The 230,686-nt window shown below is 56.1% G+C and carries 209 protein-coding genes and 1 riboswitch (2 of these 210 running past the window's edge); of the genes, 89 read left to right on the top strand and 120 right to left on the bottom strand.

Annotated features, from left to right (window positions below; all coding sequences use genetic code 11):
- The 4 genes in view from SADFL11_RS22855 to SADFL11_RS22840 are tightly spaced (at most 4 nt apart) and all read left to right on the top strand, a layout consistent with a single transcriptional unit that may run on beyond the window.
- Window positions 1–313: the 3' portion of a DUF1636 family protein gene (locus SADFL11_RS22855; protein ID WP_081450622.1), read on the top strand. It extends 83 nt beyond the left edge of the window; the window shows 313 of its 396 coding nt (coding positions 84–396); the start codon falls outside the window, past its left edge; it ends in the stop codon at window positions 311–313.
- Window positions 310–1,104 carry an ABC transporter ATP-binding protein gene (locus tag SADFL11_RS22850; RefSeq protein ID WP_008194756.1) on the top strand — a complete coding sequence of 265 codons (795 nt, stop codon included), beginning with the start codon at window positions 310–312 and terminating at the stop codon, window positions 1,102–1,104. The genes SADFL11_RS22855 and SADFL11_RS22850 overlap by 4 nt, the downstream gene beginning before the upstream one ends.
- A gap of 3 nt (window positions 1,105–1,107) precedes the next feature.
- Entirely contained in the window at window positions 1,108–2,043 is a 936-nt protein-coding gene (locus SADFL11_RS22845) for an ABC transporter substrate-binding protein (RefSeq protein ID WP_008189314.1), read from the top strand.
- A 4-nt stretch (window positions 2,044–2,047) separates the two neighbouring features.
- Window positions 2,048–3,103: a FecCD family ABC transporter permease gene (locus SADFL11_RS22840; protein ID WP_008196537.1), complete on the top strand. Its 1,056-nt coding sequence runs from the start codon at window positions 2,048–2,050 to the stop codon at window positions 3,101–3,103.
- A 62-nt stretch (window positions 3,104–3,165) separates the two neighbouring features.
- Here the strand turns inward: SADFL11_RS22840 and SADFL11_RS22835 are convergent, their stop codons facing one another.
- The 6 genes from SADFL11_RS22835 to SADFL11_RS22810 are packed head-to-tail and all read right to left on the bottom strand — an operon-like array spanning window position 3,166 to window position 11,371.
- The gene (locus SADFL11_RS22835) at window positions 3,166–4,437 is read right to left on the bottom strand and encodes an aspartate aminotransferase family protein (RefSeq protein ID WP_008191555.1); all 1,272 of its coding nucleotides are present in this window, start codon (window positions 4,435–4,437) and stop codon (window positions 3,166–3,168) included.
- Between the two features lie 23 nt (window positions 4,438–4,460).
- Complete coding sequence (locus SADFL11_RS22830) at window positions 4,461–5,585, bottom strand: mandelate racemase/muconate lactonizing enzyme family protein (RefSeq protein WP_008192806.1); 1,125 nt, start codon at window positions 5,583–5,585, stop codon at window positions 4,461–4,463.
- On the bottom strand, window positions 5,582–6,697 hold the full coding sequence (locus tag SADFL11_RS22825) for a mandelate racemase/muconate lactonizing enzyme family protein (RefSeq protein WP_008196422.1): 1,116 nt from the start codon (window positions 6,695–6,697) through the stop codon (window positions 5,582–5,584). The genes SADFL11_RS22830 and SADFL11_RS22825 overlap by 4 nt, the downstream gene beginning before the upstream one ends.
- Window positions 6,694–7,806: a mandelate racemase/muconate lactonizing enzyme family protein gene (locus SADFL11_RS22820; protein ID WP_008192179.1), complete on the bottom strand. Its 1,113-nt coding sequence runs from the start codon at window positions 7,804–7,806 to the stop codon at window positions 6,694–6,696. Before SADFL11_RS22820 ends, SADFL11_RS22825 begins: the two co-directional genes overlap by 4 nt.
- Window positions 7,803–8,897: an alcohol dehydrogenase family protein gene (locus tag SADFL11_RS22815; protein WP_040450940.1), complete on the bottom strand. Its 1,095-nt coding sequence runs from the start codon at window positions 8,895–8,897 to the stop codon at window positions 7,803–7,805. The genes SADFL11_RS22820 and SADFL11_RS22815 overlap by 4 nt, the downstream gene beginning before the upstream one ends.
- Window positions 8,894–11,371, bottom strand: coding sequence for an FAD-dependent oxidoreductase (locus SADFL11_RS22810; protein ID WP_008193542.1), 2,478 nt, complete (start codon window positions 11,369–11,371; stop codon window positions 8,894–8,896). Before SADFL11_RS22810 ends, SADFL11_RS22815 begins: the two co-directional genes overlap by 4 nt.
- Before the next feature lie 76 nt (window positions 11,372–11,447).
- Between SADFL11_RS22810 and SADFL11_RS22805 the strand changes: the two genes are divergently transcribed.
- From SADFL11_RS22805 to SADFL11_RS22790, 4 genes are read left to right on the top strand one after another with little or no spacing between them, the layout of a single operon-like run.
- Window positions 11,448–12,356 carry a MurR/RpiR family transcriptional regulator gene (locus SADFL11_RS22805; protein WP_008194337.1) on the top strand — a complete coding sequence of 303 codons (909 nt, stop codon included), beginning with the start codon at window positions 11,448–11,450 and terminating at the stop codon, window positions 12,354–12,356.
- Window positions 12,353–13,435, top strand: coding sequence for an aromatic ring-hydroxylating oxygenase subunit alpha (locus tag SADFL11_RS22800; protein WP_040452440.1), 1,083 nt, complete (start codon window positions 12,353–12,355; stop codon window positions 13,433–13,435). Before SADFL11_RS22805 ends, SADFL11_RS22800 begins: the two co-directional genes overlap by 4 nt.
- On the top strand, window positions 13,432–14,886 hold the full coding sequence (locus tag SADFL11_RS22795; protein WP_008191479.1) for an aldehyde dehydrogenase family protein: 1,455 nt from the start codon (window positions 13,432–13,434) through the stop codon (window positions 14,884–14,886). The genes SADFL11_RS22800 and SADFL11_RS22795 overlap by 4 nt, the downstream gene beginning before the upstream one ends.
- A complete protein-coding gene (locus SADFL11_RS22790) occupies window positions 14,886–15,263 on the top strand; it encodes a carboxymuconolactone decarboxylase family protein (protein WP_008191511.1) in 378 nt (125 codons plus the stop codon). The genes SADFL11_RS22795 and SADFL11_RS22790 overlap by 1 nt, the downstream gene beginning before the upstream one ends.
- A gap of 97 nt (window positions 15,264–15,360) precedes the next feature.
- Here SADFL11_RS22790 and SADFL11_RS22785 read toward each other — a convergent pair whose 3' ends face one another.
- The 7 genes from SADFL11_RS22785 to SADFL11_RS22755 form a co-directional block, all read right to left on the bottom strand.
- The gene (locus tag SADFL11_RS22785) at window positions 15,361–15,768 is read right to left on the bottom strand and encodes a RidA family protein (protein ID WP_040450942.1); all 408 of its coding nucleotides are present in this window, start codon (window positions 15,766–15,768) and stop codon (window positions 15,361–15,363) included.
- A gap of 21 nt (window positions 15,769–15,789) precedes the next feature.
- Window positions 15,790–16,680, bottom strand: coding sequence for a sugar kinase (locus SADFL11_RS22780; RefSeq protein WP_008190388.1), 891 nt, complete (start codon window positions 16,678–16,680; stop codon window positions 15,790–15,792).
- A 3-nt stretch (window positions 16,681–16,683) separates the two neighbouring features.
- Window positions 16,684–17,739, bottom strand: a complete 1,056-nt coding sequence (locus SADFL11_RS22775; RefSeq protein ID WP_008190533.1) for a D-TA family PLP-dependent enzyme — start codon at window positions 17,737–17,739, stop codon at window positions 16,684–16,686.
- Window positions 17,736–19,202: a M81 family metallopeptidase gene (locus SADFL11_RS22770; protein WP_008189857.1), complete on the bottom strand. Its 1,467-nt coding sequence runs from the start codon at window positions 19,200–19,202 to the stop codon at window positions 17,736–17,738. Before SADFL11_RS22770 ends, SADFL11_RS22775 begins: the two co-directional genes overlap by 4 nt.
- 90 nt (window positions 19,203–19,292) lie before the next feature.
- Window positions 19,293–20,333, bottom strand: coding sequence for a TRAP transporter substrate-binding protein (locus SADFL11_RS22765; RefSeq protein WP_040450943.1), 1,041 nt, complete (start codon window positions 20,331–20,333; stop codon window positions 19,293–19,295).
- A 29-nt stretch (window positions 20,334–20,362) separates the two neighbouring features.
- Window positions 20,363–21,646: a TRAP transporter large permease gene (locus SADFL11_RS22760; protein ID WP_008195098.1), complete on the bottom strand. Its 1,284-nt coding sequence runs from the start codon at window positions 21,644–21,646 to the stop codon at window positions 20,363–20,365.
- On the bottom strand, window positions 21,643–22,170 hold the full coding sequence (locus SADFL11_RS22755) for a TRAP transporter small permease (protein WP_008196406.1): 528 nt from the start codon (window positions 22,168–22,170) through the stop codon (window positions 21,643–21,645). Before SADFL11_RS22755 ends, SADFL11_RS22760 begins: the two co-directional genes overlap by 4 nt.
- Window positions 22,171–22,328: 158 nt before the next feature.
- Here SADFL11_RS22755 and SADFL11_RS22750 point away from each other — a divergent pair, with 158 nt between their 5' ends.
- Window positions 22,329–23,291 carry a MurR/RpiR family transcriptional regulator gene (locus SADFL11_RS22750; RefSeq protein WP_008191477.1) on the top strand — a complete coding sequence of 321 codons (963 nt, stop codon included), beginning with the start codon at window positions 22,329–22,331 and terminating at the stop codon, window positions 23,289–23,291.
- Window positions 23,292–23,452: 161 nt separating this feature from the next.
- Here SADFL11_RS22750 and SADFL11_RS22745 read toward each other — a convergent pair whose 3' ends face one another.
- From SADFL11_RS22745 to SADFL11_RS22730, 4 genes are all read right to left on the bottom strand, one after another.
- Window positions 23,453–24,226 (bottom strand): SDR family oxidoreductase, encoded by a 774-nt coding sequence (locus SADFL11_RS22745; RefSeq protein WP_008192039.1) that lies wholly within the window; start codon window positions 24,224–24,226, stop codon window positions 23,453–23,455.
- Window positions 24,226–25,149, bottom strand: a complete 924-nt coding sequence (locus SADFL11_RS22740; RefSeq protein WP_008188560.1) for a dihydrodipicolinate synthase family protein — start codon at window positions 25,147–25,149, stop codon at window positions 24,226–24,228. The genes SADFL11_RS22745 and SADFL11_RS22740 overlap by 1 nt, the downstream gene beginning before the upstream one ends.
- 17 nt (window positions 25,150–25,166) lie before the next feature.
- Window positions 25,167–25,826 carry an aspartate/glutamate racemase family protein gene (locus SADFL11_RS22735; RefSeq protein WP_008190902.1) on the bottom strand — a complete coding sequence of 220 codons (660 nt, stop codon included), beginning with the start codon at window positions 25,824–25,826 and terminating at the stop codon, window positions 25,167–25,169.
- A 263-nt stretch (window positions 25,827–26,089) separates the two neighbouring features.
- Window positions 26,090–26,716 carry a GntR family transcriptional regulator gene (locus tag SADFL11_RS22730; protein ID WP_167579028.1) on the bottom strand — a complete coding sequence of 209 codons (627 nt, stop codon included), beginning with the start codon at window positions 26,714–26,716 and terminating at the stop codon, window positions 26,090–26,092.
- 122 nt (window positions 26,717–26,838) lie between these two features.
- Here SADFL11_RS22730 and hydA point away from each other — a divergent pair, with 122 nt between their 5' ends.
- Entirely contained in the window at window positions 26,839–28,221 is a 1,383-nt protein-coding gene (hydA, locus tag SADFL11_RS22725; RefSeq protein ID WP_040450945.1) for a dihydropyrimidinase, read from the top strand.
- Window positions 28,222–28,466: 245 nt separating this feature from the next.
- Window positions 28,467–30,986, top strand: coding sequence for a heavy metal translocating P-type ATPase (locus SADFL11_RS22720; RefSeq protein WP_008189812.1), 2,520 nt, complete (start codon window positions 28,467–28,469; stop codon window positions 30,984–30,986).
- Window positions 30,987–31,075: 89 nt separating this feature from the next.
- On the opposite strand, the gene SADFL11_RS22715 is transcribed toward SADFL11_RS22720, so the two are convergent.
- Entirely contained in the window at window positions 31,076–32,497 is a 1,422-nt protein-coding gene (locus SADFL11_RS22715) for an amidase (protein WP_040450946.1), read from the bottom strand.
- Window positions 32,498–32,776: 279 nt separating this feature from the next.
- On the opposite strand from SADFL11_RS22715, the gene SADFL11_RS22710 reads away from it, so the two are divergent.
- The 3 genes from SADFL11_RS22710 (at window position 32,777) to dld (ending at window position 36,683) form a co-directional block, all read left to right on the top strand.
- The gene (locus SADFL11_RS22710) at window positions 32,777–33,439 is read left to right on the top strand and encodes a lipoyl protein ligase domain-containing protein (RefSeq protein ID WP_209002686.1); all 663 of its coding nucleotides are present in this window, start codon (window positions 32,777–32,779) and stop codon (window positions 33,437–33,439) included.
- Window positions 33,440–33,776: 337 nt separating this feature from the next.
- Window positions 33,777–34,934, top strand: a complete 1,158-nt coding sequence (locus SADFL11_RS22705) for an alpha-hydroxy acid oxidase (protein ID WP_040452445.1) — start codon at window positions 33,777–33,779, stop codon at window positions 34,932–34,934.
- 42 nt (window positions 34,935–34,976) lie between these two features.
- Window positions 34,977–36,683 carry a D-lactate dehydrogenase gene (gene dld, locus SADFL11_RS22700; protein ID WP_008193115.1) on the top strand — a complete coding sequence of 569 codons (1,707 nt, stop codon included), beginning with the start codon at window positions 34,977–34,979 and terminating at the stop codon, window positions 36,681–36,683.
- A gap of 141 nt (window positions 36,684–36,824) precedes the next feature.
- Here the strand turns inward: dld and SADFL11_RS22695 are convergent, their stop codons facing one another.
- From SADFL11_RS22695 to SADFL11_RS22635, 13 genes are all read right to left on the bottom strand, one after another.
- Window positions 36,825–40,955 (bottom strand): autotransporter outer membrane beta-barrel domain-containing protein, encoded by a 4,131-nt coding sequence (locus SADFL11_RS22695; protein ID WP_008193546.1) that lies wholly within the window; start codon window positions 40,953–40,955, stop codon window positions 36,825–36,827.
- Between the two features lie 448 nt (window positions 40,956–41,403).
- Window positions 41,404–41,709: a (2Fe-2S)-binding protein gene (locus tag SADFL11_RS22690; RefSeq protein ID WP_040450947.1), complete on the bottom strand. Its 306-nt coding sequence runs from the start codon at window positions 41,707–41,709 to the stop codon at window positions 41,404–41,406.
- A 310-nt stretch (window positions 41,710–42,019) separates the two neighbouring features.
- Window positions 42,020–42,490, bottom strand: a complete 471-nt coding sequence (locus tag SADFL11_RS22685) for a hypothetical protein (protein ID WP_050775996.1) — start codon at window positions 42,488–42,490, stop codon at window positions 42,020–42,022.
- A gap of 4 nt (window positions 42,491–42,494) precedes the next feature.
- Window positions 42,495–43,733, bottom strand: a complete 1,239-nt coding sequence (locus SADFL11_RS22680; RefSeq protein ID WP_040450948.1) for an agmatinase family protein — start codon at window positions 43,731–43,733, stop codon at window positions 42,495–42,497.
- Window positions 43,734–43,741: 8 nt separating this feature from the next.
- The gene (locus tag SADFL11_RS22675) at window positions 43,742–44,563 is read right to left on the bottom strand and encodes an ABC transporter ATP-binding protein (protein WP_008193925.1); all 822 of its coding nucleotides are present in this window, start codon (window positions 44,561–44,563) and stop codon (window positions 43,742–43,744) included.
- Window positions 44,560–45,381, bottom strand: a complete 822-nt coding sequence (locus tag SADFL11_RS22670) for an ABC transporter permease (RefSeq protein WP_040450949.1) — start codon at window positions 45,379–45,381, stop codon at window positions 44,560–44,562. The genes SADFL11_RS22675 and SADFL11_RS22670 overlap by 4 nt, the downstream gene beginning before the upstream one ends.
- A 283-nt stretch (window positions 45,382–45,664) precedes the next feature.
- The gene (locus SADFL11_RS22665; RefSeq protein WP_008189896.1) at window positions 45,665–46,723 is read right to left on the bottom strand and encodes a putative urea ABC transporter substrate-binding protein; all 1,059 of its coding nucleotides are present in this window, start codon (window positions 46,721–46,723) and stop codon (window positions 45,665–45,667) included.
- 109 nt (window positions 46,724–46,832) lie between these two features.
- Window positions 46,833–46,950: riboswitch (guanidine-I (ykkC/yxkD leader) on the bottom strand.
- A 184-nt stretch (window positions 46,951–47,134) separates the two neighbouring features.
- On the bottom strand, window positions 47,135–47,728 hold the full coding sequence (locus SADFL11_RS22660; protein ID WP_008195380.1) for an NAD(P)H-dependent oxidoreductase: 594 nt from the start codon (window positions 47,726–47,728) through the stop codon (window positions 47,135–47,137).
- A gap of 58 nt (window positions 47,729–47,786) precedes the next feature.
- Window positions 47,787–49,193, bottom strand: coding sequence for an FAD-binding oxidoreductase (locus tag SADFL11_RS22655; protein WP_008189362.1), 1,407 nt, complete (start codon window positions 49,191–49,193; stop codon window positions 47,787–47,789).
- 2 nt (window positions 49,194–49,195) lie between these two features.
- Window positions 49,196–50,515 (bottom strand): cytosine deaminase, encoded by a 1,320-nt coding sequence (locus tag SADFL11_RS22650; protein WP_040450950.1) that lies wholly within the window; start codon window positions 50,513–50,515, stop codon window positions 49,196–49,198.
- Window positions 50,516–51,394 carry an ABC transporter permease gene (locus tag SADFL11_RS22645; protein ID WP_050776142.1) on the bottom strand — a complete coding sequence of 293 codons (879 nt, stop codon included), beginning with the start codon at window positions 51,392–51,394 and terminating at the stop codon, window positions 50,516–50,518. It lies immediately after the preceding gene.
- A 43-nt stretch (window positions 51,395–51,437) separates the two neighbouring features.
- Window positions 51,438–52,244, bottom strand: a complete 807-nt coding sequence (locus tag SADFL11_RS22640; RefSeq protein WP_209002907.1) for an ABC transporter ATP-binding protein — start codon at window positions 52,242–52,244, stop codon at window positions 51,438–51,440.
- Between the two features lie 66 nt (window positions 52,245–52,310).
- Entirely contained in the window at window positions 52,311–53,321 is a 1,011-nt protein-coding gene (locus SADFL11_RS22635) for an ABC transporter substrate-binding protein (protein WP_040452457.1), read from the bottom strand.
- Between the two features lie 321 nt (window positions 53,322–53,642).
- Here SADFL11_RS22635 and SADFL11_RS22630 point away from each other — a divergent pair, with 321 nt between their 5' ends.
- Both SADFL11_RS22630 and SADFL11_RS22625 read left to right on the top strand, forming a co-directional pair.
- Window positions 53,643–54,032, top strand: coding sequence for a RidA family protein (locus SADFL11_RS22630; protein WP_008197362.1), 390 nt, complete (start codon window positions 53,643–53,645; stop codon window positions 54,030–54,032).
- 38 nt (window positions 54,033–54,070) lie between these two features.
- Window positions 54,071–54,862, top strand: coding sequence for a creatininase family protein (locus tag SADFL11_RS22625; protein WP_008191012.1), 792 nt, complete (start codon window positions 54,071–54,073; stop codon window positions 54,860–54,862).
- Between the two features lie 18 nt (window positions 54,863–54,880).
- On the opposite strand, the gene SADFL11_RS22620 is transcribed toward SADFL11_RS22625, so the two are convergent.
- Window positions 54,881–55,426 (bottom strand): TetR/AcrR family transcriptional regulator, encoded by a 546-nt coding sequence (locus SADFL11_RS22620; RefSeq protein WP_167579027.1) that lies wholly within the window; start codon window positions 55,424–55,426, stop codon window positions 54,881–54,883.
- A 201-nt stretch (window positions 55,427–55,627) separates the two neighbouring features.
- On the opposite strand from SADFL11_RS22620, the gene SADFL11_RS22615 reads away from it, so the two are divergent.
- The 10 genes from SADFL11_RS22615 to SADFL11_RS22570 all read left to right on the top strand — a co-directional run bounded on the left by SADFL11_RS22615 (window position 55,628) and on the right by SADFL11_RS22570 (window position 68,741).
- On the top strand, window positions 55,628–56,488 hold the full coding sequence (locus SADFL11_RS22615; protein ID WP_008188896.1) for an ABC transporter six-transmembrane domain-containing protein: 861 nt from the start codon (window positions 55,628–55,630) through the stop codon (window positions 56,486–56,488).
- 117 nt (window positions 56,489–56,605) lie between these two features.
- The gene (locus SADFL11_RS22610; RefSeq protein WP_134853115.1) at window positions 56,606–57,739 is read left to right on the top strand and encodes an efflux RND transporter periplasmic adaptor subunit; all 1,134 of its coding nucleotides are present in this window, start codon (window positions 56,606–56,608) and stop codon (window positions 57,737–57,739) included.
- Window positions 57,736–60,897, top strand: a complete 3,162-nt coding sequence (locus SADFL11_RS22605; protein ID WP_008189011.1) for an efflux RND transporter permease subunit — start codon at window positions 57,736–57,738, stop codon at window positions 60,895–60,897. Before SADFL11_RS22610 ends, SADFL11_RS22605 begins: the two co-directional genes overlap by 4 nt.
- Before the next feature lie 346 nt (window positions 60,898–61,243).
- Window positions 61,244–62,827 (top strand): ABC transporter substrate-binding protein, encoded by a 1,584-nt coding sequence (locus SADFL11_RS22600; protein WP_008190209.1) that lies wholly within the window; start codon window positions 61,244–61,246, stop codon window positions 62,825–62,827.
- Window positions 62,828–63,047: 220 nt separating this feature from the next.
- Window positions 63,048–64,019, top strand: coding sequence for an ABC transporter permease (locus tag SADFL11_RS22595; protein ID WP_040450951.1), 972 nt, complete (start codon window positions 63,048–63,050; stop codon window positions 64,017–64,019).
- A 14-nt stretch (window positions 64,020–64,033) separates the two neighbouring features.
- On the top strand, window positions 64,034–65,008 hold the full coding sequence (locus tag SADFL11_RS22590) for an ABC transporter permease (RefSeq protein ID WP_008194172.1): 975 nt from the start codon (window positions 64,034–64,036) through the stop codon (window positions 65,006–65,008).
- 4 nt (window positions 65,009–65,012) lie between these two features.
- Window positions 65,013–66,023: an ABC transporter ATP-binding protein gene (locus SADFL11_RS22585; protein WP_040450952.1), complete on the top strand. Its 1,011-nt coding sequence runs from the start codon at window positions 65,013–65,015 to the stop codon at window positions 66,021–66,023.
- Entirely contained in the window at window positions 66,020–67,015 is a 996-nt protein-coding gene (locus SADFL11_RS22580; protein WP_008194600.1) for an ABC transporter ATP-binding protein, read from the top strand. The genes SADFL11_RS22585 and SADFL11_RS22580 overlap by 4 nt, the downstream gene beginning before the upstream one ends.
- 170 nt (window positions 67,016–67,185) lie before the next feature.
- Window positions 67,186–67,737: a TetR family transcriptional regulator gene (locus tag SADFL11_RS22575; RefSeq protein WP_008194136.1), complete on the top strand. Its 552-nt coding sequence runs from the start codon at window positions 67,186–67,188 to the stop codon at window positions 67,735–67,737.
- 98 nt (window positions 67,738–67,835) lie between these two features.
- Window positions 67,836–68,741 carry a crotonase/enoyl-CoA hydratase family protein gene (locus SADFL11_RS22570; RefSeq protein WP_040452467.1) on the top strand — a complete coding sequence of 302 codons (906 nt, stop codon included), beginning with the start codon at window positions 67,836–67,838 and terminating at the stop codon, window positions 68,739–68,741.
- Window positions 68,742–68,753: 12 nt separating this feature from the next.
- Here SADFL11_RS22570 and SADFL11_RS22565 read toward each other — a convergent pair whose 3' ends face one another.
- The 5 genes from SADFL11_RS22565 to SADFL11_RS22545 all read right to left on the bottom strand — a co-directional run bounded on the left by SADFL11_RS22565 (window position 68,754) and on the right by SADFL11_RS22545 (window position 73,461).
- Window positions 68,754–69,851, bottom strand: a complete 1,098-nt coding sequence (locus SADFL11_RS22565; protein WP_008196501.1) for a TonB family protein — start codon at window positions 69,849–69,851, stop codon at window positions 68,754–68,756.
- Complete coding sequence (locus SADFL11_RS22560) at window positions 69,848–70,240, bottom strand: ExbD/TolR family protein (RefSeq protein WP_040450953.1); 393 nt, start codon at window positions 70,238–70,240, stop codon at window positions 69,848–69,850. Before SADFL11_RS22560 ends, SADFL11_RS22565 begins: the two co-directional genes overlap by 4 nt.
- Complete coding sequence (locus tag SADFL11_RS22555; RefSeq protein WP_008191182.1) at window positions 70,237–70,623, bottom strand: ExbD/TolR family protein; 387 nt, start codon at window positions 70,621–70,623, stop codon at window positions 70,237–70,239. The genes SADFL11_RS22560 and SADFL11_RS22555 overlap by 4 nt, the downstream gene beginning before the upstream one ends.
- Window positions 70,613–71,302 (bottom strand): MotA/TolQ/ExbB proton channel family protein, encoded by a 690-nt coding sequence (locus tag SADFL11_RS22550; protein ID WP_081450495.1) that lies wholly within the window; start codon window positions 71,300–71,302, stop codon window positions 70,613–70,615. Before SADFL11_RS22550 ends, SADFL11_RS22555 begins: the two co-directional genes overlap by 11 nt.
- A gap of 86 nt (window positions 71,303–71,388) precedes the next feature.
- Window positions 71,389–73,461, bottom strand: a complete 2,073-nt coding sequence (locus tag SADFL11_RS22545) for a TonB-dependent receptor domain-containing protein (RefSeq protein ID WP_040450954.1) — start codon at window positions 73,459–73,461, stop codon at window positions 71,389–71,391.
- A 261-nt stretch (window positions 73,462–73,722) separates the two neighbouring features.
- Here SADFL11_RS22545 and SADFL11_RS22540 point away from each other — a divergent pair, with 261 nt between their 5' ends.
- From SADFL11_RS22540 to SADFL11_RS22525, 4 genes are read left to right on the top strand one after another with little or no spacing between them, the layout of a single operon-like run.
- Window positions 73,723–74,811: a hemin-degrading factor gene (locus tag SADFL11_RS22540; RefSeq protein WP_040452471.1), complete on the top strand. Its 1,089-nt coding sequence runs from the start codon at window positions 73,723–73,725 to the stop codon at window positions 74,809–74,811.
- Complete coding sequence (locus SADFL11_RS22535) at window positions 74,808–75,692, top strand: heme/hemin ABC transporter substrate-binding protein (RefSeq protein WP_008196680.1); 885 nt, start codon at window positions 74,808–74,810, stop codon at window positions 75,690–75,692. The genes SADFL11_RS22540 and SADFL11_RS22535 overlap by 4 nt, the downstream gene beginning before the upstream one ends.
- A gap of 5 nt (window positions 75,693–75,697) precedes the next feature.
- Window positions 75,698–76,831: a FecCD family ABC transporter permease gene (locus tag SADFL11_RS22530; protein ID WP_008192955.1), complete on the top strand. Its 1,134-nt coding sequence runs from the start codon at window positions 75,698–75,700 to the stop codon at window positions 76,829–76,831.
- Window positions 76,828–77,727 (top strand): heme ABC transporter ATP-binding protein, encoded by a 900-nt coding sequence (locus SADFL11_RS22525; RefSeq protein ID WP_008191317.1) that lies wholly within the window; start codon window positions 76,828–76,830, stop codon window positions 77,725–77,727. The genes SADFL11_RS22530 and SADFL11_RS22525 overlap by 4 nt, the downstream gene beginning before the upstream one ends.
- Here the strand turns inward: SADFL11_RS22525 and SADFL11_RS22520 are convergent.
- Genes SADFL11_RS22520 through SADFL11_RS22510 form a run of 3 tightly spaced genes read right to left on the bottom strand, consistent with a single transcriptional unit; the run spans window position 77,687 to window position 82,407 of the window.
- A complete protein-coding gene (locus tag SADFL11_RS22520; protein ID WP_040450955.1) occupies window positions 77,687–78,853 on the bottom strand; it encodes an osmoprotectant NAGGN system M42 family peptidase in 1,167 nt (388 codons plus the stop codon). The two genes, SADFL11_RS22525 and SADFL11_RS22520, sit on opposite strands and share 41 nt — an antisense overlap.
- A complete protein-coding gene (ngg, locus tag SADFL11_RS22515) occupies window positions 78,850–80,628 on the bottom strand; it encodes an N-acetylglutaminylglutamine synthetase (protein ID WP_008191940.1) in 1,779 nt (592 codons plus the stop codon). Before ngg ends, SADFL11_RS22520 begins: the two co-directional genes overlap by 4 nt.
- A 3-nt stretch (window positions 80,629–80,631) precedes the next feature.
- On the bottom strand, window positions 80,632–82,407 hold the full coding sequence (locus SADFL11_RS22510; protein WP_008195886.1) for an N-acetylglutaminylglutamine amidotransferase: 1,776 nt from the start codon (window positions 82,405–82,407) through the stop codon (window positions 80,632–80,634).
- Between the two features lie 86 nt (window positions 82,408–82,493).
- Here SADFL11_RS22510 and SADFL11_RS22505 point away from each other — a divergent pair, with 86 nt between their 5' ends.
- The gene (locus SADFL11_RS22505; RefSeq protein ID WP_008192414.1) at window positions 82,494–82,982 is read left to right on the top strand and encodes a MarR family winged helix-turn-helix transcriptional regulator; all 489 of its coding nucleotides are present in this window, start codon (window positions 82,494–82,496) and stop codon (window positions 82,980–82,982) included.
- Between the two features lie 18 nt (window positions 82,983–83,000).
- On the opposite strand, the gene SADFL11_RS22500 is transcribed toward SADFL11_RS22505, so the two are convergent.
- From SADFL11_RS22500 to SADFL11_RS22480, 5 genes are read right to left on the bottom strand one after another with little or no spacing between them, the layout of a single operon-like run.
- The gene (locus SADFL11_RS22500) at window positions 83,001–83,717 is read right to left on the bottom strand and encodes a copper homeostasis protein CutC (RefSeq protein ID WP_040450956.1); all 717 of its coding nucleotides are present in this window, start codon (window positions 83,715–83,717) and stop codon (window positions 83,001–83,003) included.
- 9 nt (window positions 83,718–83,726) lie between these two features.
- Entirely contained in the window at window positions 83,727–84,866 is a 1,140-nt protein-coding gene (gene nagA, locus SADFL11_RS22495) for an N-acetylglucosamine-6-phosphate deacetylase (protein WP_008196117.1), read from the bottom strand.
- Window positions 84,863–85,870 (bottom strand): SIS domain-containing protein, encoded by a 1,008-nt coding sequence (locus SADFL11_RS22490; RefSeq protein ID WP_008189091.1) that lies wholly within the window; start codon window positions 85,868–85,870, stop codon window positions 84,863–84,865. The genes nagA and SADFL11_RS22490 overlap by 4 nt, the downstream gene beginning before the upstream one ends.
- A gap of 31 nt (window positions 85,871–85,901) precedes the next feature.
- Window positions 85,902–86,657 (bottom strand): GntR family transcriptional regulator, encoded by a 756-nt coding sequence (locus SADFL11_RS22485; protein WP_008194165.1) that lies wholly within the window; start codon window positions 86,655–86,657, stop codon window positions 85,902–85,904.
- Window positions 86,651–87,529, bottom strand: a complete 879-nt coding sequence (locus SADFL11_RS22480) for a glucosamine kinase nucleotide-binding domain-containing protein (protein ID WP_008189808.1) — start codon at window positions 87,527–87,529, stop codon at window positions 86,651–86,653. The genes SADFL11_RS22485 and SADFL11_RS22480 overlap by 7 nt, the downstream gene beginning before the upstream one ends.
- A 157-nt stretch (window positions 87,530–87,686) precedes the next feature.
- Here SADFL11_RS22480 and SADFL11_RS22475 point away from each other — a divergent pair, with 157 nt between their 5' ends.
- From SADFL11_RS22475 to SADFL11_RS22450, 6 genes are all read left to right on the top strand, one after another.
- Window positions 87,687–88,625 carry an N-acetylmuramic acid 6-phosphate etherase gene (locus SADFL11_RS22475; protein ID WP_008190083.1) on the top strand — a complete coding sequence of 313 codons (939 nt, stop codon included), beginning with the start codon at window positions 87,687–87,689 and terminating at the stop codon, window positions 88,623–88,625.
- The gene (locus SADFL11_RS22470; protein ID WP_008192173.1) at window positions 88,622–89,875 is read left to right on the top strand and encodes an ABC transporter substrate-binding protein; all 1,254 of its coding nucleotides are present in this window, start codon (window positions 88,622–88,624) and stop codon (window positions 89,873–89,875) included. The genes SADFL11_RS22475 and SADFL11_RS22470 overlap by 4 nt, the downstream gene beginning before the upstream one ends.
- A 65-nt stretch (window positions 89,876–89,940) precedes the next feature.
- Window positions 89,941–90,855: a carbohydrate ABC transporter permease gene (locus tag SADFL11_RS22465; protein ID WP_134853112.1), complete on the top strand. Its 915-nt coding sequence runs from the start codon at window positions 89,941–89,943 to the stop codon at window positions 90,853–90,855.
- A 10-nt stretch (window positions 90,856–90,865) separates the two neighbouring features.
- Entirely contained in the window at window positions 90,866–91,705 is an 840-nt protein-coding gene (locus SADFL11_RS22460) for a carbohydrate ABC transporter permease (RefSeq protein WP_040450957.1), read from the top strand.
- The gene (locus SADFL11_RS22455) at window positions 91,702–92,730 is read left to right on the top strand and encodes a Gfo/Idh/MocA family protein (RefSeq protein WP_008196326.1); all 1,029 of its coding nucleotides are present in this window, start codon (window positions 91,702–91,704) and stop codon (window positions 92,728–92,730) included. Before SADFL11_RS22460 ends, SADFL11_RS22455 begins: the two co-directional genes overlap by 4 nt.
- Window positions 92,727–93,722 (top strand): ABC transporter ATP-binding protein, encoded by a 996-nt coding sequence (locus SADFL11_RS22450; RefSeq protein ID WP_008196657.1) that lies wholly within the window; start codon window positions 92,727–92,729, stop codon window positions 93,720–93,722. Before SADFL11_RS22455 ends, SADFL11_RS22450 begins: the two co-directional genes overlap by 4 nt.
- A 15-nt stretch (window positions 93,723–93,737) precedes the next feature.
- On the opposite strand, the gene SADFL11_RS22445 is transcribed toward SADFL11_RS22450, so the two are convergent.
- The 9 genes from SADFL11_RS22445 to SADFL11_RS22405 all read right to left on the bottom strand — a co-directional run bounded on the left by SADFL11_RS22445 (window position 93,738) and on the right by SADFL11_RS22405 (window position 108,043).
- Complete coding sequence (locus tag SADFL11_RS22445; protein WP_081450497.1) at window positions 93,738–94,955, bottom strand: EAL domain-containing response regulator; 1,218 nt, start codon at window positions 94,953–94,955, stop codon at window positions 93,738–93,740.
- Window positions 94,942–97,419, bottom strand: a complete 2,478-nt coding sequence (locus tag SADFL11_RS22440) for a PAS-domain containing protein (protein ID WP_167579025.1) — start codon at window positions 97,417–97,419, stop codon at window positions 94,942–94,944. The genes SADFL11_RS22445 and SADFL11_RS22440 overlap by 14 nt, the downstream gene beginning before the upstream one ends.
- Before the next feature lie 27 nt (window positions 97,420–97,446).
- A complete protein-coding gene (locus tag SADFL11_RS22435) occupies window positions 97,447–98,178 on the bottom strand; it encodes a hypothetical protein (protein ID WP_134853111.1) in 732 nt (243 codons plus the stop codon).
- Window positions 98,179–98,205: 27 nt separating this feature from the next.
- Window positions 98,206–100,158, bottom strand: a complete 1,953-nt coding sequence (locus SADFL11_RS22430) for an adenylate/guanylate cyclase domain-containing protein (protein WP_008195400.1) — start codon at window positions 100,156–100,158, stop codon at window positions 98,206–98,208.
- Between the two features lie 45 nt (window positions 100,159–100,203).
- Window positions 100,204–102,384 carry a caspase family protein gene (locus SADFL11_RS22425; protein ID WP_008195525.1) on the bottom strand — a complete coding sequence of 727 codons (2,181 nt, stop codon included), beginning with the start codon at window positions 102,382–102,384 and terminating at the stop codon, window positions 100,204–100,206.
- Between the two features lie 157 nt (window positions 102,385–102,541).
- The gene (locus SADFL11_RS22420) at window positions 102,542–104,044 is read right to left on the bottom strand and encodes a glucosamine inositolphosphorylceramide transferase family protein (protein ID WP_008188556.1); all 1,503 of its coding nucleotides are present in this window, start codon (window positions 104,042–104,044) and stop codon (window positions 102,542–102,544) included.
- Window positions 104,041–105,177 (bottom strand): glycosyltransferase family 4 protein, encoded by a 1,137-nt coding sequence (locus SADFL11_RS22415; RefSeq protein ID WP_008193397.1) that lies wholly within the window; start codon window positions 105,175–105,177, stop codon window positions 104,041–104,043. Before SADFL11_RS22415 ends, SADFL11_RS22420 begins: the two co-directional genes overlap by 4 nt.
- Before the next feature lie 2 nt (window positions 105,178–105,179).
- Window positions 105,180–106,526 (bottom strand): oligosaccharide flippase family protein, encoded by a 1,347-nt coding sequence (locus SADFL11_RS22410; RefSeq protein WP_008194472.1) that lies wholly within the window; start codon window positions 106,524–106,526, stop codon window positions 105,180–105,182.
- Between the two features lie 2 nt (window positions 106,527–106,528).
- The gene (locus SADFL11_RS22405) at window positions 106,529–108,043 is read right to left on the bottom strand and encodes a hypothetical protein (RefSeq protein ID WP_008191466.1); all 1,515 of its coding nucleotides are present in this window, start codon (window positions 108,041–108,043) and stop codon (window positions 106,529–106,531) included.
- Window positions 108,044–108,226: 183 nt separating this feature from the next.
- Here SADFL11_RS22405 and SADFL11_RS22400 point away from each other — a divergent pair, with 183 nt between their 5' ends.
- From SADFL11_RS22400 to SADFL11_RS22385, 4 genes are all read left to right on the top strand, one after another.
- A complete protein-coding gene (locus SADFL11_RS22400) occupies window positions 108,227–110,374 on the top strand; it encodes a GumC family protein (protein ID WP_050775998.1) in 2,148 nt (715 codons plus the stop codon).
- A 335-nt stretch (window positions 110,375–110,709) separates the two neighbouring features.
- Window positions 110,710–111,306: a WecB/TagA/CpsF family glycosyltransferase gene (locus SADFL11_RS22395; protein WP_228198232.1), complete on the top strand. Its 597-nt coding sequence runs from the start codon at window positions 110,710–110,712 to the stop codon at window positions 111,304–111,306.
- A gap of 4 nt (window positions 111,307–111,310) precedes the next feature.
- Window positions 111,311–112,492, top strand: coding sequence for a glycoside hydrolase family 5 protein (locus SADFL11_RS22390; protein WP_081450498.1), 1,182 nt, complete (start codon window positions 111,311–111,313; stop codon window positions 112,490–112,492).
- 11 nt (window positions 112,493–112,503) lie between these two features.
- Window positions 112,504–113,619, top strand: a complete 1,116-nt coding sequence (locus tag SADFL11_RS22385; RefSeq protein WP_008190059.1) for a GNAT family N-acetyltransferase — start codon at window positions 112,504–112,506, stop codon at window positions 113,617–113,619.
- Window positions 113,620–113,640: 21 nt separating this feature from the next.
- On the opposite strand, the gene SADFL11_RS22380 is transcribed toward SADFL11_RS22385, so the two are convergent.
- The 3 genes from SADFL11_RS22380 to SADFL11_RS22370 all read right to left on the bottom strand — a co-directional run bounded on the left by SADFL11_RS22380 (window position 113,641) and on the right by SADFL11_RS22370 (window position 116,780).
- A complete protein-coding gene (locus SADFL11_RS22380) occupies window positions 113,641–114,906 on the bottom strand; it encodes an ABC transporter permease (protein ID WP_008193077.1) in 1,266 nt (421 codons plus the stop codon).
- Window positions 114,903–115,679 carry an ATP-binding cassette domain-containing protein gene (locus SADFL11_RS22375; RefSeq protein WP_008194517.1) on the bottom strand — a complete coding sequence of 259 codons (777 nt, stop codon included), beginning with the start codon at window positions 115,677–115,679 and terminating at the stop codon, window positions 114,903–114,905. Before SADFL11_RS22375 ends, SADFL11_RS22380 begins: the two co-directional genes overlap by 4 nt.
- 102 nt (window positions 115,680–115,781) lie before the next feature.
- On the bottom strand, window positions 115,782–116,780 hold the full coding sequence (locus SADFL11_RS22370) for a taurine ABC transporter substrate-binding protein (RefSeq protein WP_008194481.1): 999 nt from the start codon (window positions 116,778–116,780) through the stop codon (window positions 115,782–115,784).
- Window positions 116,781–117,130: 350 nt separating this feature from the next.
- Between SADFL11_RS22370 and SADFL11_RS22365 the strand changes: the two genes are divergently transcribed.
- A complete protein-coding gene (locus SADFL11_RS22365) occupies window positions 117,131–118,513 on the top strand; it encodes an aminotransferase family protein (RefSeq protein ID WP_040452493.1) in 1,383 nt (460 codons plus the stop codon).
- A 101-nt stretch (window positions 118,514–118,614) separates the two neighbouring features.
- Here SADFL11_RS22365 and SADFL11_RS22360 read toward each other — a convergent pair whose 3' ends face one another.
- From SADFL11_RS22360 to SADFL11_RS22305, 12 genes are all read right to left on the bottom strand, one after another.
- A complete protein-coding gene (locus SADFL11_RS22360) occupies window positions 118,615–121,056 on the bottom strand; it encodes a GcvT family protein (RefSeq protein WP_008195150.1) in 2,442 nt (813 codons plus the stop codon).
- 53 nt (window positions 121,057–121,109) lie between these two features.
- Window positions 121,110–123,557 (bottom strand): GcvT family protein, encoded by a 2,448-nt coding sequence (locus tag SADFL11_RS22355; RefSeq protein WP_040450960.1) that lies wholly within the window; start codon window positions 123,555–123,557, stop codon window positions 121,110–121,112.
- Between the two features lie 69 nt (window positions 123,558–123,626).
- The gene (locus tag SADFL11_RS22350; RefSeq protein WP_134853110.1) at window positions 123,627–124,175 is read right to left on the bottom strand and encodes a helix-turn-helix domain-containing protein; all 549 of its coding nucleotides are present in this window, start codon (window positions 124,173–124,175) and stop codon (window positions 123,627–123,629) included.
- Window positions 124,176–124,301: 126 nt separating this feature from the next.
- A complete protein-coding gene (locus SADFL11_RS22345) occupies window positions 124,302–125,450 on the bottom strand; it encodes an acetate/propionate family kinase (protein WP_008194300.1) in 1,149 nt (382 codons plus the stop codon).
- A 23-nt stretch (window positions 125,451–125,473) separates the two neighbouring features.
- Window positions 125,474–127,243, bottom strand: a complete 1,770-nt coding sequence (gene xsc, locus SADFL11_RS22340) for a sulfoacetaldehyde acetyltransferase (RefSeq protein ID WP_040450961.1) — start codon at window positions 127,241–127,243, stop codon at window positions 125,474–125,476.
- A 138-nt stretch (window positions 127,244–127,381) separates the two neighbouring features.
- Window positions 127,382–128,839 (bottom strand): MocR-like pyridoxine biosynthesis transcription factor PdxR, encoded by a 1,458-nt coding sequence (pdxR, locus tag SADFL11_RS22335; protein ID WP_040452494.1) that lies wholly within the window; start codon window positions 128,837–128,839, stop codon window positions 127,382–127,384.
- 162 nt (window positions 128,840–129,001) lie between these two features.
- Complete coding sequence (gene nqrF, locus SADFL11_RS22330) at window positions 129,002–130,222, bottom strand: NADH:ubiquinone reductase (Na(+)-transporting) subunit F (protein WP_008196472.1); 1,221 nt, start codon at window positions 130,220–130,222, stop codon at window positions 129,002–129,004.
- 12 nt (window positions 130,223–130,234) lie between these two features.
- On the bottom strand, window positions 130,235–130,843 hold the full coding sequence (gene nqrE, locus SADFL11_RS22325) for an NADH:ubiquinone reductase (Na(+)-transporting) subunit E (protein ID WP_008195880.1): 609 nt from the start codon (window positions 130,841–130,843) through the stop codon (window positions 130,235–130,237).
- The gene (locus SADFL11_RS22320) at window positions 130,843–131,496 is read right to left on the bottom strand and encodes an NADH:ubiquinone reductase (Na(+)-transporting) subunit D (RefSeq protein WP_040450962.1); all 654 of its coding nucleotides are present in this window, start codon (window positions 131,494–131,496) and stop codon (window positions 130,843–130,845) included. Before SADFL11_RS22320 ends, nqrE begins: the two co-directional genes overlap by 1 nt.
- Window positions 131,496–132,302, bottom strand: a complete 807-nt coding sequence (locus SADFL11_RS22315; protein WP_008189860.1) for a Na(+)-translocating NADH-quinone reductase subunit C — start codon at window positions 132,300–132,302, stop codon at window positions 131,496–131,498. The genes SADFL11_RS22320 and SADFL11_RS22315 overlap by 1 nt, the downstream gene beginning before the upstream one ends.
- Window positions 132,295–133,494 (bottom strand): NADH:ubiquinone reductase (Na(+)-transporting) subunit B, encoded by a 1,200-nt coding sequence (locus SADFL11_RS22310; protein ID WP_008190575.1) that lies wholly within the window; start codon window positions 133,492–133,494, stop codon window positions 132,295–132,297. Before SADFL11_RS22310 ends, SADFL11_RS22315 begins: the two co-directional genes overlap by 8 nt.
- A 3-nt stretch (window positions 133,495–133,497) precedes the next feature.
- Window positions 133,498–134,841: a Na(+)-translocating NADH-quinone reductase subunit A gene (locus SADFL11_RS22305; protein WP_008195694.1), complete on the bottom strand. Its 1,344-nt coding sequence runs from the start codon at window positions 134,839–134,841 to the stop codon at window positions 133,498–133,500.
- Window positions 134,842–134,953: 112 nt separating this feature from the next.
- Here SADFL11_RS22305 and SADFL11_RS22300 point away from each other — a divergent pair, with 112 nt between their 5' ends.
- Window positions 134,954–136,045, top strand: a complete 1,092-nt coding sequence (locus SADFL11_RS22300; RefSeq protein WP_228198231.1) for an FAD:protein FMN transferase — start codon at window positions 134,954–134,956, stop codon at window positions 136,043–136,045.
- A gap of 24 nt (window positions 136,046–136,069) precedes the next feature.
- Window positions 136,070–136,300 (top strand): (Na+)-NQR maturation NqrM, encoded by a 231-nt coding sequence (nqrM, locus tag SADFL11_RS22295; RefSeq protein WP_008195323.1) that lies wholly within the window; start codon window positions 136,070–136,072, stop codon window positions 136,298–136,300.
- A 27-nt stretch (window positions 136,301–136,327) separates the two neighbouring features.
- On the opposite strand, the gene SADFL11_RS25355 is transcribed toward nqrM, so the two are convergent.
- Window positions 136,328–136,504, bottom strand: coding sequence for a hypothetical protein (locus tag SADFL11_RS25355; RefSeq protein ID WP_008194660.1), 177 nt, complete (start codon window positions 136,502–136,504; stop codon window positions 136,328–136,330).
- An 84-nt stretch (window positions 136,505–136,588) separates the two neighbouring features.
- Between SADFL11_RS25355 and SADFL11_RS22290 the strand changes: the two genes are divergently transcribed.
- Window positions 136,589–137,110, top strand: a complete 522-nt coding sequence (locus SADFL11_RS22290) for a CBS domain-containing protein (RefSeq protein ID WP_040450963.1) — start codon at window positions 136,589–136,591, stop codon at window positions 137,108–137,110.
- A 96-nt stretch (window positions 137,111–137,206) separates the two neighbouring features.
- Here the strand turns inward: SADFL11_RS22290 and SADFL11_RS22285 are convergent, their stop codons facing one another.
- The gene (locus tag SADFL11_RS22285; RefSeq protein ID WP_008189344.1) at window positions 137,207–137,857 is read right to left on the bottom strand and encodes a peroxiredoxin; all 651 of its coding nucleotides are present in this window, start codon (window positions 137,855–137,857) and stop codon (window positions 137,207–137,209) included.
- Window positions 137,858–137,972: 115 nt separating this feature from the next.
- Window positions 137,973–138,632, bottom strand: a complete 660-nt coding sequence (locus SADFL11_RS22280) for a GntR family transcriptional regulator (RefSeq protein WP_008195105.1) — start codon at window positions 138,630–138,632, stop codon at window positions 137,973–137,975.
- 153 nt (window positions 138,633–138,785) lie between these two features.
- Here SADFL11_RS22280 and SADFL11_RS22275 point away from each other — a divergent pair, with 153 nt between their 5' ends.
- The 10 genes from SADFL11_RS22275 (at window position 138,786) to SADFL11_RS22230 (ending at window position 148,669) form a co-directional block, all read left to right on the top strand.
- A complete protein-coding gene (locus tag SADFL11_RS22275; RefSeq protein ID WP_040452496.1) occupies window positions 138,786–139,586 on the top strand; it encodes a transporter substrate-binding domain-containing protein in 801 nt (266 codons plus the stop codon).
- Between the two features lie 152 nt (window positions 139,587–139,738).
- Window positions 139,739–140,401, top strand: a complete 663-nt coding sequence (locus SADFL11_RS22270) for an amino acid ABC transporter permease (RefSeq protein ID WP_008194224.1) — start codon at window positions 139,739–139,741, stop codon at window positions 140,399–140,401.
- A 10-nt stretch (window positions 140,402–140,411) separates the two neighbouring features.
- Window positions 140,412–141,074 (top strand): amino acid ABC transporter permease, encoded by a 663-nt coding sequence (locus SADFL11_RS22265; protein ID WP_008192606.1) that lies wholly within the window; start codon window positions 140,412–140,414, stop codon window positions 141,072–141,074.
- On the top strand, window positions 141,071–141,793 hold the full coding sequence (locus tag SADFL11_RS22260) for an amino acid ABC transporter ATP-binding protein (protein ID WP_008190407.1): 723 nt from the start codon (window positions 141,071–141,073) through the stop codon (window positions 141,791–141,793). The genes SADFL11_RS22265 and SADFL11_RS22260 overlap by 4 nt, the downstream gene beginning before the upstream one ends.
- Before the next feature lie 84 nt (window positions 141,794–141,877).
- Window positions 141,878–142,837 (top strand): dihydrodipicolinate synthase family protein, encoded by a 960-nt coding sequence (locus tag SADFL11_RS22255; protein ID WP_040450964.1) that lies wholly within the window; start codon window positions 141,878–141,880, stop codon window positions 142,835–142,837.
- Window positions 142,828–143,811, top strand: coding sequence for a 4-hydroxyproline epimerase (locus SADFL11_RS22250; protein WP_008193519.1), 984 nt, complete (start codon window positions 142,828–142,830; stop codon window positions 143,809–143,811). The genes SADFL11_RS22255 and SADFL11_RS22250 overlap by 10 nt, the downstream gene beginning before the upstream one ends.
- Window positions 143,775–145,205 carry an aldehyde dehydrogenase family protein gene (locus SADFL11_RS22245; protein ID WP_040450965.1) on the top strand — a complete coding sequence of 477 codons (1,431 nt, stop codon included), beginning with the start codon at window positions 143,775–143,777 and terminating at the stop codon, window positions 145,203–145,205. The genes SADFL11_RS22250 and SADFL11_RS22245 overlap by 37 nt, the downstream gene beginning before the upstream one ends.
- A gap of 19 nt (window positions 145,206–145,224) precedes the next feature.
- Window positions 145,225–146,508, top strand: a complete 1,284-nt coding sequence (locus SADFL11_RS22240; RefSeq protein ID WP_050775999.1) for an NAD(P)/FAD-dependent oxidoreductase — start codon at window positions 145,225–145,227, stop codon at window positions 146,506–146,508.
- A gap of 22 nt (window positions 146,509–146,530) precedes the next feature.
- Window positions 146,531–147,634: a cis-3-hydroxy-L-proline dehydratase gene (locus tag SADFL11_RS22235; RefSeq protein ID WP_008192381.1), complete on the top strand. Its 1,104-nt coding sequence runs from the start codon at window positions 146,531–146,533 to the stop codon at window positions 147,632–147,634.
- Window positions 147,635–147,643: 9 nt separating this feature from the next.
- Window positions 147,644–148,669 carry a trans-3-hydroxy-L-proline dehydratase gene (locus SADFL11_RS22230; protein WP_008188656.1) on the top strand — a complete coding sequence of 342 codons (1,026 nt, stop codon included), beginning with the start codon at window positions 147,644–147,646 and terminating at the stop codon, window positions 148,667–148,669.
- Window positions 148,670–148,775: 106 nt separating this feature from the next.
- On the opposite strand, the gene guaD is transcribed toward SADFL11_RS22230, so the two are convergent.
- The 5 genes from guaD to xdhA all read right to left on the bottom strand — a co-directional run bounded on the left by guaD (window position 148,776) and on the right by xdhA (window position 156,523).
- The gene (guaD, locus tag SADFL11_RS22225; RefSeq protein ID WP_040450966.1) at window positions 148,776–150,125 is read right to left on the bottom strand and encodes a guanine deaminase; all 1,350 of its coding nucleotides are present in this window, start codon (window positions 150,123–150,125) and stop codon (window positions 148,776–148,778) included.
- 70 nt (window positions 150,126–150,195) lie between these two features.
- Window positions 150,196–151,779 (bottom strand): permease family protein, encoded by a 1,584-nt coding sequence (locus tag SADFL11_RS22220; protein ID WP_008193871.1) that lies wholly within the window; start codon window positions 151,777–151,779, stop codon window positions 150,196–150,198.
- Window positions 151,780–151,844: 65 nt separating this feature from the next.
- Window positions 151,845–152,699 (bottom strand): xanthine dehydrogenase accessory protein XdhC, encoded by an 855-nt coding sequence (gene xdhC / locus SADFL11_RS22215; protein ID WP_008192761.1) that lies wholly within the window; start codon window positions 152,697–152,699, stop codon window positions 151,845–151,847.
- A 4-nt stretch (window positions 152,700–152,703) separates the two neighbouring features.
- A complete protein-coding gene (gene xdhB, locus SADFL11_RS22210) occupies window positions 152,704–155,046 on the bottom strand; it encodes a xanthine dehydrogenase molybdopterin binding subunit (protein ID WP_008193511.1) in 2,343 nt (780 codons plus the stop codon).
- Between the two features lie 10 nt (window positions 155,047–155,056).
- A complete protein-coding gene (gene xdhA, locus SADFL11_RS22205; RefSeq protein ID WP_008194052.1) occupies window positions 155,057–156,523 on the bottom strand; it encodes a xanthine dehydrogenase small subunit in 1,467 nt (488 codons plus the stop codon).
- A gap of 201 nt (window positions 156,524–156,724) precedes the next feature.
- On the opposite strand from xdhA, the gene SADFL11_RS22200 reads away from it, so the two are divergent.
- Entirely contained in the window at window positions 156,725–157,642 is a 918-nt protein-coding gene (locus tag SADFL11_RS22200; protein WP_008194947.1) for a LysR family transcriptional regulator, read from the top strand.
- 59 nt (window positions 157,643–157,701) lie between these two features.
- Here the strand turns inward: SADFL11_RS22200 and uraH are convergent, their stop codons facing one another.
- Entirely contained in the window at window positions 157,702–158,055 is a 354-nt protein-coding gene (uraH, locus tag SADFL11_RS22195; protein WP_040450967.1) for a hydroxyisourate hydrolase, read from the bottom strand.
- A gap of 266 nt (window positions 158,056–158,321) precedes the next feature.
- Complete coding sequence (locus SADFL11_RS22190; protein WP_040450968.1) at window positions 158,322–158,558, bottom strand: hypothetical protein; 237 nt, start codon at window positions 158,556–158,558, stop codon at window positions 158,322–158,324.
- Here SADFL11_RS22190 and SADFL11_RS22185 point away from each other — a divergent pair.
- Entirely contained in the window at window positions 158,557–159,984 is a 1,428-nt protein-coding gene (locus tag SADFL11_RS22185; RefSeq protein ID WP_008195879.1) for a uracil-xanthine permease family protein, read from the top strand. The genes SADFL11_RS22190 and SADFL11_RS22185 overlap by 2 nt on opposite strands.
- A gap of 467 nt (window positions 159,985–160,451) precedes the next feature.
- Here the strand turns inward: SADFL11_RS22185 and bhcD are convergent, their stop codons facing one another.
- The 4 genes from bhcD to bhcA all read right to left on the bottom strand — a co-directional run bounded on the left by bhcD (window position 160,452) and on the right by bhcA (window position 164,825).
- Window positions 160,452–161,417 carry an iminosuccinate reductase BhcD gene (gene bhcD / locus SADFL11_RS22180; protein ID WP_008196854.1) on the bottom strand — a complete coding sequence of 322 codons (966 nt, stop codon included), beginning with the start codon at window positions 161,415–161,417 and terminating at the stop codon, window positions 160,452–160,454.
- Between the two features lie 63 nt (window positions 161,418–161,480).
- Entirely contained in the window at window positions 161,481–162,644 is a 1,164-nt protein-coding gene (gene bhcC, locus SADFL11_RS22175; protein ID WP_008192433.1) for a 3-hydroxy-D-aspartate aldolase BhcC, read from the bottom strand.
- Window positions 162,645–162,666: 22 nt separating this feature from the next.
- Window positions 162,667–163,638 carry a beta-hydroxyaspartate dehydratase BhcB gene (gene bhcB, locus SADFL11_RS22170; RefSeq protein ID WP_008195124.1) on the bottom strand — a complete coding sequence of 324 codons (972 nt, stop codon included), beginning with the start codon at window positions 163,636–163,638 and terminating at the stop codon, window positions 162,667–162,669.
- Window positions 163,635–164,825 (bottom strand): L-aspartate--glyoxylate aminotransferase BhcA, encoded by a 1,191-nt coding sequence (bhcA, locus tag SADFL11_RS22165; RefSeq protein WP_040450969.1) that lies wholly within the window; start codon window positions 164,823–164,825, stop codon window positions 163,635–163,637. Before bhcA ends, bhcB begins: the two co-directional genes overlap by 4 nt.
- 170 nt (window positions 164,826–164,995) lie before the next feature.
- Between bhcA and bhcR the strand changes: the two genes are divergently transcribed.
- Window positions 164,996–165,850 (top strand): HTH-type transcriptional regulator BhcR, encoded by an 855-nt coding sequence (gene bhcR, locus SADFL11_RS22160; protein ID WP_008197308.1) that lies wholly within the window; start codon window positions 164,996–164,998, stop codon window positions 165,848–165,850.
- Here the strand turns inward: bhcR and SADFL11_RS22155 are convergent.
- The 7 genes from SADFL11_RS22155 to SADFL11_RS22125 all read right to left on the bottom strand — a co-directional run bounded on the left by SADFL11_RS22155 (window position 165,828) and on the right by SADFL11_RS22125 (window position 173,670).
- Window positions 165,828–166,730, bottom strand: a complete 903-nt coding sequence (locus SADFL11_RS22155; protein WP_040450970.1) for a heparin lyase I family protein — start codon at window positions 166,728–166,730, stop codon at window positions 165,828–165,830. The two genes, bhcR and SADFL11_RS22155, sit on opposite strands and share 23 nt — an antisense overlap.
- 134 nt (window positions 166,731–166,864) lie before the next feature.
- Complete coding sequence (locus SADFL11_RS22150; protein ID WP_040450971.1) at window positions 166,865–167,590, bottom strand: uridine monophosphate kinase; 726 nt, start codon at window positions 167,588–167,590, stop codon at window positions 166,865–166,867.
- A gap of 86 nt (window positions 167,591–167,676) precedes the next feature.
- Window positions 167,677–168,969, bottom strand: coding sequence for an amidohydrolase family protein (locus SADFL11_RS22145; protein WP_008196977.1), 1,293 nt, complete (start codon window positions 168,967–168,969; stop codon window positions 167,677–167,679).
- A gap of 13 nt (window positions 168,970–168,982) precedes the next feature.
- Complete coding sequence (locus SADFL11_RS22140; protein ID WP_008190643.1) at window positions 168,983–169,927, bottom strand: ABC transporter permease; 945 nt, start codon at window positions 169,925–169,927, stop codon at window positions 168,983–168,985.
- Complete coding sequence (locus SADFL11_RS22135) at window positions 169,924–171,006, bottom strand: ABC transporter permease (RefSeq protein WP_008196597.1); 1,083 nt, start codon at window positions 171,004–171,006, stop codon at window positions 169,924–169,926. The genes SADFL11_RS22140 and SADFL11_RS22135 overlap by 4 nt, the downstream gene beginning before the upstream one ends.
- The gene (locus SADFL11_RS22130; protein ID WP_008191877.1) at window positions 171,003–172,550 is read right to left on the bottom strand and encodes an ABC transporter ATP-binding protein; all 1,548 of its coding nucleotides are present in this window, start codon (window positions 172,548–172,550) and stop codon (window positions 171,003–171,005) included. The genes SADFL11_RS22135 and SADFL11_RS22130 overlap by 4 nt, the downstream gene beginning before the upstream one ends.
- A 112-nt stretch (window positions 172,551–172,662) precedes the next feature.
- Window positions 172,663–173,670: a BMP family protein gene (locus tag SADFL11_RS22125; RefSeq protein WP_008194111.1), complete on the bottom strand. Its 1,008-nt coding sequence runs from the start codon at window positions 173,668–173,670 to the stop codon at window positions 172,663–172,665.
- Window positions 173,671–174,108: 438 nt separating this feature from the next.
- Between SADFL11_RS22125 and SADFL11_RS22120 the strand changes: the two genes are divergently transcribed.
- From SADFL11_RS22120 to SADFL11_RS22100, 5 genes are all read left to right on the top strand, one after another.
- Window positions 174,109–175,029, top strand: coding sequence for a sugar ABC transporter substrate-binding protein (locus SADFL11_RS22120; RefSeq protein ID WP_008188788.1), 921 nt, complete (start codon window positions 174,109–174,111; stop codon window positions 175,027–175,029).
- An 81-nt stretch (window positions 175,030–175,110) separates the two neighbouring features.
- A complete protein-coding gene (locus tag SADFL11_RS22115) occupies window positions 175,111–176,679 on the top strand; it encodes a sugar ABC transporter ATP-binding protein (protein ID WP_040452502.1) in 1,569 nt (522 codons plus the stop codon).
- Window positions 176,676–177,674: an ABC transporter permease gene (locus SADFL11_RS22110; protein ID WP_008190248.1), complete on the top strand. Its 999-nt coding sequence runs from the start codon at window positions 176,676–176,678 to the stop codon at window positions 177,672–177,674. Before SADFL11_RS22115 ends, SADFL11_RS22110 begins: the two co-directional genes overlap by 4 nt.
- A 92-nt stretch (window positions 177,675–177,766) precedes the next feature.
- A complete protein-coding gene (gene rbsK / locus SADFL11_RS22105) occupies window positions 177,767–178,693 on the top strand; it encodes a ribokinase (RefSeq protein ID WP_008193214.1) in 927 nt (308 codons plus the stop codon).
- Window positions 178,694–178,772: 79 nt separating this feature from the next.
- Window positions 178,773–179,771 (top strand): LacI family DNA-binding transcriptional regulator, encoded by a 999-nt coding sequence (locus tag SADFL11_RS22100; protein ID WP_008194204.1) that lies wholly within the window; start codon window positions 178,773–178,775, stop codon window positions 179,769–179,771.
- Here SADFL11_RS22100 and SADFL11_RS22095 read toward each other — a convergent pair.
- From SADFL11_RS22095 to SADFL11_RS22075, 5 genes are all read right to left on the bottom strand, one after another.
- The gene (locus SADFL11_RS22095; protein ID WP_008197055.1) at window positions 179,768–180,469 is read right to left on the bottom strand and encodes an ABC transporter ATP-binding protein; all 702 of its coding nucleotides are present in this window, start codon (window positions 180,467–180,469) and stop codon (window positions 179,768–179,770) included. The two genes, SADFL11_RS22100 and SADFL11_RS22095, sit on opposite strands and share 4 nt — an antisense overlap.
- Complete coding sequence (locus SADFL11_RS22090) at window positions 180,456–181,238, bottom strand: ABC transporter ATP-binding protein (RefSeq protein ID WP_040450972.1); 783 nt, start codon at window positions 181,236–181,238, stop codon at window positions 180,456–180,458. The genes SADFL11_RS22095 and SADFL11_RS22090 overlap by 14 nt, the downstream gene beginning before the upstream one ends.
- Window positions 181,238–182,194, bottom strand: a complete 957-nt coding sequence (locus tag SADFL11_RS22085; RefSeq protein ID WP_008196447.1) for a branched-chain amino acid ABC transporter permease — start codon at window positions 182,192–182,194, stop codon at window positions 181,238–181,240. Before SADFL11_RS22085 ends, SADFL11_RS22090 begins: the two co-directional genes overlap by 1 nt.
- A gap of 3 nt (window positions 182,195–182,197) precedes the next feature.
- On the bottom strand, window positions 182,198–183,070 hold the full coding sequence (locus SADFL11_RS22080; RefSeq protein ID WP_008195657.1) for a branched-chain amino acid ABC transporter permease: 873 nt from the start codon (window positions 183,068–183,070) through the stop codon (window positions 182,198–182,200).
- Window positions 183,071–183,142: 72 nt separating this feature from the next.
- Complete coding sequence (locus SADFL11_RS22075; protein ID WP_008190228.1) at window positions 183,143–184,282, bottom strand: ABC transporter substrate-binding protein; 1,140 nt, start codon at window positions 184,280–184,282, stop codon at window positions 183,143–183,145.
- Between the two features lie 429 nt (window positions 184,283–184,711).
- Here SADFL11_RS22075 and paaG point away from each other — a divergent pair, with 429 nt between their 5' ends.
- From paaG to SADFL11_RS22055, 4 genes are all read left to right on the top strand, one after another.
- Window positions 184,712–185,506, top strand: coding sequence for a 2-(1,2-epoxy-1,2-dihydrophenyl)acetyl-CoA isomerase PaaG (gene paaG / locus SADFL11_RS22070; protein WP_008192648.1), 795 nt, complete (start codon window positions 184,712–184,714; stop codon window positions 185,504–185,506).
- A 1-nt stretch (window position 185,507) separates the two neighbouring features.
- On the top strand, window positions 185,508–185,954 hold the full coding sequence (paaI, locus tag SADFL11_RS22065) for a hydroxyphenylacetyl-CoA thioesterase PaaI (RefSeq protein WP_008194868.1): 447 nt from the start codon (window positions 185,508–185,510) through the stop codon (window positions 185,952–185,954).
- Window positions 185,955–185,990: 36 nt separating this feature from the next.
- Window positions 185,991–187,301, top strand: coding sequence for a phenylacetate--CoA ligase PaaK (gene paaK, locus SADFL11_RS22060; protein ID WP_008190925.1), 1,311 nt, complete (start codon window positions 185,991–185,993; stop codon window positions 187,299–187,301).
- Between the two features lie 131 nt (window positions 187,302–187,432).
- Window positions 187,433–188,032, top strand: a complete 600-nt coding sequence (locus SADFL11_RS22055; protein WP_008196957.1) for a TetR/AcrR family transcriptional regulator — start codon at window positions 187,433–187,435, stop codon at window positions 188,030–188,032.
- A gap of 50 nt (window positions 188,033–188,082) precedes the next feature.
- Here SADFL11_RS22055 and paaZ read toward each other — a convergent pair whose 3' ends face one another.
- From paaZ to pcaF, 8 genes are all read right to left on the bottom strand, one after another.
- Window positions 188,083–190,137 carry a phenylacetic acid degradation bifunctional protein PaaZ gene (paaZ, locus tag SADFL11_RS22050; protein ID WP_008189627.1) on the bottom strand — a complete coding sequence of 685 codons (2,055 nt, stop codon included), beginning with the start codon at window positions 190,135–190,137 and terminating at the stop codon, window positions 188,083–188,085.
- 28 nt (window positions 190,138–190,165) lie between these two features.
- Window positions 190,166–190,945 carry a Phenylacetic acid catabolic protein gene (locus SADFL11_RS22045; protein WP_008189819.1) on the bottom strand — a complete coding sequence of 260 codons (780 nt, stop codon included), beginning with the start codon at window positions 190,943–190,945 and terminating at the stop codon, window positions 190,166–190,168.
- Window positions 190,935–192,011, bottom strand: a complete 1,077-nt coding sequence (paaE, locus tag SADFL11_RS22040; RefSeq protein WP_008191606.1) for a 1,2-phenylacetyl-CoA epoxidase subunit PaaE — start codon at window positions 192,009–192,011, stop codon at window positions 190,935–190,937. Before paaE ends, SADFL11_RS22045 begins: the two co-directional genes overlap by 11 nt.
- Before the next feature lie 23 nt (window positions 192,012–192,034).
- Entirely contained in the window at window positions 192,035–192,556 is a 522-nt protein-coding gene (paaD, locus tag SADFL11_RS22035) for a 1,2-phenylacetyl-CoA epoxidase subunit PaaD (RefSeq protein ID WP_008197396.1), read from the bottom strand.
- Window positions 192,557–192,567: 11 nt separating this feature from the next.
- Window positions 192,568–193,386: a 1,2-phenylacetyl-CoA epoxidase subunit PaaC gene (gene paaC / locus SADFL11_RS22030; RefSeq protein ID WP_008191385.1), complete on the bottom strand. Its 819-nt coding sequence runs from the start codon at window positions 193,384–193,386 to the stop codon at window positions 192,568–192,570.
- Window positions 193,386–193,673, bottom strand: coding sequence for a 1,2-phenylacetyl-CoA epoxidase subunit PaaB (gene paaB, locus SADFL11_RS22025; protein WP_040450973.1), 288 nt, complete (start codon window positions 193,671–193,673; stop codon window positions 193,386–193,388). Before paaB ends, paaC begins: the two co-directional genes overlap by 1 nt.
- A 29-nt stretch (window positions 193,674–193,702) precedes the next feature.
- Window positions 193,703–194,701 carry a 1,2-phenylacetyl-CoA epoxidase subunit PaaA gene (paaA, locus tag SADFL11_RS22020; RefSeq protein WP_008193948.1) on the bottom strand — a complete coding sequence of 333 codons (999 nt, stop codon included), beginning with the start codon at window positions 194,699–194,701 and terminating at the stop codon, window positions 193,703–193,705.
- A 115-nt stretch (window positions 194,702–194,816) separates the two neighbouring features.
- A complete protein-coding gene (gene pcaF, locus SADFL11_RS22015) occupies window positions 194,817–196,022 on the bottom strand; it encodes a 3-oxoadipyl-CoA thiolase (RefSeq protein WP_040450974.1) in 1,206 nt (401 codons plus the stop codon).
- A 328-nt stretch (window positions 196,023–196,350) separates the two neighbouring features.
- Here pcaF and SADFL11_RS22010 point away from each other — a divergent pair, with 328 nt between their 5' ends.
- Window positions 196,351–197,031, top strand: coding sequence for a GntR family transcriptional regulator (locus tag SADFL11_RS22010; RefSeq protein WP_008191240.1), 681 nt, complete (start codon window positions 196,351–196,353; stop codon window positions 197,029–197,031).
- Window positions 197,032–197,116: 85 nt separating this feature from the next.
- On the opposite strand, the gene SADFL11_RS22005 is transcribed toward SADFL11_RS22010, so the two are convergent.
- The 7 genes from SADFL11_RS22005 to SADFL11_RS21975 are packed head-to-tail and all read right to left on the bottom strand — an operon-like array spanning window position 197,117 to window position 203,027.
- A complete protein-coding gene (locus SADFL11_RS22005; RefSeq protein WP_008188707.1) occupies window positions 197,117–197,986 on the bottom strand; it encodes a dioxygenase family protein in 870 nt (289 codons plus the stop codon).
- Between the two features lie 10 nt (window positions 197,987–197,996).
- A complete protein-coding gene (locus SADFL11_RS22000) occupies window positions 197,997–199,304 on the bottom strand; it encodes a TRAP transporter large permease (RefSeq protein ID WP_008191306.1) in 1,308 nt (435 codons plus the stop codon).
- Window positions 199,301–199,861 (bottom strand): TRAP transporter small permease, encoded by a 561-nt coding sequence (locus SADFL11_RS21995; RefSeq protein ID WP_008194914.1) that lies wholly within the window; start codon window positions 199,859–199,861, stop codon window positions 199,301–199,303. Before SADFL11_RS21995 ends, SADFL11_RS22000 begins: the two co-directional genes overlap by 4 nt.
- A gap of 28 nt (window positions 199,862–199,889) precedes the next feature.
- Entirely contained in the window at window positions 199,890–200,975 is a 1,086-nt protein-coding gene (locus SADFL11_RS21990; RefSeq protein ID WP_040450975.1) for a C4-dicarboxylate TRAP transporter substrate-binding protein, read from the bottom strand.
- A gap of 28 nt (window positions 200,976–201,003) precedes the next feature.
- Window positions 201,004–201,462, bottom strand: coding sequence for an OsmC family protein (locus SADFL11_RS21985; RefSeq protein WP_008192794.1), 459 nt, complete (start codon window positions 201,460–201,462; stop codon window positions 201,004–201,006).
- A 6-nt stretch (window positions 201,463–201,468) separates the two neighbouring features.
- On the bottom strand, window positions 201,469–202,149 hold the full coding sequence (locus SADFL11_RS21980; RefSeq protein WP_008195906.1) for a malonic semialdehyde reductase: 681 nt from the start codon (window positions 202,147–202,149) through the stop codon (window positions 201,469–201,471).
- Window positions 202,146–203,027, bottom strand: coding sequence for a fumarylacetoacetate hydrolase family protein (locus SADFL11_RS21975; RefSeq protein WP_040452504.1), 882 nt, complete (start codon window positions 203,025–203,027; stop codon window positions 202,146–202,148). Before SADFL11_RS21975 ends, SADFL11_RS21980 begins: the two co-directional genes overlap by 4 nt.
- Window positions 203,028–203,130: 103 nt before the next feature.
- Between SADFL11_RS21975 and SADFL11_RS21970 the strand changes: the two genes are divergently transcribed.
- The gene (locus tag SADFL11_RS21970; RefSeq protein ID WP_008191670.1) at window positions 203,131–203,517 is read left to right on the top strand and encodes a YciI family protein; all 387 of its coding nucleotides are present in this window, start codon (window positions 203,131–203,133) and stop codon (window positions 203,515–203,517) included.
- Window positions 203,518–203,618: 101 nt separating this feature from the next.
- A complete protein-coding gene (locus SADFL11_RS21965) occupies window positions 203,619–204,677 on the top strand; it encodes an MBL fold metallo-hydrolase (RefSeq protein WP_008189598.1) in 1,059 nt (352 codons plus the stop codon).
- 103 nt (window positions 204,678–204,780) lie between these two features.
- Here SADFL11_RS21965 and SADFL11_RS21960 read toward each other — a convergent pair whose 3' ends face one another.
- The 4 genes from SADFL11_RS21960 to SADFL11_RS21945 form a co-directional block, all read right to left on the bottom strand.
- Entirely contained in the window at window positions 204,781–205,647 is an 867-nt protein-coding gene (locus SADFL11_RS21960) for a metal ABC transporter permease (protein ID WP_008194156.1), read from the bottom strand.
- Window positions 205,647–206,549 carry a metal ABC transporter permease gene (locus tag SADFL11_RS21955; protein ID WP_209002684.1) on the bottom strand — a complete coding sequence of 301 codons (903 nt, stop codon included), beginning with the start codon at window positions 206,547–206,549 and terminating at the stop codon, window positions 205,647–205,649. Before SADFL11_RS21955 ends, SADFL11_RS21960 begins: the two co-directional genes overlap by 1 nt.
- Window positions 206,546–207,445, bottom strand: coding sequence for a manganese/iron ABC transporter ATP-binding protein (locus SADFL11_RS21950; RefSeq protein WP_322962259.1), 900 nt, complete (start codon window positions 207,443–207,445; stop codon window positions 206,546–206,548). Before SADFL11_RS21950 ends, SADFL11_RS21955 begins: the two co-directional genes overlap by 4 nt.
- Before the next feature lie 82 nt (window positions 207,446–207,527).
- Window positions 207,528–208,385 carry a metal ABC transporter substrate-binding protein gene (locus SADFL11_RS21945; protein ID WP_050776144.1) on the bottom strand — a complete coding sequence of 286 codons (858 nt, stop codon included), beginning with the start codon at window positions 208,383–208,385 and terminating at the stop codon, window positions 207,528–207,530.
- 229 nt (window positions 208,386–208,614) lie between these two features.
- On the opposite strand from SADFL11_RS21945, the gene SADFL11_RS21940 reads away from it, so the two are divergent.
- The 10 genes from SADFL11_RS21940 to SADFL11_RS21900 all read left to right on the top strand — a co-directional run bounded on the left by SADFL11_RS21940 (window position 208,615) and on the right by SADFL11_RS21900 (window position 218,179).
- Window positions 208,615–209,883 carry an MHYT domain-containing protein gene (locus SADFL11_RS21940; RefSeq protein WP_040450977.1) on the top strand — a complete coding sequence of 423 codons (1,269 nt, stop codon included), beginning with the start codon at window positions 208,615–208,617 and terminating at the stop codon, window positions 209,881–209,883.
- A gap of 424 nt (window positions 209,884–210,307) precedes the next feature.
- Window positions 210,308–211,174: an FAD binding domain-containing protein gene (locus SADFL11_RS21935; protein WP_040452507.1), complete on the top strand. Its 867-nt coding sequence runs from the start codon at window positions 210,308–210,310 to the stop codon at window positions 211,172–211,174.
- 24 nt (window positions 211,175–211,198) lie between these two features.
- Window positions 211,199–211,708 (top strand): (2Fe-2S)-binding protein, encoded by a 510-nt coding sequence (locus SADFL11_RS21930; protein WP_008195134.1) that lies wholly within the window; start codon window positions 211,199–211,201, stop codon window positions 211,706–211,708.
- Window positions 211,705–214,125, top strand: coding sequence for an aerobic carbon-monoxide dehydrogenase large subunit (locus tag SADFL11_RS21925; RefSeq protein ID WP_008188701.1), 2,421 nt, complete (start codon window positions 211,705–211,707; stop codon window positions 214,123–214,125). The genes SADFL11_RS21930 and SADFL11_RS21925 overlap by 4 nt, the downstream gene beginning before the upstream one ends.
- 60 nt (window positions 214,126–214,185) lie before the next feature.
- Entirely contained in the window at window positions 214,186–214,338 is a 153-nt protein-coding gene (locus SADFL11_RS25350; RefSeq protein ID WP_008196306.1) for a hypothetical protein, read from the top strand.
- Window positions 214,339–214,358: 20 nt separating this feature from the next.
- A complete protein-coding gene (locus SADFL11_RS21920) occupies window positions 214,359–215,243 on the top strand; it encodes an AAA family ATPase (protein ID WP_008194059.1) in 885 nt (294 codons plus the stop codon).
- Between the two features lie 3 nt (window positions 215,244–215,246).
- Window positions 215,247–216,446, top strand: a complete 1,200-nt coding sequence (locus SADFL11_RS21915) for a vWA domain-containing protein (RefSeq protein ID WP_008193025.1) — start codon at window positions 215,247–215,249, stop codon at window positions 216,444–216,446.
- Between the two features lie 19 nt (window positions 216,447–216,465).
- On the top strand, window positions 216,466–217,338 hold the full coding sequence (locus SADFL11_RS21910; RefSeq protein WP_008196143.1) for an XdhC family protein: 873 nt from the start codon (window positions 216,466–216,468) through the stop codon (window positions 217,336–217,338).
- A gap of 29 nt (window positions 217,339–217,367) precedes the next feature.
- Window positions 217,368–217,937, top strand: a complete 570-nt coding sequence (locus SADFL11_RS21905; protein WP_008193610.1) for an SRPBCC family protein — start codon at window positions 217,368–217,370, stop codon at window positions 217,935–217,937.
- Window positions 217,938–217,993: 56 nt separating this feature from the next.
- On the top strand, window positions 217,994–218,179 hold the full coding sequence (locus SADFL11_RS21900; protein WP_134853108.1) for a hypothetical protein: 186 nt from the start codon (window positions 217,994–217,996) through the stop codon (window positions 218,177–218,179).
- A gap of 140 nt (window positions 218,180–218,319) precedes the next feature.
- Here SADFL11_RS21900 and SADFL11_RS21895 read toward each other — a convergent pair whose 3' ends face one another.
- Window positions 218,320–219,744 carry an aldehyde dehydrogenase family protein gene (locus tag SADFL11_RS21895; protein WP_008189826.1) on the bottom strand — a complete coding sequence of 475 codons (1,425 nt, stop codon included), beginning with the start codon at window positions 219,742–219,744 and terminating at the stop codon, window positions 218,320–218,322.
- Between the two features lie 21 nt (window positions 219,745–219,765).
- Window positions 219,766–220,740, bottom strand: coding sequence for an NAD(P)-dependent oxidoreductase (locus SADFL11_RS21890; protein ID WP_008197263.1), 975 nt, complete (start codon window positions 220,738–220,740; stop codon window positions 219,766–219,768).
- 118 nt (window positions 220,741–220,858) lie between these two features.
- Here SADFL11_RS21890 and SADFL11_RS21885 point away from each other — a divergent pair, with 118 nt between their 5' ends.
- A complete protein-coding gene (locus SADFL11_RS21885) occupies window positions 220,859–221,734 on the top strand; it encodes a LysR substrate-binding domain-containing protein (protein WP_008192722.1) in 876 nt (291 codons plus the stop codon).
- 6 nt (window positions 221,735–221,740) lie between these two features.
- Here SADFL11_RS21885 and SADFL11_RS21880 read toward each other — a convergent pair whose 3' ends face one another.
- Window positions 221,741–222,829, bottom strand: a complete 1,089-nt coding sequence (locus tag SADFL11_RS21880; RefSeq protein ID WP_008194603.1) for a YeeE/YedE family protein — start codon at window positions 222,827–222,829, stop codon at window positions 221,741–221,743.
- A gap of 123 nt (window positions 222,830–222,952) precedes the next feature.
- On the opposite strand from SADFL11_RS21880, the gene SADFL11_RS21875 reads away from it, so the two are divergent.
- Window positions 222,953–223,891 (top strand): MBL fold metallo-hydrolase, encoded by a 939-nt coding sequence (locus tag SADFL11_RS21875; protein ID WP_008196092.1) that lies wholly within the window; start codon window positions 222,953–222,955, stop codon window positions 223,889–223,891.
- A gap of 92 nt (window positions 223,892–223,983) precedes the next feature.
- On the opposite strand, the gene SADFL11_RS21870 is transcribed toward SADFL11_RS21875, so the two are convergent.
- The 3 genes from SADFL11_RS21870 to SADFL11_RS21860 form a co-directional block, all read right to left on the bottom strand.
- On the bottom strand, window positions 223,984–225,090 hold the full coding sequence (locus SADFL11_RS21870) for a YeeE/YedE family protein (protein WP_040450978.1): 1,107 nt from the start codon (window positions 225,088–225,090) through the stop codon (window positions 223,984–223,986).
- Between the two features lie 137 nt (window positions 225,091–225,227).
- Window positions 225,228–225,587 carry an ArsR/SmtB family transcription factor gene (locus SADFL11_RS21865; RefSeq protein ID WP_008191789.1) on the bottom strand — a complete coding sequence of 120 codons (360 nt, stop codon included), beginning with the start codon at window positions 225,585–225,587 and terminating at the stop codon, window positions 225,228–225,230.
- A gap of 95 nt (window positions 225,588–225,682) precedes the next feature.
- Window positions 225,683–226,072, bottom strand: a complete 390-nt coding sequence (locus tag SADFL11_RS21860) for a thioredoxin domain-containing protein (RefSeq protein WP_395176419.1) — start codon at window positions 226,070–226,072, stop codon at window positions 225,683–225,685.
- 94 nt (window positions 226,073–226,166) lie between these two features.
- Here SADFL11_RS21860 and SADFL11_RS21855 point away from each other — a divergent pair, with 94 nt between their 5' ends.
- The 7 genes from SADFL11_RS21855 to soxB form a co-directional block, all read left to right on the top strand.
- The gene (locus tag SADFL11_RS21855; RefSeq protein WP_008188979.1) at window positions 226,167–226,901 is read left to right on the top strand and encodes a cytochrome c biogenesis CcdA family protein; all 735 of its coding nucleotides are present in this window, start codon (window positions 226,167–226,169) and stop codon (window positions 226,899–226,901) included.
- Window positions 226,902–226,923: 22 nt separating this feature from the next.
- Entirely contained in the window at window positions 226,924–227,520 is a 597-nt protein-coding gene (locus tag SADFL11_RS21850; protein ID WP_008191030.1) for a thioredoxin family protein, read from the top strand.
- 154 nt (window positions 227,521–227,674) lie between these two features.
- Complete coding sequence (soxX, locus tag SADFL11_RS21845; RefSeq protein WP_008191490.1) at window positions 227,675–228,154, top strand: sulfur oxidation c-type cytochrome SoxX; 480 nt, start codon at window positions 227,675–227,677, stop codon at window positions 228,152–228,154.
- A 23-nt stretch (window positions 228,155–228,177) separates the two neighbouring features.
- Entirely contained in the window at window positions 228,178–228,627 is a 450-nt protein-coding gene (soxY, locus tag SADFL11_RS21840; RefSeq protein ID WP_008191229.1) for a thiosulfate oxidation carrier protein SoxY, read from the top strand.
- 122 nt (window positions 228,628–228,749) lie between these two features.
- Window positions 228,750–229,079: a thiosulfate oxidation carrier complex protein SoxZ gene (gene soxZ / locus SADFL11_RS21835; protein ID WP_040452515.1), complete on the top strand. Its 330-nt coding sequence runs from the start codon at window positions 228,750–228,752 to the stop codon at window positions 229,077–229,079.
- A 41-nt stretch (window positions 229,080–229,120) separates the two neighbouring features.
- Complete coding sequence (gene soxA, locus SADFL11_RS21830; RefSeq protein ID WP_008196729.1) at window positions 229,121–229,984, top strand: sulfur oxidation c-type cytochrome SoxA; 864 nt, start codon at window positions 229,121–229,123, stop codon at window positions 229,982–229,984.
- A gap of 198 nt (window positions 229,985–230,182) precedes the next feature.
- Window positions 230,183–230,686 carry the start of a thiosulfohydrolase SoxB gene (gene soxB, locus SADFL11_RS21825; RefSeq protein ID WP_008194011.1) on the top strand. Its footprint extends 1,194 nt past the window's final position, so 504 of the gene's 1,698 nt are visible here — the first part of the coding sequence; its start codon is at window positions 230,183–230,185; the stop codon falls past the right edge of the window.

Raw genomic sequence — 230,686 nt, 5'->3', positions numbered from 1 at the left:
ACGAAATGCCCTTTCTGCTGCCAAGGAGACGATCCCAGAAACCTTCGACGTTTCAGGTGTCGCCTGCATGGCAGGGTGCGATCAGCCGTGTACGGTCGCCTATCACAGCACAAGCAAGGCCTCCTACCTTTTCGGAGACATTGATCCAAAGACCGATGTCGACGATCTCATCGCATTTGCAAAACAATACGCCTATCTCGGCGACGGATGGTGTTCGTCTGTCGACCGTCCAGGCAAGTTGCGGAAGTCTACTCTGGCGCGCATACCGGCTGCCGACTCGGCACTCGAAGAGCAGAAAGCGCGCGCTTCGTGACCGCGGCGACCCTCACCGCCAAAGACCTGTCTTGGTCGCCAAAGCGCCATGGAGACATCCTGCTGCGATCGACCAGTTTCCATCTTGAAGCGGGCCGAGTGCTTGGAATTGTTGGACCGAACGGTGCCGGCAAAACGACCCTGCTCAGACTGCTTTACCGGTTTTACCGACCGGTTACAGGTCAGGTTCTGGTAGACGGTGAGGACATCTGGAACCTTTCCGCGCGAGAGACTGCACAGCGGATTGCCGCCGTCTTGCAGGAACAACCGAGTGACTTCGCTCTTACAGTCGGAGAGATCGTGGCACTTGGGCGAACGCCGCACCGGCGCGGGTTTGCCGGGACGACAGGTTCCCATGATCGGGACATCATCGAGACGGCCTTGGACCGGCTGGACTTGCACGGACTGGCAGGCCGCCAGCTTGGAACCCTCTCAGGCGGAGAGCGTCAGCGTGTGATGGTGGCCCGCGCCTTGGCGCAAGAACCGCGGCTGTTGATCCTGGATGAACCAACAAATCACCTCGACATCCGTCATCAGCTGGAAGTTCTGGACCTTATCCGCAGTTTGCCCCTGACGATTGTCACCTCATTGCACGACCTGAACCTTGCTTCTGGGTTATGCGACGACGTTGTGCTTCTCCAATCGGGCCATCAACTTGGGTTTGGATCCCCTTCGCATGTTTTGACGGAAACGGCTGTTTCCGGGGCTTTCCAGGTTGATGCCCGGCGCGAGCGTCTCACCCCCAGCAACAATGATCATCTGACATTCCACATTCAAAAACAGAGAATTTAACCCATGAAGAAAACACTGTTGACCGGCCTGGCACTCACTCTTTCCGTGGGCATCGCAGCGGCAGAAACAACCGTGCAAAGCTGCGACCGTGTGGTGACCTTCGATGCGCCGCCGCAACGCGCCATATCCAACGACGTGAATTTGACAGAGATGATGCTGGTCCTCGGTCTTGAGGACCGAATGGTGGGCTATACCGGGATCTCGGGCTGGAAAACGCTTGATGAAGAAATGCGGGCAGGTGTTCAGAAACTTCCAGAGCTGTCGTCCAAATATCCGTCCAAGGAAGTGATTATCGGCGCGGATGCCGACTTCTTCTTTGCCGGTTGGAACTACGGAATGAAAGTCGGTGGTGAGGTCACGCCAGAGACGCTCGAACCCTTTGGCGTGAAGGTTTATGAGCTCACCGAATCGTGCACCCACATCATGGACAAGGACAAAGCCAGCATCGAAGACATGTATGCTGACCTTTTGAATTTAGGGCGTATCTTTGCCGTTGAAGAGCGTGCAGAAAACCTCGTGGAAGGATACCGGTCCGATCTTGCCGCCTTCAAGCAGGACCTCAAAACAGCCGAACCGCTGCGCGTGTTTGTTTATGACAGCGGCGAAGACACCCCGTTTACCGCCGGGCGCTACGCCATGCCGACCGCGCTCATCGAAGCTGCAGGCGGCAAGAACATCATGGATGATTTTGAAAAAAGCTGGGCAACCGTCACATGGGAAGAAGTGGTTGAACGCAATCCGGAAGTAGTGGTGATCGTCAACTACGGCGAAGTCACTGCAGACCAGAAACGTGCGTTCATCATGTCCAATCCGGCCTTCGCGGATCTCGATGCCGTCAAGAACGACCGCTTTGTGACGTTGGAGTATGTTGAGGCAACACCAGGACCGCGCAACATCAGGGCTATCAAAACGCTCGCTGAAGCCTTCTGGAGCGAATGAACCCGTGAGCGAGACGAGGACTGTTCAAGCAAAATCGCTGTTATCTGAAAACAGGCTGATAACCGGTTTTGGCGGGCTGGTACTGCTCCTTGTCTCGCTCTCCTTCGCGGTTTCGGTGGGCGCTGTTCAGATCGAGCTTGGAACCGTTTGGGGCGTATTCCTCAACAAATTGTCCCCCGGCATGATCGAACAGACTTGGTCGCAAGGGCGCGAAGCGATTGTCTGGGAAATCCGCTTTCCAAGAGCCCTCCTTGCGATGATGGTGGGTGCGGGTCTTGCCATTGTCGGAGCAAGTCTCCAGGCCGTGACCCGCAATCCATTGGCGGACCCTCATCTCTTGGGCATCTCTTCCGGCGGCGCATTTGGCGCAATTCTGGCCCTGCTTCATACCGGATTGTTTATTGGCTTGTTGACGGTCCCGCTCTTTGCATTTCTGGGGGCTCTCGCAGCAACCGCCATTGTGCTGGGTGTTTCGCGTTTTGCCGATGCGACAAGCGCGGACCGTTTGGTGCTCGCAGGCGTGGCCGTGTCCTTCATTGTCATGGCAGCGGCGAACGGTTTGATTTTCTTAGGCGATCCCCGCGCAACCCATACAGTTGTCTTCTGGATGCTGGGAGGTCTGGGGCTTGCGCAGTGGAGCCAACTTATCTACCCGTTTGTCATCCTGCTTGTATGTGGCGCCTGGTTGATGTCACAGGCTGCGGCGCTGAATGCCATGACGGTCGGCGACGAAACCGCCTCCACCCTCGGCATTCCTGTCGCCCGCTTCCGTCTCATCGTGTTTGTTGTCGGGGCCTTGATTACCGGCGTGATGGTCGCTTTCTCCGGCATCATCGGCTTTGTTGGCCTGATGGTCCCGCATGTTGTCAGACTGCTCGTTGGCGGCGACTATCGCCGTGTTTTGCTGGGTTCAGCTCTGATTGGCGCTATCTTTCTTCTCTGGGCTGACATCGCAGCCAGGACCATCATGGCACCGGAAGACATGCCTATCGGCGTCGTAACCGGCCTGGTCGGGGGTGTCTTTTTTGTTTGGCTCTTAAGCGGAAAAAGAGCGGCTTAAGAGGAGCCGCCCTTTCTTACTTTTGATCTTGGCCGCGCGATCATAAAACGCGGCAAAGATTGTTAAAGTTGCCTTGCTGCCGTAGCGATCGCTTCGTCAGTTTGCTGCAAATCCTCTACTGATAAAGCCAGGTGTGCATAGAGCTTGCTGTCGGGTTTCAAGATACCGCTTTGGCGCAGAGATGCGTTGAACGCCTTGGCCTGCGCCGCATTGTTCTTCAGCGTGTCACGATAATCGCGCACCGGGTCTTCGGTGAAGACGACATCGAACAGCATGGGTTCGCCGACGATCTGGTGGGGCACGCCTACAGCTGACAGATGCGTGGCGTAGCTTTGCATCAACCGCTCACCGTTTTTCTTAATCTCCTCGTAGGCGCTTGGTTGCCGCAAGATTTCCAAAGTCTTCAAGCCCGCCACACTTGCAACGGGGTTGCCGCTCAGTGTTCCGACCTGAAACGTGAAACTCTTGTCGCCGACAACGGCCTTGTCGAAATGCGCCATGATCTCGGAGCAACCGGCAATAGCTGCGAGCGGAAAGCCGCCGCCAATGATTTTGCCGAGCGTGCATAGATCCGGCACGACACCGTAGTATTCCTGGGCGCCGCCATAAGCGAACCGGAAGCCGGTGACCACTTCATCAAAGACCAAGACAATTCCGTGCTTGGTTGCCAGATCCCGCAAGGTCTGCAGAAACCCCGGTGCAGGCGGTATCAACCGCTGCAAAGGCTCCACAATGATACAGGCGATTTCACCGGCATATTCCTCAACCAGAGACGTGACGAAATCTGTGTCGTTGAACGGCGCAATCAGCATGTTGTCGCGCACGCTTTCCGGGATCCCGGCGGAATCTGGAACGGCTTGCGGGAAATTGACGAGCGTCTTGGGCGCAAGGCTCATCAAGGCTTCGCCGGACATGCCGTGGTAGCCGCCCTCGAATTTGAGGATTTTGTCTTTCCCCGTAAAGGCGCGGGCAAGCCGGATGGCGTACATGTCCGCTTCGCCGCCCGTCGACACGTAACGGACCTGCTCGGCGCAGGCCATGGCCTCGACAAGGACTTCGGCAAGCTCAATGCCGGCGGCATTGTTGGTGAAGAACGTCATGCCCTTGCCGAGCTGTTCTTGCACCGCGTCCAGGACTTCCGGATGGCCATGGCCCAGGATCATTGGGCCGGATCCGATCAGATAGTCGATATACTCTTTGCCATCTTCGTCCCAGATCCGCGAGCCCTTGCCCTCGCGCAAGATCAGAGACGGATCGAAATTGCCGAACCCGGCCGCAGGCAGGACTTCGGCTGCACGGTTTTTCCAATCGGATTGCGAGATATTCGTTTTCATGGGCGTGCCTCTCAGGCTGGCCTTCAAGCGGCTAGGTCGAGAATAGGATCTCCCAGAACATCAGGGTCGGGCGATACGCCCAAGCCCGGACCACTGGGAGGAGAAATGAAACCACCGGTCCGCGACGGCGCAACAGGATCGATCCTTGGCGCAACATAGCCGGACAAATCGCAGACATTCATGATGCCCTGACGCGGCGTCGCGGCAGCGACATGAAGCGCTGCAGCTGTTGCGATGTCTGAGCCCCAGGTATCTTCAACACACATGCGCGCGCCGGCATAAAGGCAGAGGTCCCGCGCTTTTCTAAGTTCGGTAATGCCGCCAAACTTGGACAGTTTCAGAGCCACCGCATCCATGCAGCCAAGCTCATAGGCCTTGAGAAGGCTGGCGATATCATGAGCGTTTTCATCGAGCTTCATCGGCAAGCCGGTCGCTGCCCTGACGGCCGCGCACTCTTCCAGCGTCTGACAGGGTTGTTCAAGCATGATGTCGAGGTCGGCAACGGCACGCCCCACGCGCGTTGCGTCCATGCGGGTCGCACCGCAATTCCAGTCTCCGTAGACGATTGGGCCGGGACCCACTGCTTCGCGAACTAGCCGCAGACGGGCAACGTCGGCCTGCCAATCATCGTCCGCGCCGAGCTTGACCTGGATCTGGGTCATGCCGGCCGCAATCGCCTCTTTGGCGATCCGGACCATGTCGTTTGGCGCGATACATGTGATGGAGTGATAGAGCGGGAGCTGATCTGTCTGCAGTCCGCCAAGAAGAGTATAGATCGGCAGCCCGCAGGCCTTTCCGGTCAAATCCCACAGTGCAATGTCGATGGCAGATTTTGCATAGACATGACCGATCAGGTGTTTGTTGCAGGCCCCCATCGCAGCCTCCGCGCCAATCGGGCTCCGGCCAATCAGAACGGGGGCGAGTTCTTCAAGGGCCGGAGCAACACCATTGGCATAGGCGGGCAAATATTGGGGGATCGGGCAGACTTCGCCCCAACCGGAGACACCTTGTTTGGTCTCGATCCGTACAACCATGCTGTCCACGGTGGCACAGGCCTTGCCGGATGCCATGTAGTAGGTCTCATGGCTTGTCAGTGGAACCCGCCACAGGGACAGACCCGAGATTTCAAGATCGGGCACGTTTCTCATGCGGCGTCTCCATATACCACGATTGGGTCGCCAAGAATTTCAGGATCAGGTTCGACACCGATGCCGGGGCTCTGGTCGAAATGAACCGAGCCTCCGACATTGCGCGCGCCTTGGCCGGGAACTGGATCAACAGCAAGATGCGCGTGGCACAGCCAGCTTGCCAGTCTGTTGGCCTCTGGTGTTGCAGCTGCCAGATGCAGGGCGGCTGTGTCTGCGAACGCACTTCCGCCCGTGTCTTCAATGTGCATCTGCCAACCGACTGAAATGCCGAAATCCCGGATCTGTTTCGCCTTTGTCAGCCCACCGACCCGGTTCGGCTTGACCTTGACGCCCTGACAGATGCCCGCCTTCCAGGCATCGAGATGATCTGCAAAAGAATGCAGACATTCATCCAGCATGATCGGCTGGGGCACTTTGGCGGCCACAAGCGCACACTCAGCCAGAGTTTCACACGGCTGCTCGATCCAGTCGCGGGCGGCAACCGAGTTCAGCACCTGCAGAGCGACACCTGGTGTCCAGGCCCGGTTCACATCGAAGGTCACCTGTTCGTCCGGCGCCAAGGCTGCTGAAATTGCCTCAATGCGGTCGATGTCGGCCTTAAAGTTGCTCCCGCCGACCTTGGCAGAGTGGGTCTTGTAGCCCCTTGCACTGGCGGCCTGGATGTCCGCGATCATTTCGTCCGGCGTACCGGTTGAAATTGATGAATTGATCGCGACCTCTGCTGGATTTTCCGTACCAAAAAGCCGCCAAAGAGGGTAGCCGCTTGATTTGCCAAAGATATCCCAGCAGGCAATGTCCAAAGGTGCTTTTGCGTACGGGTGTCCGGGCAATTGCAGATCCATCACCCGATTGATGGACTCCAGAGCCCGTGGATCCTTGCCAATCAAGGCCGGTGCCATGAGCTCGAGAGCTGCACGCAAACCTGAACCATGAGCAGGCAGGTAGGTATGGCCCCACGGGCACCCTTCCCCCCACCCGGCGAGGCCTTCGTCGGTTTCAATGCGCACAAAGGTGCTATCGAGCCTCTCGAATTTCAGCCTCCCACCGGAAAGCCAATAGGGCTTGGAGAGCGGCAGATCGAACTGCCAAACCGAGATCTTTGTGATCTTCATGCAGCCTCTCCATAGGTGGCGACCGGATCTCCAAGGGCTGCAAAATCCGGGGCAACGCCGAGCCCCGGCATGTCGGACGCGAAGAGCTTTCCACCCTCCGTCTTTGGGGCCGGTGTTCCTGTCGAACGGGTGTTGTAGTTGCAAAGGTCCGTGGTGTTTTGCAGATAGTCCGCTGGTGTGGACGCTGCGAAATGGGCAAGCGTTGCGGTTGCGATTTCGCCGCCCCATGTGTCTTCAGCAACGACCGGGATCCGGTTGTCGAGGAAAAAATCCCGAACCCGCCGACCCTTCGACAAGCCGCCAAGGTTCGAGATTTTCAGGCACACCAGATCCGCGCCCTGATCAGCAACAATCCGTTGTGCGGCTCGCATGCCGGTCACGCATTCATCGAGCTTCATCGGCAGATCGATCCGCCGTCGCACCTGAAGGCACTCCTCATAAGTCCGGCAGGGCTGTTCGAAAATGAAGTCGAGATCCCGTGTTGCCCGGGCCACCCGGAGGGCGTTGTCTACCCGCCAGCCCTGGTTGGCATCGGCCATAGCTTTTTCGCCGGGCTTCAGAAGCGGAACGGTTGCACGGATACGGTCTATATCGGTGGACCAGTCCGCACCGACCTTGATCTGGAATTGCCGGTATCCTGCCGCCCGGTGCCTATCCAGCTCAGTGATCGTTTCTTCGGTCTCTCTGTGCGGTGCGACGCGGTACATGGGTGCGCCGTCCGTGAGCTTTCCGCCAAGAAGAAGCCATACCGGCACTTCCAGAGATTTTCCGAGTATGTCCCAGCAGGCGGCATCAAAAGGGGCTTTAGCGTAGCTGTGGCCCTGAATGGTATGATCGAGGATTTGCTCGATCCGAGCCACCTGTCTCGGATCTTCTCCGAGCAGAACCGGCGCGACCAACCGCGCGAGCGCTTCAACACCTTCAGAATGGGCGACCATGTAGTTCTCGCCGCAGGGCGTGAACTCGCCGCAGCCTTGCACACCCGCATCCGTATCAATCACAACAACCGAGGCCTTTGCTACCGTAATGGCGTTGCCCGCTCCCCAGCCGTATGCGCCGTCGACATAGGGAAGATCTGTCTTGAAGACACGGATGCGGGTGATCTTCATGGGGTCACCACAATGTTGCCCGTGTGCTTCTTCTCGATGAACGCTGTTTGTGCCGCGTGAAAGTCCTTCAACGGATAGGTTGCGGCCAAAGCCGGCCTGATTTCATCGCGTTCAATGTACCCGACAACATCTGAGAAAATATGCGGAGCAATAACAGTCGAGCCGGTAAATGTCAGGTCGCGCAGGTAGAAGGTTCTCAGATCGAGTTCCACGATCGGGCCCGCAATGGCACCGGAGCACGTGTACCGGCCGCCACGTTTCAAGGCATTGATCAAGGTACCCCAATAGGGCCCGCCAACAATATCAGCCACAACGGAAACCGTGTCTTTGCCGGTTGCTAATTTCAAGGCGGCTTTAAGATCCGCCGGCGCGCGTTCAAGAACGTGATCCGCGCCGAGTGCCTTAACGTCTACATGTTTGGCGGGCGACGCCAGAGCAATAACAGTCGCGCCCCGGCGTTTGGCGAGTTGGACCAAGGCCGATCCGACACCACCCGAGGCGCCAGTCACCAGAACCGTATCCTTTGCACCGACATTGGCGCGGCTGAGCATCCCTTCTGCGGTTGTGTAGGAACAGGAAAATGTTGCAAGTTCTGCATCAGATAGTGCGCTGACGATGGGTCCGACATTCCGCGCGTCGACAACCGTATATTCGGCAAAGCCCCCGTTGCACTCGGAGCCGAAATAGCCGGTCTTGTCCATGTTGTCCGGATCGGACCAATCGCGCAGCCAGCAGTCGACCATGACGCGCCTGTTCAGGAGGTCTTCAGAAACTCCATCTCCCAACGCGACGATCGTACCGACCGTATCGGCGCCCTGAATCCGCGGGAAGCTAATGGGGCGTCCGCCCCAGGTCGGGTCTTCCTCTGCGACTTCTCGATAGGCTCCGCCGGTGGTCGCCTCGGAGACCGTTTTAGAATACCAGCCGGAACGGGTGTTCACGTCGGTGTTGTTGAGGCCGCAAGCTCCGACTTTGATGAGGACTTGCCCGGCTCCCGGTTCGGGTGTCGGCCAGTGTTCGTGCCAGACGATCTTGTCCAGACCACCATGTCCCTCAAGAACCATCGCTTTCATTGTGGCGGGAATGCTCATTCCGCAGCCACCCCGACCGGTGCATCTGTGCGCGGTAAAATACTGTCCGGATCATACGCCGGGACATCGAGGACCCGCGCGGCGCGTGCACCGTTCATGACAACGACTTCCAGTTCGGTTCCAGCTTTCGCAGCCTCCGGCTTGACGTAAGCAAAGGCCAGGATCTTGCCGACTGAATGACCATAGGCAATCGAGCTTGTTGCCCCGACGACCTTCCCGTCCATTAGGACAGCTTCTCCGCCATGGCCATCAGCAACGCCATCCGGCTCCACTTCAAGATAAACACAGACCCAAGGGAGTGCGCTTTCCGCGCTCTTTGCGGTTTCCTCCCGGCCGAGGAAGTCACCCTTGTCGAGTTTGACGAAGCGCATCACATTCGCTTCCGGCAAGGTGACTTCGTTTGTCAGTTCGCCGGCGCCCTTGAAGCCTTTTTCGAGCCGCAGGGCATTCATTGCAAAGGACCCGTAGTCCATGAGACCCAGACTTTCCCCGGTTGCCCAAAGTGCGTCATACACCGCCAGCATGTCTTCCCATGGAACATGGAATTCCCAACCAAGCTCACCTGCATAGGACATGCGGAAGGCCCACAGCTTGCGGCCTGCCACCTCGATTTCCTGAGCCGTTAGCCACCGGAAAGACGCATTGTCCAGCGCAGCCGAGGTATTGGGCGCCAGAACATCGCGGGCCCGCGGTCCGTTCAGGGCCATCGCCCCCCAGTCGGTCGAAAGATTTCGGACCGTTACGGTTTCACCGCCGAGGTGTTGGGCCAAATGATCGAGGAGACGCTGCTCGAAGAACGCCGCACAGACAAGATAGAACCGGTCCGGGCCAAGCCGCACCACGGTCAACTCAAGCTCAATCCGGCCGCGCCGGTTGAGCATATGGGTCAAGGTAATGCCGCCAACCTTTTTGGGAAGCTTGTTGGCAACGAGACGATCGAGATAGGTTTCTGCTTCCGGACCGGACACCTCGATCTTGGTGAAAGCCGAAATATCCATGATGCCGGCAGTGTTCCGCACAGCCTTCATCTCCTTTGCAACCACACCATGCCACTCAGGCCGGTTGAAGGAATAGTAGTCACGCTGCTCCAAACCGTCTTTTGCGAACCACCGCGGACGTTCATGGCCATAGACTTCCTCAAAGACCGCGCCTTTTTCTTTCAAACGCTCATAAAGCGGGCTGGGTTTGATCGGCCGGCCTTCCAGGCGGTTGAAATGCGGGAACGGAATTTCGTGACGCAGGCAATAGTCTTCCTTGGCCTTGATTACCTGCCAGTCCTTATCGGCATAGTCGCCGAACCGGCGTGGATCAAACTCGCGCATGGAAATGTCGGCGGCGCCATGCACCATCCATCTGGCCAGCTCGCGGGTAAGCCCCGGGCCCCAACCGATGCCAATCTGGGTGCCGCAACAGCACCAGTAGTTCTTGACACCGGGAGCGGGGCCAATCAGGGGGTTGCCGTCCGGCGGGTGTGAAATCGCACCGTGAACTTCCCGTTTTATGCCGAGCTCTGCAAAAATCGGCATCCGGTCCATGGCGTTTTCCAGCCAGGGCATGATCCGGTCATAGTCGGCGTCAAACAGCTCGTTTTCTGCTTCCCAGGGACAATGGTCTTCCCAAACCGTGTTCGGGTTTTCCTTCTCGTAAATTCCGATCAGCCCTGATTTCTGCTCCATGCGGATGTAGCCGGAGACCAGCTTGTCGTCGCGAATGACCGGGAGTTCTTTATCTAACTCCAGGAACTCCGGAACCGTGTCGGTGACGATGTAGTGGTGGGTCATGGAGGTCATCGGCAATTGCAGGCCGCTCCATTCACCCATCTGGCGCGCATAGGTGCCCCCAGCATTCACCACATGTTCGCAGGTGATATCGCCAAGTTCGGTGAAGACTTTCCACTCCCCCGTCGGCAGCTGCTTGATGTCCTTCGCCCGGCAGCGGCGAATGATCTTCACACCCAGCTTCCGCGCGCCGATGGCCAGCGCCTGGGTGACACCGGACGGATCCGCGTGCCCGTCATCCGGCGTGTGAAGCGCGCCGAGAACGCCGTCGAGATTGTAGTAGGGATGCAACTCCCGGATCCGGTCCGGCCCCACAAGTTCCATCGGAAATTGAAGCGCACGGCCAACGCTCATGGTGTGGCGCAGCCAATCCATTTCGTCTTCCGTATAGGCGAGACGGAAAGACCCGCAGCCATGCCAGGTTACGGATTGGCCTGTCTCTTCTTCCAGCTGCCCGGAATAAAGATCAATGTTGTAGCCGACGCATTTTCCAAGGCCGAAGCTGGAAGTGGAATGCGTGATCTGGCCCGCCGCGTGCCAGGTCGAGCCGGATGTCAATTCCGCCTTTTCCAAAAGCACAACATCGGACCAACCTTCATGCGCCAGATGGTAGGCAAGGCCGCATCCCATAATGCCGCCGCCAACAATGACAACACGTGCCGAAGACGGCAGTTTCGTAGCTCCAAGTTCCGACACGTCGCATCTCCATGGACCGTGATTTTTCGATGGACAGCGTAATTGTACAAATGTACTCTCGTCAATCATGAATGATATGAATGTACCAAAATCTGATTTGAAGGCACCACAGACTGTGCTGGACGACCTGGCTGCCGAGCTTGAGGTGTTGACCCCAGAGCTTCGCAAGGCGGCAAGCTATGTGCTTGAAAATCCGAATGATGTCGGCGTGAGCTCAATCCGCGAGATCGCAGATGCTGCCGGGGTAAAACCCAACACATTTGTGCGCATGGCACGGTCTGTGGGTTTTGAAGGCTATGAGGACTTCCGGCAGCCGTTCCGCGAAGCGATCCGCAGCAGAGGTACAGATTTTCCGGACAGGGCCCGTTGGCTGCAGTCTCTATCCAAAGGCGGCCAATTGGGTGAGCTCTTTGCCGAAATGGCGGCCTGTGCAATCTCGAACATCGAGAACACTTTTGCGGCAACCGATGCGAATGCCATGAAAGCGGCCGCCGATGCGATCGTGAATGCGCGGCACACCTATGTGCTTGGCGTTGGCGTCAACAACTCCAACGCCCGCAACTTCACCTACCTTGCAGACATGGCCGTTGACACGATCTGGACGATTCCGCGTATGGGGTCTGTAGCAACGGACGACTTGGCCCGGGCAGACAAACGCGATGTGTTGCTCGCCATGACCTGCAAACCGTATCGGACCGACGTGATTGAAGCCGTTGAGGTCGCCCGCGAACAGGGACTGACAATCGTCGCAATATCCGACAGCCCGGCCTCCCCCATTGTGGTCGGCAGCGATCACGCCTTCATCATCGATGCCGAAACTCCGCAGTTTTTCCCCTCGTCCGTATCAACGATCGCGCTTTTGGAAACGCTGCTTGCCTTTGTCATTGCCGACGCACCACCCGATGTCGTTGCAAACATTGAGAAGTTCCACACCCGCCGCCATGCCATGGGGCTCTATCAGGAAGAATGGAAGGACCGCTCATGAACGTTCACAGCCAGCTGATCCATTCGCTCGAAGCGCGGTATTATACCGACCCTTCTCACTTTGAGCGGGAGAAGGACGGCCTGCTGGCACGAACGTGGCAATTTGCAGGACACACGTCTTTGCTGCAGAAACCGGGCGATTATTTTACGATCGACATAGCCGGTGAGAGCATTGTCTGCCTCAAGGATCGTGAGGGTGTGCTGCGCGCCTATTTCAACGTTTGTCAGCACCGGGCCCATCAGTTGGTTCAAGGCGAAGGCAACACCAAGCTGTTGGTGTGCCCCTATCACAGCTGGACTTATGAACTCACTGGCGGCCTTCGTTCCGGACCCAATGTCAAATCCGTCCCGGGGTTCGACCGCAACCAGATTTGCCTGAGCACAGTTCAAATTGAGGATTTCTGCGGCTTTCTGTTTGTGAACCTGGATCCCAATGCCAAGCCCATGGACGCGTGGTTTCCCAATGTCCGGGAAGAGTTGAGATCCTTTGTTCCGCATATCGACCGGCTACAGCCGCTCGAGTGGGTGGAGATAGAAGAAAACTGCAACTGGAAAGTCTCGGTCGAGAACTATTCCGAGTGTTATCACTGCCCCATCAATCACCCGACGTTCGCAACCGGCGTCATCAAGCCGGAAACCTATGACATCCAGCCTCAAGGGTATTGCCTGCGCCATACAACAGAGTGTCAAAATCTGGAGCGCATGACCTATGAGATCGACCTCGATTCCAACGAGCATGCAGGAGACTATTCCTCCTGGTTCTTGTGGCCGTTGTTCTCCTTCCAGGTCTACCCGGGCAATATCCTGAACACCTATCATTGGCGCGCAGTCGATGTGGATCACGTCGTTGTCTGGCGCGGTTGGTACACCATCGACGGTGTCGACAGTGAAGTGGTGCGCCGTCTGGCCGTGCAGGATCGCTCCACCACGGTTGAGGAAGACATCTACCTGGTAGAATCGGTACAGCGCGGGCTCAAAAGCCGCGGATACAAACCCGGACCTCTGGTGCTTGACCCAGCCTGCGGTGTTCATTCCGAACATTCGGTGCAGGCACTGCAAGGCTGGATGCGCGAAGCATGACGAGGGAGATACCAGCTTACTGGCAAAACTTTATCGACGGCGCGTTTGTCGATGGTGGTGCCGGGCGTCTCGACGTTCTAGACCCGGGAACCGGAGAGAAACTTGCCGAACAAGCGCTGGCGGATACCGCTGACATCGACCGCGCTGTCGAGGCTGCCAAAAGGGTCAGCGACAGCAGGGCTTGGATGGATCTTCGCCCTGTGGAGCGGGGCCGAATCGTCCGCAAAATGGGTGATTACCTTCTGGATCGCATCGATGAAATCGCCCCGATCCTGACCCGGGAAGCCGGAAAACCGCTCTGGGAAGCGAAGCTCGAAATCGAGGGCGCAGCCCGGTATTTCGAATACTACGGCAACCAAGCCGAAACCATGGAAGGCCGGTCGATCCCGTTGGGCGGCGGGTATTTCGATTTTACCGTCCATGAGCCCTTCGCCGTTTCCGCCCAGATCATTCCGTGGAACTATCCGATGGAGATGACGGCACGGTCTGTTTCCGCGGCCCTCGCTGTTGGATCCGCTGTAGTGGTCAAGACACCGGAACTCGATCCGCTCACGAATAAATACTTCGCGGATGCGGCCCTCGCCTGCGGTCTGCCGGCAGGCGTTTTGAACATTCTCTGCGGTCTTGGCCAGGAGGCCGGGGCGGCCTTGTCCGCCCATGCTGACGTCAATCAGATTGTCTTTACCGGATCCGTGGCAACAGGCTCGGCCATTGCGACAGCTGCGGCCCGGAACGTGGTGCCCTGTGTACTTGAACTTGGCGGCAAATCAGCTGCGATCGTTTACGATGACGCCGATCTCGACGCATTTCTTTCGGATGTCCGATGGGGCATTTATTTCAACGCCGGTCAGGTCTGTTCGGCGATGTCCCGCGTGATCGCCCATGAGGTCATCCATGACAAACTGGTGGATGGGATTGTCGGCATGGCGGAGGGCCTCAAAGTCGGTCCGGGTCTCGAATTTCGGGACTTTGGCAACAACATGGGCCCGATGATCTCTGAAGCGCAGTGCCAGCGGGCTACAGGCATGGTCTCCGAAGCAGAGCGCGAAGGGGCCCGGATTGCGACCGGTGGCCGCCGCATGAACCGCCCGGGATATTTTCTTGAGCCGACAGTTCTGACCGATGTTTCGCCTGACATGACAATTGCGAGCGATGAAGTTTTCGGGCCGGTGCTGTCGGTTTTGAAGGCACGGGACGAGCGTGAAGCGCTCGAGATCGCTAACGGTACGCCCTATGGCCTGGTGGCCGGGGTCTTCACCGCTAATATCGACCGCGCCATGCGCGCCTCCCGGCAACTCCGGGCAGGTCAGGTGTTTGTCAATGAATGGTACGCGGGCGGGGTCGAAACGCCGTTCGGCGGCTTCGGAAAATCCGGCTATGGCCGGGAAAAGGGCCGCGAGGCCCTGCTGAACTACGTTCAGACCAAAAACATTGCAATCAGGATAGGCTGATGGACCAGGATCTATTTGAAAAAGGACTTGCTCAACGCAAGGCAACCCTTGGCGCGGAGTATGTGGAGAAGAACCTTGCGGCCGCCGATGATTTTACACGGCCGTTTCAGGAGACAATGACGGCCTGGTGCTGGGGCTTTGGCTGGGGCGATGATGTCATCGACGCCAAGACCCGCTCCATGATGAACCTCGCCATGATCGGGGCGCTCGGCAAGATGACCGAGTGGGAAACTCACTGCCGCGGCGCTGTCACCAATGGCGTTTCAAAGGAGGAAATCCGCGCCATCATCCATGTCATCGGCATCTATTGCGGCGTACCGCAGGCACTCGAATGCTTCCGGGTGGCCAAGAAGGTGTTGGCGGAAGCGGATCTCTGAAAATGCGGCATTACCATTTATAAGACCTGCGATTTCTCTCGCGATCATTGAACCGCATAAGAGACCGGGACCCGATTGTCCCGGTCTCCGCCGCAAATCATTGCGTCTCTGTGAGTGGCTTGTACGCGACCGCATCGATCTCGACTTTTGCGTCGACCATCAGCTGGGAACGAACCGTTGAGCGGGCCGGACCACCATTCGGAAAATAGCTGGCGTACACCTTGTTGAAGGTCCAGAAATCGCGTGTGTCGTCTAACCAGACACCAACCTTCACGACATCGTCGAGCGTGCAGCCCGCAAGCGCTAGCGCTGCGATAACATTTTCCATGGTGCGTTTGGTCTGGCTTTCCACGCCGCCCGGTTCGATCTCGCCATTTCCCTTCATGGCGACCTGACCAGAGATGAAGACAAAGTCTCCAGCGCGCACGGCTGTTGCGAAGGGGAGAGGCTGTCCACCGGCACCCGTTTTACCGCCGCCGAAACGTTCAATCGTGGCTTGGCTCATGTTCAAGCATCCTTTTTGGTTTTAGGAGGAAAGCGTCATATGGGGCGCCGTAACCGCGCCATAAGCTGTGGTTGAATGCGCGGCAGCGCGATTGGCAATGGCCGCAGCTTCAACAGCATCTTCAGAGCGCAACCACGCAGCCATGAAGACCCCGTTGAAACAGTCTCCCGCACCCGTCGCATCCACCGTCTTCACAGTTTCACCCGGGATCGTCTTAACACCGTCCCCGCGAGAGACGGCAACACCATCGGCACCGAGCGTCAGGGCAACGATCCGAGCGCCAAGACTGTGATAAAACCGGACGATCTCTTCTGGACTGGTGTGCCCGGTCAGGGCGCGAGCATCATCAAGCCCAGGCATGGCGATATCACAGTGTTTCATGATCTCATGCGTCACCGCACGGGCTTCGTCCAGCGACCAGAGCGCTATCCGCAAATTCGGATCAAAGACCACCGTCCGGCCGTTTGCGACGGCGACTTCAATCGCGTGGCGTGTGGCGTCCCGCAAATCACCCGACACAGCCAGGCTGATACCCGAGGCATAAACCAGCGATGCCTCCGCGATGGCGGATTGAGGGATGTCGTCTCGGGTCAGCCGGGACGCAGCCGAGTCCTTGCGGCGGTAGAGAAATTTGTGCCCGGTCGCGTCATGCTGGACAAAATAGATCCCGGTATCCTCGCCCAGTTTTGATGTGACGTACTTCGTCGACACACCTTCGTGCCGCCAGGTTTCCTGAAGTTTTTCACCAAAGGTGTCTGCGCCGATATTGGCGATCAATCCGACATAAGCCTGCTGGCGCGCTGCCGCGATACAAACATTGGAGACATCGCCGCCGCACCCGGGCAAGAAAGAGCCGTCCGGCTGCTCATTGAGTTCATAAAGCGGTTCCCCGATACACAGTATGTCGACCATGGATCAGATCACCTTGCCACGGGCAGATACGGGTGACGGCCCAAAATCGCGTTCGCCGCGAATAAGCTGCACCTCATCAACCATATTGCTGACCACGCAGACGTGATTGGGTACGATCCGGATCCGGTCACCGACGTCAAGACCAATGGTTTCGGCGCGCAACACTCCGTGCTCTTCTGACAAGGCGTCGACGGTTATGTCCGGGCGCCCAAGAACGTGGCCATGGCCGTTCAATCCGAGGAGATCGGAAGTCAGAACCTTGGTACCGGCATCAATGACGGCCCGGTCTGCAGCTGGCACAGAGACAACCGTTGCAAGCACCGTCAAAGCGCAGTCACCCCAGTCGCAAACGCCCCGCTCAACCAGAGAGCGGTCGTTGTAGACGTATGTGCCGATCCGATATTCGGTCGCAACCGGTACGGCGTCTGCCTGCCACATCCCCGGTGATCCACCGTTCGAGATCACCGCGACCTGCAGGGCATCTGCCTCGATCATGTCCCGGGCTTTGGTTAGCCAGTCATGAACCTCTGCTTCCCTACCAGCTGGCGGATAGGTCATCAGCCCTCCGAAGGTCAGGCCGGGGCTCTGGTTTATGACTTGCGCCAGGTCTTGCGCCGCTTCCGGACTGGTGACGCCGCACCGCTCTGCGCCGGTGTCGCATTCAACCAGCACGGTGAGCGGGCTGTCGGTGTCTGAAAAAGCGTCAGACAATCCCTTCACGGTTGAGGTGTTATCCGCGACGACACTCAAGCGGACCTTCCTGGCCAGCGCCTTGAGGCGCTCCAGCTTCTCAGCCCCTAGAATATTGAACGTGATCAGCACATCATTGATGCCGCCGTCAGCGATCATCGCTTCAGCTTCGCTGATCTTTTGGCACGTTATGCCAATCGCTCCGGCGTTAAGCTGACGCTTTGCCAGAAACGGCAGCTTGTGAGTCTTGATATGCGGGCGAAGGGCAAGACCATGTTTCGTGCAATAGGCCTGATAAGCCTCAATATTTGCCTCGGCGATGTCGAGATCAACGAGAACTGCCGGCGTTTGGATATCTTCAAAACTCATGCAAGGGCCATTTCGAAGGGGTTGGAGACGATCGGCCACAACGGGCGCGTTAAACGGGTATACGGCGTCGTTTTGGGGTCATTGGGGTAAGGACCATCAACAGAGGCATAAAGCACCTCCGCCGCAATCTTAGAAAATGCACCGTAGAAGTGGTTGGTCGACTTCACCACCAGAACTTTTTTGGCCGTGATGTCGATGCCGAGGTTGGTGAAAAGGTCCGGCGAAAAAGCCTGACTGCGATTGGAGTTCAGCACCACATCGATGCCGCTAAACCGGATGACAGAACAGTCACCAAGGGGAACAATCGATGTGCCGAAGCTTTGCACGGCATCCCGCTGGTTTTTGAGCACCGTCACGATCGCGTCGATAGGGTCACCAGCTGTCGAGGAGGTTTTGCCGCCGAAACGCAGGTTGAGAGTCCCTCCCTCCCCCGCTGCATGGCAAAGGCGCACGGCCATCGGATCCCAGATCGTTCCAAAGGCAGCTGATTGCAGGTTTTGGGCGATGGCTTCCCGCAGCATCAAGGTAGAATCTCCGGCAACGCCTCCGCCTGGATTGTCCCAGACATCAGCCACCACCACGGGGCCGCAATCGGCTTTGGCAGCCAGAGAGAGTGCGTCGGCTGCGGTCAGGAATTGGGGTTTAGTCTGGCCACGGAAGGAGAACAGCTCCTCACCCAAACGTTTGGCAATCTCATTGCCTTTTTTCGGATCATTGTCGGTAACGACAACGATCTTTGCGCCGAGATCCGGCGAGTCACCGGCCATGAAGCCGTGAATAGCCGAAACAGACAAGACTGCGCCGTCTTCCTCCAGCGCCTTCATGCGGTCAACAAACCCGCGCATTGGAGCCTGACTGGTCGGCAAGATATCGATCATGCGCACATCATAGGCGGATACGACCGGTTTGATTTCGCCGTTCAGGGCCCGCAAAACAAGCGCGACACAGGCGTCGCCCGTTTCGGCAAAATCCGTATGCGGGAATTCCTTGAACACCGTGATGATATCCGCATTGTCGACACGCTTCTGACTGAGGTGACTGTGCGGATCAAAGGTAACGCCAATGATCGTCTCTGGTCCGACAATGTCCCGAACCGCTTCCAGAAGAACGCCTTCGCAATCGGTGCAGCCATCTGCGATCATCGCGCCATGCAGGCCCAGAACAACGGCATCCAGCGGCAAGGCTTCACGGACCTGCTCCAGGATCTCGTCACGCAAGTAGACCCAGGTCCCGGCGTTCAAAAGCCCCCCGGGCTCGGCCCAGGTGGCAGTCCCCTCGATAAGGTCAAAATCAAGGTCCTGAGATGCCCGTCGAAGCGCGGGAAAAACACCGCTACACAGAGTTGGCGTTTCCGGATGAGCACCGGGAGCTGCATAAAAACTCTGTTTGAAGTCAGAAAAATCCGTCCTCAGAGGCGAAAACGTATTTGTCTCTGTGGCGAGCGATGCACAGAAGATCCGCATGGATTGGGTCCTGTCCGGGTTATTGTTATATGCCGGAGACCATTTGGCGGCCTCCGGCAAGGTCTTCAGACGGCCATCCGGCCGTGCCGGTCAGTTCAGATAGGAGGCGTCGTTGGCCTTGTTGACCGCATCGCGAAACTTCACCAGCAGCTCATTTGCCTTCGGGTCGAGGTTCTCTGCGACATGCGTTTCGAATGCCGGTTGTGTGGCTGCAGCCATCTCTGCACGTTGCTCATCGCTAAGCGCGGTGACCTTGATGTCATCGGCGAGCCCTGCAAGACCGCGGTCGGAAGCTTCAATGATGCGGGAAAGGCCCCGGCTGGCTGCAACACAGTTCTCAGCGGCAGTATGCACGGTGGCTTTTTCGCTGTCGGACAGGCCCTCGTAGAAGGCACGGTTCATCAAGAACGTGTACGGCGAGAACAGGTGATTGGTTAGCGTCAGATATTCCTGGACCTCTGCGAAGTTCGCGAAAGAGATGATCGGAACCGGGTTCATCTGACCATCAATCACGCCGGTTTGCAGGCCGGAATAAACCTCACCCCAAGACAGCGGATAAGCTTCTGCGCCAAGGGCTTTCACGATGGTCTGGTGCGACGGAAGTGTCATCGTGCGAATGCGGATGCCGTCAAAATCGGCCAGGTTGGCAATTTCGCGCTGCGAGTTCGTAACGGCAAAAAACCCGCCAGTGTCGGGGAAACCGAGCACTACAACATCTCCAAGTTCAGCCTCAATGTCTGCAGCAAGCGCTTTACCGAAATCTCCGTCGAAGACTTCATAGGTGGCGGCATTGCCGTTGAAGGCAAACGGCAGATTCAGGACGTCAATGCGCGGATAATAGCTGGCAAGCGCGCCGGTAGAGGTCAGCGTCGCCTGAAGCAGGCCATCGCGCACCTGCTGAACATGTTCTGCGGCCGAGCCGAGCTGATTTGAACCGAAGACTTCAACAGAAACGCTGCCATTGGTGCCGGAGGTGACGAGGTTGTTGAAGACGGCAGTGCAGGCATGGGCAGGGTTCTCAAATGGATCGGTCTTGTTGTCGTGACCGAAGCGAATGACGCCGCCATCCGCATAGGCGGTGCTGGCGATCAAGGTGGCGGCAAGCGCCGCAGTTAGTGCAGTCCGTTTCATGTCATTACCCTCTCTGGTGTTTGTTTTGGTTAGTTGGCAAAGCCAAGGAGCCTGGGCAGGAACAGGGCGGCGTCCTCCCAGAAAGCGAAGATGAAGAGAATGGCGACCTCGGCGATGAGGAACGGCATGAGCTTTACCGAAATGCGTTCCAGGCGCTCCCCGGTCACTGACGAAAGCACAAAGAGGCAGGCGCCAACCGGCGGGGTCATCAGCGAGATATTGAGTGCCAGAACAAAGATTATGCCGGCATGGATCGGTTCGAGGCCAACCTGTTCTGTCAGGGGCACCAGCACTGGTGCAAGAATGATCAGGATCGCGGTGATATCCATCACCATGCCGACGATCAGAAGCAGGCAAATGATGATTGCGATGACGGCATAGCGATTCTCGGAAAGGCTCAGGACCGTCTCCGCCATGAGCTGCGGAATACGTTCAAAGCTCATCCACCAACCGAGCACGCTGGCAAAGGCAATGATGACGAAGATGACCCCGGTGATCCGTGCGGTGCGGACCAGCATGGAATAGAAACTCTTGAAGGTCAGCGTACGGTAGACGACGGCGCCAATGAAGAGCGCATAGGCAACGGCAATGGAAGCTGCCTCTGTCGGCGTAACGATACCGCCGAGAATTCCGCCCAGGATAATGACCGGCATGGCGAGTGCCGTCAGGGAGGAGACGAATGTTTTCCAGACTTCCTTGAAGCTGGCCCCGCGCAAGGCTTGCGGCAGGTTTTCCCGCTTGCCCCCGACTACGATCACGCCCATGCATACGGCACAGATGACGAGGCCGGGCAGGATACCGGCCGCGAAGAGCCCCGCGATCGAAACCCCCATGAGCGAACCATAGACCACCATCAGACCGGATGGCGGGATGGTTGGGCCAATGATCGAACCGGCGGCCGTGACCGCGCAAGCGTAATCGCGCTTGTAGCCTTCCTTGACCATGGCCGGCACGAGCGTCCGCCCAAATGCTGCCGCATCAGCGGTCGCAGATCCTGTCAGGCCAGCAAAGAAAACGGATGCCAGCATGTTGGTGTGGGCGAGCCCACCGCGGAACCGGCCGACGAGAACCTGCGCAAGTTTGACCAGGCGTGTGGTGATTCCCGTCCCGTTCATGATCTCGCCCGCCAGAATGAAAAACGGCATGGCAAGGAACGGAAAGATGTTAAGGCCGTTGAAGATTTTGCTCGGCCCGATGGCAAGGAACGAACCGCCGCCCATATCGATCAGACCGATAACACCGGCAAGTCCGATGGCAAATCCGATCGGCATGCCAAAAAGGATCAGGACCACAAATGCGATGGCGACGATCATTGGGCGTCCTCCAAAACAGGTTCGGAGAAGACGGGTTTGTCGAGATGGCCACCGAGATCCCGCAAAAGCACAAGAACAAGCTGAACCGAACACAGTGCGGCGGAAACGGGGATCGCCGCATAAAAGGGAGCCAGACTCATCCCGAAGATCATGGCGTGCCGGGGCGCACCGCTTTGGGCAAAGGCAATCCCGTACCAGGCCACATAGAGGAAGAGTGCCAGTGACAGCACATCGACCGCGATCAGCACTATTCGCCTGACGGAGACCGGAAAGATCATGACAAAGGCGGTGAGCCCAATATGATCGCGCCGGGCGATGCCGGAGGAGACTGCGAGCATCGCTGCCCAGATCATCAGATAGCGGGCCAGCGTTTCCGGCCAGGGCAATTGCCAACGGAAGTAATAGCGGTCGATGACGCCGAGCCAGACGTCGAGCACGAGTGCAAGCATCAAGCCCGCAACAACGAATTCAACGACCTTGTTCACCCGCTCACTTGTTATGGCTGCCCAATCCTGCACCAACATCACCCTCCCAGAATGTAGTATGTAACTCAGTTACGGTTATGACATCAAAAGATCTAAGGATCAACGCTAAAATGAAATTTAGTTACAATTTTGGTTTCACTTTGCGAGATCCTTCGGAATTTCTTGATTGTTCGGGTAGAGATATGTAACTTAGTTTCATGATCGATGATCCTGAAGTTGCAATTGAAACTGAAACATCTGATGCGGCAGACACCCGCATGCGACCTCCTCAAAAAGGCGGACCGGGTGTTTTTGACGTTCTGTCCGCACTAAACAATCTGGATGGAAACTTTGCTGCCCAGGAGCAAAGGGTCGCGACCTACGTCAAAAATCATCTTGATGCGATCAGCAATATGACAATCGGTGATTTGGCCGATCACTGTAAGGTCAGCAAGCCGACAGTGATCCGGTTCTGCCGCAGTTTGGGGTGCTCAGGTTTCCGGGACTTCAAGCTGCGCCTTGTGCAGAACCTTGCTGTCAGCGCGCAGTATATGAGCGCAAATGCGATTCCCGATGTTCCAGACACCAACACTGCCATCGACCAGGTGATCGGCGCACTCTATGCCTCAGTCGACACTCTTCGGAGGCAAGTCGATGCGAATATGCTGGATGCAGCCAAGGACGTGATCCTGAACACAAGGCAAATCCTCTTTGCCGGCATAGGCGGTGGCTCTTCCATGATCACTCAAGAAGCGGCAAACCGGTTTTTCCGGCTTGGGATCCCGTCCTTCCATGTCAGTGACAGTTATCTGCTCCAAATGCGCGCGGCGACGCTCGGCCCCGGAGACACTCTGTTTCTGGTGTCAGCCAGTGGTGAGGCCGATGCCATCGTTGGGGCAGCAGAAATTGCCAACGGGTACGGCGCGACTACTATTTGCATCACAAAACCAAACACCCGATTGGCTGCCGCCGCCAAAATCCAGATCCTCATCGACGTGCCTGAGGATCGGGCGATCTTCAAGCCAACAGCCTCGCGCTATGTGCATCTGGTGGTGATTGACGCACTGGCGACCGCTGTCGCGCAGGAGGCTGCGGACACCACCAAGGAGAATCTGCGCCGGATCCGCGCCTCCCTCACCGCCTATCATGGCCGCACAGGCCCGCAGCCGCTCGGTGACTAAGGCAAGGACTGGTGTTTCGCTTCCGGAAATCTGCAAGGTTTCTTCAGCAAGCGGCAACTGCAGCAGAAGCTTTTTTCCCCGCAGCTGATATTGTGACCGGTGCCAAAATGCGTTCTCAACCAGCTGCGGGCAAATATGCTATCAACCAATAAACAAACGCTCTAAATCCCGCGAATGCTTCCGCCGTCAATCCGGATTTTGCTGCCTGTTACATAGGACGCACGCTCTGAACAGAGGAAGGTAACCACATCGGCAAATTCTTCTGGCTGCCCGTAGCGCCCAGCCGGAATTGAGGCGGCCGATTGTGTTGCAACGTCCTCGACGCTCTTGCCAAGGCGTTCGGCAGCTGCGGCATCCAGTTCATCCACGCGGGCCGTGTGAATACGCCCTGGCATTGCAATATTAACTGTGATGCCCTTGGACGCGACTTCTGTGGAGAGGGTCTTGGACCAGCCCACAAGCGCCGATCTGAGGCCATTGGACAGGGCAAGGTTCGGGATTGGCTGCTCAACACCGGACGAGGAAATCGTAACGATCCGGCCCCAACCTGCCTCTTCCATTCCCGGCAGACACCGGTTGGCAATATGGATCAGGTTGGCGACCATGGTTTCAAAATGGGCCATCCAGTCGGTCCGGGACGGACCGGTGCTACTGCCCGGAGGCGGGCCACCCGCATTATTCACCAGAATATCAATGTTCCCAGACTCCAGCAGGCTGTCCAGAACCGCATCGACTTCAGCGGCATTCGACACGTCCAGCTTTTGAGCTGTGACAGAGCCATCTGTGGTCTTTGCCCACTCTGTGATCGCATCCGCATTCCGGGCCGCGGCGACTACATCGGCTCCTTCAGCCGCAAGGCTCTTGGCAATAGCAGCCCCCAAACCACGGCTTGCACCAAGAACAAGCGCCCGTTTTCCTTTGATCCCAAGATCCATCAGTTCAGTTCCTTCAGTCTTTCTTCTTGACGCGCCAAGAGCGTATCGACTTCGGCCTGCGCCGCTTTGGTAAGCCCGGCACCTGGACGCCGCAAAGCAGCGCTGCCAATCACACCGCGCTTGGCAAGCACGTATTTCCGCACAGCCAACCCGAGACCCGGCTGTTGCTCATAGCGGGCCAACGGCAAATAAGCGTTGAAAATGTCCCGAGCCCGCGCAGCGTCCCCAGCCTTTGAATGGCGTACGACGTCCCGCATCATTTCCGGATAACAAAAGCCGGTCATCGCACCGTCTGCTCCACGGTCCATTTCCTCCGGCAGGAACAAACCGCCATTGCCGCACAGGATCGAGATCCGCCGCGCCAGCGTGCCTTCCGCCCGCAGTGCAGAGATCTTTTCAAGGCCAGGCCAGTCCTCATGTTTGAGGCACACACAGGTCGGGACGTCTTCAACAATCCTGGCAATGGCACTCACCGAAATATGCACCCCCGTTGCCAACGGGAAATCCTGCAAGACAAACGGCACACCGCCAATAAACTCAGCTGCCTGGGTGTAGTATGTGACGATCTGGGCATCCGTCTTGAGATTGCCGGGCGGGGCAATCATCACACCTCCTGCACCAGCATCCATCGACGCTTTGCTGAGTTCCGCCATCTGAGCGAACCCCGGTGCCGAAACGCCCACGACCAAAGGGATACGCCCGTTCAAACGGGCAAGGATCCGTTGAACAACCTCAAGAGACTCTGCTGTTGTCAGCTTGGGCGCTTCTCCCATCATGCCCAGCGCCGTCAAACCGGTCGCACCGGCTTCCAGATAGAAATCCACCATCCGGTCGACACTCTCCATATCGAGAGCCCCATCGTCGTTGAACGGCGTCACAGCGATCACGTAGACGCCCTGCGCCTCCTCCGTCAGTCGGGTCATGCCCGATCCTCCCCTTCTTATGCGCAGGTTCTCAGCGCCAGTTGACCGATCGCGGCAGCTGTCGCCGCCTGGCACGGATCGACAACCGGCAAACCTGTCTTTTCTTCAAGCAGTGTTCGATATTGCGCCATCCCCGCACATCCCGTGATGAGCACATCGGCGCCAAATTGATCTCTCAGCGTTCCGCCAACCTCTGCCAATCGGGCGATGGTTCTGTCCGCATCCGCGAGATCCAGAACACCTAGCCCGAGCGGCAGATCTGCGGCCAGCCGGTCCCGTATGCCAAGAACGCCGAGATACCGGATATGCCGCTGAATGGAGGTGCGCCCCAGAGACAAGATCCCAAAGCGCTGACCAAGCATCATGGCCTGAAGATAGGCGCTTTCCGCAATGCCCAGCACCGGGACGGAGTGTGCCTCCCGTAGCGCAGCCAGACCGGGGTCTGAAAAGCAGGCCACCACAAAAGCAGATGCATCTCCTTGCAAGCTGCCGGCAAGCTCCAAGAGTGGGCCGACGACACCATCGACATGCGCCTGGGTTTCAATTCCCGGTGGGCCCTCCTTTAGGGTGAGGCAGGAAATTGGGACCGGAGACACCTCACGCATCGGAGCAATGGCATCATCAATCCCGTCTGTAACATGTTCTGAACTGTTGGGATTGATCACATAGATGGTCATTAAGGCATCTCCAGCCAACGGCGCGTCATTACATCACTTTTGCGGCCCTAAATCACGCTCCTGGAACGCCTACTCTTCCGGCCCATCATGGATACACAAGAACCTAATTTGAACCCGCGGTGACGCTGGTTCATCAAGGGCAATGGCCATAAGACCTCTCTCAAGCATTTTTTGGTATACCAGCGGAACGCCGGGTGTCAATGCATCGAAAACCCGCACCAGGGTCTTGCGCGGGTGAATAAATGCATCTGACCAGTGTTTAATCAGGAAAGCCGATGGATATGAGCCAGGATCGCTTCGCGGGCATTTTCAATATGTTGGCGCATGGCAGCTTCTGCCGCATCCGGGTCGCGCGCCAAAATCGCATCTATGATTTCGATATGCTCAAGGGCCCCAGGCTGAAAGCGCGACGGGATTTCGCCTTGATCGAAAATGCGGGTCTTAAGTTTCAATCCCTGGATCAGTTCCGCCAGCAGTTTGGATCCGGCGGTTTTGGCGATATGCATATGCAAATCAAAATCGAAATCAGCGTGCGCGACAGCGTTAGGGCGTTCATTTGTAACGAATTCCTCAATCGTCGCCTTGAAGTTCAACCAATCTTCCGGGGCTGAGTTGACGCTGGCCGCCTGTCGCGCAGCCTCACATTCCAGCAAACGCCGGACGTGCAATATTTCAACGATCTCAGACACCGATATCCGGGAAACAGTCGGTGTCCCCCGCGTGTTTCGAGTTACAAGGCCTTCAGTGATCAACCGGGTAATCGCTTCCCTGAGCGGCGTCCGCGAAACACCAAGACGCTCCGCAAAGGTACGCTCTTGCAAGGGCGTTCCAGCTGCGAGGTCACCACAAAGGATCATCTTGCGAAGCCGTTCCAGTGTATGTTCTGTCAAATTCGGCTCTGCTGCCTGCTGTAACGGCATGGGTCTCTTACACATAAATGACGCCTGTTTCAGGTCGCGATTGCATCTTTGGTATACCAAGCGTAGTTTGATTTTGCAAAGAGGAGCAATGTATGACCGCACCCGTTTACGACACAGTGATCCGCAATGGTGTTCTTGGCGATTCACACGGACACGCTGACGGCGATATTGCGATTGTGAACGGGCGCATTGCAGCAACCGGCCACGATCTACCCAAGGGCAACACGGAAATCGATGCTCAGGGACGGCTGGTCCTGCCCGGAGGTGTGGACACCCACTGCCATATCGAACAACTGTCAGGCGCCGGCGTTATGAACGCCGACACCTTTGAAACAGCAACGCGGTCGGCCCTGCATGGCGGGACAACGACGACGGTTTCCTTCGCCGCGCAACACCCCGGCATGCGCATTCGCGATGTTCTGGTGGACTACAGCATACTTGCCGCCGCAGGCGCCATGACGGATTACGCCTTTCACATGATCGTTGCGGACACCGCCGGCGACAACGTGGACGACCTGAAAACAGCCATCGCTGACGGGCATCGCTCCATCAAGATCTTCACCACCTACGACAAAGTCCGCCTTCAGGATAACGAAATCCTGACCACATTGCGCACGGCAAGGGATGCAGGCGCGCTGGTGTGTGTGCATGCGGAAAACGATGCCATGATCCGCGATGCCACAGCCACCCTGTTGGCGGAGGGCAAAAACGCCCCACGATACCACGCCCAGTCTCACCCGCGGCTTGCGGAAATCGAGGCAATCGAGCGCATGTGCCGGTTTTCGGAATTCACCGGTGCACGCGTGATGATCTTCCACATCTCGACAAAAGAAGGTGTCGAGATCGTCCGGAATGCGAAAGCACGCGGAGCCAACATTCACGCCGAAACCTGCACGCACTACCTCTTTCAAACGGAAGAGATTCTTGACCGGCCGGACAGTGCCAAGTTCCTCTGCAGCCCGCCGCAAAGATTGAAGGAAGATCAGGACGCACTTTGGGCCGCACTCGGCCAAGAACTCGAGCTTGTAACCTCCGATCACGCCCCTTACCGGATGGATGAGAGCGGGAAATTCCGGCACGGCAGTGATGCGCCCTTCCCTAAGATCGCAAACGGCCAGCCAGGCCTGGAGCTTCGTCTCCCCCTTCTCTTCGACGCGATGGTGTCGAGCGGACGGGGTGGTTTGGCCAAGTTTGTCGAACTCACATCGGCCGCACCTGCCAGGATATTTGGCCTCAAAACCAAAGGTTCGCTTGGCATCGGCAAAGATGCAGACCTTGTGATTTGGAACCCGGAACGGACGCATAAACTCCCCGACGCCCTCCATGACAATGTCGGCTACAATCCTTTTGCAGGCGCGGTCCTGACCGGTTTCCCGGAAACTGTCCTGCGGCGCGGCGAAATCGTCGTCGATAATGGCGAGCTTTTGACATGGCCCGGAACCGGCCGGCACTTGGACATGGCCGCCGTTCGGTGATGAGTAAGTGATGAGTAGAGGTTTTCGCGGAGCTACCGAAGAAGACCGTGTTTGCCTCAGTTACAGCTTTCAGAGCGCATAGCCCTCTAGCGCCGCACTGCTACAAAAAGCATCATATTCGATCGCCGACAGAGTGATGTTCGCCTACCGGTCGGATATGTAGAAAACCGGACCTTGACCTTCCAGCGACTAGAAGCTCCATCTTGGTTTCAATAGCCAAATCAAAAGATGAAGGAAGGCGCGTTATGGCGGCCGGTTCCAGTTTTCAAAAATCCATTTCTCTACCAATCAAAGGCATGCATTGCGCGTCCTGCGTTGGCCGTGTCGAGCAGGCGTTGAAAGGTGTTCCAGGCGTTGCGGACGCCAATGTCAATCTTGCTACCGAACGCGCGCAGGTTCGCTTTGACGGCGCAGTTGAAACCCAATCTCTGATCACCACGATCGAGGGGTTGGGATACGCGGTCCCGAAACAAACAAGTCACCTTGCGATTGACGGAATGACCTGCGCCGGCTGCGTCCGGCGAGTAGAACAAGCGCTGCTTTCTGTTCCAGGTGTGTCTGAGGCAAGCGTAAATCTAGCCACTGAACGGGCAGCGGTGACAGGAAACGCCGATATCCCAACACTGATTGCAGCGGTTGCGGAGACTGGCAAATCCGCACACCCGATCGGGCAAGACGACCATCCCGCGCAAGACACGGCATCGAAACGGGACGACGAAACGCGCCATCTGAAGAACCGCGTGATAATCGCCGGCTTGCTCACCTTGCCTGTGTTTATCCTTGAGATGGGCAGTCATCTGGTCCCGGGCATGCATCATTTTATCGCGCAGACGATTGGCATTCAGGCCAGCTGGCTGCTGCAGTTTGCGCTTACCAGTGCGGTGCTGTTCGGCCCTGGCCGGTCCTTCTACCGGCAAGGTATACCCGCCCTCATGAAGGGCGCCCCCGATATGAACAGTCTCGTGGCTGTCGGAACCATGGCTGCATATTTGTTTTCTGTGGTCGCGACGTTTGTACCGGCTCTTCTGCCGGACGGTACAGTCAATGTCTATTATGAGGCAGCCGCCGTCATTGTAACGCTTATTCTGATCGGACGATGGATGGAGGCGCGCGCTAAGGGACGCACCTCGGAAGCGATCCAACGGCTGGTAAAACTTGCTCCAAAGACGGCGCGCGTCCGGCGGGATGGCAAGACTGTTGAGGTCGAGGTCTCCAGCGTTGCTGCCGGTGAGATCATCGAAGTGCGTCCCGGCGAACGGCTCCCGGTAGATGGCGAGGTGATCGAAGGGGCAACGTTTGTCGACGAGAGCATGATCACGGGCGAGCCTGTACCGGTTTCAAAAGAACCCGGGGCAACCGTCATCGGCGGAACGGTCAACCAGACCGGCAGCCTGGTGTTTCGTGTCACGGCTGTCGGCACCGACACGATGCTTGCCCAAATCATCCGGCTTGTAGAGGAGGCTCAGGGAGGCAAACTGCCAATCCAGGCGATGGTAGACAAGGTCACCATGTATTTTGTGCCCGCAGTCATCACGCTGGCTCTGCTCACCTTCGGCGTCTGGATTGTGTTCGGGCCGGATCCCGCTCTGACGTTTGGGCTCGTCAATGCTGTCGCGGTCCTCATTATCGCCTGCCCGTGTGCGATGGGCCTTGCGACGCCAACCTCGATCATGGTCGGGACGGGACGCGGCGCCGAGATGGGGGTTTTGCTCCGCCGAGGCGAAGCCTTGCAGGTCTTGAAGGAAGTGCGTGTTGTTGCCTTTGACAAGACCGGAACACTCACCGAGGGCACGCCAAGCCTGACCGATCTTGAGGTAACGAACGGCTTCGATGCCCAAACGGTGCTGTCCCATATCGCAGCTGTTGAAGCAAAATCAGAACATCCAATCGCGCGTGCGATTGTAGAGGCTGCCGGGGCACAAGATCTCGTATTGCCGGCTGCAAGTGATTTCGAAAGCGTGACCGGCATGGGCGTTTCGGCAAATGCAGGCGGACGAACGGTTCAAATCGGCGCAGACCGGTACATGACTCAGCTCGGGCAGGATGTTTCTGTTTTTGGTGACATTGCCGAGCGTCTTGGCCGTGAGGGAAAATCACCGCTTTATGCTGCGCTTGACGGTCAGCTTGCCGCCATCATCGCCGTGTCCGATCCGATCAAGCCGACCACCCCGGCCGCAATTGACGCCCTGCATGCGCTTGGTCTCAAGGTTGCAATGATCACCGGGGACAACAGCCGCACGGCGCATGCAATTGCAAACCGGCTGGGCATTGACGATGTCATCGCAGAAGTTCTGCCGGAAGGAAAACTGGAAGCGGTCAGGACCCTGAAGGCTGCTCATGGCCAGCTCGCTTTTGTCGGCGATGGCATCAACGATGCCCCGGCTTTGGCTGAGGCCGATGTCGGCCTTGCAATCGGGACCGGTACGGATGTGGCGATCGAGGCGGCGGACGTCATTCTGGTCTCCGGCTCGCTCGCCGGTGTGTCGAACGCGATCGCCCTTTCCAAGGCGACAATCCGCAACATCAAGCAGAACCTGTTCTGGGCTTTTGCTTACAACACGGCCTTGGTCCCGGTGGCGGCAGGTATCTTGTACCCGGCATTCGGCATTCTCATGTCACCGGTCTTTGCTGCCGGAGCCATGGCACTCAGCTCCGTTTTTGTCCTCGGCAATGCATTGCGGCTGAGAACCTGGACACCGAAGATGCCGGACGCCTCCGGCAACAGCGTAAATTCCGGAGCGCTGAACGTCGCTCCAGCCGAATAGAGCGATGACCGAGACGGGGCACTGTGCCAAGTCGTGCCCCGTCAGGCATCAGCGGCAGTCTCACCAGTCTTGCATGCAATGAGATTTGGTTAGGCCTGCTTACGGTCAAACAGCTTTTGCGCCATGACTCCAACACGCGTTTCAACCGCTTCCAGCGCGTCAAGGATTATGTCTTCACGAAAGCGCCGGCCGACCATCTGAACGGCAACTGGAAGTCCATCATGCATAATTGGTGACACAATACCGGCCGGCAGGCCCATATAATTCATGGCAAAGGACCAGATCCCGCAACCGAGCACTTCCATTATCCCATCCTTGCCTTCCGCATCCCGGTTCCAGGCGTAGGTCGGTGATGGCAGGAAGGGCGTCAGCACAATCGGGTAGTTCTCAAGCAAGAGGTTCCACTGGCGAATGAAATGCGAGCGGCGCGCCATTTGACGGAGCAGCTCCTCACCCTCAAACGGAGGGAAGAGTTCGAAATACTCGTCGAACATGCGGTTGATTTCGGCGCTGCCGTGGGTGCGGATATCATCGAGCATCAGAACGTTGATCTCGCCCATCAGCGCCCGGTATCCGGTCTCGCCGATCTCACCAATGTCCGGTGTTTCGATTTCAACGACTTCATAACCTGCATCAACCAGGCAATCGCGAGCGACGTCCAAGGCCTTCGTGACAGCTGGATGCGCTTCGAACTGATAGGTGTTTTTCGTAAAGCCGATGCGGGTCGGCTGATCCAGGACCGAACCTTCAAATGGTACGGGGACCTGCCACGGGTCATGCGGATCATATGCAATGGCGGACTTCATGGCGAGGCGCACATCCCGCACTTCGCGGCAGATAACACCCTGGACTGACATCAATTGCGCAAGCAGACCGCGCTCGGCGCTTTGGGAGGGATTCCAGGCAGGTGTGCGGCCGAGCCCCGGTTTGACCGTCACCGCACCCGTGGCTGCAGAGGGAAACCTCAAAGAGCCGCCGATGTCATTGCCATGGGCAATCGGGCCCATACCGCTCATGACAGCAGTGGATGCGCCACCGGACGACCCGCCGGATGAAGCCCAATCGTTCCAGGGGCTAAACGTGCGGCCATAAAGGTCGTTTGTCGTTGTTGCCCTAAACGAAAACTCCGGTGTGTTCGTCCGGCCGATGACAATTGCGCCTGCATTTGTCAGGTTTTTGACGAACGGTGCATCATCTGGAGCAATGACATCGGAAAACGCCTTCACACCATTCGTGGTTGCCTTGTCCTTCTGGTCGACATTGACCTTGATGGTCACCGGCACACCGTGGAGCGGGCCGACCGGTCCGGAGTTTTCCATGTGCGCATCAAGAGCGCGTGCACGCTCAAGCGCCTCATCGCCCATGTCATCGACGACGGCATTGAGATGACCGTTCACTGTCCGCATGCGATCGACTGTAGCTGCCGTGGCCGCTTCAGCTGTGATCTGGCCATTGATGATTTCCGCGACAAGTTCGCTTGCGCTCAATTGCCAGACTGGTTTTTCCGCCATCCTTGGGCTCCCACTCACAACGGACATTTGCAACCGATCCGTTGGAAAAGCTGCTTTTGCCAATTGGTAGTGAAGCCAACCGTTTGAAACAACACCGTAGGTGCACGGTTCCAAATGGCCAAGCTCTTAAATGAAGAGCAGAAATAGCTTGAAGACGTAGAAAGTCTACGTGAGCCAATCCACCTTCGAGCAGGTTGATTGTGCCTGAGTTGTGTTCCGATCGGCGTTCCGCTAGATCCAGATGGTCGGCAGAATGTCCGAACGAACGAAGGATAACACTTGATCGACTTCATGAACGCAGCGGACGCTTTGGCGCACGAAATGGAGTTTCTGGATGACGTAAGCCGCAATCCGGATCGTCGGCATTTATGGTTTTGGGAAAGCCCGCAATGTCTCGTCTCCCCCAAAAGCCTCAGCAACAAAACGAACTTCGATGAAGCATCGCGTCAGCTCGAAAACGAAGGCTGGCCCATCAATTTGCGCAGCACGGGCGGTGACGTGACACCTCAAGGTGCAGGCATCTTAAATGTGACCCATGTCTACGCGACACGGCCTGGAAATGCAGTTGATCTCAAGCAAGAATACGATCGCTTATGCACTCCGATTGAACAAGCGCTGGGCAGCGGTGCAAGCCGGGGATGGCAACCGGGTGCTTTCTGCGACGGGGAATTCAACGTCCAATTCAAGGGCCGGAAATTCGCCGGCACGGCCATGCGCATCAGGCGCGGAAAAGCGGATAGAACCCGCAGTGCAGTCCTTACTCACGCGATTATGCTGATTGATCCTGTGTCTCTTGATGCGATTGCCGCAATCAACAGGTTTTTGCAATTGTTGGAAGAAGACAGACAGATCGATCCAGACGCTCATGCAAGTCTACCTGCTGGTTACAACAAGTCTGACTTCGTAAGCGCATTGAAAGACGCTTTTGACGCGCAAACGTAGAGTATTTTCGGCTCCGCCGCACATTCGGCACTGGCTCTGCCTCTGCAGTTCAAACCCAGCTGCGGCTGGTTCCCAAGAGCGTTACGGCTCGGCTTAGCTGTCTTTTTTGGAAAAGATCTTTTGCATTTTCAATGCTGAGACATCCAGAATCCTGAGAGACAATAAAGTCAAAATATTGATTTCAAATACTTTTTTAAAAGAACCATTATTTTGAATGCTTCCAAAACCACCACGACTCGACTTCTAGGCAAAAGGTCGCCTTGAACGCTCGCCTTCAAATTGGTAAGAAAATTATACCAATAATCAATTACCGATTTCGGACATGGGGAGTTCCGGTGTGAAACTGAGCGATTGCCACAATTTTCAAGACTTCCGGAAACTCGCAAAGAAGCGCCTCCCCGGACCCATTTTCAACTACATTGATGGGGCTGCCGACGATGAGGTGACCTACCGGCGGAACACCGAGGCCTATGACTCCTGCGATCTTGTGCCGAACGTGCTCGCAGGCGTTGAGAACGTCGACATGAGTGTCGAGGTTATGGGTCAAAAACTCGATATGCCGATTTACTGCGCGCCAACAGCGCTGCAGCGGTTGTTTCACCACGACGGTGAGCGGGCTGTTGCCCGTGCAGCGACAAACTACGGCACAATGTTTGGTGTTTCATCGCTGGCGACCGTCACGGTTGAGGAAATTGCCCAAATCGCCAACACACCGAAGATGTTCCAGTTTTATTTCCATAAAGATCGCGGCTTAAACGACGCGCTACTGGAACGAGCTCGCGAAGCAAACTTTGAAGTCATGGCCCTGACGGTTGATACTATCACCGGCGGCAACCGCGAACGCGACCTAAGAACCGGCTTCACCTCACCTCCAAAGCTTACACTCGGCTCGCTGATGAGCTTTGCCATGCATCCCATGTGGGCCTGGAACTTTTACACGAAGCCCAAGTTCGACATGCCTCACCTGTCTGGGTACGTGAGCGAGGGAACGAACGTTGCCGTTTCGGTCGGCAATTACTTCTCGACCATGCTGGACCAGTCGATGAACTGGAAGGATGCGGAAGAACTGTGTGCCAAGTGGAACGGGCAGTTCGCCCTTAAAGGCATCATGAGCGTTGAGGATGCCAAACGTGCCGTTGATATTGGGTGCACAGGGATCATGGTTTCCAACCATGGCGGCCGGCAGCTGGACGGCTCCCGCAGCCCCTTTGATCAATTGGCCGAGATCGTTGATGCGGTTGGCGACAAAATCGATGTGATTTGCGAAGGTGGCATTCAACGCGGCACCCACGTTCTCAAAGCCCTCTCGGTTGGTGCCAAGGCTTGTTCCGGCGGACGGCTCTATCTTTACGCCCTCGCGGCAGCTGGGCAGCCAGGTGTTGAACGCGCACTTGGAAACCTGCGCACAGAGATCGAACGGGACATGAAGCTCATGGGCATCACAAGCCTGGACCAGCTGAGCCGGGAAAACCTTCGGTTTCGCGAAACAGCTTGATAAGATGATTACCCGGACCGGACCTGATTTCAGGAGACGATAATGCAGGCGAGTGAAACTGCGAAAAACGGCGAGCAGCTTGTTGCCAAACTTAAGGCTATTGTCGGCAACCGGCATGTGATCACCAACCCGCGGTCGATGGAGCGTTTCTGCAAAGGCTTCCGGTCCGGCGAAGGCAACGCCCTTGCAGTTGTCCAGCCCGGCACACTCCTGGAACAGTGGCATGTTTTGAAGGCCTGTGTTGAAGCCGACAAGATCGTGATCATGCAGGCAGCGAATACCGGATTGACCGAGGGGTCGACCCCTAAGGGGGAATATGACCGCGAAGCCGTTGTCATGAGCACCAAGCGCATGGACAAGATACAGCTTATCGACGGGGGGAAGCAGATCGTCAGCTTTCCCGGCGCAACTTTGTTCTCTCTGGAAAAGCTGATGGCTCCCCTTGATAGGGAGCCGCATTCGGTTATCGGTTCGTCCTGTATCGGGGCGTCAATTATCGGCGGTGTGTGCAACAATTCGGGCGGGTCGCTGGTCGAACGCGGTCCTTCCTATACGGAATTGGCCCTGTTTGCTCAAATCCGTGACGACGGGACTCTGGAACTCGTCAATCACCTTGGTATTTCACTTGGTGATGATCCGGAAACAATCCTGAGCCGTCTCGAAGCCGGCGACTACTCGGATAAAGACATCGAGGACACAAACCTCAAAGCATCCGATACCGAATATCACAGCCGCGTTCGTGAAATTGACAGCCCAAGCCCGGCCCGGTTCAATGCGGACAAAAGGCGGCTTCACGAGGCATCAGGGTGTGCAGGCAAGCTGGCGGTTTTTGCGGCCCGGCTGGATACCTATCCAAAGCCCGAAGCAGAAGCCATTTTCTATGTCGGAACCAACGACACGCAAGTGCTGACCCGGCTGCGCCGCCATATCCTGGCGGAATTTGAAGACTTGCCGGTGTCCGGCGAATACATGCACTCGGAAATCTACGACATTTCCAAGCACTACGGCAAAGATACACTGGTCCTGATCGACAAGTTGGGGACGGACCGCTTGCCGGGAATTTTCGCCATAAAGGGTTGGGTTGACGCGCGTTTGTCGAAGATCCCGCTGCTCCCTTCAAATCTGACCGATCGCTTCATGCAGGTCGTGACAAAACTGTGGCCGAATGTTCTGCCCGATCGCATGGAAAAGTTTCGGAACGACTACGAGCACCATCTCATTCTGAAAATGCGGGATGGTGGCGTTGCAGAGGCAGAGGCGTTTCTGGAAACCTTCTTTCAGAAAGAAGAAGGCAGCTACTTCTCCTGTACCCCTCGGGAGGGCAAGATTGCCGGCTTGCACAGGTTTGCTGCAGCCGGCGCTGCGGTCCGCTATCAGGCGGTACACTCCAACCAAGTGGAGGACATCCTAGCGCTCGATATCGCTCTTCGCCGAGATGATCGCGACTGGTTTGAACAATTGCCCAAGGACATCGAAGACGGCTTGGTACACAAACTCTATTATGGCCACTTCTTCTGCCATGTCCTCCACCAAGATTACATCGTCAAGAAGGGGCACGACCCGAAAGCGCTGAAAGAAAAGATGCTGAAAATCCTCGACCAGCGCGGAGCAGAATACCCGGCCGAGCACAACGTCGGGCATCTTTACAAGGCCAAGCCGGACTTGGCTGATCACTATATGCGTTGCGATCCGACGAACACACTCAATCCCGGCATCGGCAAGATGTCCCGGCGCAAGTGCTACCACTAGACCTTCAAGCGCTAGATAAGCTTCCAGCGCTCCAATGTGGCTTGCACAATCGCTTGTGTGGCTGGCTTTTCAATCATTTCAAACCGGCGCAGCAACGCCAAAACCCACCATGTCTTTTCACTGCAGCATACTGTTTGGACCTCAAACCATCCCGCTTGCATTGAAATCTGCTGCGGTGGGAGCAGTAATGCCTTGTGGCAGGCCGATAAGCAGGAAATGTTCCAGCGCATTAGTGCCACTGTCAAGCCCCTGCTCATTCCGGTACACGGCAGTGTCGAAGTAGATTGACGCAGCTCTGCCTTCCTGGTCGCCGTGATTGAGGAAATGCTGATAAGCGCTGACAAACATACCGTCCGCAATCGCTTGAGCAACATCCGTGTTTTGCGCCAGATAATACTCAGCATCAAAAAGCGGATTGACAGACCGGTTCTCGGACGAGCCGAACAACTCGTAATGCTTTGAGGCCGAGGCAAAAACACCAGCAGCAACCGCAGCTGCGACATCCGCATTGTCAGCGAGATAAAACTCAGCATCGAACAGAAGGTCCGCGGTACGGTCCTCAGATTTACCGTGCAGGGCATAGTGATCAGCACCACTTGAAAACGCACCGGCTGCAACAGCTGCCGCAACATCCGCATGCGTCGTCAGGTAAACGGCTTCGTTAAAGCCATAGGTTCCAGTCGATGTGGAGCTGTCAGGATTGATGACCAATACCCGGTCCTGACCGGTTCCGTTCGCACCAGTAAACACGACCAGTTCAACCGCGACCAGCGTGTCTGCCCCATCCCCATCCGTAACAGTGACCCCGCTTCGGGTGCCTGACAGACCAACCTCATCCTTCGTACGGTCATAGACAACCGTGTCCAGTTTTTTGCCGCCATTCAGCGCGTAGTTGTCGGTGCTGCCAAGAAGCACATCATCGTTGCTGCTGCCGGCAACCAAATCGTTCCCGGTCGCGCTCCGGCCTGTGTCGAACGCGATGACAAGATCTGCATAATCCGCGTCAGACCCGCTTGTTCCAGAGCTGTTTTCAAGACCGAACGTGTTCTCACCTAAAATCCGGATCTGACCAGCACCATCCAATGTGCTGTCACCGATGAAATACGGCGCCCCATCTTCGGCAAAGAAAATCGGCGCATAGAAACCTGTTGCACCCGAAACGGTCCATGCTGCTGTCGCCGAAGTCCCTGAATAGAGATATTCAAAACCGCCATCCACAAGGTCTTTGGCTTTGGCCCCCAACGCCCGGACTTCTGCCAGCGTTTTTCCGTCAATCTTCAAGCTGCCGTCGGTTCCAACATCAACGCGTACAAAACCGAACTTGTGATGCAAAGTGCTGGTTCCCGACGCAGTGATATCATGGAGTGTGCCCTGTTCCAGATATACAAGCGGAATGTCGGTTTGCCTCTGCGCGTCGGCGAGGATAGCTGCTTCATCCAGTGTGTTTTGAACAGCCGCACTGAGCGTGACATCGCCCAGGGTAATGTCATATCCGCCACCGGCGGCGGCCTGGAACGCAGCCGTCAAGCTGGTATCGACTGTGCCTTGACCGGTTAGTTGTGCGAAACGGATCTCCTGCCCCGCCTCCAGATAAACTGATTGCTGGGCTGCAGCAGCTCCGGATTGCCCGCCACCCAGAACACCCCGGATGTCCTCCGCCAGGGTGACATCACCACCTGTTGAACCATCTCGGCCGACATAATTGCCAGATGCATCCACGACATAAAGCAGAATGGCCGAGCCGGACACTGGACCTTGTGAACCAAGAGTAACCTCAACCCAATTGCCGCTGGATTGACTGTCAGGATTTGAAGCGGTTTCAAAGGTCAGGCCGGCATTGGTCGACGACTGCACGAGAGACAACTCATCCAGAGCAACCGTGACAGTGAGCTCCTTCGAAGTCCGGCCAATCTGGCTGCCGACTTGATTGCCCGTGTTGAAGTATTCGGTCATCAGCACCGTGTAGGTACCATTGCCCAGCGCTTTTCCGGACGTCGTGCTCCAGCGGCCGTCGATGTCAGCCGTGGCAAGGACCGGTGCCAGGTCCGGGCTACCACTCTGCGTGAACGTGATTTGCGCGAGGTTCTGCGCGCTGATCTTGTTGGTGTACTGGTTCAGCCAGTTATTGCTATCAGGGGCAGCGAGCGGATTTTCACCCGTCCACCCGAACACCAAGTTTGATTGATTTGTGGATACGGCATTGGTATCCAGATTCGTCTGGCCGGCGAGCACCGAAAACGCACCGTCAGACAGCGTTCCGGCGACAACGGCCTCCGGCTCAGCCAGCTGAGAAAGATGGGATGTATTGGAATTCCAGGTAAACAGGGAGGGATGCAGCGTCGTGCTGCCGCTATAAAGGAAGTCCAATGCAAAATTGATGATAGTGTCATCGGTTGACGTTTCCGGGGAAACCATGACCAGGCCATCAGCTGCGACGCTGCCACTCTGTCCGGAAACCGCAGGATTTACAAACAGGCTGTCCTGTGTCTCTGCATAGACATTGACTGTCTTCGCGGTATCCCCCGACCCGACAACCAGCTGATACCAAACCGTCCCATTTTCGGCGATGGGCATGTTGGAGATGACCATCGCCCCGTCGGTCTGGACAGTTTTATCAGTGCCATATGCCGCTTCCCATTCGCCCGTCTTGGTGTTTTCAGTGATGGTCCAATTTTGCCAAAGTGTTTCGTCCTTCTTTGGTTGAAACTTTATGGTCCGGAATACTGGAATACCCTCCTCGTTACCAACAAAGACCCTGAGTTCGACCGGCGTATCCTCCTTCAAGACGATATTCTGATTGAAAAAGTTGAGGCTTATGTTTGCGCCTTTGGTGTTGCTCAAAGCAGCAGGCGAATATGATGTGGCATCGAACTGATCGCGAAACAGATCGCTGTGACCCGGCGGAGCGATGTAATTGTAAATGACAGGCTGGGTGTAGCCGGACGGCGTCTCACTATCATCGTAAATGGTCAGATCAATCGTCTGGACATTGGCGCCATTGTAGTAGACCGGGATGAGTGGCCCGCCTTCCGCATAGGCGCTCATGAGATTGTCGGAGTAACCGGAACCGTACGAATTCGAGTTGAAGAAAAACAGCTCAGCATATGGATCCTGGAAGACTGCGGCATCACCAGAGAGGTTTTTGCCGAAGGCGTAGGTCGGATCCCAGTTCCAGTTCTTGTTCAGGTCAATGCTCTCAGTAACATCAGCATTGAGCGATTTGCCTGATGTTCCATAATAACCGCCGGTGAAGCCGGTCAATACCTGGGTGAGAACCGTACCCCATTGATTGTTGGCCCCAGTATTCATCTCCGCGCTGGAAGCGCCTTGAATCGTGTAGGGCGTTTCATCGTCGCGGTTCGAATAGATTTCGACATCGCCGAGCGTTGAATAAATGCTGTTCGCAAGTTGCTCGGCAGTGATCTTTATCGAGCCCTTGATGTGACTTTCAGCGACAGGGTTGAGCCAAAACGCGTTGTCTGTTTCAGACCATTCCAGCCCGTATCCGAAAAAGCCGCCATTGTGGTAGATCCCATTCGCATCGGCAGCTCCGTTGAAGAACCCCGACAGCATGATGCCTGTGTCTTTTTTCAAGCTGTCGACATAAGCAGTCCAGTCGGATTGGGCAAAGACATCCGGGATCTGGTTTTGCTCGGCCAACGCAACCGCTTCGGCAGGCGAAATCGCGGCACGATAGGTCCCGGCCAGCGGACCAGTTGTGAATTTTTCGACGGCATTTGCGTGGATATCCGAAACTGACGTAAAAATGGTGTTGCCGTCTACATCGTACCCTCGGCTCTGCGTGATCAGCGCGCCGGAACTGTCCGTTCCATAGGGAATGTAAAGCTCCATCGGCAGCCCGAAGCCCTGCACCGAGGTGAGGTTTCCAGCATCCCCGGTCTGGTTAAGCAGGGACACTTCAAAACTGTCGACGCGGTACTGGTTGGTTAGTGCATTCTCCCAGTTGATATCGCTTTCCTGGGTTATGATGCTCGTCAAGTCGGTCTGCGTCGCGGTCGGTGATTGGCTTTGAACAAGAACATAGACCTTGCCACCATTATAAGGCTCTGGAAGATCCAGTGTTGCAGAGTATCCTGACTGCCCTTCGATAGAGCTCAATCCGTTGACAACCCCGTTGTTGATGAGTGTCGTCCAAAAGGGTTGGATTGTTCCATCTGTTCCTGGTGCGAAGTAAACGGCATACGCATAAGCGCCGGGATTGGTGAGCTTGGTTGTGAGGGTCTCTGTCAGGCTGATATTGAGGGCAGTCATAATAAGCTCCAATTCTTACCGGCGATGGCATCAAAGGTTTTTTAAGAAATCGCTCTAAATCCTAGTCTGGCGCTCAGTCATAAGCGTCATCCAACGCACTTCCCTACTTGAGGTACCTTTTCGGAAACTGACGTCCTTGCGCTCGAATTGCACACGGAACCTCAGTTGCCGACAGTGTGCCAACCGAATCCAAATCACTGTTTTCTAGCAAAAGAGTATCGGGGACCAACCTATCCGGAAGGTAAACACCGAGTTCTAGATATTATCGTGAAACACATAATCGGCTCGGGCGATTGTCGCCTCCAAACCAAAGGCATCGAGAATTCAGAAACGCAACGGGCACCCAAAGCCGCTGCCATTGTGCCCAGGAACCGGACGACGAGTATTGGCGGTGCCTCGAATGAGTCGGTCAACCATCCTTGTGGGTCTCGAAAATTGATAACAGTTATCAAGCGCTGCGCGCATCTGAGAGTTGGTTCCGAACAGCCTGAGTACGATCGTATTCAGACCGGATTTTGGCAATAAACGGGATAATTTCCGCTTCAGGTGTCTCGGCCTGACGATGATACTTTTCAGTCTCGGCGACAATAATAGTGATGATGTTCGGAAAACAGCTGCAGCATTGGCCGCGCTTCTTCATGGCGTGATACACCCGGCCCGGCGTGATCAACTGCCACTGATCCTCATCAAGCAAGCTCTGGATGACATATTCAACTGCCGACTTTGAGATAACGTTGCAACTGCAAACAAGCATGTCTGAGGACTCTATAATCTGAGTTTTGCCTTCAGGTTATAGGATCACTCTATTATCCAGAGCCTGCGAGTCAAGTTTTCTGAAATCAAAGATGAATAATCGGCATTAACCGTGGGGCAAAAATGGCTCAGAGTGACTTGCAGACCACTTTGACATCAGATGCTGGTGTCATTTGGCAGGAAAGCAAACGATACCAGCACTCCAGAACGGGCTTCACCCAAGTGATTGCGGAATTGCTTTTCAATATCATGCAATCACTTGAGTTCTGGAGAACACATGACCGGCCTCAATTCGGATCTTGCACCGAGGCCTACTCGCCAGCTCCAGCTTCAAGACGATGGGACAACAACGTCAGCAGATCGATGTCCGCCCGTTCGGTCAGGGAGACAAACGTGAATGTCATGGTTTCACGCTGCTCGACCATGGCACCGGGGAACGGCATGTAGACCAGTTCGCGCGATGCAAAGGCAGGCGAGGCTGTGCCGATCTGCCAATTGCTGACGATCTGCGCATCGACAAGATGCTGCACTAAGCCGTCAGCGCCTTCCTTTTGAAACGGGATACCGGCGATCCGGAGATAACTGGTCTTGTCCTCGGCTTGCCGGAAACCGTCGATGAAGCTGGCGGACAGCGTTTGCAATTCTTCGGCGCGTTCAGACGCAGACGTCCCGTGGACATGAGAATGCAGATGATCCGGGCCTCCATGATTATGATCGTGCGGATGAGCATGATCGTGATCATGGTGGTGGTGATGGCCGAGATGTGAATGGCTTTGCCCCATGGTGTTACTCCACATCCGGTCCGGCCGGGATCGAAACCGGCTTGTCGATAATGGATTTGTGCGACCCCATCTTGCCGTGAGAGACGAGTGTGCCCAGCACATCGACGATCACGCGCGTTGCCAGAAGCGCGGTGATGTCGGAGCAATCGTAGGGCGGCGAGACCTCGACGACCTCAAGCCCGCAAATGCCTTCCTTTGCGACCAGGGAAACCAGTTCCAGCGCTTCCCTGGGCAGGAAACCGCCCGGTTCCGGCCAGCCCGTGCCGGGAACAAATCCGCAGTCGACACTGTCGATGTCAAAGGAAATGTAGACGGCGTCCGCGTCCTTCCAAGCGAGTTCCAAAGCCCGCGCTGCGGTTTCCGCCAAACCGAGTTCCTCAACATCGCGCATCGTAAAGATATTGGTGTTACGTTCGCGGGCGACTTCAACACCTTCGCGCGGAACTTGCCAGCCGCCAATACCAATCTGGACTAGATTGACCGCCGGGACATTGACAAGATCCGTCGCATGGAACCACGGCGTGGTGTGCATGCGTTCATCAAGATCCTTTTCCTGGATATCAATATGCCGGTCGAAATGGACAATGCCGATGCGCTTGGAGGTGCACTGGGCAATGCCTCGAACACACGGGAAGCCGATGGAATGATCGCCGCCAATCATGATCGGCAGCGCACCCGAAGAGGCAACGTGCGACACGGCCCGCGTAATTTGGTCGAAGGTCTTTTCGATATTGGCGGGAATCGTGAAGATATCGCCGACGTCGCACAGGGTCATTTGTTCTCGGAGATCGACACCCATCTCGTAATTGTAAGGCGTGTAGAGCGCGGAGATTTTGCGGACGCCTTGCGGGCCAAACCGGGTTCCCGGCCGGTAGGTGGTGCCACCATCGAATGGAATTCCAATAACCGCCGCATCGTAGGCTCCAACCTGCGTGACGTCTTCGATGTAAGGCGCTTTCAGGAATGTGTTGATGCCGGCATAGTGGGGCAGTTCTCCCCGCGCAAAGGTCGGAATGGACTTATCTGTGAGACTGTCCGAGCCGGTCAGGCCCATACGCAAAGCCCAGGCCTTTTCCTTTTCCCAGGCAGCCGAGGGCAGCATTCCCTCTTTCTCCGCAGCCTTCCAGCCGCGCAGCTGAAGCTTGTCGAAATCAGGATGGTGTTGGCGTTCGGTCTTGGCTCGTTCCAGTAACCCGGCTGCGCGTTGCCAGGTAGACGGACCGTCTGGACGAAAGATGCTCATGGCGTTCCTCAATGCGTCTTTTGTGAAATCTGAATGTCGGGTTTTGGGGCTGATCGGATGGTGCTCGCGATATCGGCAGGTGCATTTTTCTCGCCGCCGGATTGGTCAGAGAGTGGAAGGTCGTAAGTGATGGTTGCGCCATAGGCCTCTGGCGCCTGCGGGTCATGTCTGATCTTGTCGAAAACGAGCAGCCGCGTGCCGAGCTTGAAGGCTTCATGGATGTCGTGGGTCACCATGAAAATCGTCATGCCCGTCTCTTTCCAAAGACCGATCAGAAGATCGTGCATGTCGAGGCGGATACCGGGGTCGAGCGCACCGAACGGCTCATCCAACAGCAGAATGGAGGGCTTCTTGATCAAGGCCTGCGCGATGGCGAGGCGCTGCTGCATCCCCCCGGACAGCTGCGCCGGGTATTTGTCTCTCGCCGCTGCCAGACCGATCCGCTCAAGGACATCTTCAATCTGTTTAACAGCCGTCTTCCGGCGCGCACCTAACAGTTTGCCAAGTCGCGGTGCCTGCTCGAACTCCTGGGCCAGGATCAGGTTTTCGACGACGGTCAGGTGGGTAAAGACCGAGTATTTTTGGAAAACGATGCCGCGATCCGGTGTGGGCTCCTTGGGCAGCAGCATCCCGTCAAGCAGGATTTCTCCATGGGTCGGATGCTCTTGGGAAAGCAGCATCCGCAGGAACGTGGATTTGCCGCAACCGGACGCGCCCACAATCGTGCAAAACGACCCGGCATCCACCTCAAGAGCGATCCGCTCGAGGACGGGATTGCCGTCATAGTATTTCGACAACCCTTGAACGGAGAGTTTTGCAGAGACGGTCATAGCGCGGCACCTCCCATGTGGTTCCACCGGAAGGCCCGCTTGGACAGGAGGAGCAGCAACCGGTCCAGAATAAACGCCAGCAGCGTGATCCAGACGACATATGGAAGGATGACATCCATTGCGAGATAGCGCCGAACCAGGAAAATGCGGTAGCCAAGGCCCGTGGTGGACGCGATCGCCTCTGCAGAAATGAGGAAGATCCAGGCCGGGACGAGCCCGAGGCGCAAGGCCGTGATCAGTTTTGGAAGGACTTGCGGCAACACCAGCCGGGTGATCATCTGCCAGACCGAGGCGCCAAGGGTCTCGGCCTTGATGATCATCTCGCGCGGAATATCCAGCACCGCCTGCGCTGTCGCACGGATCATGACTGGCGCAGTCCCGATCACAATCAGAGCGATCTTCGACACTTCGCCAAGTCCGAATGTTATGAACAGGATCGGCAGGATGGTTATCGGCGGTATGAGTGAAAACGTTGCGATGTAAGGGGCAAGAGCGCTTCGTATGTGCGGAATAAACCCGATACCGATCCCAAAGAATATCGCCAGGAGCGTTGAGACCGCCATTCCGGTTCCGAGGCGCATCAGACTGTCGAAGGTGTCGATCCACAACAACAGATCGCCGGAGCGCCGGTCCGGAACAGCTGCCATCCGCCAGAAAGCCTGCCCCATGCTCTCAAGGGAGGGCAAAAGCTTGTCGGCTGGATTGTCGAGCCGCCTGTAGTGACTGGCAATCGCGTAAGTCACGATCGTCGCCACAAAGGGAAGCAGTCCCAAGGCTACAGCGGCAAACCGCGACGGAGTTCGGTTTATGAGGCGCATGAAGGGATCCGTCTACTCCTTAAACAGGGGCGTCAAAGTCAGAAGGCTACATGTTGTTCGCAATCCCGGACGGCTCGGTACTTAGGTCCGGGATCACGAAGATCGTGGCACTGTCTCTCTTCCTTCGTCATTACCCGGCTCGACCGGGTAATCCATTCCGTGACCTTGCAAAACAGCGAGGCTGATCGGGCGGCGATGCCGCGGCATGGATTGCCGGATCAAGTCCGGCAATGACGAAGTTTGATACACCAGTGCAAGAAAACCCTGCCATCGGGTTATCCGATCACAGCGAACCGCTGGCAGCCATTTCTATGAAGCTCGGATCGAAGCGGAGTTTCACGTTGTTACTGTCGCCATAAACCGTACCGTCGGCAAAGGAGACCCCGACAAACTCCGGACTTGGGGCCCCTTCTCCAAGAATGCCCTTGTCAAACAGGAACTCGGCAACGAATTTCATCGTTTTGGGAAGCTCGGCTGACTTGGAGAACTCCACGGCCTCGGCCGGTGTATAAAACATCTTCGTTGTGGCGAGCTGCGCCTTGTAGCCCGCAAGATCGGTCCCGGAAGCTTCAGCCATCGCGGTCAAGGCTGTTTCATCGCCTTCTGCCATGAGATCCATCACTTCGTACCAGGCACCAGTGAGCGCTTTGCCGAAGGCTGGATTGTCAGCCAGTGTTTCCGTGTTGACCATCATGATGTCGATGATTTCGCCCGGGATACCTGCACTGTCGAACACCTTGGTTGCGTTGGGCTGCGCTTCGATCTCAGACAAAAGCGGATTCCAGGTGACGACCGATGTGACATCCGCCGTTGCATAGGCTGCGATCATGTCGGCGTCCGACGTATTGACGACGGTCAGATCCCTCTCGGTCAGCCCGACGGTATCAAGTGCACGCGCGAGCAGGTAATGAGAAACCGAGAGTTCAACGAGGTTGACCGTCTGCCCCTTGATCTCGGCAAGCTCTGTCTCGTCCTTCAGGATGATCCCGTCATTGCCATTGGAGTAGTCACCGACGATCAGCGCTGTTGTGTCAACACCACCGCCCGCCGGGATGGAGAGCGCATCCATGTTGGTCATGGAACAGCCATCATATTCACCGGCGGTGTACTGATTGATCGATTCCACATAGTCGTTGATCTGCACAATCTCGACATCAATGCCGTATTTGTCGGCCCACTTCTTCATGATGCCACTGTCTTGCAGATAGCCCCAGGGCATCCAGCCGACATAGATTGACCAGCAGACTTTGAAGTCAGTTTTGACTTCCGCCTGAGCAGAAAATGAGAGGGGCATTGAAAGCGCTGCAGCGAGTAGGGAAGCCTTGGCGATTGATTTCAACATCTGTGCGCGTCTCCTGTCTTGGGCCCTGAGAGATCCCGAGGGCTTCCGTCATGAGGTTTTCTGCGCACGTCCGGGAGGAAGGTTCGCGCGCGCGAAACCTCGTGCAGTTGTCTCCCGGGTTTTTGTCCCGCCGTGTCACCGGGCTATGTGAGATCATCGCGATCTGCTTGCCCGGCTTGCACCTCTCGGTCCTGCGTCGTGTGACCGGATCCCTAGGCGCGCTGCACAAGAGAGAACAAAGCAAGGGCGGTGCCAGTTGCAGAAAAATCTAAGATCTATAACAAAAACAGCGCATTAGGCGGATGACAGATCGCATCGCTTCAATGGATCAAATGCTAAAATCCTATGCACGGTTAAAAATCAGGCACATATGAGCGAGAAACAGGCAGAAGAGACAGCGACGGCCCCGTGTCACTTCAAAAACGCGGCAATCTTTTCTTTGACCGTCTCAATATAATTCTTGCGGCTGCCCAGTGTTGAACTGTCCATCTTGTAGTGCGCCAAGTAACGGGTTTTGCATCCCGGTTTGGCAAGCAATTTGATGCCGCGCATGATCGTTTTACGCCCAGGCTCGCCCACCAGCTTGGACACCCACCAACTGGCTCCACAGGTCGTTACGATCGCTATATGGGAAATGTTCTGCATGTTGGGCTGCAGTCCCGTCGTGTCTGTTGGCATAATGAACGTTTCGTGCGGCACCCAGACCCGTTCAAGCCAACCTTTCAACATGGCAGGCAAACCGAACCACCAAGTCGGATAGACAAAGACAATTGCTTCACACCACTTGATGTCAGCCAGATCATCGGCGACGGGGACCGTATTTGCCTGAGGTGTGTGATAGCCGCGCCGCTCCTGTGCGCTCATAACAGGATCAAAGCCTTTGGCATAAAGATCCGTCAACCGGATGTCATGACCGCCCGCCTGGAGCGTCTCGACAACAGCCTTACACAGCGCCGAATTGAAACTTTCTTCGCAAGGATGACAGAAAACCACGAGAACGCGCATGCGTTTGGCCTTTTATATCGTTTTTCGCTGGATCTAGCATTTGAACTGAAACTTGATATCAGGCCCGTTGCAGGCCCGGAAACAGAAACACCTGACCGCTTTCGAAATCATAATCCGGGTTCTCCCAGGCAATCATCTTGCCCGGATTGAGCAATCCCTTCGGGTCGGCTTGTTTTTTGAAGGCGAGCTGGACCGCATCAGTCTGCTTCATCCCCCCCTCTTCAAGCGTATACCGGTGTGGATTGAAAATCGGGCAGCCATTGTCTTCGTGAAGACGAATGATTTCTTCGAGCCGGGCCTCGTTGGAATAGCGGACAATCGGCAGGCCAAAGCATGTGACATTGCCATCAAACCGCACGTATTCGAGATGGCCCGGAACCTCATTTCCAAACATCTCATGCATCTTGCCAACCAGCTCGACCTGGTTGGGAAATGGATAAAGAACCTGGAGATAGGTGATTGATGGATCCACTCTAAGCGCTCGCAAGGTCGTGTGGTTCCACGAAAGCTCGTAAGCAGGCGGGAGGCGTTTCAGATCTTCGTCGGACGCTTTGTCCGACCGATAGAGCACCTCCCCCTTGGACTGCCGCCCCATGAACGCATCGAATGCAGCCATCGCAAAAGGGGCGACCATCAAGACAGCAACGGACTGATCCTTGCGGATAAATTTCTGGTGCCGGAGGAAATAGTCATGAGGAACCGGCGCGGCGACCGGTGCAATGTTCTTCGTCAGCAAACCATCCAGATTGGCCAATTCATCTGAAAACCGCACCGCATCCATGAAGTCGTCAAACCCAACCAAAACATCCACCCAGTCGTAACTGGCGGTCAATGGCATTTCGACTTCGGTGATTATGCCGTTCGTGCCATAGGCGTGCATCACTTTCTGCAGTTCATCGCCCGTCATTTCAAGAACCTGCGGCTCAGCTTCCATCGTGACCACGCGCAAACGAATAACGTTTCCGAGATCCCTCAGGCCACCCCAGTTAATCGACCCAACGCCGCCGGATCCGCCCGCGATAAACCCACCGATCGTCGCGGTCCGGTAGGTTGATGGATGCATCCGCAATTCCTGGCCGGTCTCGGCTCGGGTCGCCGCATCAATATCCGCCATAATGGCCCCAGCCTCGGCAACGACAGATCCGGTGCGCACTTCCTTCACCGCGGTCATATCCGCAAGGCTGAGGACTACCCCGCCCGACAGCGGCATCGCTTGACCATAGTTTCCGGTACCGGCACCGCGTGTCGTAACCGGCACATCAGCTGCAAAGCATGCCTTGAGGATCCGGATGACCTCGTCCTCGGATTTGGGCGTCACGATCAGGTCGCCAGTGACGTTTTCAAGCTGAGCTTTTAACACCGGCGAATACCAGAAAAAATCCCGGCTCTTCTGCTTCACGATTTGCGGGTTGTCCTCGATCTTGATCCCATCGAGATCGGCTATCAAAGCGGCAATGGCGCTCATGGTCAGGAGGTCCCTTTCTGAAGAAGTCGATCGAGCTCACGATAGTCGGGCAAGGCTTGATCAATGCTGCATCCTGCTCTCAACACGCGGCGCGGGCCGGCTGGGCGGGACAGAAGCTCATTCCAGTTCCGCGCATGAAACAGCAAAAGATCCGCGGGCGCACCAACGGCAATTCGACCTGTCGGCAAGCCCATAATACTTGCCGGGGTTTCCGTAACCGCATGGATCCAATCGCCGACGGGATGATCAAGATGCAGGATCCGGGTTGCCTGAGTGTACACTTCAACAAGATCCATATCGCCATACGCATAAAACGGATCGCGCGTGTTATCTGAGGCAACACACACCTGAATGCCGCGTGCGCGCATTTCATGCAGCAATGTCACGCCGCGCTTGCGCGGTGTCCGGCCTTGCGTCCGGTCCTGCAAATACATGTTGCACATCGGCAGCGAGACAACTGAAATCCCAGCTTCCGCGACCAAGTCCAGAGTGTTGGAAATGTCGTCATCGGAGTGCACAGACAAGGAGCAGCAGTGACCACAAAGGATCTTGCCATCGAACCCCAAGCGCAGCGCGACTTCGGCGATCCGGCGTAAAGTGTCCGCCGCCGGATCAAGCGTTTCATCGACATGAAAATCAAGATCCAGCCCGCGATCCATTGCCGCTTTAAAAACGGATTCCAGATGCTGATCCACATCCGGCACCATATATGTAACGGCCCCCAAGACCCCGCTGGCAGCTGAGACACGATCGGCAATGCTGTGAAGGTACCCATTGTCCTCGGCCAGCCGGTCAATGCCGAACAGGCACACACCTTGAAGCTCAATGCGCCCGGCCCACTCAGAGCGTATTTCGATAAAGATCGGCCACGTGATGTCATCTTGAGGAGGAAGACTGTCTAGGTGGGTCCGGATTGCGCCGGTCCCATGGGCATAGGCACACTTTAGTGAGAAATCCATCCGGGCCCTGACATCCTCGGCGCACCAGTAAGCGCTCCGGTCTCTTCCCACCGCTTGAAGTGCACCCTGAAAGGTCCCGTCCGGATTGGGCTCGCGCGGCCAGATATGCCCCTTGTCCAGATGAGTGTGCACATCCACCAGCGTCGGCAGGACAAGCCCGCCCTCGAGATCAAGACCGCCCGCGCCTTCCGGCAGCGTCCCAGCTGGAGCAATCTGTGCGAGCTTTCCATTCTCGAACACGATGTCACGAGCCGTCAGATCCGAAACCGAGGTTTGCTGCAAACCCTTCAGAAGACATGCCGGCACAGTCGCATTTCTGATGATGCCGGTCCCTTTATACCCGGCGCCCCACCCCGGCTTCATCTACATCTCCCGCTTCAATGCGCTTTCGTGCCACTTGCGCAGAAGCAGATGCGAAAGAAGGTTCATGGAAAGGAATATCAATACACCGGTCACGGAAATCAGGATCAGCGCAGCAAACATGCGCGGCATGTTTAGACGATAGCTCGCTTCAAGGATTTGGTTGGCAAGACCAGATCCGGACCCCGCTGACCCGGCAACAAATTCTGCGACAATGGCGCCGATCAAGGACAAACCACCGGCAATTTTCAAACCGCCCAAGAAGTACGGCATGGACGCGGGCAGCCTCAAGAAGCGCAGAGTTTGCCACCGGCTGGCGCCATAAAGGCGGAACAGGTTCTGGAGGTTATGATCGGCGGAATTCAAACCCAGGGTCGTGTTGGAAAGAATTGGAAAAAACGCAACAATCCACGCACAGATCAAAAGCCCTGCGGTAATTGAATCCACGTAGATGAGAATCAAAGGCGCAATCGCGATGATCGGTGTGACCTGCAATATGACCGCAAACGGGAAAAAGGAAATCTCGATCCACTTGGACTGAGTGAAGAGGACTGCCAATCCAAGCCCACCGAGCGTGGCAATCAGAAGAGCCCCGAACGTGATCTTGAGCGTGTTGATCAAAGCAATGCTCAAGATACCCCAATCAGCAAGAAGCGTTTCAAAAACGAGCCCCGGGCGCGGAAGGATATAGTGGGGTATCTCATTCCAGACGCACAACCGGTCCCAAAAATACACCGACAAAACGAGGATAACGATCGGTAGGACCCAACGGCCGATAGCCTCCCGCCGTGCCGCGCGCGCCCGTTTTAGCTCCTCCGCATCAAGTGGAACAGACTGCGGGGCAGGTGCAATGGCGCGCTTGTCGGCAATGTCGAGAGTCATGATCTGCTGCCGCCTTTGCTCGGCTTGTATCGGGACAGACACATCAAAGATGGTCTCCCACTATCATTGCTTTGTGCAGCGCATCCGAAACATCCCGGCAAAATCCGGCATAAACGGAAGAAGTCCGGAAGGCTTCATCTCTCGGATAAGGCGCGTCGATTGCCATGTCGTTGACCACACGGCCAGGCCGCGCCGCCATCACCACGATCCGGTTGGACAGGTAGACGGACTCGAATACCGAGTGTGTAACGAAGATGACCGTCCACCCGAAGGTTTCCCAAAGGCGTAAAAGATCATTGTTCAGCTTGAAGCGCGTGATCTCGTCAAGCGCAGCAAAGGGCTCATCCATCAAGAGCAATTTGGGCTTTGTAACCAGCGCACGGGCAATCGAGACCCGCATTTTCATGCCGCCAGACAGCTCACGCGGATAACTATCCGCGAATTGCTCCAGCCCGACACCCTGCAAGGCTTCCATAACCCGGTCATACGCCGCTTTTTTGGAAACTCCCTTCAAGCGGAGCGGCAGCCAGACATTGCCAAAAACCGTTGCCCACGGCATCAGCGTCGGCTCCTGGAACACGAAACTGAGCTCATGCTCTTTTTGTTTGCTTTCTTCGAGCGGCCATTCGACCCGTCCAGTCGTTGGACCGGTCAGGCTGGTGATGATCCGCAAGGCCGTCGACTTTCCGCATCCGGAGGGCCCGAGCAGCGAAACGAATTCCCCTTGGCGTATGTCGAGCGACATGTTGTTGAGCGCGACAGTTCCGTTGGAAAAGGTTTTTGAAATGCCCTTCAACGAAACGACCGACGAACTCGAAACGATATCTGATTGCATGTTTGTATTTACCATGGCCGTCATTGCATCAATCTCCGGCCATGGTTGCAACATTCCTATGAAACACGAAACAGGTCCGCCTCAGTTTCCAGCAAGTTCTTTCTTGAGATCCACTCCGACCCCTTGGTTGACGAACTGAAGCGTGTACGACTTGGTGTAATCGACATCTCCATTCACCACACCGGCAGCGACCATCTTCTCAAAGAAGGATTTGTTGCGCTCGTCGGTCATCGCACCAATCCCCATCGTGAGCGCATCCCCACTGTCCACGATGCCGTAAGACTTAAGCTTGTCGATGGAGAACGCCAGCTGGCCGTCGGTCATGCCCGGATTGTCTTTTTTGATCAGCTCCAAGGCTTTGGAGTTATCTCCATAAAGGAAATTGACCCAACCGATGGCAGACCCATCGACGAAACACTTAACAACTTCAGGCTTGGTTTCGATGAGGTCGAGCCGGGTCTCAACTGTGGTGGAATATGTGTCGTACCCATAGTCCGCGATCAGGAAAATGTTGGGTTCAAACCCGCCCTCGGTCTCAATCGCATAGGGCTCAGAGGTGATGTAGCCCTGCTGGCCGAGCTTCTTGTCCGCAAGGAACGGTGCAGAATTGTAGGTATAGGGCCGAACCTGCTCATCCTTGAAGCCGAACTCAGCTTTCATCCATTGAAAATAGGAATTGAGGCCACCCTTACCAATGAGGAGATTGATATCCTTCAGGCTTTCCCATGTGTCGAGACCCTGATCCGGATGGGTCATCAGGATTTGCGGCTCTTTCTGGAAGTGCGCAGCCACCACAGCTGTCGGAATGCCCTGCTCAACGGCGGAGAACGCTTGCAGCATATTGCCGCCCATCAGGAAATCAATCTTGCCGACAGGCAACAAAATACGATTGTTTGCCTGAGGTCCGCCGGGCTTGATTTCCACTTCGATCCCGCAGGCTTCATAAGTGCCATCGGCAACAGCCTGATAGTATCCGCCATGCTCGGCCTGAGCGACCCAGTTGGTTCCGAATGTCACTTTCTCTAGCGCGTGAGCGCTTGTCGACGCCATGACGGCAAGCGTTGCAAGTCCAATATTTCGAGACAAATCCATTTCCGCGTTCCCCGTTTTCAACACACACCACGCAGGTCAATCCGCCCACCACAGGCCGAATGCTCTGCCGCTGTGCTCGAAAGCCCTGAGAGCGGAACAGGCAAGAAGTGAGCCTCTACATTAAGATCATGGCCCGCTTAAATTGCTACCAGGAAATTTGCTCCCGGCAGCAAAATTAGACTTGCATATATCCCACAGCCTGTCAGCTCAAAAAATAGACATGCTTTCAATTTATGCAGAAGCTTGCAAATTGCGCAGAGCGGGAAATTGCCTCTGCGCGGGCCTCGGGATAGGCTCCTGCGCAATTCCTCAAGGAGAAAAATGTTGAAGACAACACACACACCGCCGGACATTCGGCGGCCGTTTGCACGTTACAGTCACGCCGTAGAGGTTCCATCCGGCCAACGCGTTTTGTTTGCCTCTGGCCAACTCGGCATTGATGCCGACGATCAAATTCCAAGCGATGTTGAGGGCCAGACAGCGCTCTGTTTTGTAAACATTCGGGCAATTCTGGCATCAGCTGGCATGACCTTGACAGATATTGTTCGGATCAACGCTTATGTGACGGGCCGGGAACACTTGCCGGGCTACATGAAAACCAGAGATCAATTCATCACTGACCCGCCACCAGCATCCACGCTTATGATTGTGTCTGGATTTGCACGCGAAGAGTTCGTTGTTGAAATTGAAGTTATTGCTGCCGCAGACTAAATCTTTGCCGCATCATGAATTTTTTGGAGACTAGCAGCATGCTGCCGAAACCCTACTGGCAAGATATGACGACAACGGATTTCGATCATCCAGAGGTCAAGGATTGGATCGCCGTTCTGCCAGTTGCAGCGATAGAGCAGCATGGGCCGCATCTCCCGGTCTATACCGACACCGCAATCGCCGAAGGGCAAATCCAGCGGGTCATAGAATTGCTCCCAGACGATGTTCCGGCCAGCTTCTTGCCGGTCCAGGCGATCGGCAAATCCAATGAACACATTTCATCCGCCGGAACGCTGACAATGACCTGGGAAACAGCATTGCAGGCCTGGCTTGAGCTTGGCGACAGCATCCTCAGAGCCGGTGTGCGCAAGGTCGTTGTGGTCAACTCTCACGGCGGCAACGTTCCCCTGATTGGCATTCTAACCCGCGAATTGCGTGTCCGGCACAATATGCTGGCCGTCGGAACGGCGTGGGCCAGCTTTGGGCAGCCCGAAGGCGTGTTCTCAGATCATGAGCTGACCTTCGGCATCCATGGCGGAGACGTCGAGACTTCAATCATGCTGCACCTCCGGCCTGACCTCGTAAACATGGACAAGGCTCGGAACTTCAGATCTTCACAGGAGGACTTGGCTTCCAAGTTCAAGCACCTTCGAGCGCACGGCCCTCATGCTTTTGGCTGGAAGGCTCAAGACCTCAATCCGGCTGGAACGGTTGGGGACGCCTCAATCGCAACCGCAGAAAAGGGTAAAGCGTCGCTAGATCACGCTGCAAGAGGATTTGTTGAACTGTTGCAGGACGTGCATGCCTTTGACTTGGCGCATTTCGATTAAGGCCTGGCCTCCACCATCTCATCCACACAGCTTGCTGATTGCCAGATGCAGTTTTTGATAATCCCGTTTTGCAGGTTTCCGCTCCTCAAAAAACACCCGCATCCCAACACCTTCAATCAGATCCAAGACAAACTCAGCCGCATCACGATCCGAAAGATAATTCTCAGCCATCTCGCTATTTCTCAGCCGGCCGAGCAGCCCCTCTAAACCTGCCAGAAGCTTCTCACGGTTTTCCATGAATCCGACAGTTATTTCCGGCTGCCGGATGGCTTCTGCCAGAATTTCAAGCGTCAACGCCGCATGGCTGGGGGCGCTGCACGTCTTCAAGTATGCTTTCAAAAATTGATCAAGCGCCTTGTGCGGATCCTTGCTGTTTTTCTCAAACATAGATCCAAAGCCATCGATTTGCGCCGCTTCGAGACTGGCAATTTCAGCAATGATCTCAGTCTTTCCGGGGAAGTGATTGTAGATATTTCCCAAGGAAACCCCCGCGCTGCGAGCGATGTCCCGAATGCTGGTTTGGTGAAACCCTTTCGCAATAAAACACGCGGCTGCAACCTCCACGATGTGTTTCCGCCGCGCATTTGTCGTCTCTTCCCGGGTTGGTTTTTCACTCATTCCTGTATTGGCTCCATTGCATTTCTCCAAAATCCGATTATGTAATTCAACGAACGAACGTTCACTCGATTTTCAATTCGAAACAAACTTGTTTGTAAGCGACCTCTCAAAACTGAATTCGAGCAACTTTAGGGAAATGACCGTAAAATGCGGATGGCGATTGATCTAGCTCATATCTTCCAGATGTTCAGGGCGAAAATCGCAATCACCTGGACGATTGTATTTGCTGAAAACTGCCTGATTGCCCTGATCCCGTTGTTGATCGGTCTTTCAATTGACGGCTTGCTTGCGGGCCGGGTTTCCGAACTCGGCTGGATGATGGCCGTATTGTGTGGCCTTTGTTTCCTGGCTGTCGGACGCCGGATTTACGACACCCGTGCCTACGGCACAATACGGCTGCATCTTGGAGATGAACTCCATCAGCGATGCTCCTCATTGCATGTTTCGAGGCGAAATGCCCGGATCGACATGTCACGCGAACTGGTCGACTTTTTGGAGCATGAAGCCCCACAACTGATCGCAGCGCTCATACAACTGGGCGTAAGCCTAACCATCCTGACCTATTTCGATATGTCGCTCGGCCTCTCATCGCTGTTGGTGCTGACCGGGATGCTTCTGGTTTACGCCTGCTTTCACAGACGCTTTTACAACAAAAACCGTCAACTCAACGAGCAGCGCGAACAGCAAGTAGACGTCCTCACACGGGGCGAGCGGCTCGGCATCTTCCGTCACCTGCGCGCCCTGCGCCGGCATGAAGTCGCGATTTCGGATACCGAGGCATTTGTTTATGGCGGCATTTTCCTGCTTCAGGTCGGTTTCATCGTTTTCAATCTCTACCAGGCAGCAGGGCTGGCCGGCATTACCGCAGGACGCATCTTTTCAATCGCAAGCTACTCTTGGGAATTTGTGGAAGCGGCCCTCACCCTTCCAATCGCTCTGCAAAGCTGGTCCCGATTGAGCGAAATAACGCGCAGGATCAACTCAAACGGAGACCTTTCCCTTGGCTAAGTTCCCGTTTCAATCCCCACCAGGCATTGGCACCTGTACGGCGGCCGGGCGTTGCCAAGCTATCAAAATGCCAACGCAGCCGATCGGAAAAACTGCGTCAAAAAAGGCCGGCAAATCATGAGAAAAGGCATCTGGATTGCGCTTGCCTTCATGGCATTACTTGCCGTTGCTGGAGTGGTGAGCGGGCTGGAAGACACAGCTGATGTAAATTTGACATCAGCCCCTCAACCGCTCCCTCCAGTAACTGTAGTGGATGCGGTTATTGGCACTCATGCCGGCGCAATCACGGTGTTCGCAGAGGTTGCTCCGCGCTGGCAAGTCGATTTGCGGCCCCGTATCTCAGGTGTTGTCAGCAATCAAGCGCCCCTCGCTCTCGCCGGGGCCCGGGTATCGAAGGGTGACGTCCTCCTGCAATTGGAAGATGCCCCCTATGTAGCCAACCTAGCCGATGCGCGATCGGTCTACGAAAGCTCGAAGCTTGATCTTCGACAGGCACAAAACAAGCACCACATCGCCATGAAGGACTGGACGGCTGCCAAACCCGGAGAGACACCCCCGGAGATGGCCGTTCACCTTCCGCAAGTTCGTGTTGCCGAACGCGCCTTGAAAGCAACAGAGGCGCGCGTCGCTGCATCCGAATATGACCTGCGCTCCACAACTCTGCGGGCCCCCTTTGACGGTATCGTGACCCGGCGCAACGCCAGCCCCGGCGCAACGGTCAATGACGGGGATATTCTCTTTCAGATCCTGGACGACAGCCTGCTGGATACTCAAGCATCGGTGAGCGCGCATGAGTGGGCACTATTGTCCAAGGACTGGTCTGACCTAGCCATAGGTGTGTTTGATGAGCGTGGCGTAAAAATCGGCACTGCAGGAATTCGGGAGAGCGGCGGCTTCCTGGATCCGCAATCGCGGAAACATCAGCTTTTTCTGGAGGTGAAACCTTTGGAAGAGGGGCGCATTCTACCTGGAGCTTTTGTGGAGTTGCACCTGCCTGTCCGCCCTATCGGAAACACCCTCCGCATCCCCGAAAGCGCACTCACCCAGAATGGTTTCGTTTGGCATGTTGATCGCGGTAATCGGCTGCAACGCTTCGCGGCACAGTCTCTTTTCCGCGATACAGGAGAAGTCGTGGTCGCGGCACCGGAAGAGCTCGCGCAAGAAACCGGCCTCCGGATCGTTGCGTTTCCGATGAGCGCGTTTTTGCCCGGACGAAAGGTTGCACCGATGGATCTGGAGCAAAGCAAATGACTTGGCTCACAAACTGGTTCATCCGCAATCCCGTCGCTGCCAATCTTTTGATGGTTTTCATCCTCTTTGCTGGCATCACATCTGTCTTTACCGTGCGAATTGAGGGCTTCCCCAAGATCCCGGCCGACACGGTTACGGTGGCAACATCCTTGCCAAATGCGCACACCGCGCAGGTGGATGAGCAGATCACGCGAAAAGTTGAGAAGGCTGTCGAGGGTCTGGAGGGGATGAAATCGATCAAGTCTCAATCTCAGCCCGGCCTCTCAGTGGTTTCGATCCAGAAAACCGATGGCACAAAACTCCCCAAACTTCTCGACGACGTTCGGTTGAGAATCGATGGCATCTACGATTTGCCAAAGGATGCCCGGCGACCTGTGATCGAAACGAATGACTTCGACCTTCCCGCGCTCTACATCCAGATCTACGGAGACATTGACCTTAAATCCCTACAAAAGATTGCCCGCGACCTGCGCGCCGATCTTTTGGCAAGCCCTGAAATTACCAGGGTCAAGGATTGGGGACTTCGGACGCAGGAAATCTCGATCGAATTCACCCCGGGCACGCTGCAACGTCATAATTTGACGATTGCAGACGTCATGGAACGCATTCAACAATCGTCTCTTTTCTTCCAAGGCGGAACGCTGAGAACAGCGGGCGGTGACATCACCCTGCGCGCAGACAGTCAGGCTTATTCTGTTCGCGACTTCGAAAAGATCCCCGTTGCGACATGGCCAGATGGAACAACCACATCGCTCGGTGAGCTCGCGACCATTACAGACGGTTTCGACGAAACTCCGATCGAGACACGTTTCAACCAAAGACCCTCTGTGGGGATGGAAGTGCTGATCGGGCGCAAGGACAATCTTTTGCAAGTTTCGGATGCTGCAGAAACTATTGTTGCAGAGGCGCGAAGAAGCTTGCCTAAAGGCGTAAAGATTGCCATTTGGGGCAACTCTCGCGACTACATTGCGGACAGGCTTCAACTCTTATCCAGCAGCGCTGTCCAGGGCTTGATCCTTGTGGCGCTGATGCTATCGCTGTTCCTGAACGTGCGGCTTGCCTTCTGGGTCGCAATGGGCATTCCGATCTCTTTGGCTGGTGCCTTCGCGCTGGCTACAAGCGGATGGGTCGACTATTCGCTCAATGACATTACGACTTTCGGCTTTATCATCGTGCTCGGTATCTTGGTCGACGACGCTGTGGTTGTTGGCGAAAGTGTGCACGAGCAGCGGAAGACATTCGCCGATCCGATCAAGGGCACCGCTGCCGGCGTGGAAAAAGTGTCCGTTGCAACAGTCTTCGGTGTGCTGACCACAGTTGCCGCGTTCTTTCCGCTCCTTCTTATTACAAGCCCCTTGGGCAAGGTTCTTGCGGGATTTGCAGGCGTTGTCATTCTGGCGCTGCTGTTTTCCCTTGTTGAAAGCAAGCTCATCCTGCCAGCGCACTTGGCGCATATAAAATCATCGACCTCGCATCCAACAGGATGGGCTGCACGCGGCTGGAGCTGGCTTCAAAAAGGCGCCAAGGCCGGATTGCTGGGCTTCCGGGACCGGATCTACGCCCCGATACTAAGATGGGCACTTGTAAATCGTTACGCTGTTTTGATCACATTTGTCGCCGTGGCGGCCTTGGTTTTCGGTCTCATGGCGAAAGGTCAGATCAAATCTGCGTTCTTCCCGAACGTGCCGGGCCAAGTGATCTCGGTGTCCCTTCAAATGGATCAGCGAGCACCGGCTCCACTCACCCGGAAAACCGTTGCGCTTCTTGAAGACGCTGCTGTTGCGCTCAACCAGGATCCGGAGCTGATCACGGCCAATGGCAATGGAGCCGTCGCGCATGTGTTTGCGTTTGTCACCAGCGCGACAACGGCTGAGCTCTATATGGAAGTGATACCGTCTGCCGACCGCCCTCACCTGACCACCAGCGACATCCTGGAAGCATGGAAGTCCCGGGTTGCCCCTCTGGAAGGTGTCTCGGAAATCACCTTTTCGGCATTTGAAGATTTTGGCGGAGGTTTCCAGATCCGGCTCATGGCGAAAGATCGGCAAGTGCTGGAGGCAGCCAGTCTGGAGGTCCGTGACCGGCTTGAGCGCATTAGCGGAGTTTCCAACACCCGGGACAGTCTGCTGACCGGTCAACCTGAGCTGCGGTTACGCCTGAAGCCAGAGGCACGGTCGTTGGGCTTTACTTCCGAAAGCCTGGCGCGCCAGATCGGATATGCTTTCGGCGGCGGAGAAGCTCAGCGGATACAGAGGGGTGATGCCGAAGTCCGTGTGGTCGTCCGCAACGCATTAACCGCGCGGGATCGCATTGAAGACCTGATGGAGATGCAGCTAAAAAGCGCGAAAGGCCAGTGGATCCCTCTCTCGACTGTGGCTGAAATCACGCCCAGCTATGTTCCGGACCAAATCAAAAGGCGTAACGGCGCCTTGGTTACGACCGTTATGGCGGACATCAACCGGGACATCGCAGCGCCTGAAGAAGTTGCGGAAACGATCTTCGGGGACTTTTCTCAAAACCTTGAAACCAAGTACCCTGGCCTCAAAGTCGATGCGGGCGGTGAGTTGGAAGAAATCGGTGAGATGCGCGGCGGGCTCTTGCGCGCCTTTCTAATCGCCGGTCTCCTGATTTACATCTTGATGGCAGTGCCGCTGAAATCCTACTGGAAGCCGGTCATTATCATGTCTGTTATTCCATTTGGTTTTGTTGGTGCGGTTCTCGGGCACGCAGTTATGGATCTGCCATTCTCATTGCTGTCGTTTTTTGGCGTGCTCGCCTTGATTGGGGTCGTGGTCAACGATTCTCTGGTGATGATGACCCACTACGTGCAGGCTCGCGAGGAAGGTGCCGATCATGAAGATGCAGTCTTCAACTGTGGCGTTGCACGTTTTCAGGCCATTTTCCTCACTACGGCGACAACAGTCGTTGGCCTCGCACCTCTTATGAGCGAGATGTCCGAACAGGCCCGCTACTTGATACCAGCCGCTGTCTCCCTCGCTTACGGAGAAGTCTTCGCGACAATCATCACCCTCATACTCATCCCGGTATTGTTGTCCATTGGCAACGACATCCGCAAGCTGTTGAGCACGGCCAACGGCCTCAGAAGACCAAAACACAGCCTCACGAAAAGCACAGCTATCGCGACAACAAATCACTGAGACGGCTCAAGAAGTAACCCAAGAGTGTGTCTCAATTTGTGCGCACCCAGCCAATTTCACGGCTGATGTACAAGTGGCTTTCGCGCACTCTTGGTCGCATCGGCAATGGAAACAACAAAGACGCTGCGTCATGTCGGAAAATGCATAATTTGAACCACTTCGTAGATCTACTTAACTCTTGACTCCCACCAGTCATAGGGGTCTGTTACCGCCAGGATGCCGCAGGGTGGCTGGCGTTTAATGCCAACTGAACAATAGCCTTGCGAGTAAGTCCGTACAGGCAAACTGGGGATCATCATAAGATCACGCCGGGAAACGGCCCCAGTGACAACCGAAGGGGAAAAATATGACGAAGACTTTCCTGAAATTGACTGCTGCAAGTGTGGCCCTTTGTGCCGGGCTGAGCGCAGCAAACGCTGAAACGCTTCGCTGGGCGCGTGCTGGCGACTCTCTCACTCTGGACCCGCATGCTCAGAACGAGGGCCCGACCCACACGCTTGCGCACCAGATGTATGAGCCGCTCCTGCAGCGCGACATGGAAGCACAGATCATTCCGGCACTCGCAACCAGCTGGGAGCCGACCGAAGATCCGACCGTTTGGGAATTCAAACTCCGTGAAGGCGTGAAGTTCCATGGCGGCGAAGACTTCACCGCCGATGACGTTGTCTTCTCATTCAAGCGCGCAATGATGCCGACATCAGCGATGAAAGAATTGCTGAACTCCATCAAGGATGTGCGCAAGGTCGACGATTACACTGTCCATTTCGAGACAGACGGCCCGAACCCGCTTCTGCCGAACAACATGACAAACCTGTTCATCATGGATTCCGGCTGGGCAACCGACAACGGCTGCGAAGCACCGCAAGACATTGCAAATGGCGGTGACAATCCGTGCGTGCGCGCTGTAAACGGAACGGGCGCATTTGTCCTTGAAAGCCGCAAACAGGATTCCGAAACAATCCTGAAGCAGAACCCGAACTACTGGGGCAAAGGCGAGTTCCCGCTGGAAGTCACTGAAATCATTTACACCCCTATCCAGGAAGGCGCGACCCGCGTGTCCGCTCTTCTGTCTGGTGAAGTGGACCTGATTCAGGACGTTCCAGTACAGGATTTGCCGATCGTTGAGCGGACCGATGGCCTGAAGCTCAACACTGCAGCTCAGAACCGGACGATCTTCTTCGGTATGAACCAGGGCGCTGACGATCTTGCCAGCGACACGGTCGACGGCAAAAACCCGCTCGCTGACAACCGCGTTCGTGAAGCAATGAACATCGCTCTCAACCGGGATGCGATCAAGAAGATCGTCATGCGCGATCAGTCTGCTCCGACCGGTGTGATCATGCCCCCGTTCGTAAACGGCTGGACGGAAGCACTGGACGGATATCCGGAATATGACGTTGCGAAAGCAAAGGCATTGATGGAAGAGGCTGGCTACGGCGACGGTTTCGGCCTAACCCTGAACTGCCCGAACGACCGTTATGTCAATGACGAAGGCATCTGTCAGGCTGCCGTTGGGATGCTCGGCCAGATCGGCGTCAAGGTTAACCTCGACGCAAAGCCGAAGGCACAGCACTTCCCGCTGATCCAGAACAAGGAAACAGACTTCTACATGCTCGGCTGGGGCGTTCCGACGTTCGATTCCGAGTACATCTTCAACTTCCTGACGCACACCACGACCGACAAGCTCGGCTCCTGGAATGCAACCGGCTACTCCAACCCGGATCTGGATGCGAAAATCAAAAGCCTCGCATCTGAAACAGATCAGGAAGTCCGTAACGCCACGATTGCTGAAATCTGGGATACGGTGAAATCTGAGAACCTGTACCTGCCGATCCACAACCAGGTCCTGAACTGGGGCATGGCTGACAAGATCAACTTCGCAGTACAGCCGGAAGACCAGCCGCACTTTAAGTTCCTGACTTTTAACTAAGTCTCGCGCTCTCACCACCGTACCGTTTGAAGTTCATTCGGTACGGTGGTGATGTTTTTAGCTTGTCAGCCAAATGAGTTTTACGGCTTTTCCCACCAGCATCACTGTTGAAACAATGGAAAAACGGTAGACTCTGCGCATCGCGCAAGTATAAGCACGTCCTTATCGGAAGACTTAGCAGACTGTCGCGGACGCCACAGTCTCTCGATTGGCTTGAAAAATGCTCGCATTCATCATTCGCCGCCTCGGCCAGGCACTTCTAGTCCTGATGGCCGTCGGTTTTGTTTCATTTGCCATGTTCAAATTCATGGGCGACCCCGTGGAGAGCATGCTTGGTCAGGAAGCGACAGCTGCCGACCGCGCGGAACTTGAGGAGCGGCTCGGACTGAATGATCCGATCATCGTTCAATATGTCCGCTACTTCCAACGAGCCATGTCCGGCGACTTTGGCGTTTCGTACCGCGTGGGCCTGCCGGTCGGTGAAGTGATCCTGGAACGCCTCCCCGCAACGCTCGAGTTGGCCTTCTTATCAGGCGTAATTGCGATATCACTGGGCTTCATGTTGGGGGTCTATACAGCCATCCGACGAGATGGCTATGTCGCAAACTTCATCATGACAGCTTCTCTGATCGGCGTTTCGCTTCCAACCTTCCTGATCGGCGTTTTCCTGATCTGGCTGTTCGCGGTTAATCTTGGCTGGCTCCCCTCCTTCGGGCGCGGTGACACCCGCAGCCTGTTCGGGGTCGACCTGGCTATTCTGACCGTCGACGGGCTGAAATCCATGATCTTGCCGGCGATCACCCTTGGTCTTTATCAGATGACCTTGATCATGCGTTTGGTGCGCTCAGAAATGCTTGAGGTCTTGAGAACAGACTACATCCGTTTTGCAAGAGCCCGCGGACTGAGCCAGAAGACTGTCAATTTCGGTCATGCCATGAAGAACACCATGGTTCCGGTTATTACCGTGACCGGACTTCAGTTCGGTTCGATTGTCGCCTTTGCAATCATCACGGAAAGCGTGTTCCAGTGGCCAGGTGTTGGCCTTCTCTTCATCAATGCGGTCAACTTTGTCGATATCCCGGTCATGTCAGCGTATCTGCTGCTCGTTGCCGTCATTTTCGTGACCATCAACCTGATCGTCGACCTGCTCTATTTCACCATCGACCCGCGTCTCAGTGTGGGCAACAACTGAGGACAAGAGGCATCATGGAAACCCAAACTCCCAAGGGCGCCAGTGCCCGTCCGGAATTCACAGAAACGGTCGCCACATCGACCTGGCAACGTTGGCTGGATTCCGATATCTGGCATTCCTATAAGTCCAAACCGGTGATCGTCGTTTCGTCACTCGTGTTTGTTACGCTTGTGCTCGGAGCCATCTTCTCTCCGTTTTTGTCGCCTTACACACCATTTGACCCATCCAGTCTCAACCTGATGAATGGCTTCACCAAGCCCATGTCATCAAACGACTTCACGGGTGACTACTTCTTTCTTGGTACCGATGATCAAGGTCGCGACGTATTCTCAACCATTCTCTTCGGTTTGCGCATTTCCCTGTTCGTGGGCCTGGTTGCGGTACTGTTCGCTATGACCCTCGGGGTCATTCTTGGCCTTCTGTCCGGATATGTCGGTGGATGGGTTGACGGTGTCATTATGCGTATTGCCGACATCCAGATGACGTTCCCGTCCATTATGGTTGCCATGCTGCTCTATGGTATCGGCAAGGGCCTGATCCCGCCGGATCTGCGGGATGAAATGGCCATCTGGGTCTTGATCATCTCCATTGGTCTTTCTGAATGGGTACAGTTTGCCCGGACCGTCCGCGGTGCCACCATGGTAGAGCGGCAGAAGGAATATGTTCAGGCAGGTCACCTCATCGGCCTTAAGCGCTGGAGCATCATGGTCCGCCACATTCTCCCGAATGTCACCGGACCGATACTCGTGATCGCAACGATCAGCTTGGCACTGGCCATCATCGCAGAAGCCACTTTGAGCTTCCTTGGTGTCGGCGCGCCAAAAACTCAGCCTTCTCTTGGCACGCTGATCAACGTCGGCCGGCAGTACATCCTCTCCGGTGAATGGTGGATACTGCTGTTCCCGTCTCTCACCCTTCTGGCCCTTGCGCTTTCCGTGAACCTTTTCGGCGACTGGCTGCGCGATGTGTTGAACCCGAAATTGCGATAATCCAGTGTCAGATACTCCACTTCTTAAAGTCTCCGACCTCATCGTCGAGTTTCCGACCCGCAATGGCGTGTTGCGTCCCGTCGACCGGGTTGGGTTCGAAGTCCGCGCCGGCGAGATCCTGGGTCTCGTTGGTGAGAGCGGCGCCGGCAAATCAATGTGCGGCTCTGCCATCATCGGCCTGATTGACCGTCCGGGCCGGATCAGCGGTGGTGAAATTCACCTCGATGGTGAGCGCATCGACAATCTTCCCGAAGAGCGCATGCGCCGTATCCGGGGCAAGAAGATCGCGATGGTCTTCCAAGACCCGCTGACCAGCCTCAATCCGTTGATGACGGTAGGCCAGCAGCTGATCCAAACCATCCGGACCCACCTGGCCCTCTCCCAAAACGATGCTCGAGCAAAGGCCATTGCGCTGCTCGAAGAAGTGGGCATTCCGGCTGCGGCGACACGGATTGACGCTTACCCGCACCAATTCTCCGGGGGCATGCGCCAGCGCGTGGTGATTTCACTCGCCCTGGCGGCGGAGCCGGAACTCATCATTGCGGACGAACCAACGACAGCGCTTGATGTATCCGTTCAAGCGCAGATCATGGCGCTGCTGAAGCGCCTCTGCCGGGAACGTGGGACCGCGGTAATTCTGATCACGCACGACATGGGCGTGATCGCGGAAACAACAGACCGCGTTGCTGTTCTTTATGCAGGCCGGATCGCGGAAATAGGGCCGACCCGGAACGTTTTGAGCGCGCCATCGCACCCCTACACTGTCGGCTTGATGGCCTCCACACCATCGACAACCGGATCGTTACAAACGCTCAGCCAAATCCCCGGCTCCATGCCGAATCTTCGGGCTATTCCGAAAGGTTGCGCGTTTAATCAGCGGTGCACCAAAGCCATTTCGGCCTGTTTCAACGACATTCCGGTTCTCGAACCAGTGAATGGCAGTGAAGTCGCCTGCTGGCTCTACGACCCGGCCTACAAACAAATCGAAAAAGAAATCTCCGGAGCGTCTGAATGACCGGCGACACCCCTTTGATCAGTGCGCGGAGCCTGGGCGCAGTTTTTGACGTGTCCAAGCCATGGCTGAACCGGATGCTGGCGATGGAATCCAAGCGATTTCTGACGGCAGTCGACACCGTTGATTTCGACATACCGAAGGGCAAGACTTTTGCTCTGGTGGGTGAGAGTGGATCGGGTAAATCAACGATTGGCCGGATGATCGTTGGTTTGCAAAAACCAACCAGCGGTCAGGTTTTGATCGACGGCGAAGATTTCTTCGCCATCAAGGATCAGAAGCGCAAGCTGGCCATGCGGCGCCGCATCCAGATGATCTTCCAGAGCCCGTACGCCTCGCTCAACCCGCGCTGGCGGGTTCGCCATATCATCGGTGAACCGATCCGGGCCTTTGAGCTGATGCCAGCAGGCGAAGTCGACAAACGGGTCGCAGAATTGCTCGATCAGGTGGGTCTCGCGAAGTCCGATGGCGAGAAGTTCCCGCACGAGTTTTCCGGCGGCCAGCGGCAGCGGATCGCGATCGCCCGTGCGCTTGCATCCAATCCGGAATTCATCGTCTGCGACGAACCGACCTCCGCGCTTGATGTGTCCGTGCAAAGTCAGGTCTTGAACCTGATGAAGACATTGCAGCGGGAACTCGGCCTGACTTACCTCTTCATCAGTCACGATCTTTCCGTAATCCGGTACATGGCCGATGAAATCGGTGTCTTGTATCTCGGCCGGCTGGTTGAAGTCGCGGACCGGGACTCGCTGTTCGAAAACCCGCGTCATCCCTATACGCGCATGCTTATGGATGCCGCCCCGCACATCGACGCTTTTGGGCGGACTGCGGAGATTGTGTCTGGAGAAATTCCGGATCCGATCGACAAACCTAAGGGGTGCAGCTTCCATCCCCGGTGCACATTGACCGAAGATCGCTGCCGTCAGGAACGTCCGGCAGTCCGCGAGTTCGATGGTGGCAAGGCCAAAGTCGCTTGCCACCTCTGCACCGCTTAACTTGCACAGGCCTTCGCATTCCGTTTTCTTGAGAGCTAGGCTGTTTATCAGCTATTCTAACCTCCAAGCAGAATGACGAAGGCCTGATCATTCAATCCGACGGACACAACCAAGTCGCTACCAAGAGACCGCTTCAGCAGAAAAGAAGCGAGGCAACCCGCGCCATAATTTTGAGCGCTGCTGTCGAAGTGCTCATCGAACTGGGCCTTTCCAAAACAACAACCTTGGAAGTTCAAAAACGCGCTGGCGTCAGTCGTGGTGCGCTTCTGCATCATTTTCCAACACACGCCGATCTGTTGTCCATGACGATCAACCGGTTGATTCAACTCAATGAGAACGCGGTCTGGAGCGAAGCTGAAAAGCTCAAAGATATAGCCGACCCACTCACAAGATCCGTAATGACACTGGCCAACGCCTACGCCCACCCTTCCTTTGTTGCCGAACTGGAACTCTGGATTGCCTCCCGCGCAGACCTAGTGCTCCGCACCGCTCTCAGATCTGCCGAACAAGATGCCATCGCAGACCGAGATCGCGTCCTCACACAGCTTTTTGAGGGTCTGCTTGATCAGCCTGGAGCCGAGAAGGCAATCGGTTTGACGATCGAATTTATCCGGGGCGTCACCATTTCCTCCCTGTTGAGAAATGACAAAAGCCACCAAAATCAGTTGATCGCGGACTGGATCGAGACACTCAGAAACCTGCTGGCTGCAGATCGCACATAACTGGTCATACCAAAAACAAAAATAAACAGTCAGCGTTGACTGCTTTTCTCTCGGTTGCCAATATGAAACCTGCTCTACGGTCTTGGGAGGAGGATTACATGCCCGCGTTTTCAACACTGAGTATTGACCTGTGTCCGGGAAATGAACGTGTTGCCAGATTGCTGTTGAACCGGCCGGAGCGGTTCAATGCCATCAACGACGACACCCCGCGGGAAATTCGCGCAGCTGTTGAGTGGGCAGAGAACAACAGGGACGTCCATGTCATCATTGTTGAAGGCGCGGGAAAGGGCTTCTGCGGTGGCTACGATCTGACACACTATGCCGAAAATGATGCCGACCATCCCTGCCAGCAGGAGAGCGATCCCTGGGATCCGATGGTCGATTACGCGGTGATGAAGCGGAACACAGAGGACTTTATGTCCCTTTGGCGCTCCAGAAAACCAACGATTTCCAAGGTTCACGGCGCCGCCGTGGCCGGTGGCAGCGACATCGCGCTGTGCTGCGATTTGCTGGTCATGGCAGAGGACGCACGCATTGGGTATATGCCGACGCGCGTCTGGGGATGTCCAACCACCGCAATGTGGACCTACCGCCTTGGTCCCGCGCGGGCCAAGCAACTGATGTTCACCGGTGACCTGATCACAGGCACAACGGCTGCCGAGTGGGGACTTGCCAACATCTCTTGTCCGGCGGGTGAGTTGGATGAAAAAACAAACGCGCTTGCGGCGCGGATTGCAGGCGTTCCATCCGGCCACCTCGCGATGCACAAGATGGTTGTCAATCAGATCATGCTGACCATGGGACTGGAACAGGCTCAGATGTCAGCAACGATTTTTGACGGCATCACCCGGCACAATCCGGAGGGTCTGTGGTTCCGCCGCTACGCGCAAACGGAAGGTTTCAAGGCGGCAATAGACTGGCGTGACAGTGGCCGTCCGATCCCGGAAGGCGATGAGGCGCGAACGCTCATCCGTGAAATGGACGAAAAACAGCAGGCACGATAGCGAGCCACCAGATCAACGCGCGCCAATTGGCAGCGTGAAAGTCCAAGAGACGCGCTTGGCGGCCGCCGGGATCGCGGGGTAAGGCGCAGCACGTTGCACGGACTTGAGGGCTGCCTGATCGAATGCCTTGTTTCCTGAAGATCTGATCAGGCGCACGCCAGAGACGCCGCCATTCGCAGTAACAGTGAAACGGACTTGCGCGTCCTTGGCCAAACGTCCAAGGCTGCGCGGCGTGCGAACAGACCGCAGCACCTTACGATGAACCTTGGCCGGATAATTGGTGACCTCTGAATTCCCGGCCGCCTTCGCTTTGCCTTTGCGCGCTGATCCGCCTTTTTGTGCTGTTCTTTTAGATTGCCCCCCCGCACCTGCCCGGCGTGCCGTTTGCGCCTTTTCCTGCTTAACTTTCGCAGGCTTTTTTGCTGCTTGCTTTGCAGGCATTTTTTGCGCCTCGGCAACCTCCGTCTTTGGCAGGGAAGGTTTCCGCCGTGGGGTGGAAACAACGGTTTCAGAGGGCTCAACCGGCTTTGCCAGTTCTGCCGGGGTTACCACCTCGGATACAGGATCAACTTCTTTTGTGGTCTGCGGGTCGTTCGCCAACATCGCCTGAACAGGGTTTTTTTGAAACTCTGTAATGTCGGTCTGCGGCGGCTCGGCTACTGAACTGGCGGGTTCGACGTGAGGTTTTTCGGGAACGGGCGCCTCGGTGATTTCAGCAACTGGTTTCTGTTCGGTCACCGCTTGAAAGTTGCCATTTACCTCTGCGATCGGAACAGCCTCTACTGCCGGAACACTGTCAACTGGCGGTGAAGGCTCTATCTTCGGCACGGAAACAGGTTCATGCGGTTGTACGACCTCAGATACGGGGACAGGCTGAACGGGAGCAGCCTTTTCGACTGCTGGTTCGGCCGTTGGAGAGGCTTCTGCTTGCGGCGTTGAACCTGCTGAGATTGTGCTAAAGGGAGCGTTCCCAAGCGTGATCGTGATCGTCTCGCCTGCCCCGGCAACCTCTAATTCCGGTTTGGCCTTGAGTGTCAGGGCGACGGCACCGACATGAACTGCAAGTGAAACACAGATCGCTAGCCCGAGTGCGTTTCGGAATGAGCTCATGGATCTGCCTTGCGGGTTACAATCAGCACCTTGGGCGCTCCGGCAGCATAGAGTGCCGCGACATGGTTTAGCAGTTTATCGGCTGGCAATGCCGCATCTGCGCCCAAACGCACAATCCCGTCTCCGGTCGGGGCCTGGCGCCCCAGAAATGCTTCTGCACTGATCTCCTCGTCTCGATAAACCAGAAGTCCATCGGCCCGAGCGTAAAGCGCATCAGGCGGCGGCAAAGGCGGCGCCTTCTCAGACTTTGCCAGGTCGACTTGCCCGTCCAAAGGCGGTGCCAATTGTCCGGCGACCAGAAAGAAGATCAGCATCAAAAACACGATGTTGATCAATGAGATCGTGGTCTCAAGCGGTCGCTTCTCGGATTTCCGGGGCAGTGTGATCATTTGGGCCCTGCAACAGTGACGTTCAGCCCGGACACCGATTTCAAGTCCGACATGACTGTGACAAGCCGCTGCGTGCTGCTCGATCCTTTAATGTAAACAAGAAGGCTGTCGTTGCCGATCTCAGTGAGAGCGGAGACTTCAGCTGCAAGATCGTCTTGCACGACGACTGTCCCATTGAGACGTAGACGATCCGCCTCAACCATCAGAATGGCTTTTGGCAAGGTTTCAGAGCCGCCTGCAGCAGCCGGCGCACCAATTTCCACTTGTCCAAACTGGGTGAACGTCGAAGACAGCATGAAGAACAACAGCAAGAGGAAAATCACGTCCACCAAGGGCGTAAGTGAGATTGCACGGTGTTTTTTGGGAAGCGGCTCAACGCGCATAAGAAAGCGCAGCTCCTGCCGGCATACCGTCCACTTCCTCAACACCGTGATCCAACGAGGGCAGAAGCAAAGCGGATGTCAGTGTTTCAATCGCAATCCGTTCGGCCTCAAGCCGTCCCTCCAGCCAGGTCACAACCAGCGACACGGGCATCGCAACGGCGAGCCCGGCTGCCGTGGTCATGAGGGCTACCCAGATCCCGCCGGCAAGCGCAGACGGATCGACGTTGCTGCCAGCATATTGCAATGCTTGAAAGGCCTCGATCATGCCAAGGACTGTTCCGAACAGACCAATGAGTGGTGCGACTTGTGCAATGGCCTCAAGAGCCCGTACGCCTTTTGCAAAATGGTGCAGGTCGCCGGTCGCCTGGACCCCGACCCGCTCCTCTATTTCCGATTTACCGTTCCGGCTTTCCAGGAGCCTACAGGCAGTCAGGACGGCCTTGTCAGCCGCACTTTTCGGCGCACCGATCACCGCCAGTGCATCCCCTGGCCTATGTGACAACCAGAGCTTTACCCCCGCCTTTGCGCGACGGCTCGAACCGACACCCAAAACCAAAAACTCAAAAGCTTTGACAAGGATTAAGGCCAACGCGATCACCGACAATCCAGCAATGACAGTAACCACTGGCCCGCCGAGCTGGAGGAACGATGCGATTTGATGTGTTAGCTCTGAGATCATGCCTTCAACCTTTCTAGAGCGAGCGCAGCTCAACATCTTCAGCAACAATCCGTCGATCGGAGATGCTGAGCTGGCCAACAGTTACCTCACCAGCTGATTTCCTTGTTCAGGGTGAGTTTGAAGGTCCGGCCGCGGCCTCTGTCGCCGGCCAGATTGTTTTGGTAGGACTTGTCAAAGATGTTTTCGACCGCTGCTCGCAGCTCCATGCCGGCGAAATGACCATCCTGAGGCTTCCAGCTGGCAAAGACATCGTGAACCGCATATCCGGCAAAGGGTCCTGCGGTCGCACCAGTGTCGATGCTGGCGGCAAAAAGTCCGCGCCATCCAAAGTCAAGATCATACTGCGGCACACGTCCGCCCAGCGTGACGGCAAGCGTGTCGGCCGGAATGGACGTCAGCGTTTCGCCGGTAGCCTTGTCTTCGCCCCGGACAATGCTGAAGGCAACTGTGCTGTAAACGTATTCGGAGTTATAGGCCGCCTCCATCTCGACACCATAGATCTCCGCCTCATCGACATTGACGTAGTAGCGAACCGGCGTGGTTTGGCCCCGGTCGGGATTTGTCGAAATCAGGTCTTTCAGGTCGTTGTAGAAGGCCGTGGTCTTCAGCTGCAGACCGTCGCCGTCCTGAACAAGATCATAGGCTGATACGGAAAACCCGGCTTCAACAGCGTTCGACTGTTCCTTGTCAAGGTTCAGACTTGCAAGCCGGCCGCCCGGATACGTGCTTGTGGCACCGGATGTGGAGAACATCTCATCCAATGTCGGAGCACGTTCGGTATGGGCAACCGATCCGAAAATGGAGAACGTGTCGTTGAACTTGTAGAGCGCAGCAAGTTTTGGCGAGAAAGCTACCTCGGACTGATCCGATGCGCCATCAATCATAGTGTCTGGCGACAGGTTGATCGAATCCACGCGGACACCAGGAATGAGGGTCAGCCGATCCTGCCAAATGAATTCGTCCTGTACGTAAACCCCAATCTTGGTATCTGTGCCTTCTGGATGAAATCCGATGGAACCGCTGGTCGTCTGTGCCGTGCGCTCTTGATAAGAGAGCTGGGTTCCGACAGTCAGGAAGTTCTCAAAGGCTGATCCGGAATGCTCAAATGTGTTCACGACCTTTCCCTGCCAGGTACGATAACCGTACTTTCCATCTTCAAAGAGCTGAGATGGTGAGAACGCCCCAAGCGACGAGTTTTTCTGCTCAACTTGTGTATCCGAAAAGGACAGGTTCACAGCCAGATCGAGATAGGGATTGTCGCTCGCCGGATTTTCATAATTCAAGACCACAGTCTGGTCGGTGATATCCCGATCGATCGTACCGAAACCTGCAGTGTTGGTTTGTGAGTATTGGGTATCGTCGGCGTCGCTTTGCCAGCGTTGGTAAGACAGGCGGACAGCCTGTTCCTTGTTCTCACCAAAATGGTGCACAATTTTGGCTAGACCAGAGAACGAAGAAAACGCAGATCCGGGGATTTCAATCCCGTGTCCGTCCTCAATGTCATTCGACTTGCGGAAGAGGCCATTCACCAGAAACTCTGTGTTTTCTGAAAGGCGCACCGCCCCCGCAGCCGAAGTCATGAAGCCCCACTTGTTGGAGTCGTACATGCCCTTCAGCCGCAAGACAGCCGTATCTTCCGGTTTCAGAAAATCGCTCGGATCCTTAGTGGTGAAGTTGATCACGCCACCCAACGCGCCCGCACCATACAGCGTTGATGAGGCAGGACCTCGCAACACCTCAACCTGCTTATAGAGCTCTGGGTCGGAGAAAAAGGACCCGAGCCGGTATTGCTCATAAAACTTTGTAGCACCGTCCACGGTCACAATAATTTTGGACTCATCGGACGACGCCAAGTCGCCAATTCCGCGAATGTTGAAAGACTGCCCACCGATGCGATCACTGCCGATGACCGTCACGCCTGGAATATCCCGGAACAACTCGCCGATCGTCGCTGCCTGTTCGTTGTCGATCGTGTCCTGATCCAGAACCGTCACTGCTTGCGGTGTGTCAATTGCAACTTTCTCAACACCTGTTCCAAGCACGATTCTCTGGAGTGGCGTTGCCACTTCATCTTGTGCGAACGCCGCCCCACCAAAAGCAAACATCCACAGTGCAACACCGCCCAATAGATCGGCGCGAAGGGTATTTCTGAGCCCCATAAATTTCTCCAAAGTGCGCGTTTTCGCGTCCTTTTATGCTACCTGCCAAACAACATTTTTAACTTGAGTCAATGACTCAGGTATTGCGTTCACTATAAAACATGAGTAGTGAAGTCAAGTATCAGTCTAAGCCTGAATCGAAAAATAACTTCTTTGGAAAGGTTCTAATTTTCGAAACAGGGACAAACACTTAGTCACGCCACTACATTCAAGACGGGCCCGATAGATCGAACGTCTATGGCAAATGAAGAGGAAATTCAGATGACCGCAGATGGCCTAGAAAGCGCCTCTCGACCTACTGCAGCCGAGATCAGAAAAGCCCGTGCGCACGCACCTAAAATGCGGGAAAGGGATCTCGCTCGGACCATTGGCATTTCAGAAGCTGAACTGGTTGCGAGCTTCGTTGGTCATGGCACCCGCCGGATTGATCCGAAGTTCGACGATCTTTTTGCCGGGCTTCAGAATGTCGGGCCAGTTATGGCTCTTACGCGCAACGAAAGCGCCGTGCATGAGAAGATTGGCGAGTTTGAAAAATTCATAAATGGGAAGCGCGCTGCACTCATGCTGGGAGAACAAATCGACACACGAATGTTCCCTGCCAGTTGGGTCCACGGATTTGCCGTTGAAAAAATAGAGGGCGAGGATGTACGTCGCTCCCTGCAGTTCTTTGATGCCCATGGCGATGCGGTCCAAAAGATCCATGCCCGGCCAGAGACAAACACGAACGCTTGGGATCAGCTCGTCGAGCTTCTAACGCTTCCCGATCAACAGCCAGAGGTTTTGCCGGACATCACACCGGCTCCGGTCTTTTCACGCAAATTGCCGACTGTTCACGCGGAGATGCAACTCCGCGACCGCTGGCAATCCATGACAGATCCCCACCAGTTCCATGGCCTTTTGAAAGACCTCGAACTGGATCGGTTGAGTGCCTTTGAACTTGCCGGTGAAAGCTGGGCATGGCCACTCGACAAAGGCTCAGTTCAAGCTCTTCTGCGCCTGGCAGCCTCAGAGCACATTCCGATCATGTGCTTCGTTGGCAACCGCGGATGTATCCAGATCCACTCGGGTCAGATCGCAAACGTCCTGGAAAAGGGACCATGGATCAACATCATGGACCGGACGTTCCATCTGCATCTTCGGACCGATCACATTCATGATGTCTGGGCCGTTCGAAAACCCGCAGATGTCGGGCATGTAACGTCAATTGAAGCTTATGACAGCGACGGCCAGCAAATCATTCAGTTCTTCGGAGTGCGCGGCGAAGGAAATGTCGAACGATCCGGCTGGTGCGGCCTTGCTGAAAACCTCCCAAAACTCGATCACGCTATCACGCTAGGAGCCGCCGAATGATCACCAGACTTCGTTCTCTCTATCTTGAGTGCGTCACCGCGGCACTCCTGACGGCAACAGCACTTGGCCTAACTCTTCATCCACTCTCAGCGGATGAGGCCTCAAAACGGGTGGTTGCAGTTGGAGGTTCTGTGACCGAAGTGGTCTTTGCGTTGAAAGAGGAGTACCGCCTCGTTGCGAGGGATTCAACCAGTGTTCATCCGCAAGAAGCCCATGATTTGCCGGACATAGGCTATATCCGCGCCCTGTCTCCAGAAGGAGTTCTCTCGGTCGATCCCGATCTTCTTTTGATGCTGGATGGCAGCGGACCTCAGGAAACTGTCGACGTCTTGGAAAAATCAGGGATCGCAATTGCCAACGTCCCGAACGAATTCACGCCGGAAGGTATCGTGGCCAAAATCCGGACTGTTGGCTCGGCCCTGGGCGTTCCGGAGAAAGCCGACGCTCTTGCGCAGAAGATTGAAGCCGACCTCAAAACTGCGCAAGAACAAGCCGCTGGCCGGAACGATAACGTCCGCGTCCTGTTTGTTTTGTCCACGCGCGGTGGGCGGATTATGGCTGGCGGGGCTGACACCGCGGCCGACGGTATTATCACCCTGGCGGGCGCAAAGAACGCAGTCAGTGAGTTCTCTGGCTACAAACAGCTCAGCGACGAAGCGATCCTGAGCGCGATGCCAGACATCGTCTTGATGATGGACCGGGAAGGTGATCATAGCGCTTCAGCTGATGATCTCTTCTCTCACCCAGCTCTTGCGCAAACGCCTGCGGGAAAGGCCAACCGCCTCTTGAAGATGCCAGGTGACTATCTGCTTGGATTTGGTCCCCGCACTGCGGACGCAATCCAGGACCTTGCTCAGAACCTTTCTGAAATACGGAGTTAGGCGGGATGACCGATGCGTCTTTGCCGCGGCAAGAGGGTGGACTGGCCGCCATTTTTGGGCTCACGGCCTTGAAACACGGAGATCGGGCAAGCATTGCCCGCTGGGTAATCGCAGCACTCGCCATGCTCTTGATTGCCACGATGATCGGCAGCTTGGCGACAGGGCCCATCTTGGTTCCGGTATTCGACCTTTTGCCTCATATCCCGAGCCATCTGGCGGATCCGTCCGCGCCGCTGCCGGAGACGGTTTCCGCGCGGGATTGGATCGTTGTGATGGACATCCGGTTGCCAAGGATCACTCTCGGCGCGCTGATCGGAGCGGCGCTCGCTGTCTCGGGAGGAGTGATGCAGGGATTGTTTCGCAATCCATTGGCAGATCCGGGAATAGTCGGCGTGTCTGCAGGTGCTGGTCTTGGAGCTGCTCTGTTCATCGTTCTGGGCAACGCGGCACTCGCACCGGTAATGACGGTACTGGGCATCTATACAATCCCGTTTGCCGCGTTTGCAGGCGGGCTCATCAACACATTGCTGCTCTACCGGATTGGCACACGCGGCGGCTTTACATCTGTTGCCACACTCTTGCTGGCCGGGATCGCCCTTGGCGCATTGACGGGCGCGATCACCGGCCTTCTCGTCTATGTGGCCGACGACAGTCAACTCCGCGATCTACAGTTTTGGGGGCTTGGCTCGCTTGCTGGAGCAAACTGGGAAAAAGTGGCTTCCGCTGCACCGATCATACTGACAATGCTCGTGGCAACACCTTTCCTTGCGAGAGGCCTTAATGCGCTGACACTGGGCGAAGCTGCAGCCGCTCACATTGGGATTCGTGTCCAAAGGCTCAAGAACATCAGCATTCTTCTGGTCGCAGCGGCAACCGGTGCGTCGGTCGCCGTGAGCGGAGGGATCGGATTTGTCGGTATCGTCGTACCACATCTGTTGCGGCTGTCGATCGGGCCGGATCATAAATATCTCCTGCCCGCGGCCGCGCTGCTTGGAGCAATCCTGTTGATTGGCGCCGACACACTGGCGCGGACAGTCGTTGCGCCTGCAGAACTTCCGATCGGGATCATCACTGCCGTTGTTGGCGCGCCCTTCTTCCTTTGGATATTGCTGCGGAACAGAGGATTGACCGGCCTATGAGCAATCCTTCCGTTCTCACTCAAAATGTCGCCGCCCATGTCAAATCCCTGGATGTCAAGGACGTGAAAGTCACATTGGGCAGCAGCTGCATTGTAAACGATATGTATTTCAGCGCTTACGCTGGAGAGTTGTTGGCCATCATCGGACCCAGCGGGTCCGGCAAGACAACACTTTTAAAGGCGATCACCGGAGAGCGGCCCTATTCAGGCAGCATTCAGTTGGGCGGACACGAAGTTGCAAGCCTGTCGCCGGAAGCTCAAGCGCTGGCAAGGGGCGTATTGCCCCAAGCAAGCCACCTGTCGTTTCCGCTCACAGTTTCGGAAGTCATTGGTCTCGGCATTCTGGACCGGAGGCAAGGCCGCCTTGCACGGGCTCACCGTATTGCTGAAGCCTTGGCCCTTGTTGGTCTTCCGGGGTTTGAAGCCCGCACCTATCAAGACTTGTCCGGCGGTGAACAACAACGGGCACACTTAGCCCGCGTGGTTTGCCAGGTTTGGGATCCCGTTGCGGCAGATGGAACGCCGCGCTGGCTATTCCTGGATGAGCCGGTGTCGAGCCTCGATATCAAACACCAGTATCAAATCATGAAACTTGCAAAGGACTATGCCCGGCGCGGCGGCGGTGTGATCGCAGTAATGCATGACCTGAACCTAACAGCCGCTTTTGCAGACAAGATCCTTGTTATGAAAAATGGGTCGAAGGTGCGGCACGGTTCGCTTGAGGATGCCTTTTCGGAAAAGACACTGACCCCAACCTTCGAAATGCCGCTCGAAATCAACCGGTCAAAAGAGGGAAGGTTTCAAGTTACCCCTCAATTGGCCGAGCTCATTTGGTATAGTGAAGCCCACGCAGAATCTACGACGCCTCAGCACCAGGCTCCTCTGTTTCCGGGCTAAGGTCTTGATCGGCATCTTCCGTCGGCTGTGTCGTGAAGCCTTTCATTCCCGCGAATTCCCGCGCGTCCCTCTTGATCTCAACAGGGCTGAGGGCATACCCCGTACACAGTTCGGCCAGAGAGCGAAGTGCGTGCATATGGATCCGCTCGTAGCCGTGGCTCGCATCGATTCCAAAGGTGATCAGAGCCGTGCGCACATCTGCGCCAGCTTCAATCGCAGAAGCTGCGTCCGACCGGTAGTACCGGAAGACATCCTTTTGAAATTTTATCTCGTTGTCCCGGCACAGCTGAGCCATTTTGCGCGTCAAGTGGTAGTCAAACGGGCCGGTTTGATCCGCCATCGCGATCGTCACGCCGAATTCATCAGAATTTTGTCCCGGTGCGGATGTTCCATTGTCGATGGCCACAAGGGATGCAATGTCCGGCGTCAAAATCGAAGTCGCGCCGTGCCCCGTCTCTTCCGCGATTGTGAACAGCCAGAAAATATCGACCGTCGGCTTCGTCTCGGATTCTACCATGGCCTTGAGTGCTGCCAGCATCACCGCGACCCCTGCCTTATTGTCCAGATGCCGGGAGACGATAAAGCCGTTTTCAAGAAACTCGGGCGCTGGATCGATGGCGACGATATCACCAATGTCGATCCCAAGGCGGTGCAGGTCGTCAGCCGATTTCGAATAGGCATCAACTCTCAGCTCAACGTAATCCCAGCCAACCGGAAGATTGTCGATGCCTTCGTTGAACGTATGGCCAGATGCCTTTAGTGGCAGGATCGTGCCGGTATAGGCGCCGCTTTCAGAGAAGATTGTCGTACGGGCACCTTCTGCAAAACGGGCAGACCAGTGGCCGATAGGCACCAGCTCAAGCCGCCCGTTTTCCTTCAGCGTTTTGACTTGGGCACCAAGGGTATCCAAGTGTGCCACAAAAGCCCGCGCGGGCTTGGATTTTGCACCATCCAGACGCGCCCGGATGGCGCCGCGCCGCGTCACCTCATAAAACACCCCGAGACGCTCAAGCTCTTTTGAAACAAACCGCGCCAGCTCGTCCGTGTACCCCGTCGGGCTCGGGACCTCCAGCAGGCTTCTCAGCGTTTTGGCCAGATAATCGATATCAATGTTAAGCAATGTCATGAAAACTCACGTTGCAAGGTATCCCGCGCCGGCTTTGGCATGGACAGCGGAAACAGGAAATCGACAAAACGTTCAGCCGTTGGCTGCGGCTCATGATTTGCCAGGCCCGGGCGTTCATTTGCTTCAATGAAATTGTACTCCGGTTCCCGGGGGCTTTTCACCAAGAGGTCAATCCCCGTCACTGGGATCTGGATTGCCTTTGCAGCCCGCACAGCAGCCTCAATCAGTGTGCTGTGCGTTTCGCCGGTAACATCATGAATTGTTCCACCGGTGTGCAAATTGGCCGTCCGTCGAACCGCCAAGCGTTGCCCGTCCGGAAGGATATCTTCGAGCGTAAAACCGGCTGATGCCAAACACCGCTCGGCTTCGTCGTCAATCAGGATCCGGGACTCCCCGCCTGTTGCGGCCGCACGCCGCCGGGACTGGGCATGTATAAGATCTCTCACGGTGCTTTTGCCGTTGCCCATGATTTCAGCCGGTTTGCGGATCGCTGCGGCCACCACCTTGTAGTCAATCACTACGAGCCTGAGATCAGATCCTTGGACACATTCTTCAACCAGAACTTCATTGGAAAAAGTTCGGGCAACATCAATCGCAGCTTCAACATCTTCAAGCGTTTCCAGACCTATGGCGATGCCCTTGCCTTGCTCACCGCGGGTAGGCTTCACAACCAAAGATCCATGCCGCTGCAAAAACGCTTTCAAGTCGCCCTCGCCCACCGTCATCTGGTCCGGAACGGACAGACCCGCGGCCGCCACGATGCGCCGTGTGGAAGCCTTGTCATCGCAGATCGACATGGCTACAGCGGTGGTAAACTCGCTCAAGGATTCCCGGCAGCGCACAGACCGGCCGCCGTAAGACAACCGGAAGAAGCCGCCTTCCGCGTCAATGATCTGAGCATTGATCCCACGGCGGCGTGCTTCGTTGACGATCAATGTTGCATAAGGATTGAGTTTTTCTTCCGTCGCAGGCCCCGCGTAAAGCGCTTCGTTGATCGGGTTCTTAAGCTTCACGGTGAAGACCGGCACACGTTCAAAGCCGAGCTTTTCGTAAAGTGCAATGGCCATGTCATTGTCGTGCATTACCGAAAGATCCATGTGCGGGTTGCCACGCGCCTGGAACACTTCGGCCAACCGGCGGACCAATGCTTCTCCGATACCGGGAAAGCGCGCCTGGGCGGAGACCGCAAGGCACCAAAGTGATGACCCGAGTTCCGCACCACTTGTGGCACGTTGATGATCAACGCCCATGGCCGTCCCAACGATGTTGCCGGTTTCGTCTTCTTCCGCGACGAGTACAGTGATTTCCCGCGGGTCCAGCTGCGACCAGAAGAAATCTTCCGAAACCGGCACCATGCCCCGGCTTGCATAGAGCGCGTTGATCTGCTCCGCGTCACTGCGCGAGGACAGCCGGCGAACCGTAAAGCCCCGCCGAGTGTCTTTTGCTGATCTGTAGGTCGACAGGTTCAATCGGTAGGTATGCGAGGGATCGAGGAACAGCTCCTGCGGCGCAAGTCCGACCACCACATGCGGATCACGGACATAAAACGCGATATCCCGGCGGTCCGGGCGCTCGTCGCGAAGCGCCTCAACCAGCACGTCCGGCTCAGCGAAAGTATTGCCGAACAACAAACGCCCCCATCCGCAATTGATGGTTTGGTTGACAGGCATGTCCGTCTCATCGGCGCGGTACTCCGGTTTCATGCCGTGATCCCGCATCCGCTTGAGACGGTGTTCGAGTGCCCCCTTGACCCGGGACGGTGTTTTTTCTGACACGCGTTAGGCCTCCTGCTCCTGCAGCCACATTTCCAGCAAAGCAACCTGCCAGAGCTCAGATCCCCTGAGTTTAGTAATGTACTGTGTCGGGTTCTCGAACAGCTTTTCCAGATAGGCCGGGTTGAACAAACCCCGGCCTTTGGCTTTGCTGTTGGTCAACGTATCCCGCACCATTTCCAGGTAAGGACCCTGTATGTATTTGAGCGCTGGCACGGGGAAGTACCCCTTCGGACGGTCGATAACTTCAGATGGCACCACAAGACGCGCAGCCTCCTTCAGAACGCCTTTGCCCTCCTGGGCGAGCTTGTGTTCTGACGGAATGCGACCTGCCAGCTCAACCAATTCATGATCGAGGAACGGTACGCGAGCCTCAAGACCCCAAGCCATGGAGTGATTGTCAACCCGCTTCACCGGATCATCAACCAGCATGACATTGGTGTCGAGGCGCAGGGCTTTGTCCACCGGATCATCAGCGCCCGCCATGCCAAAGTGAGTTTCAACAAACGCAATGCTCTCATTGCGGTCACAGTGATAATCCGGCGAAATCGCCTCGTTCAATTGTTCTTCGGACCGGTCAAAAAACGCATCGGCATAATCGGCGACTGGCTGGTTCGATCCCGTCAGTTTCGGATACCAGTGATATCCGCCGAACACCTCGTCAGCGCCCTGCCCCGATTGAACAACCTTGATGTGCTTGGAGACTTCGCGGGACAGCAAATAGAACCCGATGTTGTCATATGACACCATCGGCTCCGACATCGCCCCAATAGCGCCCGGCAGGTTGTCCAAAAGCTCAGACGACGGGATGAAGATCTTGTTGTGGTTGGTCCCGTAGTGATTGGCGATCAGGTCCGAATACTGAAATTCGTCGCCCTTTTCCCCATTCGCTTCTTCGAAACCGATCGAGAACGTCGCGAGATCCTTTTGGCCTTCCTCTGCCAGAAGACCAACAATCAAGCTGGAGTCGACGCCGCCTGACAGCAAGACGCCGACCGGTACGTCTGCGACCATCCGGCGGCGGACAGCCTTGCGCAAACCTTCAAGAACAAGATCGCGCCAGTCGTCTGCCGACCGGTTTACATCTTCCTCCGATTTGCGGAAGTCCGGCTCCCAGTAGACGGTGTTCTTAAACGATCCATCCGTTTCGTAAGTCCGCACTGTCGCGGGCCCCAACTTCCGCACACCGTTCAAAATGGTCCGTGGAGCCGGGACAACTGAGTGCCAGCTCATATAATGCTGAAGCGCGACCTTATCGATCGATCGATCAATGTTTCCGCCTTTGAGCAGCGCCGGAAGCGACGAGGCGAATGCCAAACGGCCTTCAGCCTCTGACACATAAAGGGGCTTGATGCCAAAGCGGTCCCGGGCGAGGTGAATGCGGCCGCTGTCATGTTCGTGGATGGCAACGGCAAACATACCGTGGAATCTTGTGAAACAGTCACGGCCCCACTCCTTCCAAGACTTCAAAATGACCTCTGTGTCACTGGTAGAGAAAAACCGGTAGCCTTTTCCGGAAAGCTCCGCACGCAGCTCTTGATAATTGTAGATGCAACCATTGAAGACCAGAGAAAGACCCAGCTCCGGATCCTGCATTGGTTGCGCGCCCTGATCACTCAAATCAATAATTTTCAAACGCCGATGGCCGAACGCCACCCGCCCACGCATGGTAACGCCCATCGCATCCGGACCGCGAGCGGCCATTGCCTGCGCCATACGGTCGACCCGGCTTGTATCGGCTTGCCCTGACGAGAAAACAACTTCACCGCAAATGCCACACATAAATCTAAAAATTCCTCTTTCCAGTTCGCTGGTAGGAGGTATATAGACTTCTTATCATTAGAGTTCAAATGATCAGAGCTAAAATTATGAATGCCAATGAAGCAGCTCAGATTTTCAAGTCAATCCGGCGGATCGTCAGGGCTATTGATCTGCGATCCCGAGAGGTCGCGAAAGCCTCCGGATTGACGATCCCGCAGATTGTCGTTCTGCAGGGCGTCAACGATTTGGGAGAGGTCACAACAAAGGTTCTCTCAGACCATGCAGATCTGAGTTCTGCGACAGTTGTGACAATCTTGGACAAGCTGGAAGAGAAGAAGCTGGTCGAGCGCTACAGGTCTCCTTCCGACCGGCGCATCGTTCACACCATGCTCACGGAACGTGGCAAGGAAACAGTCGCCTCGCTGCCCGGACTTCTACATGACGAGTTCGAAGCCAAGTTTGATAAACTGACGGACAAAGACAAGATCAGGCTGGTGGAGAGCATTTCCGAAATAGCTGAGATGTTAAATGCCCACAAACTGGACGCCGCGCCAATTCTCACCACCGGCCAGGTCACGAACGAGATCACGTCTTAGAAGTGGAAATCCGGCGCTCTAGCAGCCTGAGTTGCCGATGGCAGCGACCATTTGCTTGACGAGATCCTCTGACGTCTTTCTGCATCCGCCAGGAGGACAAAACCGACCATCGGCATCCTCATCTATGACGATGACCGAGCACGATGCGTGAACTTCAGTCACACCCGTCGATTGGATGATGTTGGCTACCAGATCGGGCCGCAGGCCTGCTCCCGGCATGATGCCAATGCGAAAGTCGGCAGTCGCGGCCATTTCCCGGATAACCGCTTGCCCTGCATTGGCCGTGGCTTGACCTCCTGATGTGAGAACCCGCTCGAACCCCAGATCAATCGCCGTTTCGAGCGCGGCAAACGGGTCCGGCACAACATCGATCACACGGTGGAGCGTCCGGCCCAGTCCCGCAGCCCTGTCCGACAGACGCGCGAGCATGTCCCGATCCAGCGTATGATCTCCATGTTGCGCACCCAGGACAACACCAGAAAGACCAAAGTCTTTTGCCAGCTTAATATCACTTGCCATGATCTCTTCTTCCGCTTCAGAAAAACGAAAGTGACCGGCTCGCGGACGGATCATGGCATAAACAGGAACAGGCAATTTGGCAGCGGCACGCATCAGTCCTGCGGATGGCGTCAATCCGCCCTCAGACAAAGCAGAACAAAGTTCAATACGCCCGGCACCACTACGTACAGCAGCCCAGGCACCTTCCATTGTATCAACACAGACTTCGAGCAACATGCGGTTTGCTTATCCGGTTTCTGCCAATGGACTGAGAGACTGAAGGTCCTTGGAGATGCGGATAAAGCTGTCTTTGGACCTGCCCAAAAGGTTGAATGGCTTTCCATCAATCAGCTCCGCCGGCGTCTTTGTAGCGGCACGCAGGGCACCTGCCAGCGAAATGTCAACTTGGTCAACCAAAACCCTGACAGCAGTCAACAGGTCCAAATCCGCGCCCGCCAACGTCCCGTCCTCAAGGGTCAGCCTCCCGTTAGAGCGGAGAATTTTTCGTCCATCCAGCTCGAACGAGGTCTCAGATGTTCCGGCAACCGCCATGGCATCGCTGACCAGAAATACTTCTCCAGGACCGCTTTTGGCGGATAATGCAATCCGCATCATTTCCGGATGAACATGGATCCCGTCCGCAATGAGACCAGCGGATAAGACGCCCGTGCCAAGAGCTGCCCCAACAACACCGGGCTCCCGGTTGCCCATTTGGCTCATCGCATTGAAGAGATGTGTGACGCACCTGGCGCCAGCCGCCGCATAGGCTTGAACGGTCGAGAAGTCAGCATCCGAATGACCAATTGAAACGAGCGCACCCGCCTGGTTCAGCTGCCGAACCTGCTCGAGAGACGTGTTTTCCGGTGCAATGGTCAAGAGCAGAACTGGGAGCGAACGGGCCGCCGCCATGAGGAAGTCGAGGTCCTCATCGTCCATAGGGCGGATATAGGCAGCATCATGCGCCCCTTTCCGGGCAACAGACAAATGTGGACCTTCCAAATGCAGTCCTGCCACGCCAGGAATGTCTTTCTCGACAGCCTGAGTTACGGCTGCGATTGCCGCCTCGGTTTTTTCACGCGTGTCCGTGATCAAAGTCGGCAGAAAGGCCCGGGTACCTAAAGACCAATGCGCTTCGGCAATCCGGAGTACGGTCTCAACACTTGGATCGTCGTTGAGCATAACGCCGCCGCCGCCATTGACCTGAAGATCAACGAAACCCGGGGAGATGATCTCACTACCAAGATCGATAACGTCCGCGCCGCTGAAAATCTCATCGCCGGCACCAAAGGCCACAAGCCCATCCGGGCCAAACCGGACAGCTGCCCCTTCATGAATTTTGCCGCCGTCAAAAACCGCGGCCGCCTTGAAAACGATGGTCTGTGTCATACGGTTTCCGTGACCTTGTTCAAATGCCGAGGAGCATCCGGGTTGATCCCCTGGAGCCCGGCGACATGCTCAACCAAACCGTAGAATGACACAATCGAGGCAATCGGATCGGTCAGCCAGTGATCCGTGCGTACGATCGGCAAAACGTTTGCCCGGTGCGCTTTATCACTGTTGACGAAAACAGTCGCTCCCATCTGCGACAGTTTATCAGCAACATCAACAACCGCTTGCTCAGCAGCATCGGCGGCGGCAAATGCAATGACTGGAAAACCCTGCGATACAATGGAAACCGGACCGTGCAAGACTTCTGCGGAGGAGTAGCTCTCTGCATGAATCTGGCAAGTCTCCTTAAACTTCAAAGCTGCTTCATTGGAAACAGCCCAGGAGGGTCCACGCCCCAACGTGAACAGCGATCCGATGTCTTTTTCCGGCGCGGCTTCACGCCAATCGCAAGCAACAGCGTCCTCCAAATGTGCCGGTAAGTTCCGGATCGCAGCCAAGAGACCCGCATCCGCCTTGAGCTCCGCAAGCAACCAAAGCCCGGCAACCAGCGATGTGACAAAGGTCTTGGTCGCAGCGACCGACAGCTCCGGCCCGGCATGTATCGGAACAGTCGCGCTTGCAGCCTCACTCAAGGGTGACCCTGGATGGTTGGTGATGGCCAGCGTTGTCGCGCCTGACTTGGTCAAGGACCGAGTCATTCGGGTTATGTCCGGACTCTTGCCGGACTGAGATACGGAAAAACAAAGCATACCGTCTACCTTGAGGCTGGCCCCATAGACAGAGGCAAGTGATGGCCCGACAGATGCCATTGGCAGGCCGAGAAGCAACTCGGCAGCATACTTCAAATATGTGCAAGCGTGATCTGAAGACCCGCGCGCAACAGACAGAAGGCAGCGCAAGTCGCTGCTCCTCAATTCTGCGGAAATTCGGCTAATATCCGCATTGCCGGATGTCAGCAGGCGATCGACCGCAGACGGAATTTCCGCGATCTCCTGTTTCATTTTTGTAAGAGAAGACGTCACTCGAGGGTCCTCACCGATCAGATAACCGGAGCTCTGCAACAAAGTCATAGGCGTCTCCGCGATAGATGGATTGTGTAAATTCCGCGACCCGCCCGGTTTCCAGGTAAGAAATACGCTGGATCCGAAGACCTGCAGTGCCTTCTGGAACGCTCAAAAGGTGAGCGTCGGCAGGTTCAAGGTTGACGGCGGCGATTTTCTGGACGGCGCGCACAGGACGATGGCCATGTTTTGCAAGCACTTCGTAAAGCGACGTCACCACTTCGAGCGGATTTGGCAGTATATCCAGAGGAAGTGCGGCACGTTCCAGGGCCATCGGCTGACCACCTGCCTCCCGAAGGCGGTAGATGCGCGCCACTTGGTCGTCCGGCGTTAAGGACAAAGTCACAATTTCTTCCGTAGTTGGCATGAAAACCCCGCGCTCCAGCCATCTGGAAGTCGTTTGCATGCCGCGGTTGGCCATATCCTCGGTAAACGAGGTTAGATGGGACAGCGACTGCTCCACCCGTTGCGTTGCTTCCCGCACAAATGAGCCTGAGCCCTGGCGCTGCTCGATCGTGCCGTCCTTGACCATTTCCTGAATGGCCTTGCGCACGGTCACTCGTGAGAAGCCGGTAAGTTCTGCGATTTCCCGCTCCGGAGGCAACGAGCTGCTGGCCGGAAGAAGGCCCGTTTTGATAGCTTCTTCAAGCCGATGCCGAAGTTGCACGTATCTTGGCCCGGCGTTTTGAGAAAACCACTGATCAGGCATCAGGAAATCATTCAGCATGCGACCTGCACCTCTTTCGCAAACTCCCGCGCGATGGCAATTGCACCATCGATCGGCGCCCCGGCTGCCGAGCTCAGATTCTTGCGAACCGGTTCGGTGAGAAATGGCGCCAGGTGAGGCGCAAGACCGCCTGTCAAACACACTGGCATTCCCGCTGACCATCCGAGATGCAGAAGATTTTCCTCAAAATGTGCTACAGCTTGGTCTATCAGCCGCTCTGAAACTGGATCATCGGATTGCGAGAGAATTTCTGGCGCCAGAGCACCAAAACCAGCAGGTCTTGCTGTGTTTGCAAACGCCAGTATTCCTGCAGCTCCCCCATACCGATCCTTCAACTTTTCGGTCAGGACAGTCTGCTCAATAAGGCCATCTTCAGCATCAAGCACGAGAGCTAATGCGGATTTACCGAACCATGCCGCCGACCCGAAGTCGCCAAGGACCGCTCCCCAACCGCCACAAAACCTCTTCTTTGCATCAACCTGGACACCAAAAAAAGAGCCCGTCCCACTGTGGATCAAGGCACCATCCAGCACCCCCAGCGCGCCCTGCAATGCTGCAGGCCGGTCATCTTCAACCTTTATGCGCCTGAGCGGAATACCTTCTAGAAACCGTCCGCGGTCTCGGTTCGCCTGAAAGCCAGCCAAAGCGAAATAGGCGGGAACGCGGGCAAGATCGTCCGGAGCAAGATCTGCTTTGCCTGCGAGAGCCTTCAATCCAACGTTTATCTCTGAGAGAGCGGCATAAATGTCCGTTGTCACATTTGCGGAGCCGACTTCGACACGGATATCCGCAGCTGGCGAACTCAACGCCAAACGGCAGCGCGTACCGCCACCATCAACCGCCAAAACCCACTGATCTGCGAAATCAATCATGACAATACCTATATAATACCTTTTGATAAAATCAACAGAAAAAGAGATACCAAAACCGGAATTTGATATGGTTTTGCTAACCTTTCCACTAATTTCGATTAACATCTGGACAAATGGTATTATAAAGGTACTATATTAAAAATTCACGGAGGATCGCGTGACTGAGGCAACCACGGAAAAACTGCACAATCTTGCTTCTGGATTGGATTCACGTCCTTCAGAGGCCATTGCAGCGATCCTTATTGATGGTCAGGTCTCGGCTGCTCAAGCAACTTCTACAACAACGGAAGTCATCACAGCGGCTGCCTATGACATGGCCAATTCAATCCGCACAGACGGAGCCCTCTACTATGTCGCCGCTGGTTCTTCCGGTTTGATGGCGGCGGCTGATGCGATGGAGCTTGGCGGTACATTCGGCATTCCGGAGCATCAGGTCCAGATCCTCATGGCAGGCGGCATTCCCACATCCGCGCATATGCCTGGCGACACGGAAGATGCGACGGCCAGTTTGGCTACAGATCTCGCTAAGCTCTCGAAAAAGGACACGATCATTGTCGTCTCAGCCAGTGGCTCCACGCCGTTCACACTTGAGGCCGCACGTCTTGGAAAAGAAGCCGGTACGACCGTAATCGCGATCGCCAACAACCCGGATGCGCCGCTTTTTGCATTGAGCAAGCACGCCATTTATCTGCCAACCGCGCCCGAAGTCGTCTCCGGTTCGACCCGCATGGGAGCAGGCACGGCCCAAAAGATCGCTCTAAATGCGCTTTCAACACTGATGGCCCTGAACCTGGGGCACATCTACGACGGCATGATGGTGAATTTGCGCGCTGACAACATCAAACTCCGGGATCGTGCCGAGCGGATGGTGGCAACGATCACCGGAGTTTCTGAAGGAGGTGCCGCCGGTGCACTCAAGTCAGCGGATGGCAATATCAAGACAGCCTGCCTGTTGGCGGCTGGCGCGAGTTCGATCGAGCACGCAATCAGTCTTTTGGAAAACGCACGCGGGCATCTACGCCCAGCGCTGGAACAAATCCGGGCGGAGACCCGGAAGAACAAACCATTTCTTCAAACAGAGGGGAAAGCATCATGAATTTGAGAACCCTGGGCATTGCCCTTGCAAGCACCGCACTGATGACAACTGCAGCAATGGCCGAAGATGTCACGCTGACAATTGAAAGTTGGCGGACGGATGATCTAACACTGTGGCAGGACAAGATCATCCCTGCCTTCGAAAAGGACAATCCTGGCATTAAGGTCGTCTTCTCTCCGACGGCTCCGACCGAGTATAATGCGGCGCTGAATTCAAAACTCGAAGCTGGCAGCGCGGGCGACCTGATCACCTGCCGCCCGTTTGATGCTTCCCTTGCGCTCTTCGAAGCAGGTCATCTGGCTGCGCTTGATGACATGGACGCAATGTCCAACTTCTCCGATGTTGCAAAGTCCGCGTGGCAGACCGACGACGCCTCGGCATCTTTCTGCGTCCCGATGGCCTCGGTCATTCACGGGTTCATCTACAACAAGGATGCTTTTGAAGAACTTGGCCTTGAGGCTCCAACCACGGAAGCCGAGTTTTTCGCGGTTCTGGATAAGATCAAGGACGACGGCAGCTATATCCCGATGGCCATGGGCACCAACGACCAGTGGGAAGCGGCCACCATGGGCTACAACAATATTGGCCCAAACTATTGGAAAGGTGAAGAAGGCCGTCTCGAGCTGATCAAGGGCGAGCAAAAGCTGACTGATGAGCAATGGGTTGCACCTTATGCAACGCTTGCAAAATGGGCCCCGTATCTGGGCTTTGGTTACGAAGCGCAGACCTACCCGGACAGCCAAAACCTGTTCACTCTTGGCCGCGCAGCGATTTACCCTGCCGGCAGCTGGGAATTTGCAGGCTTCAACACACAGGCCGATTTTGAAATGGGCGCCTTCAAGGCACCGGTACAATCGGAAGGCGACACCTGCTACATATCGGATCACACGGACATTGGGATTGGCCTCAATGCCGCAAGTCCGAACGCGGATGCTGCAAAGACTTTCCTGGCCTGGGTTGCAAGCCCCGAATTCGCATCGATCTTCGGCAACGCTCTGCCGGGTTTCTTCCCCTTGTCGAAAACACCTGTCGAATTGGAAGACCCGCTTGCGCAAGAGTTTGCCAGCTGGCGCGGGGAATGTGAGTCCACCATTCGGTCGACTTATCAGATCCTGTCGCGCGGTACGCCGAACCTGGAAAATGAGACTTGGGGCGCAAGCGTGGCTGCGATTAAGGGGACCGAGACACCAGAGGCGCTAGGAGCCAAGCTTCAGGACGGCCTGACCAGCTGGTACGCGCCGCACCAATAAGCCTGTCCCTTTCTAAACAAAATCCGGGTAGCCATCACGCTACCCGGATCGGAACCGGAGGCCGCATGAAACGCCCCCGCATACGCTGGCATATTGCCGTTTTCCTGGCACCCGCCGTGCTGGTCTATACGACAATCATGATCTTGCCGCTGTTCAATACTCTGCATCTGGCGCTCTACAGCCGGATAGATCAGGAGCGGATTTTCGTCGGCCTGCAAAACTTCATGACGCTGTTTGGCGAACCGGTCTGGGCGGACCAGTTCTGGAATGCGCTCGGCAACAATGTCTGGTTCTTCGTGATCCACATGCTGGTGCAGAATCCGATCGGGATTGCACTTGCAGCGATGCTGTCTCATCCCAAACTCCGCTTTGCAGCGCTCTACCGTTCCGCAATCTTTATCCCGACTATCCTTTCATTCGTGATCGTCGGCTTTGCTTGGAAACTCATTCTGTCTCCAATCTGGGGGATCGCCCCGACAATGTTCGGTTCTGTCGGTCTCGGTTTCTTGTACCAACCCTGGCTCGGCAAGGAAGAGTATGCGCTGACAAGCCTGTCGCTAATCTCGTCTGGGCAGTTTGTCGGCATCCCGATGATGCTCATCTACGCAGCGCTTCTAACCATTCCAGAAGAGATTTTGGAGGCAGGTGAGATTGACGGGATCACGGGCCTGAACGCTTTTTGGAAGATCAAGCTGCCATTGATCCTGCCATCGATCGGGATCATCTCAATCCTCACGTTTGTCGGCAACTTCAACGCTTTCGACCTGATCTACGCCTCGCAAGGTGCCCTCGCCGGCCCGAATTTCTCGACCGATATCCTTGGCACGTTCTTCTACCGGACATTCTTCGGCTTCCAGCTTCAGCTCGGCGATCCGCATATGGGCGCCGCGGTCGCAAGTGCCATGTTCGCCATCATTCTCGTCGGCGTTTGTGTCTACCTCTTCGGCATTCAAACACGGCTCCGCCGGTATCAGTTGTGAGTTCAAATCCATGAACCAGGCCCGCACTAGTCCCTTCAACGCGATGGCCATGCACGGCGCGTTGATCCTTTACACGCTGATCGCCCTGTTTCCCGTATTCATCATCCTGATAAACAGTTTCAAAAGCCGGAAATTCATCTTCAGGGAGCCACTGGCCCTGCCAAACGCCGAGAGTTTTTCAATGATCGGCTACCAGACGGTCATGAAACAGGGGGACTTCTTTCTCTACTTTCAGAACTCGATGATCGTCACCGTGGCATCACTGTTCTTCATTCTGCTTTTCGGTGCGATGGCCGCATTTGCCCTCAGTGAATACCGGTTCCGCGGCAACATGATCCTTGGCCTCTATTTGGCGCTTGGCATCATGGTCCCGATCCGGATCGGGACTGTTGCCATCCTTGAAATGATGGTCTCAACCGGGCTGGTCAACACACTCTGGGCATTGATACTTGTGTACACCGCGCAAGGTTTGCCGCTTGCCGTCTTCATTCTGACGGAGTTCATGCGTCAGGTCTCGGACGACCTGAAAAATGCTGCTCGTGTCGATGGCCTTAGCGAATACACGATCTTCTTCCGGCTGGTGTTGCCGCTGGTCCGGCCGGCCTTGGCAACGGTCGCGGTGTTCAACATGATCCCGATCTGGAATGATCTCTGGTTCCCCTTGATCCTCGCGCCTGCGGAGGAAACCAAGACGCTGACACTCGGCAGCCAAGTGTTCATCGGACAGTTCGTGACCGACTGGAACGCGGTACTCTCCGCCCTTTCCATGGCAATCCTTCCGGTGCTGATCCTCTATGTGATCTTCTCTCGCCAATTAATCCGCGGCTTAACATCTGGAGCAGTCAAATGATCAGTGCTGTCATTGCGGGCCTCGGCAACATGGGCCTGTCCCACGCGCTCGCTCTTCACAAAGATCCCGGTGTGCAAATCGTTGGCCTCGTCAACCGCTCTCCCGTCGCACTTCCCGAGGAACTGCAGCCCTACCCGCGCCTGAACAGCTTCTCAGAAGGACTGGAACTGAAACCGGATCTCGTCGTGATTGCCACCTACTCCGACAGTCACGCAGACTATGCCTGTGCGGCAATGGAAGCCGGGGCGCATGTATTCGTCGAAAAACCTTTGGCCACGACGGTGTCCGATGCCGAGCGGGTTGTTGCCAAAGCGAATGAGACAGGCCGTAAGCTGGTGGTCGGTTATATCCTGCGCCACCACCCATCCTGGGTCCGCCTGATTGAGGAAGCGCGCGGCCTCGGCGGCCCCTTTGTCTTCCGCCTCAATCTCAATCAGCAGTCTTCCGGCGCGGAATGGGCAACCCACAAGGCCTTGATGCAAAACACCAGTCCGATCGTGGATTGCGGCGTGCATTATGTCGATGTCATGTGCCAGATCACCGACGGTAAACCGCTTCGGGTCCATGGCATGGGCGTAAGGCTCTCTGATGAAATCGCCGAGGACATGTATAATTATGGGCAGTTTCAGGTTGTCTTCGACGACGGATCCGTTGGCTGGTATGAAGCTGGCTGGGGACCGATGATGTCGGAAACCGCCTTCTTTGTGAAAGACATCGTCTCACCGAACGGCTCAGTCTCCATTACTGACGGCAACAAGGGCGCTTCCGCAGATATTGACGGGCACACCAAGGTTGGAAGCATTCTCGTGCACCGGCCAGACGGGGATGAGTCCATCGAACTGCCTGATGAACCCGGCCACCAGGAGCTTTGCGATGCTGAGCAAGCCTACATGGTGCGTGCCATTACAGAAAACATCGACCTGACACGTCACATGCAGGACGCCGTTCAATCCCTCGCCATTTGCCTTGCGGCGGACGAAAGCATCCGCATCGGCCAACCGATCACGTTAGGAACAGCGCAATGACCGCTCTTTCTCTCAAGAATATCTACAAGTCCTTTGGGGCTGTTGAGGTTCTCAAGGACATCAACATTGAGGTCGAGGAAGGCGAGTTCGTTGTCTTTGTCGGCCCGTCTGGTTGCGGTAAGTCCACCCTGCTCCGGATTATCGCCGGATTGGAAGACGCCACCTCAGGCGAGGTGAACATCGGCGGGAATGTCGTCAACACCACCCCGCCTTCGAAGCGCGGGATTGCCATGGTGTTCCAGAGTTATGCGCTTTATCCGCACCTCAACGTGCGCGGGAACATGTCTCTTGCCTTGAAGCAGGAAGGCCATAGCAAGGCAGAGATCTCGAGCCGCATTACGGAAGCCAGCCGGATGCTCAATCTGGAAGACTATCTCGACCGGTATCCGTCAGAGCTTTCCGGCGGCCAGCGTCAGCGTGTGGCGATCGGCCGGGCGATTGTCCGCCAGCCGAAGTTGTTCCTCTTTGATGAACCGCTTTCAAACCTTGATGCTGCACTGCGGATGAACACGCGGCTGGAGATTGCCAACCTGCACCAGCAGCTCGGCACCTCGATCGTTTATGTGACACACGACCAGACCGAAGCAATGACACTTGCCGACAAGATTGTCGTACTCCGGGCCGGACGCGTGGAACAGATCGGCAGCCCGATGGAGCTCTACAACAACCCGATCAACCAGTTCGTGGCAGGTTTCCTTGGATCTCCTTCGATGAACTTCCTGTCGGCAGAAACAGTGACACCCGGCGACACCCGGACGCTCGGGATACGGCCGGAAGATCTGGTTCTGTCCGCAGAGGGCCCGATCGAGGCGACAGTTCAGCATGTCGAGCATCTCGGCGGGGACACCAACGTCATCGCCATGACCGGGGACAAACAGATCACCGCACGGTTCTTTGGACAGCATGACATACCGGCAGGCCAGCAGGTCGCACTGGGGTTTGCACAAGAAAAAGCCCGTTATTTCGACGCGAACGGCATGCGCCAAGCGTAAGCGGAGCGGTCTTCGTCAGCTGGCGAGATCGCCATTCTGGCGCGCCCATGCCAAGAGTTCGTCGGATGGCATCGGCTTGGCGATGAAATAGCCCTGAACGACGTCGACACCCAACTCGGCAATGAGATCCCATTCCGCCTGTGTTTCGACACCTTCTGCGACCGTGGAGAGACCCAGCTTCTTAGCCAGCGACACGCTGGATTCGAGCATTGCGCGGGCTTCTTCGTCTTGGGGGGCGCCATCGACGAATGCCCGGTCGATCTTCAGCTCTGTGAACGGGATGCGTTTCAACTGCTGCATTGACGAAGCACCGGTGCCGTAGTCGTCAATGGCAAGTCCAACGCCCTTCATCCTCAAACGTGTAAGGATCTCGAGCGGTGCAGCGACATCCTCCATTATCCGGCTTTCGGTCACCTCGATGATGACGGAATGCGGATCGATGCCTTCTTTTGCGATGGCAGCGATGACCAGATCGAACACCTCGTAACGCGTCAAGGAGTCGACGGAAAAATTCACCGCCACCTTGATGTCGAGCCCCTTTTTTTGCCAGGCAGCAGAGGCGACCATTGATTTCTCGAACACCTGACGCGTCATTTCGTCAATGAGACCGTGTTCCTCAATCACCGGAACAAACGCAATCGGTGGGATCAGCTTTCCATCTTCACCGCGCCATCGGACCAATGCTTCAACACCGATCAGTTTCCGGTCCGGTACTGCGACCTTAGGCTGGAAAAAGACATCTATCGCTCCGCTTTCCAGCCCGGCCTTGAGCGTCTCAAGCGTGAGACTTTCAATCGGCCCGCGCCTCGTAGCGGATTGTTGGGCAACATGTTTGTCGAGCAAGGCTTTCAGCGGGTCGGGTTTGATCGGCTTTTGAATGGCCCCAAGAACTTTTAGGCGATGCGCCTCGGCAAGTTGTGTTGCTGTCTGAAGTATCCGTTTGTCCTCGCCGCTCACGAGAATGATCGCGCAGGGCGCATCCCGTTCGGCAAGGTGGCGCAGAAACTCTAGACCATCCATGCCCGGCATGTTCAGGTCGCAGAGAATGACGTCGGGTGTATGGGCTTCAACAGCGTCCAAACCCTTGGCACCATCCTCCGCCGATAGGACCGTGTCGTATCCAATTCTGGTTAGTATCTTGGTCGTTAAGGTCGTGATGAACGGGTCATCATCTACGATCAAAACCTTGGCCATGCCCATATCAAGGGTCCAGTTCTCGTCAAAGGTCGGCAATGTGGTCCGCAATCTGCTGCATTATTGGCCGAAGCTTTGGAAACTCCACGTTAATGGCGGCCCAATCGTCGGATTTTCCGGCCTTCTCCAGGTTCAAACTGAGATCAGCGAGTTCATTGGCGCCGACGGCCCGCGCAGAGGATTTAAGTTTATGGCCGGCCGCGCCAACTGCGGCCGCATCCTGTGCTTCAACTGCGTCTGCAATTTCTCCAACAACATGCCACGCCGGATCAACAAAATCAGTCAAAACCTCATTTATCGTCTCGCGGTCATCGCCAAAGATCTCTTCCAGGGGCGACAGATCAATCGGCGCACGTTCGACGGTGTTCATTGGTGAAACGACGGCGGCGGCTTCTTTTCCGTCTTCACAGCCAATTTCCGCGGGCGCTTCAACGCGATTGACCGCTGCATGCGGCAGCCAGCGCTTCAGCATTTCCTTGAGCTTTTTCATCTCAAGGGGTTTCGGGAGAAAATCATCCATCCCCGCTTCGAGACACCGGTCGGCTTCTCCTTGAAGGGCATTGGCGGTGATGGCAATGATCGGAACCCGGGTTGAACCGTTGGTCTCGTGCGCACGGAACTGCCGCGTCATTTCCAACCCGTCCAACTTCGGCATGTGCACGTCCGACAGAACAACGCCAAAGCGGCCGGATCGCATAGTTGCCAGCCCGGCTTCGCCGTCTTCAGCGATCTCGCATTGATACCCTAGAAGACGCAACTGCCGCTGGATGACATCCTGGTTTGTCTTGTTGTCCTCAATCACCAGAACCAATTCACCGTTTGCCATAGCTTCGTCTGCGCTCGGCGCGATACATCCGCCCGCCTCGACAGAGGGAGCATGTCTGATGGCACTGGGTGATGCCCTACCCATCGCAACACAGAGGGCATTCAGCAAGTTTCGGCGCGTGAGCGGTGTAGCTGGCACCACTGTCGTATCCGGCAACTCAAGCGGCGTTCCAAGATCGGCCATCCGGCGTTCGACCAAGAACCGCGTCTGCTTGAGATGATCATCGGCGCGGAAACGCTCCCGGAGATCCGCTCTTGCCGTTTCCTCATACCCGAGACCTAACAGGACAGTGTCGTATGGAGCCGACTTTTCATGCGCCTCAATTGCGCTTTGAAGCAGAAGCTCCGGTTCACTTACTAGATCAACAGAAGCACCAGAGCAGCCAAGGTACGTCTCAATAAGGGTCCACCTGGTCGGGTCATCAGGCACGAGTGCCAGAACCTTCACACCCGCCAGATCATGGCCGGTTTCGACACCTGCCTCTTCAACGATCTCGTGTGTCAACGTGACCGTGAAGGTGCTGCCGTCCCCTGGAACACTCTCCACGTCGATTGTTCCACCCATCATGTCAACCAAGCGCCGCACAATGGTGAGCCCCAGGCCCGTGCCGCCGAACCGGCGGGTGGTGGACACATCGGCCTGCTGAAATGGTTGGAAGAGGTTTGCCGTCTGTTCCGGGGTCATACCGATCCCGTGATCTTGCACTTGATACCGGACGGTAGCTTGTCCTTCTGAAATCTCATTCATATCGACCCGAAGCGTGACCTGGCCGGCCTCAGTAAACTTCACCGCATTGCCGAGGAGGTTAAACAGGATCTGGCGCAGCCGGACCTGATCTCCTGCAACTTCAGCCGGGATCCTCGGATCGCAATAGGCGATGAAATCGAGCACTTTTGCACAGGCGTTCGGCCCCATAGTTTCACCGACGCCCTCCACAACATCAAGAATGGACATGGGGATCATTTCCAGGTCCATCTTGCCGGCCTCGATCTTGGAGAAATCGAGGATGTCATTAATGATGGTCAGAAGCGCAAAGGCAGAGTCCCGGACAGTCGCGGCCATTTGCATCTGTTCGTCGTCGAGATCGGTATGCGTCAACAGATCAATCATGCCGACAACACCATTCATGGGCGTGCGGATTTCGTGGCTCATGGCAGCCAGAAACATGTCCTTGGCCTTGGTGGCACTTTCGGCCTTTTCCCGTAACTCTTCGGCACGCTTACGGTTCGCCTCGGCCTTTTCCATCATGTCCAGTGTGGCCTGACGCGCCTCTTTCAGCTCTTCCATTTGCCGAAGAAGCTGATGGCGAGCCGCAACCCGTTCTGTGATGTCGGAATAGGTGCTAACAAACCCACCGCCTGGCAGCGGGCCACCCTTGACCTCCATGTAGCTGCCGTCCGGGCGGGCGCGTTCAAAGGCGTGTTCCTCGAAATACCGCACTTTCTGCATCAAACCCCGGACGATCTCGTCCACATCTCCCGGCCCAAACTCACCGTGTTCGGCGTCAAAACGAATGAGAGCTTCAACGCTTTGGCCTTCGAAGACCAGCTCATCGGGGTAATGGCGCATGTCGCGGAATTTCTGGTTCCAAGCAAGAAGCTTCAGATCCTCGTCGAACACAGCAACGCCCTGGATCATGCTGGAGAGTACGCTTTCGAGCAGTCCGTCCCTGTTCATCTGCATGCTCCCTAATGCTCCATTGGATCAATCCGTCAGGTTCAATCCCGCATGGACCCGTTCGATCAACGCCAGAGCTTGACGTTGGCATTTGTGCTCCATCAACCAAGTGAAAACGGCACCGGGGCCGGCGTTTGGCAGGTCGTCAGGTGCTACGATCAAAGCCAAGTCGCGGAGTTCACCGTTGATGGAAACCATCATTCGTCCATCCGCCGCAAATTCGTTCGGCAGCGCCAGCATGTGCTCGTTCGCCGGCCAAGCGACATCTGTCAGGCGGCCCGCGCTGCTGCGAATAGAGATATCTGTGCCCTGTCCGGCATCCCGGCGCCATAAGGCCACAGCATCCGGCAAGGTGCACCGTGGTCCGGAACTGTCGACACTGACATGCCAGATGCTCGGCGGCACCATGAACGCACCATCAGTGACACGCGATGCACCCATGACATCCGACCGCGCGTCCGGGTCGCCGACAAGTGCAAGAACTGCAGACCACCCCGCAACGTCACTATTCTGAGTGGAGGCCTCATCCTTTGCAGCCGGCACACCAGAGTACGGCCCCTCGAGGACTTGCATTTCACCGCTTTGGGATAAAAGCGTGAGTTTGGCGCCCTCCGGCAAGTTGATTGCCTGCCCGGTTGCCAGCCTCGTTCCCGGAGTGATTTCATCTGTACCGCTGACCGCGACAACAACGATCTCCGCATGCGCAGGCAACAACATCATCGCCAATGCTGACAGGCAAATCCACAGTCTTTTCAACATCTTCACTCCTCAAGCGCAGGTGAAGCGTCACTTCTCCGACAAGACAACCTTCGTGCCGGACAGCCCTTTTTCCAGCCGGTCCAAATGAAACCGGGACGGCCCATCATCTGACTTGATAGCCAAAACCCGTTCAAAAAGTGTTTTTGCAACCTCTGTATCTTCGTTCAGCTGATCATAACCAGTGATGTAATCCTGAAACCAGGTTTCCTCGGAGACGCCTTTTGGACTTGGTTCGAAACAGCCAAGGGTCTGCTGCCTCCCCTTCAGGACAACTTCGCCGAGGGGCCGGAAGACAAAATCAGTATTCACTTCAAACCGCTCCAGAACAGTCTGACTAACACAGATGCGAGAGCCCAGATATTTGTTGGCGCCTTCCAATCGTGCCGCCGTGTTCACCGTATCTCCAATCCCCGTGTAATCGAAGAAACGGTGACCACCGAAATTCCCGATCACCGCATCGCCGCAATGCGCCCCGATGCGGGTCACGCCCAACGACACCCCCTGCTCCAACAAGGATTTCCGGTACTGTTCCGCCGTCTGATCAAGCTCGACAGCAAGGGCAACGGCGTTTTTTGCTTGCGCAGGATCGTCTTCGGGTGCGCCCAGGAAGCAGACAACCGCGTCACCAATGAGCTTGTCGAGCGTTGCACCGTGGCGGAAAACCACGTCACAGACTTCATCAAGATATCCATTCAGGATTTCTGCGACGCGATCAGGCGGCAACTCCTCAGAAAGGGTCGTGAACCCAGCCAGGTCGGTAAAAACGTACGTGACCAAGCGCTTCTCGCCGCCCAAGGCAAGTTCAACCTCACCCGTCGCCAAACGTCTAACGACTTCCGGACTGACGTATTTCTCAAAAGCCGACACCACGAACGCACGCTCCAGCCGGTCCTGCCGCCATCGCACAAGAGCCAGCAGGAAAACACTTGCCGATGCTGCGGTCACAGGGCCGAGAACCGGGAGCAAAGCGGTCCCCGCCTGCATCAATCCCCATGCCACCACCCCGTAAATACTGAGGCAAATCACGAAACCTGTGAAAAACACCTTTGGCTGCCGGAAAATTGTAAAAACAAGAGCCGAAACGCCGGCGAAAAGGACAAGCAATCCTATTGACTGCGCAAAGGTTGGAACCGCAAGCGCGCGTCCGGACAACAACTGCGCCAGCACATGAGCATGGATCTCAATGCCTGGCAGATTTCCAGCCTGGACGCCCTGAAGGGAGGCCAAAGGCGTCGCATGGCGGTCCGTGCCCGGAAGATCCGTTCCAATCAGAACATATTTGCCGGAAAACCAGTCTTGAGGAAGAAAGGCGACGGTATGGGCGGGGTAGCGCGGGAACGGCCCTGCGTCATCAGCCGAAAGCGCTGGATAAAGGATCCGGCTGTCAAAAGGCGTCTTTTCAAAACGCTGATTTGCAAGCGCTTCGGTGAATAGCGGTGTCTCGCCATCATTGACGGGCAGATGTCGCAGAATGCCATCTGCATCGTCTCTCTGCAAAATCACAGACCCTGGTTGCCGGCGTTCCACTACGGAAGACAGATAAGCAGCTTGTTTTTCCGTCAGAAGACTGGCGGGGACCGTCGCCAACACAACTGGTGTCGCCAAGTCATCCAGGACCTGAAGAAGCCCGGCGTCTTTTTCCGGTTCGCTCGGGCTGTCAAACAGCACGTCGATGCCAATCCCTGCCGGTCCAGCCGCATCGAGGGAGACCAGCAATTCGGCCAGAAACCTGCGGTCTATTGGAGAGCGGTAAGGGAAAGAGGCCAACGTATCTTCTGTGATCGTAACAATCACAATATCCGTATCGGAGACTTGCTCGCTGGGCATGAACTCCAAGACGGCAAGGTCGCCAACTATCGGGTCTAGCCGGCTGGCAACCGGTATCGCAATCAGCACTGCAAGCAGCGCTGCGCAAACTGCACTGCCCCATCGCCCCAGAAAACTGGTTTCAGGTCTGCCGGGCGGCGACGAGGTTGTCATCGCGCGCCGCCAAATGTGTTTTGCCAGTCGACAGCTGAGAACACCTTAGTTCGGTGCATCAAATCGTTGGACTTCTGATTGCGTGCCATCGGCATAAGTCAACTGCACAGATATGAACTGCGTCGGCTTCGGAATGGTCGCATGAACGGTCGACCCAGGCCCGCTGGAAGGGATTGCATGCGGATTGTCAGGATCGCAAGCACCGATCTCAAACGTCTGATCCGGCGCATCCGTATCCAATCCATAACGCACTTCATCAATGGCGCACCGGTAACTGATCAAATGGGTGAAATAGACCAGCCGCTTGCCGTCATAGTCCCGGTAGCTGAGCCAACCATTCGGCATCCGTTCCAAGATATCTTTTTGCCCTGCGATGAGGGCGAGGCCCGGACTGAACTTGATCTGGAATGGTCCCTGTTCTTCGCCGCGAATGTCGGTGTATTTGACCGCAATATCCATTTCGCCAGCGTTCCCGGGGAGCTCGATCATCGGATAAGCGATCGGCCGGCCAGTCGTTGGATCCATGGAATTCGCCATGAAACCGGTCGACTTGAAATCCTGATCCGGCAGTTTGACGAAGATCTCTTGCGTGCGGTCGGCGATCGCCAGATTGATCATCCATCCCTGATTGCTGCGCATGGCATTGATTTTAACCGGATTGCTGAGGGCGGCGGTGTTCATGACCGACAAAGCGGCCAAGCGTGTCTTGGCATCTTCCTGCCATTGGGCCGCCATCTGCTGGTCAATGAAGTACCTCAAGAACCGTCCTTCATCGACGCGTTCCTGAAATTTCTGCAACAGCTCCAGTTCCTGCGTCTTGTCGGCGAGCGATTGCTGACCAACCCGCGCCGCAGAAAAATCCTGGCTCAGAGCGTAGTAGGCCGGTGTGAAATCCGGATATGCATCAATGAACGCGGTCAAGCGGCGAACGCGTTCCTCGCGCTCTTCCAGCAAGATCTCGGCAAAGAGTGTCGTTGGATCGCGCCGGCCTTGCGAAAAGGCGTTATAGACTTCGCGCGCGCCTGCCCGCCCCTCCTGGATTTTCAACACCGATTGGAACCGGACGTGCGGGTCCACTTGAGGCTCCCCAAAAGCAAAATACTTCAAGTAATCTTGGCGGGCTTTAGGATAATCGCCTTTGATCTCACGCAGACGCGCATTGGCGTAAAACTCATGCGGGCGCTGCGGATTTTCGACCAACAACGACCGGCTCTGGATCTTGGCAAACAACTGTTCGATGTCCCCAGACGGCCCTGAACCAATCTGCGCCAGCCGTGCCTTGGCAAGCTCAGAAAACGCTCCTTGCGGGAACCGGTCCAGATAGGCCTGGATCTGCTGGCGATCATCGGAGTCTTTGACATCGTTCCAGAACTGCAGCTCGACCTGAATGGCATCAGCGCTGAGTGGCGCTGCCGGTTGCGCCCCGGTGTCCTGTGTAGCTCCGCCAGGCAGCAGCACAATGTCTTGCGTCAAGGATGAATGGTCCCAAGGCACCTGTTCGCCGCCCGTTGCTTCTACCACTTGCTGGCGAACGCGCTTGAAGACCGTTTCAATCGACGCGCCAGGAACAAGCATTTCACGGGCAATTGCAGCGGTATAAGGGCTGTTCAATCCAGCTCCGTCTGTTGCGGTGCTGCCAGGGGCTGTCGCAAAGGATATGAAGCTTCCGCGCGGCGTGCTGGTCAAAAGAGAGAAGCCACCGGCCGTCCCGCCCGCAGAGCGTGTAAGCGCTGTGTTACGGCACGCATCCAGGATGACGATGTTGGCGCCTTCATGCGAACTCTCAACCGCAGTGAGCACCCAGTCGACGGAAAGAGCTTCGAACTCGGCATCAACCTCATCCCGCAAATCCGCTTCAAGCGGCGCTAGATAATTCTTTCCACCCGCTTCAAATCCGTGCCCCGAATAATAAAATGCCGACAAGGAGCCCTTCGGCGCTGCTTTCAGTTTGTCAGAAAAGTCCCGCACCGAGCGTTTCATGGTGCGAAGATTGGCATTCAACACGAGCTCCACTGTAAACCCGGCAGATCTGAGACTGTCCGCAACGAGCGCAGCATCATTTGCCGGATTTTTCAGCACATTCAGCGTCTTACTGTCATAATCGGCATTTCCGATGACCAACGCGTGCCGTTCCTGTCCAACTGCGGAGCCGCACATGGTCAGAATAAGTACAAACGCCAGAAATATGGTGTTTTTGAAAAGACTTCCCGGCAATGTCAGGGCCATCTCACGCCTCCGTTGACGGATATGTTCCGATAATTTGATATGAGAAAGAACGTTACGTCAATTGTAGGCACCTGCAGTGCCTGACCTTTTTGAAACTCGACTACAGCCGAACCATCAACCGCGTTGAGCCGGCAACTCAAGCTTTTATCTCGGCACTCTATCTATCGAAAAACGCTTTCATTTTCGCTGCGAGTTCTGATTTTGGATGGTAAGTGCACCCGTCAATAACCTCCAGATCACCAGCCTTGTTCAGAGTATGAAATTTACGTCCAGGCCACAACGGCCCCGGTATCAGCGTTTCGTGAACCGACTGCTGAAAAGTTGTCGGGCTTAACTCATCGACCCGGGCAAAGGCAAGTGCCGCACCATAGCCGTTCCGGCAATCCTGAACTGGGCGCCACAATTCTCCGCCCTGCAAAAAGAACCGTCCTGCCGGCCGTGCGGCGCGGTCATCAACTAGGACAGGATTTTTCTGGTGGGCGTGCCAAGGGCCGAACAAATCATCTGCATAAAAGAGGCTCAAACAGTCGGAATACCCGCCAACACCGTTTCTCGTGACGGCAAACATCCAGAACCGTCCCTCATGCTCAATGATGGTCGCATCTGCCGCTTCTACACCGGACAACAGGACAGTGTGCCGCTCCCATTGGCCGGGAAATCTTGCCGCCCTATAAAGCACAACTTCGTTGTTCGAAGAGCTTTCCGGGATCATCCAGAATTCTCCATCCCGTTCAAAAACAAAGGGATAAGAAAGATGCCACGGTTCTTCAAGAACCGTTGAAGCTTCGCCGACCGGACCGTCTTTTGTCATCTCCACCATCGAGATGACACCCTTTTGGGTTTCGTGCGGCAGGGCTTCGAAAAACAGATAATACCGGCCATCAGTTTCGATTGGAAAAGGATCAGCGAAGAACGTGTCATGCGGGCTTTTCAGAACGTACCAGGGCTCTCCACTCAGGTCACGGGTGCCCGCAACGCCCTCACCGTCAGTAAATCTCCAGCCAACCCGCCAATGGGACGTGTAGAAAAACGCTCTGTAGACAGATCGGATCAGTGTGACCGCCGTTTCCCGCAACATCCGGATCAGGACCTGTTTCTGCGTGACCGCTTGAAGTACCTCTGCCTTCATTGGCGTGCCGTGCGCGTGAGACCCTTCAACGACCTTCTTGATCAGAACTGAGACCCGCGAAAAGACGGCGTCCATTGCGCCACCAAGACCTCTTGCTGCTTCGAGCGAGGCGGTGCCGCAGGCCGCAACAGTGCCAGCTTGCCGATCGATAACTTCAATCAGTGGCGTCCCTTTGGTCATCAAGGCAGAGAACAGGGCTTCCTCACCGCAAGCTCCGTTGTATCTGACCTCAAAAGTCTTGGAGCCGCTGCTGCCACTTCCACTAGCGGTGAGATCGAAAGCAAGATCGGTATCTTTTCCGCTGGTCTGAGGCAGCTCCGAAGGATCCAGTTCGCTCATACAGGAGAACGGATCTGTGCCGAGAACACGTTCCTCAAGCTGAAGGGCCGTTTGCAGTTCCCTGGATACTAGAGGCGATGGTTTTATCAGCTGATACACCACTTCCTCTGACTGAGACGTCTTCAAAAGCTCGGATAGATGCAACAACCAACGCCGGCACCGGTCTGTTTCAACAACGATCCCGATCCTCATGAGACCGCCATAACCTGATGCTTGTCCGCGGCTGGGTCTTTGCCAGTCGCAAGGGCTTCATACGCATCCACCATGGCTTTCAGCGAATACCGCTCTTTCAAATCACCGCTTCGATCACGAAGTGTCTGCGCCACTTTCGGGTTATTCAATACCGTCGCGATAGCACTCGCAAATGCTTCGGGGTCCATTACGTCAACGAACAGAGCACATGGTTTGCCGTTGGCTTGAAGCACTTCCTGCAAGACCGGCAAATCGTTGGCAACAACAGGAACACCCGCCTGCGCTGCTTCAATGGCTGCAAGCCCGAAACTCTCCGCAGCAGACGGAAATGTGAACACGTCCAGACAGGCGAGAAATTCACCGATCTGGCTGGGGGCAAATTCACCCAGGAAATGAACACGGTTCGTTATTTCAAGTTTAGCGGCTTCAATTTGCAAACGCGTAAAGTCCGGTCCTTGACCAGCGATCGCGAAATGCCATTCCGGCTGCCTGGCAAGAATGGCTAAAACCTTGTCGATTTGCTTGGCCGGGTTCAACCGTGCGGAAACACCGAGAAGCGGCACACCGTTAGGCAAGCCAAGTTCCTCACGTGCCGAGGCTTTGTCCATCGCCCAGTCTTTGGTTTCAAATCCTTGCGGTATTAAGTCCAATCTCGACACATAGCGGTGTGGATAGCGGCCATAGGTATCGAGCAGGAAGTTGGAATTCACAGTGACCCGATCATAAATCCCGGCCATCCCGAGACCTTTGTCGAGAAGGGCAACCACTGGATTGATCAAGCTGGGTGCCGTTACCTGGTTGGCAACGATGACCGGACAGCCCGCAAGCCTGGCAATCGGTGCCCCGATCACATTTCCAAAATGTTGAAAGCAAAAGACGCAGTCCGGTTTGAAATCCCGGATGGCATTGTAAAGCTCGCCCAAGAAAGAAAAGAAACGCCACATGGACGGCCGGGTCTGACGCACGATAATGGTGTCCGGTGGCGCCGAAAAATCTTCCGACTTCTTGTAAAAGAAAAGATGCCGGACTGTGTGACCTCGGTTTGTCAGGTGCTCCCCGAGCAGACGGGAAACTTCCTGAGCACCGGCATTTTCCGCCTGCGTCTGGACAAAGAGAATGCGTTGCCCACTCATTCTCACGATTCCTTCGCGTTCATACGATCCGGTGCCAATCCGCCCAATATACGCGTTGCCGTGACATTGTAGCCTGTCGCTGTTCGTGACCGGATGCTGACGAGAACGGCCATTGCAACAAGCGAAACAGCCGTGGTCGCAGCTGCACCGACAATCCCGAACATTGGAACAATCAAAAAGAAGCCAGCCACTCGAATGAAAACGCTGAGCGCTACGATCCGCAGATAAGCCCCCTCATGCCCCGTTAACATCAAGACAGGCGCCGCAGGACCGGTTGCTGCCATTGCGGCGCTTCCGAGACACAGGATCACCAGAACATGATAGTAAGCCATGTATTCTGAGCCAAAGATCATCAGCAGCCAATGACCGGCGACACCGACAACGAAAAGACCGCCGACAACCGCAAGCGCTGTCAGGATGGCAAGGGTCTGCAGCAACCGAAGCAAACCGCCCTCATCCGCTTTATAATAGAGCTCCGGAAATTGCCGCATGGCAAACATGTTGAACGCGTCCGCAACGGACGCAAATCCGTTGGCAAGGCGTGTTGTGACAAAATAGGCGCCCGCTGCAATCGGATCGAGCAAATAGCCAACCAGAATGACGTCGAGATACTGATTGGAAGACTCCAGAATACTGGCGAACCAGAGCCGAGTAGAAGATGGCAACCAGCGATCAACGGCGAACTCCGGTTTGGCTGTAAATATCTCCGGGTACATTCGGCGCAGCACTCGGGTCAGGAAAAAAACCTGCAGGGCAATCGCAACGACTTTTCCGAGGACGATCAAATTGACAACAGATGTGACGGACGAGCTCCAGTCAAAAACAAGACAGAAGATGAGCACAACGTTTGCAAACAGCAATGCGGTCAGCTCTCTTTGTCCGTCGCCGACCAGTATGCTGACAATCGACCGGGCAAGACTGGAGAAAAACAGAAGGAAGACAGCAGCAGCAACAAACAATCCAGCGCTCAAGGCTGCCGCCCAGTTGCTGTAGAAATAGACCATCCCCGCCATCACTATGGCGCCCAGAGTTGCGCCCAGCGCCGAGATCAACAACCCAAATACGATCCCGCCTTTGGCAACAGAAATGCGGCCGGCGGCAACATTTTCGTTCCAGATCCGGATGATCAGCATTTCCTGACCGAAAGCTGAGGCAACAGCTGCCATGGAAGCCGCACTGAAAAACAGCGCAAACTGGCCGAACTGCTCCTCTCCCAATACGCGTGCGCTCAAGGTGAAGAGGGCGAAGGCCGACAGGATAGAGGCAGCTTTGACCATCATCGAGACGATCACGCCCCGAGTTTCAGACCTAAGGGCGAACGAAGCCAAAGAGGCGAACAGGTTTTTCATGCCTATGGAACGAAGCCCTTTCGGATGGCCTGGCCGAGCACCATGCCATTTAGAGAAATCAATAGCCCGAGGGCGAGTGGCGAGAATAAAGCCTCTTCCTGAAAAATTCCGTTCACAAGAACGGTTAACAAAGCAAAACTCGCGGCAATGTGAAGAGATGCACCGGTAAAGGAAGCCACCCTAAGTGTTTGCCACCCGAGCCAGATGTATACTCCAAGTAGAAAAAACGCAGCCGGCCCCATTTGATAGAGCAGAACTCCGACCGCACTCTCGATTGCGACCGGCGTGCGCCCTGCGGCCTGATAGGCTGGCCAGTCCAACTGGGAAAAGTCAGTGCCAAGGTTGCCTCCCACACCGATGCCATGTCCGAAGGGGAAACCAAGAAAATTGTAAAGCCCCCCCATGAAGCCAAGGACGTGGAAGTCGCCGATCTGAAGCCCGACCACAATTCCGGCGACGGCATAGAGTGCCAATACAAACCCAGTGACCCAAAGGCTCATCCGTGCGCCAAAGAGCTTGAACGCGAACCATGCTCCGAGCACCAAAATGAACAGAATCAAGGCACCTTTTGCATTTGCAAAGACGAGCAAAGGAAACAGCAGCAACGCCATGATAACCGAACCACGAAACAGCGCGAACACAAGCAGGAAGGCCACCGCATAGGAATAGCTGATCGCGTGCATATTTGGTCCCATGAGACGCGTAACCCTCAGGTCCAATCCGTCGAGCAGAGGTGTGTTGAATAAATCGACACGAAAGGCATCGAGAAAGCCCAGCATGACGAAACCGGTTTCTCGCGCTTCCTGGTCCCATTCAAGTGACAAACGCGCCGACCGCATGTCCAGCTCCCAGTAGCTTTCGCCCCCGGTGAAGTAGAGCCAATCCTCTCGGAAAATCAGTTCGATATATCCCATTAGAAGGAAGATCGTACCGACCATGAAGAGCGGTACCGTTAGGCCAAAGTCAAACCGCCAAAAGGTGATCAAGGCAATTTGGAAGATTAGGATCGGCGTCAGAATGTTCCGGAGGTAAATGACAGCGGTGGTCGGGTTTTGAACAAGACCGATCAGAAAATAGAAAAAGACGAGCCCAACTGCGCCAAAGGTCAGGTTCATGATGAGATCGATGGACCTGTTTTGTGCGCGAAACCGGGTCCAGTAACTGGCGAAGAAAGCCGACCAAATTGATACGAGTATGACAAAGTTGTATCCGCGAATGATTTTGAATTCATCCGGTCCGCTCAGGTTAGACGAAACCATTGAAACAAAGAAATTCTGGAACAACAGCGCAATGATGACGCTGATCAATGCAGTGCGCGGCGCGTAGTTCGCGAGCAGAACACTGAGGACCAGAGCCATCGGAATGGCGATCAGCGGAGTTAAAATGTGCCCCGCAACCGGCAGTCCGATGAGCAAAAAACCGCCAACCACTGCAGCCACCGAGCCCATCGACTCCCGGCTCCAGTCAGGCCCCTCAGAAACCAGGCCATAGCGTTGATTTTTATCGACAGTTCTCACGCAGATACCAAGCTCTTCGGGGCTGTCGTCCTGAGCATTTCGTCATACCGAAGGCGTTTATGTTTAACGGATAGTTATTGATTGATTGCTAAGTTTTTCCGAACCGATGAACCCGCTTACGAACCGCTGCGCCGAACCTAGTTTTGATTAGAGTGCTTTTCGACACGACTGGAGCGCCTTGACATGACCGCCATTCCAGGTGGAGCTTGGAACCAAGAGACTCCGGAAGGTCCGTTTTCATCAGACGGAAAACAGCGATACGGCGCATTTAACCAGGGTTTGATTGAATTCTCGCAAATCGTCGGCTTTTTCCGCCGGAACCTGGTGCGCATCACGATTATCACAGCTGTTTTGACAGCGATCGCGCTTGTCTTATTTTCGTTTTATCCGTTCCCATACAAAGCGACTGCACTTGTACTGGTTGACCCGCGCGAGCGCAGAGTGACGCTTACCGAGAACGTTTTGCCGGGCATCGGATCAGATGCCGCTTTCCTGGAAAGTATCGTCCAAATCGTTCACTCCGATGGGTTTCTGCGTCCCGTTTTGGAAGATCTCGATGCCAAGTCCGATCCGGTTTTCGCGCGATCCGTAGGCTCGGACGATCGGGAGTTGCTCGCCGCCTTTAAGCGGCGTCTGCAAGTCAATCGGGTGGGCGCGACCTTCATTGTTGAAATATCGTTCTCGTCTAACGACCCCGAAAAATCCGCACTTTACGCCAATGCTATCGCTCAAGCTTTCGTGGACAGCCAGACTAATGCTTTGGTGTCCGCGAATGCCACTGCGGCTTCCTCGCTGGAAGAGCGCCTGAACGACTTGAGGTCAAACCTTGAGGTATCCGAAAAAGCTGTCGCGAGTTTTAAGGCAGAAAACGGCATTATCGGTGTCACTCAAGACAGCACACTGCTGCAGCGTGAACTCATCACACTGAACGAGCAGATCGTTGCTGCCAAGGCCGAGACAGAGGCCATCCGCTCAAGAGTTGAAAAGATCAGCACAGGAGCAGGACTACCCTCCACAACTGAACAATCGGATGCGGCACAGCTTGCAGAGCTGCGCAGTGAACGAGGACAGATCCTCCAAAACCTCTCCGAGTTCAGCCGCGTCTACGGCGACCGCCATCCCCGCGTAACGTCAGAGCGCAGCAAGCTGGCCGGAATCGAACGGCAAATCTCTCTAGAGCAAAGCAGGCTTCTTGCGATCCAGAAAGAGCGGCTTGAAAGCGCAAATTCCACCCTTCAAGCTTTGACGAACCAGCTCAACCAGAGGAAACAAACAGCTCATCGAACCGGGCGCGCCATGGTTCAGCTTGCAAGCCTGGAACGTGAAGCAACCGCAAACCGGCAGCTGTATGAAGAGTTTCTGGCCCGTTTCAAGGCGACCGAAAAACAGAGCGGTCTGGAACTCGGGCAAGCCCGGATCGCATCGCCGGCCTTGCCTCCTCTGAAACCAAACCGGCCAAGCCGGGTCCTGGCTGGGCTTGTTTTCCTGGTTTTGTCAGGGGGATGCGCGGTTCTTTATGCGTTTGCCCGTGAGATGAAGGGGGCTCCTACAGAGAAAAAACGCGCGCCAAAGAAGATGTCTCAATCGCCGTTTGGTTTTGGAAGACGTCAACAGACCGGGCGGAAATTCAAAGAAGGCCGGAACCGCCTTTCAGCGCCGGTTGGCAGATTGAATGAGACAATTCAGAAGATGGGCTTCCAGGAAGTGCCCGATCGCCCTATTCGTGCGCAAGGGCATGCAGGCGCGCGAGATCGCAACTATCACCCGGTCCAAACCCAAACTCATGCACTGTTCGATGCAAAGGAAACTGCGCAGTATCTGAAACGCGGTCCGCTGCGGCGTGACGTGAAGACCCTCCAAAGCAGAGGGGCAGTGGTAGTTGTGAGCTCGCTTGAGCCGAACCTAGATCAGAGTAATGTCGTTCTCGGGATTGCAGCGCTTGCAGGACAGCGCGGGCTTCCCGTGTTGCTGCTGACTGAGAACCAGAACCTGATTGACGCTCATCGAACAGCGCCCGGCTCCTTTGGTCTCCCTACAGCTCACGCACTTTCGATTGTTGATCCCGGCGAGATCGCAACGAACCACTTCCGGAACCGGCGTTCTATCCTGAAGGTCATTGAGGGCTTTTCAGTCAGCAACACAGCTCGGGATACCTGCATGATCATCGACGCTCCGCCCGTACGCAATCAAGGACAAGTCCAGCGCCTCTCAGAGTTTGCAGATCTGTTCGTCGTTGTGGAGGAAGAGTTCGAGGTACATTCAATCAACGGCGACGTTCTCTCTGGAATATCGTCTGAAGTGGAAGAAAAGCTTCGTTGGGTGACGCTCTAGTCTATTTAAGCCAACCAGCATTTCTGTTTGCTGAACGTTAATTCCCTGACGTTATCTTGCACACTGCGAAAATTCCGGAGCCTGGCGAATAGATAATGAGTCCGCAGCGTCCAAGACACACTCAGAGCGACCAAAAAAAACATGGTCCATGGGACGCCCGGCAGCTCGCACAGCTTGCCCAATCCTACCATGTCGTTGAAGTTCTCGGCGGACTTCCAATTACATGGACGGATCGAAAGACCGCAGCCGAGACCCTGATCGCGCAAGCACTCGCCAATCGGGGGGCAGCAAAAGCGCCGTTTTATTCCACTTCCGCGAATGGACAAGTCGTCGTCATGTGCAACGAGGACAATGCAGTGCGCCAGGAATTCCTTCAAGCAGATCAGATCCTTGCCGATGGGATGCCGATGGTTTGGATCGCGAGGATAAAACATGGTTTGCAGAATATCGAACGTGTAGCAACGACCGACCTCTATCACGACGTTGCTCTTGTGGCTCAAGATATCGGCGCTTCGTTCTACTTGTTCGGCGCCGATGAAAAATCCAACGCTGCGGCAGTCAGCAACACCCAGAAACTCTATCCCGATCTTAACGTCGTGGGCCGGCGAAACGGCTATTTTGGGGCGAACGAAGAAGATGCAATTGTCTCAGAGATCAACGACCTCGCGCCGGATGTATTATGGATCGGCATGGGAGTTCCCCGAGAGCAGCAATTTGTATCCCGCAACCTCAAGAAACTGACCAACGTCGGTGTCATAAAAACCTCAGGCGGGCTCTTTGATTTTCTATCACTCAAGAATCCCCGCGCGCCGGAATGGATGCAAAATCTTGGTCTGGAGTGGCTCTACAGGACGATGCAGGAGCCACGCCGTCTCGGGCCGCGCTATCTTCAAACCAATCATAAAGCGTTCTTTATCATGCTGAGAGACTGACCGTATGTGGGTGCGTACTCTGGCGAAGTTTATACTGCCCGCCTGCCTGGCAATGACTGCCTGGGGAGGTGCACATGCCAGTCCGCAAAATGCCGACCATTGTTTTACCGCTCAGACCTTTCCGGCATTTGAAAACCGTGCACTCCTGGCAACGATGGCGCGCGGTGTGAACCTGCCCAATTGGGATGCTGATGACATTTTCTATCGTCCAGATTTGAGCACCCTCAGGCGGCTTTATGAAAGCGGCTTTACACATATCCGCCTCCCCGTTTTTCATGAAGCGTTCAATACGGGCGACTGGGGATCTGAGGATCTTTCCAAGTACTCTACTGAACTCTTGGCTGTGCTGGAGAACCTTCTCGCTATCGGGTTTACGGTGACGGTCGATCTCCACCCGGACGGGACGTTCAACAAGGTCTATCGAACGGCGCCGGACGAAGGATACCGACGCCTCGAAGACAGCTGGCGCCATCTTTCATCAGTGCTGGACGGTACCAGTCCGGCAGAGGTCGCCCTTGAGTTTCTGAATGAACCGGATACGTCGCCAGAGATCTGGGAGGACCATACCGGACGGCTCTCTAGGAAGCTTCGGGAATGGCTTCCAGATCACACGTTCGTCGTTGGCCCGCACGGCCCGATGCGCCACGAAAGTCTGGCCAACTTTCCGCCGCTGACCGATGGCAACACCGTTTACGCAATCCACTTCTACGATCCATTCCTTTTCACCCATCAGGGCGCCGAATGGCATCCGCCGGACGATACGGCACGCCTTGCTACCGGCATCCCATTCCCGACGAAAGAAAACGATGCGCGGATACGAGCGCTGGTCTCCCGGCTCCAGGCAGAAGGGCATGAACAGGCTGCAGAAGAGATTCGTCGGATTTTCGAAGAACCATGGACCGAAAAAGACGTCCAGAACGCCTTTTCGACGATTGAAAACTGGTCGCAGAAGCATGGGCTTCCTGTTGTCATAAATGAGTTTGGCGTTCTTTCTTACGACGCACCACGTAACGACCGCCTCTATTGGCTGCAGACGGTTACAAAAGAAGCCGAAGCGCTTTGCATTGGCTGGACGCATTGGGATTATTCAGATGGGTTCGGCATCGTCGATCCGATGAGCCAAGCGTTGGATAACGAAGCGATAAACGCCCTTTTCGATCGCCCGGTCTCTGCGGGGGCCAACTAGGACAAACTGTCATGGATCATCCAATAGTCAGTACAGAGGCTGAATACCGGATCGAAGCGTGCAATACGTACGATTTTTTATCTGAAGAGTACTCAACACTATTTAAAGGCTCCAACGCGACGGCCTTCCAAAGTCCTCTATGGCTCCACGAGTTCTATCACACTCTTGTTCCAGGCCATGGCGCCGAGCCGCTGATCATCAAGATCTCCAGCAAAGGATCAGACCACCCTGATGCGATCCTCCCGCTTGTGCGGGAAACACATTTCGGCATTCGAATTGTCCAACCTGCAGATCTCGGAGTGGCCGACTACAACGCAATCGTGGGTTCGGAAGAAAAACTGACAGCGCTGGCAAACAATCCAAGCGTGGCGGAAGGCATTCTCTCTGCGATCCAGCCGTATCATTTGATCCTCTTCCGAAAACAGCGTCCGTGCGCATTTGATGCGGCAAAGTTGCTTCCAGGAGCAAACATAACTCCCAATACCAGCTGTTCCTATGAGGTAGATGCCGGTGCCGGGTATGATAATTGGTTTACGACATCTGTTTCAAAAAACATGCGCAAGGGTTTGAAGCGGAAAACAAATGGATTCGAGAAAACTCATGGCAAACTCGAGTTTGCCGAACTCTGTGACGAACGTTCTATAGTTGACGCGTTCCAGCTCATGCGTGAGTTACGTGAAGCACGGTATGAAGCCAATTTGTTCTCCCGTCCGGAGGTTTTTGAGTTCTATCAAAATATTGCTGTAAAGGGACAACGGCATGGAATCGCATCGACATTCGTTAGCAAATTCGAGGATAGAATTTTATCGATAGACTTTGGAGTCCGCCACAAGAGCCGCTTCCTCTTCTTGTTGGGTGCATTCTATGAAGAACAAGATTTCCAACGATATTCGCTCGGGCTTTTGGGTCTCAACGAGCTGATCCGCCGTGAAGCAGAAGCGGGACACACCATCTTTGATTTCACGATCGGCGATGAGCCTTATAAGCTTTCATTTGGCGCAGAACAGATACCGCTTACGAATATCACGGTCACCTCCGGGCCGATTGGCCGGCTGGCCTTTACCGCCTATCAGTCCCGCGGCCCATTCCGCAGGACTTTGAAGAAACTGATGCCGAAATTCAGCTGATGCTGTGACTTGAGCAGTGCATCAGCTGCGGCCTTTCCACGGCACGAGCCAGTTTTCAGCGCGGCGCATCAAGACATCGATAGCGAATCCAATCACACCGATCAGTATGATCCCCATGATTACGATGTCGGTCAGCTGAAATTTACTGGCTGCAACGATCATCTTGCCGGCCCCTTTTTCAGCAGCCACGAGTTCGGCAGCAACCACCGTCCCCCAACAAACGCCCATTGCAACCCGTGCACCGGTGAAAATCTCGGGCAATGAATTGGGCACGATCACGTGCCACAGGATCTGCGATTTGGAGGCTCCGAGGGAATAAGCAGCATGAACCTTGGATATGTTGACACCCGAAACCCCGGCACGCGCGGCAATCGTCATGATCCAAAGAGCGGCAAGAAACAGGAGGATGATCTTGCCGGACTCGCCGATCCCGAACCAGATGATCACTAGCGGGATCAGGGCCAGGGGCGGCACAGGCCGCATGAATTCGACGATCGGATCAAACCATCCCCGGAACCAGCCTGACAGTCCCATTGCATAGCCAAGCGGGATCCCGATCAGGCTTCCAAGAAGGAAACCAGCGCACACGCGCAACAGGGACCAGCCCAGGTGGTCAAGCAGGGTGATCCCCTGATAGCCATCCCCGAAAATCTCAACATACCGGTGCCAGACAGCCTCCGGTGACGGAAGCCAGATCGGCTCCATTTGCATGCCTTTGTCCGGTGTAAAGTTGAGCGAACCCTTTGCTGTCAGAGCGACAGAACCATCCGTAACAGATACCGGAGACCCGACAGCGATTGGCTGACCATCGATTGCGGTGATATTGAATCCTTCTTCCTTCTGGCCCTCATCGTTGCGATTGACCCTGATCAGACCGCTTCGCCAAGCCGCAACACTGTCGACATCGTTCTGCGCAAACCCACTGCTCGGGGCTGGTTCAGGCAGCTTCACATCTTCCCCAAGCTTGTGCACCACGACGGTCACGGTCGCGCTGTCTGTCTCTCCGGCAGCATTTTCTGCGGTGTAGGTAAACTCGGTGGTGCCCATATACGGTCCGGGCACATGGATTGGGGTCAGTTTGGAACCTGTGAAGGCCCCCCAGATAAAGAAGACAGCTAGGACCGAAATGACGGAGGCGATCCGGTTTGGCTTGACGGCACTCTCGTCTCCAAAAGTCACGGTCTTCAAACTGGTGAAATCGTTCCGGTGAACGATCCGGAGTGTGAAAAAATGAACAATGAAAAAGGCGGCCGCAAAAATTGCGATGTAGGCAATGAGAATGATCATTGGGCAGCCTCCGCACGGCCCATGATTTCCTCTTCCATTTCCCAAATCATATTGAGGATTTCATCGCGTGTTTCAGAAAAACCTTTTTCCCGCTTCACTTCACGAAGATCTGCATTCACAGCACTGTCTGCGAAGGGAAGCTGATACTCCTTGTGTATCCGGCCAGGTCTTGGCGCCATCACCAGCAGCCGTTCACCCAGCAGAAGCGCTTCTTCAACAGAGTGAGTAATCAGGATCACGGTTTTTCCGGTCTCCTTCCAAAGCTTCAGAACAAGCCCCTGCATCTTCTCGCGGGTCAAAGCGTCCAGCGCTCCAAGTGGCTCATCCATCAAAATAACATCGGGTTCATTGGCCAGACACCTTGCGAGTGCAACCCGCTGCTGCATCCCGCCAGAGAGTTCGTAGACTGCTTTTTCCTTGAAGTCCTGCAGGCCGACAATATCCAGAAGGTGATCGGTAATTTCGTCCCGTTGCTTTTTCGCCATTCCCTTCATTCGGGGCCCGAAATCAACATTGTGACGCACGTTCATCCATTCAAACAAAGCGCCTTTTTGAAAGACCATGCCGCGTTCAGGCGCCGGCCCTGTTACCGTCTCGCCATTCAGAACAACCTGACCGTCTGTTGGCGCCAGAAAACCGGCGAGGATGTTCAAAAGCGTGGTCTTGCCGCATCCGGAAGGACCAAGCACGGAGAGCAATTCACCGTCGTTTAGAGTGAGGGAAACGTCTTTGAGCGCCTGGATGGAACTGCCATTTGGCAGGTCAAAGCGCATCGAAATATTATCTATCAAAAGCGGCACGTCACTCTCCCGGTTGCCCAGCCTGGATGGGCAGCGGGCTTGCTGCCCGCTGCACCTTTTTCGCGAAACCGCACCTTACATGTTGGCGGCAGCACCAAGCGCAGACGTGTCGACCGCGCCATCATAGGAATCCCGTGCAGACGGGATGCTGCCGGCATTCACGAACACTTCCGCGACCCCCTTCATGAATTCCTGCGACCCGCCGCCGAGCCACTTGGCGCTGAGTTGATCTTCAACGCTCGGAAACACAAAGGTCGCCATGGTGCTTGATGTGTCGTCCTCGGACATACCCGCGTCCTTTGCGATCACAGGAAGCATTTCAGCGGTGTTGTCACCCGAGTTCCACATTGCATTGGCATCGGCCGTCACTTTCAGAAACTTTGAGAGAGTGTCACTTTCCTCTGCGATAAAGTCTGCAGGCGCAGATGTCACATCAAAGACCAGAATGCCGAGCTCTTCCTTCTCCGCACCTGTTAGCAAGACATTGCCATGCTCTTTCATGCGGCGGAGCGCGCCGCCCCATCCACAGACCATCTCGAGGCTGCCCTGGGCAAAAGCCGCAGCGCCATCAGCCGGTGCCATGTCGACAATATCCATTGTACCGATATCGACACCGAAATGCTCCATCTGCTTCAAGAAACCATAGTGAGCTGCCGTACCGATCGGAACACCTACCTTTTTGCCGGCAAGCTCGCTGGCGCTGTCCTTGTCGATCTCAAGCTTTTCGGCGACGACGCAGTTGTCGTTCTCCGAGTAGCTGACAGCCACATCGACGATCTGCAAGTCCTGGCCGGCGGATGTCGCGACGACGAAAGGCGGCACACCCTGGCTGACTGCGATCTGAACATCTCCGGAAGCCATCGCTGCCGACATCGCGGTGCCTGTGTCGAAGGAAACCCAGTTCACCTTCATGCCCAGCGCTTCGTCATAGAGTCCCTTTGCCTTGGCGTACTGGAACGGCATCGGCCATTCTAGAAAATATGCAACTGTCAGTTCCTCTGCTGCTGCAGGCTGGAACGCCCCCATCAGGGCCAGAAGCCCAACTGCACCACCAAGTTTCGATTTCAACGCCATGGTTCCACTCCGTTATGTTTGTGGGTCTGCCAAGCGCTAACGACAGATATTGCTCACAAGCGCGCTGGCATTTGGTGACCGTCTCATTCCACTGGGTTTCAGGCAGTTCTGTCGCTGCCCTTTGTTTCCGGAAAAAGCGTATGAGCTGCGATTTCAGCTGACAAGCGAGGGAATCCGTCTGGACCTATACCTGGCAATTCACTGGCCCTATTGCGTGATTGGTGGCTGTGCACAGTGGCGCATGATTGTGCATTGCGATGGGTTGCCCTCCCTGTTTCGGCGGCAAACCACAAGCGCACGTTTTCAGCCGGATACCGGCAGGTTTTCCAATCAACTCTGGGGATGTGGCCATGGATGCTGTTCTTGCAAAAAACGACAATTCCGACGTCATTGCCGCCGACAAGGCGCACGTTTGGCATCATCTCATTCAGCACAAGACGTTCGAGACCGTAGACCCGCGCATCATCGTTGAAGGCAAGGGACTGCGAGTTTGGGATGCCGCTGGCAAAGAGCACCTAGACGGGGTCTCCGGCGGTGTCTGGACCGTTAACGTTGGTTACGGCCGGGAGACGATTGCCCAGGCCGTCCGCGATCAGCTGGTGAAGATGAACTTCTTCGCAAATACGCTTGGATCTGTTCCAGGGGCCCTTTTTGCTGAACGGCTAATCTCCAAGATGCCGGGCATGAGCCGGGTGTTTTATTCAAACTCGGGCTCGGAGGCGAACGAGAAAGTCTTCAAGATGGTCCGCCAGATTTCCCAGCGGCACCATGGCGGCAAAAAATCCAAAATACTCTACCGTGACCGCGACTACCACGGCACCACAATTACGGCTCTGTCCGCCGGTGGTCAGGGCGAGCGTTCGGCCCACTACGGTCCGTTCACGCCTGGATTTGTTGCAGTTCCACACTGCCTGGAATACCGCAATCAATATGACAGCGCTGAAGCCTATGGGGAGCGCGCAGCTGACGCCATCGAAGAAGTCATCCTCCGTGAAGGACCGGATACGATCGGCGCGATCTGCCTTGAAACCATGACAGCGGGCGGCGGTGTCATTGTGCCGCCGGAGGGCTATTGGGAGCGTGTCCAGGAGATCTGCAAACGCCACCAGATCTTGATCCACCTCGATGAAGTCGTCTGCGGCGTCGGACGCCTTGGAACCTGGTTCGGATATCAGCAATTCGGCATCAAACCGGACTTCGTAACAATGGCAAAGGGTGTGGCCTCCGGATATGCCGCAATCTCCTGCACCGTGACCACCGAAGAAGTCTTTGACTTGTTCAAGGATGCGTCCGGTGATCCATTGAGTTATTTCCGGGACATTTCCACTTACGCTGGCTGTGCTGCAGGTCCTGCCGCAGCGCTTGAAAACATGCGCATCATCGAAGACGAAGGCCTGCTGGAAAACACGCTGTCGATGGGCGCCCGCCTGATGGAAAACCTGGAAGGCCTTAAGGAGAAACACGCCGTAGTTGGCGACGTGCGTGGCCGAGGTCTGTTTGCAGGCGTCGAACTTGTGTCCGATCGTGTGACCAAGGAACCGGCCAATGAAGCCAAGGTTCAGGCGGTCGCAGGGCATTGTATGGCCCAGGGCGTTATCATCGGCATGACCAATCGGGCGCTTCCTGGCTTCAACAACACCTTGTGTCTCGCACCGGCATTAATCGCGACTGCCGATGACATCGACCGCCTCACCAGCTCGATTGATGAGGCACTTACTGCGGTGTTCAGTTGAGGATCGGAATCCGGTCAGTAGCACGCGGATATCCTTCTTGGAAAAGAGCAAAAACCCCGGCTGCAGACCGGGGTTTTTCGTGAGTGACTGTTTTTTTCTGTTCAGACTTTCATACGGCTGCTGGTCGGATCATAGAGCGGCTTGAGGCTCGCGGTTGCTGGCACGCGAGTGCCCGCAATCTCGATTTCATAGGCCGAGCCTAGAACATTAGCAGCGCTTTCCCCATCACATGGCACGTAACCAAGACCAATCGCGGCGCCGAGTGCGTGTCCATAGGCACCGGATGACAGGTACCCGCAGACCTCGCCCTCACGAAGGATCGGTTCGGCGTGGTAGAGCATCGGCTCCGGATCCTGTAGCTGGAACTGTACCAATCGGCTTTTAGGACCAGTTTCCTTGCGCTCTAAAACGGCGTCCCGGCCAATGAAACCAGGCTTGGAGGTTTTGGCAGCAAAGCCGAGACCGGCATCGATGACGTGGTCTTCGCAGGTGATGTCATGGCCAAAGTGCCGGAAGGCCTTCTCCATACGGCAGCTGTCCATCGCGTGAAGGCCGCACAGTTTCAGCCCCTCATCCCGGCCGGCCTCCCTAAGTGTTTCGAAGACATGCGCAGCAAACTCGGTTGGCACATAGATCTCCCAACCAAGTTCGCCCACATAGCTCACCCGGTGGGCGCGGGCGAGTGCCATGCCGATTTCAATGTCTTGGGCTGTCCCGAATGGGTTGGTTTCATTGGTGAAGTCGTTTGGAGAGATCCGGCCAAGCAGCTCCCTTGACCTCGGTCCCATCAAAGCCAAAACCGCTTCCCCGGATGTCACATCGGTTAGCACCACCTGGTGATCACCCATATGACGCCGCAGCCACGTCTGGTCCGCCAGTCGGGTGGCAGCCGGAGTAACCATCAGGTAAGCGGTTTCGCTCAACCGCGTGACTGTTACATCGGCCTCGATACCGCCGGCCTCATTGAGCATCTGCGTGTACACGATCCGGCCTGTCGGCACACTCATATCGGCACCGCAAACATGGTTGAGGAAACGTTCGGCATCCGGCCCTTCAACGCGGATCTTTCCGAAGGAACTCATGTCATATAGTCCGGCGCTTTCCCGGATCGCCATGTGTTCGCGGGCGCTGTTCTCAAACCAGTTCTGGCGTTTCCAGGAATACTGATAGGCGCGATCCTGTCCTGGATCTGCGAACCAATTCGCCCGCTCCCATCCGGCCAGTTCGCCCATAACCGCACCTTGCTCCAACAGATGCCCATGGAGCGGCGTGCGCCGGATTCCCCGTGCAGTCGCCTTTTGCCGGTAAGGGAAATGATCGGCGTACAACAGCCCGAGCGTTTCCTTCGACCGTTCAAACAGATAGGTCTTGTTGCCCTGAAACGGTTGCATCCGGGAGATATCGACATCCCCGAGATCAAATGGTTTCTCGCCGCTTTCCATCCAGGCGGCCAACGCCATACCAGCGCCACCTGCGGACTGGATCCCGATGGAATTAAAGCCTGCCGCGACCCAGAAATTCTCCAGTTCCGGGGCAAGACCCAGATGGTAGGCATCGTCCGGCGTAAAACTCTCAGGTCCATTGAAGAAGGTATGGATCCCCGCCTCGGCCAGCATCGGCATGCGTTCGACCGCAGCTGCCAGGATCGGTTCGAAATGATCAAAGTCTTCCGGCAGCTGGTCGAACTCGAACTGGTCGGGAATGCCGGTCATTCCCCAGGGCTTGGCATTTGGCTCAAATGCGCCAAGCAGCATCTTGCCGGCGTCTTCCTTGTAGTAGGCACACTCGTCCGGGACACGCAGGACCGGCAGTTGCCCCAGGCCGTCGATCTGCTCGGTCACGATGTAAAAGTGCTCACAAGCATGCAGCGGAACGTTGACCCCTGCCATCCGGCCAACCTCATGCCCCCACATGCCGCCGCAATTGACCACCATCTCGGCTTCGACAAATCCGGTTTCACCGTCTTGCTCCCAACTGACACCGGTGGCTCTCCTGTCTTTGACCTCTATCCCGGTCACTTTGACCCGCTCCAGGATCCTTGCGCCTTTTTGACGTGCGCCCTTTGCCAGAGCCAGTGCGATGTTTGCCGGGTCGCCCTGACCATCGAGCGGCAGGTAAACAGCTGCGGTCGCACCACTTGTGTTGACGTGCGGATAGCGCTTCTGGACTTCGCCCAGTGAAATCTCTTCAACCTCTACCCCGAACGCCCGTGCCATGGAGGCTTGACGCAGAATTTCCTCCCGGCGTTCTGCGGTCAGCGCCATGGTAATCGAGCCGCATCTTTTAAAGCCGGTCGACAAACCCGTTTCGTCTTCCAAAGAGCCGTAGAGCTCCTGGCTGTATTTGGCGAGACGGGTCATGTTCTGGGTTGCCCGAAGCTGCGCAATCAGGCCGGCAGCATGCCAGGTCGTACCGCTGGTGAGCTGCTTGCGTTCCAGAAGCAGGATATCGCTCCAGCCTTGCTTGGCCAGGTGGTAGGCAACTGAACACCCGATGACCCCGCCACCAATAATGACAACGCGGGCTTTTGAAGGAATGGCCATGACTTATCGTCCAAATCTGGATTGAAAAAACTGACGCTTTGAAAGAGTGAAAATCACGCTTTTAGCCTAAGATTCTGCGGATCCCAGAGTGGTCCATCCGGCTGCACCGTGACGGGAAATCTTTGTCCGTAGACTTCGACTTCAAGATCCGTGCCCGCTTGGGCCAGATCCGCCCGGACCATGCCCAACGCCACGCAGGCATCTACGCGGAACCCGAAAGCCGAAGACGTGGTTTCGCCGACGATGCTATCGTTCATCCAGATGTTCGACATGTAGGGCGGGTCGATTTCCTCGCTATCGACAAGGAAAGTAACGAAACTCTGCCTAGGACCCTGCTGCTTTTCATTCAAGAGCGCAACTTTGCCCGGAAAGTCTTCCGCCTTATCCAGCTTCACGAACCGATCAAGGCCGGATTCCAGCAAGGTATAATCCGTGCTCAGATCCCCTTTCCACGCACGATAACCTTTTTCGATGCGCAAGCTGTTGAGAGCGTACATGCCGAAGGGGGTCGCGCCTGCGCTCACGACGGCATTGTACAGCGCCAGAATATCAGCCATCGGCGCGTGAATTTCCCAGCCCAGCTCCCCGGCAAAACTCACCCGGTAAAGCTCGCAGCGGGTCCCTGCCACCTCAGCCGTTTGAATGCTGAGCCATGGCAAGTCTAAATCGGCTGTTGTTCCGACTTTCTCGAACAGGTCCCGGGATTTCGGCCCGGTTACGATCAGCGTCGAAAGCTCCGAGGTGATGTCGGACAGCTCAAGACTATCTGGCAAGTGGGCAGCCAGAATTTCAAAATCGTGCCACTGTGCGGAAGCTGCGGTAATCAGAACAAAATCGTCGTCGCCCTTCCGGATGATCGACATCTCCGTGTGTACACGGCCCTTGGAGGTCGGAAAATAGGCGAGCGTCATCCGCCCAACCTTCGGCAGGCCGCCAGAGATACGGCCCCGCAACCAATCGGCAGCACCCACACCTGACAGTTTGAACCTCGAAAATCCCGGAAGATCCAAAACGCCAACACCATCCCGAACGGCCAAGGCTTCTTCGCGAACACGCTCGAACCAAGGGCCTTTGCGCATCCAGCTTTCGGTCGCTTCAATCGATGTGTCGTCGCCGTCTTTTGCAAACCAGTTGGCACGTTCCCAACCGTTGTAAACACCAAACTGGGCACCGGAGGCTTTCAACGTTTCATGCACGGACGACAGCTTCTTGTCCCGCCCTTCCGGCCACTCATAATGAGGGTAATGCATTGCGTATTCATGGCCGTAGACTTCCATACCCTTGGCAACGCAATAATCGTGGTCGGTATAGTCCGTGAAACGGCGTGGATCGAGGCCCCAGCAATCCCATTCGGTTTCGCCTTTGGTGATCCACTCGGTCAGGATCTTGCCAGCGCCACCGGCCTGAGCGATTCCGAACGTGAAGACACAGGCTTCAAAGGCATTTTTCACACCCGGCATCGGGCCAATCAGCGGGATGCCATCAGGTGCATAAGGGATCGGGCCGTTGATGACCTTTGAGATTCCCGATATGCCAAGCAGCGGCACACGGGCCATGGCGTCTTCAATATACCATTCCAGCCGGTCAAGATCGTCGGGATAAAGCTGGAAGCTGAAATCGTCCGGCATCGGGTCATCCGGCGTGATCCAGTGTGCCTTGCAGTTCCGTTCATAGGGTCCAAGGTTCAGTCCGGTGTTTTCCTGCCGAAGGTAATAGGACGAATCCACATCCCGGAGCAGCGGCAGTTTCCGGCCATGCTCCTTGGTCCATGTTGCAAGCTCGTCCATTTGTTCGGTCAAAAGATACTGGTGGCTCATCACCATCATCGGCACGGTGCGCCCGCCATAGGGCTTGAACCACTCGCCAACACGCTGGGCATAGTACCCCGCTGCGTTGACAACATATTCGCAGCTGATCTCACCCTTTTCCGTTTCGACGATCCACTCGTCATTTTCACGCCGGACACCGGTCGCAGGTGTAAAACGCACCACCTTCTGACCCATTGCACGCGCGCCCTTTGCAAACGCCTGCGTGAGCTGTGCAGGATCCATGTCGCCATCTGTCGGGTCCCAGAAGCCACCCTCAAGATCGTGCGTTTCCATAAAGGGATAGGCGTCTTTAAGGTCCGCAACCGACATCATGTTAGTTTCGATGCCTTGGCGGCGCGCCATAGAGTTCGCCCGTTCAAACTCCATCATGCGGTTTTTTGAATGCGCCAGCCGGACAGATCCGGTGACATGGTAATTGATCGGGTAATCCACCTCGTCGCCCAGCCGCCGGTAAAGCTCGGTCGAATAGCGCTGCATGTTCATGACCGCCCAGGAGGACGAAAAAGTCGGGATGTTCCCCGCAGCGTGCCATGTGCTGCCAGCGGTGAGCTCATTCTTCTCCAGAAGGACACAATCGGTCCAACCGGCTAACCCGAGATGATAGAGAACCGAGGCGCCGACCGCACCTCCACCGATGATCACGACACGAGCTGTAGAGGGAAGGTCCGACATGGCTGGCTCCGGTTTGATTTGGGGTAGAGGCTCGATTAGGGCCTGGCTTCATAGGGTTAGGTTCAAGGGTCAATAAACGGGCGGTGAAATGATCCAAACGGCAACTGCCGGTTCAGAATACGGATTTGCCCAGCAGTACTTCTCGCCGCGAATACGGAAGGAATCGCCCTTTCGAATGAGAAACGGCTCGCCCTCAAGCCAGATTTTCAGCTTGCCAGACACGAGAAACGCGAGTTCCTGAGTTGGCCGCATGATTTCGTCGTTGCGTTCAGAACCTGGAAGAAACGTGGAATGGATGACCTCAAAACTGTCGGTCAGATCCGGGGGAAGCAATTGCTCGACAAGTCCGGGAGCCCGCTCACCTATCATCCGGCGATCGGACGCGCGAACGATTTTGCCGTCTTCCTTGGGGTTTGGTCCCTGCCTTGAGCCCAAAAGCGACGGCGGCACGTCAAACACACCGGCCATGCGATCGATATCTTCGCTCGACAGTTTCGAGATACCGCGCTCGATCTGACTGAGCCAGCCGACCGACTTGCCAAGACGTTCGGCAAGTTCTGTTAACGTCAGCCCTTTTGTCTTGCGAAGTGCGCGTAAATCCGCACCCAAATTGGCCATAGCCGCCTCATCAGCGTGAAATAATATTCGAAAATTTCACATAGAAAATGAAAAAAAGGAAGATTTTTTCACGACATTTGTTGTCGAATTGCGACATGCCAATGAGTTTCAATGGACAAATATCCACTATGCGATGAGTTTTTGCGTCTCGGCTGCGATCGTTTTCTCTTCTTCGGCCTTTACGATCCAGATCGGAACGGTTGAGCCAGAAACATCAATGCGGGACCTGTTGCTGTCATTGGACTGCGGATCGCAGGTCGCACCAAGAAATCTCAATCCAGAAATGATCTTCTGGCGCACAACAGCATCGTTTTCACCAATGCCGCCGGTGAACGCAATTCCATCCAATCCGCCCATTGCCGCGATCATCGATCCGGCATGGCGAACAGCCCAGTAGCAGAAATGCTCGACCGCAAAACGAGATGCGTCTGTCTCTGCCGCATGCAGGGTGCGCATGTCGGACAAACCGCCGAGGCCCAAGAGACCGCTCTTTTTGTTCAAGAGCTCCTTGGTGTCTTCAATTCCGTTTTCCTCGGCCAGCCGCAAGACCAGATTGCCGTCAATATTCCCGGTCCGGGTACCCATGGTGAGACCTTCCAGAGGCGAATATCCCATTGTCGTTGCCACGGATTGTCCGGACTTGATCGCACACAGGCTTGCACCATTGCCAAGATGAAAGGCGAGAAGGCGATTCGGCACACCGGTTTCGGAAACGTCAGCCAGTTTCTTGATAAGCCCCTGATACGAAATGCCATGAAATCCATACCGCCGAAGTGTTTCCATCTCCGGCCAGTCGGGCAAGGCATAGCGGCGGGCAACCTCCGGGTTCGACGCATGGAATGCCGTGTCGAAACAGGCCACTTGCACCAGGTCCGGAGCCAAATCCCTGAGGGCCATGATTGCAGCCAGATTGTGCGGATTGTGTAAGGGGGCCAGATCACTGCAACGTTCAATCTCAGCAATGACTTGCCCATCTACACGGATCGCCGCCTGAAGCACCGAACCGCCATGGACAACACGGTGACCGGCGCCGGCCAGGTTTGCGATGTCGACGCCCTCTGTTTGGACCGCGTTCAGGATCGCACGCAGTGCGGCTGCGTGGTCCGGCAAGTCGGCCGAAGCTTCCTTGGTCACCAAGTCCTTGGATGAGATTTTAAGGTCAGAAGCGCCACCGATTTCAGTGGCGCTTCCAGACAGTGTTTCATCCAGGCTTTCATCGAAGAGAGCGAACTTGATGGACGAGGATCCGGAGTTCAGGACAAGGATACCACCCATCAATCGCTTCCCTTTCCAGGACTTTACTGCGGCCGCATATCTGCCGGGTCGATTCCGGCAACAACAACCGGTTTCTTCATGGCATCGCGCCGGAACGGCTCGCCAAGTTCCTGATTGATCAGAACTTCAACCAGCGTGGTCTTGCCGTTTTCCATCTGGTCCTTGACCGCCGCATCCAGCTTTTCGGTCAGCTCGTCCATGGTGCGGGCAACTTCACCTTGAAGGCCGCAAGCTTTTGCAATGGCTGCATAGCTGACATTGTCGTCGAGTTCAGTGCCGACGAAATTGTCGTCATACCAAAGCGTGGAGTTCCGCTTTTCTGCGCCCCACTGGTAATTGCGGAAGACGACCATGGTGATTGCCGGCCATTCGCTGCGGCCAATGGCGGTCAACTCTGTAACAGCAATGCCGAAGGCCCCGTCGCCCGCGAAACCAACGACCGGGGTATCCGGACAGCCAATTTTTGCACCAACGATCGCCGGAAGGCCGTAACCGCAGGGACCGAACAGCCCGGGCGCAAGGTATTTCCGGCCCACTTCAAAGCTGGGGTACGCATTGCCGATGGCGCAGTTGTTGCCAATATCAGAGCTGATGATCGCCTCACGCGGCAGGGCGGACTGAATTGCCCGCCACGCCTTGCGCGGGCTGAGCCAGTCAGGCTTGGCGGCACGGGCACGCTCGTTCCAGCTCGTGCCCGGATCGTCGTCCTCATGGTCCATGGACGACAGCTGCTGCGCCCATCGGGATTTGGTCTGCGCAATCTCGTGCCTGCGCTCTTCCCGCCCGGCATCACCGGCGTTGGGAGCCAGCTTTGAGAGGAGCGACTGTGAGACTTTCTTCGCATCCCCGACAATACCAACGCTCACCGGCTTGGTCAGACCAATCCGGTCCGGGTTGATATCCACCTGAATGATCTTGGCATTTTTCGGCCAGTAATCGATGCCATATCCGGGCAGCGTCGAAAACGGATTAAGGCGTGTGCCAAGTGCCAGAACGACGTCGGCCTTGGAAATCAGTTCCATGCCGGCCTTTGACCCGTTGTATCCGAGCGGTCCGGCAAATAGGCGATGTGAGCCTGGGAACGCATCATTGTGCTGATAGCCGCAACACACAGGCGCATCCAGACGTTCCGCAAGTTCGATCGTATCGCCGATTGCATCGGCCAGAACAACGCCAGCACCGTTCAGGATAACCGGGTTCTTTGCACTGCTGAGCAGGTCCGCGGCTTCCTGAATAGCTGTATCACCACCGGACGGGCGTTCAAAATCCACGATCGGCGGAAGTTCAATATCGATGACCTGCGTCCAGAAATCGCGTGGCATGTTGATCTGAGCAGGCGCGCTGGCGCGTTTTGCCTGAAGGATGACACGGTTCAGAACTTCGGCGACACGGGATGCGTCGCGGACCTCTTCCTGATAGGCAACCATGTCCTTGAACAGTGCCATCTGTTCAACTTCCTGAAAACCGCCCTGCCCCAAAGTCTTATTGGCGGCCTGTGGAGTAACCAGAAGCAAAGGCGTGTGGTTCCAGTAGGCGGTTTTCACTGCCGTGACGAAGTTTGTGATACCCGGACCGTTCTGGGCAATCATCATGCTGAGTTTGCCTGTTGCCCTTGTATAGCCATCGGCCATCATCCCGCCCGAGCCTTCGTGCGCGCAATCCCAGAACGTAATCCCCGCCTTTGGAAACAGGTCGGAAATTGGCATGAATGCAGAGCCGATAATCCCAAAAGCATGCTCAATCCCATGCCGTTGCAGGACTTTTACGAAGGCTTCCTCTGTCGTCATTTTCATTTGAAACGCACTCCCTCACCCGCTCGCAATACAGGTACACAATTGATTGGAAATGATTTCATGCCGCGCCGCGAACACAGGTCTTAGGGCCAGATCAATTCACTCGGTATATCCAGAACCTGGGGCAATGACATTGCCCTACCGGATTACATCTGCGATCCGTTGAATCCCCTCCGGAATGCGCGCGGAGGGAATGGATGAATAGGCAAGACGATAAAACTGATGATTGTCGTCTTCGCGTCCGAAAAACGCTCTGCCCTGATCAATCACGACCCCGCTCTTGCGAAGTTTGAGAGCCAGCTCGCTGGTGTTGACGCCCTCGGGAGCGCGCATCCAGAAGCTGGATCCACCATGACTGCCACCGCTGGCAATTTGCAGGCCGTGGTCCCGAATTGCTTTATCCATGACAGAGCGTCTGCGCCGGTAAGCCTGCCCCATCCGGTTCACCATGGCGTCATGATAGCCAAGCGAGAGAAAGTAGGCCGTGGTCCGCTGTATGTGACCGGGCGGATGCCGCAAAACCAACGCCCGCAGCGACCGCGCTTCCTGGATCAAGGGTTTGGCAGCAACGATGTATCCAAGGCGCAATCCCGGGAACAGCGACTTTGAAAACGAGCCGACGTAAATCACGCTCCCCGCCCGGTCGAGCGACTTGAGCGCAGGTGTCGGCGCTTTTTGGAAGGCCATTTCGAATTCGTAGTCATCCTCTACGATCACAAAGCCTTCTTCCACGGAGCGGTTCAGCAAGGCACGCCGGCGTTCGATTGGCATCGTTGTATTGGTCGGACATTGGTGGCTGGCCGTGGTGAAGACCACTTGGCAGTTGCCGGGAAGTTCATCGGGAGGGAGACCATCATCATCGACCCGCACCTCCGCAATCTGGCAACCGGTCTGATCCAGAATGTCGCGCAGTCCCGGATAACAAGGGTTTTCGATGGCCGCGACGCGATCCTTGTTCAACAACACCTGCGCACAAAGCCACAGTGCATTCTGCGCACCCATAGTCACCAGGATCTCATCCTGCTGTGCGGAAATCCCGCGGCGCGGCAAAATGTTTCTCACGATGTACTCGATCAGCTTGGGGTCGTCCTGTTCATAAGGATCAGCCGTCATGCTCTCAAAGTTCTTCCGGCCCAACGCCTCCAATGCACACCGGCGCCAATTGTCATGATCGAACAGCCGCGCATCCGGCTGGCCATAAATGAAGGGGTACGGGTAATCACGCCAATCCGATGGACGCACCAGGCTGGAGCGGTAGGAATACCGCGAGCTGACCATCTCGTCCCAGGCCACCGCGTCCTGCCTGTCTCCCTCCGACTGGTTAAGCATGGGTGGTGGAGGCGCACTTTCAGAAACGAAGTAACCCGACCGTCCCCTTGATGTCAGGTAATCGTTGGCGACCAATTCCGCATAGGCCAGGGTGACCGTAATTCGGCTTACCCCGAGCCACTCAGCCAGTTTCCGGCTGGACGGCATGCGTTCACCGGGCAAGAACCGGCCCGACAACACGCCTTGGCTGACTAGGTGCTGGATCTGTTGCTGGAGGGTGCCTTCGAATTTGGGGTCCAAATGAAACTGTTCGGATTTGATCGCCACGTCTGGATCCATTGTAGATATCAACTGGACCGACAGACTGTCATCAATGCGGCGATTGTCCAACACCTTCTGACCAAAAAAGCATCGGGCCCTGTTTCCGGGAGTGCGATCTATGCCGCACACCAGAACAGCGCCCGAATTGTATCTTGAATTTCTGACGGGTTAGCCGCCGAAGTCGTCCAACATGATGTCTTCGCGATCAACACCAAGATCGAGCAGCATGTTGATGACGGACTGGTTCATGATGGGAGGACCACACATGTAGAACTCACAGTCCTCAGGCGCCGGGTGGTCCTTCAGATACTCGTCGTAGAGCACATTGTGAATGAACCCTGTGTAGCCCTTCCAGTCATCTTCCGGCACAGCGTCAGACAGCGCCACATGCCACTCAAAGTTCTCGTTCTCACGCTCCAGCATGTCGAAGTCTTCGACATAGAACATTTCGCGCTTGGAGCGCGCGCCGTACCAGAAAGTGACCTTACGATCAGTCTTGATCCGGCGCATCTGATCGAAAATGTGCGAGCGCATTGGCGCCATGCCGGCACCACCGCCCACGAAGACCATTTCCTTCTTGGTGTCGCGCGCAAAGAACTCACCAAACGGGCCTGAGATCGTGACTTCATCGCCCGGCTTCAGGTTGAATATGTAAGAAGACATCTTACCGGCCGGGATTCCCTGAGATCCGGGAGGCGGTGACGCAATCCGAACGTTGAGCATCACGATGCCCTTTTCTTCCGGATAGTTGGCCATTGAGTAGGCCCGCTCAACCGGTTCGGCAACCTTGGAGCTTACATCCCAGATTTTGAAGCGGTCCCAATCTTCATGGTACTCCTCGTCGACATCGAATTCCTTATAGGAAAGTTCGTATGGAGGGCATTCGATCTGAATGTAACCACCTGCGCGGAAGTTCACGTCCTCGCCTTCCGGCAGTTCCAGGACCAGTTCCTTGATGAAGGTCGCCACGTTTTCGTTCGAACGCACCTTGCAGCGCCATTTCTTGACGCCGAAGACCTCTTCAGGAACCTCGATCTCCATGTCCTGTTTGACGGCAACCTGACAGGACAAGCGGTCACCGCAAGCAGCTTCCCGCTTGGTGATGTGGCCTTCTTCGGTTGGAAGAATTGACCCGCCGCCGGAGAAGATCTTGACCCGGCACTGGGCACAAGTGCCACCGCCGCCACAAGCAGATGGAACGAAGAGTTTTTGTTCGGCAAGTGTTTGAAGCAGCTTGCCGCCGGCCGGCACCGAAATCGTCTTCTCGCCGTTAATGGAAATGTTGACATTGCCCATCGACACCAGCCTTGAGCGGGCGGCGAGAATGATCGTGACCAGCGCCAGAACGATCAGGGTAAAGAGAAGTATGCCTAGTCCAAATGTGGCCACAGGGCGCTCCCGTTACAGTTTGACGCCGCTGAAGGACATGAAGGCAAGCGCCATCAGGCCAGCGGTAATAAATGTGATGCCCAGGCCCTGCAGGCCGTCCGGGATATCGGAGTATTTCAGCTTCTCCCGCACACCGGCCATGGCCGTAATCGCCAAGGCCCAGCCAAAGCCAGAAGACAATCCGTAGGTTACGGATTCGCCGAAATTGTAGTCCCGCTCCACCATGAACAGGGATCCGCCGAGGATCGCACAGTTCACCGTGATCAACGGCAGGAAGACGCCGAGCGCGTTGTAGAGCGGCGGGAAGTACTTATCGAGCACCATCTCCAGGATCTGAACCAGAGCTGCAATCACGCCGATGTACGAAATGAGGCCAAGGAAGGTCAGATCAACATTGCTGAATCCAGCCCAAGCCAAGGCGCCGGGGGCCAAGAGATAGGTCAGGATCAGATTATTTGCCGGTACCGTGATCGCCTGGACGATCATGACCGAAATGCCAAGCCCAATCGCGGTTGAGATCTTCTTCGAAACAGCGATGAAGGTACACATGCCTAGGAAGAAGGACAGCGCCAAGTTCTCAACAAAGATGGCCTTAACGGCGAGTGAGAGCATATGTTCCATCAGTGCGCATCCACCGTTTGGATCTTGTATTCGCGCTCTTCAACCTGCTCCGATTTCCAGGACCGGAACGCCCAGATGATCAGGCCGATAATGAAGAAAGCGGATGGCGGCAGGAGCAGCATGCCGTTCGGGACATACCAACCACCGTTGTTGACGGTCTCGAAAATCGTGATGCCGAACAGGCTGCCTGCACCGAACAATTCGCGAATAACACCGACCATCATAAGGATAAGACCATATCCGAGACCATTGCCTGCACCGTCAATGAAGGAGGCAATCGGCGGGTTTTTCATTGCAAACGCTTCTGCACGGCCCATCACGATACAGTTGGTGATGATCAAGCCCACGAAGACCGAGAGAGTTTTCGAAATCTCGTAGAGATACGCCTTCAGCACCTGATCAACCAGAATCACCAGAGACGCAATGATGACCATCTGCACAATAATCCGGATGGCTCCTGGAATGTGATTGCGCAGCATAGAGATGAACATCGAGGAGAATGCCGTAACGAATATCACCGCAAGTGACATGACAAACGCCACCTGCAACGAAGATGTCACAGCAAGGGCTGAGCAGATCCCGAGAACCTGAAGGGTAATCGGGTTGTTATCGACCAGCGGATCGATAAGCATGCTTCTCTTGGTTTGCGCCATCAGATCTCTCCTGCTTTCAGATTTTCCAGGAAGGGTGCAAATCCGGCCTCGCCCATCCAGAACCGTACCAGGTTGTCGACACCAACCGTCGTCAGGGTTGCGCCGGCCAGCGCATCGACATGATACTCTTCACCTTGTGGCGGAACGGTCTTGGCAACTGTGATCAGCAGATCCCCACTGTCATCGGTAAGCTTCTTGCCATTCCACTGTGATTTCCAGCGCGGGTTATCAACCTCGGCTCCGAGGCCCGGGGTCTCACCGTGGCTGTAGAACTGGAGACCAAAGATGTCATTGCCGTTTTCTTCCAGGGCAATGAACCCGTAGAGCGTAGACCAAAGTCCGTAGCCATGGATCGGCAGAATGACCTTGTCGAGACTGTCGTCGTCATTCCGCAGCAGATAAACAGTGACGTATTTCGACTGCCGTCCAATGGAAGCCGGGTCGTCCGTCAAAGCGATCGACGTTTCCGGATCATCTGCTGCAGCACGATCATCGAAGGTTGCCGGATCGAACTTGTCGGTGAATTTTCCAGTCGCAATCTCAAGAACCTGCGGCTCAAACACCTCAAATGCCTCAGCGACATTCGACCCGGGTTCGTAAAGACCGGCAACCTGAAGGATGTTGATCTGCTTATCCTTCAGTTTGTTCACTTCCTGCAGAGGGCGCAGAGAGACAGCCGCCGCAGACACCACCATGGACGCGACCAGACAGATCGAAACGGCCACGAAGATGGTCTTCGGGACGGAGTCCACCGGCAGATCAAGGAACCGGCGGATGAAGCCTTTGTTTTCTTTATCTTCAGGCATGTCGCTTCGCCCTGCGCTTGATGTTTGCCTGCACCACGAAATAATCGATCAGCGGTGCAAAAACGTTACCGAACAAAATCGCCAGCATCATTCCTTCGGGAAAGGCTGGATTGATAACGCGGATCATCACAACCATCACACCGATCAAGGCACCATAGATGTAGCGGCCAAGATTGGTGTGCGACGCTGAAACCGGCTCTGTGACCATGAAGGCCAAACCAAACGCGTAGCCGCCAATCACCAGATGCCAATACCAAGGCATTGCAAACATCGGGTTGGTGTCGGAGCCGATCAGATTGAGCAGCGTCGAGAAGGCAATCATACCAACCAGGCAACCAACCACCAACCGCCAGTTGGCAATCTTGGTGATCAAAAGGAAGGCAAGACCGATAAAGCACGCCAGTGCCGAAACCTCACCGATGCTGCCCTGTATCGTGCCGAGAAACGCGTCCATCCAGCTCACCCCGTGAGCTGCCAATTGCTGGTAACCGTCCGATGCACCAACAGACAGAGCGGTCGCACCCGAGAACCCATCAACCGGTGTCCAGATTGTGTCGCCGGACATTTGCGCCGGATATGCAAAGTACAGGAACGCACGGCCTGTGAGCGCCGGGTTCAGGAAGTTCTTGCCGGTCCCGCCGAACACCTCCTTGCCGATCACAACACCAAAGGCGATGCCCAGCGCAACCTGCCACAGCGGGGCAGATGGCGGCAGGATCAGTGCATAAAGCATGGAGGTTACAAGGAACCCCTCATTCACTTCGTGCCCGCGTACCGTTGCAAAGATCACTTCGCAGATGCCGCCAACGACCAGCGTCGTAATGTAGATCGGCAGGAAATAGAGCGCCCCGTGCAGGATATTTGCAAGCGGGTTGGCCGGGTTGAACCCGATCCCCAGCGCGTCAATGATCCATGCTCGCCAGCCGGATGCCCCATATGTGGCAATTGCGGAATTGACCTGGAAACCAACGTTGTAAAGGCCGACGAGGATACAAGGAATTGTCGCGATGACCACGTAGGTCATGATCCGCTTCATATCGATGTAAGAGCGCGCGTGCGGCGCGGCTGTCGTTACTGTCTTTGGAGTATAGAGAAAGCTCTCCACCATTTCATAAATGGGGAAGAATTTCTCGTATTTGCCGCCCTTGACGAAATTTGGCTCGATGCGGTCGAAGAAGTTGCGCAGACCCAAGGCCTAGCCCTCCTTTTCGATTTTGGTGAGGCAATCGCGGAGCGCCATGCCATATTCATACTTGGCTGGACAAGCAAAGCCCACCAGACCCAAATCTTCTTCATCCAGTTCCAGCGCCCCGAGGGCCTGTGCCTGATCTGTATCCATAACCAGCAGGGAACGCAAAAGCTGGGTGGGTAGAAAATCCTGCGGCATCAGTTCCTCAAACGTGCCAATCGGTACCATGGCACGCCGGCCGCCATTCAAATTGGACGTCAAAGCGTAGAGCTTTTTTGAGAAAGCCGAGCCCAAAACAGGTTGGAGGGCGAATTTGGACGGCATTGGCCGGATCCAGCCCATCGGGATCTGTTTGTGATCTTCTTCAATCAGCGTCATCTGCCGCGCATAACGCCCCAGATACGCACTGACACCCTCCCCCAACCGGCCGCTCAGAACTGATCCGGAGATCATTCGAACCGGAACATCGCCTGAAATTTCGCCGTCACTCAATTCGGTCATCGATGCGCCGGAAACAGTGCGGATCAAACGTGGCTTGGTGCACAACGGTCCCGACAAGGCAATGATTCTGGAGGAGTCCAGCTTACCGGTTTCCAGAAGACGTCCGATCGCGATGACGTCCTGGTATCCAATGGTCCAGACCGTCTTTTCTGCGCTCGGCGTGTCCAAAAAGTGAATGTGCGTTCCTGCAAGTCCAGCCGGATGCGGGCCAGTAAATCCGGCAACTTCGATGCCTGGCATCGTGAGGCCCGGAATGTTGGCTCCGGTTTCACAGCACAGAAAGGTCTTGCCCGAGCTTAACGTCGCAACCGCCGCAAGGCCTTTCTCAAACGCTTCAGCCTGTTCCGCGATCACGATCGTCGGATCGGCGGTCAGCGGTTCTGTATCCATGGCTGTCACGAAAATGGCAGCAGGACGCGATTCCGGATCGGGAACTTTCGAATAGGGACGCGTGCGGAATGATGTCCAAAGCCCAGAGGCACACAAGCGCTCTGCCAGACCGTCCGGCGTTGCGGCATCACCAGAGTTTGAGAAGTCAACCGGATCGGCAGCTGACGCATCAACTTCGATTTCGACGCTGATGAGAACACGGCGTGCACCGCGGTTGACAGCCTTCACTCTGCCAGAAACCGGCGCCGTGACCATGACATCGGGCGTGTCCTTGTGGAAGAAAACAGGCGCGCCCGCCCCGACAGCGTCACCTTCTTGGACGAGCAGACGGGGCTTCAACCCGATATAGTCTGCCGCAATGACTGCAGCGTTCTGGATCTTGTCCTTGGCGTCAATTTCTTGAACCGGCGCACCCGTTATGGGTAGATCAAGACCTTTTTTCAGCTTAAAACTTTGCACGCATCCGGCCTCCAGAATCTGTTAGGGCGCCATATGCTATGTTTTCACGAGTTGAAAAAGCATTTTTTTGCCCTACTCGTCCATTTTTTTGTTGAATCGGTCCGGAAAACCAATGAAAAGCGCCGCAGAACGCGCGACACTTTTCGCACATGATCAATCGGAGATGCATACCGTGCCAAACAATATCGTATTTTCCCGGCGCAGCTTCATCCTGATGTCGCTGACCTTGGCGGCCTGTAAAGGTGGTTCGGATATCGTTGAGCTTTCCGGCTCCACGATGGGAACGAGCTACACAGTTACCGGGGTTGATCATAATCGGAATGTTGACCAGGCAGCGCTTAAGAAAGCGTTGGAAGCAAGCTTGGCTCAGGTCAATGCTCAAATGTCCAACTGGGACGCATCCTCTGAAGTTTCGCGCTTTAACGCCCTGCGCTCCACCGCGCCGGTTACGGTCTCCGAAGGCTTTGCAGAAGTTGTCCGCGCTTCTCGTGAGATCAACGCTGCCAGCGCCGGCCAGTTCGACATCACACTTGGCCCGGTGATCGAAGCCTGGGGCTTTGGCTCCATAGGTGGAAGCCGCCCGGCAACTGCTGAAGCAAACACTTTAGCAGCCGCGCGCAAAGTTTCCGGCCAAACGGATGGCCTCAAGGTCAACGGGACGCAAATCAGCAAAAGCCACCCCGAAGCCGAACTCTATCTGCCATCCATCGGCAAGGGGTATGGCGTCGACCAGATGGCCAAAGTCGTCGCCTCCTTTGGCATCACAGATTTCATGGTCGAGATCGGCGGCGATCTCTATGTCTCCGGGCGCAATGCAGACAGCATGGATTGGCAAATCGGCATCGAAACGCCGACAGCTTACACCCGTTCCGCATACCAGGTTGCCAGCGTCTCCAACATGGGCATGGCAACTTCCGGCGACTACAGAAACTATTTTGAACGCGACGGCGAGCGGTTCTCCCACATCATTGATGCGCACACCGGAGCACCGATCACCCACAAGACAGCATCCGCGACGGTACTTGCTGAAAACACTATGCTTGCGGACGCCTGGTCGACCGCCATGCTGGTCCTCGGAACCGAGCGCGGTTTGGAAATCGCGAATCAACGTGATATTGCTGTTTTGTTCATTGATCGCAGCACCGATGCAGAAAACGGCTTCGCTTCAGTTGCCAGCGACAAGTTCAAGCAACTTCAGGCCTGATAACCGAATCAAAGGGTATCCATCGTGGAAACGTTTGTTCTGGCTTTCGCGCTGCTCTTGACCGTCATCCTCGGCATGGCGATTGGCGTGATTTTTTCTGGCAGAACAATCAAGGGAAGCTGCGGTGGATTGAATGCAATTTCCGGCGCGGACCATTGCATGGTCTGCAAAAAGGAAATCGATCCGGACAGCCCGCTCCGCGACCGCCTGCAGTGCCCACGCGCACGCAAGCAACTTGCTGAAATGGAAGGCTGACCGGCAGATTCGGCCGGTGTTCTTGATTTACTTTACCGGGATAAAGGCGACCAACGCCAAACATCCACCGGCAGCGAGACCGTAGGCCCACAACTGCCAGCGCGGCCCTTCCTTCACCCAAACCCGCCGATATTGGTACCCGGAAAAGCACGCGATGACGAAGATGATCGTCGCGACCAGCGGCGTAAGCGTGAAGTCAGCCAATTTCTAGAGTTCCTTAAACCGCTGAGTTTCGGGTAAGCTGTTCGTCCATGTCACACTTGGACATAGCAACAGGGAGCGATATTCATGCCGAGCTCTTATCAGGCCCCGAGCCGAAAAGACAAGATTCAAGAAAAGACACACAGCCAGACCCCTGTAACCAATGCGTCGACAGAAACCGCGACCGTTGGCAAGATTTTGGAGTCCAAAGGCAAGGATGTATTTTCACTGAGACCCCAGAACACGCTCCACGAAGCCGTTGTGCAGCTGAAAGAAAAACGGATTGGTGCCCTCATAGTCAAAGATGCTGCCGGAAAGCTCCAAGGCATCTTGTCTGAACGGGACATTGTCCGTCGCCTGGCAGAGACACCAGGCCAAACGCTTTCGCAAAAAGTGGAAGACATCATGACCCGGGACGTGAAAACCTGCTCCCCGGGAGATCAGTTGATTTCGGTTCTACAGACCATGACCAAAGGCAAGTTCCGGCACATGCCGGTGGTCAACGGCGACATTGTGGTTGGGATCGTGACGATTGGCGATGTGGTCAATTACCGGCTGCAGGAACTTGAGTACGAATCGCTTCAGCTCAAACAGCTGATCGTCGGCTAACACTTCTCGAAAAAAGCCTCGCAGAGACCCAAAGTCCCGCGAGGCTTGTTCGCCAATTGACCAAACTCTCAGATCCCGGAGAGCTGCCGCACCGGCTTAAGCCGGCATTTTGGTTTTACGCAGATAAGGCAGAACGGCGTCAAATGTGCCGAATTTCGCCTTCGCATCTTCGTCACTCACGCTTGGCGGAATGATCACATCCTGACCAACTTCCCAGTTGGCTGGCGTGGCGACACCTTTCGCAGACGTTTGCAGCGCGTCGAGCGCACGTAGAACTTCGGCAAAGTTCCGGCCAACAGTCATCGGATACGTCATCGACAGCTTCAACTGCTTGTCCGGACCGATAATGAACACGGAGCGAACGGTGGCACTGTCGGCCGGTGTCCGGCCATCCGGCAGATAAGCTTCAGCCGGCAGCATGTCGAATGCCTTTGAAACGGCCAGACCTTCATCAGCGATGATCGGGAAGCCGGCTGCCGCGCCGCCCACCTTTTCGATGTCGGTCTTCCATTTTTTATGATCTTCAGCGCTGTCCACGGAAACGCCAATGACTTTCGTGCCGCGCTTTTCCCACTCAGCCGCCAGCTGTGCTACAGCGCCGAACTCCGTAGTGCAGACCGGTGTAAAATCTTTCGGGTGGCTGAAAAGGATAGCCCAGCTGTCGCCAATCCAGTCGTGAAACGTGATTTGCCCCTGATCCGTTTCAGCGGTGAAATTTGGAACAACATCATTGATACGAAGTGACATGACAAAGGTGTCCTTTCAGCAGAAAACTAAAACATAGCCATCAGCGAGACGAGGCTGAGGCCGCTCTGTGTTACGCCTATGTAAGCGGGAAGACAAACAGAACAATGAGACAGCTTCAAGCTTTCGGCAAAAACTGAAGCAACGACTTTTTCGCACCCTCGATATGGGCCTTGGTCAACTCGGCCGCCGTGTCAGCCTCACCGCTCTCGCAGGCATCAAGAATGGCGAAATGCTCCCGGCCAGCCCGTTCCATGCCATTGCTCATGACAAGTTGAGCCCGGATCTGGCGTTCAACCCGATCGATCGCATTCCCGGCAATTTCCAGGAAGTAATTGAGGTTGCTCGCACTGTAGAGCGTCTCATGAAAATCCCGGTTCAGACTGCCCCATTCCATCGGGTCTTTGGACTCTGAAAATGCGGAACACTTCGCGCGCGCTTGGTCCAGCACTTCTTTGGACATCCTCGGCACAGCGTTCTTTATGATCTCAGGTTCTACAAGTGCTCGAAGGTTGAAGATTTCTTCAACCTCCTCCGGCGACAGACCGGCGACCACCGCACCTTTGTAACGCTGCGTTTTGACCAGCCCCTGTTCCTCAAGCCTTGAAATTGCTTCGCGGACAGGAATACGGCTCGTGTTGAAAAGACGCGCGATTTCGTCCTGGCGAAGGGGTTCACCCTCCTCCAGCTGCCCTTCGATAATGGCATTCCGCAAAGCATCAAAGACAATCGATGAGGCCGATGCTGTGGCGGAAATATCCATTGATTTCAGTTTCATACCAACGCCTCTCCATTCCTTGCCTTTTTTAATCGAACGCCCCGGCCTGGTACAGCAGGAACTTTTTTGAATATTTTATATTGAATATTGGATCCAATTTAGCTTATCAATTTGGCGCTGACCAAAATTCTTCGAAAAGAAGAGGGGAAAATCATGTTCAGGAATTTCACGGCCGCCGCGTTGTTCACATTCGCAGCCGCGCTTCCAACCCAAGCTGATACGCTCGATGATGTCGTAGATCGCGGGGAGCTGCGCTGCGGCGTTGTGCTCGACTTTCCGCCAATCGGGTATCGGGACGCGAACAACGAACCGGCAGGTTTTGACGTCGACTACTGCAAGGACCTCGCCGCCGCGCTTGAGGTCGAGGCAACCATATATCCGGTCACTTGGGCCGAGCGCCTGCCAGTTATCGTGACGGGCCGGGCCGATGTTGTCTTTGGCGCGACATCCGACAGCCTGGCCCGCGCACGCACCGTCGGCTTCACAATTCCTTACGCGATCTACTATGCGCAAGGTGTCGTCAACGCTGACAGTGGCATCGAATCCTTTGAAGACATCCGCGGCAAACGCGTTGCGGGAGCGATTGGCACGGTCCCGGAACAAGAATGGCTGAAAATCGCCGAGGAATGGGGTGAAGAGCACCTCTACCAAGGCTATCAGTCCGAAAATGAAGTCTTTCTCGCCGTTGCACAGGGCAAGGCTGACATTGGCATCACGACGAACACGGCCGTAAAGCCAATCACAGATCAATATGACACCGTTCTCGCGGGGCCGCGCATGCCCTGGACTACAGACTATACATCGGTTGTCGGCAAGCGCGAAGACGTGACCTGGCTGAACTTCCTCAACCTTTTCGTCACGCACCAGGTCCGCTCCGGCCGTTATGCGGAGCTCTGGGGAAAATACGTTGGCGGTGAAGCGCCTGAACTGCGCATCCCGGGCGTCCTGTATTGACGTGCTGCAGGGCACACCGCCTCTCCCACCTCGGTGTGCCCTGCAACCTTTCTCCTGAAAGCATTCGCGGCCATTGACCCTATGGCATCGCAAAACCTCAATCCGCAGCCACCCAGCCCGCAATGCGCTGGATCTGCCGGAGCATCCTGAGAATGTTTGACTACAATTTCCATTGGCGGCCGGTGATGAAAAGCCTGCCCGATCTTCTGGAAGCGGGCTTGCTCACGCTGCAAGTCGCCACGCTTTCGATGATCATCGGCATCATCATCGGTCTTGTCTTGGCGCTCATTCGACTGCACTTGCGCGGACCGTTACATTGGCTGGCATCGGCGTGGATCGAGTTGGCCCGCAACACCCCTGCCCTGTTCCAACTATTCTTTTTCGGATTCGGGCTTGGGGCGTTCGGTTTGCACCTCGCGCCGTTCACAATCGTTCTCGCCGGTCTCAGCTTCAATTGTGCCGGATACCTTGCAGAGAATTTTCGCGGCGGGTTTCAGGCAGTCCCCGACACGCAACTGCGCGCGGCGCGCAGCCTAGGCATGTCCGCTTGGCAGACCTATACCAGGATCATCATCCCGCAAGTGTTCCGCATCGTGTACCATCCGCTCACCAACCAGCTGGTCTGGGCCGTGTTGATGTCTTCGCTCGGCATGCTTGTCGGCTTTCGGGAACTCAGCGGCGAAACCCAATTCTTCGCCAGCCGGACCTTCCGCATCTTCGAATATTTCGCCGTGACAGCGATCATCTACTACGTGATCGTCAAGGTCATCCTCGGGGCATCCCGGCTGCTCGCCTGGCGTTTGTTCCGGTACTGAGGAGGCTCATATGCAACAATCCATAAGCTTCTTCAGCGGTTTTGGTGTCAACGACCTGTGGTTTCTGGGCGAGGCAGCCCTTCGGACCCTCTGGATTTCCGCTGTCTCGATTTCCGCCGGCACGGTTCTTGGAGTTCTTTTCGGCTGGATTCTCTATGAGGCAAAATTCCTGGGCGCTGTAACTCTGGCACCGATTCTGGATGTTTTCCGCTCGGTTCCGATGATCATTCAGCTGGTTCTTTTTTACAATTTCGCCCCGATCATTGGGCTGGACTTTGGACCATTCGGCTCAGGCGTTGTTGTTCTGACCCTCTATGCCGCCTCCCTGGTAGCCAATGTTGCCCGCGGCGGCATTGAGGCTGTCGGCAAGCCGATGCGCCGTGCGGCACGCTCCCTTGGCATGAGTTACTGGCAGGACATGCGCCATGTGGTGTTTCCGATCGGTGGCCGTGCCGTTTTCCCCTCGTGGGTAGGTGTTGCCCTCGGCGTGATGAAAGACAGCGCGCTGGTCTCGGTCCTTGGCTATGTCGAACTCGTGAAAGCCAGCCAGATCCTCATCACAAGGACACAGGAACCCTTCCTGATCCTCGCTATCGCCGGCGCGTTCTACTTCGCGCTGTCCTATCCGATCTCGCGCTATGCCGCACAACTGGAAAAAAGGTGGGCCCAATGATCGAGATTCGCGGTCTTGAGAAATACTTCGGCGCGCTTCAGGTCCTCAAAGGCATCGACCTTGACGTTGCAAAGGGCGAAGTTCTATCTGTCATTGGGGCATCAGGCTCCGGCAAATCGACGCTGCTCTACTGCATCAATGGCCTGGAACCGATCCAAAAAGGATCTGTTGTTGTCGACGGAACCGACGTCCATGACAAAGCGACCGACATCAACAAACTGCGCCAAAAGCTCGGCATGGTGTTTCAGCAGTGGAACAGCTTCCCGCATCTGACAGCATTGGAAAATGTCGCTCTGTCGCCTCGGATTGTAAAAGGCAAGTCACGTGCGGATGCCCAAGAGATTGCCGAACAACAGCTCAAACATGTTGGATTGGCAGACAAGCTTAATGTCTATCCGAATGCATTGTCGGGTGGGCAGCAGCAGCGGCTTGCAATCGCACGCGCCCTTGCCATGGAACCAACCTACATGTTGTTCGACGAGGCCACATCGGCACTCGATCCAGAGCTGGTCGGCGAAGTTCTCGATACCATGCGCCTGCTCGCCGAGGAAGGCATGACGATGATCTGCGTGACCCACGAAATGGGCTTCGCCCGAGATGTATCCGACAGGGTCGCCTACTTTCATCATGGTGTCATGGAAGAGATCGGACCTCCGAGTCAGGTCTTTGGTGATCCGCAGTCCGAGCACACTCGCAAGTTCCTGTCCAACGTCCGCTAAACAGCACAGTTTCAAAATTCGGTCCCAACGGTTTACGCTCAGAATTTCCGGCGGCCGTCCGGCTCGACTCCAAAGGAGAAGGCAATGTCCTCAAACATCTTTTCAGGTACCATTCCAGCGCTGATGACCCCTTGCAACGCAGACCGGACACCGGACTTCGATGCCCTGGTCAAAAAGGGACAAGAACTCATTTCAAAGGGTATGTCGGCCGTCGTTTACTGCGGCTCCATGGGGGACTGGCCGCTATTGACCGACACAGAGCGGATGGAAGGCGTTGAGCGTCTCGTCAAAGCCGGTGTGCCAACGATTGTCGGTACAGGCGCGGTCAACACAAAATCTGCGGTGTCCCATGCACGCCATGCCGCTGAAGTTGGCGCACATGGTTTGATGGTGATCCCACGGGTCCTCTCTCGCGGCATTTCTCCGATTGCCCAGCGCAATCACTTCAGCGCAATTCTGTCTGCGGCGCCAAACCTTCCGGCCGTCATTTACAACAGTCCCTATTATGGTTTTGCGACCCGCGCCGACTTGTTCTTTGACTTGCGCAAGGAGTTCCCGAGCCTGATCGGCTTCAAGGAGTTCGGCGGTCACGATGACCTGCGCTATGCGGCGGAAAACATCACGTCCCAAGACGCCGATGTGACCTTGATGGTGGGGGTCGACACTGCCGTCTACCACGGCTTTGTCAATTGCGGCGCAACCGGTGCAATCACTGGCATTGGCAACGCCCTGCCGGATGCCGTTCTGCATCTTGTGGCTCTCTGCAAAAAAGCAGCGGAAGGAAACGCCGAGGCGCGGGCCCGCGCGAAAGAACTCGAAGAAGCCCTTGGCGTGTTGTCGAGCTTCGATGAAGGCCCGGATCTTGTCCTCTATTACAAGCACCTGATGTTTCTGAACGGCGAAGACGAATACCGACTACATTTCAATGAGACAGACGCGCTGACGGATGCCCAGCGCGGTTACATCGAAGCGCAATATCAGCTTTTCAAGACTTGGTATGCCGACTGGTGCGGCCAAGGCGGAGTGCTGGCGGAATGCGCGTAATCGACAGCCACACTGCAGGCGAACCTACCCGGCTGGTGGTCGAGGGAGGTCCGGATCTTGGGCCCGGCTCCCTGATCGAAAAGGCTGCATGTCTGGAAGCTGAGCATATGGATTTCTGCGCCTCTGTGGTGCTCGAACCGCGCGGCCATGACGCGATTATAGGCGCCTTGCTACTGCCACCGAGCCAGCCGGATTGCGCCGCGGCCGTGATCTATTTCAACAACCTGCAGAACCTTGGCATGTGCGGTCACGCGACCATTGGCCTCGCGGTGACACTCGCGCATATGGGCCGGATTGACCCCGGTCGGCACAAGTTTGAGACGCCCGTTGGCATCGTGGAAGTGGATCTCCAGGACGCCAACACGGTGTCGGTCGTCAATGTGGAGAGCTATCGCCTGCACAAGGATGTCACGGTCGAGGTTCCTGGTCACGGCAAGGTTACCGGCGACGTTGCCTGGGGCGGCAACTGGTTCTTCCTGGTCAAGGAGAGCCCGTTTGACCTGACGCTGGAGAACGTTCCGGCACTGACGGCCTACACCAAGACCATCCGGCAAGCCCTCGAAAATGCGGGCGTAACAGGTACGGATTGTGCCTGGATCGATCACATCGAACTCTTCGGACCACCGAAAGATCCATTCGCGCAAAGCCGAAACTTCGTTCTTTGCCCCGGCGGGGCTTATGACCGCTCCCCCTGCGGTACAGGGTGTTCTGCCAAACTGGCCTGTCTTGCAGAAGATGGTGTGCTTGCACCTGGAGAAGACTGGATCCAGGAGAGTGTCATCGGCAGCACTTACAGGATCAGCTACCAGCCGGGCACCACCAAAGGCGTCATTCCAACGATCACCGGACAGGCTTTTGTCACCTCCGACGCACACCTGATTTTCAATCCGGCCGATCCCTACCGCTTCGGGATCCGGCCCCAAAACTGGACAACCTCATGGATTACAAGAACTTTATCGGTGGAGCATGGCTAGCGACAGCCGAGAGCACTCCCAATGTGAACCCGTCGGACACGACCGACATACTTGGCCATGCAGCCAAGGGGACTGTGGCGGATCTCGACAAAGCCATCGACGCTGCGCATGCAGTGGCTCCAGAGTGGGCCGCTTCCACGCCACAGCAACGGTTCGACGTTCTCGATTTCATCGGAACGGAAATTCTGGCGCGGAAGGAAGAGCTCGGCACGCTGCTCTCCCGTGAAGAAGGCAAGACATTGCCGGAGGGTATTGGTGAAGCCGCGCGTGCGGGCCAGATCTTCAAGTTCTTTGCCGGCGAAGCACTGCGCCAAACAGGTGACCGGCTCGATTCTGTCCGGCCTGGCGTGGAGATCGACATCACCCGCGCACCGGTCGGCGTCATCGGATTGATCACGCCATGGAATTTTCCGATCGCCATTCCGGCTTGGAAGCTCGCACCGGCGCTTTGCTACGGCAATACCGTCATCTTGAAACCGGCGGAACTGGTGCCTGGATGCGCCCATGCACTTGTCGAGATCATCTCCCGATCTGGCCTGCCAGCAGGTGTCGTCAATCTGGTCATGGGCCGGGGCTCCGAGCTCGGCCCGCACATGATCGACAGCGACAAGGTCAATGCGATTTCCTTCACCGGCTCGGTCCCGACGGGCCGCGGAATAGCCGCAGCCTGCGGGGCAAAACTAAAAAAGGTCCAGTTGGAAATGGGCGGCAAGAACCCAATGGTGGTTCTGGACGACGCCGATCTGGAACTCGCAGTAGATGCTTGCTTGAATGGTGCTTTCTTCTCCACCGGTCAGCGCTGCACCGCCAGCTCCCGGTTGATCGTCACAGAGAAGATCCACGACCAGTTTGTAGCAACGCTCTACGATCGGATGATGGCGCTCAAGGTCGGTCATGCGCTTGAAACCGGCATCCAGATGGGACCGGTGGTCGATCAACGCCAGCTCGAGCAGAACCTTTCCTATGTCGAGATCGCTGGCAAAGAAGGTGGCAAGGTTCTGGGCGGCCAACAATTGGATCTCGCCACCAAGGGTTTCTTTATGGCTCCGGCCTTGATCACGGAGACAAGCAACACAATGCGGATCAACCGCGAGGAAGTGTTTGGACCTGTCGCGTCCGTCATTAGGGTCAAGGACTATGACGAGGCATTGTACGTGGCCAACGACACGGAGTTCGGCCTCAGCGCAGGCATCTGCACCACCTCGCTGAAACACGCGCAACATTTCAAAAGGAATGTCCAAGCCGGAATGGTGATGGTCAACCTGCCAACCGCTGGCGTCGACTACCACGTTCCGTTTGGCGGCACAAAGGGGTCCAGCTTTGGCTCCCGCGAGCAGGGACGCTACGCGGCAGAGTTCTACACGACGGTCAAGACAGCCTACACCCTGCCGTAAGCCATTCCCTGTCCCGCCAATGACCTATCTGGCGGGGCAGCCTCTCAAGATTTTATCGGATCCCAACGTGCAAGATGTGATTGTCATCGGAGCCGGCGTAATCGGCATCTCTGCAGCCCTCGCCCTTCAGGCAGATGGCCGCAAGGTAACAGTTCTCGACCGCCAAGACAGCAGTCCACGAGCCTCGGACATGAACGCCGGTGCTTTTGCGTTTGCGGACATCATGCCGCTTGCCGCGCCTGGCATCTTGCGCAAGGCGCCAAAGTGGCTGCTGGATCCCTTGGGACCTTTGTCCGTTCCCCCTGCTTATGCGTTCAAGATCCTTCCATGGCTGGTGCGTTTCTGGCGGGCCAGTTTGCCGGGCCGATACCAAAAGAGCCTCTCGGCACAGGCCAGTTTGATGAAGCTGTCGCAGGATGCTCTTGAAAGGCTGATCAGTGACACTTCAGCTGAAGAGCTGATCCGCAGAGACGGCCAATTACAGCTTTATGAACGCGAAAGGGAATTTCAGGCAAGCCTGCCCGGTTGGGAGTTGCGCCGGAAACATAGCGTCAATTTCAAGCTTCTAAAGTCCGCGGAAGAGATCGCGGACATTCAGCCCGGCATCGATAGTCGCTTTTCTTTCGCCGGCTTCACGCCGGATTGGATCAATACCTGTGATCCAGCGGCCTGGCTTTCCCATTTGACGAACGTCTTCCGGACGCGTGGCGGAAACGTGATCGAAGCAAATGCAACGCAGCTCCGGTCAACGGGCAACGGGGTTGAGATCCAATCAGTAAATGGGATCCACTGCGCGTCTCAGGTCATTGTTGCTGCCGGTGCCTGGTCGCACCACTTGGCCAAAACGCTCGGCGACACGATCCCGCTGGAAACCGAGCGCGGTTACAACACAACACTTCCGTCAACTGGCTTCGATTTGAAGACGCACCTGACCTTCCCGGGCCACGGCTTTGTAATTACGCGCATTAACGATGGCATCCGGGTCGGCGGGGCAGTTGAATTGGGCGGCTTGCAGCTTCCCGCCAACTACAAGCGGGCCGAGATCCTTCTTGAGAAGGCCAGATCCTTTTTGCCCGAGCTCGATAAGAAAACCGGACACCAATGGATGGGTTTTCGCCCTTCCTTGCCGGACAGCCTTCCGGTGATCGGGCCCTCATCGAAAGACAAACGGGTCATCTACGCCTTCGGGCACGGCCATCTCGGACTGACCCAATCAGCCGGCACCGCCGAACTGGTCCGTGCGCTTTCGAACAAAACACAGCCACCAATCGACCTTGCGGCGTATTCGCCAAACCGCTTTTGAATCCCTTCATCGGAGGAACACCATGAAAATCACCGCGATCAATGTTTACCAGGTGGATCTTCCCCTAAAGGAGGGCCGGTACAGCTGGTCGAATGGCAACTACATTGATGTCTTCGACAGCACCGTTGTTGAACTTTTGACCGATGATGGCCTCACAGGCTATGCGGAGTGTTGTCCGCTCGGATCAGCCTATCTGCCAAGCTACGCCCTTGGCGTGCGCTCCGGCATCCAGGAACTGGCACCGCATCTGATCGGCCTGGATCCGCTCAATATCGGTAACGTCAATCGCGTTATGGACACAGCCTTGCGCGGTCATCCTTACGCAAAGGCACCGATCGACATCGCCTGCTGGGATCTCCTGGGCAAGGTAACCGGCCAACCGGTCTATACGCTGCTGGGTGGCGCAGCGCAGGACGATGTTGTGCTCTACCGGGCGATCAGCCAGGAAGCACCGGAGACAATGGCCGCCAAGATCGAAGGCTATGCGGCAGAAGGCTACACCAAGTTCCAGCTGAAAGTCGGCGGCGACGCCAATGACGATATCGAGCGCATTCGAGCCACACGAGCGGTCTTGAAACCCTCAGACATTCTGGTTGCCGACGCCAACACAGGCTGGACCAGACATGAGGCGGCGCGTGTTGTTGGCGCGGTCTCTTCTCTCGATGTTTACATCGAACAACCTTGCCTCACCTATGAGGAAAGTGTGTCGATCCGGCGCCGCACCACTCTGCCCTTCATCCTGGATGAAGTTATCGATGGGCCGAACATGCTGGTGCGCGGTCTTGCCGAAGATGCCATGGATTGCATCAACCTGAAGATCTCCAAGGTCGGCGGCCTGACGAAGGCCAAGCTGATGCGGGATTTGTGCGTTGTGCATGGCATCCCGATGACCATTGAAGACACATGGGGTGGCGACATCACTACGGCTACGATCGCCCATCTGGCCCGGTCGACACCCTCTGAGTTCACGTTCTCCGCGACCGACTTCAACAGCTATGGCACAGTCGATATCGCTGAGGGGGCACCAAAACGCGAGAACGGCCGAATGACCGCTTCAAACCGGCCAGGCCTCGGCATCACACCGATCTTCGACGCGCTTGGCGATCCCGTCGCCTCCTATTCGTGAGGTATCCATATGCGCAGCTTGAAAACCGTGCACTTGATTTCCTGCCATGCCGAGGGTGAAGTCGGAGATGTGATTGTTGGCGGTGTCGCGCCGCCCCCTGGTGAAACTCTCTGGGATCAGCGCAGCTTCATCGCGCAGGATCAGACCCTTCGAAACTTCGTCTTGAACGAGCCGCGGGGCGGTGTCTTCCGGCATGTCAATCTCCTGGTGCCCCCGAAACATCCAGAGGCGGATGCAGCTTTCATCATCATGGAGCCGGAAGACACGCCCCCCATGTCCGGCTCCAATTCGATCTGCGTCTCGACGGTCCTTTTGGACAGCGGCATCATCGAGATGAAAGAGCCGGTCACCGAGCTAACCCTCGAAGCGCCAGGCGGACTGATGCGCGTGCGGGCCGACTGCCGTAATGGCAAGGCCGAACGCATTCATGTCCGGAACATGCCTAGTTTTGCTGACAAACTGGACGTCCCGCTCGAAGTCGAAGGGTTCGGCGCCCTGACGGTGGATACGGCCTTTGGCGGAGACAGTTTCGTTGTTGTCGATGCAGCGTCACTCGGATTTGAAATTACAGAGAGCGAAGCGAAAGACATCGCCCATCTTGGCGTTCGCATTACCAATGCAGCAAATGAACAGCTTGGGTTCAAGCACCCCGACATGCCGGACTGGTCCCATATCTCCTTTTGCGCTTTTGCAGGAACCCTGTCGGAAACCCCGACAGGCCTCGCAGCCCGGTCCGCAGTTGCCATTCAGCCAGGCAAAGTCGACCGTTCCCCAACCGGAACAGCTGTATCCGCGCGAATGGCCCTGCTCCATTCCCGCGGTCAAATGAAAGCCGGGCAGACCTTTGAAGCAACATCCATCATCGGCTCGACATTCACGGGCAAAATTGGTGGAGAAACATCGGTTGGCGGAAAGCCTGGCATTCTCCCCGAGATCAGCGGCAGGGGCTGGATAACCGGGATCCACCAGCACATGCTGGATCCGGATGATCCCTGGCCCACCGGTTACCGCCTCAGCGACACCTGGGGCGCTTAAGCGCCAAAGAAATCATTCGCGGAGAGCAGTCATCAGTTTCCGTTGTGACCAAAGGAGCCCTGGCAAACGCTAATCAGTTCCCCTGGGCTGCTTTCAGCGTGAATAATCAGACAAGCTCCAGAACGCGTTCAAACGCAGGAATAGCCGCAGGACGGCGCCCGGATTTTTGAGCCTGACCCGCAATATAGACCTCCTCAACGGCCCGATCGTCGCCAAGCATTTGCAGGATAAACAGCTCTTCAGACAGATTTGATGCACGTTCCATTCGCAGAGCCATGGCATCTGTGGCTTTGGAATTCAGCACGACCACATCGGCTTCCGTCCCCGCATCAAGCGTTCCGATCTTCTCTTCCATGCCAAGCGCCACAGCGTTGCCACGGGTCATCCAGTGGAAGGCGCGCAGCGGATGCAATTTCTGGTCCTGCAGTTGCAGGATCTTGTAACCCTCATTCAGCGTCTGAAGCATGGAATAACTGGTTCCGGCGCCGATATCCGTTGCAATGGCACTGACGATACCCTTCTGGCGCATCTTTTCTTCGTTAAACAGACCGCTGCCCAGGAAGAGATTGGAGGTTGGGCAAAATACCGGGCGCGATCCGGTTTCCGCCATCACGGCGACTTCGCGCGGCTCGAGATGGATCGAGTGGCCGAGCAACATCTTGTCGCTCAACAGGCCATATCTCTGATAGACATCGAGATAGTCCCGCGCCTCCGGATAAAGCTCCAGGGTGTAGGCGATCTCGTACTTGTTTTCAGACAGATGCGTCTGGACGAAACAGTCCGGATGTTCGCGCACCAAGGCCCGCGCCATGTCCATTTGCTCCGGCGTTGAGGTGATCGCAAACCGGGGCGTAATCGCGTAGCTCGCCCGCCCCTTGCCATGCCATTTGGCGATCAGGTCCTTGGTATCATCATAGCCGCTTTGCGGTGTGTCATGCAGCCCGTCAGGCGCGTTCCGGTCCATCAGCACCTTGCCGCCAATGACTCGCATGTTTCGCTGTTCGGCCTCTTCGAAATAGGCTTCCGCAGAGCCCTTGTGAACGGAACAATAAGCAACGGCAGTGGTCGTCCCATGGTTCGTGAGAAGGTCGAAAAACCGGCATGCCATTGCCGCCGCGTGGTCATCATCGGAAAACCGCGTCTCTTCCGGGAAGGTATAGGTGTTTAGCCAGTCGAGGAGCTGAGCCCCCCAGGATGCGATCACCTGAACCTGCGGGAAGTGGATGTGGGTGTCGATGAAGCCGGCCATCAGCAGATGCGGGCGATGGTCCACGATCTCCGCCCCAGCGGCATCGCCGATCAGTTCGCTGAACTCGCCTCTGCCGGCAATCATCCCGTTCTCGATGAGCAGAGCCCCGTCTTCGATGTAGGTGTAAGCGGCCGTATCCTCGGCTCCGAAAGGCTCTGCGGTAAACGTCAAAAGGCGTCCGCGGAGCATCAGGCGGTCAGATTGCATGGTCACATCTTTCTGAAGGGTTGGATGCCGGGGCAGAGTGCCCGCCCCGGCGTTTGTTTAAAGTGGGGGTTTACTCGCCCGGTGCGGCTTGCGGGCGGGGCAATCCTTCGGCTTCCGGCACAATCGCTTCTTCCTTGTGGAAGATCGGATAAATGACCAGGAAGGCAGCGGCGATCAGATAGCCGAGGCTCACGGCGCCAAATTCGGGCAGGTGCAAGGTTGCCGAATGGATCACGCCCAGCGACGCCATCACAAAGGCTGCAAAGGCAAAACCAGCGGCGATCCGGAACTTGCCATCAATAACGCTTGCAACGATCGCCCCCCAGATCAGCCCGGTCAGGATCGCACCCTGGCTCAGAGCCAAATGACCGGCGTAATGCGCGCCCTGTTGCATCAGTGCGGCGGTCAATTCGGGAGAACCGAGTGGCAGAACATCCTGGGCCCCGGTTGCATTGAGCGCGCCCATCAAAGAGCCCCACTTCACCACCAGAAAAGCGGAGACATGCGGCATCATCGCAATGGTGACTGCAGCCATATGCTCAACCTTGACCGCATGCGCGGTGTTGGTGATCAGGCTGAGGGCAACGAACACCAGAACCGGCGCGGCCGCGGCGACCGGGATCAGATTGCTCAAGAAGGCGAGGAATCCGAACATGGCGGCCAGCGGAATGATGAGGCCGACACCGATGATGTAGCCGGAATGTGCACCCATACGCTTGTAAGCCGGGTGTCCGATATAGGCAGTGGTCGGGAACGGCGACCCAAACAGCGCACCCACCATCGTGCCAGCGCCATCAGTAATCTGGCATGCTGCGACCGGATAGTGATCACCGGCAGCTTCCGCGCTTTCCACGTTGTTCATCGTTTCGATGAAGTTGTAGATCTGGACTGGCACCAGAACAAGGAACAGTTCCGGGTTTGCAAAGAGATGCTGAATCCCGGCGATCAGATCCCCGAAGTATGGCAATGGCGGGTAGAAGCCGACACCTTCAAAGCTGATCGAAGACTGACCGATCAAAAGAGCAACAACCGTCCCGATGATCAGAGCCAGAAGTCCCGCCGGAATGTTGAACGGCAGGCGGAACCGGCCAACCATCCCCCAAAGGATGATAATCATCGACGCAAAGCCAATGAACGGGTTCTCAAAGATGGTCGCAAGGGGGACCGAACCAATGAACACCAAGGCAATGCCGCACAAGGTGCCGAGCATGCCTGCGCGCGGTGTCACCTTTTTGAGCCATGGACCGATGATGGCACCCAGAGCGGCGACGATACCACCGAGAAAGCCGGCACCAATGCCAACCTGCCAGGCCAAAACCGGATCGTTCGTGGACCAGTAGATCGGACCAATCACACCGAACAGATAGACGAACATCACCGGAGTGGAGATGCCGTAGGGAAGTGCCGTTACTTCCCGACCGTGTTCTGCGGCCGCGCGTTTGGCGAGCAAGACATAGACGGCCACGCCAGCCAGGATTGCCACAGCGGCACCTGGAATGATCCGGCCATAGACAATCTCCGCCGGCATTTGAAAGACGAACTGACAGATGCCTGCAAGCACCATCAGATTGACAAGGTTATCGGTGAACAGTGCCCAGAAGGCGCTGAAATCGCCCCTTGAGAACAGTTTGTAATCGTAACTCCCAACCCGCATACCGGGTCTCCTTTCAGTCAAAAAGGCACACCTCGCCTCTCCTCAGGCGCGGCAAGCCCATTGGTTCACTGCGCAGCTTCGAGCAGCGCAGCCTCCTCCCCGCTGTCCGAGACAAGCTGAACCGTCGTTAAAGCGGTCAGCACTTCGGCAGCTACAAATGCAGCGATGATTTCCGGCCGTTTATCGCGGCTGGCCGTTGCCCCAATCGGGCAGATCAGCTGGTCGATCGTCAGGCCGTCGCAATGGGTCCGGCACCAGGAGCGCAGTTTCGCGCGTTTGGTGGCCGACCCGATCATTCCGACATAGGCGGCATGCCCCAATTCCAGAGCCGCAGATGTCAAAAGAAAGTCGAGGCCATGGTCGTGGGTGAGCACGATGAAGGCGCTGTTGGGCGGCGCGTTGAACACATCGACTTCCGGCAACGCGCGGAGCCGCTTTTCAACTTTTGCCTCGCATTTTCCCAATTCTTCCTGGCGCATGTCGACCAGAACGCATATCACCGGAGCATGCTGAAGAAGATCAGCAATGGCGCGTCCGACATGCCCCGCGCCCATAATGTAAACATGCTGTTGAGCGGCTTCTTCCGCCTGAAGCCTCCGGATTGCGTCGTGCCGGTCAGACCAGCTCATCCAGATCAGACGAAGCCTGACATGCCCACCGCAGCACTGGCCAATTTCCGGTCCAAGCGGCACATCCAACGTGTCGCAGAGCTGCCGGGTCTCCAACATCGCTCTGCCACGGTCGATCGCAATCTGCTCTAACCGCCCGCCGCCGATCGTGCCTCTCACACGGGTGGGCGCCACAAACATTTCAGTACCCGCCTCCCGTGGGGAAGACCCACGAACTTCAGTCACCTCGACACGAATGATCGCGCTTTCTGCATCAAAAAACGCGGCCACATTGGCAGAAAGCGCGTTCATCAGACTATCCTCCTGCCTTCAGCCGCTCGACTGCCAGCAGCACCCGTTCCGGGGTGGCGGGCGCATCAAGACGCGGGCATTCCCGGTAATCGGCTACGCTGGCTACCGCCATCGACAAGGCTTCAAAAACAGACACGCCAAGCATGAACGGCGGTTCGCCAACAGCCTTGGAGCGTTTGATGGTCAGTTCCCTGTTCTCGGACCAGTCCGCCAGACTGACGTTGAAAACACGCGGTCGGTCGGAAGCCAGCGGGATCTTGTAGGTGGACGGCGCATGGGTGCGCAGGCGCCCGGCTTTATCCCACCACAGCTCCTCGGTCGTCAGCCAGCCCATTCCCTGAATGAACGCGCCTTCCACCTGGCCCTTATCGAGGACCGGGTTCAGCGACTTACCCACATCATGCAGGATGTCGGTCCGCTCCACCCGGTATTCTCCGGTCAGCGTATCGACGGAGACTTCCGAGCACGAGGCACCATAGGCGTAGTAAAAAAACGGGCGTCCCTTGCCGGCCGAGCGGTCCCAATGGATCTTCGGTGTCTTGTAGAAACCCGCTGCCGACAAATGCACACGGGCCATATAGGCTTTGCGAACCAGGTCGCTGAAGGAAACAACCTCCTGTCCGACCTGTACCATGTTGTTGCGGAAGATGACCGTCTCTGGCTCGACAGACCAATGTTCGGCGGCAAAGTCTGTCAACCGCGCCTTCAGCTGCTCAGCCGCATCGAGGGCAGCCATTCCGTTGAGATCGGTCCCGGAGGATGCCGCTGTTGCAGAGGTATTGGGGACTTTTTCAGTGGTGGTCTTGGTGATCTTGATGCGCTCAAAATCGACTTGCAATGCATCAGCCACAACTTGCGCGACCTTGGTATTGAGCCCTTGGCCCATTTCCGTTCCACCATGGTTCAGGTGGATCGAGCCGTCATTGTAAATGTGGATCAGCGCGCCTGCCTGGTTATACCAGGTGGCCGTGAAGGAGATGCCGAACTTCACCGGCGTGAGCGCAATCCCCTTCTTGATAACTGTTGAGGTCTTGTTAAAGGTGAGGATCGCTTTCCGGCGCGCCTGATACTCAGCCGTCTCTTCGAGTTCCGAGATCAGCCGCGGCAGGATGTTGTCTTCAACCTCTTGATGATACGGCGTCAGCGTACGTCCATCTTCCGCGCTGCCGTAAAAATTAGCCTTCCGGACTTCCAGGGGGTCCTTGCCAAGCGCGTAGGCGATTTCCTCGATCATGCGTTCTGCTGCGACAACACCTTGTGGACCACCAAAGCCGCGGAACGCCGTGTTAGAAACCGTGTTGGTTTTCATCGGCTGGCTGCGCAGGCGGACGTTCGGATAAAAATAGGCGTTATCAGCGTGAAACAGCGCACGATCAGTGACCGGGCCTGAGAGGTCTGCGGAATAGCCGCAGCGCGCAGAAAAGATGCCGTCGACCGCTTGAATGTGGCCACACTCATCAAAGGCGACATCATAATCAACGACGAAATCGTGGCGCTTGCCGGTCGCCGTCATGTCCTGATCCCGGTCGGGCCGGATCTTCACAGGGCAATTCCATTTCTTGGCCGCGACCGCGGCAACAGCGGCAAAGAGGTTCATCTGGCTTTCCTTGCCACCGAACCCGCCGCCCATGCGCCGGACATTCACGGTTACCGCATTGGACGGCACACCGAGGACATGCGCGACCATGTGCTGGGCTTCACTCGGGTGCTGTGTCGAGCAATGCACGACGACGTCGTCATCTTCTCCCGGAATGGCGAAGGCGATCTGGCCTTCCAGATACATGTGGTCCTGGCCGCCGATCTTGATCTGCCCCTTTATCCGGTGGTCTGCGCCAGAAAAACCTTGTTCGATCTCACCGCGCTCGAGCTTAAGCGGTGCTGTTACAAAAGGATGGCCTGCTTCCTGCGCTTCAAGAGGATCGAGTGCATGCGGCAGCACTTCGTAGTCGATCTCGGCCAGCTCGGCGGCCCGGCGGGCTGCATTTCGGCTTTCGGCCACCACCGCAAACAGTGGCTGGCCGTGGAACTCGGTTTTTTCCTTTGGGAACACCGGCTCGTCCTTAAGCCCTGTCGGGCTGATATCGTTCACGCCCGGAATGTCTTCAGCCGTCAGAACCCCGGCCACGCCGGGCGCGGCCAACACAGCTGACAGGTCCATGGATTTGATCAAACCATGCGCAACCGAAGAGACACCCAAATAGGCGTGTAATGTGCCCCGCGGCTCGCCGATATCATCACAATATTCGGCGCCGCCCGTGACATGCTTTTCCGCGCTGTCATGGTGCCGATTGGTGTGAACGGTGCCGCTGACAGTTTGGGTCGCTTTGGTGATTGTGTCGTGTTTCATGGAACTCTCGTCAACAAGCGGACAGAAGATCGGCCGCTTCGGCAGACTGATCGTCATGGGCAAGGAAAAAGCGCTGCAACAGGTTGCGCGCGACGGTGATCCGGTATTCGGCAGACGCCCGCCAATCGGACAGCGGCTGGAAATCGGCCTCAAGCGCCTCGCCTGCGGCTGTGAAAGCTGCTCGTCCCCAAGGTTGACCGGTCAGCGCGGCTTCCGCCGCAGCTGCGCGTTTCGGAGTACCGGCCATGCCGCCAAACGCCAACCGGCATTCGGTAATCACACCGCTTTCCACCGTCACACTGATCCCGGCCGCGACAGAGGAAATATCCTCGTCGCGTCGCTTGGAGATCTTGTAGGCGCCGTGACGCTGAAGTGCAGATGCACGCGGGATCGATATGCTTTCGACGAACTCATCGCGAGCGCGATCCTGCTTGCCGTATTCGATGAAGAAGTCTTCCAGCGGCAACCGGCGTGTAACGCTACCTTTGCGCAACGTGACCTTAGCCCCAAGTGCAATCAGGACTGGCGGCGTATCCCCGATCGGCGACCCATTGGCAATGTTGCCACCAATCGTCCCCATATTGCGGACTTGTTGGCCCGCAATCCTGTCCCAGTAGGCTTCAAGGTGGGGGAATGCCTCGCAGATGCTCTGCTGCACTTCGGTGTAGGTCACGCCTGCACCGATATCCAGCGCGTCCGCGCTCACCGTAATGGACTTGAGCTCTTCAAGGTGTGCGATGAAAACGGCGGGGCCAATCGGACGCATGAACTTTGTGACCCAGAGCCCCACATCGGTTGAACCAGCCACAATGGTCGCTTGCGGAAATTCGGCCAGAACGTCAGCGAGATCGTCAACGCTAGAAGGAACAATCGCTTGGTTGTCCTTTGGACCGCAAACGACCCTTTGGCCATCCCGCAAGGCTGTGAGCCGGTCCGCAATTACTTGGCGTTCTTTTGTCAGAAAATCACTCGCCGGTGTGCCATACCGATTGGCAGCCATCGCAGCGGCGATGATCGGCTCATATCCAGTGCACCGGCACAGGTTCCCCTGAATTGCGGTCTCAACTTCCGTTTCAGTCGGCTCCGGATTTCCCATCCACAGCGCATAAAGGGACATCACAAAGCCAGGTGTGCAGAAGCCACACTGACTGCCGTGAAAGTCAACCATGGCCTGCTGGATCGGGTGTAATTGGCCGTTTTCGCCGCGCAGATGCTCGATGGTAACCACGTGACATCCATCAAGCGAAGCCATGAAGCGAATGCAGGCATTGACGGTCTCGTAGATCAACTGCCCGTCTTGCAGCCTGCCGACCAGTACCGTGCATGCGCCGCAATCGCCTTCCGCGCAACCTTCCTTGGTTCCCGTCAGCCGGCGGTCCAGGCGCAGAAAATCGAGTAGGGTCGCGTCGGCCTCAACATCTTTAATTGCGACGTTACGGCCGTTCAGAAGAAACCGGATTTCTGTGCGGTGGTTCATTGCGTCCTCGGCAAGCTCTCATCTCGCCATGGACCGTACGGCCGCGTTCGCCTCTAAAAAATCTGGCTAAACCGGAAATTCTTTCAACAATCCATTGAAAATGCCTGTGCGATAATCGCGCTAGAACCACGCCATTGGATCAAAGCTACGGTTCGGAAGAACGATCGCGACCGGACACAGCTGAACGAGGGAGGACTGCTGATGGCCTATCTGGAAAGCCTGCGAGTCTTCACGCGGGTGGTTGAGCTCGGCAGCATAACTGCCGGCGGGCGGGATCTGCGCATGACACCGGCGGTGGCAAGCAAGCGGATCAAGGAGCTGGAAAAGCATCTGGGTGCCCGGCTGTTCAATCGGACAACACGCTCCCTGACACCGACAGAAGTCGGCAAAGTTTTCTACGAACATGCTGTAAAAGCATTGGAATCCATCAATGACGCGGAGGCGGCCGTTGCAAGTTTCTCCGATATGCCGCGCGGTGTATTGCGGATCACCGCGCCGCTCGGAGCAGGACGCCGGATCATCTCGCCGCTTGTGCCTAAGTTCGTTGAACAGTTTCCAGCAACAGAAGTTCACATGCGTTTATCCGACCGCAAAGTCGACATCATGTCGGACGGTTTGGACGTTGCTTTCTTTATTGGCACGCCGGAAGATTCCAACCTGAAACTGCGAAAGATCGCCGATTGTCCGCGCGTTCTGTGTGCTGCGCCGGGATATCTTGAAAAGCACGGTACACCCCAATCACCGGATGATCTTTTGACCTGCGAACACAACTGCCTTTTGCTCCGTTATCCGCATTCCCCGGAATATTATTGGGTTCTGGAGACCAAAGATGGGCCACGAAAACTACAAGTCTCCGGGAAGTTCGACGTCGATCACAGCGACGTTCTCACAGATTGGGCCATAAGCGGATACGGCATCGTCAACAAACCCCGGTTCGATGTTGCCGAGCACTTGCGAAAGGGAGATCTTGTGGAGATCCTCATCGACACGCCGCCGCCGCCGACAATTTTCGGCTGCCTTTATCCGCACCGCCGCTTACAGGACCCTAAAATTCGGCACTTTGTCGATTTTGTCATCAAGCATGCCGATCTTAGCGATCGCGCCACAGCAGCAGAATAAAACCAGGGGCAGGTCATCTGCCCCTGGCTTTCTCAAAGCTGAAAACAATTTCCGGTCAATCAGCTCCCGCGGTAAGTGGAGTAGCTATATGCCGTGACGAGGAGCGGCACGTGATAATGCGCGTCCTCAGACATGCCGAAGCGCAATGGGACGACGTCCAGAAACTTTGGATTCGGCAGCGAACCACCAGCGTCATCGAAATATGCTCCGACATGAAACTCGAGTTCGTACGTGCCGGTTTCGAACTCATCAGCTGGAAGAATGTGACTGTCTGTCCGGCCATCATCATTCGTCACAAGGCTGCGAACGAACACGCGGCTGTCACCCGAGATCCGGTAGAGGTCGATCTTGATCCCCTTGCCGGGACAGCCCTGGGCGGTGTCGAGAACATGGGTGGTGAGATATCCGGCCATAAGGCTCTCCTGAGAAATCATTGTTGCCCGCAATCATGCTGAGCGCAGGCTTTGTTTTGCACCAGCCGATATCCGAAAGCACCTTCTGATTTTCCGAGAAAGTCAGAAGATTGTTTTGCTTTATAAGAAAACTGACAGCAATCGTTAGACGGGTCAGAGAACATGCCTGGATCCCCGGATCACTCTTCCGGACGGAAACTGCAGGCTCCGGTCGCCAATAATCCGGCAACCGGCTCAGATTTTACGAGCGCCATTATGTTTGGGCATCACGGCGCGCTGTCCCCATCGACCTTCACCACAACGATCAGAAAAGACCTGCGCACGGTTCTCTCAGGTTCCGGGCGAAACAGGCCGCAGACATATTCACGACCTGCTGAGCCGGGAGGGCTGGCAGCCACATCTGTGGGGATCACACCAAACCTGGTTTGAGATTCACAAAAGGGATGATCCCGGTCCATCAAACGAGACAGGGACATCCGATCGACCTTCAGAGGAGAAACCATGAGTAACGCATCGATCGGATCGCCGGAGCAATTGCGCGATCCCAACTATACTCCGCCTTTGGCAAAGGCAATTCCGCTCGGGATCCAGCACGTCCTGGCCATGTTTGTTTCAAATGTCACACCCGCGATCATCGTGGCTGGAGCCGCCGGTTTCGGCTTCGGGTCGAATTCGCCCGATTTTCCCGAGCTTCTTTACCTGATCCAGATGTCGATGCTGTTTGCCGGTGTGGCGACACTGCTTCAGACCATTACCTTGGGCCCGGTCGGCGCAGGGCTGCCAATTGTACAAGGCACATCCTTTGCCTTCCTGCCGATCATGATTCCGCTTGTCGCCGGAAAAGGCGTTGACGGGCTCGCAGCCGTCTTTGGCGGGGTTATCATCGGCGGCATGTTCCATGCGGTACTGGGTCTGTTTATCGGAAAAATCCGTTTTGCCCTACCGCCGCTTGTCACAGGATTGGTCGTTACCATGATAGGTCTGTCGCTGGTGAAGGTCGGGATCCAATATGCCGCCGGCGGAGTACCGGCCATCGGCACTCCGGAATACGGGTCTTTGCTCAACTGGTCTGCGGCGCTGGTGGTCATCTTCGTCACACTTGGACTCAAGTTCTATGCCAGAGGTATGCTGTCGGTTTCTGCAGTGCTGCTGGGCCTGATTGCAGGTTACATTTATGCCCTAATGACCGGGATGCTGACTTTCGACACCATTGCGTCTTCCTGGTCAAATGCCAGTGCATTCGCCCTGCCGCAGCCTTTCAAATACGGGTTTGAAATCTCTGCAGCTGCGGTCATCGGCTTCTGTCTCATGGGCTTTGTTTCGGCAATCGAAACCGTGGGCGACGTAACCGGGATTACAAAAGGCGGCGCAGGCCGCGACGCAACCGACAAGGAAATTTCCGGTGCGACCTACGCCGACGGTCTGGGCAGCACGGTCGCCGGTTTGTTCGGCGCATTTCCGAACACATCCTTCAGCCAGAACGTCGGCCTGATCGCCATGACCGGTGTCATGAGCCGGCATGTGGTGACGTGTGGCGCTGTCTTCCTGATTATCTGCGGGTTGGTTCCAAAGGTCGGTGGTTTGATCCGCACCGTCCCGATTGAGGTTCTTGGCGGCGGCGTCATCGTCATGTTCGGAATGGTTGTCGCTGCGGGTGTCTCAATGCTTTCAGATGTAAACTGGAACCGCCGCAACATGGTGATCTTCGCGATTGCCCTGACAATCGGACTGGGCCTTAAGCTGGACCCGGGCGCCCTGCAGCATATGCCAGATACGGCCCGGATCCTGCTGACGACCGGGCTTCTGCCTGCAGCAGCGATCGCCATTGTCCTCAACCTGATCCTTCCAGATGAACTATCCGAGGAAGCGACCGAAGAAGTCTCTGGCGGCATGTCCGGTCATGGCAAAGGGTCTCTACCGGCGGAGTAATCCGAGTGCGTCAGATCCTACGAAATCGATTGGGGCCGCTGTTGCGGCCCTTTTCTTTTTGGGCACTCAACATTTCAGAGAAACCGGCTAAACCCTCGGCTGAACCGCATTACCACAGACCGTTGACGACGGCCCCGGATCAAGTCCGGGGCGGCACAGCGCAAGCGTCAAACACCTGCTCATCAAAAACAGCACACGAGCGTAGAGAACTGACGATAGTTATAGGTTTGCACTGTTACTGTGAAACTATATGCCGCCGTCCCGGCCTCCGAGCCGGGACCTGCCAACCCACACCATACAATCCTGATCACTACGCCACGGATCGGTATCCGGGGCAACAGACCCAAGGTTAGTCTTTTTCTGACGCTGCGGGTGCAAATAAAAGTGCCTATGGAAAACAAAAAAGAGAGCCAGCGTTTCCGCCGGCCCCAGGCAAGGTTCTTGGAATTATGATTGGCAAAACGCGTTTAGAAGTCGACCGAGATGGCGATGCCTTTTTCGACCGCCAAATCGACAACTTTCGACGCCACAGCAAGATCCTGAAGACCGACACCTGTACCGTCGAAAAGAGTAATTTCATCCACTGACGTCCGGCCCTTATGATTGCCGTTGATGACAGCCCCTATTTCGTTGATGTCGCTCTCGGAAATCAGACCGCTTGCGACAGCGTACTGGCACTCTCCAATCGTGGAGCTTTGAGCAACTTGATCCGTGAAAACGGTGGCCTTGGCAACAAGTTCGGCTTCCACTTCCTGTTTGCCTTTGGTGTCCGTTCCCATACAGGCGAGATGCGTTCCAGGCGTGACCTGTGAGACTTTCAGGATCGGATCGAAGCTGGATGTGATGGAGATGATCACATCGGCTTCCGCCCCCAGGCGATCTAGATCCACGGCTTCAAATGGCAGGTCAAGTTCAGCGGCCGTCTCTTCCAGCCGGGACAGCATTTCCGGATGCAGGTTCCAACCGATCACCTTCTCGAAAGATCGCTGCTCGACAGCTGCTCGCATCTGAAACGCGGATTGATGACCCGCACCGATCATGCCTAGAACCTTGGCATGCTTGCGTGCCAAGTGCTTGATCGAAACCGCAGAGGCGGCCGCTGTCCGCAATGCGGTCAACAGATTGCCGCCGACGACAGCCTTGGCCTTGCCGGTATCCGCATCGAAGAGAAAAACCGTCGACTGGTGGTTGGTCAGACCCTTGTCGGCATTGCCTGGCCAGTACCCGCCGGACTTCAATCCCAATGCCAGAGATGACCGGTCAAACCCGGATTTGAAGCCATAAAGGGCATCAGCGTGCCCGATCGCCTCTCGGATAACCGGAAAATTATAGGCAACCCCGCTCGACATGGCAGCGAATACGCTTTCGACCGCTTCAAAAGCTTCGGCACGACCCAGAAGGGCCGCTATTTCTTTTTCAGGAACAATGATCATAGGTGTCTCCACAAAAAAGGCTGAGCCCACTTGGGGCTCAGCCAAATCGAACAACGTGATGGATCAGTAAGCCTTGCCGCGGGCAGAGACCGGCCAGACCGTCTCGACCTTGCCATGGCGGACCCCAACGTACCAATCATGGACATTGGCCGTCGGGTCGCAGTGACCGGGGACGAGCTTCAGCTTTTCGCCGACTTTCAAGACACCATCCGGATCGGCAATCACCCCGTGCTCGTCGGAGCATTTGACGTACTCAACATCGTACCGGCCAAAAATAAACGGCAGACCGCTGTCGACGGACTGGGCTTTCAAACCGGCATCGCAGATCGCCTTATCGGCCTTTGCGTGGCTCATGACCTGGGTAAGAATGAAGAGGGCATTCTCCCACTCGCCCTGATCAATGCGGTTACCGTCCTTGTCCAGGACCCGGCCATAGTCCGCATCCATGAAAGCATACGACCCGCACTGCAGCTCGTTGTAGACACCTGAATTGGATTCAAAATAGTAAGACCCAGTGCCGCCACCGGAGACCAGTTCCGGCTCCAGACCGGCGGCCTTCAGGCCCTCGACCGCGTCCTTGACCATGGCAATGGCAACGTCGAGCTTCTCCTTGCGCGCCTCGTATGTATCGAGATGCTGCATGGCCCCCTGATAGGCCTGAATGCCGGTGAATTTCAGCCCTGGCGCTGCATCAACAGCGTTTGCGATTTCGACAACTGCGTCCGTTGTTGTGACACCGCAACGGCCGGCACCGCAGTCGATTTCAATGAAGACTTCCAGCGTCGTCCCAGCCTCGACTGCTGCTGCCGAGAGCTCAGCAACATTGTCGATATCATCGACGCAAACCAATGTACGAGCGCCGAGCTTCGGCAGCTGGGCGAGGCGTTTGATCTTCGCCGGGTCGCGCACCTGGTTGGACACGAGAACATCCTTGATGCCGCCGCGTGCAAAAACCTCGGCCTCGCTCACCTTCTGGCAGCAAACGCCAACCGCACCGCCCAAACGTTCCTGCAATTTGGCAACGTCAACGGACTTGTGCATCTTGCCGTGCACCCGGTGGCGCATGCCATGGGCCTTGGCATAGTCACCCATCTTCTTGATGTTGCGCTCCAGCGCGTCAAGATCGAGCACCAGGCACGGCGTTTGGATGTCTTTTTCGTCCATCCCCGGGACAGCCGGAACGTGGTACCCAACCTCAAGTTTTTCAAATCCAGTTATTGCGTTCATCAGTTTGATCTCCGAAACGGCTTCAAAGGGTCCAAGGGAGTTTGTTCAGGTCGACGTTGCCGCCGGTGATGATGACACCAACACGCTTGCCCGCGAAGATGTGCTTGTTCTTCAAGATTGTCGCGAGCGGCACGGCGGAGGATGGCTCCATGACGATTTTCAAGCGCGCCCAGGTCAGCCGCATCGCCTCGACAATCTCTTGCTCGGAAGCCGTCAAGACATCCGATACGTAATTGGAGACGAAGTGCCATGTCAGATCCTTAAGCGGCACTTTCAGGCCATCGGCAACGGTTTTGGGAGCATCGTCCGCGATGATGTGACCGGCGCGGAGGCTGCGCGCGGCATCGTCCGCCTGTTCCGGTTCGGCCGCGAAGATCTTTACCTCCGGTGCCAGGTTGGACAGGGTCAGGCATGTTCCAGAGACCATCCCGCCGCCGCCAATCGGCGCAATCACCATGTCGAGACCATCAGTCTGCTCCATAAGTTCCTTGGAACAGGTTCCCTGCCCGGCAATCACGCGTGGGTCGTTGTAGGGATGGACGAATTCGGCGCCGGTCTTTTCCTCCACTTCGGCAAAGACCGCTTCGCGGCTGGAGGTTGACGGTTCGCACTCCGTGATGATGCCACCATAGCCGCGCACGGCATCCTTTTTGGCCTGCGGTGCTGTATGCGGCATAACCACGTGACACGGGATGCCACGCCGGCCCGCTGCATATGACAAGCTGAGGGCATGATTGCCCGAACTGTGTGTGGCAACACCTGATTTCGCTGTTTCTTCATCCAGGCCGAAAACCGCATTGGAGGCACCGCGCACCTTGAAGGCACCTGCTTTCTGAAAATTCTCACACTTGAAGAACAGCTCAGCGCCGGTCAGATCATTCAAGAAGGAAGACGTCAGAACCGGGGTGCGATGCACGTGCGGCTTGATCCGTTCATGCGCAACCAGAATGTCTTCCAGGGTTGGGACGTAAGAGTTCAGGGCGTTGGTTTTCATGCAGCCTCCTTTGAGGAAACGGCCTCCTCGGTGCGGTAGTAGTCTTGAGCCGCGGCAACGCCTGAGCCCAGTTTGATGGAAAGACCCAGGTCCGCCATGACCATTTCCGCTGTTGCCAGACCAGAGAGGGTCATGACGTCGGTGAGGCTTCCGAGGTGCCCGATCCGGAAGACCTTGCCGGCCACTTCCCCGAGGCCAACGCCAAACGCAACACCGTATTTCCCGGCTGCATGGGTGATGATGTCCGTGGCGTTGAAGCCCTCAGGGGTTCGAATGGCGCTGACCGTGTCGGAATAGACATCGCGGGATCCCGCACAAAGCTGAAGCCCCCAGGCATGGACGGCAGCGCGCACGCCTTCTGCGATGCGATGGTGCCGGGCAAACACATTGTCGAGGCCTTCAGACAGCAGCATGTCGCAGCTGTGTTTCAGGCCGTTAAGCAGTCCAACCGCAGGTGTGTAGGGGTAAGCATTGACCGCATAGGATTTCCGCATGTCGCGAATGTCGAAGAAGGTCCGCGGCAGTTTCCCCTGGTCGACGGCGGCCTGCGCCTTCGGCGACAATCCGACGATTGCAAGGCCTGCCGGCAGCATGAAGCCTTTCTGCGATCCCGTGACAGCGGCATCAACGCCCCACTCGTCCATCCGGAAATCCATGGAAGCAATGGAGCTGACGCCGTCGACATAAAGCAGCGCCGGATGCTTGGCATTGTTGAGCGCCCGGCGAACTGCGGCAATATCCGATTTAACGCCCGTTGCCGTCTCATTGTGCGTAGCAAGCACCGCCTTGATTTCATGATGGGTGTCTGCGGCCAAAATTTCTTCGTAGCGATCCGCGGGCAAACCAGTTCCCCACGGCGTATCAACAATCACAACGTCAAGCCCGTGACGCTGACAAAGGTCGATCCAGCGATGGGAGAACATCCCGTTGCGAGCCGCCAGGATCTTGTCGCCCGGGCTTAAAGTGTTCGTGATCACTGTTTCCCATCCACCGGTACCAGTCGATGGAAAGATGAAAACCTCTGCAAGCTCGCTCTTGAGTATCTTTTTTACCCCCGAAAGTGCCGGCTGGAGAATTTCACCAAACAGCGGTGAACGGTGGTCCAGTGTCGGCATATCGCACGCTTTGCGAAGCGCATCCGGCATGTTTGTGGGACCTGGAATAAAAACAGGGTTTTGAAAGCTCATGGCCGTTTCCTCTCACGGTTTCATGAAACGTTACCGGAACGCATCCAGAGCATGCAATTTTTTTAAAAAACTTTTTTAAAAGCAAGAAATACAGAAAAAATCAATATTGTCAGATAGATATATTTTTCATAAGATGAATTAGTTTTTCAATAATATGTAGAGACAGTCTCATGCCAGAACGCGAAAACGACTTGATCGCCGGGAGAAAGGCACGGGGGCGGCCGCGCGCTTGGGACGATAAGAGCGGTCAGAACACCATCAAATCACTCGATAGGGCGATGGCTGTTTTTGAGCATTTGAGCACGCAGTCGGGGGTTTCCTTGTCGGCGCTCTCCGACCAGACTGGAGAATCCACTGCAACGCTCTACCGGATCCTTTTTACGCTTGAAACGCGGGGGTTGGTTGAGTTCGACCAAGCCCAGCAACTCTGGCACATCGGCCCATCCGCGTTCATCGTGGGTGCCCGCTTCTTGCGCCGCACCAGTCTTGTTGAGCGGGCACGGCCAATCTTGCGGGAGCTCATGGAAAAGACAGGCGAAACCGCCAATCTCGGCATTCAAAAAGGAGATCAGGTGCTGTTCGTCAGTCAGGTGGAAACGCATGCCAGCATCCGGGCCTTCTTTCCGCCTGGCTCCTTGTCTCCTCTGCACGCATCCGGGATCGGCAAGGCCCTACTCGCCTTCATGCCCGAAACACTGTGTGAGAAAATCCTGAAGAGCTCCAAGCGGGAACGCTTTACCAGCTACACATTATGCGACGCCGGGCTCCTGAAAGCCGATCTGGCCCAAGCGCAAACGCGCGGCTATTCGATTGACGGGGAGGAAAAAAACCTCGGCATGCGCTGCATCGCAGCGCCGGTCTTCAACCACTATGGCGAGATCGCAGCCGGGTTGTCGATCTCGGGACCAACAAGCCGGGTAACAGAGAACAAAATCCAGAGCCTTGGCTCCGCCGTCATGAATGCAGCCGGGACGCTGACATCCGCACTCGGCGGAGAACCGCCTATTGAAACATCGGATCAGTGAGGCCGATGTCGGCCGCAGAAGCGCCTCTGCCGTAGCCGTTGTGGTAAGCGGTAAAGGGCACGTCAAACTCGCGGACAGTATATAGCCCAATCTTGAAGTAATAGCCGTTGACCTCTTTGTCTGTATAGCCTGTCGGTCCGTTGTGGCGGATGAACTCTTCCCAGACGCCGTTTATGCAAGCCACATCGGCTGGTAAGCACTCGCGCCGCCAACCGACAATTTCACCATCATCCTCAGGAGACCAGACGACCTTATAAGCGTATTCGTGAAACAACTCGCGTTGAAGCTCCGGCTGCGAATGCAGGATCTCGCCATCGCCCTTCTTGGATCCAAGCTTCTTGATGCGCTCGCCGTTCCAAAGGGTGACAACAAACCGACCATCCCAAAGGCGGTGAGACAAGGGCGGCCGCAGGCTTTCCTGACCTTCATTCACCCGCTCGTGCCATTGCGCCATCACCAATCGGTGCTTTGACTCCATTGGGAAATCACCGGGCAGAAGCGTTGAGAACCGATACCAGGTCTCATCCCCGTTTTTGGCAACGTGCATGTCGCGCAACTCAGCACGGGTTCCGGAAGAAATCTTTTTATCGTCAGGAGTTATCGTGAATTTGATGGCCGCGATGCTCTCTCCGGGCAAGTCAATTTCGACAAGTTCCGCGGAATTGCAATCCACGAGCCGCTTGACACTGATGTCCTTGGGAACGTCGGCCGGGTCAATATCGCATTTGATGGATTCCTCGGTGACCACGACCGGGACACCCTCGATCACGACCTCTTCTTGAGCAGCCATCGCACCACCGGCTGCACAAAACAAAGAGATAGAAACACCGGCAAGCCGAACCCAAACCGGCTGAAACCTTAGAAAAATTATGCTTGGCATTCGCAATCCACCCATCAAATACACCTGCTACTCGGCGTAGCTTTCCGGCAAGGGTAAGAACATCCCTTTGATGACACAAGCCACAACCATGACTTGACGCTTATCTGGTTGGCACTGATACAAGAAACTGGAACTCAGTAAAATTTGCTCTCAGCGTCTCGGGACACGCGAGTGCCGACAGCATCGCTGGCAACAGCGTCGACAACATCTATGCCCGTATCAACACCAATTACATGCACATGAACATTGTGCTGTTTGGCCAAGACCAGGGCCGAACGGTCCATGAACCCCAAGGAGTTGGTGATCGCGGTTTCGATAGAGAGTGTCCGATACCGCTTTGCGTCCGGTTTGGTTTTTGGGTCACTGTCGTAGACCCCATCAATACCGTTTTTCAGACAGAGAACACTGGCGCATTCCAGTTCAACGGCACGCTGGACCGAAGGATAATCTGTGGTCACAAAAGGTTGGCCGATCCCTCCGCTCAGGATGACGAGCCGGCCTTTTTCCAGATGCCGCAGCGCCCGCCGGCGGATGTATTTTTCACCAATTGCCGGAATGTCGACGGCCGACATTAACCGGACTTCAAGGTTCGATGTCGCTTCCACCTTAGCCCGAAGAAGAATGCCATTCGCAATGGTCCCGAGCATGCCAACATTGTCCGCTTCGACATGCTCAATATTCCAATCTGAGGAGCTGGTGCCCCGGAATATGTTTCCGCCACCGACAACAACCGCAACTTCGTGACCCCTTTCAGCAAGCGCAACGAGGTGAGAAGACACTCTGGAGATCGCCGCGTCAGAAAAGACACCTGCGGATCCTTCGGCGAGAGCTTCACCGCTTACTTTGACCAACAGTCTCATCGCGCCACCCCTGTCTTGAACCAAACAGGACGATGGCATCGGATGTGGCGCCGTGTGTCAACCACAGCCGCCGCAATTGGCAAGGCCTAATGTTCCTTAGGAGCGTAATCTGCCGGATTGACCAGCCCCGGGCGGCCCTCAATTGCAAGACGTGTCTGACGAGGTTCGGATGTTGCGATCACCTTGCCGGACTTAATAACTGCCAACCGGGCGGCTTTGAGCCGGATCGCCTCAATGGTATCGCGCGCTTGCAGAAGCACGAAATCCGCCTTGCAGCCCTTCTCCAGGCCGTACCCTTCGAGCCCCATCGCTTTTGCCGGATGGGTGGTCACGCAGTCATAACAATAGCGGATCTCCTCACGGCTGGTCATTTGAGCAACGTGCAGGCCCATGCTCGCGACTTCCAGCATGTCTCCGGATCCCATGGAGTACCAAGGGTCCATCACGCAGTCATGCCCAAAGGCGACGTTGATGCCATAGGAGCGCATTTCCGGAACGCGTGTCTGACCGCGCCGTTTCGGATAGGTGTCATGCCTTCCCTGAAGCGTGATGTTGATCAACGGATTTGCGATCGCATGCACCTCAGCTTCGGCGATCAAGGGCAAGAGTTTTGACACGTAGTAATTGTCCATGGAATGCATCGAGGTCAGATGCGATCCAGCCACCCGGCCCTGCAAGCCCAGTCTTTGCGTCTCATAGGCGAGCGTCTCGATGTGGCGGGACATCGGGTCATCGGTTTCATCGCAATGCATGTCGACCATCAGACCGCGCTCCGCAGCAATTTCGCAAAGTCGGCGAACGGACTTTGCTCCATCGTCCATGGTTCTTTCGAAATGCGGAATGCCCCCAACGATATCAACGCCCATATCAAGGGCTTTCAGCAGGTTTGTTTCAGCACTCGGTGAGCGGTAGAGACCGTCTTGCGGAAAAGCAACTAGTTGCAGATCGATGTAATCCTTGACCTTTTCGCGGACTTCCAAAAGCCCCTGAACGCCGGTGAGCTTGTCATCACACACATCGACATGGGTGCGGATCGCAAGCAGCCCTTGGGAGACAGCGAGGTCACAGTACTTCAGCGCCCTCTCAATCACGGCGTCGACAGTCAGGATCCCCTTCAGCTCGCCCCAGAGCGCGATGCCCTCCAGTAGCGTCCCGCTCTGGTTCATGCGCGGCAAACCGAGCGACAAAGTCGCATCCATGTGAAAATGGCTGTCGACGAAGGGCGGAGACACCAGCTTGGCAGTGGCATCGATCACCTCAGCCGCGTCAGCTGTGATCCCAGTCTCGACGGCCACAATCCGCCCATCTAGGCAAGCGATGTCGATCCCGGTCCGGCCATCCGGCAGGTTTGCGTTTTTGACGAGTAAATCAAAGGACATCGGTAAATACCTGTCAGCGTTGGCCGCGGAAATAAGGAACAAGCAGTGCGCGCGGATAATCAGCTTTCCGGGCCACCACGATCAGCGCGATGATGGACAGAATATACGGCATCATCAGGAAGATCTGTCCGGGGATGAAGCTGCCGACTTCTGTCTGAAGGCGGACTTGGAACGCGTCAAACGCACCGAACAACAACGCACCGATCAGCGCTTTTCCAGGCCGCCAGGAGGCGAAAACGGTCAAGGCAATACAGATCCAGCCACGACCATTGACCATGCCGAAGAAGAACGCATCAAAGGCCGACATGGTCAAGAACGCCCCCCCCAGCGCCATGATCGATGAGCCGACAACGACTGCGCCCATGCGCAGACCGTAGACTGAGAGCCCTTGGGATTCGACCGCCGACGGATTGTCGCCCACGGCCTGGATCGCAAGACCGAGCGGCGTCCGATAAAGCACATAGCCTGTCGCAAGAACCAGGATCAGTGCAAGAAATGTCAGCGACGTTTGTTGAAACAAAGCCGGCCCGATAAATGGCAGATCGGACAGGATCGGGATATCGAGCGGCTGAAACGCTTCAATCCGCGGCGGTGACGACACATCCGGCAGAGCAGTCCGGTAGATAAAATAACTGAGCGATGTTGCAAACAGTGTGACGCCGATCCCCGAGACATGCTGAGATAACCCCAGCGGCACCGTTAGGATGGCATGAAGCAACCCGAACAGCCCACCGGCCAATGCGGCGACAAGCACACCGCCCCAAAGCCCTGCTCCGAGCCAGACTGCCATCCAGCCAGCCATTGCGCCCGCTGTGAAGATGCCTTCAATACCAAGATTGAGCACCCCGGCCCGCTCGCAGATAAGCGCACCAATCACCCCAAAAATCAGCGGCGTGGCGATGCGCAGGGAGGCGGCCCAGAAGTTTTCGGACACAAGAATCTCGAGGATCTCGATCATTTCGAGGCCTCCTTTGCATACGGCGCGCCGACCAAGCGGATCTTGAACCTCAAGAACAAGCCGGATACGAGAACACACAAGAGCGCCATCGCAACGATCAGGTCAGCCAGATAATTGGAAACACCGGTGGCCCTGGACATGGAATCTGCACCGACAAAAATGCTGGCAATAAAGAGCGCAGCAAAGACGACGCCAATCGGCGACAGTCCGGCCAGCATCGCAACGACGATACCAGAGTATCCGAAACCTGGTGACAGGTCTGCCGTGAGGTATCCCTTCAGCCCTGCAACTTCGCCCACACCGGCAAGGCCTGCCAGCGCACCGGAGAGCAATCCGACCCGAATAAAGGTTGCCGTGACCGGGATGCCGGCATGACGGGCTGCGGACGCGTTTTCTCCAACCGCACGGATTTCAAAACCCCAAACCGTACGTTTCAAAAGAAAGTAAACGCCAAGCGCGGAAATGAGCGCAATGATGAGGCCCCAATGAATGCGCATCCGGTCCATCAGCTTGGGCAACGCGGCTTCATCAAGAATGGGTTCCGATTGCGGCCATCCCATCCCCATCGGGTCCTGCATGGGACCTTCCAGCATCATCTGCACAAAGAGCAGAATGACGAAATTCAGGAGAAGCGTCGTCACCACTTCATCAACACCTAGGCGGGTTTTCAACAGGGTCGGCCCCAACATGACCAGGCCGCCCATCAAGGCTCCAGCAAAAATGACGGCCGGGATAAGCACATAGGATGGACCGGAGAACAGGCCGGTACCGACCGCAACAGCAGCTAAAGCTCCGGCATACAACTGGCCTTCGGCACCGATGTTCCAAAGCTTTGCCCGGAAAGCAACGGCGGCGGCAAGTCCCGTCAGGATCAACGGCGTTGCGCGGGTCAGCATTTCGGTAAAGGCAAAGGCTGACCCAAAAGCGCCCTTGATCATCAAACCGTAGGCTTCAAAGACTGACAGACCTGCGAACAGCATCGGGACAGCCGCCAGAACGAGGGCGGCAACGGCGGCTGCCACGGTCACGCTGATGACTTTGGAAACGGCAACCGGACCTCTGGGTTCAAAACGGATCATGCAGCTTCTTCCCCGTCGTGCCCAGCCATGCGCAGACCGAGCTTGCCGCGATCGAGGTCTTCCGTTGGTTCTGCTTGTGAAAGATGGCCGCGATGAATGACGGCAATGCGGTCGGAAAGACGCATGAGTTCATCCAGATCTTCAGAAATGAGAATGACACCCGCACCGCGAGCACGTGCTGCAAGCAGGCGTTTGTGAACGTCGGACGTCGCTCCGACATCAAGCCCGCGCGACGGCTGGGCGGCGAGCACGACCTTGGGCTCCGTTTCGAGCGTTCTCGCCAGAACGATTTTCTGGATATTACCGCCAGACAGCAGCCGGGCCGGACTTGCCTCGCTTTGGCAGCGAATGTCATAGGCCTTGATAAGACCCTTCGCCCGATCCCGCATAGCAGAAAACCGGAGCATCCCGAACCGTTGATTTTCTGGTTTGCGGATCGCCTCAATCGCAAGGTTTTCAGACACGGTCATCGCACCCACGATGCCGTCATGATGGCGATCTTCGGGTATGCGAGCCAGACCGATGTCAATCATTTGCCGCGCAGAGACTTGCCCAAGCTCATCGCCTTCCAGCATCAATTTGCCAGCCGACACCGTCTCAAGACCGGAGATAACCCGTGCCAGCGTGGTTTGGCCATTCCCAGACACTCCGGCTATTCCAAGGATTTCACCTGCTCGTAAATTCAATGAAACATCGGAGATTGCGTCCCGACCATGCCCCGCTGCAACACCGGTCAGGACCAAAAGCGGCCCGCCTGGCGAGCCCGGCACCCGAACAGTTTCGGTTATCTCGTGCCCGACCATGAGTTCTGCCAATTCGCGTTGCGAGCTGCCTTCTGTCGGCAGATCCGCCACCTTGCGGCCTCCCCGCAAGACCGCAACACGGTGGGAGGATGCCATCACTTCTGCCAGCTTATGCGAAATAAAAATGATCCCGAGCCCATCGCCTACAAGCTTCGTCAACGTGGCAAACAGCGTCTCGGATTCTTGCGGTGTCAAAACAGCGGTCGGCTCATCAAGTACAAGAACCCTTGCATCCCGATAAAGCGCTTTCAGGATCTCAACGCGCTGTTTTTCCCCGACGGAGAGATTGGAAATGCGCGTGTCCAGATTGACCGTCAATCCGGATCTTGCCATCAGCTCGTCCAGCTTCTTGCGTGCCGGCAAACGGGCGGACTTGACGGCGGATAGAGCCTCTGTGCCCAACAGGATATTGTCGAAGGCGCTCAGGTTTTCTGCAAGAGTAAAATGCTGGTGCACCATTCCAATGCCAGCATCCAGTGCGGCATGAGGAGAGCCTGGCTCCAACTCCTCAAGAGCCCCACCTGGCCCCAAAACAAGAACCTGTCCTTCATCGGCCACATAGTGACCAAAAAGGATGTTCATCAGCGTGGTTTTGCCGGCACCGTTTTCTCCGAGAAGTGCAAGGATTTCACCTTGTCTCAGGTCCAGCGACACATCGCCGTTGGCTGTCAACGCGCCAAAGCGCTTGTTGATGCCTTCAAGCCGCAACAGGACGGGGGCATCATTTGCTGGCGGCGCCATGCCAACCTCCGGTGGTTTTTGAATTCTTGGCCGATAAGGGAGAAAATCGGCAGGTCACTGGCGGTCAAAGGTGTCGAGCCCAATGACCGCCAGATAGAACAGCAGGCGCTTTTTACATCGTGGATTTCGGTTCGCTGTCGTTCACATTGACGCGGAACAGGCCATCAAGAATTTCCTGTTCTTTTTCTTTTGCAGCAGCTACGGCATCGGTCGGCGCAAGGCTTTCATCAACAATGAAGCTGCCGCCGCCATAGCTCATGAAACTGTACGGACCAAAGTCCGCCGGTTCAAAACTGTCGGATTTTACAAGTCCGATGGCGCGGTCAATGGTCGGCTCCATGTGCCAGAGGGCCGAGGAAAGGATGGTACCGGGATAATCGGCTGATGTGTCGATCACGTTGCCGATTGCTAAAAGGCCTTTCTCCTTGGCCGCATCCGAAACACCAAAGCGCTCTGCGTACATGATGTCAGCGCCCTTATCGATCATCGCAAATGCGGCTTCCTTGGCCTTGGGCGGATCGTACCAGGAGTTGATGAAGGTCACGAGGAACTTCACGTCCGGGTTCACGGATTTCGCTCCGTCCATAAACGCGTGCATCAGGCGATTCACTTCCGGGATGGCGTACCCGCCGACCATGCCGATAATATTGGTTTCGGTGGTCGCGCCCGCGATCATGCCAGACAGATAGCTCGGCTCATGGATCCAGTTGTCGAAAACGGCAAAGTTTGGCTTCCCCGGGCCGAAAGAAGAGCCCATCAGGAACGCAGTGTCCGGATACTCTGCGGCGACCTTGCGTGCGGCCCGCTCCACAGCGAACGCTTCCCCAACGACCAGGTCCATGCCCTGCTCAGCGTACTCGCGCATTACCCGTTCGTAGTCGGTGTTGGCAACGTTTTCAGAGAAGGTGTAGGTGATGTCGCCACGCTCTTCGGCAGCTTTCAACGCCTTATCAATACGGCTCACCCATTGCTGCTCGACCGGTACGGTGTAGATCGCAGCAACTTTGATTGGGTCTGCTGCTTGTGCAGCTGACATCGGCATGGCGGCAACGGCTGTGACAGTCATTGCAGCCGCCAAAAGGCCACGGCGGACCTTTGAAAACGGTTTAACGGTGAACATCTGGAAACCCCTGGAGTGCTTTTTTAACCCCAAAAGATGATCACAAATCCGGCGTGCCCACAAGTTAAGCAGAGCCAACAAGAGCAATTTTTTTGAACAAACGGCAAAAAACCGAGCTCTTTTTTTGTGCGGTTCTGGTGAGTGCCGAACGGTTAGACAGGGAAGAATTCCGAATCCTTAGCCGTAAAATGTTTTGCTTTTCCCAATTTAACAACCGACACAGATCCAATTTGGAAAACTCATTTTCGCTCCTTGGATCAGGCACTTCTGAACGTTTGGAGCGTCCCTCAAAGAGGAAACATGATACCAGATTTTTGAATGCATTCAAAAAAATGAAACGTTTCATATTGACCTCTTTCGGGAGTCATGCTTTCACTTATGAGCCTGTTCACCTGCCAATCTGGATAGAGGGACGGCAGTCTTCTTTGGGAGGAAATAATGAAGATATTCAAGCTCGCTGCAGCCGCAGCGACCGGTCTCGCTTTGCTTGCTGGCACCGCCATGGCGGATGACAAGCCGAAAGTCGGCCTCATCATGAAATCGCTCGCTAACGAGTTCTTTCAAAACATGATGGCAGGTGCTGAAGCTCACCAGGAACAGCGCGGCGACTATGAACTTCTGGCCGTCGGCATGCAGAACGAAACCGACTTCGAGAGCCAGATCAACGCCGTCGAGAACTTCATCACGCAGGGCGTAGAAGCGATCGTGGTCGCCCCGGCCGACAGCCGTGCCATGGTGCGTCCGCTGAAGAAGGCGATGGAAGCGGGCATTGTTGTGGTCAACTTCGACGTGGCCCTTGATGAAGATGCCAAGAAACAACAGGGCATCGAGCTGGCCTTTGTGGGACCGGACAATCGCGGTGGTGCGAAACTTGCCGGTGATGCACTGGGCAAAAAACTCGGCGAAGGCGGCAAGGTCGTCATCATCGAGGGCAATCCGGGCGCGGACAATGCAAACCAGCGCCGCATGGGTTTTGAAGACTCTGTCGCCGAGTACAAACTCGACCTTCTCGACAGCCGCACCGCGCATTGGGAAACAGAAGAAGCCAACACGGTCTTCTCCAACATGCTGACCGCACACCCGGACATCCAGGGTGTAATGGCAGCCAACGATTCCATGGCCATCGGCGTGGTAAAGGCACTTGAAAGCGCTGGCCGCTCCGACATCATGGTTGTCGGTTTCGACAACATCCCGGCTGTCAGTCCGATGATCGAAGACGGCCGGATGCTGGCAACTGTCGACCAGTTTGGAACAGACATGGCCGCAAACGCCATTGATCTGGCGCTCGAAGTCGTAGGCGGTGGTGACGAACTCAAAGGTTGGGTCAGAACCCCGATCGAATTGGTGGCCGCCCAATAATCGGCCCCAAGTGCCCCCGCTTGGTCAGCCTTGAGCGGGGGCAAATCAAACTCTTCCAATTACGATATGACTGGACGCACCATGGTAGCAGCGACGCAAACCGCGGCGCACGCCCCTGCGCATTCCACACCGTTTCTATCGGTTGAAGGACTGAAGAAATACTTCGGCGGCGTGAAGGCCCTCGACGGCGTGAGCTTTTTCCTCGAACAAGGAGAAGTGCATGCGCTGGTCGGTGAAAATGGCGCTGGCAAGTCCACCCTAATAAAGATCCTGTCTGGCGTATTCCCTTATGACCACGGCGCAATTTCATTAGGCGGTCAGACATATCGCCCGCAGTCTCCGCACGAAGCCAAGGCACACGGCGTGCAGGTCGTTCATCAGGAGTTCAATCTCCTCGAGCACCTGTCCATCGCAGAAAACATCTCGATCGAGAAGTTGCCACGCAACCGGCTTGGCCTACTGGACCGGCAGGAACTCAACTCCCGCGCCCGCAAGGCGCTGGATGCCATCGGGCTGACTGATATCGATGTCAAAGCTCCCGTGAGTAGTCTTGGCATCGCGCATCGGCAGCTTGTTGAAATCGCGAGGGCACTGCAGTCCGAAAGCCAGATTTTGATCTTGGACGAACCGACCGCCACTCTGACGGAACGGGAAACCAAGCGTCTCTTCGAACTTGTCGCCCGGATCAAGGCAGACGGCGTCACTGTCGTTTTCGTGTCGCATCACTTGGATGAAGTTTTTGAGATTTGCGACCGGGTCACAGTCTTCCGGAACGGTCGCACAATCGCGACAGACCTGATCGCCGAGACCACGCCGGACGGTATTGTTCAAAGAATGGTCGGCCGCCAGCTCGCCGGAGAAATGGCCCATGACATCGAACAAAAGGACTTCGGCGCCGTCGCACTCAGTGTCCAAGATGTCTGCACTCAGGCCAATCCGTCCGACACCGGTGTATCCTTTAACTTGAAGTATGGCGAGATCGTCGGGATCGCCGGGCTAGTGGGAGCGGGCCGCACTGAGATCCTGCGCGGAATTTTCGGAATTGATGCAATCCGGTCCGGAGAAGTTCAACGGGATGGCAAGACTGCCCGGTTTTCCGGCCCAGGCGATGCCATAGCTGCCGGGATTGGCTTTGTAACCGAAGACCGTAAGGACGAAGGCCTGATCCTGGATATGCCGATCTCGGCCAACGTCTCGCTGGCGAATATGAAATCCGTGTCGCAATCCGGTCTGCTCAAATTCGCAGCTGAACGGCGTCAGGCCATGGAGGCTGGCGAAAAGCTGAAACTCAAGTATGGGAAGACGGCCGATCCGGCCTCAAGCCTTTCTGGCGGAAACCAGCAAAAAGTGGTGCTGGCAAAATGGCTTGCACGGGATCCAAAGGTCTTGTTGCTGGATGAGCCGACCAGAGGCGTCGATGTTGGCGCAAAAGCTGAAATTTACGCGATCCTGAAAGATCTGGCCCGTAATGGAGTAGCTCTGTTGGTGGTCTCCTCGGAACTTCCGGAGCTCATGACGCTGGCAGATCGCATCCTCGTTCTTTCCGAACATCAGATCCAGGGTACGCTCGAGCGGGCCGATTTCTCGGAAGAAAACATCCTTAAATTGGCCTACGGGCAAACCGAACTGGCCGGAGGAAACAGCCAATGACACTCCAGACAACAACCGAAACGCTCCCGGCTCCATCCAGATTTTCCGTCCGGACTGTTTTGCAAAACGCAGGCATCGGTCTCGCCTTGCTGGCTCTGATCATTTTCTTTTCCGTGTTCACCGAACACTTTCTGACACCGAACAACATCACCAACATCCTGACGCAGATCACCATCAATCTGGTCCTCGCTGTCGGCATGACCTTTGTCATTCTGATTGGCGGCATCGACCTGTCTGTCGGGTCGGTGATGGCGTTCGCAGCGGTCGTTGCCGGCAAAGCCATCACGCTGCCCGGTTTTGGGCCGGCAGAGGCAATTGCACTTGCGGTCATTGCCGCAACTCTGACCGGTGTGTTGTGCGGGTTCATCAACGGCGCCATCAGCGCCTATTGGGCGCTGCCATCGTTCATCATCACTCTCGGCATGTTGAACATTGCCCGCGGTGCCGCCCTGCAGGTCTCCGACGCACAAACAATCTACTCCTTCCCCTATGCCTTTGAGGAATTCGGGTCCGCCATGATCTATGGCGTGCCTGTTGTGTTCCTGGTGGCGCTGGTCCTTGTGTTCGTCGCTTGGTTCGTATTGAACTTCACAGTCTTCGGGCGGTTGCTTTACGGGATTGGCAACAACGAAGAAGCCGTGCGCCTGGCGGGGCATTCAGTGCGCCGCTACAAGATTGCTGCCTTCACCATTTGCGGATTCACGGCCGGCATCGCGGCTGTTGTCTATATGGCCCGTCTCAACATCTCCAGCCCCATTGCAGGAATTGGTTTTGAACTGAATGCCATCGCTGCGGTGATTATTGGTGGCACCAGTTTGAGCGGCGGCCGGGGTTCGGTAATCGGCACTTTGCTCGGCGCTTTCATTATTGGTGTGCTCGCAAACGGCTTGATCCTGATCGGACTGAGCGACTTCATGCGCCAGATGATCACCGGTGTGGTCATCATCTTCGCAGTCATCCTTGATCATTACCGCGCCAAATACGCCGCGACTTGATCACCTATATTTAAAGTCTCAGCGGACACACCTTCCGCTGAGGCAAAATAGTACGGTATACACAATCCGAACCCTATGAGCGGAGCGTAATTTTGAAGCCGGTTACTGTCGTTGGCAGCATAAACATCGATCTCTTCAGCTATCTCGATCGCTGGCCAAAAATCGGTGAAACCGTAATGGTCCGGGAAACCGCCAACACATTGGGCGGCAAAGGCGCAAATCAGGCTGTCGCAGCAACCAAGCTCCGTGCTAATGCGACGATGATCGGCGCAGTTGGTGAAGACGGTTTTGGCCGCGTCGCCGCGGATCAGCTTGCAGCCTTCAATGTCACCGCCGATCTGATCGAAAAACGCGACTGCGGAACGGGCATGGCATTCATCGATGTTGGGCCAGAAGGCGACAACATCATCCGGCTGGCAAGTGGTGCCAATGGTCAGATGCAGCCCGAAGACCTTGGGCCGCATTCGAACCAGTTAAACCAAAGCGGTGTCGTCCTCCTTCAAAACGAAATCAACCTGGAAACGTCATTGAAAGCCGCGGAACTCGCGCGCGGTGGCGGTGCTTTGGTTATCATGGATCCGGCTCCAGCCCCTCACCCTGCCTGGACCAAGGATGTGATTGCCGCTTTTGATGTGCTGACCCCGAACGCAAGTGAAGCTGGTGCCATCCTGGGCGCAACTCCAGAAACGCTTGAAGAGGCCCGCGACGGCGCGCGGCACTTGCGCACTTTCGGTCTCAGCGGTGCGATCATTACCCTCGGAGAAAAGGGCGTCGCCTGGTCCTTTGGGGATGAAGACGGCGTCGAACCTGCTCCGAGTGTGACCGCAATTGACACGGTGGCCGCCGGGGATTGCTTTAACGGTGCGCTGGCAACTGCGCTCTCAGAGGGTGCCTTAATGCGGTCCGCGATACGATTTGCTATGCATGCAGCAGCCCTTGCAACCACCCGAAAGGGTGCATCGGCTTCCCTGCCGACCCGAGACGAGGTCGACCGGTTCTACGCGCCCGACCTGGTGTAGTGCTGGCCTGAAAGAGGCAGTAAAAGGAACAGCAGCCCGCAGTTGGCTGCAGCTAAGCTATTTAGGGAGAAGCCTGTCCATGCCGACCATAAAGGATGTCGCGCGCAAAGCCGATGTGTCGGTCGGGACGGTTTCCAGGGTCCTCTCCAAAAACGATACGGTCAAACAGCCGCTCAAACTGCGGGTGCAGGCAGCCATGGACGAGCTTGGCTACAAGCCCAATTTAGCAGCCAGGGCACTGCGCACAAACAGTATCGATGTCATCGGACTGGTGGTTCCGGATATTACCAACCCGTTCTTTGCGCAACTTGCCAAGGATATCGAAAAGGAAGCCGCCAGCCGCAGCCATTCGGTTATGCTGGCAAATTCGGATGATGATCTGGAGACCGAAAAGATCCAGATCGCGGCCTTGCTGGACCGCTCCGTGCGCGGTGTCATCGTTGTCGCAACATCAGACAGCAACCATCCTTACGAAGCCGATGTTCCAATCGTGTCGCTTGACCGCCGACTTGGTGACCATGCACTGGTCAGCACAAACCATTTCGACGGATCGGGCCAGATTGCAGATCATCTCCATCAGCTTGGCCATCGGCGGATTGCCTATATCGCCGGACCGGACACCATGGATGTAGCCCGCCGCCGCCGCGAAGGATTTGTTACCCGGATAAAGACACTCTCAAGACCTGATGATCCGATCAAACTGACAATCCACGCAGGCCAGTTCGATTATGATTCAGGTGAAGAGGTCTGCCGGAAGTTACTAGCAGAAACAGCCGACAGTGATGATCGTCCAACCGCAATTGCCGCAGCCAGTGATCAGCAAGCGATTGGTGTCTTGCGAGCCGCACGTGACTTGAAACTAGATGTCCCTGGTGACCTGTCCGTTACCGGTTTCGACGACATCTCGCTGGCAGCTCTTGTCGTCCCAAGGCTGACGACCATCCGCCAGCCGACCGCTGCCTTGGCACGCTCCGTGATCGATCGGATCTTTGAACCCGCAAAAGCCACCGGAGACGAAGAAATCTCCGGTGATCTCGTCATGCGGGAATCGACGGCAGCTCTTGACCGATCTGATTAAATCCCGAGATAGGCTTCACGGATACGCGGATCTGCGATCAGTTCATCCGAGGGGCCAGCGAGCGTGATCCGGCCGGTTTCCATGACATAACCTCGATCTGCGATCTTGAGAGCGCCAAAAGCGTTCTGTTCAACCAGCAGAACGGTCACTTCCTTTTCCCTCAAGGACTTCACCACATCGAAGATTTGCGCGACCAAAAGTGGCGCCAGCCCCATCGAAGGTTCATCCAGCAACAGGCAATGCGGCCGTCCCATCAAGGCACGGGCAATCGCCAGCATCTGTTGTTGCCCACCGGAAAGGCCGCCCGCCGCGAGATTCCGCTTTTCCCGCAGGATTGGGAACATCTGGAAGGCGTCTTCCATGTCCTTTTCGACCCGATCATCAGTAAAAAGGAAGGCGCCAAGACGCAGGTTTTCTTCAACCGAAATGTTCGTGAAAATCTGCCGCCCCTCCGGCGACTGCGACAATCCGCGTTTCAAACGCTTGTACGCCGGTACGGTTGTCAGCGCATCGCCGCGAAACCGGATGTCTCCGCCGGTGACGGATTGCGTACCGGACAAGCATTTCAGCAAGGTGGTCTTGCCCGCTCCATTGGCGCCGACCACAGTCACGATCTCTCTGGATGTCACCTCCAGATCGATCCCGTGCAACACCTCGATATGACCATAGGCCGACCGCAGACCCTCAACCGTCAGCATGGGCGGGCTCCTCTTCCGTGCCGAGATAGGCGGCGATCACATCCGGGTTCTTCGAGACGTCCTCTGGTGTGCCTTCAGCTATTTTCTCGCCGTGATCCAACACCACTATGTGATTGGAGATCCGCATCACCATTTTCATATCGTGCTCCACGAGCAGGATCGCGATGCCGGACTTGGCGAGCTCCGCAATAAGCTCATCGATCTCTTCTGTCTCGACCGCATTGCAGCCGGCTGCCGGTTCATCCAGCAGAAGCACCTGCGGCCCAACGGCCAAGGCACGCGCGATCTCAAGGCGCTTTAGCGCACCATAAGAAAGGTTCCCGGCTTCTTCCTCGGCAGCCTTTGACAGATGCACCTTTTCAAGAAGCCGCAACGCTTGCTCGCGCACTTCCGCAGACCGCCGCCGGGCAGCTGGCAACGACAACAGGTCTGCCCAAACAGACGGATTTTCCGTCAGATGAAATCCGGCGACCACATTTTCGAGAACCGTCATTTCCTGGAAGATCTGCAAGTTCTGAAAGGTGCGCGTCAGGCCCCTTTTCGCCAGGATATGCGGGGCCTTGGAGGTCACGTCCGCCCCGTTTAGTTTCACGTGTCCCGCATCAGGCAAATAGACACCAGAGATCATGTTGAAGAGGGTCGTTTTACCAGCCCCGTTCGGACCGATGACCGATACGATTTCACCCGGTTTGACTGAAAAACCGATATCATTGACGGCGCGCAGCCCGCCGAAACTGATGCCAAGGCCGCTGATTTCGAGAATGCTCATCAGACACCCCTCCATCTGATACGCGCTGCAAGGGACGGCAAAAGACCAAGCGGCAGGAAGATCATCACTAGGATCATAACGAGGCCAAGCACCAGATGCTCATAGTCGTGGAACACGGTCAGAATCTGCGGCAAGAGCGTCAGAACAGCTGCGCCGAATGTTGCACCGAGGACCGAGCCGACACCACCGAGGACAGCCATGGTGACCATTTCCACCGAGTGCATGAAACCCGCGACATCCGGTGTGATGAAACCGTTCTGCAAGGCCAGAAGCGAGCCGCCGACCGATGCGTAGACAGCTGAGATAATGAACGCTTGCAGCTTGAAACGCGAGACATCAATGCCGACAGTTTGCGCGGCGGTCTCTGACCCGTGCAGGGCCCGCATCGCCCGCCCGGTCGCGCTTTGGTAAAGGTTGAGCGCGATCCAGATCCCGGTCAAAAGCGCGGCCGCATTGAAGATGTACCAGAATTCACCGCCAGACAGCCGAAGCCCCATATCCCTTAGGAGTGGGCGCAAACCAAGACTTGGAACCGCCATTCCATCCGGGCCACCTGTCAATCCGCGTTCATTGGAGAGCACCATGGAGACCAGAATGCCAAACCCGAGCGTTGCAACGCCGAGATAGTACCCCTTCAACCGCAAAATCGGGCGGCCGATCAGCAGCGCGAGCACAGCAGAAATCGCAGCGCCGAGCAATATGGCCAGAACCGGTGGAATGCCGAGATGGACAGGCGCCAAGGCACAGGCATAAGCGCCAATCCCGGCGAACCCTGCGTGCCCCAGACTGATCTGACCGGCGTAACCGATCAGGATCACCAAGCCGACGACGGACAAGGCATTTACGAATACAAGCGCGCCAACGCGGTAGTAGTAACCGGACGGAAAAAAGGCTGGCAGGATAAGAATGATTGCAGCCAGGATGGCGAGCTGAACCCATTTGTTTTTGAGTGTCATCACCTAGACCCTTTCTGTCGTCTTTTGACCGAAAAGGCCCTGTGGCATGACAAAAAGCACCGCGAGGATCACGACAAAGGCAACCGCTTCCTTGTACTGGGAGGAGATGTATCCGGCCGTCAGGGCTTCAAACAGGCCGAGCAGCAACCCGCCGACCAAAGCCCCCTTAGGATTGCCCATGCCGCCGAGCATTGCAGCCGCAAACCCTTTAAGGGCGAGGCCAACACCGACGTCATAGCTCACCAGCGTAATTGGGGTGACCAGAACACCGGCCAGCGCACCGATGGCCGCCGACAAGGCGAAGGACAAAGTCATGACGAAACCGGTGTTGATGCCGACGAGCTGTGCGGCCAGCCGATTGTTCGCGGTTGCCAGAACGGCCTTGCCTAGAAGGGTGCGCGTGAAAAACAGCCACAGCGCTATGAAAATCGCAATTGCTCCGCCAATCACCCAAAGGCTCTGCGGCAGCAGCGTCGCGCCGAGAAGGTGGATCGGATCATCCCCGGAGAACGCTGGCAGACGGTGCAACTGCTTGTCGAACAGGACCTGTGTCGCACCGCGTATCAGGATCGAGGCCCCGATGGTAATGATGATCAGTGAGACGACCGGCGCGCCCCGCGCAGGTTCGATCGCGAACTTGTTCAACGCAACGCCGATGGCGGCCGTTGCCACGATTGCGAGTATAGCCGCCAAGGGCAAAGGCAACCCCGCATCGAAGGCGAACACGGTGATCATGCCACCGAGCATGACGAATTCGCCTTGGGCGAAGTTCACCACATCAGAGGCGTTGTAGATGATGGTAAAGCCAAGCGCGACAAGGGCGTAGACCGCGCCGACGGTCAAGCCGGAAAAGACGAACTGCATCAATGCGTCCATCGACGTCTCCTAAGCGGGATTTTGGGAGCAAGGTTGGAAGCCGGAATTGATGCCCGGCCTCCGAAAATGGCGTCAGTCGATCGAAGTCCACTTGCCGTCGCGAATTTCCAGCATGCGGAACGCACTGAGATCGAGCCCCAGGTGATCATTCGGGCTGAATGTGTAGGTGCCGGTCGTGCCGACCAAGCCGCTGGTTGCTTCAAGAGCATCGCGGATTGCACTCGGATCGGAGCTGCCAGCACGCGTCATCGCATCGGTCATCAGTCGGAAGGCATCATGCGCATAGCCGCCAAAGGTCGAAACGGCTTCGCCGTACTCTTCCTCGTATGCGGCCTTGTAGGCGATCACCACTTCCTTCTGCGGATCCCCCTCTTCCATGATGTCTGCAATGAGAAGCGCAGTGCCCGGAAGACGCACGCCTTCAGCAGCTTCCTTTCCAGCCAGCTCGATGAAACCATCGGAGGCAACTCCATGGCTTTGGTACAGCGGCAGATCAATGCCAAGCTGGGCATAGTTCCGGGTGACGATGGCAGGCCCCTGACCGAAGCCCGGGTTTAGGACGGCCTCAACACCCTCGGTGGACTTGATCTTGGTAAGCTGTGGGGTCATGTCCGCATCCTGGCGGGAATAGGTTTCCTGAACCAGGATCTCGACACCGTAATTGCCAGCAACTTCTACGCATTGCGCTTCCATCGACGCGCCAAATCCGCCGGTACCGGAAATCATGCCGATATTGGTGATGCCGTTGTTCTGCATGTCCGTGAAAATCTTCTCACAGGCCATGCGGTCGGTATGCGGGGTCTTGAAGACATACTCGCGAACCGGATCAATGATCTGGATTGCACCGGCGAGTGAGATGAACGGAATACCCTCATCTTCCGCAACAGACAGAATGGACATGGTCGTGCCGGTCGTGGATCCTCCGATGATAGCAACAACTTCATCGTCTTCCACCAGCCGCGTTGCGAAGGTGCGCGCTTTGTTCGGATCGCCGCCATCGTCGTAAATCACCAGCTCGATCTTCTCTCCGTTGATCCCACCTTTGGCATTGAGATCATCAACGAGCATGTAGAGCGTCTTGGCTTCCGGGTCGCCAAGGAATGCAGCAGGACCGGACGCGGACAGGCTTGCACCCAACTTGATATCGGCGGCGGCGCCTGTGACTGTTCCCAGAACCATCAAGGTGGCGAGAGCTGTATTGGTAACTTTCATAATTTCCTCCCAGAGTGTGAAAATTCCGAAGTGACGGGCAGCTGGGGTCAGCTGCTGTGAGAGCTCCGGTCAGTGATGCGACGAAGACGGCTGTGGTGAGTAAACGCTCCGCCGGCCACGCTTTGCTGATCATTGCAGAGCGAATTGGAAACGCCGGCTGACCTGTGTTTTGACGTGCAGGGCGGCGCAAAGCCCTGTCGGTTTGCCGGATCAAAAAACACTGAAACCAACATCTGGACGCCCTGCTCCCCAAACAACGAGAACGCAGCGCTCAACATTCTGTAATGCCGGCCAAGCAGAATTGGCATAAGGTTCCTCCCAAGTCCGTAACGAGCGTTACGCCTCAGTTCTTATAATTGACCGACCGGACGGTTTATGCAACGATTTGTTTTGTCGGCATCGTGAGAAAATGGTGTCAGGGAGAGAAATGTGTTGGAAATTCAGACTGTTATTTCGGAAATAAACAACGGTGTTTTGAAGCTAACGCTCAATCGCCCGGACAAACTCAACTCGTTTAACGAGGAAATGCACCTGTCATTTCGCGCAGAAATTGAGCGCGCGCATTCTGAAAAAGCAGTCCGCTCGGTTTTGTTAACGGGCTCTGGACGGGGCTTTTGTGCCGGGCAGGATCTGGGCGACCGGGACCCGAGAAAAGGCGGCGAGCGCTCCGATCTCGGACATACGATCGAGACCTTTTACAATCCGACTTTGCGCCTGATCCGCAGCCTGGAAAAACCAATCATCTGCGCGGTGAATGGCGTGGCGGCCGGTGCAGGGGCCAATATCGCCCTTGCCTGTGACATCGTTCTGGCAGCACGCTCGGCAAAGTTCATTCAGGCCTTTTCCAAGATTGGCCTGATACCGGACGCGGGCGGCAGCTGGTCTCTGCCCCGCATTCTTGGAGAACCGCGTGCCAAGGCTCTCGCCCTGCTTGGGGAACCGCTTACGGCGGAACAGGCCGAAAGCTGGGGTTTGATCTGGAAAGCGGTCGATGATGCTGCTCTCCCTGAAGAGGCGACCGCACTGGCGGAGAAGCTGGCTACCGGCCCTACCGTCGGACTGGGCCTCACCAAACGTCTCATCCAGGCCGCCGCCAGCCAGGATCTCGACACGCATCTCGACATGGAGCGGGATTGCCAGCAGACAGCAGGCTTCACCGACGATTATGCTGAAGGTGTAATTGCGTTTTTGGAAAAACGCCCTGCACAATTCCGCGGTGAATGACATGAAAAAAACATCTGAACTCAACCCGAAAGAGCTGGCAGAAACCTGCGCCAAGCTGATGTGGGAGGAAGACAACGCCTCCCAGAAGCTCGGCATGAAACTGCTCCACATCGCGCCCGGCGAAGCAGACATCTCAATGACCGTGACGCAGGACATGACCAACGGCCATGGCAACTGTCACGGCGGCTATATCTTCGCGCTCGCCGACAGCGCCTTCGCCTTTGCCTGTAACACCTACAATCAGGTCACCGTCGCCCAACACTGTTCAGTCACCTACATCGCCCCGGGCAGCCTGAACGATCTCCTGACCGCCTCGGCACGCGAGGTCTCCCGCACCGGACGTTCCGGCATCTACGACATCCGCGTTGCGCGCGGCGACGGAACCGTGATCGCCGAATTCCGCGGCCACTCCCGCACTATCAATCGCACTTTTTTGCCAACAGAATAACTGCCGGCCTGACCAGCACCTTGTGGAGGAAAACCCATGATCGATCTCACACCGGATCGCGCCACTCTGGACCCCATCGAAATTGCAAGCCGTGACGAGATTGCAGCTCTTCAGGAAAAGCGCCTTGCCTGGACGCTGTCCCACGCCTACGACAACTCTTCTTTCTTCAAGAAGCGCTTTGATGAACACGGTGCGCATCCGGGCGATTTCAAATCGCTGGCCGATATGGCGAAATTCCCCTTCACCGTAAAACAGGATCTACGTGACACCTATCCGTTCGGAATGTTCGCGACACCGCGTGAGGACCTCGTTCGGATCCACGGCTCCTCCGGCACCACAGGCAAGCCGACGGTGGTCGGATACACCGCCAATGACATTTCCAACTGGTCAGATCTGATTGCCCGCTCCATCCGCGCAGCGGGGGGACGCAAAGGCAACATCCTGCACAATGCCTATGGCTATGGCCTCTTCACCGGCGGGCTTGGTGCCCACTATGGCGCAGAAAAGCTTGGCTGCACGGTCGTCCCGATTTCCGGCGGCATGACAGAGCGCCAGGTGACCTTGATCGAAGACTTTAAACCCGATGTCATCATGGTGACACCGTCTTACATGCTGTCCATTTTGGACGAATACCGGCGCCGCGGCCTCGACGCCCGTCAAAGCTCGCTAAAGGTCGGCATTTTCGGCGCAGAGCCGTGGACAAATGCCATGCGACAGGAAATCGAACAGGCCTTCGACATGCATGCCGTGGATATTTATGGCCTCTCGGAAATCATGGGACCTGGCGTTGCGCAGGAATGCGTTGAGACCAAGGACGGCCTGCATGTCTGGGAAGATCATTTCTATCCGGAAATCATTGATCCCGTGACGGAAGAGGGCCTGCCCGACGGTGAGATGGGGGAACTGGTCTTCACAACGCTGACAAAGGAAGGCCTGCCGATGGTCCGCTACCGGACCCGCGACCTGACCCGCATTCTGCCTGGAACGGCCCGTTCCATGCGCAGAATTGAAAAAATCACCGGCCGCAGCGACGACATGATCATCCTGCGGGGCGTCAATGTCTTCCCGACACAGATCGAGGAGCAGATCCTGAAGTGCGAGGGTCTCGCGGCACATTTTCATATCGAGCTCGTCCGCTCTGGCCGCATGGATGCGATGATCGTTCATGGCGAGGCGATGCCGGATGCCAGCAGCAGCGAGGCGCGGGAAGCGTCGGCCAAAGAGCTGGCGCACCACATCAAATCAACGATCGGGATTTCTTCAAAAATCGAGATCCACGAACCGGAAAAACTGCAGCGTTCTGAAGGCAAAGCCAAACGCGTTGTCGACAACCGGCCCAAGGATTAAACATACAGTCGCTTTTCTATCCCCAATGAAGTGAAGCCGGCCAGGTATTGGTCGGCTTCGCTCTGCATTGACTTAAAAAAGGCATTGGGTTGCTATGGCGGCACCGTGTCAAAGAATGGAGCTCCAAACACATGGCGAGAACCCGCGCCAATGATTTTGAGGAAAAACAGCATGGCCTTCTGCTGACCGCAGCGAACGTCTTTGCAACACAAGGCATGGAAAAGGCCTCCATGGCGCAGATCGCTCAGGAAGCGGGCGTTTCTAAATCCCTGCTCTATCACTACTACCCGTCGAAAGACGCGCTGATATTCGAGATAATCCATTCTCATCTGGCAATCCTCGACAAGGCTCTTGAGGAAGCTGATGATCCGACGCTTCCACCGGAAGACCGGCTGCAGACTCTCGTGATGACCGTTCTTGATTCCTACCGGGGGGCTGATGATCAGCACAAAGTTCAGCTCAATGCCGGCCCCGCGCTGTCGGACGAGCAAAAGAATGAAATCGTCGCCATCGAGCGTCGCATCGTCCGGCACTTTTCCAATGCCTTGAAAGACATCCATCCGCATCTCGACACACCGGATCGGCCCCTCTTGATGCCCGTGACAATGTCGCTCTTCGGCATGATGAACTGGGTCTACATGTGGTTCAAGGAAGGTGGGCCGATCTCGCGAGAAGACTACGCAAAGGTCGCCACCACCTTGATCCTGGAAGGCGTCAAGGCCGTCCGCTGAATGGCTTGCCGGTCACGTTTCATCAGCCGACCGGCAATACCACATTGTGTTTATGCCGCCTGCGGCCAGGTCTTGGCGACCATGGTCAGGACGTCGTATTGCGCGACGACTTCGTCCTTCTGGTTGGTCACCTGGCAGTCCCAGCGCACCTCGCCGTGATCGGCGTTCTCGCGCGGATTGATTTCCTTGCATGTAAGCCGGACTTTCAGGCTATCGCCGAAATAAACCGGCGTCAGGAACCGGAGATTGTCGACGCCATAGTTGGCGAGAACCGGACCGGGTTCCGGATCCACAAACAGACCTGCAGCGAAGGACGCTATCAAATACCCATGGGCCACCCGGTCCTCAAAGAACGGGTTTGCCTTGGCCGCTTCGCTATCCATGTGCGCATAGAAGGTGTCACCGGTGAACTCGGCGAAATGTTCGACGTCTTCCAGCGTCACTTCGCGCGCCTTAGTGGCGATCTGATCGCCAATTTGGAGCTCGGCCAATGACTTGCGGAACGGATGGACGTCGCTGCGCACAGATGCTCCATCCACCCATTGTCCAGTCACCGCAGACAGCATTTCCGGTGTGCCCTGGACCGCGGAGCGTTGCATGAAATGCTTCACGCCGCGCATGCCACCCATTTCCTCGCCGCCGCCGGCCCGGCCCGGGCCGCCATGAACAAGCGGGGCCAATGGCGAGCCGTGCCCTGTGGAAGATTTTGCAGATCCGCGATTGCCGATCAATACACGGCCGTGGAACGGCGCAAGCCCGGTGACCACGTCATGAACCAGGGCCTCATCATTGGAGAACAACGAAGATGCAAGCGAGCCTCGGCCCTTGCGGGCCAGCTCAACGGCTTCCTGATTGTCTTCGTAGGACATCACCGTTGCAACCGGTCCGAAGGCTTCAACGGAGTGGACAACCTCAGCGGTAAGTGGTTTCGCGCAGTGGAGCAGCAGCGGCGCCATGAAGGCACCGTGATCTGCCTCTCCGGAAACCAGATCAACAGTGTCCAACGACCCGGACACAATCTCCGCTTCCGTCGCCAGTTCGGCGACCTTTGCCTTGACCCCGTCGCGGTCGTTCAAGGAAACGATTGCGCCCATGCGCACGGCCTCATCATCCGGCAAACCGATTTTCGTCTTGGAAAGCCGGGCAGCAATTGCTTCGACCGCCGCCTGCTCGTGTGTTTTCGGCACGATAATCCGGCGGATGGCCGTACATTTTTGACCGGCCTTTACGGTCATCTCGTTTGCGACTTCGCGCACAAAAAGGTCGAATTCGTCCGTGCCAGGACCGGCATCCGCACCCAGAATGGACGCGTTCAGACTGTCGGCTTCCATTGTAAAGCGAACAGAATGCTTGAGGATCGCGGGACTGGATTTCAACTTCTGACCGGTCGAGGCCGAACCGGTGAAGGTGACCACATCCTGTTCATCGACATGATCGAGAAGATCGCCAGCTGACCCGGTCACGATCTGCAGCGCGCCTTCCGGCAAGAGGCCGGTTTCCAGCATCCGCCGAACCACCAGCTCTGTCAGATAAGCGGTTTGCGAGGCTGGTTTGACGATGCACGGCATCCCAGCGATGAGAGACGGTGCGATCTTTTCCAGCATCCCCCAAACCGGGAAATTGTAGGCATTGATGTGCACGGCAACGCCGACGAAAGGTGAAAGAATGTGCTGGGCCACAAAGGATCCATCACGGGAGAGGACTTCCACCGGCCCCTCGGTCAGGACCCTGGTGTTCGGCAACTCGCGGCGCGCCTTGGAGGCAAAAGTCAGCATTGTGCCGATCCCGCCTTCAATGTCGATCCAGCCGTCCCGGCGCGTCGCACCGGTCGCAAAGTTCTCCAGATAGAACTCTTCCTTGAGTTCCATCAGCTTCAAGCCGACCGCTTTCAACATCAGAGCCCGTTCGTGGATCGTCATGGCTCGCAGCGCCGGCCCACCCTTGGCCCGCCCCCACGCAAGCGCAGCTTTGAAATCGAGTCCCTCGGTCCCGATCAACGCGTGAACGGTTCCGGTAGCGGCATTCAAGACCGGTTGACCTTCACCGTCCCCGCGGCGCCAGGCACCTTCCACATAGCTTTCCAAACGGCGCGCCGTCGTCCCCATGGCCATTCTGGATTTCCCTTTATGTATTTTATTTGGTGAGCTTCAGTTCATTGAGCCGCTTGTCCGCGTCGGCTTGCCATGCGGCTCGAAGCGTTTCGTTATCCGTCTGGCGCAAGCCCATCTGCTTGAGCCGGTCAAACCGCTCCGACTTGGCCGGGCCAAAGGTTTCAGAAACCTTGGGCAACCAATAGGCAACAGACGACAGCGCTTCTTCGCGCATACTCTCGCCGGCCGCCAGAACCTGGAGCCCCTCCAGGCCAAGTTCCATATGACGCTGTTCCCGCGGCAGAATTTTCCGGAACACTTCGCCGAGCGGTTGGTAAGAGGTTTGGCTAAGGTCCTTGAGCTGGTGGACGGTCGCCAGCCCCATCAGGAAGTTCATGACAACAGCATCTGTCCAGCCTTGCAGCGGGTAATGAAACACCGACAGACGCATATCTCCGCCCTGGCGTTTAGCATCCACCTGTGCACCTCGCGACTGACGGGCGGACCACGAGTGCGCCTTGTTATAGAGCGCCTTGTCAGTTCCAAAGTCGCTCATCAGGTCCAGCACCTGTTCGGCGTGGTCGACCTTTTCCAGCGTGATCCTGCTTGCAGCGATCCGTTCTTTCAGGCCAGGTGCCCAATTGATGGCGTCGGCAAACCCGGCAGACCCGGCAAGTTCACTGTCAACGAAGGACGACATCAGACGCAGGAGTTCGGCGCGGTAGCGCGGCGGGACATTATTTGGCGACGTCAGCTTACCGCCCCGGGCCAGATAGTCGGCCAAGGACATGGTGTCGTTGTCCAGTACGGCTTCATTCGTCATAACTGATCACCACCTTGTCCGAGACCGGGATGCATTGACAGGAGAGCACGTAACCGGCGCGGACTTCATAGTCCTCAAGGGCATGGTTCACCTCCATCTCCACCTCCCCTTCAATCACTTTTGCACGGCAAGTCGAGCAAACCCCGGCTTTGCAGGAAAAGGGGGCGTCCATTGAGTTCGCGATGGCAGCCTCAAGTACTGAGGTACTGTTCTTCTCCATCTGAAAATTCCGGGTACTGCCATCGAGTGTTACTGAAACTTCGCACGTCCCGGCCCCGGCTGCAGCAGCTTGCGACATGGTGCGCGCCTTTGCCCGGCCGGGCTGAGAGGAGGCAAACAATTCGAACCGGATCTGTTCGTCGGAAAGGCCGTGTTTTCGCAGGCTGTCCGCGATGGTCAGCATCATCGGCTCCGGACCGCAGATGAAAGCCGTATCGACCTCCTCGGCGTCGACCCAAAGGCGGAAGAGAAGGTCCATCTTTTCCGCATCGATCCGGCCAGTGAAGAGATCAATGTCCTGGGTTTCCGTCTCCAGAATATGGATCACCGAGAACCGGCCAAGATAGGTGTTCTTCAGGTCTTCCAGTTCCTCGCGGAACATGATTGAGCTGGTCTGGCGGTTGGCATAAATCAGCGTAAATGTGCTCTTCGGCTCGCGCGCCAGAACCGTCTTGATGATCGAGAGAATCGGTGTGATGCCTGACCCGCCGGCAAAGCCGAGATAGCTTTTGACTTTCTCTGGCTCCAGCTCGGTAAAAAACCGGCCCATTGGCGGCATGACATCGAGGCGGTCGCCAATTTTTAGTTCTTCATTGGCCCAAGTCGAAAACGCACCGCCCTCGACCCGTTTGATTCCGACCTTCAGGCAGCCGTCATCCTTGCCCGCGCAAATCGAATAGGATCTGCGCAACTCCTCGCCGTCGAAATCGCGGCGAAACGTCAGGTACTGCCCCTGAATGAAGTCAAAGGCATCTTTATCCGCGGCCTCTGGCTTCAGTGTGACCACAACGGCATCGCGGGTATCGCGGCGGATATCGGTAACTTGAAGCGCGTGAAATCGTGCCATAGGCGAAACCCTCCTCCTAGGTGTCAAATGCACTTGAAATAATCGAACGGTTCCAGACAGTCCTTGCAGCGCCATGCGGCCTTGCAAGGTGTCGACCCGAACTGGCTAACCCGCTCGGTATGAGCGGAGCCGCATCTTGGGCAGGGAACCACGAGATTTGTCTGGCCGGACAAGCGGGCCGCTTTTGCGCCCATGCCATCAGCGGCCGTGCCATCGATCGGCGGCGCGATGCCAAACTGTTTCAGTTTCTCGCGCGCTTCAGGCGTCACCCAGTCAGTTGTCCAGGGCGGTGAGAGGCGGCGTTCCAGACGCACATTCTCCATGCCCTTTTCGCGCAGCTTATCCTCGATCATCAGGTCGATGACAGCCGTTGCAGGACATCCCGAATAAGTCGGCGTAACAGCCACCACGAGGGTATCGCCATCATATTGAACGTCGCGGATGATGCCGAGCTCTGTCACAGAGACAACGGGGATCTCCGGATCCGGGACTTCGGCAAGCCAGTCCCAGACCTGCTCAGTCGGCGTGGTTTGGGGTGCGGACATAGCAGACTTTCCTACCAACTCGCGCCCGGGTAAGCGCGTTGCAGAAACTGCATCTCCGCAAGGATGAATCCGAGATGCTCCGTGTGCCGGCCTTGCTTGCCGCCCTTATGAACGAAACCAGCTGCCTCGGGCGCTTTCAGCGTCGCCTCATCCAGGATCTCACGGACGGAAGCTTCCCAGCCCGCTTTCAGATCCTCAGGTTTCGGCGCAATTCCGGCATCAGCAACGGCCGCATCCAGTGCATCACCTTCGAACATTTCCCCTGTGTAGGGCCATAAAAGTTCCACGGCGTCCTGCATTCTGCGCTGGCTCTCCGACGTCCCGTCGCCCAGCCGGACAACAAGATCAGACGCTCGCTCCAGGTGATAGCTCACTTCTTTCAGAGCTTTGGCGGCAATTTCGGCAACGCGCGGGCTCTTGGAGTTTTCTGCAAGCCAGGAAAGCAGCAGGTGATGATAGGCATCGAACAGGAACTCACGCATCACCGTGACGGCCATGTCGCCTTTTGGAAGTTCAACGAGCAGAACGTTGCGAAACTTGAAGGCATCGCGCAGGTAAGCGAGCTTATCCGCATCGCGCCCCTCACCTTCAACCTCGCCTGCAAGACCAAGCCACATCTGCGTGTGGCCAATCAGATCGAGCGCAGTGTTGGCAAGGGCAATGTCTTCTTCCAGAACCGGACCATGGCCGCACCATTCGGACGTCCGGTGACCGAGAACCAAAGCATTGTCGCCCATGCGGCAGAGCCATTCAAAGAAGGCCGGTTTCAGTGCAGCATCTGAAACGAACGAATCGTGAGCTGCACCGGAAGCTACAGTTTGATCGCTCATCACATTTTCCCCACTTCTTCTGGAATATCGAAGAAGGTTGGGTGGCGGTACGTCTTGCTTTCGGCCGGGTCGAACAACGGGCCCTTCTCGGACGGGCTGGACGCCGTGATCTCCTTCGATGGCACGACCCAGATGGAAACACCTTCCTTGCGGCGGGTGTAGACATCACGCGCGTGGTTGATCGCCATTTCCGCGTCCGGTGCATGCAGACTGCCAACATGACGGTGGTTCAGGCCATGCTGACCGCGGATAAACACTTCCCAGAGCGGCCACTCTTTCTTGCTCATGACTGTCTCTCCCTCAATTGTCTTGTCGGTTATTCTGCGGCCACGGAAGCAGCCTGACGGCGGTCCGCCGCCTTGTCGGCATAAGCGTTCAAGCCATCGCGGAACCACTCGCCGTCATCCCAAGCCTTGACCCGGGCCTCCAGGCGTTCGCGGTTGCACGGACCATTGCCCTTGATCACTTCAAAGAACTCGTTCCAATCCGGCTCGGCGAAGTCGTAGCCCTGCTTTTCCTCGTTCCAGGCGAGTGTTTCATCTGGAACGGTCAGCCCGAGATACTCGGCCTGCGGCACGGTCTCGTTGACGAACTTCTGGCGCAATTCGTCGTTTGTGTTGATCTTGATCTTCCAGGCCATCGATTGGGCGGAATGGACGGAATCCTTGTCGGACGGACCGAACATCATCAGCGATGGATACCAGAAGCGGTTCAGGGCATCCTGTGCCATTTCCTTCTGCTCCGGCGTGCCGAAGGCCATCTTCATCATGATGGAATAGCCCTGACGCTGGTGGAAACTCTCCTCTTTGCAGATCCGGATCATCGCACGGGAATAGGGCCCGAAGGATGTCCGCTGCAGCGGCACCTGGTTCATTATGGCCGCGCCATCGACCAGCCAGCCGACCGCGCCCATATCGGCCCAGTTCAGCGTTGGGTAGTTGAAGATCGACGAGTATTTCATCTTGCCGGAATGAAGGGCCTCAAACAGCTCGTCCCGGCTGACGCCCAGTGTCTCGGCCGCCGAATAAAGATAAAGCCCGTGTCCGGCTTCGTCCTGAACCTTTGCGAGAAGGATGGCCTTGCGCTCAAGGGTCGGTGCGCGGGAGATCCAGTTGCCTTCCGGCAGCTGACCAACAATTTCGGAATGCGCATGCTGACCGATCTGGCGGATCAAAGTCTTGCGGTAACCCTCGGGCATCCAGTCTTTCGGCTCGATTTTTTCGCCGTTGTCGATCCGCTCCTGAAAGGCCTGCTCGTCGACCGACATATCCTCTCGGGACTTCAATGCATCGGATTTCACAAGCTGTGCGTACATGCCACTTCCTCCAACTGTGCCGGACTTAAATCCAGCGCGTTCCGTTCAGGCTTTCCTCAAAGCGACCGGCTGCTTTCAAAGCTGCCGACGCCATCCCGAGCCCTTCAAAACCAATTTACACCCGCTCCAGAACGAGTGAGATCCCCTGACCAACACCAACACACATTGTGCAAAGTGCATACTGTCCGCTGGTCCGCTGAAGCTGATTGGCTGCATGCAGCACCAAACGCGATCCGCTCATACCCAGTGGATGACCGATGGCAATGGCTCCGCCATTGGTATTCACATGAGGCGCATCGTCGGGCAAACCAAGCTCCCGTAACACTGCAAGAGACTGGGAAGCAAAGGCCTCATTGAGTTCAATCACGTCCATCTGCTCAAGCGTCAGACCCGCAAGACCCAGCACTTTTTGCGTCGCCGGCACCGGGCCAATGCCCATGACACGCGGCGGAACACCCGCAGCTGCCATGGCAACAACTCGCGCCTTGGGCGTTAATCCATTCGCACCCGCCGCTTCTTCAGAGGCGATCAGCGCTGCAGCAGATCCATCGTTGACCCCGGACGCATTTCCAGCCGTTACCGTCAGATCTGGCCCGTTTACGCCACGCAGTTTTGCCAAGGCCTCAACACCCGTGCCCGGACGCGGATGTTCATCCGTATCAACGACAATCGGATCGCCTTTGCGTTGCGGGATCGAAACCGGAACGATTTCATCGTTAAAAACCCCAGCTTCCTGCGCTGCAGCCCATCGGCGCTGGCTTTCAGCTGCAAACTTGTCCTGATCCTCGCGGGAGATCTTATAGTCCTCCGCCACATTGTCTGCCGTCTCCGGCATCGAATGGGTTCCAAAGGCCTTTTCCAGTTTCTTGTTTTTGAAGCGCCAGCCAATGGTGGTGTCATACATCTCGGCATTGCGCGAAAACGCTGTCGTCGCTTTGCCAACAACAAACGGTGCCCGGCTCATGCTTTCAACACCGCCCGCCAGCATTAACTCGGCATCTCCTGCCCGGATTGCGCGTGCGGCCATGCCGATGGCATCCATCCCTGACCCACATAACCGGTTGACCGTTGTGCCTGGAACGGAGACCGGCAACCCGGACAACAGCACCGCCATACGGGCAACATTGCGGTTGTCTTCGCCAGCCTGATTGGCACAGCCGAGGATGACATCGGCAACAGCCTCCCAATCGACCTTGGAGTTACGTTCCTTCAGCGCCTGCAGAGGGATGGCTGCCAAATCATCTGCGCGTACCTGAGACAAGGCTCCGCCATACCGGCCGATAGGTGTGCGCACGGCGTCACAGATGAAGGCGTTTGGCATTTATCTCTCCCATTTCGCGATCAATCAGGCATTCGCCGACCGATCGGTCAACCTTATGTAACACCAAAACATCACACTTAGAACTAGTTTTTGAAAAAAATGTGATACTTTGAGTTTTATAATTGTCTTTCAGCTACTTAAATCGAACGCAGATCTTATCAGCGCGGCTAATTGATCGGCCTGAACGGGCTTCCAGTTACGACTGTGGCACCGAACCATCTTATGCGGCAGAACTCTTGGGAATTTGACTGATATTTTACGTATAAGCACGTAGGAGTACGCAAGAAATAACTGGCATTATTGCAAAAAAATCGATATTATTGCTCCCATGATTATTCAGTCTCATATTGACCCGGCTCAAGAACCGTCTGCGACCCAGCGCGCCTATCTCGCGGTACGCCAGATGATTCTGACCGGAGAAATTCCGCCCGGCGAAAAACTGAAGATTGAAAACCTGCGCAAGAAGCTCGATATGGGCGGCTCCCCAATCCGCGAGGCCCTGACCTTACTCGTATCCGACCTGTTGGTCGAAAGACTGGATCAACGCGGCTTTCGAAGTGCAGAGGTTGGCCGGGGAAACTTCGCTGAAATCCTGAAACTCCGGTGTCATCTGGAAGAGATGGCGCTGCGGGAGAGCATTGCCCATGCCAATCAGGTTTGGGAAGACAATCTGGTTATCAGCCACCACCGGATGATGCGCGAACCTCGCAACAACGTTGAGCGGTTCGAAGACCTACACAAGACCTTCCATATGAACCTGCTTGCAGCCTGCACCTCGAAGGTTCTCCTGAAGTTCTGCAACCAGCTCTATGATCTCAATATCCGGTACCGCTATCTGGCCGGAAAGGCATTGGACTACTCAACTCGTGATATCGGCAGCGAACACACGGCGATCATGAATGCAGCTGTCGACCGCAACACTGAAACCGCCTGCCATCTCTTACTGGACCACTACCAGCGCACCGGCGCGTTTTTGGAAAGGCTCTTCACCTCCGAAGCTGCCGAATAAAGCGGTAAAGCATCTTTCAAAGAGTGGATCAGGTGTAAAAAAGGCGGGCCAAACGACCCGCCTTTATATTGCCTAGCTATAGAACTTACTCCCGGACCAGAACCAGGTCGAAATCCGCCAGAAGGTAGGGCCCGTCGACCTTACCGGAGAGGTCAAAGCCGTCTGCTGGGAAGCTCCCTGCTGGCTTCTCGACATAGGTCATCACGAGATCGTCACGCACGCCGAACACAGTGTCCTCATCCAGATACGGATCATCATCCGGAAAAATCTCTGTGACAAGCGGTCGGAACCCCGGAGCTGTGACAATGTAATGAAGGTGTGACGGGCGCCACGGATGGCGTCCGCTGGCGCGAAGAATATCGCCAACCGGGCCATCACTTGGAACTGTGTAACTCACCGGCTTTACAGACGTGAATGCATATCGGCCATCCGCGCCCGTGGTTTGGATTCCGTGGAAGGAGTAAGTGTCCTGATCCGGGTCCTGACTGGAGTACAGGCCATTCGGTGCCGTCTGCCAGATATCGAGTTCGGCACCCTCAATGGGATTGCCGCCCATGTCCCGCACGACACCTTGGGCGAGCAGGACTTGTTCCTTGAAATCACCACGGAGATCCCCGCCAATCGGAAGCGGTGGAGACCCCGTAATATGGAACGGCCCAAGCACACTGGAAGACGTGCCCTCAGGATGAGAGTGCAGCATGTCAACCAGCGAGGAGAGGCCCAGAACATCGGACAAAAGCACAAACTCGTGCCGTTCCTTGTCTGAGATATCTCCGGCCCACTCAAGAAACTCGATGCCCTTGCGCCATTCGGCATGGGTGAGGTTCGTCTCCCGGGCAAAGTTATGCAGATGGGTGACAAGGCTCTGCAATATCTCCCTGAGGCGCGGATCCGTATCCGGCCCGAAATAGTTCATGAAAACGTCAGTTATGTTGTCTTTGGTGACGCTGCGCATGGAGCTCCCCCTAGTTTAAAATGGCCAGGCTCAAGGACGGCCAGCGGATCAGAGCGATCAAAACGATCAGCATGACCAGCGCGAAGGGAAACGCGCCGATGAACACATCCTTCAAGGAAATCCTAGGGTCGTTCAACGTTGCCTTGATAACAAAACACGAAATGCCGAGCGGCGGGGTCAACAGCCCGATTTCCGCGCCGACCACCGTCACAATGCCGAACCAGACAAGGGACATGCCCATCGGTTCGACCAGCGGCAGGAACAAGGGCACCACGATGAGAATGATCGACGCGGTATCGAGAATGGTGCCGAGGAAAATCATCATCAGCACGTAAATCACCATGACCCAGAAAAAGGTCATCTGGGTTTCAGTCAGAAGATCGCCGAGTTCATTCGGCAGGCCTGCGAGACCGAGCATCCGGCTGTAGATCGATGCGGCAGTGATCAGGAAAAGGATAGACGCCGTAATGTGCCCGGTTTCAAGAAGCGCTTGCCACAGCGACTGCAATGTCAGCTTCTTCCGGAACGCTGCGATCAACAATCCAAGAAGAGATCCTGCAGCACCTGCTTCAACCGGGGTCAGCCATCCGGTGTAAATCCCGCCAAGAACCGCAACGATCAACAAAAGCGTCGGAATGGTTTTGTCGGCGATTTCCAGAGGGCTCATCCACTCGGTTTCTTCTGAGGTCCGGCCTCCGACGTATTTTGGCGTAAACCGGCCCATCAGGTAGATTGCAACAACGTAAGCAGCCGCAAGGATCAACCCTGGGACCACACCGGCAAGGAACATGTCCCCCACGCTCTGTTCTGCGACGAAGGAATAGATGATCAACATTGCAGATGGCGGGATGATCATGCCAAGAACAGACGACCCGGCGACAACGCCAACCGCAAAACGCGGGTTGTAATTGAAGGCGAGCATTTGCGGGACGGAAACCTTCGAGAACACCGAAGCCGAAGCGATGGAAGATCCGGTCACCGCGGCAAAGACCGCATTGGCACCGACGGTCGCCATGCCGATCCCGCCCTTGACCCTGCGGAATCCGGAATTCATGACCTGATAGATATCGGCCCCAAGCCCTGCCTTGGAGACGATAAGGCCCATGAATGTGAAGAGCGGCACAGTGGCGAAAGTATATTCCATCACACTGTCGCCAATGGCGATTTTCAGAAGATTGATCGCGAGATCGAAGTTGTCCCGCATCAGGATGATGGAAACGAAAGACACCAGACCGAGCGCGATCGGAATGTATACGCCGAGATAGACAAGAACGACGATCGCGACGACGGACAGGGTACCGATTTCAAAAGGAGTCACGTCTTGTCCTTTGCCTCGTCCGGCAAACGTGTCTGGTCAAAACCCTGATCACGCTTGAGAACCCTCAAAACAAACAGCACGGCACAGAGGAACGCACTAAGATAGATGGCCAGCTTGATCGGCCACCAAGGGGCGGTGAAGATACCGGGGACACCGAAGAAGTCTTTTGTTTCATACATTTCGACGAACTCAGGCCAAATCGCATAAGCAACCAAAGCCATAAACACCGCCGATGCGAAGTCGATAACCCGGCGGATCGTGTCAGCCAGTTTTGGACGGGTTGTACCCAAGATCGTCAGAAGTCCATCAGAACGGGTGAGCCGGCTCGTCCGGACAACATCAGGCAATTGCAGGAAAACGATCAGAACCATCGAGAACTGAACAACTTCGACGGCACCCCGGAATGGCGCGTTGAAGAAGCCACGCGCCACCACATCGTAGTTGACCACCAGAACCAGACCGAGGACGATCAGGGTGCCAACTGCGTTAGCGCCGATCGCTACCCAGTTGGCTGCTGTTGCCAAGGCCTTGAGGCCGGTGTCCAGAAGACGCAGCATAGAGCTAATCCTGTACTTAGCCTGCGACTTACTGCGTCAGTTCCGCGGACCAGTCCCGGACCGGGCTGTGGCCAGCTTCCTTCAGTTTGGCCGTATAGGACTTCAGCATATCACTGCCCGGCTCGCCTTTTGTGTCGAGATCTGCAGCCCATTCGACCGCGATATTCGGCATGTTTGCGGCCCATTGTGCACGTTCAGCCGGGTCCATCTCGACTATCGTACCGCCGGATTCCACATAAGCAGTACGGCTTGCTTCAGCGCGGTCCATGGCAACACCGGCCACGTGATCCCGATAGGCAACGGCCACGTCCTGCAGCACCTCTTTCACCTCATCCGGAAGCTTGTCCCAGTAGTCCTTGTTCACGGTGATTGTTTTAGAATTCACCGCGCCGAGGTCCGCTTTGAGCATATACGGCGCCACTTCAGCGATCTTGAAGGTTTTGGCGGCTTCCGGCCACAACATCGCGTTGTCGACCAGACCAGTCTGCAGCATATTGTAGAAGTCTGTCAGACCACCGCGAACACCGGCAGCATTGTCGAGGCCTTCCAGGTACCGCAAGTTCATGCCTGCACCGGCAACCTTGGAGCCGCTCAAGTCAGATAGCGAGTTGATCGGCTCCTTGGAAAACACCTGGTAGGTGTCGAGCACCACACCCGTTGCCAGATAGACCTGGTTTTGAGCCTCAAACTCCTTCTGCATGGTCGGGTATTCCTTGGCGATCTCGTCGACCGCTTTGGCAACAGCCCGGGCATCCGGCGCAATGAACGGAGTCACGGCGGACAAAGCCTGGCTTGGCAGCTTGGATGAATGGAAGATCGTGGTGACAATCCCGATGTCGCCCAGACCGAGTTTAACGCCCTCCAGAACGCCTTTCGGTTTGACGATCGACCCACCATAGCTTTCCTGCCAGTCGATCTTGTAGTTGCCTTTTTCAGCAAGGCGTTTGTCAACTTCCGGAATGAAGAAGTTTGTGAACTCCTTGACCCACATCGCTCGGGCCGGATAGCCATCAATTACAACCGCCTTGATGGTTTCGGTCGCAAAAGACGGCATTGCAGTTGCGCTTAATGCGGCAAGAGCGATTACGCTCCGTCTGGTCAGTTTTCCGATCATCACATTTCCTCCCAAAACATCAGAAACCTTAGGCCTTGGCCCAGATTGTCTCCATTGAGGTCCCCGACTGTTCAAACAGTTTGGACAGGGGACAGTACTTGGCGACTTCAGATCCGACGCGGTCGAGCTCCTCTTGCGAGACCGAACCATCGCTGGTCACCACCTGCCGCAACGCGACAAAGGGAACGTCGATCTCCTCCTCAAGAGTGACGCCCCGGCGATCGAATTCGCAGGTAATTTCGATTGTCAGGTGACCGATGTCGGCCCCCAGTTTGCTGGCACACTTGTGCCCGATTACATTTGTACAACCCGCCAGAGCAGCCAATGCAGCTTCCGTTGGCGCCGGCCCCAGATTGGAGCCACCCCGCGCCTCCGGTTCATCGATCTGAAACGTCAAGTCGCGTATGGAAACGTCAGCCCGTGAATGGCTTATGCCCTGCCCTTTGGCACGAAGCTTGACGACTGTTTTTTCTCTCAAGCTCGGCATGCGGCCTCACAAAAACTTGCAGGCGGTCTCAAACGGCAACCGCGGTAGTTTTTGGAACAACGCACTCTCGTCTGCATATCCAAGATTACACAGGAAGTTCGATTTCAACTTCGTGCCGGTAAAAAACTCCTCATCGACTATCTTGTTCGAAAAGCCGGACATGGCTCCCACATCAAGACCGAGTGCCCGTGCAGCGATCATGAAATAGGCGCCTTGCAACGTCCCGTTCCGGAATGCGGTCGTCTCCGAATGTTCAGGCTTGCCTTCAAAATGCGGCCGCCGGTCCTCGTGTGGAAACAGGAATGGTAGCTCTTTCCAGAAATCCAGATCATGGGCAATGATCACAGCAACCGGTGCTGACATCATCTTGTCGATGTTCTTGTCCTTGAGCGACTTGGCCAGCCGCTCCTTTGCAGCTTGGCTCTCGATGAAGAAGAACCGCGCGGGACAGGTGTTCATGCTCGTTGGACCTGCAGCGGTGATCTCGTAGAGCAATTCAAGCGTGTCACGCGTCACCGGCTTGTCCTGCCAGGCATAGTGCGAGCGCGCCTGACGAAGGATCAAATCAATGGCGTCATCGTCGAGTTTCGTGATCCGTTCGCGCAAGGAACGGACCACATCCTGCGCTTCAGCACGCAAGGTTGCCAGAGCTTCGCCAACCGGCGCCTGCGATGCTGCCATTGTCATTCGGCGGCCTCCGTCGCACGCACGTCTTCTTCAGCGACAATCGGATTTGCACAAATACCGATGCCTTCGATTTCGACTTCAACCACTTCACCCGGCCGCAGCCAGCGCTGAGGCGTCTTTGCATGCCCCACGCCAGGGGGTGTCCCCATGGCAAGGTAATCACCCGGCTCCAGGGTCGAATATTCAGAGATGGTAGAGATCGTACGGGCCACGCTCCAAAGCATGTCGGACGTGGTCGCGCTTTGCAAAATTTCGCTGCCGACCCGGCTTTCGATCTTCAAACCTTCAGCGCCCGTTGGCAGTTCGTCCGGCGTCACGACAACTGGGCCCACGGGACCAGTGCCGTCAAAGTTCTTGCCAGGTGTCCATTGATGGGTTTTGCGCTGGTATTCGCGAACGGAACCGTCGTTGAACAGCGTGTAACCGAAGACGTGATCCAACGCGCTGGCTTCACTTATATGCCGGCCACCTTTGCCGATGATCACCATAAGTTCGGCTTCATAATCGAGCTGCTCGGAGCAGGAAGGACGCACCATGGGCGCCCCGGCGGGGATCATCGACGTCATCGACCGCATGAATAGCGCCGGATAGGTCGGCACATCGTAGCCGCCTTCCTTGATATGATCGACGTAATTCAACCCAAGGCAAATGATCTTGCCGGGCGCGGCAACCGGCAATTCCGGCGTTATCGCCGACAGATCATAACTGGCACCTTCGTCTTTTCTGGCCACCAGTTCCGAAAGATCCGCCGCGCCGGAAATCAAACCCATCAGATCATGGCCAACTTTGCTGTCCAATGCCGTCAAGTTCCAAGCCTTTTGACCTTCGACCAGATAAACGCCCTGACCTCCAGGCCCGGTTCCCACAATGAAACGCATGATTTCCTCGGTGTTAACGAATACCACCTCACTTTGACGACGTTTTTTTAGTTTGTCAAATAATATCGATTTTTTTATACTGCTTCAAAATTGGAGGACAAAAATGCCCAAATGGCAGGAATATAAACAGATCGCCAAAGAGCGCGGTGCGCTTGCTTTGGAGCTCTATGTCGTCAACACAAAGTCTGTCGGACCGGACGCAGACATTCCCGGGGCCCTCCCCGATCACCTCGCGTACCAGGCGCAATTGGAAACATCAGGCAGTCTCGCCTTTGCCGGCCCCGTCTCCGATGAAACCGGCGAAGAAATGCAGGGCGAAGGGATGATCATCTATAGAGCGACATCCCTGGAAGAGGCTCGGGCTCTGGCAGATGGCGACCCAATGCATGCGCGCGGGGTCCGCAGCTACACACTCCGGCGTTGGATGATCAATGAAGGCAGTTTCACGCTGTCGGTCGGTCTGTCGGCGAAAAAAACCAGTTTCTCGTAAGCAACGATCGGCCGGTGCCGCGCATTGGACGCAGCGCCGTCCAAAGGTTCAACAGACACGGGACTTGAAGAAGGAAGAAACGAAACCATTGGGAGGAAACGATGTTTCGGACGCTGATTTCTGGATTGCTGTTCAGCGCAGGCGCTTTGATGGCGCAACCCGCACTGGCAGAAAACTGTCTCAAAGTCACCTTAACCGGCACCCAGGGCGGACCACCTGTCTTTCAGGGACAGGCGGGTGCCGGTACTCTTGTTCAGTACGGCTCGGAAGAAAACAAATGCAACGACATGCGCTTGCAGTTCGATACCGGCCGTGGAACCACGCAGCGCCTATCGCAGGCAGGTGTGCCAGTTGGAAAAATCGATGCTATTTTCCTGAGCCATCTCCATTCCGATCACACCGAGGGCCTTGCAGACATGATGCAGCTGCGCTGGCACTTTAATTCTGGCGGGCCAAAAGTTGATCTGGTGTGCAGCGAGGAAACCAAATCTCCACTTGGCTTCTCCTTAAGCTGCGAGCGCTTTGCCACACATATCGGAGATGCCTTGATCAACTCCGGTGAAATCGCCCAACGGCTTGCTGAAAACAAAAAACGCCTTCCCGGCGGCCCGGCCGAGCTGATCAATGTCAAGGACTTCAAACCTCAAGATGAGGCCCAGGAAGTTTGGTCAAAAGGCGACGTAACAGTCAGCGCCATCCGGTCAACGCACATCCCAGGACATGCTTCCTATCGGGTAGATACCCCTGCCGGCAGCGTGGTGATTGGCGGTGATGCCGGCAATGACGTGCGTAAACCGCCACGGGAGACATCTACATCAGGCCAGGTCGAAAAGCTGGCACAAGGTGCGGACATTGTCGTGCATTCCACGATCCACCCCGTCATGGGGCCAGACGGTGGCACAGGCTTCCCGCCACCGATTTACTTCCGTCAAAGCAATGCCACGGACCTTGGGCATCTTGCCCGCAGGGCCGGGGTAAAACACTTGATGCTCACCCATCTGATCCCGCCGGTCGGCGCACCGCGCCAAGGTCCCTACAAACTCCCGGAAGGCGCATTGACCAACGAGGACTACACCGGAGCCGTGGCCGAAAGCGGCTTCGACGGCACCACGATCGTCGGCCAGGATCTTGTCTCGTTGACACTTCCGGTCAAAAACTGACCGGGTCAAAAAACCAAAACTAAAAAGCCGCCCCGAATGCTTCGGGGCGGCTTTTTTCGTCATAGTTCCTGAACGATTTCAAAGGAGACAGACGTTATGAAATTCACACCTCTTTAAGGGTCCTATCATCCTCAACCCTGCGCAAAGACATCTGCCGCGTAACAATTTGCCGGCGGATGAAGGCAGCAATGAACGCTGCTGTCAGGATCAGGACAATGGTCGGTGCCGGCGCACTGTCGATGAAGAAGCTCAAATACGTACCGGCGAGCATGGAAAGCATGCAGACGATAACAGACACCCAGAGCATCGTGCTGAATTTCCGCACAAGCAAAAAAGCAATCGCGCCCGGCGCAATCACCAAACCGATTGCGAGGATCAACCCGGTCGCCGAAAGGGTCGCAACGATTGTCAGGGACAGTGCGGCCAGCAAACCGTAGTGAAGCCAATTGACCGGCAGCCCGGAGGCCTGTGCCTGCGCAGCGTCAAAGCTGTGAAGGACGAGATCCTTCCATTTCAAAACCAGACCACTTGCAACAACAAGTGAGATGATGCCGGCGGTCCAGAGGTCCTGATTGCCAACACCAAGCATGTTTCCAAACAGAATGTGGTCAAGGTGAGCGTTGGTTTCGACGGCCACATAAAGAACGATCCCAAGACCGAACATGCCGGAGAAGACAACGCCCATGACGGTGTCCTGCTTCACGCGGCTGTTGTTCGAAAGATACCCAGTTGCAACAGCGCACACCATGCCGGCGGCAAAGGCACCCAGGATCAAGGGAAGGCCAACAATGTATGCCAGCACAATGCCGGGAAGAACGGCATGACTGACAGCGTCGCCCATCAGCGCCCATCCCTTCATGACCAAAAAACAGGACAAGAGCGCGGTCGGGATCGAAACCAGAACGCAGATCAGGAACGCATTCTGCATGAATGGGAATTTGAACGGCAGAAGAAGAAAATCGAGATCCATCACTGAAGCCCTCCACCGCGCGGTCCTGGCAGCACGGCCTCAGGAGGCCCGTTGCGGAGCGCTTCTGATGCTTTATGGCGCGCGGCCAAAAGGCCGTGTTTTGGCGCAAAGAGAAAGGCGACAAGAAAGATCAAGGTCTGCAGTGTAACGATGATCCCGCCGGTCGCTCCATCCAGAAAATAGCTTATATAGGCACCGGAAAAACTGGTGACGGATCCGATCACCACAGACAGAGCGATAAGTCTTGGGAACCTGTCACACAGAAGATACGCCGTTGCACCCGGCGTGACCACCATAGCGATCACTAGAAAGGCTCCAACCGTCTGCATGGCCGCCACAACGGAAGCAGACAGCAGTATGAAAAACACAGCCTTCAGGAGTCCTGGCCGCAGACCAATCGTGCGCGCGTGGTTCTCGTCAAAGAACGTGACCATCAGGTCTTTCCACTTGAGCAAAAGTACACCCAGCGACACAAATCCAATGATTGCAAGCTGAAGTGTGTCTTCAGGTGTGATTGCCAGAATGTTGCCCATGGTGATGGTCTGGATCGACACCGACATAGGATTGACTGACACAATGAAGAGACCCAGTCCGAAGAATGAAGTGAAAATCAATCCGATGATCACATCGACTTTCAATCCGGACCGTTCCGACAGGAACAACATGGCCCCAGCCGCAAGCCCGCCAGCAATGAAAGCCCCGAGAGCAAACGGCAACCCGAGGATATTAGCGCCAGCGACACCCGGCACGACAGAATGCGAAAGAGCATCGCCAATCAAAGACCAGCCCTTGAGCATGAGATAGGCAGAAAGAAATGCGCAAACGCCACCAACAAGCGCGGACACCCACATAGCGTTGGTCATATAGGCGTAGTTGAAGGGCTCAAGCAGAGTGGCAATCATGGCCGTTTCTCGGCCGTTTGCGTTTCATCTCCATATTGAACAAATGGGCGTTCATCATCGGTCAGGATGGTCACCTTCCGGTCATCCCCATCCGTATGCAACGTCTGATCGCTGATGGTGAAATGCCGGAGAACACCGCCAAAGGCCTGCTCCAGGTTTTCGCGGGTGAACGTCGTTTCAGTGGGCCCAAAGGCCAGCACCGTTCCCTTTACCAGAACAGTGCGGTCACAGAATTCAGGTACAGATCCGAGATTGTGAGTGGAGACCAGCATCACACGTCCCTCGGCCCGCAATTCTCCAAGGAGTTCGATAATCTGTTCCTCGGTTTTGACGTCTACGCCCGTGAACGGTTCATCTAGCAGAATGACTTGGCCGTCTTGTGCCAATGCTCGCGCAAGAAACACACGTTTGCGCTGACCACCAGACAGTTCACCAATCTGACGCTTCCGGTAGTCCTGCATGTTAACCCGGCTGAGCGCTTCGGCAACAGCATCGTGATCGGATTGTTTGGGACGGCGCAAGAACCCCATGTGACCATACCGGCCCATCATGACAACGTCTTCAACCAGCACCGGAAACGACCAGTCGACTTCTTCTGACTGCGGTACGTAAGCGACGAGGTTTTTCCGAAGCGCTTCTTTGACGCTCATGCCCAGAAGTTGAATGGTTCCCTTGGCAGCTGGCACAAAGCCCATGATTGCCTTGAAGAGTGTTGACTTACCGGCCCCGTTGACGCCGACGAGTGCGGTGACCGTACCGCGCGGGATCTCAAAACTGGCGTTCCAAAGTGCGGTATGGCCATTGCGGTAAGTGACGGTCACGTCCTCTGCGGAGATCCCGATATCTGACACCATGCTTGTCGATGCCAACTCCGGCTCCTCGATGACCTTCAACATTCAACAAATCCAATCATTACAAAATCCGGCCCGCCGGGGAAGAGCCGCGGCATCAAAACCAAAAGACGCAGCGGCAAAAAAATCAGTTGGTCGCGCTTTCCAACCCTTCAGCGACCGTCGTTGAGGTCACCCGCAGAAGGTCGAGATAGGTCGGGACCTGCCCGTCGGCTTCGCTGAGTGAATCAACATAAAGCACACCACCATAACTCGCGCCAGTCTCCCGCGCGACCTGTTCAGCAGGCGCTGTATTTACCGTGCTTTCACAGAAAACGACCGGAATGTTGTATTCTTTTACGCCGTCAATAACCGAGCGGACCTGTTGCGGTGTTCCAACCTGATCAGCATTCATCGGCCACAAGTACAGTTCCTTCATACCGAAATCGCGCGCGAGATAACTAAAGGCACCTTCACAAGTCACAAGCCAACGCTTGTCTTCCGGAACTTGTGCGATTGTCTCACGAAGCGGTTCGATCACGCCGCGCAACTGCTCTTTGTAGGCTTCCGCGTTCTTTTTGTAGACGTCCGCATTGGCTGGATCTTGGGCGGAAAATGCAGCTGCAATGTTATCGATGTAGACCTGCGCGTTGTTGAGGCCCATCCAGGCGTGGGGATTGGGCTTGCCCTCGTAGGATCCGCTTCTGATGGAAATCGGATCAATGCCGTCTGTCAGTGTCGCCGACGGGATGTCGCCGAGGTTTGACAGAAATTGTTCAAACCAAAGCTCCAGATTCATACCGTTCCACAGGATTAGGTCCGCATCGGAGGCCCGTACGATGTCCTGCGGCGTCGGCTCATACCCATGAATTTCAGCGCCGGGCTTGGTGATGGACACCACCTCGGCCGCATCACCGGCAACATTTGAGGCCATGTCGGCAATGACAGTAAAGGTCGTAACGACCTTCATCTTGTCTTCTGCCCAAGCGCTCTGCCCGGATACCATTGCGATCGCTGCCGCAGCAGCAAACAAAGCAATCTTTTTCACTGAAACCTCACACAAGTAGCGTTTAATCCTGATGCAAGTGATATTGCAACTCATTCGCAAGTGTCAAGCTTATTGCGAATGAGTTGCATTAAAAACTGGAAACTTGGCCTGAGCCAAATCTTGACCTATCCTGAACCCAGGACACTGCTTCGATCTAACAATGGTGTTGAGTGGGAGGACGCTCACAATGACAGTGACGCACGAGCCTTGGCTCGTGGCGCTTTCCCTGATAATGGCATTTCAGGGCAGCTATGTTGGTTTGGGTTTGGCCGTCCAAGTCCGCACGTCGACAGAACCCCGTCGGCGTCTGTTGTTGGCTGGAGCCGCGTTCACACTCGCACTGGCAATTTGGTCGATGCATTTTGTTGGTATGCTCGCCGCCCGCCTGCCCGTCGTGACAAACTTCCTTGTATTGCCGACCCTTCTTTCGTTCCTCGTCTGTGTGCTTGTTGTTGGGATCGGCGTGTTTGCGGCCAGCAATAGGCAACTGACGCCCATTCGCCTTGGAATCGCTGCCTTTGTCATGGGGGCCGGGATATGCACGATGCATTACTTGGGCATGTATACCCTACATTTGTCGTTGAGTATGTCTCATGACACGGCTTATGTGCTGGCCAGCTTTTTGATTGCTTTCAATGCCTCGGGCCTTGCACTCTGGCTCTTGTTCGGCCCCGGACGACGACCGCCGATGTTTGTTTCTGCGGTCGTGATGGCGCTTGCGATCTCTGCCATGCATTACATTGCGATGGCTGGCCTGACCGTTGAACCGATTGCAGCTCCAACACCCTCATTGGCTCCTGCCCTAAATCCGGGAACCCTCGCCATTCTGGTCTCCTGTGTGTCTTTTCTGGTCTCCGGCCTCTTTCTACTCAAGCTTGTCCCGGAACAGCCTCTTAGAGTGGATGAGGCTCCCCATTTCGATGATGATCTTATTCTCCAAACTGTAGCGCCAGTGAGCGCTGCGAGTGCTGAAGCAGTACCCAGAGCCAACTCTTTTTCCAAGCAAGAGCAGATTTCCAACCGCACTGCCCATGGTTTGCAGTCCGCCGCCACCCCCGTCCGCTCGCAGAAATTGACGGCAAAAAGAATGCTGCCAATCGAACACGACGGCCAGAAGGCGCAGATCGCTGCAACAGAGATCGTGGCCATCCATGCAGACGCGCATTACACGAAGCTATTCGACGGATCGCGAGAGTATTTCTGCCCCTTGTCCATAAGCGAGGCCGAGCGTCAGCTGGACAGTAAAGCCTTTAACAGGGTCCATCGCAGCCACATTGTGAATCTGGCACGGGTGGCATCCTTCAAGAGGTCCGGTGACGGCGGCCTTCTGGTCCTACAGGGCGACGCCGGGCAGACCGTACCAGTCAGCCGCTCCCGCTGGAGCCGTGTCAAATCCCAGCTCACGACGATGTCAGAAACCAAAACACCGGTGCCTGACCCAGCGCCCGCTCAATAACCACGGATATCGGTTTTTCCTTCGCTAAAACACCGAGCACGCAATGCAACAAAAGCGTGCAAAGGCCGCATTTCGTGAAACGTGCCATTTTTCTGGCTTCTCGCTGCACAGCCACAGGTAAATTAGAAACTCAACTCAATTAACTAGCTGAATTTTCAGATTAACGTGACCCTACACCAAATCTAAAAATATCGATTTTTTCATAATAAGCGTCAGCAGTAGTGACGTAATTCGTGAAATGACAAACGTATTCCGTGCAAACCCCTGCGTCATTTGTGCAGGTTTCCTTGTGAGTGCACCGCAGCAACTGCGACGCTCTTCGTCAAATGAGGCGCGTTGGAGAGCGCCGTACTCAGACGCAAGGGCCTGTCCGGATCTCGGACCAACGCCCAACCGATTTGGCTGCATGAGGGAGGAGAAAGACGTGATCCCAGGTGAATTCACATATCACCGGCCAGCGACTGTTAAAGAAGCAGTGGCGATCCTGGCCGAACACGGCGATGAAGCCCGGCCCCTTTCTGGAGGCCACAGCCTGATCCCAATGATGAAGCTGCGCATGGCCGCGCCGGAACATCTGATCGATCTTGGCGGTGTCGAGAGCCTAAAGGGCATCTCGGAAGACGGCGAAACGATCATCATAGGAGCGATGACGACCCAGCACGAGATGATCAGTTCGGATCTCCTTGCCGCAAAACTTCCAATCATTCGCGAAACATCCTTGCTGATCGCCGATCCTCAAATCCGGTATCTCGGCACTCTCGGCGGAAACGTCGCAAACGGCGATCCGGGCAATGACATGCCGGCGCTTATGCAATGCCTCAATGCAAGCTATGTCCTGAGTGGTCCGGACGGCGACCGCGAAGTAGCCGCGCGCGAGTTTTACGAGGCCGCATATTTTACGGCCTTGGCGCCGGAAGAAATCCTGATCGCGGTTCGGATCCCGACACCGGCGACGGGCCATGGCTATGCCTATGAAAAACTGAAACGCAAGGTGGGTGACTACGCCACCGCCGCCGCAGCGGTCCTCCTCACAATGAACGGCGGCACCGTTGCATCCTGCTCAATAGCACTCACCAATGTGGCCGACACACCGCTCTTCGCTGCTGAGGCGAGCGAGATCCTTACAGGGTCCGCTTTGGATCCAGAGACTGTGAAAGAAGCCGTTGCAGCAGCAGAAGCCATCACGGAACCGGCATCTGACGGACGTGGTCCTGCCGAATACCGCACGAAAATGGCAGGCGTGATGCTGGAACGCGCACTGGCCCGCGCAGCAGAGCACGCAAGCAGCTGACCGGGGACGAGGGAGAAAAAACGAATGAGCGATATTGAACAAATCCCGGTCACTATGACCGTCAACGGAAAGAAGGTGCAGCGCTTCGTGGAGCCGCGCACGCTTCTGATCCACTTCCTGCGGGAAGACCTTGATATCACCGGTCCGCATATCGGCTGTGAAACCTCCCATTGCGGCGCATGCACCATCGAGATGAACGGTATGTCGGTCAAGGCCTGCACGGTTTTTGCTGTCCAGGCGAACAACGCGGAGCTGACCACGGTCGAGGCCATGGCAAATGCCGACGGCACCTTGTCCGCGCTTCAGGAAGGCTTTCGCCAGATGCACGGTCTGCAGTGCGGCTATTGCACGCCGGGCATGATCATGCGGGCCCATGTGCTCTTGAAAGAGAACCCCAACCCGACAGAGGACGAGATCCGCATGGGGATCTCCGGCAACTTGTGCCGCTGCACCGGCTATCAGAACATCGTCAAGGCCATCCAGTACGCCGCGGCGAAGCTGAACGGAACCGAGTTTCAGGAGGCTGCAGAATGAACGACATAACCCCGACACGCGAACAGCGCGAAGCGGCCCTAGAAGGCATGGGCTGCAAGCGCAAACGCGTTGAAGACGTTCGCTTCACTCAGGGCCAGGGACAGTATGTCGATGACATCAAGCTTCCGGGAATGGTATTCGGTGACTTTGTCCGCTCGCCTTATCCGCATGCCCGCATCACCAAGATAGACGCGACCGAAGCGTTGAAAATTCCGGGCGTGATCGCGGTGCTGACCGCCGAGGACCTGAAGGGCGTCAACCTTGCCTGGATGCCGACGCTGGCCGGGGACGTGCAGATGGTTCTGGCCGACGGCAAGGTTTTGTATCAGAACCAGGAAGTGGCCTTTGTTGTCGCCGAAAACCGCTACATAGCCGATGACGCCATCCAGTTGGTCGAAGTGGACTATGAGGAACTGCCCGTCCTGATCGACCCGTTCAAGGCGATGGATCCGGATGCCCCGGTCCTGCGCGAAGATCTGGAAGGCAAGATGGAAGGTGCCCATGGCCCGCGCGACCATCACAACCACATCTTCAAGTGGCATGTCGGTGACAGCGAGGAAACCGCCAAGGCGTTTTCAGAAGCCGATGTGACCATCAAGGAAATGATCTCCTATCACCGGACCCATCCGTCCCCGCTGGAGACCTGCCAGTGCGTGGCATCAATGGACAAGGTGAAGGGAGAATTGACCCTGTGGGGCACCTTCCAGGCGCCGCATGTGATCCGTACGGTTGCCTCCCTGCTGTCCACCATTCCGGAGCACAAGATCCATGTGATCGCTCCGGACATCGGCGGCGGTTTCGGCAACAAGGTGGGCGCCTATCCGGGTTATATCTGCTCGATCGTCGCCTCGATCGTGACCGGCGTGCCGGTGAAATGGGTTGAAGACCGGATGGAGAACCTCTCCACCACGTCTTTTGCCCGCGACTATCATATGACTACGGAACTGGCCGCCAAGGCCGACGGCACGGTGACCGGGCTGAAAGTCCATGTGCTTGCCGATCATGGAGGTTTTGATGCCTGCGCCGATCCGTCCAAATGGCCGGCGGGTTTCTTCAACATCGTCACCGGGTCTTATGATTTTCCAACAGCCGACCTGACCGTGGATGGCGTTTACACCAACAAGGCGCCGGGCGGTGTTGCCTATCGGTGCTCGTTCCGGGTAACGGAGGCCGCCTACTGCATCGAGCGTGCCATGGATGTCCTCGCCCAGAAGCTAGACATGGACCCGGCGGATCTGCGCATCAAGAACTTCGTCAGACAAGACCAGTTCCCCTACCAGTCCGCGCTTGGCTGGGAGTATGACAGCGGCGATTATCACACCGCGATGCAAAAGGCGATGGACACCATCGGCTACCGCCAGCTGCGCGAGGAACAAAAGGCCAAGCAGGAAGCCTTCCAGCGCGGCGAAACCCGCGAGATCATGGGCATCGGCATTTCGTTCTTCACCGAGATCGTCGGTGCCGGCCCGTCCAAGAACTGCGACATTCTGGGTGTCGCCATGTTCGACAGCGCGGAAATCCGGGTTCACCCGACCGGCTCGGTGATATCGCGCATGGGGACCAAAAGCCAGGGTCAGGGCCACGAGACGACCTGGGCCCAGATCATCGCAACCGAAATCGGCATTCCCGCCGACGACATCATGGTCGAGGAAGGCAACACGGACACCGCCCCCTATGGCCTTGGCACCTACGGATCGCGGTCGACACCGGTGGCCGGTGCGGCAATCGCCCTGGCTGCCCGCAAGATCCGCAACAAGGCCCAGATGATCGCGGCCCATATGCTGGAAGTCTCCGAGTACGATCTCGAATGGGACGTTGACGGCTTCCAGGTCAAGGGGAACCCGCAAGCGCGCAAGTCCATGAAGGAAATCGCCTGGGCGGCCTACAACGCGCCGCCGCCGAACCTGGAACCGGGTCTGGAGGCTGTCAGCTACTACGACCCGCCGAACATGACCTATCCGTTTGGCGCGTACTTCTGTGTCATGGACATTGATGTCGATACCGGGGTCGCCAAGACCCGGCGGTTCTACGCCCTCGACGACTGCGGCACACGCATCAACCCGATGATCATCGAGGGGCAGGTCCATGGTGGTCTGACTGAGGCCTTCGCCATCGCGATGGGTCAGGAGATCCGTTACGATGAAATGGGCAATGTTATGGGCGCATCGTTCATGGACTTCTTCCTGCCGACCGCCGTGGAAACGCCGCATTGGGAAACCGATCACACGGTCACCCCGAGCCCGCATCATCCAATTGGGGCCAAAGGCGTGGGCGAAAGCCCGAATGTCGGCGGCGTTCCGGCCTTCTCCAATGCGGTCAACAATGCGTTCCAATTCCTGGGCTCCACGCATATCCAGATGCCGCATGATGCTTGGCGTGTCTGGCAGGCAGCCAAGGATCTTGGTGCACACGACTAAGCACGAGCGAATGGAATCTCCCTCCCGGAGCCGGGAGGGAGACAATTCAAGGATGACTTCATGACATTGACAGATGCGCTGCAGGCCGAGGTTCTGCTTCTTACCATCAATGCAACTTCCCGGCGTGTGTCCGAAATCGCCATCGCGAACGGCCTCGTGGTCTGGCCGAAACCGGCCAACGAGAAAACTGAAAAGGCGCTGGTGTCCAGCTGACTGGCCCGGCCAAAACACCCATGACGACCCAGACAAAAGACACGCTCGCCGAAGCGCTCGCTGGCGCCGGATATGTTGCAGATGATGGCCTTGCCATGGCCCTTCTCCTCACCGAGATGCTGAACAGGCCTTTGCTTCTGGAAGGCGAAGCAGGGGTCGGCAAAACGGAAGTCGCAAAAGCGCTCGCAAAGCTGGACAACACGGATCTGATCCGATTGCAATGCTACGAGGGTCTTGACCGTTCCGACGCCATTTACGAGTGGAACTACCAGCGCCAACTCCTCGCCATCAAGGCTCGGGAGGGGTCCGGCGACAACGCTGAAACCGTTGAAGAGGCGGTGTTTTCTGAGAAGTATCTTTTGGAACGTCCCCTTCTTGCGGCGATCCGCCAAGACAAGGCACCGGTCCTTCTGATCGATGAAGTCGACCGGGCTGATGAAGAGTTTGAGGCGTTCCTGTTGGAACTCCTGTCCGACTTTCAGGTCTCCATTCCCGAACTTGGCACCATCGAAGCCAAAAGCATTCCCCGGGTCATCCTGACCTCGAACGGAACACGGGAGCTGTCCGATGCACTGCGCCGCCGGTGCCTTTATCACTATGTCGATTACCCGGACCCCAGCCGCGAAGCGCGCATTCTTTTAAGCCGGGTGGAGGGACTGGATACTGCCCTTGCCCTGCAAATCGCCGAGCTGATGGGCAAGTTGCGCAAGGAAGACCTGACGAAGGTGCCGGGCGTTGCCGAAACCATCGACTGGGCGGCTGCCCTTGTCGGCCTTGGCACAAAAAATCTGCATGAGCGGCGTGAGACGGTTTTCGATACTCTCGTCTGCGTTCTGAAGACACGCGAAGACCAGGCCCGTATTACTCCGGAAGTCACGGATCGGCTTCTTGGAAAGGTGGCCTGAGCCATGGCCTCTGTCCATCTTGAAAGCCATGACGATCTTGGCACTGCAGTCCGGGTGCGCCTCGCCGGATTTGTGCGTTCCTTACGCGACAGCGGGTACAAGGTTGGGCTTGGCGAGACGGAAGATGCAATCCGATTGCTTCGGTCCGATATCATCAAACGTCCCCAGAGGCTGAAGGAAGCGTTCAGGGCCCTTTTTAGCGGCCGCTTGTCGGACTGGACCAAATTCGATGACGTGTTCGATGCCTATTGGCTCGGACGCGGTGTGAAATCGGGCATCAAGGTCTCCGGCAGCAGTTCCAGGAAGACCACGAAAACCATCCGCGAAATGGTTGATGCCCAAGGCCCGCCTCAGGACACCATTGCAGGCGATGTCGACAGGGTTCCGGGTGAAGAGGACGAGCCCAGCGACGAGACACCGTCAGGACGCCGGGAGGGCGCCAGCATTGCCGACCACCTCGGCAAGGCTGACTTCCGCAACATCCATGACCCGGAACAACTGGCCAAGGCCCATGAGCTGGCGGAAAAACTTGCCAGAGCCATGCGGATCCGCCTCACGCGCCGGGACAAGCAAAAGCGCAAGGGCCCGAGGCTCGACCTTCGCAAGACAATCCGTCACTCGATCGCCCAGGGAGGCACACCGATCGAGTTGATCCGCAAGGGGCCGCGCACGCGTCAGCTCCGTCTGGTGATCCTTCTCGATGCTTCCGGGTCGATGAGCAATTACACCGGTGTCTTCACACGGTTCGTGCACGGCCTGCTCGACAATTTCCGCGAAGCCGAAGCGTTTCTGTTCCACACCCGGCTTGTCCATGTTTCGTCCGCACTTTCAGAACGGGATGCAACGCGCGCCCTCGACCGGATGGGGCTGATGGCCCAGGGCATCGGCGGCGGGACGAAGATCGGCGAGGCCCTGGCGGACTTCAACAGGTCCCACGCTGCCCGCGTGATCCACTCACGAACCTGCGTGATGATCCTGTCCGATGGCTATGACACCGGCACACCGGACCAGCTCGGCGACGAAATGGCTCGCCTGCGCAAACGTTGCAAGCGGATCATCTGGCTCAACCCCATGATCGGTTGGGATGGCTACGAGCCGGTGACCGGTGGAATGCAGGCCGCACTGCCCCATGTCGATCTGTTTGCGCCAGCCCATAACCTCGACAGTCTGGCCGCCCTCGAACCTTATCTTGAACGCCTGTGATGCGATGGGAGAGACACCAATGAAACACTCTGCCCCTGAAACACTGAGAGCTGCACAACAAGCCTCGGCTACCGATGTTTCTGCATTGGCGGAGCAACTTCGAAAAGATGCAGAACCCTATGCACTGGCGACAGTCGTCCGAACCATTTCGGTAACCGCAGCGAAAGCCGGCGCAAAGGCCGTGATTGCCGCAGATGGCCATATTGCAGGCGGCTGGATCGGTGGCGGCTGTGCAAGATCCGCTGTAATCAAGGCTGCAAAGGCTGCCATTGAAGACGGCGAACCAAAACTGATTTCCCTCCAACCGGAAGACCTGCTGGCTGAACTCGGCGTTGAAGCCGGAGACAACCGGCAAGGGGTACAGTTTGCGAGGAACATGTGCCCAAGCCAGGGCACGATGGACATCTTTGTCGAACCGGTTCTGCCGCGACCGAAACTTGTTATCCTCGGAGCGAGCCCTGTGGCCGTCGCCCTTGCGCAGCAGGGCCCGAACATCGGCTTTGAGTGTATTGCTCATGCCTCCCTTGAGGACCTCAAGACATTTCCGCAAGAGTGCGAAGTCAAAGACGGTTTTGACATTCCCGAAAACAGCAATGCCGAGCGTTACCTCGCGGTCTCCACACAAGGGCGCGGTGATTTGGCGGCGCTTGAATCCGCCCTTGCTGCGAACTCGAAACACATCGCCTTTGTCGGCAGCCACAGGAAAATTGCCCACCTGAAGTCCAAGCTGCGCGAAAAGGGGATCAGCGACGAGAGCCTTGAACGGATAGACGGTCCTGCCGGGCTCGACCTTGGTGCGATCACGCCTGAGGAAATAGCCCTTTCGATCCTTGCCGAACTCGTGATGGTCCGCCGCAAGGGCCAACGCGGAACCGACGTTCATCACATTTAAAATTACAGACGGAGTATAATTCCATGCAAATGACCGACAGCCAACGGATCGAAGCGCCCCGTGAGACGGTTTGGGCAGCGCTGAACGACCCGGAAGTTCTCAAGGCATCGATTCCCGGGTGCGAGGAGTTGATCAAGCACTCCGAGACCGAACTGGAAGCCAAAGTGAAGCTGAAGGTGGGCCCGGTGAAAGCAACGTTCGGCGGCAAGGTCGAACTGCTCGATCTTGATCCGCCGAACGGGTATCGCATTGAGGGCGAAGGCTCCGGTGGTGTGGCCGGTTTTGCACGCGGCGGCGCGAAGGTCCAGTTGGAAGCAGATGGACCGGACGCCACCATTTTGCACTACGAGGTGGACGCAAAAGTCGGTGGCAAGCTCGCCCAGCTCGGCGCCCGCCTGATCGATTCCACGGCTAAACGCCTGGCTGGCGAGTTTTTCACCGCCTTTGCGGAACAAGTCGGCCCGAGCGTACCCGAAGATGCTGAAGAAAGTGCAGATGCTTTCGGTGACGCAGACGCGTCTAAGGAAAAGAAAGGCTGGCTTGGCGGCCTGTTTGGTGGAAAGAAAACCGAAGAAACACCCCAGGAAGCAGCCGAGTAACCGGCCTGATGAATGCCACCCAATGTGAGTTTCTGGAACGGGAAAGGAGTGAACTGATGACCGCACAGACCTTGAATTGGAAAACTGCCGTGGATGAAGTCCGGCAAGATCCCTCAATGATGCTGGCACTTGGCACCGGAGCAATTCTTACCGCGTTTCTGGCCACCGTTCACGCCTGCTGCCTCGGCCTTGCAACACCGCCGATGGCCGCGCTCCTGCAGATCTGTTCCTCTGCGGGGTAACTGGCCCTGAAAGATCCATGCTGGTTCAATTACCCAGCATTTGCGATTGGCAGTCCCGGCACTGAGCCGAGATCAACCAAGTTCGAGGCCCCGGCTCAAGGCCGGGGCGGCGCAAGCGGCGACTATCAGAACGCCTAACCTCAGGCCGTAATCGCCTTAAGTTCCAGAAAGTCTTCCAGACCAAATTGACCGAATTCGCGGCCGTTGCCGGACTGCTTGTAGCCGCCGAAGGGAACGTCGTAGTCAATGCCCGCGCCGTTGATATAGACGTTTCCGGCACGCAGTTTCCGGGCCACCCTGCCCGCGCGCTCCGGATCTCCGGTCTGGATATAGGCGGCCAGGCCATAGGGGGTGTCGTTGGCAATGCGGACTGCGTCTTCTTCCGTCTCAAACGGCAAGATCGCAAGCACCGGCCCAAATATTTCTTCCCGCGCAACATGCATGTCATTGGAGACGTCTGCGAAAATGGTTGGCCGGACGTAGTAGCCGGTTTCCAGTCCTTCAGGCTTTCCCGCACCGCCGGCAAGCAGTTTGGTGCCTTCCTTGATCCCCGCGTCGATATGGCTCTGGATCCGATCAAATTGCAACTGGCTCACGACCGGCCCAATGTGATCCCCATCCTGTTGCGGATCGCCGACAGCCGTCTCGGAGGCAAATCTTTTGGCCAGCGCGAGGACTTCATCATAAACAGACCGCTCGACCAGTAGCCGGGTTGGCGCGTCGCAAGACTGGCCGGAGTTGGCAAAACAACCTTCGACCGAAAACTGTACGGCCGTTTCAAGGTCAGCATCGGCAAAGAGAATATTGGCCGACTTGCCACCGAGTTCCAAAGCGACACGTTTGACGGTCGCTGCTGCATTCTGGGCGACGGATGTCCCGGCCCGTGTAGAACCGGTAAACGACACCATGTCGATATCGGGGTGTGACGACATTGGCACTCCGATCCCGAGGCCATCCCCATTGACCAGATTGAAGACCCCTTTGGGGCAGCCGGCCTCGTCCAGAATTTCAGCAAACAGCATCGCCGAGAGCGGTGCAATTTCGCTCGGTTTCAAGACCATCGTGCATCCAGCGGCCAGTGCCGGTGCGACCTTTGCGGCTATCTGATTGATCGGCCAGTTCCAAGGCGTAATCAGACCGCAAACGCCAATCGGCTCATCCCGCAAGGTGCTGCCGCCGCGTGGGCTTGGCCGCTCCCATTGATGGGATTTGAGGGCTTCAAGTGTTGCCTCAAAATGACCAGTCCCTGAAGGCGTCTGCTGCTCGCGGGCAAACTTGGTTGGCGCCCCCATTTCAAGACGGATCGCCTCATCCATTTCAGCGGACCGGCGATTGTAGATTTCGATGATCCGTTCAAAGAGAGCAACACGCTCTTCAACCGAGCTCTCACCCCAGGTTTCAAACGCTGCCTTAGCGGCATCGACCGCCTTGTTCAGGTCTGCTTCGCCTCCCAAAGAGATAACGGCAACCGGCTGCTCTGTTGCCGGATTGATGACATCGATGTCTTTTGCTTCAGTTGGAGCAACCCATTGCCCGTCGATATAAAAATGGCGTTTATCAAGCATTTCAGTCAGATCACTCCAGACTCATTCCGCCGCGATGGCAACCGCAGCTGTTGGTCTGACTTCGTACCCCGGTTCTTCCGGTTCGTCATCTTCCATTTCGGCCGGAAAGCCATCTCCGAGGACCGAGAGGCCTGTAGCATCCTCCAGTCGCTTAATGATGTTCGGCGACAGCTCGCGGGGACCGTAGCGGGAAATGCCATCGGCGAAGATCTGGTTCAACAGGGGTGACAGCTCGAGCGGAACGCTGTGTTCCTCGGCAATCGACTGAAACAATCCGATATCCTTGGCAACCAGATCCATCGTGAAGGAAATATCCCGGGACCCGTTGAGGATCACCTGTCCTTCGGTTTCATGCACGAAGGAGGTTCCAGACGAGATCTTGATCGCCTCATAGGCCGTGTTGAGTTCCATACCAGCCGCCTTGCAGGTGGTCAGGGCCTCACAAACGGAGACGAGGTTCGCGGTCGCCAGATAATTTGTGACAACTTTCAACACGGAAGCCGACCCGATATCGCCTGTGTGCAACACTCGGCGTCCCAGCACAGTCAGAAAAGGAAGGGCCTTTTCAAAAGTCTCCCGGCTGCACCCGGCAAAGATCGAAATATTGCCTGTGGCCGCCCTGTGGCACCCGCCGGAAACCGGACATTCAATGGCCTCACCACCCTTTTCGGCAACCAGACCGGCAAGCCGTTTGACTTCACTGGCGTCCGTTGTCGACATTTCCGCCCAAATTGTGCCCGGACCAATGCCTTCAAGAATGCCATCCGGCCCCTCGACGACTGCAGCACATGCGGTCGGGCTTGGCAGACAGGTGATCACCACATCGCAGTCTTCAGTCAGCTGTCTCGGACTAATCCCTTTTTTGGCGCCAAACGCGGCGAACTTCGCCATGAGGTTTTCATCGAGATCAAGGACCGTGAGATCAAAACCATTGCGCACGATGCTGCCAGCCAGTTTGCCGCCAACATTGCCAAGACCGATAAATCCTACATGCATGTCCGCCTCTCCGAGGTCATAAAGTCAAATCAGATGGCGGAGAGGATCCCTGACTCATTACAAAAAGAAAAACGAATAAATAGATGGACATTACTCCAAACTTTTTATCAATAAGAAGATGTCCATTCTTCCAAATCTGATGTGGCTCAGAAGCTTCGAAACGACCGCCCGGCTCGGCAGTTTTACAGCGGCGGCCGAAGAACTCAGCCTCACTCAGGCCGCCGTCAGCACACATATCCGCAATCTGGAGAGCCAGCTTGGCCATGCCCTGTTTCTCCGCTCGACGCGCAAACTTGCTCTGACCGAAATCGGAAAGGCCTATTTGCCCTCCGTGCGCAAGGCGATTGACGAGTTGTCTTTGTCAACGGCCGGCCTGTTCGGGGCACGCCAGTCCGGCACTGTCACCCTGCGCGCACCGATCTCAACAACAGTTCTGGTGGTCGCGCCACAGCTGCCTACATTTTTGGAGGAACATCCGACCATCAAGGTTCGCCTCCTGTCGGCCATCTGGGCAGAAACCGTTCTGGAGACCGAGGTCGATATCGACGTTCGGCTTGGTATCGGAAAATGGCCAGACGGCCACGCAGATCTTCTGGCAAGAGACACGATCATTCCCGCCTGCGCACCCTTGCATGCCGAGGCTATAGACACACCCGAAACGCTTCTGGAGACACCGCTCATCCACATTCTTGGATTTGAAGATCACTGGGATCGATTCTTCGAAAGATGTGGCCTGGAACGCCCAAAGGGGCAGCGGCGGGTAACTGTCGACACCACACTTGCAGCGGTTGAACTGGCAGCAGCTGGTGCTGGGGTCGCTCTCATCCTGGAACGGGCTGCGATCCGGTTGGAAGAGGTCGGGCGGCTTAAAATCCCCTTGGACATTCGAATTCCACTCGGACAAGACCACTACCTTGTGGAACGGGATCATGCAGCAAGAACACGCCCTGAAGTGGAGACGGTGAAAGACTGGCTGAGGACGATCCTCACGTAGCCTGGCTTAGGACGTTCCGACGACCGGCTGGGCTGATGCGGTCTTGGCCGGACGACCATTGAGTGCAAAATCGGTCAATCCCGCAGATAGCCAGATCGCCGAGAGCGTGATCCAGGCGGTTACTGCAAAAACCGAGGCCCCGGTGATACCCGCGCCAACGGCACAGCCGCCTGCCAGCATGCCGCCAAAGCCCATCAGCGCTGCACCGGCGCCGTAGCGGGCCATGGACCGCCCCCCCTCAAAGCCCTGAAGCTCCAATTCGCGAGAAAAAAGTGCTGCCAGGAAAGAACCAGCAAAAACGCCGGGAACAAGTCCGATGCCAAAATCGAGTGCAGACTGCGCCGGCGACAAAAACAGCATCAGCGTATCAGCCGAGGGACCTGTAAAGGTTATGCCCTCGATCTGTACCGGCTCGAACGCCTGACTGGCAACCGAAGCTGTGAACCACCATGCGAGCGGTACGGCAAGCCCCGCTCCGCAAGCTGCAATTGCTTGCCAAAGGGGTGTTTTGGCCTTGATCGCAATTACAATTCCAGCGGCCAACCAAAGCAGAGCAAACCCGAGCACGACAGTCTGCGACAGCCCTAAATGGGCAATGAGATCATTGCCGCCAATTTCCGCTGTTGTCCAGAGACCTGCAAACCACTCACGTACGGGTTTCAAGATCCCCCTCAGACTTGCTTGGGCAATCACCGCAAAGACCAGTCCGGACAGAAGCGCCCGCAAGTTGCCGGTCGCAGAAAGGACGAGAAGCCGGCTGGCGCATCCTCTGGCCAAGACCATTCCAATGCCAAACATTACTCCGCCCAACGCTGCGCCGGAGAGGCTTTGCGGAGAGGCGAGTTGACGGGCTTCTTGCGACGGCACTTCGCCGAAGCCAACAAGCAGCTGCGTTCCGAGAAGTGCTGCGGAGAACGCAAACAGCCAGATTGATAAGCGAACGCCAAAAACACCGTGCGCAAAATCGAGAGCTGCTGCCCTGAGACAAAACCTGCTTTGCTGCGCGAACCCGCCAAACATTGCACCGGCCAGAAAGCCGCCCGCAGTCAAAATCGCAGGTTCTGAAAATCGATCCAGAAAGTAGGTCAAGTCCATAGTTGTCTACCGATTAGCCGGTGTTGGATCTGCAACACTTGCCTACCTCTTTCCCCATCTGCATTGACGTTTCTCAAGGAAACATAGATAAATTCATAAATTTGAATATGTGGAGGACTACGCATGCCGGTTGCCCTGAAAGAGAACCCCTCGCGCCGCTGCCTATTGAAAGCAGGACTCGGTTTGGGAGCTGCTGCGATCACTGGCCTCCGCCCTTCCCTTGCAGCTTCGGACACGATCATGCTTGGCGGCAATGAAGTCAGCGTCATTTCTGACGGCAACTTGAGCCTCCCGATGAATTTTCTTCTGCCTGAGCAAAGCCCGGAGGAGATAGAGGCCCTTTTCAAGCCTCATGGTTTGCCAACCGATACAGCATCGCCGGACTGTAATATCACCCTTCTGCGCCAGGACGATCGGCTTGTTCTCTTCGATGCAGGCGCCGGAGCCAACTTCCAGCCCAGCGCAGGCGAGCTTATGGCCGGTCTCGAAGAGGCTGGCATTGATCCTTCAGACGTGACCGATGTGATCTTCACCCATGCGCACCCGGATCATCTCTGGGGCATTCTCGATGATTTTGACGACGTGCTTTACTCGGAAGCCACGCTCTGGGTGCCGCAAGCTGAATGGGACTATTGGCGCGCCGATGATACCCTGGCAAAGACACCGGAAGCCCGCAAAAGCTTCGTCGTCGGGGCTCAGGCGCGCCTTGAAGCCATCGAAGACCAGGTGCAGATGGTCACGCCCGGTATGGAGGTTATCCCGGGTGTTGAAGCTGTCGATACGTCCGGTCATACGCCGGGTCACACGTCCTACATGATCCACGGGGATGGAGAATCCGTTCTGGTCGTTGGGGATGCAATCACCAATTCAGTGATTTCCTTCGAGAAGCCCGACTGGGTGTCCGGATCGGATCAGGATCCGCAAAAGGGTATCCAAACCCGAAAGGCTCTTCTGGATCGCCTGGCCACGTACCAAACGCAATTGATTGGCTTTCATCTCCCGAACATGGGCATCGGCCACGTCGAGCGGGCTGGCTCTGCCTACAAGTTCGTGGCGGGCTAAAGCTGCGAAGCCGCCCCGGCCTTGAGCCGGGGCCTCAATAATAGTCCCGCTTCAGGACCGGGACTGCACTAATCCGCAGAACTCTGCTGACACTATTCCGCCGGATGCCGATGGTCGGCGCCGTCATTCCGCCGGAAAGCCGCCAAGGCAGAACCTTCGACCAGCCAGGCAAGCCCTACCCGGGCGCCGAATGCCATGGACAGCATTACAATCGGTGCCGAAATTGCCATTATCGAGAAACCCGTGATGCCCTGCCCAACAGTGCAGCCCATCGCGAAAACACCGCCGATGCCCATGAGTGTTCCGCCAAGGATGTGACGTCCGAGTTCCCGGGCATCATCACAGGCTTCCCAGCGGATATCGCGTTTCCAGAGAGCGGCAAGAATCGCACCAGTCAGCGTGCCTGCAATAAGTCCGACCCCGTAATCGGGCCAGACACCGGTGTAGGTGATCAGCTGCAGAATACTGTCTCCAACCGGCACGACGAAGGACCCTGCCTCGATCTGCACCGGATCAAAGGAATTTGCGGCCACGTAAGTCGTGGCCCACCAGCCGAACGGGATGACCAGACCGATCGCAACGGCAGAGGCGATTTTTGCCCGGGCACTGCGATAAGCGCTCTCCTTGAATATCCAGCCCAGTCCAAACGTAATCATCAGAAGCGCGACCAGCCATCGCAGATCGAAACCGGCCAGACTGGAGGCAATATCCCCCATGGACTGACTGCCAGCGGCGGTGAAGGTAATCATTTGATCATCAACCAAAGGCACCCGAATAAGGCCGACGATCCCGCGCTGTGCAGCCAATGCGGCCAGTCCGATGACGGTCAGAACCACCAGAGCTCTGAGACTGCCGCCGCCAAGGCGCAGAACAGCCCCGAAGCCACATGTTCCGACTAAGGCCATGCCGAGACCAAACATCGCGCCGCCGAGAATCGCGCCGGTCCAAGGAAAACCCGGATCGAGATAAAAGGAAGCACCAGTGTCGGCGAGACCGAACGCGACAAGAACCTGCGTTCCAATCAAGGCAACCACGGCAGCAAGCACCCAAGTTCTGAGGCCGGAACTGTCTCCGGCATACCAGTGCCGCTCCAGCGCGGACAAAGTGCAGAAGTGTGAAGCTCGGCCGACGAACCCCAATACGCATCCGGCAAGTACACCGAACACAGGCAGTATGAGCGTCAGGTTAAATTCTGGCATTTTGGCTGCCGTTGCCGGCCCCTCGTCGCATTTCCCCCGGACCGCTCTCCGGCGGCTATTTCTGGAAGAGTATCAAGGCGAAGAAGGCTCTTCAACGCTCAAGCGTGCTGCAACGCACGCGGCAGCATAGTCCAAGCTTACTGATTATCGCCCGGCTGCGGACGCACGTCCTTGCAGAAGAGATCATATAAGGTGGAGATGATGGAGCTCACCTCATCATCGACCAGACTGTAGTAAATCATCCGACCTTCGCGCCGTGTCTGGACAAGGCCTTCGAGACGCAATCGGGCGAGCTGCTGAGACACTGCCGCTTGCGGCACAGTGAGGATATCTTCAAGTTCTGAAACAGATTTCTCGCCTTCAGACAGTAGGCACAGGATTACAAGACGCACTTCATGCGACAGTGCTTTCAAAAGATCGCTTGCCTTGCGCGCCTGACCCATCAACCGGTCAAAGTCTTCGGCGCTCATATCCTTTTTGAAGACGGGCAGATTCATCGAACGTTTCAGTATCCGTACAGGTCCAGCCAAAAACTATTGCAGCGCAGCAATTCTGCGCTCATTCGGGTAGATGATGCAAGTGGCAGCAACAATCAACTGCCGCTTTTTCTGTGCTCCTCCAATTGCTCAAGCATGTCACTGAGCAGCGGCCAGAAAAAGTGTTCACCGGGATACCCGCGCAAGCGCGCAATTTCCTCGCCGTCTTCAACAAGGATAAAAGTCGGCGTCAACCGCTCGCGTTGAATATTATCCAGATCTTCCGGCCAGCCATCCGTGATATCGACCCGGCGCAACGGCGCACGCTTGCCCTCATCGGTTTTGGGGTAAGCAACGCCGATCTCTTCATTCCAAACCATGCACCAAGAACAGCCTGGCTGTTCCACCATGATCAATTCCGCGGCAGTTCCAGGTGTTGGAAGCGCAGAAAGTCCGGCCAATAATGCGCTCCCAACCAGCGCTCCCGCAACATTCAAACGACGCACTTGTCATTCTCCGTGTTTTCTGTGATTACAATATATATGACTTTTTGAATATTTTAAACAAAACACAAAGTCGTCATGTCTGGGAGGACACTTTATGCTCGAGGTTTCGTGGGGCGCCGCCTTTCTGGCTGGATTGCTATCCTTTGTGTCCCCGTGCGTCCTGCCGATCGTACCACCCTATTTGTGCTACCTCGCCGGAGTTAGCGTCGATGAACTGAAGGGCAATACCGCAGCGGCCACCACCGGTCGCCGGGTCGTTTTTGCCGCGATCGCGTTCGTTCTCGGCTTCTCTGCCGTGTTCGTGGCCCTCGGGGCAACGGCAAGCGTGATCGGCCAATCCATCGCCCGCTATTATGACATTTTGTCATACATCGCGGGCACGATCATTATCATTATGGGCCTGCACTTCCTCGGCATTTTTCGGATCGGTCTTTTGTTTCGCGAGGCAAGAGTTCACGTGGAGAAAAAACCGGCTGGTCTGGTCGGCGCATTCATCATGGGGCTCGCCTTCGCATTTGGCTGGACGCCCTGTGTTGGGCCAGTGCTGGCTGCAATCTTGTTTGTTGCGGGATCCTCCGAAACGACGTGGCATGGCGCAGGCCTTCTAGCGGTCTACGCCTTAGGTATAGGTATTCCGTTCATTCTCGCGGCCGCCTTTGCCAGCCAGTTTCTGGGCTGGGCCAGCCGGTTCCGCAAACATATGGGCATCATCGAAAAGATCATGGGCGGTTTCTTGGTCTTGACCGGAATTATGTTCATCACCGGACAAATGTCGGCCATTGCCTTTTGGCTGTTGGAAACATTTCCGGTTTTCTCGCAAATCGGCTGAGCGTATCTGGGAGGAGCTCGACATGCATCAGATTACCAAATCATTCGCAGCGGCAGCGGTCTGCTTGACGCTGGGCCACACTGCCGGCCTTACAGCGACCCTCGGCGAAGACGGGCTCCACAAGCAGCCCTGGTTCACCATCACTTTCAAGGATATCGCAGAAGACATTCAAACAGCGTCCGATGAGGGAAAACGTCTCGCGTTGGTGTTCGAGCAACGCGGATGCATCTACTGCAAGGCCATGCATGAGAAGCTCTTGAGCGACCCGGAAGTGACGGATTATATCAAGGAGCACTTCATAGTCGTGCAATACAACATGTTCGGCGACGAAGAAGTCATCGACATTGACGGTGAAGAGCTGACCGAGAAGACCGCCGCCCGGAAGTGGGGCTATGTATTCACGCCGACAATTGTCTTTCTGCCCGAAGATATTCCGGAAGACGGCACAGTCGCGGATTCGGCTGTTGCGACGATGCCAGGATCGTTCGGCAAGTGGACTTTCCTGAACATGTTCCGTTGGGTGAACGAAAAAGGCTATGAAAGCGATGAGCACTTTCAAAAGTATCATGCGCGCATAATCAATGAGTTACGTGAACAAGGGCGGCTCGGCTCGGACTAAAACTTGCACAAATTTGGAAGTCCGCAAAAAGGCGTATTGCATAACATATGCAAAAAATCATATCTTTTAATGTGAGGAGTACAGATGGACTGATCAAATTGGTCTATCTCGGGCACGGTGGAGCGTGCCCGCATTGAGGAGGAAAGCCGATAAAATGACAAAGGGCGCAACAATCAAACGCCTCCCGGTCGCGCTGGCCGGTCTGGCCATGATGGCTGCATCCGCGGCAACCGCAGAGACGGTGGCACCGGACAGCGTTCCGATCGAAGACATGGAATTAAAAGTCTCTCTGACTGGAGCACCTGGAGACGCGACTACCGGCCGCGAGACATTTGCCGACCGCAAAAAAGGCAACTGTCTTGCCTGCCATGCCAATGAAGATCTCAAGGATCAACTATTTCATGGCGAGGTCGGACCGGAACTGAACGGCGTGGCCGATCGTTGGAGCGAGGAACAGCTTCGCGCGATCGTTGTAAATAGCAAGGCTGTGTTTGGCGATCAATCCATCATGCCCGGCTTTTACACGATGAACGTCGGCGTGAACGTCGCGGAAAAGCATCAGGGTCAGACGATCCTATCGGCCCAAGACGTCGAAGATGTCGTCGCCTATCTCATGACACTCAAAGAAAACTGATCTCGGGACTCAAGGAGCAAGAGATGACCATCACCAGACGCCAGGCACTGGGCTTGACTGCAGGTGCAGCAGCCTTCCTGACATTCGCACCGCGGATCTCGTTTGCGGCAACCGCAGAAACCGACGCAGCGATCAAAGCCTTCACCGGCGGGGCAACCCCGACTGAGGGAACGGTATCGCTGGACACCCCGGAAATTGCGGAAAACGGCAACACCGTTCCTGTCGGTGTGACCGTTGACAGCCCGATGACGCCAGACAGCTACGTTGAATCGGTTCTGATCCTCGCAGACGGCAACCCTAGCCCGGCCGTAGCCACCTTCCACTTCACTGCCATGAGCGGTGCAGCCGAGGCCAAGACACGTATTCGTCTTGCGAAGACCCAGAACGTGGTTGCGGTCGCCAAGATGAATGACGGTTCGACCTTCATGGACACCAAGGAAGTCAAGGTCACGATCGGTGGTTGCGGCGGCTAAGGCACGCCCTTGGCGGACAATGATGGTCTGCCAATCAGACTTTGAAAAAGATGTGGCTTTGGGTCGTAGTCAGCAGCTTTGAAAAAGCGCAGATCGGTCCAAACGAGGAAAGGAACCAAGTTATGGCAGCTCCAAAACCCCGCGTGAAGGTGCCGAAGAAGGCATCCCAAGGCGAAGTCATCACGATCAAGACATTGATCAGCCACCCGATGGAGTCGGGTCAACGCAAGGACAAGAAAACCGGCGAACTCATCCCCCGCAAGATCATCAACAAGTTCTCATGCGAGTTCAACGGACAAGTCGTCTTTAGCTGTGATCTGGATCCGGCTGTATCCGCAAACCCATACATGGAGTTCAGTGCCAAGGTGAACGAGCCGGGCACATTCAAGTTCACCTGGGTGGATGATGACGGCAGCGTCTACGAGACTGAAAAGAAAATCACAATCGAATAGAGCCGCAGTCGTTTAGACCGCACAAATCGGGAGGAGACGATTTGGCCAAAGCAATAAAACATGTTGCCGTGCTGTTTGCCGGCATGATGCTCGGGGGAAGCACTGCTGCACTTGCAGGGGGTCCGTCGGATGACAAGCTGATCATTGATGATGAAATGGAAATCATCACGCGGACCGCGGCACCAGAAGGCCATCCACTTGATGAGGTGATCTCAGGCTGGCACTACCGGACTAAAGAAACCCGCGCGCTGGAAGCGGACAGTTTCCAGAACCCGGGGATGCTATACGTCGAGCGTGGTGAGGAAATCTGGAATACAGTCGATGGAGCAGCAGGCAAGTCCTGTGCATCTTGCCACGGCGATGACGGCGAGTTTTTAAAGGGTATCGGGGCCAATTATCCAAAATGGGATGAGGCCAACAATCGACCAATCAACATCGAACTGCAGATCAACGCCTGCCGCGAAGCGAACATGGAGGCTAAGCCCTACAAGTTCGATGCGGCTGATCAAAAAGCACTGACCACCTATATCAGGCACCAGTCTCTGGGCATGCCGGTCGAGGTCGATCTGACCCAGGGCGATATGAAGAGCTGGTGGGACAAGGGTGAGGAACTCTACTACACCCGGACAGGTCAGTTAAACCTGTCCTGCGCAACTTGCCATGAAGACTACAACGGCAATTACATCCGTGCGGATCACCTCAGCCAGGGCAACGTCAATGGTTTTCCGACCTATCGTCTGAAGCAAAGCTCGATGGTCTCCCTGCATAACCGGTTCCGCGGCTGTATCCGCGACACCCGGGCGGAGTTTCCAGCAGCCTTCTCTGACGACCTGATGGCTCTCGAAGTCTACGTGACTTGGCGTGGCTCTGGCCTTTCGGTAGAAACACCGGCGGTGCGCCAATAGTGCGGACCTGACAATTTGGGAGCGGTGGCAAACCGCCGCTTCCGAGCACTCCGGCCAAAGCGCCGGTGACTGACCAAACCAACACCGGTCGATAATACGATCAAGGTGCGTAAGTTTTTACGTGCCAACGGAATAACTCTGCCTTTGGCCATTGGCTATTCGGAGGCTCCGGCCTCTGCCGAATTTGGGAGTAATTGAATGTTTTCAAGGCGCGAGTTCTTGATGGCGGCGACAGCAACCAGCGCACTGATCGGTTCCGGCATGGCCGGATCCTGGTCTCGGTTGATGGCGCAACAGGCGTTGAGTGAAGATCAGCTTCTTGCAATGGAGCCGTCGGGGTCCTTGACCCTTATCCATATTACCGACATTCATGCCCAGTTGAAGCCGATCTATTTCCGCGAGCCTTCTATCAATCTCGGCATAGGTGATGTCACCGGCAAACCGCCTCATGTGACCGGAGCGGATTTCCTGAAGCTCTACAACATCGAAGCCGGGTCACCGGATGCCTACGCGCTCACGTCCGAAGACTTCTCAGCCCTCGCCAAATCCTACGGCAAGATGGGAGGCATGGACCGGGTTGCGACCGTGATCAAGCGCATCCGCGCCGAGCGCGGCGATGACAACGTCCTGCTGCTGGACGGGGGCGACACCTGGCAGGGCAGCTACACCTCAAATCAAACGCTTGGCCAGGACATGGTCACG

Origin of the sequence: Roseibium alexandrii DFL-11 (genome assembly GCF_000158095.2) — a bacterium.
Taxonomy (GTDB): domain Bacteria; phylum Pseudomonadota; class Alphaproteobacteria; order Rhizobiales; family Stappiaceae; genus Roseibium; species Roseibium alexandrii.
This window is presented reverse-complemented; position numbering and strand designations above follow the sequence as displayed.

Bases quoted from the DNA above. Each gene is read 5' to 3' on its own strand.
- SADFL11_RS22665 (WP_008189896.1), bottom strand. From the start codon at position 46,723: ATGTTGAAATCAATCGCCAAGGCTTCCCTACTCGCTGCAGCGCTTTCA.
- SADFL11_RS22285 (WP_008189344.1), bottom strand. From the start codon at position 137,857: ATGTCACTTCGTATCAATGATGTTGTTCCAAATTTCACCGCTGAAACG.
- SADFL11_RS22790 (WP_008191511.1), top strand. From the start codon at position 14,886: ATGGACCAGGATCTATTTGAAAAAGGACTTGCTCAACGCAAGGCAACC.
- bhcC (WP_008192433.1), bottom strand. From the start codon at position 162,644: ATGAACGCAATAACTGGATTTGAAAAACTTGAGGTTGGGTACCACGTT.
- SADFL11_RS25350 (WP_008196306.1), top strand. From the start codon at position 214,186: ATGACATTGACAGATGCGCTGCAGGCCGAGGTTCTGCTTCTTACCATC.
- SADFL11_RS22265 (WP_008192606.1), top strand. From the start codon at position 140,412: ATGCAACAATCCATAAGCTTCTTCAGCGGTTTTGGTGTCAACGACCTG.
- bhcR (WP_008197308.1), top strand. From the start codon at position 164,996: ATGCCAGAACGCGAAAACGACTTGATCGCCGGGAGAAAGGCACGGGGG.
- SADFL11_RS22140 (WP_008190643.1), bottom strand. From the start codon at position 169,927: ATGATCGAGATCCTCGAGATTCTTGTGTCCGAAAACTTCTGGGCCGCC.
- SADFL11_RS22570 (WP_040452467.1), top strand. From the start codon at position 67,836: ATGCCCGCGTTTTCAACACTGAGTATTGACCTGTGTCCGGGAAATGAA.
- SADFL11_RS22145 (WP_008196977.1), bottom strand. From the start codon at position 168,969: ATGTCCTTTGATTTACTCGTCAAAAACGCAAACCTGCCGGATGGCCGG.
- SADFL11_RS22085 (WP_008196447.1), bottom strand. From the start codon at position 182,194: ATGACACTCAAAAACAAATGGGTTCAGCTCGCCATCCTGGCTGCAATC.
- SADFL11_RS22460 (WP_040450957.1), top strand. From the start codon at position 90,866: ATGAACCAGGCCCGCACTAGTCCCTTCAACGCGATGGCCATGCACGGC.
- SADFL11_RS21890 (WP_008197263.1), bottom strand. From the start codon at position 220,740: ATGCATGTAGGATTTATCGGTCTTGGCAATGTTGGCGGCAAACTGGCT.
- SADFL11_RS22505 (WP_008192414.1), top strand. From the start codon at position 82,494: ATGAATGCCAATGAAGCAGCTCAGATTTTCAAGTCAATCCGGCGGATC.
- SADFL11_RS22715 (WP_040450946.1), bottom strand. From the start codon at position 32,497: ATGGCGGAAAAACCAGTCTGGCAATTGAGCGCAAGCGAACTTGTCGCG.
- SADFL11_RS22595 (WP_040450951.1), top strand. From the start codon at position 63,048: ATGCTCGCATTCATCATTCGCCGCCTCGGCCAGGCACTTCTAGTCCTG.
- SADFL11_RS22250 (WP_008193519.1), top strand. From the start codon at position 142,828: ATGCGCGTAATCGACAGCCACACTGCAGGCGAACCTACCCGGCTGGTG.
- SADFL11_RS21955 (WP_209002684.1), bottom strand. From the start codon at position 206,549: ATGATTGCCACTCTGCTTGAGCCCTTCAACTACGCCTATATGACCAAC.
- SADFL11_RS22455 (WP_008196326.1), top strand. From the start codon at position 91,702: ATGATCAGTGCTGTCATTGCGGGCCTCGGCAACATGGGCCTGTCCCAC.
- paaZ (WP_008189627.1), bottom strand. From the start codon at position 190,137: ATGGGGACGACGGCGCGCCGTTTGGAAAGCTATGTGGAAGGTGCCTGG.
- SADFL11_RS22580 (WP_008194600.1), top strand. From the start codon at position 66,020: ATGACCGGCGACACCCCTTTGATCAGTGCGCGGAGCCTGGGCGCAGTT.
- SADFL11_RS22410 (WP_008194472.1), bottom strand. From the start codon at position 106,526: ATGAAAAACCTGTTCGCCTCTTTGGCTTCGTTCGCCCTTAGGTCTGAA.
- guaD (WP_040450966.1), bottom strand. From the start codon at position 150,125: ATGCAATCTGACCGCCTGATGCTCCGCGGACGCCTTTTGACGTTTACC.
- SADFL11_RS22540 (WP_040452471.1), top strand. From the start codon at position 73,723: ATGACCGCAGATGGCCTAGAAAGCGCCTCTCGACCTACTGCAGCCGAG.
- SADFL11_RS22685 (WP_050775996.1), bottom strand. From the start codon at position 42,490: ATGGGGCAAAGCCATTCACATCTCGGCCATCACCACCACCATGATCAC.
- SADFL11_RS22360 (WP_008195150.1), bottom strand. From the start codon at position 121,056: ATGGCCATTCCTTCAAAAGCCCGCGTTGTCATTATTGGTGGCGGGGTC.
- SADFL11_RS22350 (WP_134853110.1), bottom strand. From the start codon at position 124,175: ATGGCCAATTTGGGTGCGGATTTACGCGCACTTCGCAAGACAAAAGGG.
- SADFL11_RS21925 (WP_008188701.1), top strand. From the start codon at position 211,705: ATGAACGACATAACCCCGACACGCGAACAGCGCGAAGCGGCCCTAGAA.
- SADFL11_RS22290 (WP_040450963.1), top strand. From the start codon at position 136,589: ATGCCGAGCTCTTATCAGGCCCCGAGCCGAAAAGACAAGATTCAAGAA.
- soxX (WP_008191490.1), top strand. From the start codon at position 227,675: ATGACAAAGGGCGCAACAATCAAACGCCTCCCGGTCGCGCTGGCCGGT.
- SADFL11_RS22565 (WP_008196501.1), bottom strand. From the start codon at position 69,851: ATGAGCTCATTCCGAAACGCACTCGGGCTAGCGATCTGTGTTTCACTT.
- SADFL11_RS22680 (WP_040450948.1), bottom strand. From the start codon at position 43,733: ATGAGCATCTTTCGTCCAGACGGTCCGTCTACCTGGCAACGCGCAGCC.
- SADFL11_RS21930 (WP_008195134.1), top strand. From the start codon at position 211,199: ATGAGCGATATTGAACAAATCCCGGTCACTATGACCGTCAACGGAAAG.
- SADFL11_RS22650 (WP_040450950.1), bottom strand. From the start codon at position 50,515: ATGAAGCCGGGGTGGGGCGCCGGGTATAAAGGGACCGGCATCATCAGA.
- SADFL11_RS22415 (WP_008193397.1), bottom strand. From the start codon at position 105,177: ATGAGTGGGCAACGCATTCTCTTTGTCCAGACGCAGGCGGAAAATGCC.
- SADFL11_RS22010 (WP_008191240.1), top strand. From the start codon at position 196,351: ATGATTATTCAGTCTCATATTGACCCGGCTCAAGAACCGTCTGCGACC.
- SADFL11_RS22155 (WP_040450970.1), bottom strand. From the start codon at position 166,730: ATGCCAAGCATAATTTTTCTAAGGTTTCAGCCGGTTTGGGTTCGGCTT.
- SADFL11_RS22695 (WP_008193546.1), bottom strand. From the start codon at position 40,955: ATGACTGCCCTCAATATCAGCCTGACAGAGACCCTCACAACCAAGCTC.
- SADFL11_RS22005 (WP_008188707.1), bottom strand. From the start codon at position 197,986: ATGCGCAGCGTCACCAAAGACAACATAACTGACGTTTTCATGAACTAT.
- SADFL11_RS21985 (WP_008192794.1), bottom strand. From the start codon at position 201,462: ATGCCGAGCTTGAGAGAAAAAACAGTCGTCAAGCTTCGTGCCAAAGGG.
- SADFL11_RS22130 (WP_008191877.1), bottom strand. From the start codon at position 172,550: ATGGCGCCGCCAGCAAATGATGCCCCCGTCCTGTTGCGGCTTGAAGGC.
- SADFL11_RS22500 (WP_040450956.1), bottom strand. From the start codon at position 83,717: ATGTTGCTCGAAGTCTGTGTTGATACAATGGAAGGTGCCTGGGCTGCT.
- SADFL11_RS22655 (WP_008189362.1), bottom strand. From the start codon at position 49,193: ATGAGCGCCATTGCCGCTTTGATAGCCGATCTCGATGGGATCAAGATC.
- SADFL11_RS22760 (WP_008195098.1), bottom strand. From the start codon at position 21,646: ATGATCGTCGCCATCGCATTTGTGGTCCTGATCCTTTTTGGCATGCCG.
- xdhC (WP_008192761.1), bottom strand. From the start codon at position 152,699: ATGAACGCGCTTTCTGCCAATGTGGCCGCGTTTTTTGATGCAGAAAGC.
- SADFL11_RS21855 (WP_008188979.1), top strand. From the start codon at position 226,167: ATGCTCGAGGTTTCGTGGGGCGCCGCCTTTCTGGCTGGATTGCTATCC.
- SADFL11_RS22720 (WP_008189812.1), top strand. From the start codon at position 28,467: ATGGCGGCCGGTTCCAGTTTTCAAAAATCCATTTCTCTACCAATCAAA.
- SADFL11_RS22120 (WP_008188788.1), top strand. From the start codon at position 174,109: ATGAAGATATTCAAGCTCGCTGCAGCCGCAGCGACCGGTCTCGCTTTG.
- SADFL11_RS22675 (WP_008193925.1), bottom strand. From the start codon at position 44,563: ATGACCGTCTCTGCAAAACTCTCCGTTCAAGGGTTGTCGAAATACTAT.
- SADFL11_RS22765 (WP_040450943.1), bottom strand. From the start codon at position 20,333: ATGAAACGGACTGCACTAACTGCGGCGCTTGCCGCCACCTTGATCGCC.
- SADFL11_RS22635 (WP_040452457.1), bottom strand. From the start codon at position 53,321: ATGGATTTGTCTCGAAATATTGGACTTGCAACGCTTGCCGTCATGGCG.
- nqrE (WP_008195880.1), bottom strand. From the start codon at position 130,843: ATGGAACATATGCTCTCACTCGCCGTTAAGGCCATCTTTGTTGAGAAC.
- SADFL11_RS22490 (WP_008189091.1), bottom strand. From the start codon at position 85,870: ATGAAACAGGAGATCGCGGAAATTCCGTCTGCGGTCGATCGCCTGCTG.
- SADFL11_RS21885 (WP_008192722.1), top strand. From the start codon at position 220,859: ATGTCCATTCTTCCAAATCTGATGTGGCTCAGAAGCTTCGAAACGACC.
- SADFL11_RS22465 (WP_134853112.1), top strand. From the start codon at position 89,941: ATGAAACGCCCCCGCATACGCTGGCATATTGCCGTTTTCCTGGCACCC.
- SADFL11_RS22690 (WP_040450947.1), bottom strand. From the start codon at position 41,709: ATGCTTGTTTGCAGTTGCAACGTTATCTCAAAGTCGGCAGTTGAATAT.
- SADFL11_RS22530 (WP_008192955.1), top strand. From the start codon at position 75,698: ATGACCGATGCGTCTTTGCCGCGGCAAGAGGGTGGACTGGCCGCCATT.
- SADFL11_RS22560 (WP_040450953.1), bottom strand. From the start codon at position 70,240: ATGATCACACTGCCCCGGAAATCCGAGAAGCGACCGCTTGAGACCACG.
- SADFL11_RS22550 (WP_081450495.1), bottom strand. From the start codon at position 71,302: ATGATCTCAGAGCTAACACATCAAATCGCATCGTTCCTCCAGCTCGGC.
- SADFL11_RS22110 (WP_008190248.1), top strand. From the start codon at position 176,676: ATGACACTCCAGACAACAACCGAAACGCTCCCGGCTCCATCCAGATTT.
- SADFL11_RS22320 (WP_040450962.1), bottom strand. From the start codon at position 131,496: ATGGCGCAAACCAAGAGAAGCATGCTTATCGATCCGCTGGTCGATAAC.
- SADFL11_RS21980 (WP_008195906.1), bottom strand. From the start codon at position 202,149: ATGACAATGGCAGCATCGCAGGCGCCGGTTGGCGAAGCTCTGGCAACC.
- SADFL11_RS22795 (WP_008191479.1), top strand. From the start codon at position 13,432: ATGACGAGGGAGATACCAGCTTACTGGCAAAACTTTATCGACGGCGCG.
- SADFL11_RS22645 (WP_050776142.1), bottom strand. From the start codon at position 51,394: ATGACTCTCGACATTGCCGACAAGCGCGCCATTGCACCTGCCCCGCAG.
- SADFL11_RS21910 (WP_008196143.1), top strand. From the start codon at position 216,466: ATGAAACACTCTGCCCCTGAAACACTGAGAGCTGCACAACAAGCCTCG.
- SADFL11_RS22660 (WP_008195380.1), bottom strand. From the start codon at position 47,728: ATGCGCGTTCTCGTGGTTTTCTGTCATCCTTGCGAAGAAAGTTTCAAT.
- SADFL11_RS22440 (WP_167579025.1), bottom strand. From the start codon at position 97,419: ATGAACAGGGACGGACTGCTCGAAAGCGTACTCTCCAGCATGATCCAG.
- SADFL11_RS22125 (WP_008194111.1), bottom strand. From the start codon at position 173,670: ATGTTCACCGTTAAACCGTTTTCAAAGGTCCGCCGTGGCCTTTTGGCG.
- SADFL11_RS22555 (WP_008191182.1), bottom strand. From the start codon at position 70,623: ATGCGCGTTGAGCCGCTTCCCAAAAAACACCGTGCAATCTCACTTACG.
- SADFL11_RS22830 (WP_008192806.1), bottom strand. From the start codon at position 5,585: ATGAGAAACGTGCCCGATCTTGAAATCTCGGGTCTGTCCCTGTGGCGG.
- SADFL11_RS21875 (WP_008196092.1), top strand. From the start codon at position 222,953: ATGCCGGTTGCCCTGAAAGAGAACCCCTCGCGCCGCTGCCTATTGAAA.
- SADFL11_RS22480 (WP_008189808.1), bottom strand. From the start codon at position 87,529: ATGATTGATTTCGCAGATCAGTGGGTTTTGGCGGTTGATGGTGGCGGT.
- SADFL11_RS22420 (WP_008188556.1), bottom strand. From the start codon at position 104,044: ATGAGGATCGGGATCGTTGTTGAAACAGACCGGTGCCGGCGTTGGTTG.
- SADFL11_RS21880 (WP_008194603.1), bottom strand. From the start codon at position 222,829: ATGGACTTGACCTACTTTCTGGATCGATTTTCAGAACCTGCGATTTTG.
- SADFL11_RS22380 (WP_008193077.1), bottom strand. From the start codon at position 114,906: ATGATCATTCTCATTGCCTACATCGCAATTTTTGCGGCCGCCTTTTTC.
- SADFL11_RS22825 (WP_008196422.1), bottom strand. From the start codon at position 6,697: ATGAAGATCACAAAGATCTCGGTTTGGCAGTTCGATCTGCCGCTCTCC.
- SADFL11_RS21905 (WP_008193610.1), top strand. From the start codon at position 217,368: ATGACCGACAGCCAACGGATCGAAGCGCCCCGTGAGACGGTTTGGGCA.
- SADFL11_RS22100 (WP_008194204.1), top strand. From the start codon at position 178,773: ATGCCGACCATAAAGGATGTCGCGCGCAAAGCCGATGTGTCGGTCGGG.
- SADFL11_RS22355 (WP_040450960.1), bottom strand. From the start codon at position 123,557: ATGTCGGACCTTCCCTCTACAGCTCGTGTCGTGATCATCGGTGGAGGT.
- paaC (WP_008191385.1), bottom strand. From the start codon at position 193,386: ATGAGCGATCAAACTGTAGCTTCCGGTGCAGCTCACGATTCGTTCGTT.
- SADFL11_RS22435 (WP_134853111.1), bottom strand. From the start codon at position 98,178: ATGTTGAAAAGACTGTGGATTTGCCTGTCAGCATTGGCGATGATGTTG.
- xdhA (WP_008194052.1), bottom strand. From the start codon at position 156,523: ATGAACCACCGCACAGAAATCCGGTTTCTTCTGAACGGCCGTAACGTC.
- paaK (WP_008190925.1), top strand. From the start codon at position 185,991: ATGATCGATCTCACACCGGATCGCGCCACTCTGGACCCCATCGAAATT.
- SADFL11_RS22235 (WP_008192381.1), top strand. From the start codon at position 146,531: ATGAAAATCACCGCGATCAATGTTTACCAGGTGGATCTTCCCCTAAAG.
- nagA (WP_008196117.1), bottom strand. From the start codon at position 84,866: ATGACACAGACCATCGTTTTCAAGGCGGCCGCGGTTTTTGACGGCGGC.
- SADFL11_RS22745 (WP_008192039.1), bottom strand. From the start codon at position 24,226: ATGGATCTTGGGATCAAAGGAAAACGGGCGCTTGTTCTTGGTGCAAGC.
- bhcD (WP_008196854.1), bottom strand. From the start codon at position 161,417: ATGATCATTGTTCCTGAAAAAGAAATAGCGGCCCTTCTGGGTCGTGCC.
- SADFL11_RS22300 (WP_228198231.1), top strand. From the start codon at position 134,954: ATGAAAAGCGCCGCAGAACGCGCGACACTTTTCGCACATGATCAATCG.
- SADFL11_RS22800 (WP_040452440.1), top strand. From the start codon at position 12,353: ATGAACGTTCACAGCCAGCTGATCCATTCGCTCGAAGCGCGGTATTAT.
- SADFL11_RS21870 (WP_040450978.1), bottom strand. From the start codon at position 225,090: ATGCCAGAATTTAACCTGACGCTCATACTGCCTGTGTTCGGTGTACTT.
- xdhB (WP_008193511.1), bottom strand. From the start codon at position 155,046: ATGAAACACGACACAATCACCAAAGCGACCCAAACTGTCAGCGGCACC.
- SADFL11_RS22450 (WP_008196657.1), top strand. From the start codon at position 92,727: ATGACCGCTCTTTCTCTCAAGAATATCTACAAGTCCTTTGGGGCTGTT.
- SADFL11_RS22135 (WP_008196597.1), bottom strand. From the start codon at position 171,006: ATGATCCGTTTTGAACCCAGAGGTCCGGTTGCCGTTTCCAAAGTCATC.
- bhcB (WP_008195124.1), bottom strand. From the start codon at position 163,638: ATGAAAACCAACGCCCTGAACTCTTACGTCCCAACCCTGGAAGACATT.
- SADFL11_RS21865 (WP_008191789.1), bottom strand. From the start codon at position 225,587: ATGAATCTGCCCGTCTTCAAAAAGGATATGAGCGCCGAAGACTTTGAC.
- SADFL11_RS22600 (WP_008190209.1), top strand. From the start codon at position 61,244: ATGACGAAGACTTTCCTGAAATTGACTGCTGCAAGTGTGGCCCTTTGT.
- SADFL11_RS22240 (WP_050775999.1), top strand. From the start codon at position 145,225: ATGACCTATCTGGCGGGGCAGCCTCTCAAGATTTTATCGGATCCCAAC.
- paaB (WP_040450973.1), bottom strand. From the start codon at position 193,673: ATGAGCAAGAAAGAGTGGCCGCTCTGGGAAGTGTTTATCCGCGGTCAG.
- SADFL11_RS22590 (WP_008194172.1), top strand. From the start codon at position 64,034: ATGGAAACCCAAACTCCCAAGGGCGCCAGTGCCCGTCCGGAATTCACA.
- SADFL11_RS22625 (WP_008191012.1), top strand. From the start codon at position 54,071: ATGCTGCCGAAACCCTACTGGCAAGATATGACGACAACGGATTTCGAT.
- SADFL11_RS22775 (WP_008190533.1), bottom strand. From the start codon at position 17,739: ATGAGTTTTGAAGATATCCAAACGCCGGCAGTTCTCGTTGATCTCGAC.
- SADFL11_RS21915 (WP_008193025.1), top strand. From the start codon at position 215,247: ATGGCCTCTGTCCATCTTGAAAGCCATGACGATCTTGGCACTGCAGTC.
- SADFL11_RS21960 (WP_008194156.1), bottom strand. From the start codon at position 205,647: ATGGATCTCGATTTTCTTCTTCTGCCGTTCAAATTCCCATTCATGCAG.
- uraH (WP_040450967.1), bottom strand. From the start codon at position 158,055: ATGGCCGGATATCTCACCACCCATGTTCTCGACACCGCCCAGGGCTGT.
- SADFL11_RS22075 (WP_008190228.1), bottom strand. From the start codon at position 184,282: ATGAAAGTTACCAATACAGCTCTCGCCACCTTGATGGTTCTGGGAACA.
- paaA (WP_008193948.1), bottom strand. From the start codon at position 194,701: ATGTACGCACAGCTTGTGAAATCCGATGCATTGAAGTCCCGAGAGGAT.
- SADFL11_RS22545 (WP_040450954.1), bottom strand. From the start codon at position 73,461: ATGGGGCTCAGAAATACCCTTCGCGCCGATCTATTGGGCGGTGTTGCA.
- SADFL11_RS21920 (WP_008194059.1), top strand. From the start codon at position 214,359: ATGACGACCCAGACAAAAGACACGCTCGCCGAAGCGCTCGCTGGCGCC.
- SADFL11_RS22630 (WP_008197362.1), top strand. From the start codon at position 53,643: ATGTTGAAGACAACACACACACCGCCGGACATTCGGCGGCCGTTTGCA.
- SADFL11_RS22670 (WP_040450949.1), bottom strand. From the start codon at position 45,381: ATGCGCCTCATAAACCGAACTCCGTCGCGGTTTGCCGCTGTAGCCTTG.
- SADFL11_RS22390 (WP_081450498.1), top strand. From the start codon at position 111,311: ATGTGGGTGCGTACTCTGGCGAAGTTTATACTGCCCGCCTGCCTGGCA.
- SADFL11_RS22370 (WP_008194481.1), bottom strand. From the start codon at position 116,780: ATGGCGTTGAAATCGAAACTTGGTGGTGCAGTTGGGCTTCTGGCCCTG.
- SADFL11_RS22260 (WP_008190407.1), top strand. From the start codon at position 141,071: ATGATCGAGATTCGCGGTCTTGAGAAATACTTCGGCGCGCTTCAGGTC.
- SADFL11_RS22610 (WP_134853115.1), top strand. From the start codon at position 56,606: ATGAGAAAAGGCATCTGGATTGCGCTTGCCTTCATGGCATTACTTGCC.
- SADFL11_RS22615 (WP_008188896.1), top strand. From the start codon at position 55,628: ATGCGGATGGCGATTGATCTAGCTCATATCTTCCAGATGTTCAGGGCG.
- SADFL11_RS22785 (WP_040450942.1), bottom strand. From the start codon at position 15,768: ATGAGCCAAGCCACGATTGAACGTTTCGGCGGCGGTAAAACGGGTGCC.
- soxY (WP_008191229.1), top strand. From the start codon at position 228,178: ATGACCATCACCAGACGCCAGGCACTGGGCTTGACTGCAGGTGCAGCA.
- SADFL11_RS22280 (WP_008195105.1), bottom strand. From the start codon at position 138,632: ATGAAACTGAAATCAATGGATATTTCCGCCACAGCATCGGCCTCATCG.
- SADFL11_RS22230 (WP_008188656.1), top strand. From the start codon at position 147,644: ATGCGCAGCTTGAAAACCGTGCACTTGATTTCCTGCCATGCCGAGGGT.
- SADFL11_RS22090 (WP_040450972.1), bottom strand. From the start codon at position 181,238: ATGAGCATTCTCGAAATCAGCGGCCTTGGCATCAGTTTCGGCGGGCTG.
- SADFL11_RS22835 (WP_008191555.1), bottom strand. From the start codon at position 4,437: ATGAAAACGAATATCTCGCAATCCGATTGGAAAAACCGTGCAGCCGAA.
- hydA (WP_040450945.1), top strand. From the start codon at position 26,839: ATGACCGCACCCGTTTACGACACAGTGATCCGCAATGGTGTTCTTGGC.
- SADFL11_RS21975 (WP_040452504.1), bottom strand. From the start codon at position 203,027: ATGCGTTTCATTGTGGGAACCGGGCCTGGAGGTCAGGGCGTTTATCTG.
- SADFL11_RS22395 (WP_228198232.1), top strand. From the start codon at position 110,710: ATGTGCAACGAGGACAATGCAGTGCGCCAGGAATTCCTTCAAGCAGAT.
- SADFL11_RS22535 (WP_008196680.1), top strand. From the start codon at position 74,808: ATGATCACCAGACTTCGTTCTCTCTATCTTGAGTGCGTCACCGCGGCA.
- SADFL11_RS22095 (WP_008197055.1), bottom strand. From the start codon at position 180,469: ATGCTGACGGTTGAGGGTCTGCGGTCGGCCTATGGTCATATCGAGGTG.
- SADFL11_RS22045 (WP_008189819.1), bottom strand. From the start codon at position 190,945: ATGACGAATGAAGCCGTACTGGACAACGACACCATGTCCTTGGCCGAC.
- SADFL11_RS22640 (WP_209002907.1), bottom strand. From the start codon at position 52,244: ATGGTAAATACAAACATGCAATCAGATATCGTTTCGAGTTCGTCGGTC.
- SADFL11_RS22470 (WP_008192173.1), top strand. From the start codon at position 88,622: ATGAATTTGAGAACCCTGGGCATTGCCCTTGCAAGCACCGCACTGATG.
- SADFL11_RS22375 (WP_008194517.1), bottom strand. From the start codon at position 115,679: ATGCGCTTTGACCTGCCAAATGGCAGTTCCATCCAGGCGCTCAAAGAC.
- SADFL11_RS22520 (WP_040450955.1), bottom strand. From the start codon at position 78,853: ATGACATTGCTTAACATTGATATCGATTATCTGGCCAAAACGCTGAGA.
- xsc (WP_040450961.1), bottom strand. From the start codon at position 127,243: ATGAAAATGACGACAGAGGAAGCCTTCGTAAAAGTCCTGCAACGGCAT.
- SADFL11_RS22185 (WP_008195879.1), top strand. From the start codon at position 158,557: ATGAGTAACGCATCGATCGGATCGCCGGAGCAATTGCGCGATCCCAAC.
- SADFL11_RS22510 (WP_008195886.1), bottom strand. From the start codon at position 82,407: ATGTGTGGCATTTGCGGTGAAGTTGTTTTCTCGTCAGGGCAAGCCGAT.
- SADFL11_RS22150 (WP_040450971.1), bottom strand. From the start codon at position 167,590: ATGAGACTGTTGGTCAAAGTAAGCGGTGAAGCTCTCGCCGAAGGATCC.
- SADFL11_RS22255 (WP_040450964.1), top strand. From the start codon at position 141,878: ATGTCCTCAAACATCTTTTCAGGTACCATTCCAGCGCTGATGACCCCT.
- SADFL11_RS21895 (WP_008189826.1), bottom strand. From the start codon at position 219,744: ATGCTTGATAAACGCCATTTTTATATCGACGGGCAATGGGTTGCTCCA.
- SADFL11_RS22815 (WP_040450940.1), bottom strand. From the start codon at position 8,897: ATGAGCATTCCCGCCACAATGAAAGCGATGGTTCTTGAGGGACATGGT.
- SADFL11_RS21900 (WP_134853108.1), top strand. From the start codon at position 217,994: ATGACCGCACAGACCTTGAATTGGAAAACTGCCGTGGATGAAGTCCGG.
- paaI (WP_008194868.1), top strand. From the start codon at position 185,508: ATGAAAAAAACATCTGAACTCAACCCGAAAGAGCTGGCAGAAACCTGC.
- SADFL11_RS22485 (WP_008194165.1), bottom strand. From the start codon at position 86,657: ATGCTGAATGATTTCCTGATGCCTGATCAGTGGTTTTCTCAAAACGCC.
- SADFL11_RS21995 (WP_008194914.1), bottom strand. From the start codon at position 199,861: ATGCTGCGTCTTCTGGACACCGGCCTCAAGGCCTTGGCAACAGCAGCC.
- dld (WP_008193115.1), top strand. From the start codon at position 34,977: ATGCAGGCGAGTGAAACTGCGAAAAACGGCGAGCAGCTTGTTGCCAAA.
- SADFL11_RS22770 (WP_008189857.1), bottom strand. From the start codon at position 19,202: ATGCGGATCTTCTGTGCATCGCTCGCCACAGAGACAAATACGTTTTCG.
- paaD (WP_008197396.1), bottom strand. From the start codon at position 192,556: ATGTCCGCACCCCAAACCACGCCGACTGAGCAGGTCTGGGACTGGCTT.
- SADFL11_RS22245 (WP_040450965.1), top strand. From the start codon at position 143,775: ATGGATTACAAGAACTTTATCGGTGGAGCATGGCTAGCGACAGCCGAG.
- SADFL11_RS22400 (WP_050775998.1), top strand. From the start codon at position 108,227: ATGACCGCCATTCCAGGTGGAGCTTGGAACCAAGAGACTCCGGAAGGT.
- SADFL11_RS21945 (WP_050776144.1), bottom strand. From the start codon at position 208,385: ATGGTATCCGGGCAGAGCGCTTGGGCAGAAGACAAGATGAAGGTCGTT.
- SADFL11_RS22845 (WP_008189314.1), top strand. From the start codon at position 1,108: ATGAAGAAAACACTGTTGACCGGCCTGGCACTCACTCTTTCCGTGGGC.
- SADFL11_RS21965 (WP_008189598.1), top strand. From the start codon at position 203,619: ATGTTTCGGACGCTGATTTCTGGATTGCTGTTCAGCGCAGGCGCTTTG.
- SADFL11_RS21950 (WP_322962259.1), bottom strand. From the start codon at position 207,445: ATGTTGAAGGTCATCGAGGAGCCGGAGTTGGCATCGACAAGCATGGTG.
- SADFL11_RS22190 (WP_040450968.1), bottom strand. From the start codon at position 158,558: ATGGTTTCTCCTCTGAAGGTCGATCGGATGTCCCTGTCTCGTTTGATG.
- SADFL11_RS21940 (WP_040450977.1), top strand. From the start codon at position 208,615: ATGACAGTGACGCACGAGCCTTGGCTCGTGGCGCTTTCCCTGATAATG.
- SADFL11_RS22430 (WP_008195400.1), bottom strand. From the start codon at position 100,158: ATGACAACCTCGTCGCCGCCCGGCAGACCTGAAACCAGTTTTCTGGGG.
- SADFL11_RS22055 (WP_008196957.1), top strand. From the start codon at position 187,433: ATGGCGAGAACCCGCGCCAATGATTTTGAGGAAAAACAGCATGGCCTT.
- SADFL11_RS22735 (WP_008190902.1), bottom strand. From the start codon at position 25,826: ATGACCATCTATGTGATCAATCCCAACAGTTCAGAACATGTTACAGAC.
- SADFL11_RS21990 (WP_040450975.1), bottom strand. From the start codon at position 200,975: ATGATCGGAAAACTGACCAGACGGAGCGTAATCGCTCTTGCCGCATTA.
- SADFL11_RS22750 (WP_008191477.1), top strand. From the start codon at position 22,329: ATGATCGATGATCCTGAAGTTGCAATTGAAACTGAAACATCTGATGCG.
- SADFL11_RS22270 (WP_008194224.1), top strand. From the start codon at position 139,739: ATGTTTGACTACAATTTCCATTGGCGGCCGGTGATGAAAAGCCTGCCC.
- SADFL11_RS22275 (WP_040452496.1), top strand. From the start codon at position 138,786: ATGTTCAGGAATTTCACGGCCGCCGCGTTGTTCACATTCGCAGCCGCG.
- SADFL11_RS22345 (WP_008194300.1), bottom strand. From the start codon at position 125,450: ATGGGTGGTATCCTTGTCCTGAACTCCGGATCCTCGTCCATCAAGTTC.
- SADFL11_RS22200 (WP_008194947.1), top strand. From the start codon at position 156,725: ATGGCCTATCTGGAAAGCCTGCGAGTCTTCACGCGGGTGGTTGAGCTC.
- pcaF (WP_040450974.1), bottom strand. From the start codon at position 196,022: ATGCCAAACGCCTTCATCTGTGACGCCGTGCGCACACCTATCGGCCGG.
- SADFL11_RS21970 (WP_008191670.1), top strand. From the start codon at position 203,131: ATGCCCAAATGGCAGGAATATAAACAGATCGCCAAAGAGCGCGGTGCG.
- soxZ (WP_040452515.1), top strand. From the start codon at position 228,750: ATGGCAGCTCCAAAACCCCGCGTGAAGGTGCCGAAGAAGGCATCCCAA.
- SADFL11_RS22115 (WP_040452502.1), top strand. From the start codon at position 175,111: ATGGTAGCAGCGACGCAAACCGCGGCGCACGCCCCTGCGCATTCCACA.
- SADFL11_RS22755 (WP_008196406.1), bottom strand. From the start codon at position 22,170: ATGTTGGTGCAGGATTGGGCAGCCATAACAAGTGAGCGGGTGAACAAG.
- SADFL11_RS22780 (WP_008190388.1), bottom strand. From the start codon at position 16,680: ATGGTCGACATACTGTGTATCGGGGAACCGCTTTATGAACTCAATGAG.
- SADFL11_RS22805 (WP_008194337.1), top strand. From the start codon at position 11,448: ATGAATGTACCAAAATCTGATTTGAAGGCACCACAGACTGTGCTGGAC.
- SADFL11_RS22080 (WP_008195657.1), bottom strand. From the start codon at position 183,070: ATGGACGCATTGATGCAGTTCGTCTTTTCCGGCTTGACCGTCGGCGCG.
- paaE (WP_008191606.1), bottom strand. From the start codon at position 192,011: ATGGCACGATTTCACGCGCTTCAAGTTACCGATATCCGCCGCGATACC.
- SADFL11_RS21850 (WP_008191030.1), top strand. From the start codon at position 226,924: ATGCATCAGATTACCAAATCATTCGCAGCGGCAGCGGTCTGCTTGACG.
- SADFL11_RS22740 (WP_008188560.1), bottom strand. From the start codon at position 25,149: ATGACCCGACTGACGGAGGAGGCGCAGGGCGTCTACGTGATCGCTGTG.
- SADFL11_RS22365 (WP_040452493.1), top strand. From the start codon at position 117,131: ATGGATGCTGTTCTTGCAAAAAACGACAATTCCGACGTCATTGCCGCC.
- SADFL11_RS22820 (WP_008192179.1), bottom strand. From the start codon at position 7,806: ATGAAGATCACCCGCATCCGTGTCTTCAAGACAGATCTTCCCTATGTC.
- bhcA (WP_040450969.1), bottom strand. From the start codon at position 164,825: ATGAGCTTTCAAAACCCTGTTTTTATTCCAGGTCCCACAAACATGCCG.
- SADFL11_RS22425 (WP_008195525.1), bottom strand. From the start codon at position 102,384: ATGGCCCTGACATTGCCGGGAAGTCTTTTCAAAAACACCATATTTCTG.
- SADFL11_RS22385 (WP_008190059.1), top strand. From the start codon at position 112,504: ATGGATCATCCAATAGTCAGTACAGAGGCTGAATACCGGATCGAAGCG.
- SADFL11_RS22315 (WP_008189860.1), bottom strand. From the start codon at position 132,302: ATGCCTGAAGATAAAGAAAACAAAGGCTTCATCCGCCGGTTCCTTGAT.
- SADFL11_RS22605 (WP_008189011.1), top strand. From the start codon at position 57,736: ATGACTTGGCTCACAAACTGGTTCATCCGCAATCCCGTCGCTGCCAAT.
- SADFL11_RS22525 (WP_008191317.1), top strand. From the start codon at position 76,828: ATGAGCAATCCTTCCGTTCTCACTCAAAATGTCGCCGCCCATGTCAAA.
- SADFL11_RS22220 (WP_008193871.1), bottom strand. From the start codon at position 151,779: ATGCGGGTTGGGAGTTACGATTACAAACTGTTCTCAAGGGGCGATTTC.